A 230,686-nucleotide genomic window follows, 5' to 3' on the forward strand; every position below is an offset into this window, starting at 1 on the left:
CCTCCCGAGCCACAACAGAGGCAAACAGTCATCAGCTACACCCCACCGCCCTGGGCATCCAGGGCATCAACCCCAGACACTACAAACTTAGGGAACCGTCATGCCGCTGGATTCCACAGCCAAAGAACTGATCGCGGCCGTCCAGGCATCACCGCGTGCGGTCGCGGCACACGACAAGACGGCCTGGGTCGACCTGTTCGCCGCCGATGCCACCGTCAACGATCCGGTCGGTTCCCGCCCGCATATCGGCCGCGCGGCGATCGAACGGTTCTACGACACCTTCATCGGCCCCAACATCATCGCCTTCGAGATCGACCACGACTTCATCGGCTCGGCCACCGTGGTCCGTGACCTACTGATCCGCACAACCATGTCGACCGGCGCCACCGTCGCGGTACCCATGCACCTGCGCTACGACCTCGTCGAGGAAGACGGCGCCTGGAAGATCAGCCGGCTGGCCGCCCATTGGGAACTGGCCGCGATGATCGTGCAGTTACTGCGCACCGGACTGCCCGGACTCGGCGCCGCATTGAAATTGGGTCCGCAGCTGATCGCCAATCAGGGCTTCGACGGCATGTTCGGCATGATGCAGGCCATGCGCAGTATCGGCCGAGCGGGCAAACGCGCTGTGGTCCAGGTGTTCTCGGCTGCGGCGGCCACAGATATCTCGCGAGTTCGTCGCCTGCTCGACGAGCGCACGATGATCGAACTCCCGGCCGGAACCAGGATCTCGCTGGAGGAGTTCACCAATCGAGCGCGAAATATGCAGTGGGACAAGCTGATCGCCGCCGGTCGCATGGTGAGTGCCAGCGTCCGACTGGACTCGGCCCAGGGTGTCGCCTTCGTCGAGTTCGCCCCCGACAGTCGACAAATCACCGCTATCCGCGTATTCATTCACTCGATCTAGCTGGTCCGCGGTGGGCCGCGAGCAGACGTGGTCATCGTGACGAAGCGTGTCCTGGACCGAACGCAACCGCCGCAAATTCGCCGCCTACCGGGTACGCCTCGCCGACAAGGCAGCCATATAAATCAGCAGGCCGGTTCCGAAACCTATGGGGAGCAGAACCTAGTCCGCCCCGTGGGCACTCCACACCGCGTGGGAGCCCGAGTCTCCTACGCGGTAGACCTGGGTGGTCGCCGCGACGCCTGCGGCGATGGCCAGCACCACAGCCAGTACGGTGACCACGCGAGTTACTGGGCGTCCGCGCTCGTCGCGCAGGTGGATGATGATGAGCAGGGCGGTGACGAGCACTAGGGGCACCGCGAAGTAGATCATCGTGTTGCCGAGATTTGCGTGCTTATCGATGGCGGGGGATCCGCCGAGCTTGTGCCGGAGCCACTCTCCCGCCTCGGTCGTCACCGGGGTCAGGGCTACGGTGATCGCGGCCAGCGCCGTGACCAGCCAGATCAGTCGGCGACGGGCCGCGGACCAGACCGCTGACAAGATAAGTAGCGTCGCGGTCAGCGGTACGAAGACGACGATGATGTGCACCAGCAGTACGTGGGCGGGTAGTCCGTTGATTGTCGACATGAGGCACTCCTGAATTTCGTGACCGCGCCGCGGTCGCGGCCCAAGCATCTCCCTCACCTCACGATTCAGCGCGGCACGTGGTTCATCCCGGCGCGTGCCCGTCTTGTCGATCGTCTTCTTCACCCCGCTGATCGCTCTGAGCGTCCGCTTCGTCGAGCGCGCCCGCCGCGCCTGACTTCCACTACTTCCGCCGCCGTTCCCGGTATTCGGGGTCGGCGGCGAGGTCTTCCCAGAACTCGACATAGGCCTGTTCGTGCCGGATGCCGAGCCGCAGAATGCGCGCACGCGAGACCGCGCGCACCTCGTCGCCCGGGTCGATCTCGGCGTGCAGCGATCGATACAGCCCTAGCAGGCGGCGGTGTTCCGCGGCCTCGCTGTTCGCCAGGGCGACCACATCGCCCGGTGCACCCAGATCCGCGAAGAAGAGCTTGAGCTGTGCCGGATCCCGGGTCTCGGCGGGCGGGCTCTGCGGATCGGCGAGCCAGCGCTTCAGTTCGGCCCGGCCCTTGCCGGTCAGATGGAAGAGACGACGACGACGTCCACCCTGCTCGGCCTCCTCGTCGAGCAGGCCCTGTTCGGCCAGGCGCACGGGAATCCGGTAGAGCTGCGCGTGCGGTACCGGCCAGAAGTAGTCGACGCTTTCCTCGAGTAGAGCCTTCAACTCATAGGGTGTGAGCGGTCCGTGCCGGGCGATGAGCCCCAGCACGATGTGGTCCTGCGGCCCGAGATCCGCCATGCCTCCTCCATCTCATTGACACCGTCTCACTGAGACTATATGTTAGTGCCATCGAGACCATATCAATGGTACTATTGAGGAGTTATGGTGCGCGCCTTCGGCATCACCCTGTTCGACGAATGGACCGCGATGTGGAACGGCGACCTGCCGCTCGCGGAAAAGATCATGGCCCCCGAATTCACCCTCCGCTATGCCCAACCGGGCGCGAGCGAGTACGACACCATCCGCGACCCGCAGACCTTGGCCACCAAGGTCGCCGAATTCCGCGAGCAGCGTCCCGGAATCCGATTCACACCCCAGGGCGAGCCGGTCATCGAAATGGATGACACCCGAACGGGATTCGTGGCCAGGCCGTACGGTGCGGTACGCACCGAACCGGATGGCAAGCAGATCGATGTGAGCGGCACCGATATCTTGCGCGTCACCGCCGGGCAGATCACCGAGGTCTGGTCGGTCTCCGGCGGCCCCGCCGGGCGCAGCTTCTACTGACTCAGCGCCATCGGCGGGAGATACTCACCGACCAGAGTGCGGTGCCACAATATCCGCTCGTGCTGGAGTTCGGCGCGAGTTGCGAAGCGGTACAGGTATATTCGCGCTCGCACATATATCGGCGGTGAGTCGGGGAAGGGGCAGCGGCGCAGTAGCCGCAGGGTCGCGGGGTCGTTGCGCAGCAGCCGTTCGACGAAGCCGAGCAGCCAACCGCGGGCGTAGGACGGGGAGATCGCGGCGAACCACATCAGCCAGTCCAACCTGAGGTGGTACGGGGCCCATTGCCGTGGCCATCGCCGCGGATCTCCCGGCTTACCCTTGAACTCGTACTCCCGCCACAGCGTCTCGTCGGTGATATCCGGCTCGTCGGTGCCCTCGAACACCACCTCCTCGCGGGTACGACCGATACTGCCGAAGGCACCGTAGGTATTGACCAGGTGTAACGGGTTGAACGACGCATTCATTCGCTGCTGGCGCGAAAGCAGATTGCGGGCGGGCCAGTAGCTGAGGAATACCACCACGACGGTGCACGCGAGCACCAGACCGACGAACCACGGCGGTGCCGCGGACATCGACGGCGGATCTGGCACGGGCAGTATCGCTTTCGCCGAGGACGCATCGATCGCGGTGGTGGCCAAGAGGATCGTTACCCAGTTCAACCAGGCGAAGTTGCCCGAGAGCACCAGCCACAGCTGCGTGACAATGATGAACGTGGCGGCCACGCTCGCCACCGGCTGCGGCGCGAAAAGTCCCCAGGGCACCACGAGTTGGGCGAAATGGTTGGCCGCCACCTCCACTCGATGCAGCGGTTTGGGCAGGCGATGGAAGAACCAGCTCAGCGGGCCGGGCATCGGTTGGGTCTCGTGGTGGTAGTACAAGCAGGTCAGATCGCGCCAGCAGGAATCGCCACGTATCTTGATCAGGCCGGCGCCGAACTCCACCCGGAACAGCAGCCACCGCGCCAACCACAACACCAGCACCGGCGGCGCGACCCGATCATTGCCGAGGAAGATCGCCAGGAATCCTGCCTCCAGCAGCAGCGACTCCCACCCGAACGCGTACCACGCCTGTCCCACATTCACGATCGACAGGTACAGCGCCCACAGCACCGCCCACACCAGCATCGCCGCCCACAGCGGCACCAGATGCAACGCACCCGCCGCCACCGCGGCCGACAGCGCCGCACCGGACCAGGTGACGAGGGCGAAGAACCGGTCCGAGTAGTGGATATGAAAGATGCTGGGGGCCCGCCGAAACGCGACCCGACGGATGAATCGCGGCACCGGCAACATCCCCTGCGCGCCGATGAGCGCTCGGAATTGCCGCGCCGCCGCCACAAAGGCGATCAGATAGATGACGGCCAGACCGCGCTGGAAAACCAGCCTGCCCAACCAGTACTCGGATTCGGTGAACGATGGCATGCCCGCTCCTTCGTACCGCTACCGCCGCCGATATGGCGCCCGTCCCTCGGGTAGCAGCGGCTCGGGTCGGTTGGATTGCCGGGGGATCGACAGCGTCACCGCGACAGTGCCGAGCGTTGTACTGCGACCGTGGTGGCGCATGATGAACGAATCCCCGGACAGCAGTTGATAAGTCGCGGAATCGCCGGTGATCTCGACGGCACAGCGCGAATCGGACGGCCTGCTGGAGTTCCGGATCCCCGTCGATCTCGATATCGGCGGTGGACCAGAAGTGGTCCAGATACGCGCGCTGCCGGGCGAGCAAGGTATCCCAGCCGGTCTCGAGGCCCGCGGCCAATGCCGCATCCACCTGGGCCCGCAGCGCTGGAACCGAACGCCGGCTCGACCATCCGTAGCCGAGATACTTCGTCAATCGCACGCGCTGGCCCTTCGCGGCATCGACCGCGATCGTCAAGCGCGCCAGATCCTCCTCGGCGTGCACACTGCAGCGCGGGGTCGCGTCGACCTCGAGTTCGTGGTCCATGGCCGCGGCCATGCGCAACCCGGAGCGCCGGGTGTGGTGGACGAGCACCGCAGCGAAGTCACGGGCGGTGCAGAAGTCCGCGACCAAAGGATGGTCCAGCGCCGCGGCGAGCCGGGGATCGCCGTGCGCGATCGGAACCGGTTCATTGGCGAGCAGATCCGATTGGATGACCAGCTCGAGATCGTCATCGAGCGGTTCGACCTCATAGCGGATCGCGGCCAGCGCGCGTTCGGTGAACGACACCAGCCGCTCCGAGCGGATGCGCACGCAGCGACCCGTCGGTGAGGTCCATACCGTGGTGCGCCGCAACGTACCGGACCGAAAGTCCAGCACCCGTTCGTGTTCGACAGCCCTGCCGTAGCGCATATCCATCGGCTCGTCCTCGACGAGCAGCCGGATGATCTTCCCGTCGGTCACATTGACAACGGTCTGCCCCACCTCGGGATAGCCGTATCCCGCTTCGGCATAAGGTAATCGGCGCTTCTCGTAGAACCCGTTGAGGTAGGTCCCCGGCTTGCCGACCGGCTCCCCCTCCTCCAGCGTGCCGCGCAGCCCGAGATGTCCATTGGCGAGCGCGAAGATCGATTCGCTTCGGGGTAATGCGTCGAGCTCCAGTCCGCACCAACGTAATTGCCATGGCGCGATCTCGAAGCCACGGCAATCGGTAGTCATTGCTGTGACCCGAGCTCGGCCAGATCGGTGACAACCACATCCGCCCCGGCCCGACGCAATGCCTCGGCCTGCGTGCCATCGCGCACGCGATCGACGCCGACCACATATCCGAATTCCGCGGACCGCCCGGCCGTCACCCCGGCAATGGCATCCTCGAACGCCGCGGCCTGTTTCGGCTCGGCGTCCAGCGCCTGTGCGGCCGCGAGAAATGCGTCCGGCGCGGGTTTGCCGCGCAGGCCGCGGCGGGCGATCTCGAGTCCGTCGATACGCACATCGACGAACCGGGCCATATCCGCGACCGTCAGTACCTCATGGGCATTCGCCGATGCGGTCACCACACCGGTCCGCAACCCGGCGGTGCGCACCGCGGTCAGATAGGCCAGCGATCCCGGATAGACGTGTACGCCGTCGCGGGCGAGGAATGACAGGAACAGCCGATTCTTCCGATCGCCGAGCCCATGCACGGTCGGCTCGCCCGCCGCCGCATCGGTTTCCTCCTCCGGCAGCGCGATCCCCCGCGATTTCAGGAACTCCCGGATACCGTCGGCCCGCGACCGGCCATCCACATAGCCCAGATAGTCCGCATCGCTGAACGGCCGGAACGGGCCGGGGCTTCGGCCGGCCAGAAACTCGTCGAAGACCGCTTTCCACGCCCGCCGGTGCACCGCCGCGGTATCGGTCAACACACCATCGAGGTCGAACAGCGCCACCGAGATCGTTTCGGGCAATCCGAGCCCCTGGAGATCATGACTGGGCGTCATAACCCAGCGGTACCCGAGGATGGCGGCGGCAAACAGCGCGTGTTCGTGACTATTCGAGCAACTGGTCGTCGAGGATGTCGGTATCGGTGCCGACGGATTCCAGGCGCAGTGCGATGGCGGTGACCAGGGCGTGGACCAGTCCGGTGAAGGCGGTGAGGGAACGCAGGACGGTGAGCGAGCCGGTTCCGACATAGAAGGTCACATCGGCGATGCGAGCCAGCGGGGAGGACGCGTCATCGGTCAGGGCGATGGTGGTGGCACCACGGCGGCGCGCCGACTCGACCGCGCGCACGGTGTCACTGCTATAGCGGCGGATCGATACCGCGATGAGGGCGTCGCCGGGTTCGATATCGCGCAGTTCATCGGTCAGTAGGCGGGCGGTCGCCCCGAGCTGCCGGACCCGATGGCGCACCAGCTGCAGCTGGTAGGTGGCGGCATAGGCGATGGCGAGGCAGCGCCGCAGCCCGATGACGTGCACAGTCGCCGCATGGGCCAGCGTCTCGACCGCCCGGTCCCAGTCACCACGATCGATGCGCGCGAAGGTACGCGACATATTGTTCGTATCGTATTCGGTTATCGCGGTGAAGAATTCGTCGTTCGATGTCGGCGACGGCGCATCGGGTGGTCTTCGTACCAGATACGCCTCGGCGGCCAGTTGTCTTCGGCACAGCTCGACCACGGCCGGATAACCGGGCAGCCCGAGCATGGTCGCGAATCGCACCAGCGAGGAACGATGTACGCCCGCCAGTTCGGCGCTGCGGCCGATACTGCGGAAGGCGGTGCCCTCCGGATCATCCAGTATCAGCCTGGCTATTCGCTGTTGACCGTCGGCTAGTTCGGGCAAGCGCTGCTGCAAAAGGGCACGTAATTCCTGAAAGGTGGTTGGTGCCCTGTCGCGCACAGTGAGCCTCACGATCATTCGGGTACTCGAACGATAGGCCCACACCATAACTGACGGGCCGTAAGATTCTAGTGCCCCAGGGCAACCGCCTCCAACCCTCAGGGGCGCCGTCGCTGTCGCTGTCGCGGTGGCGGTGGCGGTGGCGGTGGCGGTGGCTGAATACTTCGCCAGCTTCTCTGCGCGAATGGATCATCCGGTTGGATGTTCAGGTTCCGCATCCGCAGGCCCGACCACGGATCGTTCACAAGGCCGTCGGTGAGGCCATCGAACATGCGCGCATGCTCCATCTTGGTCATGGCTTCGGCGAGATTTTCGTCGGTCATGTTGTACGCCCACTTGTCGACGGACTTGAAGTAGTCTTCCGCGAGATTCTGTCCGACTTTTTGCAACGTCGCCTTGTCCGCCCTGCTCCAAACATCCGGACCGATCGTATCGAGCGACTGACCACTCCGCACGACCCTGTCGACGTGCTTCACGAAGTCGTCGTCGACGAGTGCATTCGGTATGGGCCGTGGGACGTTGTTCTTGAAGTTGTCGGCCGCGACATGCGCCTGGCCAGCCAATTCTTTGGCCATGCCTGAGCCGGGACGGTTCGCCGCCGCGTGCAAGGCGGCCTCCGCCTTGGCCCGCGGCGCGAACTCGAACGCGTTCGGCGGCGTGGTCGCCTTCTGAATAGCTATTGCAGACTGGATCCTGCCGATCCGGTCCTTGTCGAGACCGAGACGGGTCAGCGAGCCGATGATGTTCGAGGAACCGGCACCCATATCGCCGAGACCATCGCGCGCGTGGGCCGCGCCCACGTGATCGAGGATGCCGCCGAAGGCGTCCGCGCGCGCCAGCGCCTTGGCATCGTACACAGCGCGCGCCGCCTGTCCCTCTTCCGCGGCCTCGCGTGACATGCCCGCGGCCGCGACGAACATATTGTTCAGGTCGGCCCTCTTCCGCAGTCTCGCATAGGGATCCAGCGGTCTGGGTGTCTTCATCGCCAGCCAGGCGACTACCGGGTCGGTATTGGCCGTATTGATATTGCCCAAGCCGGTCATGATCCTGCGTCCCAGACTCCCCCCGGCACGCGAGGTCCCCATCCCCAAAGCGGTGCCGCCACCGCCTCCGCCAGCCGGGCGCCCCTGTATCGCCAGCGCGAACCGGTTGGCGATCCAGTCGTTGCCTCGACTGAGGCCGCGGTTCAGACGTTTGAGCTGGGAAATGGCGATGATCTCGACGGTGCCCGCGATGACGATCACCGCCATGGTCTGCCCCTTCGCCTGCGCGAACAGGTTGCCCATGAACAGCACGTAGATGCCGAGGAAGATGGTGTAGGCGGTCATCCGGCCCGCCGCGACAAAGCCGTCGACGATATTGCGGACCAGAAAGGTCTGCGTCGGTCCGTAGACGAATCCGCCTGCGGCGAAACCGAATATCGACATGAACCCGTGGTAGATCGTGTCCAGGGCGGCCTTGATGACCCGGATGCCGAGCACCACCGCGAAGGCCAACAGGATGCCGCCGCAGATCAACAGCATCAGACCGGTACCGACCTGACCCATGGTCGGATTCTCAGCCTTGGCGTGGGCGGCGGAGTCGCCGCAGCTCAACATGCCCTTGCGGACCCGCTCGTCATCGCCCGCGGCCATACCGGCAGTCCAGGCCGACCGGCAAGCCGGTTGCTCGTCGACCACATGTCCGAAATTCCACACCTGCACCGGGCGGCGGGCGAAACTGTCCGCCAGATCCTGCTGCATGGTCGCCACCAGATTATTCGGATTCGGATTGTTGTTGCCGTTCAGCCCGGCCGCCACCGAAATTCCCAAATCCCGCCCCTTGGCGAGCAATCCGTCCGAGGACAGCACATCGCCGAGCGGTTCGGCCAGGAATAACGGACCGAGCACCGCGACACCGAGCATCGTGACGATCTGCAGCACCGCCTTGGCGTGATAACCACGCATCCAGAACCAGGCGACGCAAAATGCGCCGATCGTCGCGGCGGTGATCAGCAGCATCGGCGTCGCGATCGTACCGGTCAGCCGGTCCGCGACGCCGGTCAGTGCCGAGCCGAACATGTTGAGCCACTGGAAGCTCAGTGCATTGCCGATCAACCAGATCGCGGTCGTCACGATGGCGATATAGCCGATGAATTCGAAACCGAGGATCGCCCAGAGAATCGTCGAGCCCGGATCCAGCAACCCGCCGTGGTCGGTGGCGAAGGTGTAGTTGGCCAGCGGAACCCCGGACGAATCGCGAATGTGCATCCAACTGAGACCGTCGATTTCGGAGACAGCGCCGCCGGTCGCCGCGGCCTGGTACTGCGCACTGGCCACCGCGCCGACAAGTCCGGGAAAGACGAACAACACGAAAATGACGGCAAGCAGCCAACCGACGCGCCGCGGCCAACGGCTGGTACGGAATCGATGCAACAACGTAACGGGGTGCGGACAGCACCCCTTCGGATCCTCGGATCCCGACCTCGGCCGGATCGGCCGCCTCTTCGACCGTCTGGCCACACCCTCAGCATGACGCAACTATTGTTGCGGGGCAATACTTCTGAGAAACCAGTTGTTCACCTAGCGTCCACTTCCGGCGATTCCCAACGACACACCGGTGCGGCGCCGATGCAGTCTCGCCGAAATCTCCACAATCGAGCACTCATCCGCCGCTTGGCGGCCGTAATCGCGCTGAGCGCACCCCTTTTCGCCGCCGCGGCCTTCGCAGCCGATCAAACCCTCAGCGACGGCGACTGGGACACCGCCACCCTCGCCCGCTGAATGACCAGCAGGCGCGATACCGTCGCGGCCCCGCCCGCCTTCCACAAGATCCGTTCGGCGAGCGTGCCTTCGAACACTGCACTCAACATCGAACGATCGGGATCGAGTATCTCATCGCCATTGCCCGCCGCCGGATCGCCGATAAACGCATGCACGAGTATCGGATTGGTCCTCGTCGATACCAACGGCGCATCGGCATTGCCCCCGCTAGTGGGAAATGGCGGAAGCAGTGCCACTGGACACCGACCACTGGACACCGGCCGATCAGCCGGGCTGATCGACGGGCACCGGCGCTTGCCGGGGTGCACCGAACCAATCGGCGAGCGCAGCGCGCAACGCGGGCGCGGCGGTGTCGGTGAGTTCGTCGACGGTTGCCGCCCAGGCAATGTGAGCGTCGGGGCGAATCAGCAGGGCGTCGGCTGGTCGGTAATCGGTTTCGGCGGTATGGATTTCGATGCGATGCTGCCAGTCTCGGGCGATCTCGCGCAGCTCCGGTCGGTCGGCGAGAACGAGCAGTATGGGCCGCGCGGTGTGCGTGAGTTCCGCGACGCTGGTGGCGCCCTGGTCGGTATGCAGGCTGAGGTCGGGTGCGAAGGTGCCGGTCAAGGCGTGTTCGTTGGGGTTGGGCAGCGGGTAGCGAATGTCGGAGCCAGCGATGAGTGCTCCGACGCGGCGCAGCGGCTGCTCGTCGACGAGCAGTTCCTGGAAGACCTCCCGCAGTGCTTCGGCCGCCGGGTCCTGTCCGCGTCGCAACGCCACCTGGGCCCGTGTATGTAGCCGGACGCGGGCGCCCGCCAGGTGGCGTTCGTCGTGATAAGTGTCCAACAGGCCGTCCGGCGCCCAGCCGTCGATATCGGCGGCCAGCTTCCAGGCAAGGTTGACCGTGTCGAGCATGCCCGCATTGATCGCCACCCCCGTGGCGGGAAACAGGTGGGCCGCATCACCGGCCAGCAGGATCCGACCGGCGCGGTATCGTTCGGCCAGCCGATCCTGGAAGGTGAAGCGCGACAGCCGAATCGGTTCGCCCAGTGGCAGATCCACGCCGAGCACGCGATGGACACTGTCCTGGAACTCGGTCAGGGTCAGCGGTTCGTCATCGTCGTATTCGCCGGACTCGTCTTCGGTGGTGAAAAGGCCGAGAACTCCGGGCGTGGTCGACCCGTTCGCGAACAACCCGCGCTCTGTTCGCGTGAATCCCGCGCGGATCGTGTTGCCCCCTGGGACAACGAGGTCGCCGTTGTCGAGCACGGTCACCGAATCGGCCACGGTGACCTGGGCCAGCCGGTTGACCTCCGGATACGTGGTGCCGGGAAATGCGATACCCGCCATCTCGCGGATCCGGCTGCGTCCGCCGTCGCAGCCCACCAGGTATCGGGCGGTCACCTGGTACCGCCCGTCCGGCCCGCGTACGTCCGCGGTCACCAGCGCATCGTCCTGGCTCACCCCGACCACCTCGTGTCCACGGCGGATCTCGGTGCCCAGTTCACGGACCCGTTCGGCGAGCACACGCTCGAGTCGATGCTGTGCGAGCGGCAGCGCGTGCAGCGGTGGATCCGTCAGATGTGCGAGGTCCACGTGCACACCGCCGAACGGGAAGCGGGGCGCCGGAATGGGGTCGGTATTCGCTGCTTCGAATCGCTCGAGCAGGCCGCGGTAGCGCAGCAGTTGCAGAATCTGCCCGCCGATACCACCGGCCTTCGGGATGTCACGGGGCTGCGGGTGCCGCTCCAATATCAGCGGTCGCTCACCCGCAAGACGCAGCTCGGCGGCCAGCATCAGCCCGGTCGGACCCGCACCCACGATGATCACATCGGTGTCGGTCACATGCATTCGGTTACTTCCCATCTCCGCAGGTTCTGGCCTCGGCCAGCGATTCTGCGGTACGACCCGGGTCTTGCCGCAAGTCCCCGGGTGCGTTATATCTCGAGAAGGGAAATGAGTGGGTGCGCCCCGTTATCCCCAGCGGGAGCGGATTTGAACCGACCGGCGAATCAACACAGCGGTAGTTCGTACTGGTCAGCAGTCCCGGCGGAGCCACGACCACGGAGACGATCGCATATATGCGGGCAGACCCGGACGGTCATGCCGACAGACGCGAAGCTATCCGGGTTGGAGCGATCGCTCCAGGCTTCGGGAAGATCATGTGCTTGTTGTAGCTGCACGGATCGCCCTCGATCTGAGTTATGTAGCAGCCCTTGATATTCCAGCTAGGATCGTGTGGTGGTCAGCTGCCACTCCCGATGCGTCCAGCTCACCGGCACCAACTCGAGGAGCAACGCAGACCCGATAGCTACGTGGTCTGGGGCGAAAGTTCGGCGGGCTCAGCTCCAGGCGGTGGGGTGGAGCCGCACGCGGCGTCGAGAAGGGTTGTCGCGGCGGCGCGGGCGTTGGCGGCGGCGTCGGGCCGCCCCGCGATAGCGGCGGTGGTCTGGGCCCCTTCGACCAGGATCGCGATCTGCGCCGCGACGACCTCGGCGGCGCCGGCCTCGTGTACCAGTTCGGCGAGGTATCGCTGGAAGACGTCCTTTTGTTCACGCACGACGCGGCTGACGTTCACCGACCCGGCGCTCAGTTCACCGAAAACGTTGATGAACGCACAGCCGTGGAAGTCCGGCTGGCGGAACCAGTCGTCGAGGAAGTCGAAGACGGACAGGACCTTCTCCCGTGCGGTGACCGCGTGCTCGGCGCTCGCGGCGATACCGGCGTTCCATTGGGCCCTGCGGCGGTGCAGGACTGCGACGATCAGGTCGTCCTTGGACGGGAACAGAAAGTAGATCCGTTTCAGGGATATCCCGGCCTCGCTGCGCACCGCGTCCATGCCCACGGACTGGACTCCGTGCGCATAGAAGAGTCGATCGGCCGCTGCCAACACCCGCTCGCGAGCCGCTGTGTCGTCGATCATGGTCTTTTCCCCTTGCGCCGAGAACGTTCGTTCTCTAGCGTAGTGCACAGTCCAGAGAACGACCGTTCTCCAGCTGATCTGAGGAGTATGGAAATGGCCACCATCGCCGTCGGAACCGAGAACAGCACACCGATCGAGCTCTACTACGAAGACCACGGGACCGGTCAGCCGATCGTCCTCATCCACGGCTACCCACTCGACGGTCACAGTTGGGAGCGACAGAGCCGCGAGCTGATCGCCGCCGGCTACCGCGTCATCACCTACGACCGCCGCGGCTTCGGACAGTCGAGCAAGGTCGGCACCGGCTACGACTACGACACCTTCGCCGCCGACCTCAACACGCTGCTCGAGACCCTCGACCTGCGCGAGGTGATCCTTGTCGGCTTCTCCATGGGCACCGGCGAACTCGCCCGCTACGTCAATAGGTATGGCCACGAGCGGGTCGCCAAGCTCGCCTTCCTCGCGTCACTGGAACCGTTCCTGGTGCGTCGCGACGACAACCCGACCGGTGTGCCGCAGGAGGTCTTCGACGGCATCGCGGAGGCGGCCCGCGCCGACCGGTTCGCCTGGTTCACCAAGTTCTATGAGGACTTCTACAACCTCGGCGAGACGCTCGGCAGCAGGATCAGCCAGCAGGCCGTCACCGCCAGCTGGAACACCGCGACCGGCTCGGCACCGGTGGCCGCCTACGCGGTCGTCCCCACCTGGACCGAGGACTTCCGCGACGACGTCGCCGCGGTCCGCACATCCGGCAAGCCCGCGCTCATCCTGCACGGCACCAAAGACAACATCCTGCCGATCGACGCGACCGGACGCCCCTTCCACGCGGCCTTCCCCGAAGCCGACTACGTCGAGATCGACGGAGCCCCACACGGACTCCTGTGGACCCACGCCGCCGAGGTCAACGAGGCGTTGCTGAGCTTCGTCCGCTCCTGATCACCACAGCTGTCGGCGGGTCACGGTGAACCACACCGTGACCCGCTGGAGGACGCCCGGCGACGCGATCGACAATGCGCGTGCATCGCGCTGACGATATCGGCGGCGTGGGTGCGGTCGGACTCAGAGCTACCCACCACGCATCGTCGTGGAAATGAAAGCGCCCGTCCACTCCCGTCTCTAGCTGACGTTCCCGAATGCGGTTCACACGCACCAAACGAAAAACGGCCCGGAACATTGAGTTCCGGGCCGTTTCCCTAGTAGCGGGGACAGGATTTGAACCTGCGACCTCTGGGTTATGAGCCCAGCGAGCTACCGAGCTGCTCCACCCCGCGTCGGTGAACACAACATTACACACGTCTACACACGGAAGGCAAATCGCTCATCTTCCAGGGGGTTTTCCCTGGTCAGCGGGCCGATCGACAGGCGGCGACAGGCGGGTGCGGTTGCACACAGACGGCACCTAGGGGCTTCGGCGGGCATGCGCCGAATCCGTACTGCCCACAACCGAGCGAGCGTGGCGACGAAAGTCGATCAGAACGCAAGTGAGCAATCGCTCAATGGCTTCAAACGTGACTCGGGCCACTATTTTACAGTGATCCCGAGCACATAACGGTGCCATTACCGAACATTCGGAATCCATGCCGGCGACATTTGCGACCAGGGTAAACATCGATATACGTGTTATTCGCATCATGCAATTGAGAAGTTATCAAGATGTGATCTGCTGAGATTTCTTCGTTACCGTCGAGCCACGGCCCGGATCAAACGTGATGGGCTCGAACTCGAACCGCCGAACACCGGCGACCCTGTCCCGTGGTTCGAGGATCCCCGACACACCTGGGGGCAGGGACCCGGCATTTTCATTGCCGGGGGCGGTGGGCGCAGGGAGGGAATACATCATGTCGAAGCACCGAAAGCTCAGCACCCGCGCCCTCGGCTATGCCGCTGTCACCGGCGCAATCGTTGCCGTCCCGTTCGGTCTTTCCGCCGGCACCGCCGCGGCCGCCCCGACCCACAATTGGGATGGCGTCGCGCAGTGCGAAAGCGGTGGCAACTGGGGTATCAACACCGGGAATGGCTATTACGGCGGTCTGCAGTTCTCGCAGAGCACCTGGGCGGCCAACGGTGGCGCCGGTTCCGCCAATAATGCCAGCAAGGAAGAGCAGATCCGCGTGGCCGAGAATGTGCTCGCCACCCAGGGGCGGGGCGCCTGGCCGGTCTGCGGTCAGTATCTGCGTGCCGGTGAGTCGGAGCCGAGTCCGGCCGTCGCTGAGCCGGAGCCCGCCGCGCCTGCCCCTGCCCCGGTCCCCAACGCCGAGTCCGCCATCGAGCAGGCCAAGTCCGCTGTCTACGAGCTGGCCAAGCGGAGCGGCCTCGAGGGCCCGTACCAGCAGCTGCTGGACCAGAACGGCGCGCTGATCGACTCGTTCGGCCGCTGACGTACGAATCGGACGTCTCTCGGCAACGGCGCCGAGATCGACGTCGTTTCGACGTCAACAAGAACGGCCCCGTCACCCGAACTCGAGGAGAAGCCGGGTGGCGGGGCCGTTCTCGTTCGATCAGCGACCGGCGTCCTGATACGCCTTCACTGCGGCGTCCAGTTCCTCCAGCGCCTTGCCGAAGTCCTGGAAGTTCCCGGACTTCATGGCATTTCGCACATTCTCGATCTTCTTGTTCAGCTCCACGGCCGCGGCATCCTTACCGGTGGACCCGGTCGCCGGTGGCGGCGTGGCGCCCTGAGTCGGCGGTGTAGCGCCCTGTGTCGGCGGCGTAGTGCCGCGGTCCGACGGCGGGGTGGTACCCGGTTTCGGCCTGCTCGTCGGATCACCGCCGAACGGCGTGGCCAGCGACCCCGTCCCCGGCAGCACCTGATTCAGCGCATCGGCCAGGGTGGAGGCGAAGCCGACCTTCACACTGCCCGCCACATCGCGATAGCTCACCAGTACTCGCAGCAGCTGCGGGAAGGTGGCGGTGCCCGCCCCGGTATTTCGCTCGTTGTAGAACGGCTCCACATAAAGGATTCCGCCGTCGGCGATCGGCAATGTCAGCAGATTGCCATATCTGATCTTGTTCGAGTTCGACAGCAGTGTTTTCTGACTGGAGACTTCCGGCGCCGTCGTCATACTGTTCTGCGTTTGCTGCGGACCCTGCGTCTGGGTATCGGTCGGCAATTGCAAGATCGTGAATTTGCCGTAACCGTCCGGATCGGAGCGTACCGAGATGTAGGCGGACAGGAACTGCCGGTTGTAGCCGACCATCGCGCTGGTCAGATTGAATACCGGCTTATTGTTCGCCGACGCATCACCGAGCAGCACGTAGTACGGCGGCTGATTGAAGGTGCCGCCCTCGGTGGTCGGATCGCTCGGCACCGACCAGAAAGCGTTGTTGGTGAAGAACTCTCGCGGATTGTCCACGTGGTATTTGGTCAGCATTTCGCGCTGCACCTTGAACAGATCCTCGGGATAGCGGAAGTGCGCGCGCAGTTCCGGCGAGATCTCGCTCTCCGGCTTGACCGCACCCGGGAACACACCGCGCCAGGCCTTGAGTACCGGGTCGGTGGGGTCCACCTCGTAGAGGGTCACCGTGCCGTCGTAGGCGTCGACGGTGGCCTTCACCGAGTTGCGGATGTAGCTGACCTCCTTGCGCGGCAACAGCCTTCCGGTCTTCTTATCGATGCTGTCCTCGACCGCGCCCTCCAGCGAGGTGGTCTGCGCGTACGGGTAGTTGTCCAGCGTGGTGTACGCGTCGACGATCCACTGGATCCGGCCGTTGACGACCGCCGGATAGGCATTGCCATCGGTGGTCAGCCAGGGCGCCACCTTCTGCACCCGCTCGCGCGGACTGCGGTTGAAGATGATCTTGGAGTTTTCCCCGATGGCCGAGGAGAACAGCAGATTCCGCTCGGTGTACTTGGCCGCGAAGGCCAACCGATTGAACCAGTTCCCGATCGACACGCCACCCTTGCCGTCATAGGTGAACTGCGCTAAGTCGGTATCGTATTCGCGCGGGCGCTGACCGTTGGCCGCGCCAACGATCGCGTAGTCCGGGCTGGACTGCGAGATCAGCTCGCCGTAGTAGATGCGTGGCTGGTCGACCTTGATCTGCTGCTGGTCGGTCGAGTTGAACAGGTCGCTGACCAGGAAGATGGGATAGCCGCTGTCGCTGCTGCCGCCGGTATTGGCGTTGGGGTCCTCGTACTGCGGCCGGTTGACCCGGTTGGCGGGCGCCGCCACGAAGCCGTTGCCGTGCGTGTAGACGGTGTGCTTGTTGATCCAGTCGGTCTGATTACCGCTCAGCGCCGACGGGTGCAGTTCGCGGGCGGCCACGATGTAGTCCTGGGTATCGCCGTTGAGGGTGTAGCGGTCGATATCCAGCGACTCCGGGAAGCCGTAGAAATTCTTCAACTGCTTGAGCTGAGTGAAGGTCGGCGACAGGATATTCGGATCGAGCAGGCGGGCATTAGCGATCGTCGCCGCATCGACCGGAACCTCCAGCGGACTCTTCGAACTGTCGCCCTTGTAGTCCTTGTACTCGATCTTGTCCGAAGTGATGCCGAACGCCTGCCTGGTCGCAGCGATATTGCGTTCGATGTATTCGCTCTCCTTGTCGGCGGCGTTCGGCCGCACCGAGAACTGCTCGACCACCAGCGGCCATACCGCGCCGACCAGGACCGAGGAGAGCAGGAGCAGTGCGGCCGCCATCGCGGGCACCCGCAGATCGCGCAGCACGATACCGGCGAAGAAGGCGATCGCGCAGATCACCGCGATGGACAGCAGGATCAGCTTCGCGGGCAGTACGGCATTGATATCGGTGTAGGAACCACCCGTGAAGGTCGGCTCCTTACGACTGCTCGACAGCAGCTCGTAGCGGTCGAACCAGTAGGCAATCGCCTTGAGCAACACGAAGATGCCGGCGATCACCGCCAGCTGGATGCGGGCCGGCTTGGTCAGCGCGCCCTCGCGGCCGGTCAGGCGCAGGCCCCCGAAGACATAGTGCGTCACCAGGCTCGCGAAGAATGCGATGACCACCGCGACGAACAGCCAGTTCAGCACCATCCGATAGAACGGCAGATCGAAGGCGTAGAACCCGACGTCGAGACCGAACTGCGGATCTTTCTGGCCGAACGAACCGCCATTGAGGAACAGCTGCACGGTGACCCAATTCGACTGCGCTACCAGGCCGGACAGCACGCCGAGCAGCAGCGGGATACCGATGCCGAACAGCTTGAGCCGACTCATCACGGTGGTGCGATAGCGCGCGATCGGATCGTTCGGCCCCGCTACCGGCACGAATACCGGTCTGGTCCGGTAGGCCAGCAACAGCGCCAACCAGACGACCAGACCGACGAACAGCGTTACGACAATGAACAACAGGATCCGCGTGCGCAATACGGTGAGATAAACGCTGCGGAAACCGACCTCGCCGAACCACAACCAGTTCGTGTAGGTGTCGGTCAGCCGCGGTCCCAGCAGCAGCAAGGCCGCCAGGATGATGGCCGCCACCAGCAGCACTCGGCTGCGTCGGGACAACGAAGGTAAGCCGGTGGGGGGCCGCATGCCCACGATGCCACTCTCCAAGGTCTGGCGGCGCTCGCACCGATGTTCTCGGCAATCACACCGCAGTCCAATATTGCAGGTGGTCCTCGAGCGGACCGTCTCGCGCCCACTCTACGGAATCGGGCTTTGACAGTGGCAGCGCCTTCGGCAGCTGCAGTGTTCGCGGCCCATGATGTGCGGTGGCCGTGCCTTCGCGCAGACGCGCGACGGGCGGTGAACTCCTCGCTGGTAAAACTCGCTCCGTCATGGTTCCGAGATGACGCCGCCCTGGATACGTACACGGGGTTGCTGGTGGAAGGATGTCCAGTGTGACCGCAGACCTGCACGCCGAACTCGTCCTCGCCCGTTCCGTCCGTGACGTGGCGGAATTCGTCGATGCCGAGGGTTGGGGCAGACCTCCGCAGATGTTCGCGCTGGTGCCGACAGCGGATCTGGTCGCGGCCGAGCCCGGATTGCTCGATGAGCTCGATCAGGGTAGCGAGCTGACTGCCATTGCGCAGGAGTCGTTCCCGGACGACATCACCGGCGGATCGATGGCGCTGGACGAATTCCTCGCGACCACCAGCTGGCCCGACGCCGTGAGCGGCTGTCTGCTGGTCCAGGAGATCGTGGTGCTGCCGCCGGATGCCGAGAGCACCCTCGACGATGCGCTCACACCGCTGCTCGCCGATCACGAGGCCGCTGATGCGGCCGCGCGCGCCGCGGCCGAGACGCATCCGGGGCGGCGCACGGCCCGACTGTTCGCCGCGGTGCTGCGCACGGGCGCGGAATTGTGCCTACTACAGGTCAAGCCCGAGGACGATATCGACGACTTCGGCGATCTCGACCTGCGCACCTATCCGAATCTGGCGCCCAACCTCATCGAGGCACTGCACCACACGCTGGAGTAAGGCTCAGCCGCAGGAGACGGTTTCCCGACCCGCGTTCAGATCATTGAGGGATTGCACTGCGCCGCTGAGGTTTTCGACCTTCACCAGGCGCAGGCCGTCCGGTGTGCGCTGCTTGGCCTCATTGCAGTTGGCGGCCGGGACCAGAAAGGTCTCCGCACCGGCATCGTGTGCGGCAATCATCTTGTACTGGATGCCACCGATCGGGCCGACCTTGCCGTCCTGATCGATGGTTCCGGTGCCGGCGACGAATTTGCCGCCGTCGAGTTCACCGGGCGTGAGCTTATCGATCAGCGCGAGGCTGAACATGAGACCGGCCGACGGTCCACCGATGTCGGCGAGGTTGAACGTGACCTGCATCGGCGGGCGTGCCCCCTCGGTCGGGGTCAGGCCGAGGTAGCCCTTGCTCGCATCGTCGGGGCGGGCAGCCAAGGTGATCGTCGCGGTGTGTTCAGTGTTCTCCCGCCGGTACGTCACGGTGACCTGACTGCCGGGCGCCTGCGAGGACACCGCGGCGACGACATCCTTGGGTGCGGCGATCGGTGCACCGTTGACGCTGACCAGTTCGTCACCAGCCTTCAGCATCTCCTTCGCCGGGCCGTCGTCGGAGACCTTGCGCACCAGCACCACCGTCGGCAGGTTCAGGAAGTGCAGCGCCGCCACCTCGGCATTGCCCTCGGAATCCTTGAAGTCCTGCTGGTTGGACTTATCTATCTCCTCGCGCGGGACACCGGGCGGGTATACCTCGGCGCGGGGGACCAGTCCGTGCTGACCGCTGAGCCAGAACCCGAACGCCTCGAAGATATTCAGCCCGTCGCGCACCGAGACCGTTGTCATATTCAGATGACCGGTCACCGGGTCGACTTCGGCGCCGCGGACGTCGACGACCTGCTTACCATCGACCGAGCCGAGGGTGTCGAACGTGGGTCCCGGCCCGAGTGCAACGAACGGCACGGTGAGTAGGCTGCCCACCACACCGAGGACGAGCACCGGGATCAGGGCGGCCACCAGGGTCAGGATCCGACGATTCACCTGGACCACAGTAGTGATCGCCGCCGCGCCAGGTTGTGCGAGGCGCGTATTTACCGCCGTATGCGTGCCTGCGATTTCGCGCCGCGCGAACATCGAAGCCCCACACCACACGCGTAGTGTTTGGGGTATGAGCAACCTCCCCTTCGGATTCTCGAACCGCGACGACGACGACCGCAAGCGCGGCGACGAGCCGAGTGGTGCCGGGGCCAACGATCCGTTCGGCTTCGGCGGGGCAGGCGCGGGCGGTTTCGATCCCGCACAGCTCGGACAGATGCTCACCTCGATCGGCCAGATGCTCAGCGGCATGGGGCAGCCCGGTTCGGCGCAATCAGGCCCGGTCAACTACGACGTGGCCAAGCGATTGGCCCGCCAGCAGCTCGGCGCGAGCATGATGCCGGTCTCCGAAGGCACGGCCAAGGCCGTGGCAGATGCCGCGCACCTGGCCGAACTGTGGCTGGATGGCGCGACCACACTGCCCGCAGGCGCCAACAGGACCGCGGCCTGGACCGCCAACGACTGGATCGAGGAAACGCTGCCGACCTGGAAGCGGCTGTGTGATCCGGTGGCCGAACAGATCTCCGGCATGTGGACCGCGCAGTTACCGGAGGAGGCACGGGAATTCGCCGGTCCTATGGTGGGCATGCTCGGGCAGATGGGCGGACTCGCCTTCGGCTCGCAGCTCGGGCAGGCACTCGGCCAACTCGCCGGGGAGGTGCTGACCTCCACCGATATCGGGCTGCCGCTCGGTCCGACCGGCACCGCGGCGCTGCTGCCGGCGGCAATCTCGGAGTTCAGCGCCGGACTCGAGCAGCCGGAAAGCGAGATCCTGGTCTTCCTCGCGGCCCGCGAGGCCGCCCATCAGCGCCTGTTCGGACATGTGCCGTGGCTGCGTCAGCAGGTACTCGGCGCGGTCGAGGATTATGCGCGCGGCATCAAGATGGACTTCTCCGCGCTGGAGTCGGCAGCTCAGAATATCGACCCGATGTCGCTGACCGATCCGTCGAAACTCGAGGAGATCCTGTCCCAAGGCACGTTCGAACCGCAGACCACCCCGGAACAGAAGCACGCCCTGGAGCGGCTGGAGACGCTGCTCGCCCTGATCGAGGGTTGGGTGCAGGTCGTCGTCACCGAGGCGATCGGTGATCGCCTGCCGGGTGCCGGTGCGCTCGCCGAAACCCTGATCCGCCGCCGCGCCACCGGCGGTCCGGCCGAGCAGACCTTCGCGACGCTGGTCGGACTCGAGCTGCGGCCCCGGAAGTTGCGCGAGGCGGCGGCGCTGTGGCGACGGCTTACCGCCGATGCGGGCATCGACGGTAGGGACGCCATCTGGGCGCATCCGGATCTGCTGCCGGACTCGAATGATCTGGACTCCCCCGCAGGCTTCATCGATTCGGTGATCGGCGGCGGCGCGAATGCCTTCGACGATCCGCTGGCCCAATTGGCCGAAACCGAGGCACGGGAAAGAGCCGAACGCGAGGCCGCCAACGGGGACAGCGAATCCGGCCCGAACCTCGGCAAGGACACCGACGCGTCCTGAGACGTGTCCTGTTGATAGACGCGAATTCCTGTGGATTACCACAGGATTCGCGCTGTTCGCCGATGACCTGATCCGCATACTGCTGCCATGACGACGAGGCGGATGTGCGGGCCGATGCTGGCGCCGCGGGTGACGGTACTGGTGCGGCCGTCCGGGGTCGTGCAGTTGGGGTGGGACCCGGAGCGGGCGTTGCTACTGGATCGGACCGCATTGGATACCGATACCGTGCTGGCTTTTCTGCGCTTGCTGGATGGCATGCACAGTCGCCCACAGGTTATCTGGCGGGCTGGGGAGTGCGGCATCGAACCCGAGGACGCAACGGAGCTGCTGGATCGCATCGCTGACGCGGGGCTGTTGCTGCATCCGGATCCGCGGCTGGGACGAGTGCGTTCGGTGCGGGTGCACGGGCTCGGTCCGCTCTCGGACGCGGTCGCGACCGGTTTGCGGCGACTCGGGCAGCGGCCGATCCGTTCGCGTGGGTACTGCCCCGACGGTTCGGTGCTGGATTGGCACGGCGAACTCGTAGTGCTGGCCGATGCGCTCGTCATCGAACCGCGCCTGGCCAATGAGCTGGTGCTGCACGGGATTCCACATCTGCCGGTCCGTATTCGCGATGGCAAGGGCGTGGTCGGTCCGCTGGTCTTTCCCGGCCTGACGAGCTGCCTGCGCTGCCTCGATCTGACCCGCTGTGAATACGACCCGGAGTGGCCGCAACTGGCGAGCCAATTGCTCGGTCGGGTAGGACACGCCTCACCGGCCGGGATTCTGGCGACGGCGGCTTTGCTGCTCGGCGAACTCGAGGCGATCATGCACTGTTCTCCTGAGCGCCGGCTCGACACGATGAACACCACGATCGAACTCGAACTCGATACGCACCGGATCTCGCGCCGGGAATGGCCGCAGCACGACGGCTGTGGATGCCGCCGAATTTTCTCTGGTCCCGCCGGATGAGGGTGTCGATTCTTACAGTCCGCAAGGCAAAGACATCAAAGATTGGCGTGGCGATTGTCCGGGTTCTTCCGCCATGATGGGTTACGTGTCTGAGATCGTGCGCCGTCGCTCGTCCCGCAATGCGAAGTTGGCCAAGATTCCGCTGGGTATCGCCGGACGAGCCGCCGTCGGGTTAGGTAAGCGGCTTGCCGGTGGCGATAAAGGGGAGATCAACGCCGAGTTGAATCAGAAGGCCGCCGAGCAATTGTTCACCGTGCTCGGTGAGCTCAAGGGCGGTGCGATGAAGTTCGGCCAGGCGCTGAGCGTCATGGAGGCCGCGGTTCCCGAGGAATTCGGCGAGCACTATCGCGAGGCACTCACCAAACTACAGGCCGCCGCGCCGCCGATGCCCGCCGAGATCGTGCACCGGGTTCTGGACCAGCAGCTCGGCACCCAGTGGCGGCACCGCTTTCAGTCCTTCGACGACATTCCCGCCGCATCGGCGAGCATCGGCCAGGTGCACAAGGCAGTGTGGTCGGACGGCCGGGCCGTCGCGGTAAAGGTGCAGTATCCGGGCGCCGACGAGGCGCTGCGCGCCGACCTCAAGACACTGTCGCGGATGACCGGTCTGATCACCTCGGTGATTCCGGGCGCGGACGTGAAGCCGCTGCTGGCCGAGATCACCGAGCGCACCGAGGAGGAACTCGACTACCGCAATGAGGCCGCCAACCAGCGCGCCTTCGCCAAGGCTTTCGACGGACATCCAGAGATCGTGGTGCCGAAGGTGGTGGCCAGCGCGCCGAAGGTGATCGTGACCGAGTGGCTGGACGGCACCCCGGTCTCGCAGATCATCAAGCAGGGGGCCGAGGATCCGGAGGGCACGCGCACGCTGCGCAACCGGGCAGCGGCACTGATGGGCAAATTCCACTTCTCCTCACCGGAGACCGTCGGTCTGCTGCACGCAGATCCGCATCCCGGCAACTTCATGATGCTGCCCGACGGCAAACTGGCCGTCATCGATTTCGGCGCCTGCGCGCCCATGCCGGACGGTTTCCCTGACGTCCTCGGCCGGATGCTGGCGCTCGAAGTCGACGAACGCTTCGATGAACTGATCGAGCTCATGTACGACAACGGCTGGGTGATTCCGGGCCGGACCATTACCGATGAGGAAATCGCCGACTACCTGCGGCCGTTCACCGACCCGATCCAGACCGATTCGTTTCACTTCACCCGCAAGTGGATGCAGCGGGTAGCGGGTAAGGCCTCCGACATCAGCAGTCCGAATATGAAGACCGCGCGGGCACTGCAACTGCCCGCGCAGTACGTGATGATCTTCCGCGTGCTCGGCGGTTCGGTCGGCATCCTGGCCCAGCTCGATGCGGAACTGCCGTTCATGCAACTGGTGCGGACCTGGATGCCCGGCTTCTACGAGGAGCGCTCCGCGAGCTGAACGAAGCCGAAATAGATTGGCCGAGAACGCAAACGAGCCGCCCACCGGATCTCACGGTGAGCGGCTTGTTTGCTTTCTCGTTCCTGGGCCCTGTACCGATCGGATTCGGGCCGATCGGATTCGACCGAATCCGAACCGACCGGACAGGCGGCCTCAGCGACCGGAGGGAGGGCCCCGTCTACTGGGGGAAAGGCAGGCACGGATCTCATGCCGAGATCGCGACCTTGCGCGGGCGACCACGGGGGCGCTTGCGGGCGATCACGACACCCTGGTCGAAGATCTCACCGCCCCAGACACCCCACGGCTCGCGCCGATCCATGGCCGCGGTCAGGCAGCCCTTCTGGATGGGGCAAGACGCGCACAGCGCCTTGGCCTGTTCCAACTGGACCGGGCTCTCGGCGAACCACAGATCGGGGTCTCCGGCTCGACAAGGCAGGACCTTTGCGACCTCCCGGGGGCGGGTGGGCAGTGCCACGGTTCGGCATGTCACGTCAGTAGTGGCTTGTGGCCTCTCTGCGGTGAACACGTCGTTCTCCTTCAGCTCGTTTGCAGCGGTACGTTCGTTCGTTCCGCGAAACCGAGGCCGGTGCTGGCTGAAGGGCCGGTAAAAAATACTGGCCACGGTTTCGCGTCGGGCGATCCGTGGCCAGGAGGTCCGGGAGTGTTCCCTACCTAGTTCGACATCTGTGTCGAATCCTGATCACGGTCGCTGGGTGTGCGGTGCGGCGGAGGCGTGCTGCCCGCAGATCTGCCGGTGCATATCCGGCCTCCACTGCGAAGACGCCAGCTTCTGCCGTAATGGCAAAAGCTGGGTGCCAGCCCGCGCTGGGCTTGTCCTTGATGACGACGCAACTCGGGGAATGCATGCTCATGGCTTTGCCCTGATCCCCGCGTACGTCGACACCGGACAGACCGATCCCCTGCAAAGCAGCGAGGATCCCCCGGGAGACAGACATGACGGACGCAGCATTCACCGCAACGCCATTGGCGTTGAAATTCGTATTGCTATTCATAGGTCTGCCTCCCTCCTGTACTCGTGTCGGTAACTGTGCGCGCCGAGATGCCCTCCCGGTGCGTGTTCCCACCATATGTGTTGCCACGCATCGCGACAACCTATTTTCTACCTGCGGTTTTGTGGGCTTGACCGCAGCCGTGACGCCACTATCGCCAACACCTCGGCACCGTATTGCTCTAGCTTCTTCGCCCCGATTCCCGGAATCGCGGCGAGTGCGTTGTCAACGTCGGGCAGTTGCTCGGCGATCGCGGTGAGTGTGGTGTCGGTGAAGATCACGAACTCACGCACCCGCAGATCCTGCGCCTTCTCCGCGCGCCACGCCTGTAGCGCCGCGAGTAGCTCGGCGTCGAGTTCGGCCGGACAGCGGCGGCAGCGACCCAGCATGGTGGCGTAGGTGCCGATCAATGGTTTAGCACATACCCGGCAGGTTGGGCGCACACCGTTCGAGGCGGTATCGGAAATCGGTGCGGCGATTCGCGACGCCGGCGAGTCATCGGGCACCAGGCCGTTCAGGAATCGAGAGCGCCGCCGTGTGCGCCTACTACCCTCGCGGGAGAGCGCCCACGACAGTTGCAGATATTCGCGGGCCCTGGTCACACCGACGTAGAGCAGTCGCCGTTCCTCTTCGAGCGCGGCCTGATCGGCGACCGAACCGTCGTCGCCGAGCACATGCGCGATCGGCAGCGTTCCGTCGGCGACGCCGACGAGGAATACCGCATCCCACTCCAGCCCCTTCGCCGCGTGCAGCGATGCGAGGGTCACGCCCTGGATGGTCGGTGGGTGCCTGGCCTCGGCACGCGCGGCCAACTCGCGCAGCAGGCCGATCAGGTCGAGTGCGTCGTCATGGTCGACCAGCTCTTCGGTCAGCCGCACCAGCGCCAGCAACGATTCCCGGCGCTCACGGGCCTGGGCGCCCGCGGGCTCGGTTGCGGTGAGACCGACTGGCGCGAGCGCGGCGCGCACCAAGGTAACCAGGGCCTTACCACTGCGGGACTGGTCGGGCAGATCCTCGCGGGCGGCCACCTGACGCAATGCAAATATGGCTTGCCTAACCTCAGTTCGCGTAAAAAACCCCTCGCCACCGCGGACCTGATAGGGAAGGCCGAGTTCGGTTAGCGCCTGTTCATAGGCCTCGGACTGCGCATTGATCCGATAGAGCACCGCGATCTCGGCGGCCGGTGTGCCCGCGGCGATCAGCTTCTTGATCGACCGTGCGACCGCATCGGCCTCGGCCGGGCCGTCGTCGAATTCGGCGAAAATCGGTTCCGGGCCGTCGTCGCGCTGGCCGACCAGTTGCAGCCGGGTGCCCGCGATGCGCCCCCGCGCGGCGCCGATCACCCGGTTGGCCAACGAGACCACCTGTGGTGTCGAGCGATAGTCGCGTTCCAGCCGGACCACCGTCGCCTCCGGAAAGCGGCGGGAAAAGTCGAGCAGATAGCTCGGGGTGGCACCGGTGAACGAGTAGATCGTCTGGTTCGCATCGCCGACCACCGTCAGATCGTCACGGTCGCCGAGCCAGGCATCGAGCACCCGCTGCTGCAATGGCGTGACGTCCTGATATTCGTCGACCACGAAACTGCGGTAGCGCCCGCGGAATTCGTCGGCCACGGACGGATAGTCCTCCAACGCGGCGGCGGTGTGCAGCAGTAGATCGTCGAAGTCGAGCAGCAGACCGTCCGGTGTGGCCTTCAACTTTTCGTAGCCGCTGTAGGCCGCCGCGACCCGCATCGGGTCATAGGGCGGCTCGCGGCGGTGTTCGGCCATGGCCGCCGGATAGTCCTCCGGCGCGATGAGAGTGGCCTTCGCCCATTCGATTTCGGTAAGCAGATCGCGGACGGCCTCGGTGCGCGAAGGCAATCCGGCCTGATGAGCGGCCTGCGCCACGATCGGGTATTTGCGATCGAGCAACTGCCATGCCACATCGCCGACGATCTGCGGCCAGAAGTACTTGAGCTGGCGCAGCGCGGCCGCGTGGAAGGTGCGAGCCTGCACCTGGTTGGCCGCGCCGCCGAGTCCGAGTGCACGCAGGCGCCCGCGCATCTCCCCTGCCGCGCGTGCTGTGAACGTCACTGCGAGCACTTGGTCGGCCTTGACGTGTCCGGCGGAAACCAAGTGCGCGATGCGATGGGTGATGGTCCTGGTTTTACCGGTACCGGCACCCGCGAGCACACAGACCGGACCCCGGGGCGCGCGGACTGCCGCGGCTTGTTCGGGGTCCAGCCCCCCGGCTGAAGCGTCAGCCAACTCCGGGCGGGTGGGCTCGCTCGTACTGGTTGCCGACACGACACACATCATGGCAGTGTCCGCTGACAAGTCGGACCCCAAGGGATCCGGTTCGGATCGGATTTGTACCGTTCGCGGGCTCGGTCGCGCGACTAGCGATCGCGCAGCCGGCGCAGCGCGCCGGTGAATGCACGCGTATCGCCGTCGAGCGGGGCGAAGAATTCGTGATCGCAGTTCTCGACCGCAACTATCGCCCGATTCGCCAGTGCCACACCGTCTTCGGTGGGGACGAGGGCCTTGGCCCTGCGGTCGTGTGGATGGTCGCGGCGCTCGAGCAGCCCCTTCTGCTCGAGCGCGCGCAGCACCTGGGAGGTCATCATCGGGTCGGTGGCGGCGTGGGCGGCCAGATCGCGTTGCATGACCGGTTCGTCCCGGCCGGCAGCGAGGTAGGTCAGCGCGGCCAAGAGGACGAACTGCACGTGGGTGAGATCGAAGGCGGCAAGTGCCGCCCGCTGAGCGGCCTGCCAGCGATTGGTCACCTGCCAGAGCAACAGGCCCGGACTTTCGTCCGTCTCGGCGAATCGGCTGCGCAGGCCACTGTCCTCACTCATCTGCCCCCCTTACCACTGGTTCGTCGATCATTGCTTGTGCGATCACGGCGAAATCATGCGCGGTCAGTTCGACCAGCCCGCGGCGCAGCACCATGCCCCAATTCGACATGTTGGTGAGATCCAGTTGGTCGCGCAGGTCGTCGATGGGGATCTCGCGAGCATCGGTCCGATAGTGCACCGCGCGCCGCCACGGCTGGAAGCAGCCGCCGTCCTGTGGATCCGCCTGCCAGACCGGCCGGTCGTCGATGGTGCCGATGGCGGTGAAGGAGCGGATCGGCGCACCGCTGCGCATGCCCGCGCGCGGCGAGTAATAAAGGAACCCGTCGCCGGGACGCATGCGCTCGAGCGGGGTCCGCTTACCGTGGTTGACCTGGGCGATGCCGAGTTCGACACCGCGACGCACATGCTCCAGGGAAACCACACCCAGCCAGTACTTCATACGAGCACCGCCTCGGCCGCGGCAACGAGCGCACGCAGATCGGGCTCGACCGACTTGGCCAGGTCCGCGCCGAGCACCCTGGTCCAGAACCAGCGCAGCGGTCCCTCGATCGAGACGGTCACCGTCACCGTTGTGCCCTCCGTGTCGCTAGCGACCTGGTGGTCGAAGATCAGGCGGGCGCCGATGAGCTTGGAGACGTCGACGAATTCGCGATCGGAGAGCCGCTCCACAATGAACGGCACCTCGGGACCACCCTTCGGCTTCAAGGTGCCGGAGGCACCTTGCGTGAACGGGCCGTCCAGCCGGACCCATTCGGTGTCATTGTTCCATTCCGGCCAGGTGGCCATATCGGCCCACTTGGCGAAGAAGGCGGCGGGCGCCGCGGTCGAGATGGCTTGTGCGGTGGCGATCGTTGTCATGGATTTAGTATGCGCGCTTATTAAATTCCGCGCAAGTCCGATGGAACAGGATCAGGCCGTCAAATGTTGAACGGTCCGTGAGTGACGTGACCCCCGCCTTGACGATGTACTCGACCACTTGGTGCGGCTACTGCCGACGACTGAAGAAGCAGTTGGACGAGTCCGGTATCAGCTATGTCGAGATCGATATCGAAGAGGATCCCGCATCGGCCGAGTTCGTCGGCAGTGTGAACGGCGGCAACCATGTGGTGCCGACAGTGAAGTTCGCAGACGGGTCCACGGCGACGAATCCGTCGCTGGCCACGGTCAAGCAGACGTTGGCCGCGCTGGCCTGATCAGACTGGGAAAGTTCCGTGCGGACCGATCAATCCCGCACGGAACTCTCGCATCTCTTCGATCAGAGCGCGGCCCAGGACTCCACGATGGTGCGCGCGATGGAGATCGAACCCGGCAGCAATAGCCGCGCGCCCTGGTTCTGCGCGGACCAGTCACCGGCGGCCAGGGCTTCGCGCACCTCGGCCCGAGTGAACCAGTAGGCCTCGGCGATCTCGCCATCCGAAAAGAACAGCGGCTGATCGGGATCCGCGATGGCGGCGAAGCCGAGCATGAGCGAGCGTGGGAATGGCCATGGCTGGCTGCCCAGGTAGGCGATGTCGCGCACGTCGAGGCCGACCTCTTCGCGCATCTCGCGCTCGACGCACCGCTCCAGCGACTCCCCCGCCTCCACGAATCCGGCGAGCAGCGAGAACAGCGTCTTCGGCCAGGTGTGCTGGCGGGCCAGCAGCACCCGGTCGCCGCCATCGTGGATCAGGCAGATGACGGCCGGATCGAGCCGCGGGAACTCTTCGTGGCCGTTCTCGGTGACCCGTGACCAACCACCCTTGGTCGCCACGGACGCGGTGCCGTCGGCAGCATTGAATCCGGCCTTGTCGTGCCAGTTCAGCAGGGCCATGGCGGAGGTGAGCAGGTCGGCGGTGAGGTCATCGAGACCGCCCGCCATGGCGCGCAGATCGGTCAGCGTGCCCTGCAGTTCGACATCCCGCACCGCCCAGACATGTTTGCCGCCGTGGATGCCGAGAAATACCGCGGCCGGATTCGGCTCGGCGGACAGGTCGATCGCCGGTGCCAGCACCAGCGCACCGTCTTCGAAGCGGAACTGCCCGCGCTTATTGATGCGGAGCAACTCGGCCTCGGCCCAGCCCTCCTTCAGCGCCTGTTCGTCGGCCCGGATCTCCTCGGCCCGGTCGAGCACTGAACGTGAAAGCAGTGGAACACCATTGAGCTGAAATCCAGAGGCCACGTTTCGAGACTATCGCGCCATGATCACCGGCGTGCGTGCCGGATGTAGAGCAGCTTGTCGGTGGCTTCCAGCGCGTCCACCTCGGCCTGCCCCACCCGGATCAACTCACCGCCGCGCACCACGCCGAGCACGATATCGCCGAGATGGCGTGGGGAACCGCCCACCTCGGACGGTTCCACATCGCGTTCGGCGACCGCGAAGCCCTCTTCGGGAGTCAGCAGATCCTCGATCATCTCCACGACGGTCGGGGTAGTGGTTGCGATGCCGAGCAGCCGGCCCGCGGTCTCGGAGGAGACGACCACCGAATCGGCACCGGACTGGCGCAGCAGGTGGGTGTTCTCGGCCTCGCGAATGGCGACCACGATCTTGGCGCTCTTATTGAGTTCGCGCGCCGTGAGACTCACCAGGACGGCCGTGTCGTCGCGGTTGGTGGCGACCACGATCGAGGCGGCCCGCTGCACGCCGGCCAACCGGAGCACATCGGACTGGGTGGCCGAACCGTGCACCGTCACCAGGCCCACATTCGCCGCCGCCTCCAGCGTCACCGCATCGGTATCGACCACGACGATATCGGCGGGCTGTATGCCGTCGCCGAGCATCGCATCGATCGCGGTGCGGCCCTTCGTCCCGTACCCGACGACCACGGTGTGATTACGCACGCTGCGCCTCCAACGCTGAATCTTGAATGCCTGCCGGGAGCGCTCGGTGAGCACGCTGATGGTGGTGCCGACGAGCACGATGAGAAAAAGCACGCGCAACGGGGTGATGATGACGATATTGGCCAGCCTGGCCTCCGGGGTCACCGGCGTGATATCGCCGTAGCCGGTGGTCGACAGCGATACCGTCGCGTAGTAGAAGGCGTCGAGGAACGACAGCTCGTCACCGGAATTGTCGTGGTACCCATCGCGCCCGAAGTACACCACCAGCGTCGCGGTGAACAGCAGGCTGATCGCGAAGAGCACCCGGCGCACCAGCGAAGCCCATGGGCTGGTCTGGATTTCGGGGATGCGCAGCACCCCGACCAATGCGAAATCCGGCCGACTGGACAGTCCGACACTGCGCGCGCGATCACCGAACACCGGACGCACCCGCCGCCCGTGTGCTCGCCGATCCCACGGCGTCGGCGGTCTCCGGCGTTGCTTGTCCCTCGGGCACGCACGGCAGCCTACCGGGTTCCGCCTGCGGCGCTCGGCCCCGAGGCGAACGGTTGGTGAATCTCTGGATCATTCCAGGGGTGTCGGGGCCGCATTCCGGATGAGTTCGGCCAATTCGTCCGGGCCGGGTAATTCGGCAGGCGCGATGGTGCGTCCGGTGCGCACGTAATGGAATGCGGCGCCGATGCGTTCGAGCATTTCCGCCTCGGTGCCGTGGTCGCGCGCCGCCATCAATCTGGCCCAGGCCAGTCGGTAGACAGCCAGCTGCATGGCGACCGCGGGCTCGTCGGCGGGTGCGGGTTCGGCACCGGTTTTCCAGTCGACCACGATCCAACCGCCGCCGGGTTCGGCGAAGACCGCGTCCATCCGGCCGCGGATCACCGTGCCCGCGATGGAGGTTTCGAAGGGGATCTCCACCTCGAGCGGGCTGCGATGGGCCCACGGTGAGTTGAGAAAGGACTCCTGCATGGCGACCAGCTCGGTATCCAGGCCCGCGTCGGCGGCCGAGCTGTCGGCCGCGCCCGGAAGTTCGTCGAAGCCGAGCAGCCGATCGGCGGCGAACCAGCGCTGCACCCAGGCGTGGAAGGCGGTGCCGCGGCGGGCCAGTGGATTCGGCGGGAAGGGCAATGGGCGGCGCAGGCGGGCGGCGAGTTCGGCTGGGTCGGCGCGCATTTCGACGAGGGCGGTCGCGGCGATCTGGCCGGGGAGTTCGACTTCCTCGGCAATGGCTTGGTCGGCTTCGAATTCGGCGAGGAGGGCGTCGACATCGGCGGCCCAGCCGTCGGGGTCGTCAGGGTCGGGGGAATGATCGTGGGGCGGCGTGGGTTCGGAGATCGATGCGCCGTGCTCGTCCGGGGGTGGTTCGAAGTGGTCGAAGTGCGGCTCGAACTCGTCGAGATTCGAGTCGAAGCCGCGTCGAGGCCGCGAAAAGTTATCCGGGCCCTGCGGATCCGGCACATCCGGGAGGCGCGCGGGCGGTTCGTAGAAATCGTCAGACGGTCCGGGCACATCGGGAAGACCGGGTGGAGGGACATCCGCATACGGGTCGGCCGAGAGCGCGACCGCAGCGCGCTCAGCGGACCGAGCGGCTGTTGATTTCGGGTCGGCAAAGTTGTCGGTGGCAGGGTCTACAGTCGGTGTCATGTCGATGTCATGGGGCGCGCGATCCACGAAATCGACTGGGGCAGTTGCTTTGTCGTTGGGTTCCGCTCGGGCCATGCGGTCCATCGCAGTGCCGCCAGTGCCAAGTTGTGCGGCAAGTTCGACGAGGGCGGCGCGGACCAGGGACGCCCCCTGTTCAATCGGGTGGCGGCGGTTGCCGAGGGGGTCGCGGGGCCACTCGGCGGTTGCGGGGTTATCGGTGAAGGGGTTGACGGCATCGACATCGGGGGCGTCGTCCCAGCGGTCGAAGGTGACCGCGCCATTGGCCGAGCTGTCGGGGGCCTCGCTGGCGTGTTTGAGTTCCAGGAGGAAATCCGATGGTCCCTTCGGCGCGGTGCCGGTTTCGGCCCAGTGGTGGGCGGAAACGAACAGGACGCGTTCGGTTCTGGTGAGGGCGACATAGAACAGGCGGCGATCTTCGTCGATGCGGCGGCGGTCCAGGGATTCCTTATGGGACTTGATCGCCCGCTCCAGATCGGCGCGATCGTAGAGGTCGGCGAGGTCGAGTACGGGGACGCCCTCGGCGGCATCCTCCTGTCTACGGTCACCGCGCAGGGAGGTCGGGAGTTCGGCCAGCGCACCGAGCCAGGTGCCCGAGGCCGCGCCGGACGGGAAGACGCCGCGGGTCACGTGTGGTACCGCGACGATCTCCCACTCCAGACCCTTGGCCGCGTGTACGGTCAGCACCTGGACACGGTCCCGCGCGACTTCGACTTCGCCCGGTTCCAGGCCGTTTTCGACAGATTCGGCGGCGGCCAGGAAGGCGAGCAGACCGCCGAGCGAGGCGCCGGGATCGCTGGCGTAACCGGCGACCACCTCGGCGAAGGCATCCAGATGTTCGCGTCCGGCACCGGCGCCGAGCATGGCGCGGCGGGCCTGAGTTTCCACACCGACGCCGATGGTGCGTTCCACATCCGCGACCAGTTCGGCGAGCGGTTGACCACTGCGCTCACGCAATGCGGCCAGTTCCCGGCCCAAGGCGACGATGCGCTTGCATCCCGACTCCGAATACTGTTCCGGCGGACCAGGATCGGCGATCGCGTCGGCTAGCCCCGCCTGTTCGGCCGGTTCGGGCGCCACCTCGCGCAGCGCCTCGGCCAGTGCGGTCGAATCGGTGATTTCATCGACTTCATTGCCGTGCAGACGGCTGATCGACAAATCCCGGGCGCGGCGGGCGAGCGCGGCGAGGTCCGCGACACCGATGCGCCAGCGGGCACCGGTGAGAATCCGCATGGCCGCGCTGCCCGCACCGGGTTCGGCGATGAGCCGCAGCGTCGCGACGATATCGGCGACCTCCGGGGTGGCAAGCAGACCGCCGAGGCCGACGATTTCCACCGGAAGTCCTTGTTCGCGTAAGGCTTCCGCGAGCGGAGCGGCATCGGCATTGCGTCGCACCAATACGGCCGAGGTCGGTGGCGGCTCCGCTGCCTCGCGTTTGGTCGCCCATTCCGCCGCGATCCGGTCCGCCACCCAATCCCGTTCGTCGGCAACGGTTTCGGTGAGGGCCAGCGCGACGATGCCGGGTTCGGCATCGGGTTTTGCGCGTAGGGCGTCGACGGTTACGCCGCCGCTGTCGATAGCATTGCGACGCAATGGTTCGGCGACGAGATTCGCCAGGGCGAGCGCCTCCGGCGGGTTGCGCCAGCTGGTCAGCAGCGGCAGGATCGGCGCGGGAATGCCTGGAGCGCTGGGGAAATCGGTGGCGAATCTGGGCAGGTTGGCGGCGGATGCGCCGCGCCAGCCATAGATCGATTGCATCGGGTCACCGACCGCGGTGACCGCCAAACGCTGTCCGGCGTGGCTGGCTGTGCTGTGCTCGGCATCCGACTGAATCCCCTGAGCGTCGCGATCCAGCCCGCCCGATTCCCCAACATGTTCACTCGACTTCGGTGTCTCGGCGGGTTCTCGTGATCGCTTGACGTGCGGTTGCGGGGGCAATCCGCCGAATAGCGCGGCGAGCAGGATGCGTTGGGCGTGGCCAGTGTCCTGGTACTCGTCGAGCAGGACCAGGCGGAAGCGGGCACGTTCGGCGGCGGCGACCTCGGGATGTTCGGCGGCGAGGCGGGCGGCCAGCGACATCTGGGCGCCGAAATCCAGTGCGCCTCGGCGGCGTAACGCCTCGGCGAGCTGTTTGACCAGGGGCAGCAGCGCGACACGTTCGCGTTGCACCTGGACGATATTCTGCAGAGCCTGGCTCGGCCCGCCGCGTTGGCGTGGGCCCGCGGGCAGAGTGTGCACCAGTTTTTCGAGCTCGGTGTGGGCCTCGGCGAGTTGTTCGGGTTCCACCAGATGTTCGGCGAGTTGGCCGGACAGCGCGAGGACGGCCTCGGTGACCGAGACCGGAGTGCGGTCGGTGTCGAGGTCGCCGTCCCAGTTTCGGACCACCTGGTGGGCGAGCTGCCACAGCTGGGTTTCGGTCAGCAGTGTCGCGGCGGGTTCCACGGGCAGCAGCAGGCCGTGCTGGGTGAGCAGGCGGCCCGCGTACGAATGGTAGGTGCTGATCTCGGGTTCGGCGCCGGAGAGTTGGGCGCGCAACTCACCGCCGGTGTCGAGGTCGCGCAGCAGCGGCGAACCTGCCAGTCGGGCCAGCCGGGTGCGGATGCGGGAGGTCAACTGCTGGGCGGCTTTTCGAGTGAAGGTCAGGCCGAGTACCTCATCGGGCAGGATGAGACGATTCGCGACCATCCACACCACGCGGGCGGCCATGGTCTCCGTTTTGCCCGCGCCGGCACCGGCTACCACCAGGGTCGGTCCAGGTGGGGCCGCAATGACCGCGGCCTGCTCCGCGGTGGGGGGTGGGAGGCCCAGCGCCTCCGCGAGCCGGTTCGGCGATACGGTGCCGCTCATTCGTCGGTCACCTGCCTTCCGGTGTCCTGGACGGGGCAGCTGCCCGCAACCGAACAGTGCCTGCAGCCATCGTTGCGCATGGCGAGGTAGCTAGGGCCCTGGGTGGCGGCCGCGGCATCATGAATCGTGCCACGCCATTTATCGAGGGCCTCGGCGTCGAGCGCGGGCTGCATGCGCTGGGTGGCGCCTTCCTTGCTGCTCGGCTTGGCGACATAGACCAGTCGCGCGCCACCGGGTTCGGCGGATTCCCTGGCGGCGGGGTCGGATTCCGCGACGTCGTCCACGGTGCTGGCGAGCGCGCCCGCGGCGGCGGCCACCTGGTAGGTCGCGAGCTGAGCGTGGTCGGCGGCGGCCTGTTTGGTGACCGGCGACTTCCCGGTCTTCACATCGACAATGACGAACCGGCCGAAGACATCGCGCTCCAGTCGATCGACCCGGCCGCGAATCCGCACGGCGCGTTCGTCTTCCGTCCGCGGCGGCAGTACGCAGTCGACCGGGACCTCCACCCCGGCCTGGGTCAATTCACCGCGGGTATTGCGCACCCAGGCCATGAAGGTCTCCAGCATGGCCTCGGTGCGACGCAATTCTTGACGGGAATGCCAGCCGGTGCCGGGATCGATGGCCCGCCATGCCTTGTTCAATGCCGTGTGGACCTGCGATTCCGGCACCTTGCCCGCCAGGGCCTGGACGAGCGTGTGGACCAGATTGCCCTTGACGGCGTGCGGGTTGTCGCCGTCGGTGCCGCCATGTCGTTCCAGCGCCCAGCGCAGCGGGCAGGTGCGCAGCAACTCGACCGTGGATGGGGACAGGGCAACCGCGGTGTCGTCGTCATCCCAGAGTGAACGCGACGAGCTGAGATCGGCCGTGCCATACCACTCGTCGGGATGGGTACCGGGCACCCCGGCATGTGCCAAACGGGCGAGTTGGTGGGCGGCGCGACGTCGGCGCTCCGGTTCGGCCTCGGAATCGCAGACCACACCGCGCAATTCGGCCACCAGCGCATGCATGACCAGGGCGCGGCCCGGATCGGCGACCGGGAGCGCGCCGGGTTCGCTGTCGCCATCGTGGCCGAGGAGTTCGGCCAGGAACCGGGAGGGTACGAGATCGCGTTCGCCCGATACCGATTCCACGGCGGTGACCAGCAGCGAGCGCCGGGCCCGGCTGCACGCAACCAACAGCAGTCTGCGTTCCTCGGCCATGATCGGGGCCGCACGGCTCACCACCTCGCCCGCGTCGACGATGCCCGCGGTGAGATCGACCAGATCCTCGGTCTGCAGCAGGGTGCCGCGCGGGCGCGGATTCGGCCAAATGCCTTCCTGCACAGCGGCAACTGCGACCACATCCCACTCCCGGCCCGCGGACGCGTGCGCGCTGAGCAGCGCGACCGCCTCCCCGGCCGCGGTCAGCGATCTGGTGTCATGCGGAATCTCTTGCTGCACAAGGAATTCGACAAATCCTTCGATGCTCGCGCGTGGCAGCCGATCCACATAGGCGGCCGCGGCATCGAATAATCCGACGGCGGCATCGAGATCACGATCGGCCTGCATGCCTGCCGCCCCACCGCGTTCGGACTGCGCCACCCACCGCCGCTCCAGCCGCGACCCGGTCCACAGCGCCCACAGCACATCCTCGAGACCGGCACCGCGCCGCCGAGCCTTGCCGGCTCGACCGAGCGCGTCGAACACCCGCTTCAGCGGCGCCGCTTCGACATCGGTGAGCCGCTCCATGATTCCCCGATCGATAGCGCCGACCAGCAGATCACGCAGCACCTCCGCAGAGGATTTGTCGACATACGCGCGCCATTGGGCATCGCTGTCGTCTGGTTCGGGTGCCGATGAGTCCCCTTCCGGATCGTCGCTGCTCCGCTCGGAAATATCCGCGCCACCTTGATCGGTTCGCAGCGAGTTCCGCTCGGGGCCGCCCACACTCCGCCGGGCTTGGTCGGTGTCGCGTTTCGAGGCATGTGCGACCAGTTCGGCCTGGTCTGCGCCCCGTTCACCGTCACCACCGCCTCGGTCGGCGTCATCGTCCGCACCCCACTCAGCTGCGGCCAGTGCGGCATCCGCGGCGGCCGGCCCGGCATCGCCCCGCCCCCGCTCGGCGGCGTCTGCACGTCGACGTGCCGCACTCCCGTGTTCGGAGTCAGCGCTATCCGGCTCGGAATCGTCGACGGCCGATTCGGCAGGGTCGCGCTGCCATTCCAAATCTCGACTATTGAACTCCGGCTCGATGCCGTACCAATCGGCATCGTCGGTGATCCGTTCGACCTGGCTGATATTCCGCTCGGCCGTCGTCACATTCCGTTCGGAGCGGTCCGCGCCGAGCTCGAAGTCTTCCTCGTCCGGCGCGAACACCCCCTCATCCGTGGGGAAACCCTCAGCGGACCAATCCAATTCAGCACCAGACGCGGAACTCGCGCGGGCTCGTTCGGCCTTGATTTCGCGGCGTGCGGACTCCAGCACACTGCGCCGGATACCGCGACGCAACCGCCGCAGGGTGATCTGATCCGCGCCACCGAGCGGTCCGGCCAGCAGATCCAATGCGTCCTCGGCCGAGAACATCGCCTCGGCTGAACGCCGCCGCCCATGCCGCTGCGCGTCCTCCGCGAGCAGCGCCCGCAACGCGAGCAGCATCCAGGCCGCACCGCGCCGTCGAGCCAATGGCGCATCGAGCGCGGGCTGTTGCACAGGCACTCCGGCCGCCAAGAGGGCGCGGCGCAGTGGAGCCAGTGACAACGGCACCGAGCGGACGATCACCGCCATTCGCGACCACGGCACACCATCGGTGAGGTGAGCGCGGCGCAAATGGTCGGCGATCAGGGCCGCCTCCTTCGCCGGGGTGGCCAGCACCCGCACGCGCACCTCGGTGTCGTCGTCCTTCGGCGCCACGGTGTGATCGGGTGCCGAAAAGCGTTGTGGCGCACTGCCTGGCAACTTGGCCGCGATCCGTGCGATGGCCAGTTCCACCGCGCCACCCGATCGGTGGTTGTTCCGCAGGACGATTCGCTGTCCATCCGAGCCGGTCAGTTCCGCGACAAAGCGGGAATCCGCACCACGGAAGGCGAATACGCCCTGATCCGGATCGCCCGCGACGACCGCCGTATGTGCGGCCGTACCCAGCACTCGCACCAGCAGCGCGGCCTGCGGATCCAGGTGCTGGGCGTCGTCGACCAAGAGGTATCGGATCCGATTCCGTTCCGCGGCGAGCAGATCGGCATCACCGGCCAGCGCGTCCAGGGCGGCTCCGACGAGTTCGGCCGCATCCAGCGCGGGTGCGGTCGCCTCGGGCGCCTCCACCCCGACCGACCAGCGCAGCAGCATCGACTGCTCGTACCGGACCGCGAATTTGCCCGCCGCCACCCACTCCGGCCGACCGTGCTGGCGGCCGAGCCGCACCAGATCCTCGGGTCCGAGACCGCGTTCGGTGGCCCGCAGCATGAGATCGCGCAACTGCTCGGCGAATCCACCGAGGCCGAGCGCGGGTTGCAGCCGTTCCGGCCACAGGTCACTCGCCCCGGCCGCGATATCGATCAGGTCGCCACGCAGCATTTCGCGCAGCACGGCATCCTGCTCGGCACCGGTCAGCAATCGCGGCGGCGGATTGCCGTGCGCGCTCGCATGTCTGCGCAATACCGAGAACGCGTAGGAATGCAGGGTGCGCACCAGCGGTTCCCTGGTGGCACCGGGTACCCCGCCCTCGGCAGTGTCGGGAGCGGTCAGCCGGGCGGTAATGGCATCGCGGACCGTACTCGCCGCCTGCTTCGAATGGGTCAGTACCAGCACCGATTCCGGATCGGCACCCGCGGCGATGCGCTCGGCGGCCAGCTCGATGAGCAGTGCGGTCTTGCCGGTTCCCGGTCCGCCGAGCACCTGCCAGGGCCGCCAGTCCGGCCGGAGCGAGCCGACCGTCGCCACGGCATCGAACAGCATGCGGACATCGGCACCCCAGGTCCGAGCCGGGGGCGCCGCCACGTTCCGGCGAACAAGTCGCACCGCGCTATCCGATCGCACCACGCGGGCTATTGCAACAGACACGTCCGACACCGCACGCGGGCGATTCACCGATCGGTGAGGTCCGACACACGCCTCGATCTGCGACGGATTTCGATATACGTCAATATGAGACCTGTGTCGTCTCTGCATGTGTATCGGTTCGGACCTGCCGACGGGCCGAAAGTCCTGGCCCTGCACGGTGTCACCGGGCACGGCAAACGCTGGGAGGAACTGGCCACCCGATATCTGCCCGATGTCCGGATAATCGCCCCCGACCTGCGCGGACACGGTCGCTCGACCTCGTTGCCGCCATGGAACTTCGAGACCATTGTCGCGGATCTGGTCGAACTGCTCGCCGCGGAGACCGATGAACCGGTGGTCGTCGTCGCGCACTCCTTCGGCGGTGCCTGTGCGCTGCACCTGGTGCGTCAGCATCCAGACCTGGTGCGCAAGCTGATCCTGCTCGATTCGGCGATCGCGCTGGAGCCGGAGCGCCTAGTGGATATCGCACTGTCCAGCCTGGCCTCACCGGACTACGACACGGTCGAACACGCGCGCCAGGACAAGATCGCGACCGGCTGGGGCGAGGTGGAGCCGCGCCTGCTCGAGGCTGAGCTCACCGAACATCTGATGCCCACCGCCGACGGCCGGGTCGGCTGGCGGATCAGCCTGCCCGCCGTCAATTCCTATTGGGGTCAGCTGGCCCGGCACTATGTACTGCCGCCCGCGGACCTGCCGACGATCCTGGTGCAAGCGATGAAGGTCGTGCCGCCGTTCGTCACCCCGGAGTTCCGCGCCGCGCTCACCGCGCACCTCGGCGAGAATCTGACCATGCTCGAGTGGGACTGCGACCATATGGTCGCCCAGGCCCGGCCGGCCGAGACCGCGTCGCTGATCCGATCGGTGCTGTAGTCGGATGGCCACCACCGATGCCGAGGTCGAGCGGGTGCGCGCGCTGGTCGCGACCGTGCCGGCGGGCCGGGTCGTCACCTACGGCGATATCGCCGCGGCGGCCGGATTGTCCACCCCGCGCACGGTCGGCTGGATCATGCGCACCGACGCCGCCGATCTGCCGTGGCATCGGGTGATCGGTGCGGGCGGTAAGCCCGCCGCGCATCTGGCCGAGCGTCAGTTGCGCCTGCTGGCCGCCGAGGGCGTGCCGATCCGCGACGGCCGAGTCGACCTGCGCGCCGCGCGTTTTCCGCTCTCGTAAACGGCCCCGCCACCGTCGATCGACGGTTAACGTTGAATTATGTCCACCCGCCTGGCATGTGTCGTCTTCGATGCAGACCGGCCCCGGATCGTCGCGGATTTCTGGGCCGAGTTGCTGGGCTGGGCGGTGACGATCGACCGCACCGACGAGGTCGATGTGGCGGCGCCCGATCCGGACGGTCTCGAGCTGGCCCTGACCTTTCTGTCCGCGAAGCGCGCCAAGGACAGCAAAAACCGGATACATCTGGATCTGGCCAGTCGCTCGCTCGATCATCAGCGAGTGCTGGTCGACCGCGCACTGACGCTCGGCGCCCGGCACATCGATATCGGCCAGGGCACGGTGCCGTGGGTGGTGCTCGCCGATCCGGAGGGCAACGAGTTCTGCGTGCTGGAACCGCGCGAGGAGTACGTGGACACCGGCGCGGTCGCCGCCATCGTGATCGATACACACGATCCGGTACGCCTGGCCGAGTTCTGGTCCACCGCCTCCGGCTGGCCGATCGCCCATGGCAGCGCGCAGGTGGCCGGGCTCCGTTCGGCGACGGGGCTCGGTTCCTGGCTGGAGTTCGTCCGCACGCCGGATGTCAAGCGCGGCCGCAACCGGGTGCACCTGGACCTGGCGTCCTTCCCCGCCGATGATCCGGCCGCCGAGGTAGCCAGACTACGCGCGGCGGGCGCGACCCAGGTCGACACGAACGGTGTCGGCGGCACGCTCGGTCTGGTGTTCGCCGATCCGGAGACCAATGAGTTCTGTCTGCTCCGAACAGCCTCGGACTATTCGACGATCTAGTCCATTCGACCGCTGGAACCGACCGCCATCCCCGGATCTGTACAGCCGACGAATTAGCATGTCGGCCATGCCCTCTCTCGCACCAAGCGCTGCCCGGTGATCACCGCCGACGCGATCGTGCTCGCGGGCGGACGCGCCAGCCGCATGGGGGGCGTCGATAAGCCCGCCATCGTCATCGGCGGTCGATCCATGCTGGAGGCGGCCTTGGCCGCGGTGGCGTCGTGTGTGCGCACCGTGGTGGTTGGACCGCAGCGGCCCGAATTGGACGCGCGGATCGTGCAGGTGCGGGAGGTGCCGCCGGGTTCGGGTCCGGTCGCCGCGGTGGGGACCGGATTGCGCGCGCTCGGACCGACCGCCGCCCCGCTGGTGGTGGTGCTCGCGGCAGATCTGCCGTTCCTGTCGCAGACGACCGTGCGGGAGTTGATTCGGCACGCCACCGAATCCGGTGCGGACGCGGTGTTCGCGGCCGACGAATCCGGTCGGCCGCAGTATCTGATCGGCGTGTGGCGGCGCAAAGCACTGGCGGAGGCGTTGCAGCGGCTGGATTCGCTGATCAATCAGCCGATGAAGGCGCTGATCCCGGCCGATACGGTCACCGTCACCATGGCCGGTATCGCCGACTGCGATACCGAGGAGCAGGTGCGTCGGGCCAGGATGGCTTGGGATGCCGGCACCGTCGGAGCGGCTCGTCACGCACCGACGGTGCCGGCTACCGCAACGCCGCTGCTGCTCGACGAGGCACGGGATATCCTGCGTACCAACATCTCTCGACTCACCGAGTATCGGACCGAATTGAGTTCGGTGCGCGGTGCCGCGCTCGCCGCACCGCTGACGGCGGTCGGATCACTGCCGCGCTTCGATGTCTCCGCGATGGACGGATACGCGGTCGCCGGTGCCGGACCGTGGCGATTGCGGCGCGATATCGGCTTCGCGGGCGGTCGGCGGCCGGTCGGGCTGCTGCCAGGTGAAGCGGTGCGGATCGCCACCGGCGCACATGTGCCCGACGGCACCACGCGGGTGCTTCGTGACGAATTCGCGCGGATCGATGACGAAATGCTGTACCAGCACGAGGATTCCCCCGTGCGCGTGGATATTCGCCGTCGCGGGGAGGACCGGAATCCGGGCGATCTCGTTGCGCCCGAGGGCACCCCGGTCACGGCGGCGCTGATCTCCGCCGCGGCCAGTGTGGAGGTGACCGAGGCGGTGGTCCGCGGCCCAGTGCGGGCCCGCATCGTCATGACCGGCGACGAGATCCGCAGCACCGGCCCGCTACAGACCAGTCAGACCCGCGACTCGATCGGACCAATTCTGCCAGATGTACTGTCCTGGTACGGAATTCGCGCGATCGATCGGGTCCACCTGCGCGATACTCCGCGCGGCTTCGACGAGGTGCTCGGTGCGGCGCACGATTGCGATCTGCTGGTGATCGTCGGCGCTACCGGCGGCGGCGCCGCGGACCAGTTGCGTGCCGCGATCGCCCGTGCCGAGGCCCGAGTCCTGGTGCACCGCTTGAAATTGCGCCCGGGAGGCTCCACCATTGTTGCCGAATTATCCAGCGGTACCACCATTCTCGGCCTACCGGGAAACCCGTTCGCGGCCGTTGCGGTGCTGATGGCCCTGTCCCCGGCACTCATCGAGGGCCGAACCGGCAGCCATCCACTTCGACCGATGATCGGGCCATTGCGCAATGCGAGCACGATCTCCGGGCCCGTGCCCCGCATCGTCGCGGCCCGGCTCGCCCCCTACGGCGGTTGGCTGGGCGATCCACAGGTCCGCACCACCCATCTGGGCGGCCTGGTCGACCGTGATGGTCTGGTCGTCGTCCCCGCCGAGGCCACCGACGACGACCTCGTCGAATTCCTCCCGCTCCAGATGTAAATAATCGAAATTCTTCTTCCACTGATGATGCCCGCTCGCTATTGTGTGATGGTTAGGCGAATACAACAACACTTCGGAAAGGACCGAGTGGAGATGGCTGAAAAGTCGAAGAAAACGCCTAAGAAAATGCCCAAACCGATGGAACGGCAGCAGCAACAGCAGCGCCAGGACCAGGGCATGAACCGATCCGGCCCGACCAGCGACCGCGACCGCATGGACAGTGATCAGCGCGGCCAGGGCTCGGAGCGACGAGGCGCTGACCAGCGCCGAAGCGGACAGCACTGATCTGAAACGGGCCGCCGGTTCCCATGCGCGAACCGGCGGCCCGGTTGCGCACGGCCCGGTTCGTTTCGCTCCTGTCGCCCCGATTCGGAGCCGTTGGGAAACTATTCACGGCAATACATTCCGGCCGATCAATCCGCAAAATTCGACGCACTCTTTCGAACGCGTCGCACTGTTCGAATTTCACCGCTGATGGCCACGCCTCAGCGAGTTGCCTTTTGCCGCAGAAATTCTGCGTACCCATCGAAGCGAGTCGAACGGCGCGGCAATCATTCGATGGCGGTGGCAGATCAGGCGCCGCGGCGCAGTAGCGCTCGGCTGTCGGGAATGCGGCGAGTGGGATCGGGAGTGGAACTACTTCCAGGAGGTCGTGTGTGTAGTCGGCGCGCAGGGAGGCGAATACCTCGGCGACAGGTCCGGTTTCGACGACGGTGCCCTGGCACAGCACCACGACAGGGTCGGCCACCTGGTGGACCACCGCGAGGTCGTGGCTGATGAACAGGCAGGTGAAGCCGTATTCTGCGCGCAGGTCGGCGAACAGGTCCAGGGCCTGGACATCGAGGGCGCTGGTCGGTTCGTCGGCGACGAGCGGTCGGGGTGCCGGAGCAAGTGCACGGGCTTGGGCTACCCGCCGGCGTTGGCCACCGGAGAGTTCGCCGGGTCGCCACGCCGCGTAATCGCGTGGTAGACGGCAGAATTCGAGGAGATCGCCACCTTGGGGCGCAGGACGCGACTCGGTGCATCTGGTTCGCCGATGGTGTCTTCGATGCTGTGCCGCGGGCCGAGTGACGCGGTGAGATCCTGGTGCACCAACGCGACGTTCTCGCGTAGGGCACCCGGCTCCCGGTTCGGCAGGCGGGTCAGCGAAAATCCTTGCCGCTCTATCTGTCCCGCATATGCGGGCACCAGACCGACCACGGTCGGCCGAATGCGCCTTTACCGGAACCGGATTTCGCCGACCGGATCGATCACCTCGCGCGGTGTGACGCTGAGGGGAACACCGCGCAAGGCGTGGAAGTTCTTGCCGCCAGACGACGGTCAGACCACCGCCGTGCAGGCGGGGGACGCTGCCCTCGCGGGTGGTGGTGTATCCGCTGTTGGCGGGGTCGGGTGTGGGCGCGGCTGGGCGCGGTACTGGAGGCGATCGTGGTCGCCTGGGGGCACGGCATACCATTCGGTGGTGCTCTCAGGACCCGATTATCAAGCGGCCACAGTCGGGCGTATACGCCCGTACCGGCCTGCCGACGAGGATGTGGTGGTAGACCTGTGGGCGCGCGCATCGCGGATCGCGCACCCGTTCGTGCCCGGTGAGGGCGGTGGCGAGCGGGAGCGCAAGATGCGTGAGATATACCTCGTCCAGGCCGACAACTGGGTAGCCGAGGACGCCGACGGCCGGGTTGTCGCGCTGCTCGGCATGCTCGGTTCGGAAATCGGCGGACTGTTCGTACATCCGGACGCACAGGGCGCCGGCATCGGCCGAGTCCTCGTGGAGTTTGCCGCGGCACGTCACGACAGCATCACGCTCGACGTCTACGAGAACAACCACGAGGCCCGCGGTTTCTACACCGCCATGGGCTTCGCCGAGGAAGGTCGTCATCCGGACGAGGACAGCGGGCACATGCTGATCACCCTCCGCAGACCAGGACGCAGTGCGGCCGCCGCCGGGGCCCCGCATATCTCCGGTGACGTGGATCGACCGGCGGATCGACCGACAAACTCTTCGATTGGATGATCCGCTTCCTCGACCGAGGACTCACCGAGATCGGCGGCTGCTGACGACGATCGGCGCGACCGGTGCACCGAAGTCGTTGGCGGACAGCAACTCCCATCGGTAATCACAGTGATGCGTTGCGGCCAGGCACATCCGGCGGGTAGCGGCCGGGTCGGTCCAGTGGGCAGGATGATCACGGCGCGCACGATGCGCCGCTGCCCGGTCCGGTGCGGGTTTCCGGCGACACCGCCCGTCCGATACCGTTGACCAGGGACAACACCCCGACCGTGCCCGACCGAAGGATGTACCTGATGGACGACAGTTCCCTGATCTGGGACGACGGTGCGCTGGTCACCATCGACCAGCGCGAACTGCCGCACGAGGCGCTTGAACTGCGGCTCAGCACGGTCGAGCAGGTAATCGACGCCATCAAGACGCTGGCCATCCGTGGTGCACCCGCGATCGGCATCGCCGGTGCGTTCGGCGTGGTCATCGCCACCGCCGCGCACACCACCGACGGTGTCGTCGATGTGGCGCGGGCCGAGGCGGATGCCGCGCGGATCGCGGACGCCCGGCCCACCGCGGTCAATCTGGCCTGGGCGGTGCGGCGGGTGCTGACCAAGGTGCCGCTCGGTGCGGAGGCGGTACTCGCCGAAACCCTGACAATGCTGGCCGAGGACGGCCGGGTCAATCGGGCCGCAGCGACCCACGCCGCCGATCTCGTGCAGCGGCTGTGCCCGGACCGGCCGCTGCGGGTGCTCACGCACTGCAATACCGGGCGACTGGCGACAAGCGCCTTCGGCACCGCGATCGGGGCGATGCGGGTGCTGTCAGAGCGCGGCGCGATCGAGAACGTCCTGGTCGATGAGACCCGACCGCTGCTACAAGGCGCCCGGCTGACGGCCTGGGAACTGGCCGAGGCGGGCATACCGTATCGGCTCACCATCGATTCGGCGGCGGCCTGGGCGATGGCGACCGGCCAGGTCGACTGCGTACTGGTCGGAGCGGACCGGGTGACCGCCAATGGCGATGTCGCGAACAAGATCGGCACCTATGGGCTCGCGATCGCGGCCCACCACCATGGCATTCCGTTCATCGTGGTCGCGCCGGAATCGACGCGTGATCCGAAGATGGCAACCGGCGCCGATATCGTCGTCGAACAGCGGGCCGCGGCCGAAGTGACCGGATTCGGCGGTGCCACAACGGCTCCCGTCGACACCGAGGTGTTCAATCCGGCGTTCGACGTGACGCCCGCGGAGCTGGTGACGGCCGTCGTCACCGAGCTGGGTGTCGTCTACGGCACGAATGCCGAACGGGCCGAAGGTGATCCCGGGGCGGCCATCGCCGATATCGCCCGCGAGTTGTACGGGCGGGGCTGGATGCCGGGCACGGCGGGCAATATCTCGGTGCGCACCGGCGATACCGCGGTGATCACCGGGAGTGGTTTGTCCAAGGGCGAATTGACCGGCACGGATATGGTGACCGTCCGCATCGCCGACTCCGCGCCGATACCGAATCAGCAGCGGAAACCTTCGGCGGAGACCACAATTCACACGGCGGTGTACCGAACCACCGATGCCGCGGCCGTTGTCCATATCCATCCGCCCTACGCGACGACCACCGCGACGCGCGCCGGCTCGCCCGACGCACCGACCACCCTGCGGATCGCCGACTACGAACTCATCAAGGGTCTGGTGGCCAAGCAGCCGGACGGCACCTATCCGAGCGTCCTGGACCTGCCCGTCTTCCCGAATTGGCCCGACGTCGCGCGCATCGGCGCTGATATCGAGGCTTATCTGCTCGAGAATCCCACCGCGGCACCGATATTGGCGATCGCGGGACACGGGATCACGACATGGGGAGACAATCTTTCGCAGGCACGCGACCGCGCCGAATGCCTCGAGGCCCTATGCGAACTGGTGGTCCGCGCCGGCCGCCCAGAGGCCTTCACCGCTAGCGATTGCTTGCAGGTCGCTCGAAACGACCAGGGCGCAATCCGAACGAGATCCTCGAGATTGGACTGACATCATGACGCTGTTGCAGGTTATGGCCGCCGACGATGCCGCCGAGGTACTGCTGCGTACCACCGACGAGGCGGTGATCGGCGCCGAATTGGCCGCCCGCGGTATTACTTTCAACCGCTGGCCGGTGCTGGACAATGCGACCGCGACCGCATCGGGCGAACTGCTCGCCGAATACGACGACCGGGTGGCCGAACTCAATGGTTCCGGCCGCTACCAGCATATCGATATCGCCCGCATCCACCCCGACGACGCGAATCCGGAGTGGCCGAAGATCGCCGAGGGCGCGCGTGCGAAGTTCCTCGACGAGCATCGGCACGCCGAGGACGAGGTGCGGTTCTTCGCGGCCGGACGCGGCTGCTTCTATCTGCATCTCGGTGACGAGGTCGTGGCGGCGGTATGCGAAGGCGGGGACCTGCTTTCGGTCCCCGCTGGCACCCTGCACTGGTTCGATATGGGCACCCGCCCGGACTTCATCGCCATCCGCTTCTTCGAGGAGGCCGACGGCTGGGTCGGCGATTTCACCGGCGATCCCATCAGCTCGGGTTTCCCGACCCTCGATCAGCTGCTGACGGCCCCGTGATCGCCACCGTCGTCGTCGATATCGAGGGCACCACCAGCCCGACGAGTTCGGTGCGCGAGGACCTCTACGGCTACACCCGCGCCCGCCTGCCCGAATGGCTGGCCGAAAACCGCACGGATGCGGCCGCGCCCATTATCGCGGCCACCCGCGAACTCGCCGGCCGCCCCGATGCCGACACCGACGAGGTCGCCGCGATCCTGCGCGACTGGCTCGGCTCCGATGTGAAGGCCGAACCGCTCAAGGCCGCGCAGGGCATCATCTGCGCCGAGGGCTTCCGCAACGGCGCACTGCACGGGGAGTTCTTCCCGGACGTCCCGCCCGCCCTCGCCGCCTGGCACGCCGCTGGTCTGCGGCTCTACATCTACTCCTCGGGATCGGTACGCAACCAACAGGATTGGTTCACCTTCGCCCGCGACGGCGATCTGGCCGCACTCCTCAGCGGCTACTTCGATCTATCCAGCGCGGGGCCGAAACGCGAACCCGCGTCCTACGAGAAGATCGCGAGCAGCATCGGCACCCCCGCCGATCACATCCTGTTCCTGTCCGACCATCCCGACGAACTCGATGCCGCGGTCACCGCGGGCTGGTCGGTGACCGGTGTCCACCGTTCCGGTGAACCGAATCCCGCACGCCCCCCGCATCATTGGATCTCCTCGTTCGCGGAACTGACGCTGCCCTGAGTCCGCGCCGGGACGGTGCGGGCACATCACCCGCAGCCAGGCGACCTTTCGCCGTCCCGAGCCGCGAGCGGCCAGGCGACGTCGAGGCGGCCCAGCAATTCCTCGGCATCCTCGCGCGCCCCCACAAGGTCCCGTCTTCCGGTCCGCCCGAATTCTGCAGTCCATCGCAATCTCCCCTGAACTGGGGTGTTGCGACGACTCCTAGCCCGCAAGCTCGAGCGGACGGGAAAGTTATTTTCCAGCAAACACGCCCGGCAAATCCCGACGACGCGCGCGCGGCCATGATAGGAATTCGACCCATGTACCGGCTGGCGCGCTGCCTGGTTTTCCTCCTCGCGGTCTGCACCGCGACCGTCCCCGTAACCGCTGGAGCCGATCCCGGCTCCGAGATTCTCGACGTCCGGCCGCTGGGCGGGCGGCAATTCGAGGTCGTGGTCCATTCGGCGGCGATGAATCGGCCTATCACGTTGTGGATGTCGCATCCCGGTCCGGGTGCGCCCGCGCTGTATCTGCTCAATGCGGTCGACGGCGGCGAAAGCGGCGGGCCGTGGACGACCCGCACGGATGTCGCGGACTTCTTCGCGGATAAGAACGTCAATGTGATCATGCCGATGAGTGGGCGCGCGAGCTACTACACCGATTGGCTCAATGACGATCCGGCCCTTGGCCGCAATAAATGGACGACCTTCCTGACCCAGGAGCTGCCCCTGCTGCTGGGTTCGCGTTTCGCGATGTCCGGGCGCAATGCCGTTGCGGGCCTGTCGATGTCGGCGACCTCGGCACTGAATCTGGCCATCGGCGCACCCGGCCTGTATCAGGCGGTCGGTGCCTACAGCGGCTGCCCGCGCACCAGTGACCCCGCCGCCAATGCCTATGTGCACGCCGAGCTCGCGGTCTTCGGCGCGAATGCGGACAATATGTGGGGTGCCCCGGACAATCCGGCTTGGGCCGAACACGATCCGATGCTGCACGTGGACCAACTGCGCGGATTGGCGCTCTACATATCGTCCGGCGATGGCACCGCCGGACCGCACGAGTACCTCGGCGATGCCGGCATCGACGGCAATCCGGTCCGGCTGCTGGAGCGCATGGTGGTCGGCGGTGTCATGGAGACCGTCATCAATGGCTGCACCCGCCCCTTTGTAGACCGGCTGGCCACGGCGGGTGTACCCGCCACCGTGATTCTCCGTCCGGCAGGTGTGCATGCTTGGTCGTACTGGCAGGACGATCTCCACGAGTCCTGGCCGCTGTTCGCCGCCGCCTTGGGCGCATAACCGCTCCGCTACGAACTTGTCGGTGCCTGGTCGACAATGCGGTATGACCCAACGGCAATATGGCGGTCGCGGCGAGTCGGAATGGCGGTCTCCTCGTCCGCGTCGACCCGTAGGAGAGCACCACCCTGCTGGCTCGCGACTATGTCGGCGCGATGGTGATGGGCGGTCGCGAAATAACCGACAACTGGCTGCTGGTCGACGGCGCGGCCGTCGCCGGCGATGCAGCGCTCGATGAATGGATCGACCGCGGCGTGAGCTATGCGCGTTCGCTGCCGCCGAAGGAGAAGTAGCGGTTCAGCGGACCAGACGGCGGAAGGTGAGTTTGTCGAATTCCCGGCCGTATTCGTCCACCGCGACCACATCCATTTCACTGGCGAAGATGCCGGGGCGGACATCGACGCGCAGGAACGAATAGTTGCGGAACCGCACCCGCGACCAAGGGGCCGCCTCATCCTGTTTGTCGCCGGATGCGGTCCAGACATAGCTGTTCGGGACCGTGGTGTCCGGTAATTCGTGACCCCGGAACGTTTCCTGCGATCCGGGTCGGAAGTCGTAGCGCGGTCGGCCACCGCCGCCGACGGTGTAGTAGACCGTGCCGTCGGTATCCGGGTAGACGATGGAATTATCCGCGGCGATCCTGGTCGCGGCGCCGGCACGGATCGGATCCGTGCGCTCGTAGACGTGATTGTGGCCCTGCAGCACCAGATCCACCTGATACCGGTCGAACAGTCCGGCCCACGCATCGCGCACGCCGCCGTCGCTGGCATGGGCATCGGTGGTCGAGTACGCGCAGTGGTGGAAGAAGCAGACCAGGAAGTCGATATTCGGGTCCGCGCGATAGGCGGCGAGGGTGCGCTCCACCCAACTCGTCTGCGCCCCATCGGAATACCCGGAATTGGCCTTGATCTCATAGCTGACGTCATTGGCGTCGAGCGAGAGCACCGCGACATTGCCGTAGGTGAACGAATACGCCGACGGACAGCCCGCGGGGCCGTTGCCGGGAAAGTCCAGTCGTGCCAGATGTCCGCCGTACCCGTGCTGGCCGTAGGTCGCTTCCATATCGTGGTTGCCGGTGGCGAACATCCACGGTGTCTCGGCGGCACTGCGTTCGATCGCCCCGAAGTAGACATCCCAGACGTAGGGGTTGTACTTGTCGAAACCGGAACCGAGCTTCGCGCCGTTGGCGACGAATTCGTTCGGTTTGCCCCCGCCGGACGGGTCGGCATAGGCGATATCACCGGCGAGAATGTGGAAATCCGGTTTGGCGGCGGCGATTTGGCGCAGCACATTACTCGCGTGCGGTGCGGTTGGATCGTTATCGGGCTTGTAGTACTTGTCGTCGTAATCGCCGGGCACGGTGCCTGGTGGCAGCGCCGGAGTCTCGTCGGTGCCCTGATCGCCCATCATGGTGAACCGGAAGGGCAGAATCGCACTGCGCGCACTCGGCATCGCGGGTGCGGCGGCGCGGATATCACCGGTGAATCCGTCGGAGGTACGCCAGCGATAGAAGTGCGGCACGCGTCCGGGCAAGCCGTCGACCGGAGCGTGCACATAGAACTGTTCGGCCGCCAGGACACCGCCGTCGGCGGAGGGGACCTGGGTCAGCAGGTTGCGCACCTCGGCCTCGATGGTGCTGCCGAGCGCGGGCGTGGGGCCGTGGTCCAGGAAGACCTTGGTGCCCGCCGGTGGCCGGGAGAGCTGACCGGCGAACCGGAGCTGACTCGTCGAATCCGGCCCATACCCGACACGTCGACCGCCGACCGCGAGCTGCACGTCCTCGGCGTAGGCGCGCCTGCCGAACGGTGAGGTTCCGACGGCCGCGACCGCGGTGGCCGCAGCCGCACCGCGCAGCACATTGCGCCGGGAGACCACGTGCCGACGTAGGTAATTCCGATGCCACTCGTGCTGCTCGGCCATGGTCATATGGGCGGCCTCGGCGGCGGGAATTCCGGTATCCGGCAGATCGCCAGCGGGGTTCAACGGATTCGTCGGCACAGCATCCGATGCTCTACGGCCCCAGCGCATTACGCAACTCGACACCGCTTCCCAGGCACGAACAATTGGTGAACTCTGAGCCGAACCTCCGCCCTCGCAACGCGATTGTTTCGAAATTCGCCCAAAACGTACGAATGCCCCAGTGGCAGCGGCATTCTCCCCCTTTTCCAAAATCGGCCGCAATCTCGGCCCCGACCCGCTCGTCCTCGACGTGGTCTACGCACCGCCCACTGGTAAGCCGCTCTTCGAAGACGCCGACGCCCCGACTGCGCCTAGTCAGCTCGGCGCGCACCGCCGCACCAGCGGCAGGTACACCTCGTCGACGATCTCGATGAGCACATCATCGGGTGCGGCGGGGACCCCACGCAGCACGAATTCGTTGCGCAACAAGACGATTGCCACGGTCGGCGACCACGCTTCAGCGCCCCTGCGCCCTGCCTGGATTCCTGGGAGATATCAGACCGGCATCAGACTTCGTTGTCGAGGGTCAGCACGACCAGCGGCAGCGGCCGGTCGACCTTCGACTGGTAGTCGGCCAACAAGGGGTTGTTGGCAAGCGCCCATGCCGCGAATTCGTCGTAGTCTGCACCCTCCAGCGCACGACCGGTGGCACGGTAGGACTTGCCACCCAGTTCCACCGCCACCTGCGGAGTGGCTTTGACATTGTGGTACCAGGCCGGGTAGCGATCCTCGATGAACGAACTGATATACAAGGTATCGTCGCGGTAGAGCGCGCCAAGCGGAACCACATGCGGCTTACCGCTTCTGGCGCCGGTGGTAGTGAGCAGCAGCAGCGTCGCACCGTCGTAGGCGCCGCTCACCTTGCCGGCATTCGCACGGAATTCGCTGATGACGTCGTCGTTCCAATTCGCCATCTCCGCATCGGAGAACTTCTGGTTCCACGGGGCGTCTGGATCGTCGTAGGAGGCTATTTCACGCGTATTCGCTTCGGGCGCACCCGGTTCAGTGTTACTCACGCGAGCCAGTATGCACGCACCCACCGACACATTCCGTGCGGCGAATCCTGGCGAATCCGTGGATCGGATCGTTGATCGATCGAGAGGTTGTGGGGTCGCGGGCCGGTGGGCGGCGGCCGAATCGGCAGGTGCGGGTGATCTGGGGATGCCGAACTGACCATCGACGCGGATGGCGTGTGGACCCAGCACATCTGGGAGTGGTACGGCAGTGGGCCGGCGCTGGGTGAGGTGGAACGCGCGCGGGTGCTCATCACGCTTATCCCCGATCGCTTCCTCGCCATCGCGAGCGTCTGACCTGCCCGAAAATTTCCTGCGGAAATTCGCGGAGATATGTCGTAGGCATCGGGGTGGCTCCGACCGAAGGGTGACAGTTGGTCATCACCAAGCCAAGGAGCCCACTATGTCGGTCAACACATTCTTCTGGTTCGACAGCGACGCCGAGGAAGCCGCCACCCGCTACACCGCACTGATCCCCAACTCCCGCATCGTCGAGGTCACTCGCCACCCCGATGGCACGGCGTTCTTCGTCGCCATCGAACTCGACGGTCACCCGTACACCCTGATGAACGGCGGTCCAGGGCATCCATTCACCGACGCCGCGTCGATCCAGGTCAACGTCGATACCCAGGCCGAGGTCGATCGCCTGTGGGACGCCCTGGTCGACGGTGGTGCGCCCGGCCCGTGCGGCTGGCTCACCGATCGCTACGGCCTGTCCTGGCAGATCGTCCCGGCCGCCCTGCCCGCCCTGCTGAATGCTGCCGACCCGACCAAGGCCGGCGCGGTCGCGATCACGCTGCGGTCCATGACCAAGCTCGATATCAAGGTTCTGCAGGACGCGTACGAGAATGCCTGAGACCGGGCACCCTGTCTGATGGCCGGGCACCCGCCGACACACGGGGTGCCCGGTCAGCTCGGCGTCGCGCGCCGAACCCGCGACGCCGTACTCCCCCGCGCCACCTGTCATCCCCGCGAGCTCTCGTGTCACCGCCTCGGCGAGCGCGGCGATCATCCGCACACCCCTGGTACCCCTGGTGCCATGTGCGACCAAGACCAGGGCCGGAGCCGTCACCAGCTCCCCGCGGTCTGTACGTACCTCGGTGCGCGGGCCGGAGTGGCGATGCCCGCGACCGACGCACGGCCATCAGCGGCGGTGCGTGCAGAATCAGCGGCGCAATCAGCGGCGTCCAGCGCCAGTCGGTAGCCCCGTTTGACCACGGTCTGAATAGCTTTCGGGGTGCCGAGCCCGGCGCGCAGCCGCGCGATCGCGGTCTCCACGGCATGAGTGTCGTCACCGCCACCGGGCAGCGCCGCGAGCAGATCCTCCCGGGACACCACCCGGCCGGGCTGCCGCGCCAGCGATCGCATCAAGGTCATCGGCGCGGGCGCGAGCTGACGCACCGAACCGTCGACCACCACACACGTCCCGCGCACACTGATGGTGTGTCCAGCGGCCTGAATCCGATTGGCGCGCCGCGGCAATTCCTCGGCGACGTGTCGGGCTAGCGCACCGAGGCGCGCCCGTCCGGGCATCGAGGTGGCCACCCCCAGCTCCTCCAGCGGAGCCGCGGTGATCGGTCCGACGCAAGCGGGCAGCACCTGGCCGCGCAGCGCGTGCAGCACCCCCTCGAGCAGTCCGGTTTCCTTGGCGCGCATCAACATCGACGCCACGGCGGGCGCACTGGTGAAGGTCACGCAGTCCAGGCTGGCGGTGACGATGGCCTCGATCAGGTGATCCATCGGGCTCTGATCATCCGGTGGCACCCACCGATACACCGGCACTGGAACGACATCCGCACCGGCACAACGCAATACCTCACAGAAGTCGGGTACCGGCTCCCATTCGGTCGTCGCGCCGTGCAATTGGACGGCGATCCGCACACCCGCCACGCCCTCGGCGAGCAAGTGATCGAGCACCTCGGCCGAGGATTCGGACGCGGGCGACCATTCCTCACGCAGTTCGGCGGCGCGGATGGCGCCCTTGGCCTTCGGCCCACGCGCCAGCATCCTGGTGGACGACAGCGTTTGCCGCAGATCCTCGGCAATGCCCCACCCTTCGGCCGCTTCCATCCAGCCGCGGAATCCGATGCCGGTGGTGGCCACCACGATCCGCGGCGGATCGGCCATGAGCACTCGGGTCACCCGCTCCAGCTCGTTGTCGTCGGCCAGTGGGATGATCCGGATGGCGGGAGCGACGAGGATACCGGCGCCCCTTCGGGTGAGCAGCGTGGCGAACTCATCGGCCCGCCTGGCGGCCGTGACACCCACCGTGAAACCGGCCAGACAGGCACCCGTATCGATTGTCGTCATGCCGATCCACCATCCGTGGCGACGAGCGCGGCATCGACCGGCTCATTGGAAACCGAAACGATGCGATCGTCGACGCGCACCGCGTACACCGGCAGCGTCACCAAATCGTCGTCCAGGCAGTGCCCGTCCAGCAGCGAGAACGCCTGCTTCAGCAGCGGCGAGGCCACGACCGGAATACCGCCCCGGTCACCGACGATCCCGCGCGACAGCACTGCCGCCCGGCCGATCGGATCGATATTGCCGACGGCGGCGAGGGTGCCGTCGGTCATCAGGAACAGAGCGGCCTGACGGCCACCCTTCAGCAACACCGCGACGCCGCGGCCGGGAATCAGGTAGTCGAGTCGGCACGCCCGCGTCCAGCCCGTGGTGGTAGCTGTGGCAATGCCGGGAGTATCCATCACGGTCATCGGTGTCATCCTCCAAACGCCTTACCCATTGGTACCGGCGTTCTGTTTCTTCGGGGTTAAGCGGCTATTTCCCGCGTATGGCAACCGGGATTTCCGGCATGCCGAGCAACACCGGCACCTCGGCCAACGCGATGGCCGCCGCATCCCAGTGCTCGATGTTGTGGTTACACGTCAGCGTGCTCAACAGGGGCCTCCCAAAATCGGTTAGCCCCAAGGTAGGAAACGGGTATTGCCGAAATGCTGCCCCAAACGACCGTCAAATCAACGGTTGCTCACGATTACCGGGTAAGCCGGGTGAGTTTCAACGAAATATTTCGGGCATGTGACACACCGATTTCCGCGCATCACGAACAGCCGATCTTCGAAGTAATGGCCGGTGAGGTGTGCCGCGCAGAGCATGCTCGCCTCCGCACACCCTCGCAATTCGAACGGTGTGAACGCTCGCCGAGCGAACTGATCTCGCAGGCACATGGGTAACTCATCGGGTACGCCCCAAAACCAGCCGCGCAGGACCTGAGCGCAAGCCGTGCGGCTCTTGCCTGTCTAGCCTGAATACGGGGAGCGGCGGACGCGCCTGTATCAATTCCAGGTGTCTTCGAGCATGCGTGGTTTGCACGCCTGCCACGCGCCGGTGAGCAGCACCAGCACCGCGATGACCAGCATCGCGAACGGCGCGGCCCAGCCGTCGGTCGCACCGCGCAACATGCCGAACAGCACCGGACCGACGCACGCCACCGCATAGCCGACCCCCTGAGTGAAGCCCGACAGCGCCGCCGAACCCTGCGGGGTCCTGGTGCGCATATTGATCAGTGTCAATGCCATCGGGAAGGTGCTCGGGCCCAGGCCCAACAGCACGACCCACAGCAGCGGCACACTCATCGGCGCGATCAGCAGTCCGGCGAATGCGGTGAAAAAGAAGACGGCACAACCCACTACGAACGGGAACGGATTGCGGAACCGCGCGACCACCGTCGGTGCGGCGAACGCCGGCACCAGACCCATCAGCGCGAACAGACCGACCATGGTTCCGCCGAATCCGGCACTCGCACCCGCCTCGGACAAGATCTTGGGCAGCCAGGTGAATATGGCGTAGGTGGTCAGCGAGGTCATGCCGAACATGCCCGCCATGCCCCAGGCCACCGGCGAACGCCACACCTTGCCCTTGGGCTCCTGCGTCCGCGGCGGCAGCGCGGTGCTGTCGACCCGATCGTGGCCGCGGCGATCGCGCAGCACACCGAGCCACGGCAGTGCGGCCGCGAACCCGAGAATTGCCCACAGTCCCAAGGAGATCCGCCAGCCGTGCGTGTCGGCGACGGGCACCGCGAGCAGCGCGGGCACCACGGTGCCGATTTGGACCATGGTGATATACAGCGAGCTGACCATCGCGAGCCGGTCCGGGAAATACCGTTTGACCACCGGCGGAATCACCACATTGCCGATGCCCATACCGCCGAGCGCCAGTGCGGAGAAGATCAGCAGTTCGGCCGTGCCGCCGACCACCGCCCGGATCAGCATGCCGAGTCCGGCCATCAGCATCGCGACCAGCGCGGTGCGCTCCAGCCCGATTCGACGCGCGAAAAGCGGGGTGAGCAGACCCGAAACCGCGAACATCAGCGTCGGGATCATGCCGAAGACACCGACGACGGCCGTCGAGTAACCGATATCGGCGCCGATGCGCTCGGCCAGCGGCGTGAATGCGGTGACGGCGACCCGGAGGGTGAGCGCGGACATCACAATGGCGGCGAGGACAAGCAGCCGGCCTTCGGTCAGTGCACGTTTGCGCCGCTCGACCCGGACGCATTCCGGGCGAACCGTGGTTTCCGGGAGAGTTGCAGACACTTGCGAAATCATAGGATGACCCGATGACAGGGGGCAAGGATTTGTGATGAGCGGTACTCTGATGCCGTGCAACCCGTCCGGCGGACCAGCCTCATCGCCCAGGTAACCGAGCAGCTGCGTGCCGAAATTCGTTCCGGCCGTTGGCCTATCGGCTCCCGAATCCCCACCGAACCAGAGCTGACCGAGCTCAGCGGAACCGGGAGAAATACGGTACGCGAGGCGGTGCAAGCGCTCGTCCACGCCGGGATGCTGGAGCGACGCCAAGGCTCGGGCACCTATGTCATCGCGGCCTCGGAGGTCGGCGGCACACTCGCCAAGTACTTCGCCGACGCGGAGGAACGCGATGTGCTCGAACTGCGGATGGCCATGGATACCAATGCCGCGGCATTGGCGGCGCGCCGACGCGACGAGACCGATGTCGCGAATCTGCGGCGACTGCTGGAGGAACGCAGCCGGCAGCACTGGGACGAACAGAACGTCGCGGCGATCGAAGCCGATGTGGAACTGCATCGCGCGATCGTCGTAGCCAGCCATAACGCGGTATATCTGGAGTTCTACGATTCACTGCTGCCGATTATCGAACAGGTGATCCGGGCGCGATCCGCGAAATCCGACGATGCCTACGATGCGGAGCACAATGAATTGGTGCAGGCCGTCATCGATGGCGATCCGGAACGAGCGGCTCAGGCCGCACGCTGTTTCCTCGCCTCGCTGATCGCCGAATACCCGGATAGGTAGTTCTGGTCGAACGACCGAAACCCTTGCGCCCGACCAGGTAACCAACAGGTCACCAATCGGCTCACCACGGTGTGAAAGAAATACGCCGCCGAACACGGACTCGACCGCACCGACGCCTCGGCCTCGGCCAAGCGTCAGGCCGGTGCCGCGATCGGCGCGATCGGCGGCTACCTGCTCCAGCAGGCACTTCGCCTGTCCAACATCAACTTCCACAGCATGAACCCGGCCTTCTGGGCCTACTCGGGAACCTTCCTGGTCATGGCTGCGGTCACCTGGTTCTTCTACCTGCGCTCCTCGTTCGCCGTGACCCGCGTCCCCTCACTGGCCTACGCCAACGTCTAACCACCGCACCCGGTAGTCCCGAACGCCGCGCCGCAAGAGGTCCCCAGCGCGGCATTCGGCCGTCCACGAGTCGAATCACATTGCTATGGTGGATATCACGCCGAGTCAGTAGGCAGCACGAGGGGGCCCCGGCGAGATGGCACACGTCCGCAACACCAAGGCATCCGATCTCGACGAGCTGAATTCGCCTGATGCACAATGCTTCCCAGTCGACACCACCCTGCTCGACCACCTGATATCGCTGCTACGGCGTTCCGGCAATGGGAAACCGCCTATCGACCCAAGTTTTTTCCCGGGTCGATCAGTCATCTGTCCGAGCCCATCGGTGAGCGACGGCGGCCGAGGAAGCGATCCCGCGACTGAGCTTCGGCGGTCTCGGCCCCGCGAGCGCGTCGGGGCTTTACGCTGGACAGCAGACTCACACCGGGAGAGGTGAGCATTGGATAACTCCAAGGGGGCGGGGGAACCGGTATTCCGGACCGCACGATTGGCGGATCTCGACGATATCGCCGCGCTGGAGCGGGAGCACTTCGGCGATCTGTGCTACCCGTATGTAACGCTGCGACAACTGTTCGACCTGCACGGACCCGATTGGGTGGTGGCCGAAATCGGCGGCAGAGTGCGCGGCTACGCACTCGTCGGCGTCGGTACCCGCCGACGCGGCTGGGTGATGGGTCTCGCGGTCGCACTGAAGTACCGCAACCGCGGCCTCGGCCGGGCGCTGCTGGACCAGGCTGTGACGAGTTGCCGCACTGCACAGGCAGATTCGGTGTACCTCACGGTGCGACCAACCGATCAGCGCACGGTCAAGCTGTACAAGAACGCCGGATTCCATTGGGCCGGACACGAACAGCGCTACTTCGGCGCGAACGAACCGCGAGATGTTCTGGTGCACCGCATCGATCACTGGCCGACCACCTCGCAGCTCCCCGGACCGAATGACAAGCGGTGGCTCAAGGGCGGTCGAGCACCGGATTGATAGTCGAATCACGTTGGTATGGTGGATATCACATCGAACGTGACGGCTGCACGGGGAACACACGATGACCGAATACGCGGGCTTATCCCAACTACCACCTGCGGTGAATTCGATGACGATGCTGATCGATCGGCATGCCGACCGGTATGCCGGTGAGATCGCCGAATACTTCCAACAGGCCGGCGCCGGATCCGAACAGCGGCTACTCGACACCTTCAACACCCACGTCGAGACATTGGAGCTCGACTACGACCCGGTAAAGATTTCCCAGCCCGGCGACAGCCTGGTCTTCTCCCATATCTACGAGGTGGCGGAGGAACCCGCCGGGGACGGTGACGGACCCCTGCCCGCGTTGACAGCTCTGCTCGCCGCCGAGGTCGAATTCCGCGGCCCACGACGGCTGAGCCGCACTCAGAACAACCGGATCGCCCAAACCTATGAGCATCTCGGCCGCGCGCTGATCGCCGTCGACCTGCCCCAACATGCCGTACTGGCTTTCAAACGCGCGGTGGGACTGCACCGTGTCGAGGAGGATTTCGATGCGCAGGACCGCTGCGGACACGCCTTGGCACAGGCTCGCTGCCGCGCCGTCGATCCGGCCTGGAAGCGGATCCCGCATTGGACCCTGGAAGGGTTGTGCGGCTATGGTTTTCGGCCGTTCCGCCTGCTCTGCTGGATCGCCGCCGTCCTGCTCATCAGCACCGTCGTGCTGTGGGCCACCGACGGCCAGCCCATCCCGACCGCGCTACACATGTGCCTGATCAACTACCTGAATCCACTCGGCCTCGGCGATCTGGAGGACATCAGGGGCGCCGGACGGACACTTCTGACCATCGAGGCCTACGCCGGACTCGTGCTCAACTCGCTGTTCTTCGCACTGCTGGTCCGGCGATGGTTTCGAATCTGATGCCGCCGCGGCGGCTAATCCGCGCTGTAGTCCTCGGTGCCGATCCTGGTGTGCCGCACCGCATCCAGCGTCGCCACCAGCACCCGATTGCGTAGTTGATCGATCAAGGCCCGCCGTCCCGCGGTGAAATCCGGATCGGTGTTCAGCTGCGTCCAGAGTCCGCGCAGCGCCGGTGGCGTATGCGCGCCGGGCACCCACAGATGTGCCAGGTGGTGCAGCACCGGGGCCAGCACCGCCACCGATTCCGCACTGCCCGGTGCGAACAGATCGGACTGCTCCAGCGCCGCGGCGGTGATCGACAGCAGCCAATCGTGCACCGCGAGATCCTCACAGAACCGCTGCACGTCGGCCAGTTCCGCCTCGGTGCGCACGGTGATCAGCGCGGTGCGAACCGTATCGTTCTGCATCCGGAACCACACCACCGGCTGCGCCGGATCGCCGATCCGCGCCGCCCAGCGCAGCCTGGTCGTCCCCGATTGCACCGGCGTGTTCTGGTCCAGGCGATGATCCATCCGGATGCGGCCGAGCAGCCGATTGGCGATCGACGCGAGGTCGAGGGTGCCCACCGGCGGCGGGCCGGCGGCCAGGAAGCCCTCGACCAGCCGGGCGCCGGTTTCCGCGGTGACCTTGGTGATCACCTCGGATATGCCGACCTGGCTCAAATAGTGCGACCACGTACGGCGCTGATCGCCAACGGCTCGAACGACTCTGGTCTGCGCCGAACTCTGCAGCACCCGCCCACCGACCACGACCGCATGCATTGCCACCGTGCCGATCGCCCGCACATCGGTATGCGACGGAGCAGCCAACCGACAATCCACCCCCTCGGCGATGGTCGGCGACACCGCAAGCGACATCGGCCGCTCCCGCCATAACATCGGACGGCCCGGCACCAGCTCGAGCAGTTCCTCGAGATCACCGCGCGACAGCGGCGTCGCCGCGGGCAGCAGGCAGGTGTCCACCTCACCGAATACGATCAGCGGGCCGACAGGTGTCCTGGTCTGCGCCGCACCCGCGCGCTCCAGCAGGCGCACGGCTCGGCCGCGGCGCAGCTGCCGCAGGTGCGGCGTCGAGCGGGCCGTGCGCACCCGGCGCGCGGCCGCATCGTTCGGTTCGTTCACGTCAGGATCCGTCCAGCAGGAAATGGGTGAGGCGTTCGGTCACCTTGCGCGATACGGCGATCCCCTCCTCGTTACCTCGGGCGACGATCTGATCGACCACTTCATCGTCGAGTTGGATGTGATCGAGTATTACTCGCACCGCGTGCTCGATACCCAGATATCGCTGCGGCAGCAGCGAAAGTGACCGATATGCGGCAAATGGTTTGGCCCGTGGATTCAGCTGCACCACCGCGGGCATCTCCCACCAACTGCCGGGCCATGGTATACCCGGCTCCCACGGCTGCGGCTCGACCACCGGCATACCGTCGAAACGCAGCATGCCCAGTCGCAGCAACTGCCAGACGGAGGCCAGATACGGGCAGGACCATTTGGTGAATACTTCCTTGCGCCCGTTTACCTTTCGGGTCTGCTTAGTCCACATTTCGACATCGAGAAAAATCGAATGCTCACGCCGCCCGAACTCCTCGGCCGGTTCGTACGGCTCGTCGTGCATGGCCTGTTCCGAGGGATCATCGGAAGCACGTCGGCCATTGCACAGCCAGCCGGATTCGGCGGTCGGTGGCCTGCGGCCGTTCGCACCCTCGGGCGGTTCGGCCACGATGCGGGCGCGAACCAACTCGGCCAACTCGATACGCGGCGCACTCACCGCGCCGTATTCGGCTGCCGGAACCTCCCAACAGCCGGCCTCGCGCGCCAAATAGTCGATGGCCAAACCGCATTCGTCGGCATTGTGCAGCAATGCGTCGAGGATTTCGCCGGGATTGGTATCGGACCGAAAATAGTCGTCGACCAGAAAGCAGGTGCTCACCCTGGCACGGGGACCGAATTCGATTTTCGCGGCCTCGGTGAATGCCGCGACCAGTGGCACGATCCGACGAAACTGCGCGCGAATCTTCTCCTGACCATTGGCCAGATCGTGCATATAGAAATGTCCGACCTCGATCGACACATGGGACAGTGGCACCCTGGCGACGCGCGAGTGCTCGGTGGCTTCGCTGTACCCTGCTGCATGCTCCATGTGCTCGAAATCCCTTTCCAGGATGGTGTTCTCGAGTTCGATCGATTCAGATTCGGCGCCAGGTGGCTGGATCGAGCACGCGATCGGCGAGCGTGTCGAAGGCCTCGACGGTTGCCTTGTTGGCAATTTCCTTCTGCACATCGATATCCAGGATCAGCTGTTCGCGCCACTGCAAAACCGGCTCGACCGGGGTCTCGCCGAGCATCGCGCTCGCACCGACCTTGTTCGTCGATGCCAGCCGTTTCAACATGGAGTCCTGCTGGTGCAACCAAGCCGCCTGCGGCCCAGGGGATTCGGTCGCCTCGTTCAATTGCGGCACTGCGGTGCGCACGTATCGGATGTTGTCCAGCAGCACCTCGCGATCGTGGCCCGCGCCCTCGCCACAATCGAGCAGTCCATACCCGCCGCGCACCAGACCGTGTGCGGCGATGATGTGCTGACGGGTCCAGCGATGAAATACCAACCAGCGCACTGTTCGCCCGGCCAACTGCGGCAAAGCCGTTGCCTTGAGCGCGATTTCCATCGCCACCGAGCGCCCCGCGCTGAGATCGACAATGCAGACGTCGAAGTCCTGATCGAGCTCTAACAGCAACTTGGCGCAGTTGTCGAGGGCGCGGTCATCGATCTTGGCGAACTCCGCGCCACCGGCATCGCCCGGCAACAAGAACAGTTTGCCGGTTCGCGTGCGCATCTTACGCAATTCGCGTCGATCGGTGTTGTCCCGCACGTCGATTCGGGCCGGCACGCCCGCCTTACCGAGCAGATAGGAGTGCAGCCCGTCGCCACCGGAGATACCGCGCTCGGCACCGCTGATCTCGAAAAGCGCACCCGCGGTGGGGGAACCGAAATCGAAATCGAGATAGGCGACCCGCTTACCCCGCACACACATTCGATAGGCGAGATTGCAGCTGGTCACCGAGCGGCCGGTGCCGCCCTTGTCTGAGGTCGCGAACACGATCATGCGCTATGGGTTCCTTGTCGCGTCGCGGCGGCCGGTGGCCAGTCGGTCGAGCTCACGCAGCGCGGCGAAGGCGTGCACGAAGGTGGTTGCGGAATCGTTGCGCACCAACCGCCTGGCCTGGTCGATATGGTCCTCCACGCGATCGAGCGTGGTCCGATTGCCCGAGGTGTCATCGATGCTCACGCCGAGCATCTCCTGATCGAACCGATGCTCGGCGGTATTCAGCATGAGCCGCGCGATCTCCTGAAGATCCGGCCAGTTGGGCGGCGGTTCGCGGTAGGTCCGGTCGGCGACCACCAGACATTCGATGACGCGTTCGGTCATGTACCAGGACGGTTTTGTGACCTCGACTGCGCCGTTCTCCCCGAACGCACCCGCCGGGTCATCCCACAGCCCGGGTGCTCCGACGCGCAACATGCGCCGATCCAGATGCTCCATCACCGATTTTGCCAATTCCATCAGCTTGTCGCGGGCCGCGACATTGTTGGACAGCCTGGCCGTCTGCAGCATTCGCTTGAGCAGCACCGCCGAGAAGTCCGAAACCTCCCACTGCAGCGTCGGTCCGTCATCGACGACCTCACTGCCCCGCAGGGTCAGCCGCACGCCGGGAGTGTGCATCGCAACCGCAGGATCCTCGCGCATGGTCCGCCGAATGATCCGGCCTCGGCCGGCCAATTCGTCGAAAATGGCCACGGCCCTTGTCAAATCATCATCGGAAGCGGTGCGCGCGACCAGATCCTGGATCAGTACCGCGGATACGATGAGACTGAAGTAGTCCGACTGCTCGCCATCGGAGGTACGCCACGGAATATCCTCCAGCGGCCAACTGCCGGAGCCGAAGCGCGCGACCGTCGACCAATAGCGCTGGGTCAGCTCCCAGCGGGTACGCAGCGCCTGGGCCAGCCGGTGCTGCTTCTCGTCGAGCAGACCGAGCTCACCGGTGCGCGGGGAGACCAGGTCGTTGATGCCGTCCAGCGCGACGACCGTGAAATAGAGGTATGGGCGCGGATCGGCGATGCCCTTCTGACTCGCGATCTGCGCCTCGACGAAGTCGACCTCGGTGGCGTCGCGCACCACACCCCAACTCCACCCGCATTCGAACAGCAGATTCTCGTTCTCGAGTTCCTTGACCGTTTCCTCCTGGCCGAGGGTGACATCGCTACGCAACCGCGCCCGCACCCGTTCCAGACTGCGCCGCACACCATCGACCATGGCCTGCTCGGGCTCGCCGGTCTGGTTCAGCATTTCCAGAATCGCCTGTCCCTCACGGGATTTCGGCTTCACAGTATTGACGACGAAGCTGCGAACCAGTCCGGTCATTGCCGCGGTGAGCCGCGCGCTGAGCTGCTCGGTGAGACCATCGATCCGCTGCGTCAGCTCCCCCGGTCGCGCCCAGCCGCGGAACGCACGCAAGAAACGCAGGCCGGCCATACAGACGGTCAGCGACATCGAGTACGAGTCGACGACTTCGATGCCGCGCTGCGCCGCATTGGGTTCGCGCTCATCGGTAGAGCGCAGATAGCTGTCCGCGGAGAAATTCGGCTGCCCGTCGTTTCGCGTGTTCCGCTCGATATACCGTTCGAGCAGCCAGACCATGAAGCTGCCGATCTGCGTCGGACCGCCGAGCGGTTCGAGGACCGAACTGACGTCGTCCTCCATGCGATCCGGATTGTCCAGTGCGAAGGTATCGATCTCGGTGGCCGGATACAGCAGGCAAAGCAACTGCTCGGAGTCGCTGATGGAGTTGGCGTCCATCAGCCCGTCCCAGCGCCAGTCCGTACCATCCCAGCACGCGGCGAGCATCGCGCGCCACACATCCAGAATCTGTTGTCTCGGTTGGATTCTCACCTGCTGCCGTCCTCACCCCATGTCGCAGGCGCGCCGGTCCTCACCGCGTCCACGAACGTCAAATTAGCACGGGCACAACGCTTACGCTGGCTCCACGAGGGTCCGATCTGGTTCCATTCCGGCATCGGTGGAACCGGTCGCGGGCCGTCCGAACACGGGCAACCGCAGAGCATCCAGCAGCCCGCAAAGCAGGTAGAGCAATCGCCGCCTGACGGCGGTCGTCCGAGCATAGAACAATCGACGCAGCACACGGCGCCGGATCAGATAACCGGGCGATCACACGGTCGGGACGAAACTCAGAGCATCAGGCGAACCATATCCGCGGTCCGCGCCAATCCGGGAAACGCTTCGGGGGTCGAGCGGGGGTGCAGCGCATGCACAGCAAGCCGAAACATGACCGCGCGCAACAACATTTGCGGCCACTCGGCCAAATCGGACCAGCGGTCGAGCAGGCCGTCGTCGGCGCCGCCCCAGGCGAGTGCGTCGACGACGATGACACCGGCGGCCCATGGTGCGGGGCGCCAATACGGAGTGATGTCGGTCAGGCCCGGGGTGAAGACTCCGGCGAAAAGTACCGTTCCGAACAGGTCTCCGTGCACCAGTTGCGCGGGGGTCTGGACCGGTTTGCGCAAGGTGGCCAGTTGGCCGATCAGTTCCATACTGCGTTGGCCGTCGGGGGAGGTTGCCGGAGTGATGCCACCGGTGCGCAGACTTCGCAGCGGTACCGGCTCCCAGGCGGCGCGGTCAGCGGCGACGAAGACGTCGACATCGACCCAGGGGGCCACCGGCGGCTGGACCAGGAAACGCGGTCGTTCGAGCTGTGCCGTGGCCTGATGTAATCGCAGCGATACCGAAACGACCTCGTCGTAGCGCGGCTCGGGCACACCTTCCAGGTAGGTGTCGGCGCGCCAACCGGATACCACATAGCGGCCGTCGGTGGCCCGCACGGGGCGGGCCAGACGTAGGCCGTCCACCTGCAGGGTTTCGCGGACCTTCGCCGACCATGCCGCCCTGGCATGATCGGCCACCGGGCTCAGCACGACGTCACCGAGCCGCCAGCCGCCGTCCCAGTCTCCCAGCGAAACCGGCGTCACTTCGCGCAGACCGAACGTGGCGCGCACGTGCTCGGGGGGTTCCACAGAAGTCACGGCCGTACGGTACCTGTGTTGAATTTGGCACGCCTGCGGCGCGCCGTGTGCTCTGTCGTTGGCAGCGCCTTCGGCGCTGCGTGTTCGCGGCCCCCTGCAGTCTCGCGTCCGAGCCGTCGAGACATACGACTGCGTCGTATGCGCTTCGACGACTCGGCTGTGTTCGACGGCCGCGCCTTCGGCGCGGACGCGAGACGGGCCGCGAGCGGGTCGCTCGTAAGACTCGCTCCGTGGTGGTTACGCCGCGAAGCAACCTCTTGGCCGAGTACCCGGTCTAGTACACCGGCAGTGACTTGTCGACCTGATTCGCCCAGGCGACGATGCCGCCCTGCATGTGCGAGGCGTCGGAGAAACCGGCGTTCTTCAGGACCGCGAGCACCTCGGCCGAGCGGATACCAGTCTTGCAGTGCAATACGATCGGCCGGTTCTGCGGCAGATCCGACAGCGCCTCACCGGAGAGGAAGCGATCCTTCGGAATGAGTTTGGCGCCCTTGATGTGCACGATGTCCCATTCGACCGGCTCGCGCACGTCGATGAGCTCGATTTCCTTGCCCGCGTCGAGCAGCTCTTTGAGCTCGCGCGCGGTGATGGTCGAGCCCGCGGCGGCGGCTTGGCCCTCCTCGGACACCACACCGCAGAACGCCTCGTAATCGATCATTTCGGTGATCTGCTGACGCTCCGGATCGCGGCGTAGCTTGATGGTCCGATAGTTCATATCCAATGCGTCGTAGACCATGAGACGGCCGAGCAGCGGCTCACCGACGCCGGTGATCAGCTTGATCGCCTCGGTCACCATGATCGAACCGATGGACGCGCACAGCACACCGAGCACACCGCCCTCGGCGCACGAGGGCACCATGCCGGGCGGCGGGGCTTCCGGGTAGAGGTCGCGGTAGTTGATGCCGCGGCCGTCCGGTGCGTCCTCCCAGAAGATCGAGACCTGCCCTTCGAAGCGGTAGATCGAGCCCCAGACGTACGGCTTGCCCGCCAGCACCGCGGCATCGTTGACCAGGTAGCGCGTGGCGAAGTTATCGGTGCCGTCGACGATCAGGTCGTATTCACCGAACAGTTCAACGGCGTTGTCGGGCTCCAGGCGGATCTTGTGCAGCCGCACATCGATGCCGGAGTTGATCTCGAGAATGGAATCGCGCGCGCTATCGGCCTTCGGGCGGCCGATATCGGATTCCCCGTGGATGATCTGGCGCTGCAGATTGGAGGCGTCGACCTCGTCGAATTCGACAATGCCGAGCGTGCCGACACCGGCGGCGGCCAGATACAGCAGCGCGGGCGAGCCGAGCCCGCCTGCGCCGATCACCAGCACCTTGGCGTTCTTCAGCCGCTTCTGCCCATCCACCCCCAGGTCCGGGATGATCAGATGACGGCTGTAGCGGGCGATCTCGTCCTTGGTCAGCTCCGCGGCCGGTTCGACCAGCGGCGGCAGGGACTTCGGTGATGACACGTCCAGGGCTCCTCGAATCAATTGGCCGATCGCACTGTGGTGGCTCAGCGCCTAAATAATCAACACCGACAATCGGGCCGTTCTTCCCGACCATGGTCTCGCATCCACGACTGAGCCTCGTAACCGACCCGCATAACTCGACCCGTACAACTCGACCACCACGGAGCGAGCCTTACGAGCGAGGAGTTCGCGGCACCCGTCTCGCGTCCGAATCGTCAAAGCGCATACGCCACACGCATGGAACTCAACCATCCGACGTACACGCACGGGACTCGACCATCCGGCGCGCGTGCACTTGGTGCTGAACCATCCGCACATCGCCGACCCCCACGGAGCGAGTCTTACGAACGAGGAGTTCGCGGCCCGTCTCGCGTCCGAGTCGTCGAAGCGCATGCGACGAAGTCGCGAGTCTCGGCTAGCGACTGCTTGCAGGTCGCTCGAAAGGGTCGGACGCGAGACACCAGGGGGGCCGCGAACACGCCGCGCCCGCGCGGCCAAAAATACAGCTCAACCGCGTGGATACGGCCAAGGGTTGAAGCGACAGCGCTTACCGTCCATCGGGACCACACCATCGGGATCAAGGACCGCGATGTCGTTGTTCTTGGTGCCGAAGGTCTGCTGCATCATCACCGGCGCGAGCCCGCCATCGGTTTCGCACGGCTGATGCTGGTGATAGCCGATGGCATGGCCGACCTCGTGGTTGACCAGGTACTGCCGATAGGAACCGATATCACCCTCGAAGGCCAGCGCACCGCGGACCCAGCGCACCTCCGAAAGCACCACCCGGCGCAGATCGGCATTGAAGCAGGAGGAGTCGATCGGAATATCGAAACCGCATGCCTTGCGCGAGGATTCGCGGGAGGCCAGCGAAATGCGGAAGTCCGGTACCCCGTGATCGATGCGCCGGAAGGCGAATTTGGTGTCGTGCGTCCAACTCTTGGGATTGTTCAAGGTGCTGTCGATCATCTTGGCAACGGATTCGTCCCCGCCGAATCCGGAAGTGTCTACGCCGTCCTCGATTTCGATGGTGTACTTGAACTGGTACTCCGATCCGGTACCCACCTGCACGGTGGTCCCCGGCACCATATGCCATGCGCCCATACCGGTTTCGGTGAACGGTCCGCCGTCGGGCAGCGCGCCGGTCGGCAGATTCGTCGGGAAGTGGCCGTCGCCGGGTGGTGCGCCGATGATTCCCGCTGTTGCCGCGCGCGGGCTCAATCGTCCGAATCCCGGTGCCCCGCCTGCCATATCCGCCGGATCGCTGACCTCGCGCACCGCGTCCACGATCACCAGCACGGTCACCACGAAAAGTACGGGAAGTGCGTAAGCACGCCAGCCATAGGTGCGGATGAAACGACCGAGTGCGCTCTGCTTCTTGGTATCGCGCTCGGGTCTGGACCGCCTGGAGCGCTGTTCTTCGGTGGGATCCCAGCGGGCCCGCAGCGGTTGATAGGAACGATCGACGGGTGATTCGGACAAGCCGGGGGGGTCATAGATCTCGACACCGTTCGTAGCGCTCGCTGGCGAACCGGATCTCCATTCGATCTCACCCTTGGCGCCGTCCCGGGCAGCGACACCGTTTCGAGTGGCTGCGCCCGTACGCACCTCGGGGCCTGGCCTTTCCACAGGGCCCGAGACTACGGACCCGGACGCGGCGGAGCCAGTCCGGCGGTGCGTGCTGCGCCCGCCGCCGGAGGATCTTTCCGGTCGGTCGGTCACGTCAACCAGCGTCTCACAAGGCGCAATACCCCCGCCCAGCCTCGCCACCGTGCCCGATGCCGATCCTTTCGAGCGACCTGCAAGCAGTCGCTGATAATGCGACATATCTCACCGACTGGACTGCATCTGCGGCCCAGATCCGCAGACGTTGTACAACCGGGTATCGTTCATGGGATACCCGGTGTACACCCCAATTTGCCGGGGCATCGACTGGGAGAGCCGAAAATGACTGACCTCGTGGACCGGATGACGTCGCGCAGAACGTCGTCCGATGCCATGGCGCCGACCAAGCGCGGTACCCGGCTTCCGCGCGACGAGCGTCGTCAACAGCTACTCTTGGCCGCCAGTGAGGTATTCGTTCAACGCGGCTACCACGCTGCCGGTATGGACGAGATCTCACAGTGCGCCGGAGTCAGCAAGCCGGTGCTCTATCAGCACTTCGCCAGCAAGCTCGAACTCTATTTGGCGGTGCTGCAGAACTACGTCGACATGCTGGTGTCGAGTGTGCGTCAGGCGCTGCGCTCGACCACCGACAACCGCCAGCGCGTGCGGGCCGCGGTACAGGCCTATTTTGATTTCGTCGACAACGAAATGCAGGGCTTCCGACTGGTTTTCGAATCCGATCTGATCAGCGAGCCGCAGGTGCAGCGCCGGGTCGAGCAGGCCACCGAGGCGTGTGTGGACGCGGTCTTCGATCTGGTCGCCCACGATTCCGGTCTGGACCCCTACCGGGCCAGGATCCTCGCGGTCGGACTGGTCGGCACCAGCCAGTTCACCGCCCGGTATTGGCTGGAGGCGGATCGGCCGATTCCGAAGGAAGAGGCGGTCGACACCACTGTCGCCCTGGCGTGGGGCGGTCTGTCGCACGTGCCGCTGCATCCGATCCACTGACCGAGCAGACAACGGAGCCCCCGCATTCCAGCGAATGCGGGGGCTCTCGGCTGTTGCGTCGCGGTTCGGCTCAGACCGATGCGAAGCCGACGCGGCCGCTGGTGGCGGCGCCGATCTCGACGTAAGCGACCTTCGCGGCCTGGATCAGGAACTTGCGGCCCTTCTCGTCGGTGAGCGCGACGACGCCGCCCTCGCCGCTCAGCGCACCGGACACCAGCGCCTCGACCTCATCCGGGGTCTGCCCGCTATTGATCACGAGCTCGCGCGGGCTATCCGAAATACCGATCTTGACCTCCACGGCCAACCTCCGAACCTAGAGTCCTGTGTGCTGTCGAAATCAAGGCTAATGCTCCCCTGCCTCCCGGGGTATTCAGGCGCCCCACTAAGAGCCACGGAATCCACGTCGGCGACCGGCGGCCGGACAACCCCCCAATTCTGGGCGTACCCGGGGAGTTACCCATGTACCTGGGAAATCAGTGGTCACATCGGGGATCCGACAGCACCGTCGACCGACCAGGCGGCTGGCGTTCGCCTGTCGCGAACGCCAGCCCGCGCGCATGGATATGCCTACTTGGGCTCGATGAGCTGGATCTCCAGCTCGACCTTGACCGCGTCGCTCAGCATGCCGGGCAGCGGGCCGCCGACGCCGAATTCGGTGCGCTTGATGGTGCCGGTCGCGGAGAATCCGGCATGCCGGTCGCCGGTCCCGGCGAACTCCTGGACGCCGCCCCACTCGACATCGAGGGTGACCGGCTTGGTGATCTCGCCGAGCGTGGCCTCGCCCTCGACCTCGAACGATTCCGCGATCAGGACCGGCTCGACGGCGCGGAAGCTCAGGGTGGGGCGGTTGGCGACATCGAGGAAGTCGGCGGTGCGCACGTGGTTGTCGCGCGCGACATTGCCGGTATCGAAGGAGTCGAGGTAGATGGTGGCGCTGAGGGTGGCGAAGCCCTTGTCGTCGACCACGCATTCGGTCTCGAACTTGGTGAAGCGGCCGCGGACCTTGGAGATGCCGAGGTGGCGGATGGTGAATTCGACCTGGGAGTGCATCGTGTCAAGGGTCCAGGAGCCTGGGGTGAGCGCGGTGGCAGTGGCGGATTCAGCGGAAGATGTCATGCCATAGACCATGACCGGACCGCGGTCCGCTAGCCACACCGCCGTTATCCTGGACCCGTCAGGGCGCGGATAACCATCCCAGGACGGGACACGATGAAACGTATGGCACCCAATCCCTTCGCGGAATATCTCATCGCCCGCCGGGCCCAATTGCGGCCCGCGGATGTGGGACTTCCCGAAGGCGGTCGCCGCCGCACTCCGGGATTGCGCCGCGAAGAGGTCGCGGTGCGCGCCGGGGTGAGCGCCGACTATTTGGCCCGGCTCGAGCAGGGCCGCGATACCAATCCGTCGCCGGCGGTCATCGATGCGCTGGCACAGGCGCTGCTACTCGAAGGTAGGGACCGACACCACTTCGGTTGGCTCGCCATCACCTCGAATAACGAATCCCGTTGCCCCACCACCGAATCCGTCGCAGAACACCCGACGCCCGCGATCGAGACCATCCTGCGCGCGCTACATCCCACTCCGGCCTTCGTGATCGGGCGGCGGTTCAATGTGCTCGGCTGGAATCCGGCATGGGAGAACATCGCGAAACCCGTTGGGCTGCTCGATAATCCGGAGGTCGTGAATCTGGCCTGGTTCACCTTCGCGCATTCGCGCGCCAAGCAGGTGTTGCGGAACTGGGACGAGGTGGCCGATATTTTCTCGGCCGCACTGCGGCGCGCGACGATCCGCTGGCCGGGCGAGGACAGCCTGGTCGAGCTGATCGACGCGCTGCTGGCCTATCCGGAGTTCGAAAGCCGTTGGCAGCCACAACATATCGACGACCTGACCTCCGGCACGATGCGGTTCGACCACCCCGAATACGGCCATATCGATATCGCATTCGAGGCCCTGAACGCCGATAGGGATCAGTGCGTCGTCGTCTGGCTTACCGACCAGGCCCAGGCGCAATCGCCGGGCTTGCGACTGGTCGGCGCGGTCAACGAGTAATCAGATGCCCAGGACGGCCATGCGCTCGGCGTGACTGGCCTGCATGCGCTCGAACAGCGCGGCAATGCCGTTGAGGTCACCGGTCGCGGTGAGCACCAGCTCGGTGAGTTCGTCGCGCTGGGCCATGACGTACTGCGCCTGGGTGATCGCCTCACCGAGCAGGCGCCGACCCCACAGCGTCAGCCGGTCGCGCACGGAGCGGCTCGTCGCGACCGCGCGGCGCACCTCCTCCACCACGAATTCGGAGTGACTGGTCTCAGCGAGCACATCGCGGACCACGGCGGCGACCTCGGGAGACAGGGCGCCGGCGATCTCGGTGTAGAAGTCGGCGGCTATACCGTCACCGACATAGAACTTGACCATCGACTCGAGCCAGGTCGAGGGATCGGTGGAGTCGTGGTAGGCGTCCAGGGCACGCACGAACGGCGCCATCGCATCGAAGACGTCCACACCGCGTTCGGCCAGCGCGGACTCCAGGGTTCCGAAGTGCCGCATCTCGGCGGCGGCCATCTTCGCGACGGCCACCTTGCCGCGCAGTGTCGGCGACAGCTTGGCCTCCTCGGCCAGCCGGTAGAACGCGGAGATCTCACCGTAGGCGAGCACCGCGAACAGGTCGGTCACGCCCGTGTCGTCGGCGGAAATGAACGAGCCGGACAACGAAACCCCTACCGTTGCAGGTGACTGTGCTCCCATGTCGACACAGCGTAGTCCGGGTCCGTTACGTGTCACCGTCATCCCGGTACGTGTCGCTGTCATCGCGGCGAACATCGGGAGGTGATCGCTCAGGACAGCTCGGATAGGAACTTATCGAGATAGGTCCAGGTGGTGTCGCGCGCGGTTTCGGCGGTGAGGATGCCGAGGTGACTGCCGGGTGCGGTTTCATAGCGAACGGACCGAGCGCCGGTGAGGGTGCGTTGTCCGGCGGCCACCGCGGCGGCTGGGGTGATGACATCGGCGGGTCCACCGACCAGCAGCACGGGCGCGGTCACCTCGGCTAACTCGATGCGGCGCTTGCCGAGTTCGACGACACCGCGGCCGATGTCGTTGTGCAGGATCAGGCGGCCCCACAGCTGGCCGTAGAAGCGCCCTGGATAGCCCGGCATTTCGGACATGAAACGGTCGATGGACTCCATTTTGGCCAGGTTTTCGGTGCGGGCGATATTGCTCGCGACGAACCAGGGACGGGTGAGTTCGCGGTCCCATGCGGTGACCCGGTAGGCAATTCGGGTCAGCGTGGCCGGAATGCCGCCCACCATGCGTACCGCCGTCGAGGTGGCGATGCCGCCGGTCAGCTTGGCCACCGCGCGCACCTGGGGAATGCCGGTCATCTTGTCGTAGTCCAGCGGCGAACCGACCGCGGTGATGGAGCGGATCGGCAGTTCGGGGTGCGCGGCCGCGGTCAGCAGCGCGAGGGTGCCACCGATCGACCAGCCGACCAGATCGACCGGACGGCCGCCGCGGTCGGCGCAGATGCGCCGAATCGCCTCGGGCAGGATGTCATCGATCCAGGTCTCGAAGCCCATCCGTCGGTCGGCGAAGGTGATCGCGCCGTAGTCGATGACGTAGGGCGCCCGGCCCGTCTCCAGCAGGAACCGGGCCACGCTCTGATCCGGCCGCAGATCGAAGCAACTGGCGGGCGCGGCCAGCGGCGGCACCAGCAGCACCGCCGAATCCGTTGCGGCAGCGACGGATCCGGTAGCTTCGAAGCGGCGCAACTGCCGATGTGGTTCGTCCCACAGCACCGTCGACGGGGCGGGATCGGGCGCCGCGACACCTTGGCCGAAGGTCAGCGCCCAGGCATTGCGCGCGGCGATGGTGACGGTATCGGTGAGACTCACACCATGAATCTTTCATATCACGTTACCGACGGTAACAGGCAACTCCGATTTGTGAGCAATCGTGCACCGCTCAACTCCGAGGCATGCCGATCGGATTGAGCGGCGGCACCACGCTCTGCTGGACGCGCCGCGTCAACGGATCGAGCACATAGGTCAGCTCGGCGATGGCGTCCTGCGACAGCGCCGCCAAGGCGCCGTTCCAGGCCGCCTCGTCGGTGTCGGCCTCCACTCGTTCGAGCAATTCGGCACCCGCGCCGGTCAACTCGGGGCTGCTCGATTCGCCGGCGATCAATCCCCTTGCACGCAACTCGTCGGCGATGTCGGACCATTCCCGCTCCGACCAGCCGCGCGCGGGTCGCATCACCGATTCGGGTGCCTTACCGGCCGCGACCTGCAGCACCAGCGCCTGCGATCCGGTCAGACCGTGGGCGATCAGGGCCGCCACATGCCCGTCACCGCGATGTTCGCGCAGGGTGGTGGTGAGCTGCCACAGCGCGGCCACCGGATCGGCGGACAGCGGCAATTCCGCATTCGCCGCGTACAGCGGGCGGCCGGTCGCATCGGCCGTGCGCGCCACCGGTTCGAGCAGTTCGGCGGCACGGGCACAATCGGCATCACCGGCTCCGGCTCCACGCAACAATCCGACCGAAAAGTCTAGCCGGGCCGCGAGGCATGCCGCCGGCGTCGTTCTGGCCCAGGCGTCCGGCACCGCCTTGGCCACCACGTCCGGATGGAATCCGGCGAAGGTCGCCAGTACGGCTCCCGCGCCAACCGCCCCCAGCGGCGCGGCCCGGAACGCGAAGTAAGTCTGCCAGAATCCGCGTAGTCCGAGCGCGACTCCGGCCCGCTTGACGTCCGCGCCGAAATACACCACATCGTGGATGGGTTCGAGAGTATGCCAGATTCGACGCGCCAGATGAATTGCCATGTGGCGCAGCGTACGTCGACGGCCAACGGATGGAAACCGCGTATTTCGCCCGAAATTGCCGACCATTTCGAACGACCTGCAAGCAGTCGCTACGGTGACCGACCATTTCGAGCGACCTGCAAGCAGTCGCTACGGCGACCGTTTCGAGCGATCGGCAAGCAGTTGCTACCGCAAATTCGAGCCGTGCACAATATCACGCTACAATCTCTGCGGACAACGGAAATTTTCGTCCGTCGAGTCGCCGGATCGTACGGTCGCCAGAGTGTCGCCGACGAGATTTTCGAAGTCTGGGAATATGTGCGCGCACCAGATCCGCATCACCCTTGCGCCGCGCCGATGTCTGCCGAGGTCAGCCGCCGAAACGACGAGCTCCCGCAGGCATCACCGGCAGTGGCCGAGGTGAGTATCACAGGCGGATATGTGGTTGTCGCGGGCCGGCCGGTCCGCCCCACACCTCGTGCGCGCGTGACGCGATAACGAGGAAAGGCACGGACCTGAGCAAGATCACTGTCGAACAGGAACCTGGTCTGGCGGATACGCTACTGACCGCCGAACTGGACGAAACCCACACCGCTCCGACATTCGCCGAATTGGGGGTTCGCGATGAAATCGTGCGAGCCCTCGGTGAGATCGGAATCGAACGCACCTTCGCAATTCAGGAACTGACCCTTCCGCTGGCTCTCGCCGGTGAAGATCTGATCGGTCAGGCCCGCACAGGTATGGGTAAGACCTTCGGATTCGGTGTGCCGCTGCTGCACCGGATCGCGACCGCCGACACCGGGACGACCCCGCTGGACGGCACCCCGCGGGCACTGATCATCGTGCCGACGCGCGAACTCTGCATCCAGGTCACCGCGGATCTGGAGAACGCGAGCAAGTACCTGCGCAACCGCAAGGGCAAACTGCGCGTGCTCTCGATCTACGGCGGCCGCCCGTACGAATCGCAGATCGCCGCGCTGCGCTCCGGCGTGGACGTGGTCGTCGGCACCCCCGGCCGACTCATGGATCTGGCCGATCAGGGCCATCTGATTCTCGGCAAGGTCGGCGTACTCGTGCTGGACGAGGCCGACGAAATGCTGGATCTGGGCTTCCTACCCGATATCGAACGCATTCTCGGCATGGTCCCGACGCAGCGCCAGACCATGCTCTTCTCGGCCACCATGCCGGGCCCGATCATCACCCTGGCCCGCACCTTCCTGACCCAGCCGACGCATATCCGCGCCGAGGAGCCCCACGATTCCGCCGTACACGATCGCACCGCGCAGTTCGTCTACCGTGCGCACGCACTGGACAAGAGCGAGCTGATCGCCAAGGTGCTGCAGGCCGAGAACCGCGGCGCGACCATGATTTTCACCCGGACCAAGCGCACCGCGCAGAAGGTCGCCGACGAGCTGGCCGACCGCGGCTTCGCCGTCGGGGCCGTACACGGTGACCTCGGCCAGATCGCCCGGGAGAAGGCGCTCACCAAGTTCCGCAAGGGCACCATCAATGTGCTGGTCGCGACCGATGTCGCGGCGCGCGGCATCGATATCGACGATGTCACCCACGTCATCAACTACCAGTGCCCGGAGGACGAGAAGACCTACGTGCACCGGATCGGGCGCACCGGCCGGGCCGGACGCACCGGCGTCGCGGTGACGCTGATCGACTGGGATGAACTGAATCGCTGGGCCGCCATCGACAGCGCCCTCGGCCTCGGCATCCCGGACCCGGTCGAAACCTATTCGCGCTCCCCGCATCTGTTCTCCGACCTCGGCATTCCGGAGGGTGTCACCGGCACGGTCCGCAAGCCGCGGCCGGTACGCGACGAGGACGCCGAGGTGGTCGAGCGCCCCGCTCGCACGCCGCGCATGCGCACTCGGCGCCGCACCCGCGCGGGCCAGCCGATCGACGGCGCGACCAACGACACCGAGACCGGCGAAGCCGAAACCGATACCGCCGCAGCCCCACTCGACGACGCGAGCGACGACGAGACGGCGGATAAGCCCACCCGTCGTCGCCGCCGCCGCAGGTCCGCCGGTGATACCGCGAACGGCATCGAGTCGAATGGCAACGGCGACAACGGCACCGATGTGACCGCCGAGGCGGGCGCGGACAGCGATGCCGATGACGCCGAGACCACCGATCAGCCTGCGCGTCGTCGGCGCCGCCGTCGCAAGCCCGCGGGCGAAGCGACCGCTGACGAAGCTGCCGCGGACACCGCTCCCGCGACAGTTACCGCCTCGGCATAGTCGATACGCAGGCGCGTCTGTCATGCCACAGGCGCGCCTGTGCCGTCTGCGCAGCTGGGGCGGCGGCGGAGATCCACGGCGAGACCGATCGCATCGACCGGACGATACGTTGTAGTCTCGCAAGCGTGCTCGCACCCGAGCGGCGAACGCGCGCCGACATCATCTCCGCAGTCGCGATCGCCGTGGTCGTTGTGATCGCGGCGGTGGTGGTGTGGGCGCGCAGCGATGCCAGGGGCACCGAGTCGGTCACGGCGGAACATCCGATTTCCACCCCGGCCGCGGCCGATCAGGTGCCGACAAGTCTGCATGAGCTGTGGCATGCGCCCGACCCGGCCGCGAGCCGGGCGCTGGTGGCCGCTGGCACGGTCGTCACGGGCGCGGACGGTACCGTGACGGGCCACGATCCGCGCACTGGTGCGCCGCTGTGGCACTACCGGCGCGACCTCCCCCTCTGCGGCGTGGAGTCGCAGTTCGGCACGGTGGTCGCGGTGTACAAGGATCAGCGCGGCTGCAGCCAGGCCACGCTGCTGGCCGGTGAGGACGGCTCGCGCCGGACCGCGCGCAGCAGCTATATGGATCCGGCCGTGCAGCTATCGGTCGACGGCACCTATGTCCTGGCCCAGGGCCCGCGGCGGCTGGAGATGTGGCGCTCGGATCTGGTGCGTACCCTCGAATACGGCTACGTCGACGCACCGGTGAACGTGAAAACCCAACCGCGCAAGGGTTGCAAGCTGATCTCGTCGAGTTCGAGCTCCACCCGGCTCGCGGTGCTGGAACGCTGCCCCGAGGACCCGGCCAATCGGTTGACCGTGCTCAATCCGGCCCCGAAGGACAACACGGTGCCCGAGGAGTACGGCTCGCATGTGCTCAACGGATCCGGTGCGGATGCACCCGACGCCCGGGTAATCGCGGTGTCCGACAACCGAATCGTGCTGTACCTACCCGGTGTGCCCGCGACGGCGACCGCCGAAGCGATATCCCCGCGGCTCGCGGTATTCGACGGCACCGGGAATGCGCTTGTGGTGCACCAACTTTCCGCACCGCTGAGCGATAAGTCGACGACCACCCGGATCAGTTCGCTGTTCCTGGTATTCACCGGCAACAGCCTGATCGCGTTGAACGCGGGCACCTTCGATCCGATCTGGGCCGCACCAGGCGCACTCGGCAGTCCGGTCTTCATGGCGGGCCGACTACTCGTGCCGGTCGACGGCGCGATCGCGGTCCTCGATCCCACCTCGGGCGCCGAAGTGTCACGCATTCCGGTCGCCCGCCCCGGCTACGACGGCTCCCCGATCTCGCTCGCCGTCCTCGGCACAACGGTGCTGGAAAGGCGGGAAGCCGAGATGTTCGCACTGGGCTCGTGATGACTGATTTAGTAAGAACATGGGTAACTCATCGGGACCGCCCAAAGACCGGCCCGCACCTACCGCCGGCCCGGGAAATGAGCATCGAGGCACCCGCCGACCGGCAAAGATTCGCGCAGGCGGCCTAGTCATGTCCGCACGCGACGATGCCCGGCTGGTCCTGCTCCGGCACGGCGAAACCACCTGGTCGAGCCAGCGACGCCATACCGGCCGTACCGATCTGGCGCTCACCGAGCACGGCGAGGAACAAGCGCGCGCCGCGGGCGTGGTGCTGAGGGAGCTGGAGCTGAACGACCCGCTGGTGCTCACCAGTCCGCGGCAACGCGCCGTGCGCACGGCGGCGCTCGCCGGGCTCACCGATACCGTCGTCGATGACGATTTGGCCGAATGGGATTACGGCGATTACGAGGGGTGGACCTCCGTCGAGATCCGCGAGCATGATCCGGGCTGGACCATCTGGACCGGAGTCGTGCCGGGTGGCGAGACGGCCGCTCAGGTCAGCGCGCGCGCCGATCGGGTGCTGGCATCGGTCGAACCCGCACTGCCGGACCGGGATATCGTACTGGTCGGCCACGGTCATTTCTCTCGGACGCTGATCGCCCGCTGGGCCGAACTCGATATCAGGGAGGGGCGTCGCTTCGCGATGTCGACCGCCGCGATCACCGTGCTCGGTTACGAACACGACGACCGAACCATCCTGGCGCACAACCTAGTTCCCGCAAACCATGGAGCCGCACTATGACCCGCCCCGGCACGATCCGCCGCGCCACCCCCGCCGACGTACCCGCCATGGTTGGCCTCGTCGAAGACCTCGCCGAGTACGAAAAGTCCCGCGCGGAGTGCACGCTCACCGCCGAACAACTCGACGCCGCGCTGTTCGGGCCGTCGCCCGCGGTTTTCGCCCATGTCGTCGAGGACGAGACCGGTGTGGTCGGCTGTGCGATCTGGTTCCTGAACTACTCCACCTGGACCGGCGTACACGGCATCTATCTGGAGGACCTGTACGTCAAGCCGGAAACCCGCGGCAAAGGTTACGGCAAGGCGCTGCTCGCCACCCTCGCCGAGGAGGCCGCCACGAACGGCTACAGCCGGGTCGACTGGGCCGTGCTGACCTGGAATACGCCCGCCATCGAGTTCTACAAATCCATCGGCGCCAACCCGCAGGACGAGTGGGTCGGCTACCGACTCACCGGCGCGGCCATCGATAAGCTCGCCGCCGAAGCCTGGTGAGTGAGCGCCAGTGAGTGAACCACCAGCACAGCGCGCAGTCGTGAGTGAGCGTAGCGGGCGAACCATCAACACAGCCGAGCACTCGCTCGTTCCGGAACCGAGCGCCAGCGAGGCGGAGGCATGAGCAAGTGAGGGTTACCGCACCCACGGATTGGCCGACCACCGCGGACGAGGCGATGGCCATCCAGGATGCCCTGCGGCCATTGGTGATTGCGGCCGACCCGCGGCCACCGCAATTCCGCACCACCGCCGGACTCGACTCCGCCTACGACGACACAACCCGGATCGCTGCCACGGCCGCCGTCGTACTGGACAGTGCCACACTGGATCCCGTCGATACCGCGGTAGCGCACGGCACCGTCACCTTTCCCTATGTGCCTGGCCTACTGTCCTTCCGCGAACTACCCACCACCCTCGCCACGCTCGAAAAGCTCATTACCACACCGGATCTGCTGATCTGCGATGGTCAGGGAGTCGCCCATCCACGCCGCTTCGGCTTGGCCTGCCATGTCGGAATCCTCACGGGCACACCGACGATCGGCGTAGCCAAGACACCGTGGGGCGACTACCCGGAGCCCGGTCCGGAGCGCGGCGCGGTCAGCGATATCACCATGGACGGCGAAATCGTCGGGCGTGCGCTGCGCACCCGACGCGGTGTCAAACCGGTCTTCGTCTCGGTCGGCCATCTCATCGACCTGGATACCGCATGTACCCAGGTGCTCGCACTCACCCCCCGCTACCGTCAGCCGGAAACCACCCGGCAAGCCGATCGCCTGTGCCGTCAGGCCCTGCGGGCCGTCACCGCCTGAACCCGGCTACTTCGATTCGGGCGGATCCGGTTCGATCCCATACACCTCGGCCATCCACCGATTCGACGCGGGCGCGAACACCAGCACCAGTGCGGAGACCACGACAATGCCGAGCAGCGCGCCGAGCACGGGCTGATGCGAATCGGTCAGCAGCGACCAGGTCACCGGAAGCAGCAGCACCTGTGCGATCACGGCGATGGCCCGCCCCCAGCGGTGCCCGAGAAAGAGTCCGATCCCGGCCGCGAGCACCGCGCCGCCGAGAACACCGAACCACGCGGCCGTGCCGTACCCGCTCACGGCACTCTGATCGTGTCCGAGCAGCCCGCGCACGACCAGCACGATCGCCACGACCACGGCCACCGCACCCTCCAGCGCGACCAATCCGCCCGCACCGCGCACCGTCGCGGGCACACCCGCCGAAACCTCGTCCTTGCCGCTGTCCGCCACGTGGCCAAGCCTAGAACCCACTCGGCGGCTTTTCGGACCGGGCCGTCGGCCGATTAGGCTGCCGAGGGTGCGGACGCTGCTGATCGTGAATCCGAATGCCACCTCGACTACGCCGGCGACGCGGGACCTGCTGGCGCACGCGTTGGAGAGCCGCACGCAGCTGACCGTCGCGCATACCCAGCACCGCGGCCACGCGGCGGAATTGGCCCAGTGGGCAGCGACCAACGAGATGGATCTGATCGTGGTGCACGGCGGCGATGGGACGGTCAACGAGACCATCAACGGGTTTCTGCCGCTGCCCCAGGTCGACGACGGGCAGGCATGGCTGCCGCGCCTCGGCGTGATCCCGGGCGGTTCGGCGAATGTATTCGCGCGCGCCCTCGGCATATCCCCGGATCCGGTGACCGCGACCAACCAGCTCATCGACCTGCTGACCCTCAACCGGGACCGCAAAATCGGCCTCGGCCTCGCCGATGATCGCTGGTTCGGCTTCAGCGCGGGTGTCGGTCTGGACGCCGATGTCTGCGAGGCGATCGACAACAGCCGCGCCAATGGCCGTGCCGCCACCCCCGGTCGCTACGTTCGAACAACTGTGCGACAATTTTTCAAGGCCAAGCGCAGGGAGCCGAGCATCCGGATCGAGATTCCCGGATTCGACCCCATCGGTGAGGTCCATTACGCCTTCGTAACAAACGCGAGTCCGTGGACCTACCTGAACGCCACCCCGGTGCACACGAACCCGGGAACGACCTTCGAGACGGGTCTCGGCGTGTTTGCGGTGCGGTCGATGTCGGTGGTCTCCACCCTGCTGCTCGCCAGGCAGTTGCTCGCGGTCAATGGAAATCCCAAGTCCCGCAACCTATTTCGCGAAGACGATGTGCCGTCTGTGCACATCGAGACCACCGAACCCATCGGGCTGCAAATCGATGGCGATTTCATCGGAAAACGCAACATGGTGGATTTCACAGCCGTGCCGGATGTGCTCGAGGTCGTCGCTCCACGCCCCGAATGAGCGCGAAACGCGCGAAAAATCTCGATGTTGTGCTGCGAAAACCAGGTAGAGCGAGTACAAAGGACCGGGCAGGTTCCCCCTGGGGGTCCGTGAGAGCGTGAGCTTCCCCACGGTGCACCGGATACCTATTGACATCTACGGTGTTCGTGAAAGCATTCACAAGCAACCGTGCGGAAACATTCGAGTCGCACAAGTGAACGATCCACAAACCATCGGCGCCCTTTGTCGGCGCCCAGTAAAGGAGCAGAGGAATGGACTGGCGCCACAAGGCCATCTGTCGCGATGAGGACCCCGAGCTGTTCTTCCCGGTGGGTAACAGTGGTCCGGCGCTCGCGCAGATTGCCGATGCCAAGCTGGTCTGCGCTCGCTGCCCCGTTACCGCTGACTGCCTGTCCTGGGCCCTGAAGTCCGGGCAGGATGCCGGCGTGTGGGGTGGTATGAGCGAGGACGAGCGTCGGGCGCTCAAACGTCGCAACGCCCGCACGCGCACCCGCACCGTCGTCTAGTCGGACGACCAGCGTTACCGGGACCTATCAGCCCGGCCCGGTAACGCGATCAAGGCCCGGCACTCAGGTGCCGGGCTATTTTGTGCCTGTGTTTGATTTGCAGCGCCTGCGGCGCTGCGTGTTCGCGGCCCCGTTCTGTCTCGCCTCCGAGCAGTCGAGACTCGCTTCGTGGTGGTCATCTGTGCGTGGAAGCTGAGTCTTATTGCTTGCCAAGCAAATTCGGCTCAGCGTCCCGAGCGGCGCCCCAAGGGGACGCGTAATACCGCGTCGGTGCCGATGTCGGCGCCGGGGTGCAGGCCGATGGAACCGCCGAGTTCCGCGGTGACCAGGGTGCGCACGATCTGCAGGCCGAGGCGGTCGGAGGATTCCAGGCTGAAACCCGGTGGCAGGCCCCGGCCGTCATCGCTGATGATCACGTCCAGCCAACGCGCCGAACGCTCGGAACGGATTGTCACCGTGCCGTTTTCGCCGGAATCGAAGGCGTGCTCGATGGCGTTCTGCACTAGTTCGGTCAGCACCATCACCAGTGGGGTCGCGCGTTCGGCGGAGAACACACCGAGCGAACCAGCCCGGCGCACTTTGATTCTCGCGGTGTGCACGGTCGCGACATCGGCCATGATCGGCAGCAACCGGTCCACCACCTCGTCGAGATCGACCTCTTCGTTCACCGACATGGACAGCATTTCGTGCACCGAGGCGATCGAGGTGACCCGGCGCACCGATTCGGTCAGTGCGACCTGCGCCTCCTCGTTCTCGGTGCGCCGCGCCTGCAGCCGCAGCAGCGCGGCCACGGTCTGCAGATTGTTCTTCACCCGGTGATGGATCTCCCGGATGGTCGCATCCTTGCTGAGCAGTGCGCGGTCGCGTCGCTTGACCTCGGTGACGTCACGGACCAGCACCGCGGCCCCGGCCAGCTCCCCGTGCGGGCGCAGCACCAGAGTGCGCAGCAGCACGGTGGCGCCGCGCGCCTCGACCTCCATGCGACGCCCGGTCCGGCCGGCGAGAGCGGCCTGGATATCGCCAACGACCTCCTGGGCATCGAACGGATCGGTGATCAGCGACCTGGTGGTGACGGCCAGATCCTGACCGGCCAGATCCGACTGCAGCCCCATCCGGTGATACGCCGACAGCGCGTTCGGGCTGGCGTAGACGACGATGCCGTCGGTATCGAGCCGGATGAAGCCGTCGCCCGCGCGCGGGCTCGAGTGGGTCGCGGCGCGGTCCTCGGTGGTCGGGAAGGTGCCATCGGCGATCATCTGGCACAGATCGTCGGCGCAGGCGACATAGGCGATCTCCAGCGTGCTGCGCACCCGCGAACGCTGTAGATCGGTATCGCGGCTGAGTACCGCGATGACATCGTCGCCGCAACGCACCGGAATGGCCTCGCGGATGGCGTGCACCGGATGCGGATGGTAGACGCCCTCGGCCTCGATGTCGCTGTCCGCGCGCACGATCTTGCCGGTCATCAGCGCGTCGAAGACCTGCGGATGATCGGCCTGCGAGGCGATACCGCCGACCCGATCCTCCAGGTGGACCGTCGGCGCGGTGGTCGGGCGGCACTGTGCGACGCAGACGATATCTGCGCCGTCGGCGATCGGCCCCGCACCGACCCACAGCAGCAGATCCGCGAACGACAGATCGGCGAGTAACTGCCAATCGCCGACCACCCGCTGTAGATGGTCCACGGCGACGCCGGGTAGGTCGGTATGTTCGGCCAGCAGCTCACTCAGTGTCGCCATATTCGATCTACCCGCTTCAGAAGTTAAGAGATAACGGCGATCAGGTGCCCAGCCTTGATCGCATCGCCCTCTTTGACGCCGATCGAGGTCACCGTGCCACCGCTTTCGGCCAGCACCGGGATCTCCATTTTCATCGACTCGAGAATAACCAGGGTGTCGCCCTCGTATACCTCGTCGCCCTTGGCAACAACGACTTGCTGCACGACCGACACCAGTTCCGAGAGCACTTCCTCCGCCATGACACCCCATCCACTCGTTCGGCCCGTATCCGCTGAAGCTACAGCCAACCACACATGAAACAATGGCCTTCGATCAGAGTGCTCCCCGCAACCGCGGGGGTGATCCAGGAGGATACCGATGGGTAAGCGTGGCCGTAAGAAGCGCAGCCGCAAGGGAAGCGCGGCCAACCACGGCAAGCGTCCTAACGCCTGAGCCGTAGCAGCACGAAAACACCGAGGGCCAGGATCTTCCGTAAGGAAGACCTGGCCCTCGTGTTTTCGGTATCCGGAACTACTCGGTGGTCTCGACCCGCGTCACTGTGACAGATCGGCGGATCTCCAGGGTCAGTCGATCGCGCAGCGAATCCGGTGCCCGGTCGCCGCCGCACTTGCGGCTCAGCAGGCTCTTGATCTTCTCCTCGATGCCATAGGCCTCGATACACGGCGAGCAATGGTCCATGTGATGCTGCAGCCGAGCCCGGGTGGCATCGTCACATTCACCATCGAGCATGAGCCAAACATCGGCGAGCACAGCCGTGCAGTCCAACTCCATATCGGGGTCACGCTCCGTACTCACTGCTTGACCTCCTGGCGTTGCGCGCCGTTGCGGTTGAATCCACGTTCGCGCGCCACATCGGCGAGCAAACCCTTCAGCTGCTTGCGGCCGCGATGCAGCCGGGACATCACCGTACCGATGGGAGTACCCATGATGTCGGCGATTTCCTTATATGGAAAGCCCTCGACGTCGGCGTAGTACACCGCCATCCGGAACTCCTCCGGCAGCTCCTGTAGTGCGGTCTTGATGTCGTCGTCCGGCAGCGCGTCCAATGCCTCGACCTCGGCCGAACGCAATCCGGTCGAAGTGTGCTCGGCGGTGGCGGCGAGCTGCCAGTCGGTGATCTCGTCGGTCGGATACTGCGCGGGCTGGCGCTGCTTCTTGCGGTAGGAGTTGATGTAGGTGTTGGTCAGGATCCGGTAGAGCCAGGCACGCAGATTGGTGCCCTCCTTGAAGGATTTGAAGCCCTGGAACGCCTTGACGTAGGTCTCCTGCACCAAATCCTCGGCATCGGCCGGATTTCGGGTCATGCGCAGCGCGGCACCGTAGAGCTGGTCGAGCAACGGGAGCGCATCGCGCTCGAACCGCTGCACCAGCTCGGCATCATCGACCGCGGCGCCGACCGCACCGCCGGTCACCACGTCATCGTCGCTCGTCACACCAATCCCTTCGATCGCCGTACCTGCCAAATCTACAGGCGCGGTCGAAACGAGTGGGAACTGAGCATCCCCCGCGGCGCTCTCGATGCGCCCAGGGGCGGTATCGAAGTGGAACCACGGAGGGCGCCGATCGTGCCGCAAATCGGGCACAGTCGACGCCACCGGGCGTTCTTGGAGCAGAACAGGCACCGACCTCTCCTTTACGTCCTGTAGCCGTGCGGCTTTCTGTATTCGCATGCAACATGTCCGGGCTCGACTGTGTTCCCATAGCGAACTCCCCACCCCGAAAACACCGTGCCGAGCACCGCTATGGACCGGTGCAGGTCGCTCGAAAAGGTCAGCGGCATCGCCATTAGGGTGACCGGCATGGCAGGAGCCTCGACCCCGGCGATCCGCACCCTGGCCAAGGCCGGTGTGGCCCATCACGTCCACGCGTACAAGCACGATCCGCGCGCCGACTCCTATGGCACCGAGGCGGTCGACGCACTCGCCGCCGAGGTCGGGGTGACGGCGGCACAGATCTTCAAGACGCTGGTGATCGAATTGTCGACCGGCGCGCTCGCGGTCGCGGTGCTGCCGGTGCCGAATACCTTGTCGCTCAAGGCCGCCGCCGCGGCGCTCGGTGTGCCCAAGGCGTCCATGGCGGACAAGGCGAAGGCCGAGCGAATCACCGGTTACGTACTCGGCGGCATCTCCCCGCTGGGCCAGCGCAAACTGCTGCCCACCGTGGTCGATGCGTCGGCATTGGTCTGGGACCGCATGCTGTGCAGTGCGGGGCGGCGCGGTCTGGAGATCGAACTGGCACCAGCGGACCTGGTCCGGCTCACCAACGCGGTAACCGCACCAGTCACATCCGTATAATTCCGCACCAAACCAGCAACATTTGTGCGTTACTGAACGGGCCATGATCGTCCGACTCGAGGATGTGATGCGAAATGTCGGCTTGTCAGCGTTTGCGCACCATGATCATCGTTGCGTTCGGAGCTCTACTGCTGCTCGCACCGACGGCCACCGCCGCACCGAGCGGTCCCCCGGCGACCGAGGTCGGCGACTTCTCATTCAACGCGCAGGTCAGCGACGATGCACCGAAGCGGAACGGCACCCCGAAGAAGGATGAAAGGGCCGACAAGGCCGAGAAGTTGGGCGGCGGTGTCGTGGGCAAGGTCATCGACCTGGCCGGCAGCATTGCCAAATGCGTGCTGAATATCGTGACACCCAGCGTGAAGTGCCAACTCTGAGTTATCCGACGGCGGGCCGGGCGATTACAGCAAGCTGATCTGCCCGGCCTTTTCCGTATCGGCCGGAATATCCAACGGCGCCAACAACTCCGGACCGTTATTGCGCACGCTGTTGACCAGCGACGACACCGGACGCGCCACAATGCCTGCGACCGATTCGACGCTCGGTGTCTCCAGCAGGGTGGCCTGGGCCGAATGATCCGGATCCAGCCAGGCCGCCCAATGCTCCTGCGGCATGGGCAGTGGCATCCGGTCGTGGATGCGGGTGAGTTCGCCGACGGCGTCGGTCGTCAGGATGGTGCATGACAGCAGCGGTTCGCTCGCCTGTTGCGAACGGTCCCGCCACACCGACCACAATCCGGCCATATACAGCCGCGAGCCATCGGCTTTCGACATGAAATACGGATGTTTCGCAACCTTGCCCTTGGCCCCGGCATCCGGTTCGACCAACCACTCGTACCAGCCGTCCATCGGGACCAGACAGCGGCGATACTTCACCGCATCGCGAAACGATGGCGTGGTCGCCGCCTTATCGGCGCGGGCATTGAACAGCGGTTTGCCCTTGACTGGCACACCCGGTTCGGCGGCCTTGGTCCAGACCGGGATCAGGCCCCAACGCATCCGCCGAATGCGCAGCTTGGGGTCGTCATCCGGGTGATCGTGCGCGTGCCGCTCCACCACCGTCAGCACCTGGGTGGTCGGCGCGACGTTGTAGTTGGCGAAACCGCCGTTGTCATCGGTCGGCGTCTCGTCGATGGCGTCCAGTTCGGCGGCGAGCCGACCGGGATCGGTAGTTGTCGCATATCTGCCGCACATATCTCGATACTTCCACGCGGTGCCGACAGACTCGGGAAGAATCGACAGCAGGGGTGACCTGGTGAGAGTTGTGACATAGCACCATCTCAATGAATGGTCGTTAACTTATCTCGGCATGAGGAGAGACCAACCGTGACAACCATCGAGACCACCCCAGCGGCGCCGGAGACGGCGTTGAAATCGGTCGATCCGGCCACCGGAGAGGTCATCGCCACCCATGCGATCGCGGATGCCGACACTGTGCGCGCCACCGTCGCCAAGGCCCGCGCCGCGGCCCGCACTTGGGGTGGGCTCAGCTTCGACGAGCGGCGCAAACATCTGCTGCGCTGGTCGAGCCAGTTGGTCGCGGACTCCGAAGAGTTCACCGCGCTGATCCACAAGGAGAACGGCAAACCACTCGACGACGCATTCCTGGAATTGCTGCTCGCGCTCGAACACATTGCCTGGGCGGCCAAGAACGCCAAGAAGGTGCTGTCGCCGAAGCGGATCGGCCCCGGCGCCTTGATGGCGAACTTCTCCGCGCGATTGGAGCAACGTCCGCTCGGCGTCATCGGTGTGATCGGCCCGTGGAACTACCCCGTCTACACGCCGAACGGCTCCATCGCCTACGCGCTGGCCGCAGGCAATACCGTGGTCTTCAAGCCGAGCGAATTTTCCACCGGCATCGGCAATTTCCTCTCCGATGTGTTCAAGAAGGCCAATCCGGATCTGCCGGAAGGCGTCTTCGAAACCGTCAATGGTTACGGTGCGACCGGGGCCGCGCTGGTCCAGGCCGGTGTGGACAAGATCGCGTTCACCGGCTCCACCGCGACCGGCAAGAAGATCATGGCCGCGGCCGCCGAATCGCTGACGCCGGTACTGCTGGAATGCGGCGGTAAGGATGCGGTGATCGTCGCGGGCGATGCCGACGTCAAGGCCGCCGCCGATGCGGTTGCCTGGGGCGCCACCGCGAACAGCGGCCAGACCTGCGCCGGTGTGGAGCGGGTCTATGTGGATCGCTCGGTGCGCGACGATTTCGTTGCCGAGGTCAAGCGCATCTTGAAGGACGTCAAGCCGGGCTCGGGCGCCGATGCGGCCTACGGTCCGATGACCATGCCCAGCCAGATCGATATCGTGCGCCGCCATATCGATGACGCGCTGCAGAACGGCGGCACCGCGGTGCTCGGCGGGCCGGAGTCGGTCAAGGGACCGTTCATCGAGCCGGTCGTGCTGGTCGATGTGGACGAGAACTCCGAGGCCGTGGCCGAGGAGACCTTCGGCCCGACCGTCACTATTCGCACGGTGAACAGCGTCGACGAGGCGGTCGAACTGGCGAACAAGTCCAAGTACGGGCTGTCCTCTGCGGTCTACTCGAAGGAGAACGGCCTGGAGATCGCGCGCAGGCTGCGCGTCGGCGCCACCTCGGTGAATTCGGTGCTGGCCTTCGCTGCCATCGCCGGTCTGCCCTTCGGCGGTGTCGGCGATTCCGGAATCGGGCGCATCCACGGCGAGCCCGGTCTGCGTGAATTCACCCGGCCGCATTCGATCGCAGTGCAGCGCTTCACGATTCCCGGCATGGTACTGCTCAGCTACTCGCGGACCCAGTTCACCATGAAGCTGCTGCGTCGCCTGGTCCCCATCCTGCACGGACGCCACAAGTAAAGCCGCTGGTCGCCGCATCGGTCGCGCGCGACCGATGCGGCGGCTGTGACCTGTGAGGCGCGCGATTTCCGGCGGAGTTGGGCCACCCCTCGCGTGTCCGGGGGCGCGATGGGCGAAGATGGATGGGTGAGTTTCTGGCCAGCGCCCCATGTCGATGTCCCCGTGCACGCGACCGTGACCCTGCCCGGATCGAAATCGATCACGAATCGGGCCTTGATCCTGGCCGCGCTCGCCGAGGGCCCCTCGACTATTTCCGGCGCGCTGCGCAGCCGCGATACCGAACTCATGATCGGCGCCCTGCGCGCACTGGGTGCGCGAATCGAGGGCGACGCCGAAACGCTGACCGTGACACCGACCCCACTGCACGGCGGCACCGTCGACTGCGGCTTGGCCGGTACCGTCATGCGCTTCCTGCCGCCGGTCGCGGCCCTCGCCACCGGCGATGTGGCCTTCGATGGCGACGAGCAGGCCCGGGTTCGCCCACTCGGCACCATCCTGGAGGCACTGCGCCGGCTCGGCGCGGATATCGAGGGCAACGCACTGCCGTTCACGGTGCACGGCAAGGGTGCGCTGCGCGGCGGCGCGGTCACCATCGATGCCTCCGGCTCCTCCCAGTTCGTCTCCGGACTGCTGTTGTCGGCAGCCCGGTTCGACGAGGGCGTCGTGGTGCATCACGACGGCAAGGCACTGCCATCGATGCCGCATATCGAGATGACGGTGGAGATGCTGCGGCGTGCCGAGGTCGTCATCGATGCTCCCGCCGACAGCCGCAAGGCCCAGACCTGGACCGTCGCACCGGGTCCGATCCGCGCGGTGAACTGGGATGTGGAACCGGATCTTTCCAATGCCACACCGTTCCTGGCCGCGGCCGCCATTACCGGCGGCGAGGTCCGCATTCCGCACTGGCCACGCCTGACCACCCAGCCCGGTGATGTGATCCGGGAGATCCTGGTGCGCATGGGCGCCGAGGTCACCCGATTCGATGGTGTGCTGACCGTGCACGGCCCGGAGCGCCTGGCCGGTATCGATATCGATCTGCACGATGTCGGCGAGTTGACCCCGACCGTGGCCGCCCTTGCGGCACTTGCGGATTCGCCGTCCCGGCTGCGCGGTATCGGACATCTGCGCGGTCACGAGACCGATCGGCTCGCGGCCCTGTCCACTGAGATCAACCGGCTCGGCGGCAATGTCACCGAAACCGAGGACGGACTCGAGATCACCCCGGCCCCACTGCACGGCGGCAACTGGCATTCCTATGCCGACCACCGAATGGCAACGGCCGGTGCGATCCTCGGTCTCCGGGTGCCCGGCGTGGCCATCGAGGATATCGGCACCACGGCCAAGACGCTGCCCGGCTTCGTCGGCCTGTGGGAGCAGATGCTCGATCCCACGCTAACGGATCAGGGAGCGGCCCACTGAGACGCCCCAGAGGCAATGTTGCCAGCTACGACGAGTCCGATGTCCGGGTGCGCCCGGGCAAGTCGTCTCGTCCACGCACGAAAACCCGTCCGCAGCACAATGATGCGGAATCGGCCATGGTCGTCTCGGTGGACCGCGGACGCTGGGGTTGCGTGCTCGGCGGCGATCCGAACAAGCTGATCGTCGCCATGCGGGCCAGGGAACTGGGCCGCACCCCGATCGTCGTCGGCGATCAGGTCGACGTGGTCGGCGATCTGTCCGGCAAACCCGATACCCTCGCCCGCATCGTCCGCGTCACCGAACGGCGAACCGTCCTGCGACGCACCGCCGATGACACCGATCCCTTCGAACGGATCGTCGTCGGCAATGCCGAACAGTTGTTCATCGTGGTTGCCCTCGCCGATCCGCCGCCGCGTACCGGTTTCGTCGAACGCGCAATGGTCGCCGCGTATGCCGGTGGGCTGCAACCGATCCTGTGTTTGACCAAACACGATCTGGCCGCCGAATCCGAATTCGCCGCCGCCTTCGACGATCTCGACCTCACCATCATCTACGGCGGCATCGGCGACCCCCTCGAACCGGTCCTGGACCGGCTCGCCGACCGGCTCACCGCCTTCATCGGCCACTCCGGCGTAGGCAAATCCACGCTGGTGAATCGTCTTGTGCCCGAAGCGGATCGGGCCGTCGGCGAGGTCTCCGGTGTGGGCAAGGGCAAACACACCTCCACCCAATCCGTCGCCCTGCCGCTACCTAACGGCGGCTGGGTCATCGACACACCCGGTGTCCGTTCCTTCGGACTGGCCCACATCACGCCCGACGATGTCATCGCGGCCTTCACCGATCTGGCCGCCGCCATCGAAGATTGTCCGCGCGGCTGTACCCATCTCGGTCCGCCCGCGGATCCCGAATGCGCACTGGATGCCTTGCCCGGCAAGGAACGCCGCGTCGCCGCCATCCGCCTCCTGCTGACGGCGCTGAACTCCAACGAAGCCTGGTAGTTCCGCGTCGGAAAGCGCATCCGAACCGATGACGGCAAGCTGATCATCCTCGTCATAACCGCCACCGTCGCGACATCTACGAGCGCTAGGCATCGGGGCCGGACACAACGAAAGGTGCCCATGAAAGTTCATGGGCACCTTCGTAATTCGGTAATCAGTGGCGACGACGCGACTTCGGTGCGCGCTTCGGCTTGGCCTGCGTGCGGGCGGCCTCACGGCGCTCACGGCGAGTGCTGCCATCGCCGTACTCATCGGCGTCACTGTGCACCGCGGCGTGGCCGCCCTCGTCCGGACCCGAATAGTGGAAGCCGTTACTGGCCCGGGAATCGGCGATCCCCTTGGCACGCAACGCCGCCGGTGCGCCATTGGCGACCGGCGCCTCCTGGGTGGGCAGTGGACGCGGCGAGGTGGCGCCGACCGGCGAGCGCAGACCGGGATCGATCGCGACCCCCTCGGGCTGCGGCTGCTGCACCTCGACTTGCAGGTTGAACAGGAAGCCGACCGACTCCTCCTTCAGGCCATCGAGCATCGCGGCGAACATGTCGAAGCCCTCGCGCTGGTATTCGACCAGCGGGTCGCGCTGGGCCATGGCCCGCAGGCCGATGCCTTCCTTGAGGTAGTCCATCTCGTAGAGGTGCTCGCGCCACTTGCGGTCCAGCACCGAAAGCAACACCTGGCGTTCGAGATTGCGCATCGAACCATCGCCGGCCAGACCGTCGATCTGCTGTTCACGCTTCTCGTAGGCGTCGTGCGCGTCATCGAGCAGGGAGTCGACCAGTTCGTCCTTGGTCAGGTCGCCCGCCTCGCCGACACCGGTCTCACCGGTCAGCTCCTTGTAGTCCAGGCTCACCGGGTACAGCGTCTTCAGCGCGGTCCACAGCTTGTCCAGATCCCAGTCCTCGACGTAGCCCTCGGCGGTGGCGCCGTCCACATAGGCGATGACCACATCGGTGATCATCTCCTGGACCTGCCCCTCCATATCCTCACCGCGCAGGATCCGGTTGCGCTCGCCGTAGATGACGGTGCGCTGCTGGTTCATCACCTCGTCGTACTTGAGCACGTTCTTGCGGATCTCGAAGTTCTGCTGCTCGACCTGGGTCTGCGCGCTCTTGATGGCCTTGGAGACCATCTTCGCCTCGATCGGCACATCGTCGGGCAGGTTGAGCCTGGTCATGATGGCCTCGAGCGCGGCGCCGTTGAACCGCCGCATCAACTCGTCGCCCAGCGACAGGTAGAACCGGGACTCACCCGGGTCGCCCTGACGGCCGGAGCGACCGCGCAGCTGGTTATCGATTCGCCGCGATTCGTGGCGCTCGGTGCCGAGCACGTACAGACCACCGGCCTCGCGGACGGCGTCGGCGTCCTCGGCGGTCTGCGCCTTGACCCGCTCCAGCGTCGGCAACCACGCGGCCTGGTACTCCTCCGGCGTCTCCACCGGATCCAGCCCCTCCCTGCGCAGGATGATATCGGTGATGATGTCCGGGTTACCGCCGAGCACGACGTCGGTACCACGACCGGCCATATTCGTCGCGACCGTGACCGCGCCCGGCCGACCGGCCTCGGCGATGATCTCGGCTTCCTTCTCGTGGAACTTCGCGTTCAGCACGTTGTGCGCGATGCCGCGCTTGGTGAACTGCTTGGACAGGTATTCCGAGCGCTCGACGCTGGTGGTACCGATCAGCACCGGCTGGCCCTTCTCGTGCCGTTCGGTGACATCGTCGACCACGGCCGCGAATTTGGCCTCTTCGGTCTTGTAGATCAGATCGGACTGATCCGCGCGGACCATCGGCCTATTCGTCGGGATCGGGACCACGCCGAGGCTGTAGATCTGGTGCAGCTCGGCGGCCTCGGTCTCGGCGGTACCGGTCATCCCGGAAAGCTTGTCGTAAAGGCGGAAGTAGTTCTGCAACGTGATCGTGGCCAGGGTCTGGTTCTCCGGCTGGATCTCGACGTTTTCCTTGGCCTCGATCGCCTGGTGCATGCCCTCGTTGTAGCGGCGCCCGACCAGGATGCGGCCGGTGAATTCGTCGACGATGATGACCTCGCCGTCGCGGACGATGTAGTCCTTGTCCCGGTGGTAGAGCTCCTTGGCCTTGACGGCATTGTTCAGGTAGCTGACCAGCGGCGAATTGGCCGCCTCGTAGAGGTTGTCGATGCCGAGCTGATCCTCGACGAACTCCACACCCGCCTCGTGCACACCGATGGTGCGCTTCTTGATATCGACCTCATAGTGCAGGTCCTTCTTCAACAGCGGTGCGATGCGGGCGAATTCGGCGTACCACTTCGAGGAGGCGTCGGCCGGACCCGAGATGATCAGCGGGGTGCGGGCCTCGTCGATGAGGATGGAGTCGACCTCGTCGACCACGGCGAAGTTGTGCCCGCGCTGGACCAGATCGTCCAGCGAGTGGGTCATATTGTCACGCAGGTAGTCGAAGCCGAATTCGTTGTTGGTGCCGTAGGTGATGTCGGAGTTGTAGGACTCGCGACGCTCGGCCGGGGTCATACCGGACAGGATCACACCGACGCTCAGGCCGAGGAAGCGGTGCACGCGGCCCATCCACTCGGCGTCGCGCTTGGCCAGGTAGTCGTTGACCGTGACCACGTGCACGCCGTTACCGGAGATCGCGTTCAGGTAGGCGGGCAGCACACAGGTCAGGGTCTTGCCCTCACCGGTCTTCATCTCGGCGATATTGCCGAGGTGCAGCGCCGCGCCACCCATGATCTGCACCTTGTAGTGCTTCTGGTTCAGCACCCGCCAGGACCCCTCGCGGGCCACCGCGAATGCCTCCAGGAGCAGGTCGTCCAGCGTTTCGCCGTCCGCGTAGCGCTCCTTGAACTCGTCGGTCTTGGCACGCAGCTCGTGGTTGGTGAGCTTCTCGAACTCGGGCCCGAGCGCGAGGACCTCGTCCGCGAGGTGGGCGAGCCGCTTGACCGTGCGTCCCTCACCAATCCGTAGCAACCTCGTCAGTGTCAGCGCAGGCACGGGTCTCGTCAGTCCTCTGGTCGGTGTGTCAAATGTTCTGCCGTCCCCCGGGGCGGGCGGTGTGCTAATGGCCCCCGCCGAGCATGGCGGAATCCGCAGCACGCTTCATGGTAATGCGGCACCCATGTTAGCCGTAGCGACTGCTCGCAGGTCGCTCGAAGGGCCGGTGCCGATGACCAGAGAAATAGCGCCGCATCCGCCGCTACCGCCGAGGCGGCAGCCGTTTCTTCTCACCGTACCCGTGTGTCAGCCGTCGGAGCGGGTGCGAATCCGATGGACCGGAACCTGTTTTAGCGTGGGTGTCATACGATGTGAGTCGTTGTCGTTCCGTACGCCGAGAACCCTGTTCACCAGGGACGAACTGTTCTCCGACGGCATGTGACGACACCAAGGGGCAGCGCGGCTCAAAAGGCATCTGTTGCATTGCACCCCGATTAATGTGAGCGAATCGAGTTCCGCCGGTCTCGAATCAGGGCAGCCTTCCACGGAACCGGGCGTGGGTAAAGGGATGCGCGAATATCGCTGGATATGCCACAGGGGGAGGACGAACCGTTGTGGGCGACCACAATGGGCGGTGAGACGGTTCGGGTGGGAGCCACATCGGAAGGAGCACCGGGCAGCGTGATCACGAGATTGACGCCGCAGGACACGTCGTTCTATCGGCTCGAGTCGAGCAGCAATCCGATCCATATCGGCTCTCTCGCGATCGTCCGAGGTAGCGACTCCGCACCGGGGGAAACGGCGCTCGACTACGACGGACTGGTCGATCTGGTGGAGAGCAGGCTTTCGCTGGTCCCCCGCTACCGCAGGAAGGTCCGCGAAATCCCGTTCGCCCTCGGCCGCCCGGTCTGGGTCGAGGACAGCCATTTCGATATCACCTATCACATCCGCCGTTCGGCACTGCCCGCCCCGGGCGCCGATTCCCAGCTGCACGATCTGGTGGCCCGATTGGCGTCGCGACCGCTCGATCAGACTCGCCCGCTGTGGGAGATGTATTTGATCGAGGGCCTGACGGAGGGCCGGTCCGCGATTTTCACCAAATCCCATTCGGCGCTCGTCGATGGGGATACCGCACTCGAGATCGGGCATGTCATCCTCGATACCAGCCCGTCCCCGCGCGATATCGCCGATGACGCGTGGGTGGCGCCGCGCGAACCCAACGAGATGGAACTGCTGATCGGCGCGCTGACCCACCTGGCCGCGCAGCCCCGCGAGGCGCTCGAGGTGGCTCGCGACGCGAGCGCACACGCATTCTCGGTGGTCGAGGCCGCGGGCAAGGCGGTGGATTCGATGGTGTCGGCCGTGCGCGCGGCCGCTATCGGCGCACCGGACAGCCCGCTGAACGCCAAGACCTCGCGCAATCGGCGCTTCGATGTGGTGCGCACGGATCTGGAGGACTACCGCAAGATCCGCAATCGCTTCGAATGCTCGATCAACGACGCGATCCTGGCCGTCGTCACCGGGGCGCTGCGCAATTGGCTGCTCTCCCGCGGTGAGGCGCTCACCGAATCGACCGTGCTGCGCGCGGTAGTGCCCATGTCGGTCTATGTCGAAGGCATCGACGACCTGCTGAAACCGGCCAGCGAGGTCTCCTCGTTCCTCATCGATCTGCCGGTGGGCGAACCGAATCCGGTGATCCGTCTTTCGCACATCTCCCATGCCACCGCGGCCAACACCAAGCACCGGCGTGGCGTGCGGGCGCGCACCCTGGTGCACCTGGCCGGCTTCGCTCCGGCGAGCCTGCATGCGATGAGTGTGCGGGCGGCGAGTACGTTCGCAGAGCACACGTTCAATCTGGTGATCACCAACGCACCGGGTCCGCAGACCCCGATGTATATCGGCGGCGCGCGGATGCTGGAGATGTATCCGGTGTCGCCGCTGCTGCGCAACCAGGCCTCGAGCATCGGGATAACGTCCTATGACGGACGCGTCTTCTACGGGCTCAACGCCGACCGCGACGCGATGGCCGATATCGGCGTGCTGGCCGCGTCGGTGCACGAGTCCATGGAGGAGATGCTCGGTGCCTGCATCTGAGAACACCATGCGGGTCTATATCCCCGCCACCGTGCCGATGCTGCGTGAGCTCGTCGCGAACCGGGAGCTGCGCCCAGTCGGCGGCACGGCCTTCGCGGTCACGCCGACATTGCGCGAGGCCTACGCCTCCGGTGACGACGACGAATTGGCGGAGGTGGCGATGGCCGAGGCCGCGCGGGCCTCGCTGCGTCTGCTGGCCGCCGAGCGCGAGGAGGCCACCGAGGCGTCCGATGCCGAGGACACCGACGCCGACGACCCCGCCACGACCTATCACAGCCCGGTCTATCGACGCGCGGTCATCGCCGCCGATGTGGCCGGTGCGAAGTTGCGCCCCGACCTCGACGACGCGGTGGTGCGCTTGGCCGGACCGATCGGCTACGACCGGATCGCCTGCGTGCACGTCGACCTGGCCGAGGCCGAACCCGAGGTGGCCAAGGCGGTCGATGTTGTCGATGCCGCCGACCTCGGCGATGCCGATGCCGAATTCGTGCTCGGGGATGCCGAGGACCATCAGCTGGCCTGGTACGCGGCCCAGGAACTGCCGTTCCTGCTCGAATTATTGTGAGCGAGCGCCAGCGAGTGAACCGAGAACACGGCGCCTTCGGGGGCACGGTGGAACCGAGCGCTAGCGAGGTAAAGCCGTGACGCCGAACCTGCGCACCCCGGACTAACCTACGATGCCGTAACCTGGCAGCGAGGCGGCCCCACCGGTCGCTACGACGGGAGACGAACGGCGGCAATGGTCTTGAAAAAAGCGGCATTCTCGGTGCGTGCGGTCCGGCAGTGGCTGGAGGCTCCGGCGACCGAGGTCGCCGAACGCGGTGGACGGCTGAACGTAGTGCGCGGCGCCGTCGCCCGCGTCACCACGCCACTGCTGCCCGACGACTATCTGCACCTGGCGAATCCGCTGTGGTCGGCACGTGAGCTGCGCGGCCGCATCGTCGAGGTGCGCAAGGAAACCACCGATTCGGCCACCCTGGTCATCAAGCCGGGCTGGGGCTTCGACTGGAAATACGAGCCCGGTCAGTACATCGGCATCGGCATTCTGCTCGACGGCCGCTGGCACTGGCGCTCGTACTCGCTGACGTGCCCGCCCAATTGGACCGATCCGGAACGACGCGGGCGGGAGCAGGGTGGGAGACAGCACAGCAAGCGCCTGATCTCCATCGCGGTCAAGGCGATGCCCGAAGGTTTCCTGTCCAGCCACCTTGTCAGCGGTGTCGCCGCGGGCACCATCGTCCGGTTGGCCGCACCCCAGGGCGGGTTCGTGCTGCCGTCACCGCTGCCGGAACAGGTGCTGTTCCTCACCGCGGGCAGCGGTATCACCCCGGTCATGGCGATGCTGCGCGCGTTGGATCGCCGCGATGCGGTCACCGACGTTGTGCATCTGCACTCCGCGCGCACCCGCGACGATGTGATGTTCGGCGCCGAACTGCGCGATCTGCACGATCGGCACCCCGGCTTCTCCTCGCATCTGCATTTCACCGACGAGCAGGGCCGGTTCGTCCTCACCGCACTGGACGAACACTTCCCGGATTGGCGCGAGCGCCAGACCTGGGCCTGCGGTCCGGCCGCCATGCTCGACGAGATCGAGCAACACTGGCATGCGGCAGGCATCAGCGACCGGCTGCATGTGGAGCGCTTCGAGATCGAGCGCTCCGCCATCGGCGAGGGCGGCACCGTGACTTTCGGCAGGACCGGGCGCACCGTGGCGGTCGACGGTGCGACCAGTCTGCTGGAGGCGGGCGAGTCCGCCGGTGTGCAGATGCCGTTCGGCTGCCGGATGGGCATCTGCCAAACCTGTGTCGTGACACTGACTTCCGGACATACCCGCGATCTGCGCAATGGTGATGAGCGCCGCGAGGGCGACAAGGTGCAAACCTGCATCTCGGCCGCGGCGGGCGACTGCACACTCGACGTCTGAGACAGCGACACCCGCAGCGCACCATCGGGAGGATCCGACAGGTACCCTCGAGGTACATCCAGTCAGGGGAAAGGACCCCGGTGGCCATCACCGATATCAAGGCGTTCGCCCATCTCACGGCGACCGACATCGAAGCACTGGGGCAGGAACTCGATTCCATTCGGCGCTCTGTCGAATTGTCGCGCGGCGAGCGTGACGCGAAGTACATCCGACGCACCATCGCCGCGCAGCGCGGCCTCGAAGTGCTCGCGCGCGCGGTGCTCTTCGGCAGCCGCAACCGCTGGGCCTGGCTGAGCGGTACAGCACTGCTGTCGGTCGCCAAGATCATCGAGAATATGGAGCTCGGGCACAACATCAGCCACGGGCAATGGGATTGGATGAACGATCCCGAGATCCATTCCAGCACCTGGGAGTGGGATATGACCGGACCGTCCGCGCAATGGCGGCGGGCGCACAACTACTCCCACCACACCTATACCAACGTGCTCGGCAAGGATGAGGACCTCGGCTTCGGCATCCTGCGGATGACCCGGGACGAGCAGTGGCGGCCGATCCATCTGGTCCAGCCGCTGGCTAATATCCTGCTCGCGGCCACCTTTGAATGGGGTATCGCACTGCACGACTGGAGCATCGAGAAGCAACTCTCCGGCGCGCCGCGCGACCAGCTGATGTCGGAGCCGAATAAGGACTTCGGCCGCAAGATCGGCCGTCAAGTGGCCAAGGACTTTCTGATCTACCCGGCGCTCACCGGCCCGGCGTTCACATCGACGCTGAAGGCGAATGCGACCGCAAACCTGGTGCGCAACCTGTGGGCCTACGCGGTGATCTTCTGCGGCCACTTTCCCGACGGCGCCGAGAAATTCACCATCGAACAGCTAGAGGGCGAGACCAGCGGCGAATGGTATCTGCGCCAGATGCTCGGCAGCGCCAACTTCAAGGCCGGACCCGCGATGGCCTTCATGAGCGGCAACCTCTGCTACCAGATCGAACATCATCTGTTCCCCGACCTGCCCAGCAATCGGTATCCGGAAATCTCCGGGCGGGTCCGTGAACTGTGTGACAAGTACGACCTGCCCTACACCACCGGCTCCCTCGGCAAGCAATATCTGCTGGCCTTTCGGACCATCCACAAGCTCGCACTGCCGGACCGTTTCCTCAAGCGCACCGCCGATGACGCACCGGAGACCTCCTCGGAGCGCAAGTTCGCCGGCATCTCACTGCCCGCCCTGCCGAATGCCGAGCGCTGGGCCGACAAGTGGAACGAGACGCACTGGCTGCCCATCGACCCTGAGACCGGTAAGCGACGCGGCCTGCGATCGGCGCTGAACGAGGCCAAGGTGGTGCTGCAGGAGAAGGCTCGGCATGAGAAGGAAATGCTGCGCGAGACCAAGCTGGCGCTGCAGGAAAAGGCACGTCAAGAGAAGGCGACATTGCAGCGAAAGGCCATGCGCGAGCGGGCGATGCGCCGCAGCCGACGCCGGGGGGTGAGGTAGCATCCCCCCAGTCGCGTTCACAATGGGGGATATGCCACAGTTCGGAGGCACTGCCCGCAACCTACGGTCTCGTAACTTACGGTACTGTAATCGCCATGGCGATCTCGGATGTCAAGGAATATGCGCACCTCACCGAAGCCGATGTGGAGGCGCTCGGGGCGGAGTTCGACGCGATCCGGCGCGATATCGAGGCGACGCGCGGTCCTCAGGACGCGCGGTACATCCGCAATGTCATCCGCCTGCAGCGTGTGCTCGAAATCAGCGGCCGCGCCGTGCTGTTCGCCAGTTTCCTGCCGCCCGCCTGGTTCGCTGGTGTGGCCCTGCTCAGCACGGCCAAGATCATCGAGAATATGGAGATCGGGCACAACGTCATGCACGGGCAGTGGGACTGGATGAACGATCCGGAAATCCACTCCAGCACCTGGGAATGGGATAACACCGGCCCGTCCAAGCACTGGAAGCAGACGCACAACTACCTGCACCACAAGTACACCAATGTGCTCGGCATGGACGACGACATCGGCTACGGCGTGCTGCGCGTCACCCGGGATCAGCGCTGGAAGCCGTTCAATATCGGCAATCCGGTCTACAACCTGGTGTTGCAACTGTTATTCGAATACGGGATCGCGATCCAGCATCTCGAGCTGGGCAAGGTGCATCGGTACAAGGAGGGCTCGCCGGAGCGGGCCGAATTCGAGGTCAACCGCCGCGAAGTGCTGGTCAAGGTCGGCAAGCAGGTCGGCAAGGATTACCTGCTGTTCCCACTGCTGACCGGACCCGCCTTCGTCTCGACGCTCACCGCGAATCTGACCGCCAACATCATCCGCAATATCTGGACCAATGCGGTGATCTTCTGCGGCCACTTCCCGGACGGCGCGGAGAAATTCACCAAGGCCGATATCGACAGCGAATCCATGGCCCAGTGGTATCTGCGCCAGATGCTGGGCAGCGCCAATATCTCCGGCGGTCCGGTCATGCACTTCATGACCGGCAATCTGAGCCACCAGATCGAACACCACCTGTTCCCGGATCTGCCGAGCAACCGCTACGCCGAAATCGCGGTGCGGGTGCGCGCCCTGGCCGAGAAGTACGACCTGCCCTACACCACCGGCTCGCTTCCGGTGCAGTACTTCAAGTCCTGGCGCACCATTCTGAAGCTGGCACTGCCGAACAAGTACCTGCGCGCGACCGCCGACGATGCCCCCGAGACCGCCTCGGAGCGCAAATTCGGCGGCGACACCACGCCGAGCTTCGACCCGGCCACCGGTAAACGTCGCGGGCTGCGCACGGCGCTGAAGCAGGGCCGTCGCCGGATCGCACGGCGGGCCATGCCCGTCGGCTGACCCACAGTCGTCACGAAGGCGCCCACGGAAGTCCGTGGGCGCCTTCGCGTTTCGATGGGTATATCCGATCGCGATCATTGCGCTCGCGGTATCCCCCGGGCCTCGGCCAGGAGCGCGGGTTGCGGCTGGTTGACTGAGGGCGTGTGCGCGGACGATCTGAGCGTTTACGAGGCCATCCGGATGCGGCGGGATGTGCGGGGCGAATTCACCGGTGACCTCGTCGATGATGCGACGCTGTGGCGGATACTCGATGCCGCGCATTGCGCGCCCAGTGTCGGCAATTCGCAGCCGTGGGACTTCGTGGTGGTGCGCGCGGAAGCGACGCTGCGGAAGTTCGCGGAGCATGTCGCGCAGAAGCGGATCGAATTCCGGGACGCACTGCCGCCGGAGCGGGCAGCCACCTTCGAACCGATCAAGATCGAGGGCATTACCGAGAGTGGCACCGGCATCGTGGTCACCTATGACCACGACCGCGGCGGCCCACAGGTCCTCGGCCGCGCCACCGTCCCCGAAACCGGCATCTACTCGGCAGTCCTCGCCATCCAAAACCTCTGGCTGGCCGCGACCGCCGAACAGATCGGCGTCGGGTGGGTCTCGTTCTACAACCCAGAATTCCTCGCCAACCTGGTCGGCTTACCCGAAAACATCCGCCCCGTCGCCTGGCTGTGCATCGGCCCAGTCCACGAATTCCAGCGCATCCCCGACCTGGAACGCTTCGGCTGGCGCACCCGCCGCCCCCTGACCGAAGCCGTCCACCAAGAAACCTTTCACGCCTGATCCCTGCAAAAGAGCCACTGCCGCAAAGGTTTCGACTACCTCGCACACCGTATGGAGCCGGTTGCCGAATTGACGCGGTTATCGCCCGCAGGTCGCGTGCCTATGTGGACGACTGGGGGCGCAATCATGCTCGCTGTGAGAGGCTGGAGTGGTGAATGCGTCCGCAGCGCAGGCGCACGTGGTCGTCGACGAACTCGCGCGTGGGGGTGTCCGGGACGTTGTAGTGTGTCCCGGCTCACGGAACGCGCCGCTGGCCTTCGCTGTGCAGGAGGCCGATGCCGCGGGCCGACTGCGGCTGCACATGCGCATCGACGAACGGACCGCGGGCTTCCTTGCGGTTGGGCTGGCGGTAGCCAGTGGGCTACCGGTACCGGTCGTGATGACCTCGGGGACCGAGGTGGCCAACCTCGGTCCCGCGGTGCTGGAGGCCAACTACGCACGGGTGCCGCTGGTGGTGCTCACCGCCAATCGGCCCTACGAGATGCTCGGCTCCGGCGCGAATCAGACCGTGGAGCAACTCGGTCTGTTCGGCAGTCAGGTCCGCACCACCATCAGCCTCGGCCTCGCCGACGAAGAGTCCGCATCCGCCGACTGCGCGTCTTACCGGCACCAGAACAGCGTGTGGCGCTCGGCGGTCTGCCGGGTGCTCGCCGCGGCCTGCGGCACCCGCTCCGGCAACGCGGGCCCGGTGCACTTCGATACCCCGCTACGCGAGCCGCTGGTGCCCGACCTCGCCCCCCGCGAATGCGCGCCCGAGGGACGCGAGGGCGGACGGGCCTGGACGCTCACCTCGTACGCAGCGCTCGATGTACCGCTCGACATCGACCTGACCCCCGACACGGTCGTTATTTCCGGCCACGGTTCCGGGCTCCGGCCGGAACTGTCCGAGCTGCCAACCGTCGCTGAACCCACGGCCCCCATGCACGGCCCCGCGCTGCACCCATTGGCGCTGCCACTGCTGAAGCCGCGCCAGGCCATCATCACCGGCCGTCCGACCCTGCACCGTCCGGTAGCCAAGGTGCTGGCCGATCCGAATGTCACCGTCTACGCGGTCACCACCGGGCCACGCTGGCCCGATGTCTCCGGCAATGTGGTCGGCACCGGCACTCGGGCGATTGTCACCGGCACATCGCGCCCGGAATGGCTGACGCATTGCCGTGAACTCAGCGCGAGGGCGACCGAGGTGGTTCGGGCCGAACTCGCCGTGCACCCGAAGCCGACCGGCCTGCACGTGGCGGCGGTGGTGATGGACTCGCTGCGCGAGGGCGACCAGCTGCTGCTCGGCGCGTCCAATCCGGTGCGCGACGCGGCCCTGGTGTCGTTCCCGCGCCCGGGCATCGTGGTGCTGTCCAACCGCGGTGTGGCTGGCATCGACGGCACCGTGTCCACGGCTGTCGGTGCGGCGCTGTACCACGACGGCCGCACCGTCGCGCTGCTAGGTGATCTGACCTTCCTGCACGACGCGTCCGGCCTGCTGATCGAGCCCGGCGAACCCCACCCGGCCGATCTGACCATCGTGGTCGCCAATGACAACGGCGGCGGCATCTTCGAGCTGCTGGAACAGGGTGACCCGCAGTATGCCGAAGTATTCGAGCGGGTGTTCGGCACCCCGCACGGCGTGGATCTGGCCGCGCTGTGCGCCGCCTACCACATTCCGCACAGCCAGGTCGATCCGGAGCAGCTCGCCGTCGAGTTGGCCGGGCACGCTCACGGCACTCGGGTGCTCGAGGTGGTCACCGACCGGTCGCGCCTGCGCGAGCTGCACGCGACGGTGCACGCCAAGATCGCGTCCTGATTCGAGCTACTTCGCCCCTGTCCGGATGGGCGCGGTCACGCGTCGAAGTCGTCGTCCAAGGGGCCGGACTGCTCGATGACGTCGGCAGCATTGGCTGCCAAGGCGTCCCGATCGACCGCGCCGCCGATCTCCTGCTCGATATCGGTGTCGCGTTCGGATCATCCGGACACGCCGGGATGGATTGTTCGGCGAGATCGGCCTCCGAAACCTCGTCCACGACGCGGGGCGTGCTCCGATCGGCGCGACGCTCTTATCCAGCACTTTCGAGCCGGGCCACCGCGTTGTCGGTGAGCCAGCACACCTCATCCTCGCTCATTGCAATTGCCGGGTACCCGACACTGAGGTCGAGGTCACCAAGCCGCTCGTTGGCGATCACAAACAGTGACGGGCCGAACATGTCGAGCGAAACGGCCCTGGTGACATCCTCGAGCGTGTAGGCGCCGTAGCTGGTCTGAAGGCCAGAATCGCCTACCGTGGTAACAGCAAGTCCGTCGAGACGCCGGTTGTTCTGGATCGTTGGACCGACTTCGTGCCGATACACTTCCCATTCGGGAAACTTCATGATCGACGCGGACTCCTGGTACTTGGCCAGCGCGGCGATCAGCTTGAACGAGGCGTCACGGGCGGTTGCCCAGAAGTCGTCGGTTATCGAGTGCTTGGTACGCAGGATGTCGACGTAGCAACCGTAGGTCTCGGGCGGCAGCGCGAGTTTGCTGAAGCGGCGGAGGTCGACCGTGGACAACACGGTCATGGCGTCGAGCCTGTACCGCTCGCGGATGGCGAGCAGGAAGGCTGCCGTCACCGCACCGTGCAGCGTCGTTCTGTTGGCTTTGATGGCATCCTTGAGCGTTGCCGTTATGTCGGGCCTGAGGTGACGCGCCAGTACTCGCGTTTCGTTCTTCGAATCGGGGACCGTCTGCTTGGGTAGCCGAATGGCTGACGTATAGGTGGCCTTCTTGCCACTACCAGACTTGTTGGGCAGGCCGGCCTCGATCGGCGGGGGCAGGGTGGTGTGGAGCGGCGGTTTCAGTTGCGCCGATTCGGGATCGGCAAGGAATTCGAGAAGCGCGCCAGCCAGCATGTTGGCGGACTGGGCGTCGAGCGTCGCGTGATCGGCGCAGATGACGATGTGGTTGAGGTCGGCGTCGGGCGACTGCCGCACTAGCGTTATCCGCAGGCGCGGATGATTGCCGTTCGGGATCGGTGTGCGAATGTCAGAGGCAAAAACTTTGCGCCAAGCGTCTGGGTCGGTGTCGTCGAGCACCTTCAACGGGATCTCCGTTGTGCCCTCGGTGTCGAACCAGGACTGGCGATAGGTGAAGGGCGGCACACGTCGCCAGACAATCTTGCCGTAGCGGATATGAGCGCGCAGGATAGGGTGCTGGGTCTGTAGCCAGGCGAGCGCGCGCTGCACAAGCGCGGGATCGAGGCGGCCGCGCACGTGCAGCACCTGCATGGCGATCAGCCCGCCACGAGCATGCAAATGATTGAGCAGTTGTTCCTTTTCGCCCAGCGGGCGCGTTTCACCCAAACCGTCCTCCCATGTTTTCGAGTACGAATTCAGGTCGCGATGAAATTGGCTAGTATGCTGACTACAAAAAGGGGCTCGAGCGATGAACGATATCGAACAACCGATAATCGAGTATATCTCCGCCATGGTGGCTGAAACCGGCGGAGCGCCGGTCGATCGCGAGACCCTTTTACTAGAGATCGGCCTGCTGGACTCGATCAATCTGGTAAAACTTTTGCAGTTCCTCGAGGAGCGATTCAAGATCAGTATCCCTGACACGGAGATACGGGCGGACCTGTTCGAATCGCCTGCGAACATAGCAGCCTATGTTTCGCAGCGAGCGACTCAGCCCGCCTGACACAGCCGCGCGCGGAGCACCTTGCCGGCCGGGCCGCGCGGCAGTGCGTCGATGAACGCGATCTCGGCCGGGACTTTCTGAACCGACAGCCTTTCGCGGGCATAGCGGATCAGCTCATCGGCCGACACATCCGCCCGTTTGACGACAAACGCGATCAGCCGATTGCCGTTGCGCGTGTCTGGGAGACCCGCCACTGCGGCTTCGGCGACGGCGGGCGAAGTCATGAGCGTCTCCTCCACCTCGATGGGGTCGATCTTGTAGCCGGATACCTCGATCAGCAGCTTGCTGCGGCCACGGATAAAGATGCGACCTTCTTCATCGAGCGAGGCGAGATCGCCGGTCCTGAACCAGCCCTCATCGAACGCCTGGGCATTGGCCACGGCATCGCCGAGATAGCCCTGCATGAGCGAGGATGATCTCAGTTCCATTTCGCCGACGGATGGGCCGAATTCGGTGTCGAACGGAACGATGCGCACCTCGGCGTCGCCCGCCGGCTTGCCCGCCGAGGCCCAGCTCGCGTCGGGATCGGCGGAGTTATTGTGCGAGACCATGCTCGCCTCGGTCGAGCCGTAATCCTGACGAAGTGTGACACCAAGGCGCTCGCGCACCGCTTCGAAGACCGGCCGCTTCAGTGCGACGCCGCCCGAGAAGGCCGAGCGCAGCCTGAGATCGAAACTGCCGGTCTGACCGGCGATGATTTCGTACATTGCCGGAACGGCACCCATGAAGGTGACGCGCTCGCGGACCATGGTGTCGAGCAGCTTCTTGCGCGAAAGCACCAGCGGCAGTGGATCGCTCCAGTAGAGCGTCGTCGCACCGCGGGCGACGGCGTCCGTAGCGCCCAGTATGAAGCCCAACGAGAAGTTGCTCGGCAGCATGTCGAGGACGATATCGTCGGGCTGCAGGTCCCAGGCTGTGCTGGCTCGTTCACCATCAGCGATGAGCTCGGCATGGGTGTGCGGCACCACCTTGGGCGTCCCGGTCGAGCCGGACGAGAAGAGGTAGAGCGCCGTTGTGTCGCCTGGCAGTTTCGGCAGCTGGGTGGTTGCACGTCCTTCGGGCAGGGCACTCGTCAGGAACAAGGGAATGCCGGGGGCTGCATCTGTGATCAGCATCTCAGCAGCCGCGGCAAGGCCGGGAGTTGAGATGACGGCCTCGGGTCCGGCCTTGTGCGCGGCCACAGCAAGTTCGGATCGCGTGGCCGTCTCGCCCAGCGGCATCGCGATGGCGCCGATGGCGAAGAGCGCGTGGGCGGTTACGAAAAGATCGGGTGAGTTCGGAATCAGCAAGGCAACGGGATCGCCGCTCCCGATGCCACGTTCGATAAAGCCGGCGGCGAGTCGGTCGATCCGCTCGACCAAAGCCGCATAGGGCGTAAACGCTTCGCCCTGCCGCAATCCGCTGGTGATCGGTGCCCGCGCTGTCAGCGTGAGCAGATTGTCGTAGATCATCTCTACTCCGCAGGGTTCGCCCCCTCCGCCTGTAAGGATAGGAGTGGGATGCGGCATCTACAAGGCGTCAGTGATCACGCCGGTAGGTCAGGCGGAGAACGCCGGTATCGAACGTCGAGGCAGCTGTCGAATTACCCCTGATAGCACGAAATCGATTGTCGCCTATGGATCCGATGACAGACCCTCCGGAATACCCGGCTCAGCGATCCCCTCCATCGCCGCTGAGCCGGGCACTTCCCGCCGACCCGGTGCGCCCGCGCATCAACCGATATCGCAAGCACCGGGGCAACTCGCCGAGCCTGCCCGCAAGCGACCCGGCACTCAACCGCCGGCCCACGACGACGCTGTCGGGGCACCCGCGGCCGAGAACGGCCCGGGCAGGCGGATGAGCGGCGCCCGTCCCGGCGAACGCCCCTGCTCGTCCCGGAACCGGCAAGGTCGACGTCGACACCACTCGGCGCGAACAAACAGTAGCAATCTTGTCATTAGTTTTTCAATCGTTTTCTATGAAGTTGGCTTTTTCCGCGATGAGCTCTACCATGAGGCTCACTATGCAAAGCCCTTCGGAGCTGTCGCGACATAAGCGCTTCGGCCGAATCATCAAGGAACGCCGCGACGAACTCGGCCTCACCCAGATGCAGATCGGCGATCTGGGAGGGCCTTCGGCGCCGACGATCCGCAAGATCGAAGACGGCGATGCGACCATCAGCACGCACACCCTGAACAAACTCGACGCACCACTGCGCTGGCTGCCGGGCAGTGCGGCACGCACCTATGCGGGTGGTGATCCGACCGTGCACGAGGTCGCGAACCACACCCCGAGTACCGACGGGTCGATCGTCTCCGGACCCGATTCGATCCGCTTCGAACTCTCCGACCTGACCGGACTGCTCGCTGCCGCCGGTCGGCTCAACGACGCGGTCGAGCGGGGCCGGACCACCGAACCCCATGTGGTCGCGGCCATTTCGGATCTCAACGGGGTCGTTTCCCGGCTCTCGGCGCGGTACGCCACCATGATGCTGGAACGCAACGGCGGCCCCGGCAAAACCCTGCACCCGCTGGTCGCGATGGCGTTCTCCCATCTGCTCGATGTGCCCGCCGAATCCAGCGATCCCGCCGACCTGGAAGAACGCCGCTATCGCCGCTGGCTGGCCGGACGCACGGAGGATATGGACGCCGGCACCGAGGACCGCTTCCGAGCACGTTGGCTGGCGGCAACTCCCGGTGCGGCATCGATTCGAAACGGCAAGCAGTAGAGGGCAGTACAGATGACAAACGATGTGACGAGCCGAGTGCGACCGACGCTCAGCCACAAGGTGAATCGACTATTCGCGACCGTGCACCCGCGGTCGGAACCCGAGCGCACGACAGCCGCGGTGGCCGAACAGGTCGGCGCGCAGTTGGGCCGCATCGTCCCGGAAGATCAGCTCGACCGGTTGCGGCGCGGCGAATTCGACTCAGCGCCGGTCGGATCCGAATTGCTCACCGCCATCGCACAGTGCTTCGGCGTGAGCGCCGACTACCTGACCACTTCCGGCGCGGCGGCGGCCGCGATCGATCGTGAACTCGAATTGCTGGCCACCATGCGCGATGCCAATGTCGCCAGCATCGCGCTGCGCGGATCCGATGTCGACCTCGCCACGCTGACCGCACTCATCCAGCGCACGGATCAACCGCTCGAACAGCCGTAGAGCGGGCAGTTTCCGAACAGTCGGTAGCATCTCGGTTGCACGGGGCGGGACCGCAGCGCTGTAGGAGATTGCCGACGAATGCCCGGTATGGAGAACCGGTTCCGGGAAGTATCCCGGGACGTACCGATACCATCCCCGTGGAATCTGACCGAATACCTCGAAGCCGTCGCCGACCATCGCGGTCGCACAATCACCCTGCAACCGGTCGATACCGCATTACTCGCCGGCACCGGCTGCGGTACCGGCAGCGGTTTGTGGATTGCCAAGCGCGACAGCGACATCATCGTCTACGGCGCCGACACCACCGAATGGCATGCCGAGCACATCATCATCCACGAACTTGGTCATATGCTGCTCGGCCACGGACCGGAATCGACGACCGAAACGCCCGCGCCACAGCCGATGTCGGCCCTCGCGGAACTGCTCCCCTCGATCTCCCCGGAGTCCATCGCATATGTCCTCGGGCGCAGCGATTACGCAACCGCCCGCGAACGCGATGCCGAAACCTTCGCCGACCTGGTCATGCTGCAGGCCATCCGCCCACGGCGCCGAGATTCTTTGCTGCACAGAACCTTTTTCCGGGAACGCCGGCACTGAGGGCCTCGCTATGGGCTTGCCAACGCGACGACTGATCTCGCACGAACATGGGTAATTCGTCGGGTACGCCCAGAAATCGACCGACACCTGACCGCAAAGCCCGCGACGTCACGTCGCGGGCTTCCACGACCGGCACAAGGCGCGGGGAGGCGGATAAGGACTACGCGAGCCGGATCAGGCCGTAGTCGAATGCGTGGCGACGGTAGACGACCGACGGTCGGTCGGTCTCTTTATCCTGGAAGAGAAAGAAGTCGTGGCCCACGAGTTCCATTTGGTAGAGGGCGTCGTCGACGGACATCGGGGTCGCACTATGGACCTTGGTTCGGACGATATGGCCGGGTCCAGCTGCATGATCCGCGGATTCCGATTCGGCGGACCGACCGCGATCGGCCTCGAGATGCTCGTCTGCGGTCGTCCCGTTCGGCGGTGCGAATAGTGATTCATCGACCAGATCGGCGGTCGCCTCGGCCACCGAGACCGGGGTCTTGTCCCCATAGTGGACGCGGCGGCGATCCTTCGTTCGACGCAACCGGCTCTCCAGCTTCGCGGTCACCGATTCCAGCGCAGCGTAGAAGCTGTCCGCACGGGCCTCCGCCCGGACGATCGGGCCCTTACCGCGCGCGGTGATCTCGACGCGCTGGCAGCTCTTGCGTTGACGACGATTGCGTTCGTGGAACAACTCCACATCGAAGATGAATATCGACGGATCAAAGCGTTCGAGACGGGAAAGTTTCTCCGCGACGTAAATTCGGAAATGGTCAGGAACCTCCACGTTGCGACCCTTCACCACGACATCGCCGCGCGGTGCGCGAGGTCGTTCCGCTGTGGGTTGCTCAGTCGCATCCAAGGTGCTGTCATCCAGCACCGATGCCTGTGTTTCTTTCACAGCGAGGGGGTCTTGCACTGAAGGTCGTGAAGAAGTCGTCACGCGTACCTCCCGGATATGGCCGCACAAACCAATATGCGTGCGGCGGGATGAGCTGTGCCGATAGACAATCTCTCGGCACCTGATGTCCGAGGTGCCACCTCCAAACTCCCGGTTCGGGTGTGTGATCGCGACGCTAGTACGCCAACGGGCAGTCCGCCAGTGTTCACGCAAATTTCGCCGAGTCAAGCCGAGCACGTCACCATCACGGCACGTACCTGTACTCCGATCCGGTCGAGCGCGCGGACCGATTCGCGGGCGGTAGCACCGGTCGTGAGCACATCGTCGACCAGCACGAACTCGGCATTTGCCGAGACTTCCGACCGAGCTCCGGTAGCAGGTCGAGCCATGATCCGACCGCGCAGATTGTGTTGCCGCTCACCGACTGTCAAGCCCACCGAATCGCGCACACCCCACCACACCCGCAACATCGGTATCACCCGGCTATCCGGCAGCCACCGCACCGCCGCCCGCGTCGTGCGCACCACCGGATCCCCGCCGCGGCGGCGCGCGGCCACCCGCCGACTCGGTGCCGGAATCAATACCAGCGGCCGCTCGGCATCGCGCAACCGCACCAGACCAGCGGCGAGCGCCAGCCCCAACGGCTCGGCCAGATCGCGACACCCCTGCTCCTTGGCCGCGAGCACCGCCCGCCGCGCCGGACCCGCATACGACGCGAGCGCCCAGCACGGCACCCCCGGATCGGTGCGCGGCCGCACTCGCCTCGGCGGCCCACCCAGGGTCGCGGCACAGTCCGGACACCAACCCACCCCGACCACACCGCATCCGACACAGTCCGCGGCCAGGATCAGGTCCAACAGGGTTCGCATCGCCCGAGTGTGCGCCCACCCACCGACAGATTCGCGGATATCGGTGTCGCAGTATTCGTTTCGGTGCCGACGATCAGCCGGGGAGCACCGGGACCGAATTGTCGCCGTTCAGACCGGGCACCTCGCGCCAGAAGCGGTCGGTGGTCTGATCGCTGTACTGGAGCTGGAGTACCGCACGCGAATCTCCCACGTACTCGGCTTCCGGCGAGGCGCTGACCACCCGAACGGGCGCGGTCAGATTCTGGCTGATCTGCGGAGTCGGCTGCGATCCGTCGATCGAAACAATCGTCAGTGGATCGACATTGCCCTCCCTGGCGATGACGATGGTTTCCGCGGTGAGCCAGCTCAACGACACCGCACGTGTGCTGAGGGTGAGCGCTAGTTGCACCGGCGAGGTGAGCGCGTACTTGCCGTCCGGATGTCGTTCGACCACCGCCACATAGACCTTCCCGTCGGCGATGAGCGCCGCACGCACACCGGTGCTCGAGACCCGCAACTCGGTGATCGGCAGCCGCAGCGCCGCCCCTTGCGCCGAGGCCATCAGTGCCGAAATATCCACTTCCTGCTTCGACACGATTCCGGTGGCGCGATCGTTGACCGCTCGGATGACCCGTTCGCCATCGATCACGGCCCAGGCGGCGGTGCCGTCGGCACTCCAGGACGGTCGGCTGATGGTCGAACCCTCGTCGACGGGGATGGCGTTGCCGCCGTAGCTGCCGACCAGCAGCGTGCGCGGCAGTTCCGGTGGCGCCCGTCCGGCGTCGGCGACCGCGGCGACCAACTGACCGTCCTGGGACAGCGCGGCCGACTGCAGATTGTTCACCGTGCCGAAGTAGCCCGGCGGGGTGATCATCCCGCTGTCGGTGACCTGCACCAGCGAGCCGTTGCGCAGCGCGTGCAGCCCGATCCGGTTGCGCGCGTGGACAGCTGGGCTCAGCTGTTCGACATCGGCGACCGACCAGCCGTTGGCGGCGAAGCGATCGTCGAGCGGTTTACCGTCGGCGAGCAGCATGTAGGGGCCAAGGATTTCCGCCCCCGCAAGCGTCAGCACCACCTGTCCGGCGAGTAGTTCTTTATCGCGTGGGGACAGCCCGGAGGCACCCGCGAAATCGATGCGGACGCCGCCGAGCCCGACACCGACGTCGTTTTCGTCGTTGTTCGGCTTGGTGACCGGGCCGCGCAGGGTCACCGGTGGTGCGAGTTCATTGCGCACGACCGGGGCGAGCGCGGGCTGAGTGCCCTCGGCCAGCAAGCTGAGCAGGCGCTGAGTCAGCTGGTTCTTGGCCACCGAAATCCAGCGCAGATCCGGAACGACGGTGGTGCCGGTCGGGTCGATGAAGTACAGGACGTAGCGGCGATAGGACTTGGTGAAGGCGGTTTGCTCCATCACAACGCCGTCGGGCAGCTGATCGATGCGCCACTCGCCGTCGACCTTGGTCATTTCGATCTTGTTTTCCAAGGGCGCGTCGATGGCCCGATAGGCACCGTCGGCGGCCAGCTCGCCGACCTTGTGCGCGCGGATCACATAGGTCGCCTTATCGCCCGAGCGTGATTCGCGCAGGGTATCGGCCTTGTCCACGATCAGCGTGCCCGCCGCGTCGTCCCACTGCGTCGCCGCTGACTCTGTCATGTACTGGCGTGCAGCCCGGTGCCGGTTGGCCGGATCAGCGGTGGCCTGCAGGAAATCGCGCAGCAACAGGTCCGGGTCACGACCGGCGATGGGCGGCGGCGGCCCCTCCGAGGTGGGCTCGCGATTGATGGTGCCGAGTGCCTGCGGTGCGGAGGAATCGGGCAGGTTCGCGCATCCAGTGAGTACGACCAGCGCCACCACGGCGGCAGCACCCAGCGCGGACGGCCGCAGCGATTTGCGCCTCGGATACCAGCTACGCATCCTCATGACTGTACGTCCCCACCGTCACCCGGCACGGCGTGCCCGGCCTGCTTCGATTCGGTGGATTCGGTTTCATCGGCTTCTTGTCCCGTGCCATTGGTCGAACCGACGCCGTTCGAGTCGTCAGCATCCGCGTCGCTGTCCGCCGAATCGTGGGCGACCGCATCGGTTCCGCCCCGAGCAGCTTCACCACCGTTCGTCTCGACGCGGATCATCGGCAACTCCGTCACTGTCGCTTCGGTTTCCGTCTCGTCGGTGCCCGGATCCTCGGCCGGTTCCGGCTCGACCCGCGGCGCGGGCAAGGATTTGCGCAGCACCGGTTCCAGCGGCAGCGGGCTCGCGCCCATCTTCTTGCCGCGCACCAGCGGCAGTAGCAGCCGGAAGCTCGCGCCGACACCGATCTCGCCCCATGCCTCCAGCTTGCCCTCATGCAGATTGGCGTCCTCGACACTGATCGACAGACCGAGTCCGGTGCCGCCGGAGCGCCGCATCCGAGACGGGTCCGAACGCCAGAACCGATTGAAGACCAACTTCTCCTCACCGGGCCGGAGGCCGACACCCTGATCGCGCACGATGACCGCGACCGCATTGGCCTGCACATCGCCGCGCATCCGGATCAGCACCGGCTTGCCCTCGCTGTGGTCGATCGCGTTTGCCAGCAGATTGCGCAGCACCCGCTCCACTCGTCGCGGATCGACCTCGGCGACCACCGGGTCATCCGGCATATCGATGACCACCTCGACACCGGATTCCCTGGCCAGATGCCGCACGGTCGAGATCGCCGCCCGCGCGCACATCCGCACGTCGAGCGATTCGACCTGTAGTTCGGCCACACCGGCATCGTGGCGGCTGATCTCCAGCAGATCGTTGAGCAGCCCCTCGAAGCGGTCGAGTTCGGTGACCAGCAATTCGGAGCTGCGGGCCAGCGCCGGATCGAGATCGTCGCTGCTGCCATGGATCAAGTCGGCGGCCATGCGGACAGTGGTCAGCGGGGTGCGCAGTTCGTGGCTGACATCGGAGGTGAAACGGCGCTGCAGATTTCCGAACTCCGCCAACTCGTTGATCTGATTGGACAGACTTTCGGCCATCTCGTTGAAGGCCTGGGCCAGCCGCGCCATATCGTCCTCGCCGCGCACCAGCATGCGTTCCCTGAGCCTACCGTCGGCGAAGCGGGCCGCGATCCGTGCGGCCGAGCGGATCGGCAGCACCACCTGCCGGGTGACCAGTGCGCTGATCGCGGCCAACAACACCAGCAGCACGACGCCGCCGATCATCATGGTGCCACGCATCAGCGACAGGCTGCGCTCCTCATTGGCCAGCGGGAAGATCAAATAGATCTGCAGCGTCGGTATCTCCGCGCTCGGGCTGCCGATGATCAGCGCCCGGCCGTGATAACCGTCCGGATCCGCGACCGTGGCGAACTGGTAGCTGACCTGATTGCCCGCGACGAAGCGGCGCAGTTCCTCGGGCACCTCCTGGATCGGCCCGGTCGAGATCAGCTGCTGCGGCGTACCGCCGACAATGCTCAGCGCGGAATCGAAACTGCCTGCGACACCGGTGGATTGGCCGGTCCCGCCGCGATTGGACAGCGCATTGCGGGCATCGATCAGCCGTTGCTGCTGGGTGCCGATATCGTGCACACCGGCAAGCTGGCTCTCCACCATATTGCGGGCGCGATCCATCTCCTCGACCGCGCCGTTGATCTTCGCGTCAATCAATCGATCGGTGATCTGACTGGTCAGCACCACGCCGAGGATCGTGATGACGATCAGCGACAGGGTGAGCGTGGACACGATGACGCGCAATTGCAGCGAACGCCGCCAAACATGGCCGAGTGCGCTGCCGACCTCTTTGAGCCAAGCGACAACCGGCGCGAGGGATCGTTCGAGACGCTGCACCGCACCGGGCGAGGCGGCCGAACGATCCGCGTCGCCTCCGATCACGGGGGTCCGGCCTTGTAGCCCACGCCGCGGACGGTCAGCACGATCTCCGGATTCTCGGGATCCTTCTCGACCTTCGCGCGCAGCCGCTGCACATGCACATTCACCAGGCGGGTGTCGGCCGCGTGCCGGTAGCCCCAGACCTGTTCGAGCAGTACTTCACGGGTGAAGACCTGACGCGGTTTGCGGGCCAGCGCGACGAGCAGGTCGAACTCCAGCGGCGTCAGCGAGATCTGCGCACCGCCGCGGGTCACCTTGTGCGCGGGCACATCGATGACGATATCGGCGATGGAGAGCAGTTCGGCTGGCTCTTCCTCGGTGCGGCGCAGGCGAGCACGCACGCGGGCGACAAGTTCCTTCGGCTTGAAGGGTTTGACGATGTAATCGTCGGCGCCGGACTCCAGACCGAGCACGACGTCGACCGTATCGGTCTTCGCCGTGAGCATCACGATCGGAACCCCGGAGTCGGCCCGCAGCACCCGGCATACGTCGATACCGTTCATGCCCGGCAGCATCAGGTCGAGCAGCACCAGATCGGGACGGATCTCCCGAACCGCCGCTAGTGCCTGCGTGCCGTCGCCGACCACATGCGGGTCGAACCCTTCCCCGCGCAAGACGATCGTCAGCATCTCAGCGAGTGCCATATCGTCGTCGACGACCAGAATCTTCGGCTTCATAAGTACTATGTTGTCATCTCTCGCGCTCGGAACGGGCCGCCACGCCAACACTGGTGCAATCCCGCCGCACATCCAACCTTATCCGGCAGTAATTTCGACCAAACGAGTAGTGAGTGTCGCCGGATCGTCATCGGATCGGTATTTCGACCACGGCCCGTACCAGTCCTGTTCAGCCAGCTCACGGTACACCTCGCCGGTGCGCCGCTGTAGTCCGCCGTCGCGCTCGTAGGCATCGAGCGCGCGACTGTCGTCGAGTTCGCCACGCAGCCGGGCACGCTCGGCCGCGACATCGGTCGGCACGTCCAGCAACAGCTGCAGCGTCGGCAGCGGCAACTCGAATCGACCGAACTCCAATTCGCCCACCCAGCGCACGATTTCGCCGTCGGCGGACTGATAGAGGCGTGCCGCCGAATAAGCGGCATTGGAGGCCACGTAGCGGTCCAAGATCACGATGTCGTTGTCGGCCAACAACTTCGACAGGTCATCGCGCGCCCCGGCCCGATCGAGTGCGAACATCAGTGCCATACCGTGTACCGAGTCGGCGAGATCGCCATGGGCGCCGCGCAAGGCCTCGGCCGCGAGATCCGCGTGGATGGACCGGTCATAGCGCGGAAACGCAAGTGTTTCCGCGCGCAGACCCCGCGCGCGCAGGTTTGCGATGACGCCGTGGATCAGCGTCCGCTTCCCGGCACCGTCGAGGCCCTCGACCGCAATCAAGACACCCATGGTGAGCAGGCTACCGCCAGGCAACGACACCGAACGACAGCGCCCCGCCGACCAGGCTCGGTCGGCGGGGCACACGTCTTTTCGGTGCTACCGGTGGCGGCTCAGTAGCGGTAGTGCTCGGGCTTGTACGGGCCCTCGACGTCGACGCCGATGTACTCGGCCTGATCCTTGCTGAGCCTGGTCAGCGTGCCGCCGAGCGCCTCTACGTGGATGCGCGCGACCTTCTCGTCCAGATGCTTGGGCAGGCGGTAGACCTCGTTGTCGTACTCATCCGGCTTGGTCCACAGTTCGATCTGCGCGATCACCTGATTGGAGAAGCTATTCGACATCACGAACGACGGATGTCCGGTCGCATTGCCGAGATTCAGCAGCCGTCCCTCGGACAGCACGATGATGGACTTGCCGGACTCCTTGAACGTCCACAGGTCGACCTGCGGCTTGATATTCAATTTCGTTGCGCCGGAACGCTCCAGCGCCGCCATATCGATCTCGTTGTCGAAGTGACCGATATTGCCCAGGATGGCCTGGTCCTTCATCGCCTTCATCTGATCGAGGGTGATGATGTCCTTGTTGCCGGTCGCGGTGATGACGATATCGGCCTCGCCGATCGCCTGCTCGACGGTGACGACGTCGTAGCCGTCCATCAGCGCCTGCAGTGCGTTGATCGGATCGATCTCGGTGACCTGAACCCGGGCGCCCTGTCCCGCGAGCGATTCCGCGCAGCCCTTGCCGACATCGCCGTAGCCGCAGATCAGCACCTTCTTGCCACCGATCAAAACGTCGGTGCCCCGGTTGATTCCGTCGATGAGCGAGTGGCGGGTGCCGTACTTGTTGTCGAACTTGGACTTGGTGACCGAGTCGTTGACATTGATCGCCGGGAACACCAACTCACCCGCCGCGGCGAACTGGTAGAGCCGCAGCACGCCGGTCGTGGTCTCCTCGGTGACGCCCTGCACCGATGCGGCGATCTCGCCCCACTTGGTTTTATCGGTTTCGAAGCGCTTGCGCAGCAAGCTCAGGAAGACCTTGTACTCGGCCGAGTGGTCTTCGTCCTCCGGCGGTACCAGGCCCGCGTTCTCGAACTGCGCGCCGCGCAGCACGAGCATGGTGGCGTCACCGCCGTCGTCGAGGATCATATTCGCCGGTTCGCCCGGCCAGGTCAGCATCTGTTCGGCGGCCCACCAGTACTCCTCCAGGGTCTCGCCCTTCCAGGCGAAGACCGGGGTGCCCTTGGGCTCGTCCACGGTGCCATGCGGTCCGACGACGACCGCCGCGGCGGCGTGGTCCTGGGTGGAGAAGATGTTGCACGAGGCCCAGCGGACCTCGGCGCCCAACGCGGTCAGCGTCTCGATCAGCACGGCGGTCTGGATGGTCATATGCAGCGAACCGGAGATGCGCGCGCCCTTCAGCGGCAGCACCTCCGCGTACTCGCGGCGCAGCGCCATCAGACCGGGCATCTCGTGCTCCGCGAGGCGGATCTCCTTGCGACCGAATTCGGCCAGCGACAGGTCCGCTACCTTGTATTCGATGCCGTTGCGGACATCGGTGGTCATGGACGTGCTTGCGGGAAGTTCTGAGGTCGTCATCTGCCTCTTTCAGCCTCTCCTGGTTCGTCAGTACCGGGTTAAGGCTAATCGCTGAGCGCCCCGGCGGACTACGCGGTCACGCCGTAGGACATCAGGATCCGACGCCGCTTACGCGGCTGGATATTCGCGAGGGTGATATCGCCGCCGTAATGGGCCAGTACGCGGTGATCCATGACGTGTCGCCACAGCGGTGGAATGGCCGCGAACACGATCATGGACAGGTATCCGGCGGGCAGCTGCGGCGCCTGCATCGAACTCCGCAGGGTCTGGTACCGACGCCCCGGATTCGCGTGGTGATCGCTGTGCCGCTGCAGATGGAACAGGAAGATATTGGTGACCAGATGGTCACTGTTCCAGCTATCCCGCGGTGAGCAGCGCATGTACCGGCCGTTGGGTTGGCGTGTGCGTAGCAGTCCATAGTGCTCGATGTAGTTCACCGTCTCCAGCAGCATGACACCGATCACCGCCTGCAACACCAGATACGGCAGCGCGCGCCAGCCGAAGATCACGAGCAGCGCTGCGAACAGCGCCAGGCTCATCGCCCACGCCTGCAGGATGTGGTTATCCGCACTGAACCAGCGTTTACCCCTGCGGGTAAGGCGCTCGTGTTCGAGCCGGATGGCGGAGCGGTATCCGCCGGAAATGCTGCGCGGTAAGAACTCCCAGAGTGATTCGCCCACCCTGGCGCTGGCGGGATCTTCCGGCGTCGCCACCCGCGCGTGATGGCCGCGGTTGTGCTCGACGAAGAAGTGTCCGTACCCGGACTGCGCCAGCGAAATCTTGGCCAACCAGCGCTCCAGATGTTCGACCCGGTGCCCGAGTTCATGCGCCGCGTTGATGCCGATACCGCTGACGAACCCGAGAGTCATTGCCAGCCCGAGCTTGTCGACTACGGCCAGCTCGTCACCCGCCCACATGGCGCTGGCGACGACCAGGCCGGCCAATTGGAACGGCAGGAACAGATAGGTGCACCACCGGTAGTACCGATCGTTGGACAGCAACTCGTAATCCTCATCGCGCGGATTGGTGCCGTCCACACCGACCAGCCAATCCAGCACGGGGATGACGATCAACACGATGATCGGCCCGATCCACCAGAAGACCGGAGCGCCGGTATGTAGAACCAACTGCGATGGCAACAATGCGATCGCAGGAGCGATCAAGCCGAGGACCCACAGATGGCGTTTGGGGTCGGGTGACCCCTCCGGTTTGCCAAGCGCTTGCACGTTTGCCCCGCTCAGTAAGTACGCGACTCCGACGCATGAGAATACATGCACACCTTACGTCTGTTACACAACAACTCGGCGCCAAAAGATGCCGCCAGTTACATGCCTGGCGGTTGGTTTTCAAGCATCTTCATATGTAGCCACGATCAGGGGCAAACGCGTCGCAAACGGTCAACTTCCCAGTGGCGGAATCAGTGCCGCTCGCGCGAGGCCAGAATTGCCTCGACATACGGGCTGAAGACAGCACTCAATTCCGCGGGCGCATTGCGGCCGGGCGCGGGCGGCGTGGGGATGTAGCTGAGCGCGATACGCACCAAAGCCTGTGCCAGCACATCGGATTCGGCCGCCGTCGCCTGCACCCAGCTGTGCTGGAATGCGATGGACAGCCGCGCGGTCGCGTGTTCGAGCAACGGCTCGGCATCAAGGGTGATGAGCCGCAACAGATCCAGCTTCACCGCACCGGCGACCAGCGACTGGACCAGTGGGTCGGCGGCGGCCGCCTGGAAGAAGTCGCGCAGCCCCTCGTCGAATGCGGCCCGCGCGTCGCCGATATTGCCGTCGATCGCCGAGCCGACATGATCGACCAGATCGTTGGCCAGGCGAAGCGCATAGGACTGCGCGAGCCCGGCGCGCGAACCGAATTCGTTGTAGAGAGTCTGCCTGCTGACACCGGCGCGGGTGGCCACATCACCGAGGGTGATCTTGGACCAGTCCCGCTCGGTGAGCAGCTCGCGCATCGAATCCAGGACGGAGGTGCGCAGCAGTTCCCGCGCCGCCTCCTGATAGGAAAGCTTGGGTCTGATTTGCGGCACTCCCGGGTCCCTCCGTGGTAATGCTCCGCTCCCTCCTCCGGGACCGTCGCTCGCGCCGCGGATCCGTTGCGCGGCATACCCGCGAGGTTGTCACGGGTGGTTACCGCAGTCAAAATTCACGACCGTTCGATCTCGACCATGTAGAAGTCGGCTTTGGCGGCGCCGCAGTCCGGACAGCTCCAGTCGTCGGGGATGTCATCCCAGCGGGTGCCCGGCTCGATGCCGTCATCCGGCCAGCCCTTCGCCTCGTCGTATTCGAAGCCACACTGAATGCATTGGAACAACTTGTATTCGGGCCCACCCATCACCCGGTCACCACTGTTCATCGAATCGCTTCGTGATGCTTCACTCATGTGGGAACCTCCATCGGTTCGAAGTCGATCTTCTCGCGGACGCCACAGTCGGGACAACACCAGTCGTCGGGTATCTTTTCCCACCCGGTGCCCGCCGGAAACCCTTCGTGCGGTGCGCCTTTCAGCTCGTCGTAGACGTAATCGCACACGGGACAACGAAAGCTGCTCATGCTCACGCCTCCGACCCGGCTGAACCGTGACGCGCGATCACCTTGTCCCGCTTGGCCGGATGGATATTCGCGCGGGTGATATCGCCGCCGTAATGTGCGAGCACCCGCTGATCCATTACGCGCCGCCACAGTGGCGGGAAGTAGGCGAGCAGGATCATGCTGGCGTAGCCGCTCGGCAGATTCGGCGCACCGTCCCAACTGCGCAGCGTCTGATAGCGGCGGGTCGGGTACGCATGGTGATCACTGTGCCGCTGCAGGTGGTACAGGAAGATATTGGTGACGATGTGGTCACTGTTCCAGCTGTGCACCGGGGCCGGCCGCTCGTACCGACCGGATGCGGTGCGCTGGCGGACCAGGCCGTAGTGCTCGAGGTAGTTGACCGCCTCCAGCAGGCTGAAGCCTACGATCGCCTGCAGAATCAGGTAGGGCAGCAGGCCGATTCCGAACACCGCGAGCAGCACCGCGTACAGCGCCACCGACATCAGCCAGGCGCTGAGCACCTCGTTGCGCAGACTCCACGACTTCTTACCGAGCCGATCCAGCCGGACCTTCTCCAGCCGCCACGAAGAAAGGAAGCTGCCCCACACCGTGCGCGGCCAGAAGGCCCAGAACGATTCGCCGACCCGGGAACTCGCGGGATCCTCGGGCGTGGCGACGCGCACGTGATGGCCACGGTTGTGCTCGATATAGAAGTGTCCGTAGAACGACTGGGCCAGGGCGATACGGGAGAGCCAGCGCTCCAGATCGACCTTCTTGTGGCCGAGTTCGTGCGCGGTATTGATGCCGATGCCGCCGATCATGCCGATGGTGATGCCCAGTCCGATCTTGTCGACGATGTGCAGCCCGCCGTCGATGCCGAGCCAGCTCAGGTTGTCCGCCGTGATCAGGTAGCACCCCATGACCAGCGTCGCGTACTGGAACGGCAGGTACAGGTAGGTGAGATAGCGGTAGTACTTGTCGTTCTCCAGGTACTCCATCACCTCGTCGGGCGGATTGTCGCCGTCCGGGCCGAAGAAGATATCGGCCAGCGGAATCACCACGTAGACCAGCACCGGGCCCAGCCAGAACGGGACTTGGGCCAGCCTGTGCCAGCCGAATTCGTTGAATGCCCAGATCAGCGGCAGGCCGATGGTGAAGAGGCCGGTCGGTGCGAACAGCCCCCACAGCCATAGGTAGCGCTTGCGGTCGCGCCAATCGGTCGCGGCGGCAGACCGACCCGGCGCATGGGGTTCCGTGGACATCGTTGTCTCCTCATCCAAGCGGCACATCACATGTGATGTGCAGTACCACTTACTGTGGACATTAGAGATCAACTTGTCTTCTGTCTAGACAAATTTATCAATTTGTAAAGTCTGGCGAAAACTGTTAATCAGACACCGCCGCAGTGCGTTATGCCCGAGACGACGATCGCCGCACCATGTGGGATGACGCGGCGATCGAGCGCTCAGCGAGCGTCTGCGAACTTGGGCGGTGCGATCAGCGAAGCAGAACGTCGGCATTGCCGGGCAGCGCGTCGACCGGCCACCACCGCAGGTCGGTGGATTCGTGGCTGCGGATGGGGACCGCGCCGAGTGGGGCGACAATGCGGAACAGCAGATCGAGGTGACGGGTCGGGACACCGAGCGAACAGGTGATCGGATGGGCCTGCGCGCCATAGAGTTCCGGATCCATGCGCAGGCCCGTGATGCCGGACTCCTCGGTCGCCTCGCGCAGCGCGGCGTCGGCCACCGTCTCGTCACCCTCCTCGCAGTGCCCGCCGAGTTGGATCCAACGGCCGACCCGCGGATGCAGCGTCAGCAGCACCGCGCGCTCATCGTGTGAGAAGACGACGGCCGAGGCCGTGATGTGACCGGGTACATGCTCGCGCAGACAACCGCGCGGTGCGGATCCGAGAAAGGCCAGCATCGCCTCGCGCAGCGAGGCATCGACCCCCGTCGGCCGCCACGCCTCGAGCAACTGGGTGGCCGAGGCGTGCAGCGAACTCACACTCACGACTGCGCCTCGCTGGCGCTCGGCTCGGCCGTGTGCGATTGCACGCTGTGTTGATGGTTCACTCGCCGACGCTCGTTCACAGTTCGACCAGGCCGGGGCCAGGACCGAAGACCGGACGCGGGGTGAGTTCTTCGAGGGGATGGCCGATGGCGATGGCGCCCAGGGGATTCCAGTCATCGGCGAGGCCGAGGACGTCGCGGGTGATCTCCGGGGCGAAGATGGTCGAGCCGATCCAGCAACTGCCGATCCCCTCGGTGGCCAGTGCGACGAGCAGGCCCTGTACCGCCGCGCCGACCGCGACGGTGAACATGGTGCGCTCGTTTCCGCGCCGGCGCTCGTCCGGATAGTCGTGGGCGCCGTCGGGCACACAGAATGGAATGATCACCTCGGGTGCGTCGTGCAGGATGCGGCCGCGGGCGATTCGGCGTTCCACCCGCTCCGGATCGAGGCCGTCCGCGGTGAGATCGGCCCGCCACTTGGCGGCCATGGCCGCCAGGAGCCGGGCGCGCAGACCGGGCTTGCGGATCCAGATGAAACGCACCGGACGGGTGTGATGCGGCGCGGGCGCGGTGAGCGCCTGCGCCACCGCGGCGCGAATGCTTTCTGGATCGACCGGGGTTTCGGCGAATTGACGAATCGAACGACGCAGCAGCAGCGCCTCGGAGCGACCCTGCTCGATCGCCTCGGCCGTACCGAGCCAGAACAGATCATCGGTGCCGCCGCGCAGCAGGTCCGCGGCACAGGAACCGTCGTCGGTGACCGGCAGACCGCGCACCACCGCGACCGGGACGCCACCGAACTTGCCCTTCACCAGATCCGCCGCGGCGGCCAATTCGTCGGCTACCGCCACCTGGGTGACATGCAATTCATTGCCCTGCCCGTCGACCGTGCCCGCATAGTCGTGCAGGACCCGCAGTCCAGCGGCGCCGATAGCGGTATCGGTCTGCCCGTTGCGCCAGGCCCGGCCCATGGTGTCGGTGATGACCACCGCGATGTGCACCCCGAGCCGCTCGGATAACGCGGCGCGCAATACCTTCGCGCTGGCATCCGGATCCGAGGGCAGCAGCACGAGTTCACCCTGCTCGACATTGGATCCATCCACCCCGGAGGCGGCCTGCACAATGCCGAGCTTGTTCTCGGTGATCAGCGTGCGACCCTTGCGCGCGAGCACACGCACCGCCTCCTGCTCCACCAGCACGCGGCGCGCGGTATCGCGCTCCTCCGGATCCAGCGGCGCCTCGACAATGCGCCCCTCGGCCTTGGCGACGATCTTGCTCGTGACAACCAGGATGTCCCCGTCGGCCAACCAGGGCGCGGCGGCGGCGATGTGTTCGGCAATATCGTCGCCGGGCCGGAATTCCGGCAGACCGGTGATCGGCAGGATCCGCAACTCCCCCGCCGCGTGATCCGTCGGCCCCGTCAATGGCTCTTGCATCGTCATCGCTTCACTCCCGCCAGGTCGAGTGCCTCCCGCACCATTTCAGCGGTGGTCGGCGGATCGGTCATCAATAGCGGCACGCTGCGCACTTCGACACCGGGCACGTCCGCGGTATCAGTGCTGTGGATCAGCCACCCATCCAGGATGCCGGTGGCCGAGCGCGCACCGTAGTGGCGCCCGATCGCCTCGGCGCTGGTTTCCACGCCGATCACCGAAAGGCATTCGTCGGCCATACCGCGCAACGGTTTTCCGTCGATCACGCCGGAGATGCCGATCACCTTGGCCTCGGTTGTGCGCAGTGCGCCGCGAATGCCGGGCACCGCGAGGATGGCGCCGATGCTCACCACCGGGTTGGAGGGGGCCAGTAGCACAGCGTCGGCCTCAGCTATGATCTGTGTCACATTTGGCGCCGGTTTCGCGTCATCAGCCCCAATTGTGGCGAATCCGTGCGTCTCGATGTCCGCGCGGTAGCGAACCCACCACTCTTGGAAATGGATCGCGCGGCGTTCGCCAGGGTTGCCAGGGTCGCTGACAACGACATGCGTTTCGCAACGATCGTCGGTAGCCGGGATGAGTTTTACGCCCGGCTGCCACCGGTTGCACAACGCCTCGGTGACCGCGGAGAGCGGATACCCGGCACGCAACATTTCGGTCCGAACCAAGTGCGTCGCGATATCGCGATCCCCCAAACCGAACCAATCGGGTTGGGCATGATATTTGGCCAGTTCTTCCTTGGCGTGCCAGGTTTCGGCGACCCGACCCCAACCGCGTTCGGTATCGATTCCGCCACCGAGGGTGTACATGCAGGTATCGAGGTCGGGGCAGATCCGGAGGCCGTGCATCCAGACGTCGTCACCGACATTGACGATGGCGGAAACATCGGCATCGGGCAGTAGTTCCCGGACACCCTGAAGGAAGCGCGCGCCGCCGACCCCGCCCACCAGGACGGCGATCTTGGGCCCACCTGCGGGTGCGGTGTCCGCTTGTTGTGGAGTCACATCGACACAGCCTATGCGCTGCCGGAACGGCTGCCGTTCACACCGAATTTGCTGCTCATTTGCTATTCCATGTTCAAGATCAGCTCCGGAAAGCGGTAGCGGATAGTAACGGAATTGCGACGACGGCTTGACCATCGACACGTTCGGCGTGTCTAATCACAGTCATGTCATTTCGGGTTCGCGCGAGAGTTCAAGGCGCGGACGTATTTTCGAACATGCGTTCGCACCGGAGTGGCAAGCTCGGGGATGTCCGCGGGACAACATCGCGGGGTACGGCCGTCGGTGTGCGTGTTGGTCCGACGGAAAGAATCAATCTGCGCTAACACACAGTGAGGAGGCGGAGCGATGACCAATGAGCTGGCCCCTTCGGGCATGCCAGGCGGCGTATCGCAAACCGATTCCACAGCAGGCGCAGCACGTGGCGTCTGCGCAGAGATCGGTCGGATCGGGCCTGAGATGACCGACGGAGTGACAGCACCCCGGCTCAGCTTGGTCGCGACGGGCTTCGACGAGATGTTCGAATCGATCGAGGAGCAGTGGCAGGAACGCGCCCTGTGCGCACAGACCGATCCGGAGGCGTTCTTCCCCGAGAAGGGCGGCTCGACCCGTGAGGCCAAACGGATCTGCATGGGCTGCGAGGTACGCGACGAGTGCCTGGAATACGCACTCGCGCACGATGAACGCTTCGGTATCTGGGGCGGCCTCTCCGAACGAGAGCGGCGCCGCCTGAAGCGCGGCATCGGCTAGAGACTTGGGCCCTGCCCCGGAGTTACCTCCGAACGCGGCGAGTCACCGACGTGACGACTGATTTCGCCGGCACCTGGGTAACTCCGGGGGCACGCCCAGAAGTCGACCGCGCCCGACCATCGACCGCCGATGCGGCGGACACCGCACCCGGCGGGGTGCCAACGGTCGGGGAAGCGGATTAGCCTAGGTTTTAGTCATGGCCCGTTCACGTAATCGTCGTCCACCGACCGCACGATCGGTGATCCGTCGTGGGCGTGGGGTGCGCGGACCGATGCTCCCACCGACAGTGCCGGCATGGCGCACCAGGGGGCAGCAGTTCGACCGGCTGGTCCTCGAAGCTTTCGCGCCGTTGGACACCCGGTGGCACGACCGACTCACCAAGCTTGATATCGCGGTCGACGATGTGCCGAAAATCCGTCCGCTGCACCCGGATTCGGTCACCTGGCCGGACGAGGTGGTAGCCGACGGGCCGGTGCCGCTTTCGCGACTCATCCCGGCCGGTGTGGACCGGCACGGAGTGGCAACCCGCGCCCGAGTTGTGTTGTTCCGCAAGCCACTCGAACTGCGCGCGGGCGATCCCGATGATCTGGTCGATCTGCTGCGCGAGGTTCTGGTCCAGCAAATCGCCACTTATCTCGGCGTCGATCCGGACATCATCGATCCCGAAGGCGCGTAACGAACACACCGCCGAGCGCCGGTGAACTCGCCCAAATCGCCGAATCCTTAGCGTGTCTGAGCACATCGGAACGTCGAGCGAGTTACGCTCATCGGCGTGATCCCCATGCGTCGTTGCTGCCGACCAGGTTGCAAGAATCCCGCTGTTGCGACGCTCACCTACGTGTACTCCGATTCGACGGCGGTAGTCGGGCCACTGGCGACGGTGGCTGAACCGCATTCCTGGGATCTGTGTGAAACACATGCTTCCCGGATCACCGCACCAAAAGGTTGGGAAATGGTTCGCCACGAAGGCGGATTCTCTTCCAACACACCGGATGACGATGATCTGACGGCGTTGGCCGAAGCGGTCCGCGAGGCCGGCCTGCGCCGCCGTCCCCCGGAGCACGACCAGCGTCGCTATTCCGATTACGCCCCGCCGACACCGCGCGCGACGCGCACCGGTCGGCGCGGACACCTTCGAGTACTTCCGGACCCGCCCAGCTAGCAGTCGGGACAGGACCCTGTCAGAGGCGTCGGCGCGAGCCACTAGGGTGGTCACCATGACAGTGGCCCGCTCTGCCGAATTCGTGAACGCGGTGATCAAGGCTTATGACGTTCGCGGGGTCGTCGGTGAACAGATCGACGGAGAATTCGTCCAGGATGTGGGGGCCGCGTTCGCACGGTTGATGCGCGCCGAGGGCGCGACCCGTGTGGTCATCGGACACGATATGCGCGAGTCCTCCCCGGAACTGGCCGCCAGCTTCGCCGACGGCGTACTCGGCCAGGGTCTCGATGTGGTGCACATCGGACTCGCCTCGACCGATCAGCTGTACTTCGCCTCCGGTCATCTCGACTGCCCTGGCGCGATGTTCACCGCCAGCCACAATCCAGCCCGCTACAACGGCATCAAGCTGTGCCGTGCGAAGGCGCTTCCAGTGGGTCAGGACACCGGCCTGGCAACCATCAAGGACGAGGTGATCAACGGGGTACCCGGCTACGACGGAACGCCAGGCAGCGCCACGAGGACCGATCTGCTCGCCGAGTACGCGAAGTTCCTGCGCGGACTGGTCGATCTCGACCATGTCCGCCCGCTCACCATCGCGGTGGACGCGGGCAACGGCATGGGCGGGCACACTGTGCCCGAAGTGCTGGGCGCCGTGCCACAGCTGACGCTGGTGCCGCTCTACTTCGAGCTGGACGGCTCGTTTCCCAATCATGAGGCCAATCCGCTCGATCCGAAGAATCTGGTCGATCTGCAGGATCTGGTCCGCAAGTCCGGCGCCGATATCGGTCTGGCCTTCGACGGCGACGCCGACCGCTGCTTCGTGGTGGACGAGAACGGCGATCCGATTTCGCCATCGGCGATCACCGCCCTGGTCGCCGAGCGCGAGCTAGCCAAGGAGCCGGGTGCGGTCATCATCCACAATCTGATCACCTCGCACGCGGTGCCCGAACTCGTGCACGAACTCGGCGGCACCCCGGTGCGCACCCGGGTCGGACACTCGTTCATCAAGCAGGAAATGGCGGCCACCGGCGCGGTATTCGGCGGTGAGCATTCCGCGCACTACTACTTCCGCGATTTCTGGGGCGCCGATTCCGGTATGCTCGCGGCCTTGCACGTGCTCGCGGCACTCGGCGAGAAGGACCGGCCGATTTCGGAGCTCATGTCGTCCTACGAAACATATGCGGCGTCCGGGGAGATCAACTCGACAGTGGCGGACGCGCAGGAGCGGACGATGGCTGTGGTCGACGCATTCGAGGATCGGGCCAAATCGGTGGACCGGTTGGACGGAGTCACCGTCCAACTCGCCGACGACGCCTGGTTCAATCTGCGCGCATCGAATACCGAACCGTTGCTGCGGCTGAACGTCGAAGCCAGGTCGACGGAGGACGTAGACGCGCTCGTGACCGAGATTCTGAGCATCGTCCGCTCCTGACTGGGATAGTGGAACCAGGGCGGATGCAATCACACACCCAGGACTCGGCGACGGAGAAAGTAGACGGCTCAGCCCAATACCGAGATTCTGAGCATCGTCCGCTCCTGACTGGAATAGTGGAATTACAGACGTTGGATTCGCCCGACCTGGGTGCCCGAGTCGATCCCCCCGAATCGACAGCCCGGGTGGGAGCAGGGCGGGACCGCACACAGCGCGATGAGGGGAGGTGGGACGCCCGATGATCGCTGGAACACCGGTGCTCGACCTCGACGATGCCGTTTCGCTCGAGGCCGCCGATGTCGGCGGCGCCCTGCGCTCCGCGGCATCCGGCGGTGCGCAGGTACGCGCGACCGCGGCAGCGGTCGGTGAGGACGCGCTCGCGCGCCTCGCGGATCTGCGACCACGCAGTGTGGTGTTGGTCTCCGGCGCGGGCCGGGCCGCGCGCGCCGCGAGTCTGATCGTCGCCGCGATCGGCGACCGCGCCGGCCTTCCTGTGGTCCCGGTCGCTGCCCTTCCGCCCTGGGTCGGTCCGCTCGACGTGGTGCTCGTCGCAGGCGATGACGCGGGCGATCCCCGGCTGATCGATGCGATCGACCGGGCACAGCGCCGGGGCGCGGAAGTCGTAGTCGCGGCTCCGCACGAAGGCCCGCTGCGGGCCGCCGCGGCCGGACGTACCGCACTACTGGAGCCGCGGATTCCGGTCCTGGACCACAATCGGCTGCTGCGCTTCCTCGCGGCCTGCATCGCGGTGCTGCGCATTGTCGATCCGAACCGCTCAGGTGCGATCGTTCCCGACCTGACCGAGCTGGCCGATGTGCTCGATGCCGAGGCCTTGCGCGATGGCCCGCACAATGAGGTCTTCCACAATCCGGCCAAGACGCTGGCCGCACGCATGCAGCAGCGCGCCATCGTGCTGGCCGGGGACTCCCCCGCCGCCAGCGAGCTAGCCGAGCACGGCGCCGAGGTGCTGTTGCAGTCGGCGGGCAAGGTGGCCACCGCGGTGGATCTGGCCGAGGCTGTTGCCGCCAATCCCCGAATGGTCGAGGCCGCAGGCGAATCCGCGCCGAACTTCGATCCGCTGTTCCACGACGAGGAACTCGACGGCCCCGCGCCGGTGGAGCGCATCCGCGTGTTCGTGCTCAGCGCCGCCCTGGATCAGGCCGCGGCGCGTCGCCGACTCGCCGTCTTCGGCGGCGGATCGGGTCTGGTCGACGCCGATCTGGTGAGTGCGGATGTCGAACTGCTACACACCTCGCTCACCGATCCCGCCGCGCCCACGCCTGCCAGGGTGGATGATTCGGGCGCGCCGATGCTCGGCACCATCGCCCACGCCAGCGAACTCGAACAACTTGCGGTGCTCGCGCTGCGCTTGGAGATGGCCGCCGCCTATCTGCGATTGATCGGCTCGCGCGGCGGTGCGACACAGCCCGCGGAACAGCTCGACGGGGGACACTACTAGTGCACGAACTCGTTGGTGCGCTGCGTTCCTATGCCTGGGGTTCACGCACCGCACTCGCTCAATTATGCGGCCGACCGGTCCCTTCCGCGCATCCGGAGGCGGAACTGTGGTTCGGCGCGCATCCCGCTGATCCGGCGCACGTCCGCCTGGAGCACAGCACCCGCTCACTGCTGGAATTGGTCGCCGACGATCCGGAACGCGAACTCGGCGCCGCCGCACCGGAATTCGGCGGACGGCTGCCGTTCCTGTTGAAGATCCTCGCCGCCGAGGAACCGCTATCGCTGCAGGCGCATCCGAGTTCGGCGCAGGCACGGGCCGGATTCGAGCGGGAGAATCACGCACGGGTGCCGCTGGATTCGCCGATGCGCAACTATCGCGACGAGAACCACAAGCCGGAACTGGTTGTGGCGCTGGATCGATTCGAGGCGCTGGCCGGATTCCGGGATCCACGGCGCACGGTCGAGCTGCTGCGCGCGCTGGATGTGCCCGGACTGCGTTCCTACGCGGATCTGCTCGCCGCCCAACCCGATTCGGCCGGACTGCGGACACTGTTCACGACCTGGATCACGCTGCCGCAGAATGTCCTCGGCACACTGCTGCCCCAGGTGCTGGACGGATGCGTGCGCTATCTCTCGGAGAACGGCACCCGAGAGTTCACCGCGGAGGCACGCACCACACTCGAACTCGCCGAGGCCTATCCGGGCGATGCCGGTGTGCTGGCCGCGCTGCTGCTGAATCGGCTGACGCTGGAACCAGGACAGGGACTTTTCCTCGCGGCGGGCAATCTGCACGCGTATCTGAGCGGGCTCTGCGTGGAGATCATGGCCAACTCGGACAATGTGCTGCGCGGTGGTCTGACACCCAAGCATGTCGATGTGCCGGAGTTGCTTCGGGTGCTGGATTTCGAAGCGATAGATCTGCCGGTGGTGCTGCCGGAACCGGCGGGCGATGGGTCGATGCGGTATCGGACACCCGCGCCGGAGTTCGCGCTGCGGCGGTTCGACCTGACCGCCGGATCCGGGCAGGTGCCGCTGACATCTACCGGGCCGGGAATCGTGCTGTGCACGGCGGGGACGGTGCGGCTGTTCCAAGGGGTCAGTGAGCTGGTGCTGGAACGCGGTGCGGCGGCGTGGATATCCGCGGCCGACACCGAGATTCGCACCCAAGCCGTCGATGGTGACGCCCAGGTGTTCTGCGCGTGCGTCGGTGGTGGGAACTGACCTGTCGCCCGGTCTGCCCGTATGCTGCCCTAGGCTGTTCGTTCGACGGCCTCCTGACGGGGCCACCACGGAGCAAGCTTACGAGCGACGTTGGCGGACCGTCTCGCGTTCGCCGAGGGCGCGGCCATGAACTCAGCCGAGCGGCCGAAGTGCATGCGACATAGTCGCGAGTCTCGGCCGCTCGGACGCGAGACACCAGGGGCCACGAACACGCAGCGCCGCAGGCGTTGCACATTGGGCACAGGAGGACCTACTTATGTCGGCTGGTGGTGGCAAGAAGGCGATTCTCGCCGCATTGTCGGCGAATGCGGGGATCGCGGCGGCGAAGTTCGTCGGCGCGTTCATCACCGGTTCGGGATCGATGCTGGCCGAGGCGGTGCACTCGGTCGCGGACACCGCCAACCAGGGGCTGCTGCTGCTCGGTCAGCGCCGCGCCGCACGCGATGCCGATGAACTGCACCCGTTCGGATACGGGCGCAATCGGTACTTCTATTCGTTCATCGTGGCGCTGGTGCTGTTCACGCTCGGCTCGATCTATGCCATCTATGAGGGCATCCACAAGATCCAGCATCCGGAGGAACTGAACAATCCGATCGTCGCGATTGTCATCCTGTTCATCGCGATCTGTCTGGAGGGCTACAGCTTCACCACGGCGATACGGGAATCCGTCCCGCTCAAGGGAAATGCGAGCTGGTGGCGGTTCATCCGCAATTCGCGCAGTCCGGAACTGCCGGTGGTGCTACTGGAGGACACCGGCGCGCTGATCGGTCTGGTCTTCGCATTCGCTGCGGTCGGGCTGACCGTGCTCACCGATGATCCGGTCTGGGATGGCATCGGCACCCTGGCCATCGGCGGACTGCTCGGCGTTATCGCGTTGATCCTGGTCGTGGAGATGCAGAGCCTGCTCATCGGTGAGGGCGCGACACCGGAGGAGGATAAGGCTATCCGCGCCAACCTGGTCGACGGCAAGCGCATCGACCGGCTGATCCATCTCAAAACGCAGTATCTCGGGCCGGAGGAGATCCTGGTCGCGGCCAAGATCTCGATCGTGCCCGATCTGGCTATCGCCGATATCGCCGCGGCCATCGATGATGCGGAGTCCAGGGTGCGGGCGGCCGTGCCCGCCGCGCGGGTGATATATCTGGAACCCGACCTGTACCGGACGGCACGGGCTGATTCAGCGATTCCACGCAATTAGGCCTGAGCCGGCGCTTTTCGGCCGATTCCGGCGAATCGCGCCAGATCCGGCAGAATGCGCACGTTCAGGTCGGATTCGAGGTGCGCAGCAGATCTGTTGGGTCGATGCGGATTCCGAATTCGCTGCGTAGCACATGCCGTGCTGCGTGCATGCCCGACATGCCGTGGACACCCGGACCCGGCGGGGTCGAGGAGCAAAGGTAGACCCCGGGTAGTGGTGTGGCGTATGGATTCCAGCGCGGGACCGGTCGGAAGGCGAACTGGCGCAGAGTCATCGCGCCGGCAGAGATATCGCCGCCGATGTAGTTGGCATTGTGCTTCGGCATTTCGGCACCGGTGACGACATTCTTGGCCAGGATCAGGTCGGTGAAGCCGGGGGCGAAGCGTTCCACCTGAGCGATGACGGTGGCGCTGATATCGCGAGTGGAGCCGTTCGGGACGTGGGCGTAGGTGTAGAGGGTATGACCGCCCGCCGGTGCCCGCGTCGAGTCGACCACGCCCGGCTGGATGGCGAGGACATAGGGACGATCCGCGTGTTGTCCTGCGGCGACGGTCTTTTCGACGGCCATTGCCTCGGCGCGAGTGCCGACCAGATGTAGCGTCCCGGCAAGCTCACACCCCGGCGCCTGCCACGGCACCGGCCCGGACAACGCGAAATCGATCTTGCAGGCCGCACCGCCGTAACGGAAGCGGCGCAAGCCGTTTGCGTAATGAGCCGGCAACCGGTCTGCCGCGATGCGCAGCAGTTCGGCGGGCGCGGTATCCAGCACAACCGCACGCGCGCCACCGAATTCGTCGAGCGAATCGACGCGGTGTCCGGTGATGAGCTTGCCGCCGAACCGGTCGAGTTCGGCGATGAGCGCGTCCCCAATGGCCTGACTGCCGCCGCGTGGTAGCACCCAGCCGCCGGCATGTGCGAGTGTCGCGAGCAGCATGCCCGCCCCGGCCGCGGGGATGGCGCGCGGCGGTGTGATCGCATGCGTGGCAACGCCGGTCAGCAGTGCCGGTGCCGTCTGCTCGCGAAATCGCACGTTCCACAGGGGCGAACCCTGCTCGAGCACCCGCAGTCCGAAACGCAGTCCGGTCAGTAGGTCGGCGGGCGGACGGCGCAGGTCCGACATCGCGAAATCCACGACCTGCCGCCAATGCCGGACCATCGGCTCGAAGAGCGCACGCCAGGCGGCGCCGTCCCGGCCGAGACCCGCGGCGGTGCGGTCCAGATCGCGCCACGCCACACCGGCCGTGCCGCCGTCGAGCGGATGCGCGTAAGACACCTCGGGAGCGAGCAGTTCGACACCGTGCGCGGCCAGATCGAAGGCGCGAAAGAACGGCGACGCCAGCGCCATCGGATGCGCACCGGCGCAGACATCGTGCCGGTATCCGGGCAGCGTCAACTCGGCGGTGCGACTCCCGCCACCCGCGGTGGCCTGCGCCTCGTGCACCTCGACGGTGAGACCGGCACGGGCCAGGATCACCGCAGCGGCGAGACCGTTGGGACCGGAACCGACCACGACGACATCAGGCATACCTCAATTCTGCCGGGTCGACCCAGGCTGTGCCGTCACCCGTGCGGGGTATCTATCACCCGGTCACTCCCCTGATGTGTCCATTTGCCGAGCAGCACCCGGATGCGCTCTTGGTGCAGGTTGTCGACCAGGCGACCGCTGCGATCCAGCGTGGCGATCCCGTGCACCGCGCTACAGGCCACCTCGGTGCCGGCCTGTAGCTCGAATTCGCCCGCGAACGGCGCGTATGTGGTCTGGATCTCATCGAATGCACCGCCAACGCCTGATCACCGGATCGCACCGATGAGTTTCGGCGATCCGCCCCGTCGGTTTCGCTGAACGCATGAACAGAGGAGACGAACATGGCAACGACAAAGCCCAAAGGCCCCGCATCCTACTTCCCAGCGATCGAGGCCAAGTACGGTCGCACCATCGACGAGTGGAAATCCGCCATGCGCGCGTCGAATCTGGCTTCGCACAAGGAAATCGTCGAATGGCTGAAGTCCGAGCACGGCTTCGGCCACGGCCACGCCACCGCGATCACCCAGCACTACCTGAATCCGGAGAAGTGGGCCGACTGATCCCACCGACACCACGAAGGGGCCCGCAGATCCTGCGGGCCCCTTCGTCATACGGGGTACAGCTAGGCCGGAACCAGATCCTTGGTGTCGTCCTGCTGTGGCCGCGGGCCGTGGTCATCGTCGACCATGGTCCGTTCGTCGAAGGGCAATTTGCGATCGAGGACCGTACGGACCCGGTCCACATCGACGGTCTTGGTCCAGGTGCCGACCAGGACCGTAGCGATGGCATTGCCCGAGAAGTTGGTCAGCGCACGGGCTTCCGACATGAACCGGTCGATGCCGACGATCAGGCCGACGCCATCGAGCAGTTCGGGACGATGGCTCTGCAATCCACCCGCAAGCGTGGCCAGCCCCGCACCGGTGACACCGGCCGCGCCCTTGGAGGCGACGATCATGAACAGCAGCAGGCCGACCTGTTCCCCGATACTGAGCGGTTTACCCATCGCGTCGGCGATGAACAGCGACGCCATGGTCAGGTAGATGGCGGTGCCGTCCAGATTGAACGAATAGCCGGTCGGCACAACGACACCGACGGTGGTCCGTTCGACACCGAGGTGCTCCATCTTGGCGATCAGCCGCGGCAGTGCGGACTCCGAGGAGGAGGTGCCGACGATCAGCAGGTACTCCCGCGCCAGGTAGCGGACCAGCTTGAACACCGACACCCGGGATACCGCCCACAGCAGCACGCCGAGCACGCCGAAGATGAAAACCAGACAGGTCAGATAGAACGCGACCATCAGCAGCGCGAGTTGCTTGACCGCATCGAGTCCGGTCTTGCCGACCACATTCGCGATCGCGCCGAACGCACCGATGGGGGCCAGCCACAGGATCATCGACAGAACCCGGAACACCAGCTTCTGCAGCGACGCGACACCGCGCAGGATCGGCTCGCCCGTCCTACCCATGGCCTGCAGCGCGAATCCGACGAGCAGCGCGACGAACAGTGCTTGCAGCACACTGCCGGTGGTCAGCGAGGACACCAGCGTGGTCGGGATGATGCTCTGGATGAAGTCCCAGGTGCCGCCCGCGGCATGCGCTTGATCGGCCAGCTTCGCGCCCTGCTTGGCGGTCTTGGCGATATTCAAGCCCGAACCCGGCTCCAGCAGGTTGCCGACGACCAGACCGATGCCGAGCGCGACCGTCGACATGACCAGGAAATACCCGAGTGCGAGCCCGCCGACCTTGCCGACACTGGCGGCCGAGCGCACCGAGCCGATGCCGAGCACGATCGTGCAGAAGATGACTGGCGCGATCATCATCTTGATCAGATTGACGAACATGGTGCCAAGCGGGCCGACGTCCTGACCGAACTCGGGCGCCAGCCAACCGACCAGAATTCCCGCGATGACGGCGACGATGACGGCCAGATACAGCCAGTGGGTACGGTCGCGTGGCACTGGCCGCTGTGGTGCTTCGGCGGTGTCGATTGTTCGGTCGCTGCTATCGCTCATGGTGGGTGAAGTCTCTTTCAAGTGGTACCGGCATGAGGTGACTCATGCCCTCATGTGCACAATGTTGGCTGCCAGAGGTGATTGCGGTCACGCTTTGGTGCATTTCGTTCAAGTTGCACGAGGGATAGAAAGTGTTGCGCGGTGAGAAACACGGGGGACGCGGTCGGCTATCGCTGGCCGGTCAGGCCTTCGTGCTCCAGCTCGTGGTACTCGGGCTGGTCATCGGAATCGGGGCGGTTCTAGCCGTCCTGGACGCCAGGCATGACAGCGATGTCACCACCACACGCGAAGTCACCGATGTCGCGGTGGCCGTGGCCGTTGCGCCGTCCACCCTCTGGGCCCTGCGCACTACGGACCCCACCGCCCTGCTGCAACCGGTGGCCGAACGGACCCGCAAGGCGACCGGGATGGACTTCATCGTGGTGATGGCACCGGATCGGACCCGGTATACCCACACCACGCCCGCGCTCATCGGGCAACCGTTCGGCGGCAATATCGATCGGGCGCTGACCGGGGAGACGTTCACCGAGACATACACCGGAACGCTCGGTCCTTCCATTCGGGCGGTCACTCCGGTCTACGACGACGGGCGCATCATCGCATTGGTGTCGGCGGGGGTGACCCGGGCGCGGATCGGCGATCAGGTCGCCTCGCAATTGCCGTTGATTCTCGGCGTGGCCGCTGCGGGTCTGGTGGTCGCGGCGGCGGGTTCGTTCCTGCTGAGTCGCCGGATTCGTCGGCAGACGCACGGTCTCGCGCCGGACGAGCTACGTACACTGTACGAACAGCACGACGCGGTGCTGCATTCGATCCACGAGGGGCTGGTCGTATTCGGGCCGAACGGTACACGTGCGGAGGTCGTCAACGACGAGGCGCGCAGGTTGCTCGATCTGCCCGATGGGCCCGTCGCGCGGACGAATCTGCCGATCTCGATGCAGCGGATGAGTTGGGGGGTGGTTCGCGACGAGATGCACGTGACCAAGGACCGGATCCTGCTGGTCAATCAGGATATTGTTACCTGGGAGCGGCGACCGATCGGCACCGTGATCACCATTCGCGACCATACCGAATTGCGCACCGTGATGGGCGAACTCGATTCGGTGCGCGGTTTCGCGGAATCGTTGCGTGCGCAGGCGCACGAATCGGCCAATCGGTTGCACACCGTGATCACCATGGTGGAGTTGGGGCGTTATCGAGAGGCGGTGGAGTTCGCGACCGCGGAACTGCAACTGTCCCAAGCCCTTATCGATCGGCTGCTCAGTTCGGTCGGCGATCCGGCGCTGGCGGCACTGCTGCTCGGCAAGGTGAACCAGGCCGCCGAGCGCGGCATCGAGCTGACGATCACCGAGGATACGGCGCTCGATTCGACGGCACCGCTGTCCGCGCAAGAGACGGTGACGCTGGTTGGCAATCTGATCGACAATGCCATCGACGCGGCTGCCGATGGCGCCGTCGGCTGGGTGGAAGTTACTGTGCACCAACAGGATTCGTCGGCAGATCCGGTGCAGGCACCCGATCGGGCGCTGGCCGTCGAGTTGGCGGGGGTGTTCGATTCGGTGCGGTCGGCGAACGGTCCGGCGCTGTATGTCCGCGTCGCGGACAGCGGACCCGGTATGTCGGCAGAAACCTTCGCCCGCGCCGCCGAACGCGGCTACTCCACCAAGGCCGACCATCAGGGTCTCGGGCTGGCACTTGTCCATCGGCTTGTCGACCGGCACGGCGGCGTGATCGGCACCGAACGAGATCCGGAAAGTGTCGTGACCGTGACGATCCCACGAGAGGATGCGCGATGATCCGAGTGTTGATCGTCGAGGACGAGCCTTTGATCGCCGAGGCGCACCGCGCCTACGTCGAACGGATTCCGGGGTTCACCGCGGTCGCGGTCGCGCACACCGGCCGCGAGGCCATGCGCGCCGCCGCCAACGCGGCCGCCGAGAATGCGCCGATCGACCTGGTACTCATGGATATCGGACTGCCCGATGCCAGCGGCCTGGACGTGGCCGCCGCCCTGACCGGCCTCGCACCCTGCCCCGACGTCATCGCCATCACCTCGGCCCGCGACCTCGCCATGGTGCGCACCGCCGTCTCCTACGGTGTGGTCCTCTATCTCCTGAAACCGTTCACCTTCGCCGCCTTCCGCGACAAACTCGAACGCTACCGGGAATTCCGCACCGCCCTGCCCTCGGGCCAAACCGCCATTTCCCAACAGGACATCGACCGCGCCCTCAGCGCCCTACGCACCTCCGACCAACGCGCCACCGCCCCCAAAGGCGTCGCCCCCCAAACACTGGACGAAATCTCGCGCACAGTCCGCGATGCCCCAGGCGGACTAACCGCCGCCGACACAGCCAGCACCGTCGGCGTTTCCCGCATCACCGCATGGCGTTACCTGGAAAAACTCGCCGACGACGGCCTGGTCGACCGCAAATCCGACTACGGCCGCGCCGGCCGCCCCAAAACCCGCTACATCTGGAAAATCCGCCCCGAGTAGCTGCTCCTTGCGGCTGGCACGGCAGCTTGCGGGTGTTACGTCGGGCGGGATCGGGGGGTGGTGCGGAGGTGGGCGCGTTCGCCTTGTTTGCCGAAAAGGCTCAGGAACTCTACGGGTTCAGGGTCGGCGGTGCCGAACCAGTGGGGGACGCGGGTGTCGAATTCGGCGGCTTCGCCGGGGGTGAGGATGACGTCGTGGTCGCCGAGGATCAGGCGGAGGCGGCCGTTGAGGACGTAGAGCCATTCGTAGCCCTCATGGGTTCGTGGGTCGGGCTCGTCGCGGGTGTTCGGAGGGATGACCAGTTTGTAGGCCTGGATACCGCCGGCTCGGCGAGTCAGGGGCAAGTACGTCATGCCGTGGCGGTTGATGGGACGCAGATGGATGCGCGGGTCGCCGGTGGGTGGCGCGTCCACGAGTTCGTCCAGGGTGACGCCGTGCGCCTTGGCCAGCGGCAGGAGTAGTTCGAGGGTCGGGCGCCGGGCGCCGGATTCCAGGCGCGACAGGGTGCTCACGGAGATGCCGGTTTCCGTCGAGAGGTCGGCCAGTGTGGTTTCGCGCCGGCGGCGCAGCGCACGTAACCGAGGTCCGACCGCGTCGAGGGCTCGGCCGAGGTCGTTGTCCATACCGCCAGCTTGCCATATCGGCAATATTGTTTGCCATTCTTGCCGACCGGCTTGCATGGTCGTCGGGAGGAGGTGGTCATGACCGAGCGGAGCGAGGGAACCAGTGAACACAGCACCAACGGTCGCAGCGGAGCCGAGCGTCAGCGAGGCGCAGCTGTGACCGAGCGAAGCGAGGGAACCAGTGAACACAGCACCAACGGTCGCAGCGGAGCCGAGCGTCAGCGAGGCGCAGCTGTGACCGAGCGGCTGAAAGACGGCTATGACGTGGTGGTGGTCGGCGGTGGCGCGGCCGGATTGAGTGGCGCGCTGATGCTGGCCAGGATGCGACGGTCGGTGGTGGTGATCGATGCCGGCCAACCGCGCAATGCCCCGGCCGAGAGCGTGCACGGATTGCTCGCCAGGGACGGGACGCCGCCGGGCGAGTTGCTCGAACGCGGTCGAGCCGAGGTCCGCGGCTACGGGGGGCATGTGGTGAACGGGAAGGTCACCACCATAGTGCGGGATGCCGACGGGTTCGCGGTACAGGTCGGCGACCAGTCTGTGCGGGCTCATCGGCTGTTGGTGACCACCGGGCTGGTCGATGTGCTACCCGAGATCGCGGGACTGCGGGAGCGTTGGGGCCGCGATGTGATCCATTGCCCGTACTGCCACGGCTGGGAGGTTCGCGACCAGGCCATCGGGGTGCTCGGGACCGGCCCGATGGGGGTGCACCAGGCTCTGCTCTTCCGTGAGCTGAGTGCCGATGTCACGTACTTCTCGCACACCACGTCGCTGACCGCCGAACAGTCCGAGGAGTTGAACGCCCGCGGTATTCGCATGGTGGACGGTGCGGTGACCGCGCTGGAGATCGTCGACGACCGCATCGCGGGAGTGCGATTGAGCGACGGCACCGTGGTCCCCCGTGCGGTCGTGACGGTCGGCTCGCGGATGGTGGCCCGCGCGAACTTCCTCACAGCACTCGGGCTGCGACCGACCGAACATCCCGCCGGAGTCGGCGAATACATCCCCACCGACGCCGCCGGCCGCACCGACGTGCCCGGCGTCTGGGCCGCGGGAAATATCACCGACCTGACGGCCCAGGTCGGCGCGGCCGCAGCGGCAGGTGCCGCCGCAGCAGCCCAGATCAATGCCGATTTGGTCGCCAAGCAGACCCGCCGAGCCGTTGCCGCCTACCGCGAACCGTTCTCCGCCGAGTCCGAAGCGCAACTGCGCGAGGCCGTCCTGGGCGAAGGGCGGCACAACAGGTAGCCGGGCCGCACCTCAGACCGTCGTCGGCTCCGGAGCCGGGGTGCTGGCCCGGCGCCCGAGCCGAACCGGCATCCGCTCATATCCGTGCAGCGTGAACAGCTTTCGGCGCTGCGGTTTCCCATCCAGTTGCAGGTCCGGGAATCGCTCGAACAAGGATTGCAGCGCGTACGTCGCTTCCATCCGGGCCAGGCTCGCACCGAGGCAGACATGAATGCCGCTACTGAATGTCAAGTGCTCCTTGGCATTCGAACGACCGATATCGAAGACATCGGGATCGTCGAAGACCGCGGGATCGCGGTTCGCACCTGCCAGCGACAGCACCACGGTGCTGCCCTTGTGCAACCGCGCACCCTCGAGTTCCAAGTCGGTCGATGCGATTCGCGCCGTTGTCTGTACCGGCGCATCGAAGCGCAACACCTCTTCGACGGCATTCGGCCAGAGATCGGGTTCGGCGCGCAATCGATCCAATTGTTCGGGATGAGTGACCAATTGGGCGACACCGTTGCCGATGAGGTTGACCGTGGTCTCGAAACCCGCGCCCATCAACAGGCTGGCGGTCGCCTTCAACGCGAAATCGTCGAGTTCATCCGCGGTGACCAGACTGCTGAGAATGTCATCGCCCGGTTCGCGGCGCAGGCGCGCGATATGGTCGTCGAGGTAGTCGTTCATTACCTCCATCGACCCGAACGCACGCCGGAACGCCCGCCAGGAAATCCCGATATCGAGCAGCGGGGTCATCCGATCGCCCCAGTCCAGGAATGACTTTCGGTCCTCTTCCGGGAAGCCGAGCATTTCCGAGATGATGGCGATCGGCACCTGTGCGGCATACGACTCGATCAGATCGGCCGAACCGCGCGAGGGCAGCGCACCGAGCAGTTCCTCGGTGACCGTCTCGACCCGTTCCCGCAATCGGCCGATCGCGCGCGGGGTGAAGGCCGAGGCGACCGGCTTGCGCATCCGCGTATGCTCCGGCGGATCGATGACCAGCATGGATGGTGGCTCAACCGGATTGGGCGGCACGGGAAGTCGCTCGGCGAGCAACCGCAGCGGCTTCGGAATATTGAAAGCGTCAGTGGTGCGCACACCGAATCGGCTATCCCGCAGGACGGCGCGACACAGATCGTGATCGAAACTCGCCCACGCGATCGAGGTGCGCAGCAGCCGCCCCTGCCCGCGCAGCCGCTCGATCAGTGGATAGGGGTCGGCAAGACCGTCCGGTCCGCCCATCAGTTGGGCGAACGGATCGCCGCGCCGCGCCTGGGTGCGCAGGGCCAACCGCGGCGCACCCTGCACCGATAACCAGCGGAACCAATATTGCGGCTTCATCTGTTCACCAACCCCATCGTCGCGCGACAATTCCACCGTACTGACTCCCCGATGCGGGTGGCACGTCCCGTGGTCGGACGCCGTCCCATACCAGGGGTGGGAATCAGCCGCGCTGCGCCGTAACCCGCTCGGATGCGATGCGCTGCTCGCGCAGCACCGGATCCGGATTGACCACCTGCACCAGCGAGGCCCCGGCGACCAGCACCGCGACGAACCCGTCGATCAGTTCGGCGGGGGTATCCCAAGGCGTGCTCGACAGCACTCGGTCGCCCTCGGAAAACCCTTGTAGCACAGCGGACTTCCGAGCCACGGCAAGCACCTCGGAGACCGCCATCCCGTCCAGCGCCACCCCGGCGCCGCGTGGCATGAAGTGGTCTCCGTGCACCCGCACGGAGGTGGCGAAATCGGTGATGCCGATCGGCAGATCACGCACCGGCATGCCGAAGGCGTCCAATGAGAGCGCGGCGACCTCCGCAATACCGTCGGTCTCGTCCAATCGCTCTGCGGTCGCCAGCGCCAGATCGGCATCCGGATCGGGCCCGAGCACCACCTCGGTCCCGGCCCACCAGCAGCCGAGCAGCACTGCGGCGGTCTGCCAGTGTTCGGGCAGCAGCACCGCGACGCGCGCCCCAGGACTCAGTCCGAATTCGTCGCGGAGCAGGTTGGCGGTCTTGGCCGCCCAGTTCGCCAGGGTCAGCCCGGATAGTTCGATCCGAGCGCCGGTGGCGTCGTCGTAGTAGGTAATCCGCGGACCAGCCGGGTCGCGCTCGAGGATCGGATCCAGCACCGCCTCGGTGAGCGTCAGTACATGGTCGTGGTCACGCATCGGTCAATTCACGCATGGTCAATTCACGCATTTCGGTCCATTCTGGCCTGCGTCGATCGGTGGGGCCGGCGGCACGGGCGTAGCGGTTCTCGACGTTCCGGAGAAGTCGAACATACGGCCCGCGGTCGAGCCGGGACCAGAATAGTCGCTCGTCAGCACGACGCTGACCGAATCCGGGGACAACGTGGTGTCCGCGATGACCGTCAGCCCGCCGAGTGCCTTAGCGACCTCCCTGGCCTTCGGGTTCGAAGTATCCAACGCGAGTACTCGACTGCTGGTGACGCTGGGCCCGGTGTAGTTGCCGACCAATCCCTGCTGGAATCCCTTGGCTGTCAACACCTGTGCCACCTGACCGGCTAGCCCGCCGATCCCGCTCGCGTTGAACACGCTGACGCTCATCGATGCCGGATCGATCGTCGGCTCGGCGTGATCATCGGACTTGCCGTCGACCAGCGATGCCACAAACGACTTGACCGCCTTCGGATCCACCCGCACGACCGATTCACCCTCGCTGGTCGTGTCGTTGAGATCGGCGACCGGAATCGTCTCGAAACTGACCTGACCGCCCGAAAGATTCTTCAGCTGTTGCAGAAACGCGAGCACGTTCCAATCGTCGTCTAGTACGATGGTGCGCCCGACCGCATCGCTGAGATTTCGCATTTTGCCTGGATTGCTCAGTGTCTTGGCGCTGAGCACCTGGCCGACCAACTGCGCCATGAAGACCTGCTGGCGCACGATCCGGTCCAGATCGCCGCGCGGCAGCTCATGGCGCTGGCGCACGAAGCTCAAAGCCTGTGGCCCGTTGAGCTTCTGGCGACCCACCCGGAAGTCGGCGCCGGACATCCATTCGTCCACGGAATTGTTCAGGCATACCTCGACCCCGCCGACCGCATCGGTCAGCAGCACGAAACCGACCAAACTGACCTCGGCGTAGTGGTCGACGGTGATACCCGTGAGATTGGCCACGGTCTTGATCAGCGCCTGGCGGCCCGCCTGGGTCGACTGTTTTTCCGCCTCGGCCGCTGAAACGCCCTGCTTGATCAGCTCGAGCCGCTGGGTTTCCTTGGTCGAGCCGTAGGCCGAGTTGATCTTGCCTTTGCCGACGCCCGGAATGTCGACATAGGAGTCGCGTGGGATGGAGATGGCGCTGGCGGAGCGGCCGTCGTTCGGCACGCGAACCAGCACAATGGTGTCGGTATTGGTGCCGACCTCATCGCCCGCGTGCAACAGGGCGCGCTCGCCGCTGCTGAGTGGATTGCCGTGCGCGTCGGTGCGGCTGTCCACACCGACCAGCAGGATGTCCACGGCGCCGTCGCGGCCACCGCCGAGGCCGAGGCCGCCGATGCGTTCGATATTCGAGATCAGCGAGTCCACACTGTGCCAGGCGAATCCGGTGATGAGCAGGACCAGCACCGCACCGACAGCCACGAACGCGCGCAGCGGACCCAAGCCGGCCCCAGCCTCGGCCAGTCGCGACGACGCTGTCGCCCTCACCTTCTGCGGCACCACTGCATCCTCTCGCCGAACCGAGCATCCCGCCCAAGCGGGCTGTGCTTGCCCGAGCGCTCCCAGCTGATGTTGCGACCGCGCAGCGCCGGTTTCGTCGAAGCCGACGCGGCGCTGACTCGACGCCCCGCGTCCGGTAGCCCCCGTATCCGTTGCCTCAAGGCTAACCAACGGCTACCACGGCGGACCCCAACCGCAGGTGCTACGGCGTGCCAGACTCGTGCCCGTGACCGCGATATCGCCCTCCTCGACCGTAGCCGCGCGCCTCGTCGTGACCGGAGCAGGTGGGCAGTTGGGACGCGAACTGTTGCGCCGCGCACCCGATGCCCGCGCCTTCGGTCGCGACGAATTGGACATCACCGACGCGGCCGCGGTGCGCGCCGCACTCGAACCGGGTGATGTCGTGCTGAACTGCGCCGCCTACACCGCCGTCGACCAGGCCGAATCCGATCCCGAGGCCGCCTTCGCGGTCAACGCGACCGGACCGGCCGTCCTCGCCACCGCCTGTGCGCGGGTGGCTGCCCGATTGATCCATATCTCGACCGACTACGTATTCGCCGGAAACCACGACAAGCCCTACGACACCGACGACCCGACCGAGCCCGCCACCGTCTACGGCCGATCGAAATTGGCAGGCGAACAGGCCGTGCTGAAAACCGCGCCACATGCCCATGTGGTGCGAACGGCGTGGGTATACACCGGGCGCGGAAGCGATTTCGTCGCGACCATGCTGCGGCTGGAACGCGAACGCGACACCCTCGATGTGGTCGAGGACCAACTCGGCTCCCCGACCTACGCCGGCGATCTGGCCACCGGACTCCTCGAATTGGCGGGTCGGCCAGATGCGCCGCGAGTGCTGCACGCCACCAACTCCGGCCAGGTCAGCTGGTTCGAATTCGCGCGCGCGATATTCGCCGGAGTCGGCGCGGATCCGACTCGGGTGCACTCGTGTGACTCGACCACATTTGCGAGACCCGCACGGCGCCCGGCATATTCGGTGTTGTCCAACCGTTCCTGGGCCGATGCCGGACTGACGCCTTTGCGGCCGTGGAAGGTCGCACTCGGGGACGTGCTATCAGGGTTGTCACAGTAGGCTGCATGGCCGTGAGGGAGCGTCAGCGAGTGAACCATCAACACAACGTGCAATCGCGCACGATGGAACCGAGTGTCAGCGAGGCGCAGTCGTGAGTGATTCCGGATCCCCAACCCCCGGCGGTCTTGTCGTCGTCACGGTGACTTATTCACCCGGCGAGCATCTCGAGCACTTCATCACCACCCTGGCCGCGGCCACCAGCGAAAAACCGCAGGTGATCCTGGCCGACAACGGTTCGGTCGACGGTGCGCCGGAGCTGGCGGCGGAGGCGAACGCGCACGTGCGACTGCTGCGGACCGGCGGGAATATCGGCTACGGCGGCGCGATCAACCGGGCGGTCGCGGAGATCGATCCGAGTGTTGAATTCATCGTCATCGCCAATCCGGACATTCGCTGGGGCACCGATTCCATCGACGAAATGCTCGCCGCGGCGAAGCGCTGGCCGCGGGCGGGCGCGCTCGGGCCGATGGTGCGCGAGCCCGACGGCAGCGTCTACCCGTCCGCACGCTCGGTGCCCGGACTGCTCGACGGCGCCGGACACGCGATTCTCGGCACGGTGTGGCCGTCGAATCCGTGGACCCTGCGCTACCGCCAGGACAACGAACAGCTCTCCGAACGGGCCGTCGGCTGGCTGTCCGGTTCGTGTCTGCTGGTGCGGCGCGCAGCCTTCGATTCGATCGACGGCTTCGACTCGCGATACTTCATGTACATGGAAGATGTGGACTTCGGCGACCGGATGGGCAAGGCGGGTTGGCACAACGTCTTCGTGCCCGACGCCGAGGTCACCCACGCCAAGGGACATGCGGCCGGACGCCATCCCGAAGTGATGCTCCCTGCGCACCACGCGAGTGCGTACCGATTCCAGGCCGATCGCCATCCGCACTGGTGGCAGGCGCCGTTGCGGTTGGCGTTGCGGGCCGGACTTGCGGTCCGTTCCCGAATTGCGGTTCGATCGGCGCTGCGTCACATCGGATGAAGCGGAAACCGAAGTGCGCAGTCTCGTGACACGCACGGAGGACATCCGAGCAGGATAGGTGCCTGGAAGTGCCGAAACTGGTTTCCGGACACGCTGTAACGTCACAAGTTCGGCACGCAAGGGTGCCGAATCCGCATCGCTGGGTACCGAAACTGGTGACGGTACCCAGCGGGCGCACTACCGAGCACACGATCCACTGTGAACATGGGAGCATGATGGCAGGAAATGCAGGCACCGACGCCGTGATTCTGGTCGGCGGCCAGGGCACGCGGTTACGTCCGCTCACCCTGTCGGCGCCCAAGCCGATGCTGCCGACGGCTGGACTGCCGTTCCTGACCCATCTGCTCGCCCGCATCGCAGACGCCGGAATCACCCATGTCGTGCTCGGCACCTCGTTCAAGGCGGAGGTCTTCGAGGAACACTTCGGTGACGGCGCCGACCTTGGCCTGGAGCTCGAGTACGTCACCGAGACCGAACCGCTCGGCACCGGCGGTGGCATCCGCAATGTGCTGCCCAAGCTGCGCGCCGACAACATCATGGTGTTCAACGGCGACGTGCTCGGCGGCACCGATCTCGGTGCGATCCTGGATACCCACGAGTCCACACATGCGGATGTGACGCTGCATCTGGTTCGGGTGAGCGATCCACGCGCGTTCGGCTGTGTGCCGACCGACGAGCAGGGGCGGGTCACCGCGTTCCTGGAGAAGACGCAGGATCCGCCGACCGATCAGATCAATGCCGGTTGTTATGTCTTTCGGCGCGAATACATCGAGAAGATCCCGGTGGGGCGGCCGGTGTCGGTGGAGCGCGAGGTATTCCCGGCGCTGCTGGCCGAAGGTGCCCATGTGCAGGGTCACGTCGACTCCTCCTACTGGCGCGATATGGGTACCCCGGAGGATTTCGTCCGTGGTTCGGCCGATCTGGTCCGTGGCATCGCTCCCTCCCCGGCCCTACCCGGTCAGCGTGGTGAGTCGCTGGTCCACGAGGGTGCCGGTGTCGCCCCGGGTGCCTTGCTCATCGGCGGCACCGTGGTCGGTCGCGGCGCCGAAGTCGGCGCGGGTGCTCGCCTCGACGGCGCGGTGCTGTTCGACGGCGCCCGTATCGAGGCAGGTGCCACCGTGGAGCGTTCGATCATCGGCTTCGGCGCGCGCATCGGTCCCCGCGCGCTGGTCCGCGACGCCGTTATCGGTGACGGCGCGAATGTCGGCGCCCGCTGCGAACTACTGCGCGGTGCCCGCATCTGGCCCGGCGTCGACATTCCAGACGGTGGCATCCGCTTCTCCACGGACGTGTAATACGTAGGCGCACTTCGCATCGTGCGTGTGCGCGTGGACCTCAGCTGAAGCCGACGGCTTGTTCGCCCCATGCAGTGTGCAGATCGCGGTCCAGGTTGTCGACTACGCGGTCGAGATTGTCGATGAGGAGGGTGGTGCGCGTGCCGGGGCGGTAGGGCGGCCAATGTTTGGAGCCGTCTATCGCAGCCGGGACACCGTGGGCGGCGAAGGCGAGCCAGCGGCGTTGCATGCGGCCGGAGACTTCCATCGCTACCTTGCGGCCGCCGAGCCAGAAGGTGGGGTCATGGTTCAGGGTGCCGAAATTGCCGAAGACATAAGGCAATTCGGTGGCATGACCAGCGCCGACGCGGGCCGCCTTCAGCATGGGGGTGGCGTGGTCGAAGCGGTACGTCCAGGTCGGTGAGTGCTTGGCGTGGCCGTCGGCGACCCAGTGGGCTGGCATCCGGAAGGCTGCGTCAGTCGACATGGCAAGTGCGCCACGAATTTTCGCGAGATCCGGGTATGCCGAGGTGATTTCGGCGATGCGCTCGGGCGACATGTCCGGATGGTTGGCGGCCACATCGCGCAGCATGACGTTCACCGCGTCCGGGGTCACCGGCATGATCGGCGAGCGGAAGACGCGGAACAGCGAGGCCTCGTCCTTATTGGTGCCGATGATCAGGGGCACGCGATGCGAGCGGCCCTGTTGGAAGCGATCGATCGGATAGGTCGGGACCAGATCGCCGTCGACGACGGGCGCGGCGGCCAGTCGGCCCGGCTCCTGCAATGGAATCTCGTCCAGCAGCACGCCCGCGGCGGTTACGATCCGTTCGATCGGGCATTCCAGCAATTCGCTCGCACGGGAATACGGTAGTTCGATCAGTTCCAGAAAGCGTTGGGCCACAGCGGCTGCCCGCGCCTGGCCGAAAACCGTTGTCGCGGGCGGGCTTTGCGCGATCGCCTGGTGGAACAGCCCGACCGCGGGCGGTGCGGTCAGCAGTGCGGTCACACATCCGGCGCCGGAGGATTCACCGAACAGGGTCACATTGCCCGGATCGCCGCCGAATGCGGCGATATTGTCGCGGACCCAGTGCAGTGCGGCGATCTGGTCGTGCAGACCGAGATTCGGCGTGAAATCGTCGGAGAGTGAGGACAAATCGAGGAAACCGAGCGCGCCGAGGCGGTAATTGACCGTCACCACCACAACGTCGCCGGCTTCGGCCAGCTTGCGACCATCGTAGATCGCCTGGGCCGCAGTGCCGAGGCAGTAGGCGCCACCGTGCAACCACACCAGCACCGGCCGCGGCGCACCGGTATCGGCGGAACTGCGCGGTGACCACACATTCAGCCACAGACAGTCCTCCCCCATCCGCAGGCCGGAATCGACCGGGACCATAGTGCCCATTGTCTGCGGGGCGATCTCGCCGAAAGCCGTGCACTCGCGAATTCCGTCCCATGGCCGCGGCGGCAGTGGCGGCCGGAAACGGTTCGGACCGGACGGCGCCGCCGCGTACGGAATGCTGCGCCACACCGCGACCGGTCCGTCCCAGCGTCCGCTCACGCGGCCCCAGGTCGTTTGCGCGACCGGTTCGGTGTCGCCGACCTCGGAGCCGGGTTCTACCTCGAACTGAGTGGTTGCGCCTTTGATTCGCTCGCTCCGCTCGCTCATGTCCTTCCGCACCTCCTGCCTACGACCCGGGCAGTGCGCTGTGAGTTTGCTCCGGCCGGGTCCAAGCACCTAGCGATCTCTCATTCGAGAGTACGTCCAGTTGGATAGTGGGATAGATGATCAAGCACCTCTCACCCTTGGCGCTACGCTGGCCCGATGCCGAGTTATAACTTCCGGTGCCGCAGCTGTGGTGACACTTTCGAGGTCAACCGTCCGATGGCGGAGGCGTCTAATCCTGCGGCCTGCCCGAACGGCCACACTGACACGGTCAAGCTGCTGACCACATTTGCTACGGTCAGCAGGGGTGGGGGCGGTGCCACGGCGCCCACGCCCGCACCGCGACCCGCTGGTGGCGGGTGCTGCGGTGGCGGCTGCTGCTCCTGAATCCGGCGTGGTCGATATCACGCTCGGTCGGACGACGAGTCCCGCTCGTCGGCGTGGCCGAGATCACGGTCCGGTGCGACGCGATCGCGCACGCGCTGCTTGAGTACCGCGATATCCGGGAACCCGCCGTCCGCCTTGCGCTCCCAGATCTGGTCGCCGTCGATGGAGATGCGGAAGACGCCGCCTGTGCCGGGTATCAGCGCCACCTCACCGAGTTCGGTGGCGAAGGTGTTCAGCAATTCCTGCGCCATCCAGCTCGCGCGCAGCAGCCAGCGGCATTGCGTGCAGTATTCGATCGCGACACGTGGCATGGGTGGCACGCTACCCGTCACGGTTCGATGATGCCGTCGAGGTAGACCCAGGCGCCGTCCACGCGGTTGAATGTGCTGATCTCGTGCAGAGATCCGCGTCTACCGTCGGCCCGGTAGTGGGCGATGAATTCCACGGTGCCGGTGTCGTCGAACGGTCCGCCGCGCTCGGTGCGCACGATTTCCAGGAACAGCCAGCGCTGGTCCGGATCCAGTTCGAGCGTCCGCGGTCGGGTGCGCGGATGCCAGGACCGCAGCAGGTATTCGGTATCGCCGACCGCGAATGCGGTGTAGCGCGAACGCATCAGCGCCTCGGCCGTCGCCGCGGACCGCTCCCCCGCCAGCACCATTCCACAACAGACCCCGAACCCCTCCCCATGCTTACACGGGCACAGCTCCGACTCATCCATAACTGGAGAATCTTGCTCGTCGCACGCCCCTTGATCAAGATCAGGTGGAAATGGTGGCGGGGGCTTCTCGGGCGATGCCGCCGTGGATTCCACCTGATCTTGATCCGATGCTCGGGGGCTCAACGGCGCGAATGGATTTCGGAGTGGCGATGGTCCGGCGTGTCATGCGGAGTGTCGCGTCAAGGTGCTGACGGCGGCGATCCGGGGACTTCGGAGCGACGAATCACGGTGTGAACGTGGGGAAGTGTCGATGACGATCAAGGAGCCCGCCATGGGACTGCTGAATCTGTTGAATATCTTGGGTACCGGTTCCGCGATTGCCTCGACCAGCATTTCGCTACTGACCAGCATCATCGGGCTGTTCGGTTCGTCCTGATACCACGCGCCGCTAAGGCAATGCGGCGCAATAGCTTCGATGGATCGACTGCGCACTGGTCCGCAGTTGCGCGGGCGTGCCGATCGGCGGCTGCACTTTCCGCCACCGAACCCACGCGCGGCCGTGCCGATGCGCCGCAGCGTCGACCCACGCGGCACAGATGAAGTTGGGCCACGCCCAGCAGAGCTAGGCCGGACGCGGAGGCCGCCACAGCACCAAGCCTCGGGCAGATTGTCGATCACGTTCCAACGTGGCGACGCGGGCCGATGCGCCCACGGCTACTGCACCGGTGGGCGACGCTAGCAATGCGCCGCTACATCAATGCGCGGCAGTGGCAATGCGTTGGTCAGCGAGTGACGGCTGTGGCTAGTGAGGTGGCGATCGCGGCGGTCTGCTCGCGCCAGCGGCGTAGTTCGGTGACGCTCGGGGCGAGTTCGTAATCGTGGTGGTGGGCAGCGCGGGACAGGGCCGCCCATACCGTCGCGACCTGTGCGGCGGTGTCGTCGCCCGCGAAGACGCGCAGGCCGAGCAGTTGGGCGCGCATCGGACAGCGCGCCAATTCCGGTGCCACCTTCAGCCACAACTCGTCGACGGACTGCTCGAGCGCGAGCCGCAGAATCCACACCGTCGCCCGTGACCACAGCCCGTCGGCATCGGTCACCGACCCGTCGAGCAGCCGATCCACCGCATCGAATCGCTCGGCCACCGTCGGCCGCGGCGGATGCGGTTTCCCAGTCCCCGGAGTACGCGCACCGCCCCGCCGACCTCCGCCACCCGCCCTCCGCTGCCGAGCCCCCATGCCCCGCCGAGTTTTACGCCCTTGTCGACCCGCGCCGCCTGCCCAGCCCGAGTCACCCGACCCGCCTGCCCCGGCTTGGCTTCCCGCCCAGCCGATTCCGCCCTGCCCGATCGACTTCCCTCGTGAACCACTGTCTTTCCGATCCGCATCGTCACGTCGCCCCTCAGCACCGCCTATACCCCCACCGGCTTGACGACCCGCTACCTCCGGCAGCCCAGCACCGCCCTGCTGCCCATCGACTCCTCGCCGACTCCCCCCACCCTGCCATTCCTCAACACCTCGAGGGTCCGCATCGCCTAGCCGATCTCCCCCGGCCTGCCGTTCCGCCACGTCTGGCCGACCAACAGCACCCCGCAGATTCTCGCCGCTCGGCTGATCCGCAGCACCTCGAAGGCCGACACCATCCCCGGTGCGCCCGTGATCACCAGCACCCCGCACTTCCGCGTTGCCCTGTTGATCACCATCTCGCGCCCGGCCGTCGTCCGACGTGCCCGCGTTATCACGCGAACTCACCGCCGCCTCCGGACTGTCGATGCGCGGCAGTCGTTCATCGGCGTAGCCAGCCGACGAACTTCTCGGTGTCCGCGATCAGGTCGCGCATGCTGCGGCCGATCGGGACGTGGGCACCCGCGGTGGCGTCGCGGAGGGCGTCGACGACCCATTTGCCTTCGCGGGCGAGATGTTTGTTGAGGTCGTCCACTCGGCCCTCGATACCCATGACCGCCAATGCGACCATGGCGCGGGTTGTCTGGGCGCCTTCGATATGGCGTTCGACCTCGCGGTGGTCCATGCCTTCGGCGAGCAGATTGCGCCGGGCTCTGGCCAGGCTGGCCGCTTCCACGGCAGAGCGGCAACAGGTGGCCACCAGTTCATCGGCGATCGCCGGGGGGAGTTGGGGCGTGCGGACGAGGGAGCGGGCGTCATCGAGGTAGCGGCGGATGGGGTCGCTGGATACGCGTACTTCCACTACCGATCGCTCGCGGCGCTGCACCTCCAGCACGCTGGCGTCGAGTTGCATACGCCGCACCGCCTCGGCCAGCCGCTCGTCATGGGTGAAGACGATCACCTGCCGTGTCCACGCCATGACCTCGAGCACCCTGGCCAGTCCGTCCACCTTCGCCGGATCCATGGCCTGCACCGGGTCATCGATCATGACGAAGCGAAAAGGACTGTCCTCCACCGTCGCTCGCGGCAGAAACAGCGAAAGTCCCAGAGCGTGCAGCTCGCCCTGACTCATCACCCCGAGCGCGGCACCGTCCACCTCGTCGACGGTGACATCGAGCAGCACCCGCCGCGCGGTTCCGGCATTGCCCTGCAATCGAATCGCACCGAGTTCGACATTGCTCTGCTGACGCAGTGTGCGCCATACCCAGCGCGCCGTGGTTTCCAGCGGCGCCATCCGCTCCCCGCGCAATCCGGCCGTCGCGGATTTGAGCCAATCCTCGGCACGCTTGAGTGTGCGCAGTTCGCTGCCGTTCGCGACGACCGCGCGGGCCCCCTCCAGCCAGCCGGTGATGCGCGGCACCAGGGGCGACCACACCTCGTCGAGGCGGTTCAGTTCCTTACGGGTGCCCTGCTGCAGCAACTCGAGTTCGTCCACCAGGCGGGTATGCGCACCGCGCAGCCGATCCGGCAGATCGGGCGTGTAATCGGCACCGGTAAGCGCCGCCCAGTCCGTCCAGGCGCGACGCACCGCGGTGGTGTCGACGGTAGGCGGATTGCGCGGATCGAAATCCAGTTCCGGGGGGATGTGGTCCGGTAGCGCGCGGGCGTCGCGGACGGCCTGCCGCAGCGCGGCCCGAGCGCTCGCGAGCGCGTCGACTCGCGAGGTCAGCTCGGCAATGGCAGCTTCCGCACCACGCAACCACGTCGCGTCCAATTCCCCACGCCCGCAGACCGGGCACGCACATTCCCCGCTGGCTCCGAGATGAGCGCGCGCTTGCCGCAGCAATTCCAATACGCGCAGATCAGCCTCGGCGTCCGCGGTCGAATCGCGAGCAAGCACCACGCGGCACTCTTCGAGGCGCGCGGCGATGGCTTCCACCTCGGCGCCCGAGGGCAAGACCAGCCGCACGATGGCCCGCAACCCATCCGGCCCCACCGGATTCTCTGCCGTGCCGAGGATTTCGCGACCGACGGCCGTGAGATCGGGGCGGTCCGGGCGCAGCAACGCCGCCATCCGCACCGCACGGTCGTCGGCCACCGCACCGAGCGCGGTCACCAATTCGATGCGTTCCTGACGCGAATCCCGTGCGGCGCGTTCGAATTCCAGTCGGCGGGTGCGAATCCGCTCCTGCGCCACGGTCAATTCGTCGAGGCCGAGCAGCCGGTGCAGCGCGTCGAACAGATCGCTCGGTTTGCCGTCGACGAGCGCGCCGAGTTCGCTGTATGACAAGAAGGGGCGATACAGTTCCAGCAAACCCGCCCAACGATCGCCGTCGAAATCCGTTGGCGCGGCGCCTGGTCGCTGCTCGGTCCAGTGTGCCTGGCCGAGATCGGCCTGCGGCGACCACTCTTTGGTGATGGTCAGTTCGGGATCTGGCCCGGCAGTGAGCAATTCGAGATCGATGCGCGCCTCGGCGCCGTCGTGCAGATTCCGCCAGCCCTCGCGCCACGCCGCCGAGCGACCGTCCCAGCGGCGATTGCTGCCGGTGAGCACCAGTTCGGCGGCCTCGGCGAAGCTCGACTTACCACTGCCGTTGCGGCCCACCACCAAGGTGAGGCCGGGCCCCGGCGGCAGCTGAAGCGTCGCCTCGGGGCCGATGCCCCGGAAGCCGCGTACCCGGATTGCACGCAGGAAGATGCCGGAGCCGTCGAATTCGGTTGTCAGATCATCAGATTTGCCACCGCCGAGGGTGCTGAGCACGGCATGCGCCACATCGGGGGTGACCGCAGGGTCCGCCGCGAGCCGCCGGGATACCACTTCGGTCAGGCGGGGCACCGCCGCAGTATCGGTTCCGGGATCTGTACGCATGGGTAACTCCCTACACCACCGAACCGCGGCACATCCTCCAACCCCGCTTGGGGATCACTGTTGAAAGCTCAGCGAAACGCTACCCGATGGCGTCGAATTCGCCCACAGCTGCGCCGTTTCGCGTGGTCGGGAGGGGAAAAGCGAATCTGCCCGCGGGGATGGTATGGCCATCGAACAGGCTGGGCCCCGCTCGATGTCCACCCCTCGCCAACCCCGGCGGGCAGCTCGATGTGTGTCACCCGATTTGGGTGGCTCGGTCGGAGCCGAACAGGACAGAATGCCAGAATCAGACAACCAGCGCAAGACACTTTTCCTGCCGAATCTGTCATCCGCGCAGCGTATTCCAGAGAAATACGCGCTCACCACGTAACTTGTCGGTGGGCTGCGATAGAAATTCGGCAACCGAATAACGGGGGAAGACATGACATACAGCCGATCCGGGGCCGCCGGATGAACCAGGCGGGAGCCATCATATGACCGCGCCGTGGACCGAGGAGCAGGTCAGCGCGCTCGCACCGGATGCGAGCTCGCTATCCGCCGCGCGCAAGCTCGCCGGGCGCTGGCACGGCACCGGGCAGTTCGACACCGTGCTGTGGGGCCGGTGTCAGGGCAGCGGCGCCAAGCCGTATCAGACGATCGTGGATCTGGCGGGTCCGGCGTACAAGTGCTCATGTCCCAGCCGCAAGTTCCCGTGCAAGCACGCACTGTCGCTGTTGCTCGCCTGGTCGGGCGGTGCGGTCGCCGCGGCGAGCGCGATCGCGGACTTCGCGGCGGAATGGATCGACGCACGCGTGGTCCGCGCGGCCAAGCCCGCCACCGACCCGCAGGCCCGCACGGCCGATCCGGCGACCGCGGAACAGCGGCGAGTGCGGGTGACGGCAGGTCTGGCGGAACTCGATATCTGGCTCGGCGATCAGGTGCGCACCGGGCTGGCCCAGTCCGATCGCTCGTTTCGCGCTTTCGAGGCGATCGCGGCACGCATGATCGACGCGCAGGCTCCCGGTGTCGCCGCCGCACTGCGTCAGCTGCCGAACACGGTGGTGACCAGGGCGGACTGGCCCGATGTCGTACTCGCCGAGTACGCGCGGCTGCATCTGCTGATCGCTGCGCATCGCCGCCTCGACGAATTGTCGCCCGAGCTGCGGGCCAGTGTCCGCACCCATATCGGCTATCCGACGTCGAGCGAATCCGTGCGTGCCGAACCGGCGGTCCGGGACCAGTGGCAGGTACTCGGCATCCGGACCAGCGAGGAAGAGCGGCTTTATACGCGCCGAACGTGGTTGTACGGCAGGCGAACTCGACGCTGCGGCCTGCTGCTCGAGCACTCCTTCGGTGCACCGAGCTTCTCGGCCGAGGTGCCACTGCCCGGCATGATGGCCGAAGCGGATCTGCACTACTACCCTGGCGGCGCGCCGCTGCGAGCACTCTGGGGTGAACGGCACGGCCCGGCCGAACCGTTCACCACGCTGCCGGTCGCCGATAGGTCGATCGCCGCCGCATTGACCGAATATGCCGAGGCGCTCGCTGGCGATCCATGGCTGCGATTTCGACCGGTGCTGCTCACCGATGTCACGCCAGTATGGACCGAAAATGGCTGGTACATCACCGAATCCGGCGGCACGGCGCTACCGGTCGCGGCCACCGAGCAGCCGTGGCGACTGCTCGGGGTGTCCGGCGGACATCCGGTGACGCTGGCCGCCGAATGGAGTGTGGCCGGATTGGTGCCGATCTCGGTATTCACCGCGGGTGAGGTCATCGATGTCGGCAGCGCGGAGTTCGGCACACATGCGGCGTCGAATGCGCCCGCCGCACCGGCGTCGGCGGAGCTGACCTCGGTCGCGCTGCTCGGCACGGCCCGCAGGGCGGCCGATCCCGCGCGGCTCGAGGCTCCGGTGGCCGCCGCCGCGACCCGGTTGCGCACCGATCCGGCACTGCTGCTGCTCGAATCCGCCGCGCTGCGTGGCGCTTTCGCGTGCGGCGGCGTATCCGTCAGCACGGCAACCAAGCCCGAACCCGCTGCGGACGACGCCCGACGACTCCTGCCCCGGGCCGCGGCATCCCGCCTCGCCCGCATGTTGCGGGATCGGTCCGCCTTCCTGCCCGAATGGTTCGCGACTGCAGCACCAGGCGACTATCGCGCCCCGGACGCACTGTGCGCGCTACTGCTCGCGCAGGCGAAGGCCGATACCGAACTGCGCGAGCCGCTATTGCGCCTGGCCGGAACCCGCGGCCGCTGGCTGGCCGACCAGCATCCGGACTGGCGCGACCTGGTGCGGCAAACACCGTCCGATGCATCGACAGAGCAGAGCTGGCAGTTCGGCCAGCCGCCCGAACGGCGCGAATGGCTCACCGCTCTGCGCCATCGGGATGCCAAGGCCGCACGTGTGGCACTGACCGCGTCTTGGCCGAAGGAATCCGGTCCGCTGAAAGCGGAGCTATTGGCCCTCCTCGCCGAGGGGATTTCGGCCGACGACGAACCGCTGCTGGAGACGGCATTGGACGACCGGCGATCGGATGTGCGCAGAGTCGCGGCCGGATTGCTTCCACTGCTGGCGGATTCGGCATTCACGCAGCGCATGACTCGGCGCGCGAGCGCATGGGTCACGGTCGAACATTCGCTGCTGCATCCGAATCTGGTTGTCCGTGTGCCGGAGGAGCTCGACGATGCCGACCGCAGGGACGGCATTACCGACCGCACCGTGGAGTTCACCTATCGCTGGGACGGCGCACCGGATCTGCGGGCAGGTCGCCTGCGGCAACTCGTCGCGGCGACACCGTTGACACACTGGGCGTCCGAACTCGGCGCACCGGATAAGGCCACCCTGGCCAAGATCAGTGACCGGTTCCGGCAACCGCTATTCGACGGTTGGGTGGATGCCGCACTGGCACAACATGATCCGACCTGGGCACGGGCACTGTTCGATGCCGGGGTGCCGACCGATCTGGCGATGCTGCGGCGACGCGAATTATTCGCACTGCTACCGCTGCCCGATCGCACCCGGCATCTGCTGCAACTGGACGGCTCGTGGCTCTCCGAGCTCGAGGCATTGCTACCAGCGATGGGCCATCCGTGGCCGGAACCCCTTGCCCAACACCTGATTCTGTTGTTGTTCGAACGCGCACGTGCCGCGGCCAAACGCCCCGAAGCGCATGGCACTGGCCCGAGCGCACATCGGTCGCTGCTGTCCGCGGCGGCCGTGCACTTGCCCGTCTCCGCGGCGCGGACGGCCACCTCGGTGGCACGCCGCTGTGCCGATCCTGATTGGGAGCGAGCCTTCGATCAGCTCGCCCACGACCTCAACCACCGCTCGATGATGCTCGAGGAGTTGCAGTGACCACTACCGATTCGATGCCGGAGCTGTTGCGTCCGCATGCCGAACAGGCCTATGCCGAGGAACTGCGCGCACTGGCCGCGATCGACGATCGGCCGCGGCCGCCGTCGTGGCAACTGTCACCGTGGGCGGTGGTCACCTATCTACTCGGTGGCACGCTCGACGACGGGACGGTGATCACCCCCAAATACGTCGGACCGCGCCGCCTCATGGAGGTGGCGGTCGCGACGCTGGCGACGGATCGGGCGCTGCTGTTGCTCGGCGTGCCGGGCACCGCGAAAACCTGGGTATCGGAACACCTTTCGGCGGCGATCGGCGGTGCGTCGACGCTGCTCGTACAGGGCACATCGGGCACTGCAGAAGAGGCGATCCGCTACGGCTGGAACTATGCGCGGCTGCTCGCGGAGGGACCGAGCGAAGGTGCGCTGGTGCCATCGCCGGTCATGACCGCGATGCGCCGCGGTGCCATTGCCCGGATCGAAGAACTCACCCGTATTCCGTCCGATGTGCAGGATGCGCTGATCACCGTGCTGTCCGAAAAGACGCTGCCGGTACCGGAGCTCGGGATGGAGGTGCAGGCCGCCAAGGGCTTCAATGTCATTGCCACCGCCAATGACCGCGACCGTGGCGTCAACGACCTGTCCTCCGCATTGCGCCGCCGTTTCAATACCGTCGTGCTACCGCTGCCGGCCAATGAGGACGAGGAGGTCGCCATCGTGACCCGCCGCGTCGAACAGCTCGGCTCCGCACTCGAACTTCCGACGGTTCCGACCGCGGCCGAGGAGGTGCGCCGGGTTGTGCGGGTCTTCCGCGAATTGCGCTCCGGTATGACCGCCGACGGCCGCACCAAACTCAAGACCCCTTCCGGCACGCTCTCCACCGCCGAGGCGATTTCGGTGATCACCAATGGCATTGCCCTGTCGGCGCATTTCGGCGATGGCACCTTGCGGGCATCCGATATCGCGGGCGCGGTACTCGGCTCGGTCATCAAGGATCCGGTGGCCGACGCCGTCATCTGGACCGAATATCTGGAAGCCGTTGTGCGCGAACGCCCGGAGTGGTCCGACTTCTATCGCGCCTGCCGCGAGGTCACCGGATGAGGGCGCAATGCCGCCGACTGATCCGAACACACCGCATGCGCAACCGGGGGTGACATGGTGAGCACGACGAACACGGCCGACGACGACCAACGCAGCGCCGCCCCGACAGATCCGGTGACCCGTGTGTTCGGCATCCGCCATCACGGCCCGGGCTCGGCCAGATCCCTGCGCACCGCGCTGGAGCAGTTTCGCCCCGACGCCATTCTGATCGAGGGCCCGGCCGATGCCGACCCCTTGGTCGGCTACGTTGCGGCCGAGGGAATGTCGCCGCCCGTCGCACTACTGGCCTATGTGCCGGACCAGCCCGCCAAGGCCGCGTTTTGGCCGTATGCGGTGTTCTCGCCGGAATGGCAGGCGCTGCGCTATGCGGTGGAACACGCGGTTCCGGTACGGTTCTGCGATCTGCCCGCGACCAATGTCCTGGCCGCCGAGGACGAACCAGGCGACCGCATCGACCCGCTCGCCGAGTTGGCCGCCGCCGCTGGCTACGACGATGCCGAGCGTTGGTGGGACGCGGTGGTCGAATCCGCCGCCGACGCGGACGCTTTCGAGGCGATCACCGAGGCGATGGGTGCGCTGCGCGAGGCCACTGAACGAGGCATGTTCACACCCGGAACTGCCACGGCCACAACCGAAACCCCTTCGCCGGAGCAACCGCCGGACCAGGAGCGCGATAGCGCGCTGGGTGATCGCTCGGCCACCGGTGGCGCTGGCGGCGAGGCGGTCGAGCCCGACGACGAACCCCCGTCCACTGCACATGATGAGTCGACCAGCGACCGCCCGCGGACCGACGACGCAGCAATCGAGATTGACACCAACAGTGCACACGCGGCGGCTGAGAGTCGAGTCCCTACCACGCGCCCGGCATCCGATGACCTGTCAGGCCATGCCGCACAAAGATCGGCCAGCGACAACCCGGCGCGCGGCGACACAGTCGGCGAAGCGGTCGGGCTCGAAGATGCCGAGTGTGAGCCCTTCGGCATCGACGCGCACACCTTGCGGCGTGAGGCGTATATGCGACAGACGATGCGTAAGGCGTTGAAGGAGGGAGCGCAGCGGCTTGCGGTGGTGTGTGGGGCGTGGCATGCACCGGTGTTGGCCGGAAAGTTAGGGCCGGCGACGGCCGATACCAAGTTGCTCAAGGGTCTTGCGAAGGCGAAGGCGACGGTGACCTGGGTGCCGTGGACGCATTCCCGGCTGGCGACGACCTCGGGATACGGTGCCGGAATCCCCTCGCCAGGCTGGTATCACCACCTGTTCACCGAGACCGAGCAGCCGATCGCGCGTTGGCTGACGAAGGTGGCGGGGGTGTTGCGCGCGCACGATTTGCCGGTCTCGAGTGCGCACATCATCGAATCCGTCCGGCTCGCCGACACACTCGCGGCGCTGCGGGCTCGGCCGCTGGCCGGGTTGGCGGAGGTCACCGAGGCGGTGCGGTCGGTGATGTGCGCAGGCGATGAGACGATGCTGCGGCTCGTCGCGTCCGAATTGGTGGTCGGCGAGGTGCTCGGCGCTGTTCCCGATGGCACGCCGACCGTTCCGCTGGATGCCGATCTGCGTGCCCGGATCCGGACGCTGCGGCTGAAGCAGGAAGCCCTGTCCCGCAATCTCGATCTCGACCTGCGCAAGGAGCGCGAAGTCGAGCGCTCCCGGCTGCTACACCGGTTGCGCGTACTCGGAATCGACTGGGGCACACCGACAACCGGCGAAATACGCAGCACCGGCACCTTCCGCGAATCCTGGGTCCTGCGGTGGCGGCCCGAATTCGCCGTCTCGATCATCGAGGCCTCCCGTTGGGGCACCACCATCCGCACCGCGGCGGAAGCCAAAATCCTCGATACCGCCGCTCGCGAAGACCGGACCGTCGGCAAGCTCACCGCCGCACTGGAGGTCGCATTCCTCGCCGACCTCGGCGACGCCATCAACGGCCTGATCACCCGCCTGGAATCGACCGCAGCACTCGACCACGACATAACCCATCTGCTCGCCGCCCTCCCCAACCTGACCCGCACGCTGCGCTACGGCGACGTCCGGGGCACCGATATCAAGACACTCACCCACGTTGCCGACGGTCTGCTCGTGCGGATCTGTGCCGGCCTGCCCGGCGCGGTCACCGGCCTCGATACCGAAGCCGCCGAACAACTCCGCACCCAACTCGATGCCGCGCACACCGCCATCCACACCCGCGACGACGACTGGGCCAGCGGCGAATGGCTCGCCGCCCTGCATCGCCTCGCCGATCGCGATGACGTGCACGGCGCCCTCGTCGGCCGCGCCGTCCGATTGCTCGCCGATGCCGGTCGCATCGACGAATCCGATTCCACACGTAGGCTTTCCGCCGCACTCTCGATCGGCAATACCGCCGCCGCCAAGGCCGCCTGGATCGACGGGTTCCTCGGTGGTCGCGGTCTGCTGCTGGTCCACGACCGACAGTTGTTGCGGCTCATCGACGATTGGCTCCGCGGACTCGGTGACGATATGTTCGTCGAAATCCTGCCGCTGCTCCGCCGTACCTTCGGGGCCTTCGAATCCGGCGAGCGCCGCGCCATCGGCCAGGCGGTCCGCGACGGTGGCTCTGGCGCATCACGGGCCGACGAGAACACGACCTTCGATGTGGAACGAGGACTCGTCGCCATGCGCACGGTCGCGGATATCTTGGGGGTGCGGGTATGAGTCCGCGCGACCCACGCCAGTACAGCTCGCCGCAACGTACATGGGCGTCGGCATGGCCCTCGATGCCCATCGCCATGCGCACGGACGCCGGAACTCTCGGGAGCGTCGGGATGAAGCAACGCACCGGGACCCGGTTGCGGGCGCACTACAGGGACCCGAGACCGTCGGGAATTGCGCCTGCCGGTCCGGCAGCACCACGCGCACGAATTCGCCTCGCCGCAGCGTCCGATGCCGCGGTCAGGGGAGGCAGTCCGCGAGCAGCCGAAGGCGATCCGGCAATACCGCACTCGGCCCGTACCACGATGTGGCGGCATCCTGCCGCCACCTACCTCCCCGGAGTGACCGGATGAACGCGATCGATGAAACCCAGGCCAGGCGTTGGCGTCTGGTACTCGGCACCGCCGCCGAACAACCCCTCGGCGGTTTGGGTTCCGCAGACGACGAGGCGATGGACCGAGCCTTGGGCGCGGTCTACAACACCGACGACCAGACCTCCGGTAAGCGCTCCGCCGGACTCGGCGGCTCCGCGCCGAAGGTGGCCCGCTGGCTCGGCGATATCCGCACTTACTTCCCATCCACCGTCGTCGAGGTCATGCAGCGCGATGCCGTCGATCGCCTCAATCTGACCCAACTTCTGCTGGAACCGGAATTGCTGGAAGCGGTGGAACCCGATGTACACCTGGTCGGCACCCTGCTGAGCCTCAATCGGGTCATGCCCGAAACCACCAAGGCGACAGCGCGAATGGTGGTCGAGAAGGTGGTCCGCGACATCGAACAGCGCATTGCCGCGCATACCGTCGCCGCCGTCTCCGGCGCGCTGAATCGCGCCGCCCGCGTCACCCGACCTCGGCTGCGCGATATCGACTGGGATCGCACCATCCGCAAGAATCTCGCCAACTACCTCCCCGAGCATCGGACGGTGGTGCCCGAACGCCTGGTCGGCTACGGTCGCAAGTCGCAGGCGGTGCGCCGCGATGTCGTCCTCGCCATCGATCAATCCGGCTCGATGGCCTCCAGCGTGGTCTATGCCTCGGTCTTCGGCGCGGTCCTGGCCTCCATGCGCTCGCTGAAAACGTCCCTGGTCGTTTTCGATACCGAGGTCGTCGACCTGACCGAACAACTCGCCGATCCCGTCGAGGTCCTCTTCGGCACCCAACTCGGCGGCGGCACGGATATCAACCGCGCCATCGCCTACGCCCAATCCCTCATCACCCGCCCCGCCGACACCCTGTTCGTCCTCATCTCCGATCTCTACGAAGGTGGCATCCGCGAGGAGATGTTGCGCCGCGTGAATGCCATGCGGGAATCCGGCGTCCAGGTGGTCGTCCTGCTCGCCCTCTCCGACGACGGCGCTCCCGCCTTCGACCACGACAACGCCGCGGCTCTGGCCGCCCTCGGCATCCCGGCCTTCGCGTGCACCCCCGACAAGTTCCCGGACCTGCTCGCCCTGGCCCTGGACCGCGGCGATATCCAAGCCTGGGCCAACCGGAATGCCGGAACCAGCTGAGTCAGCGCGTCGGCACCGGCTGCGGACCCACCGGCCCCATCACACCCCACGCCGTGGCCGAGGCAGGCACCACCAGCGGATGCAGCAGCGCTGCCAACCCGAGCAGCACAACCGCGATTATCGCGTCGAGCCAGTAGTGATTGCCGGTCCCGACCACAACCACCGCGGTGAGCACCGGATGCGCGAGCGCCAACCATCGCCAGGAACTGCGGGTCGCCGCGACCAGGGCGAAGGCCAGTAGCAAGGCCCACCCGACATGCAGTGAGGGCATTGCCGCGAACTGGTTCGAGAGTCCGCCGGAATCCGGTGAGCCATAGACGGATTGGCCATGCAAGGCAGCAAGGTCGACGAATCCGTATTCGGGCAGCATGCGCGGCGGCGCGAGCGGTAACAGCACATGCACTACCAGCGCGGCTCCAGTCAATGCCACCATCAGATTGCGAGTCCAGCGATAGTGCTCCAGCCGGAAAACCCACAGCCACAACAGCACCCCGACCGCCACCGTGAAATGTGCAGTGGCGTAATAGAAATTGGCCGGTACCGCGAGAAAATCTCGATACAGAAATACCGCCTGCACCGTAGTCTCCTCCGGCAGCCCGAGCCTATCCTCGAACTCGAGCGTGGCCCTGGCATTGCCGAGTGCGTCCACGGTGTTGTCGGCGGTGCTCATCCGCCCGACCCGATAGGCCAGATAGAGCACGGTGATCACGGCGAGTTGTCGAACCGCCTCGCCGCCCCGACCGTGCACCGCCGCCCGCATCTTCTCGGCGATGCCGCGCAACGCGGGTGAAAAATCCACGTTCGGACCACCGAGACCCACTGCCACCATTGCCAGCGGCCTCCTTCCCCATCCAACCCTGGGCCGCCATCTACGTTAAGCGGAATAACAACCTCCGTTTAACGTAGCATCAGTCGTTAGCAAGACTCAGCACATTGTGACCTGGCAGACACAGCTGTGGATCGCCATGCGGTTCGTGGATGGTGTCGACTCCGCTACGGCCACCGCGGAATCCCGCCCGAGTAGCGCACCACGCTCGATGCCGGTCCGATCATCGAACGCTTGGCCGCGGACTTCGGCATCGAATGTGGGGATCGGCCTGACCCGGCAACGCACTGTCCCTCGATGACCTGCGTGACCTCGGTGTACGCCGAGCCACGGTCGGCGGCACCATCGGCACTGCGCCGAGCGACACCTCTGGAGCGTTGGCGGCGAAGTGGAACGCCGCCTATTTCCCGAGGTAGACCTACAGATCCGCGATGGCGGCCAACGGTGGCGTACGGGCGGCCCGGATGCCCGGCCACAGCGCGGCGAGCACACCGACCACGGCCGAGCTGATGAGCACCAGCACCAGTTGGTTCCACGGGATGGCGATCTCGTCGATACCCATGTCACGCAGAGTCCGCAGGAAGCCGACACCGAGACCGAGTCCAAGCAGCATCCCGACAATCGCACCGAATACCGCAATCAGCATGGATTCCAGATAGATGGTCCGGCGCACCTGCGCCCGTTGCATACCGACCGCACGCAACATGCCGATCTCCCGACGCCGCTCCACCACCGATAGCGCAAGGGTATTGACGATACCGAGAATGGCGATCACGACCGCGAGCGCGAGCAGTCCGTACAGGATGGCGAGCAGCGTATTGATCTGCTTGCCCTGCGCGCCCTTGAACTCCTCCCGGTCCTGGACCTGAACCACGACGAACTGCTCGGTCGCATTCTCCAGATCGGTCCGCATCTGAGTAAGATCGGCACCGGGCTCGGCCTTGACGAACATGAACAGGTTGGTCCGGAAGTTGGCCGGCATCACTTCTTCGTACATGGCCGGCGGCACCACCAGCTGGCCGAGCAGCGGCGTCTTCTTGTAGATGCCGACCACCTTGACCGGAATCTTCTTGAACCCCAGGCTCGTCACGCTGACCTGATCGCCGACCTTCCAGCCGCGCTTACCGGCCTCGTTCTCCGACACCATGACGTCGTGATCACCCAGCGTGCTGGTGCCCTCGATCATGTTGTAGTTGATGACACTGTCGGGCGAGCCGTCGAATTCGGTGCCGCCGACCTGCTCGTCGCCGATCTTGAACGCGACGCCGCGCAAGCCGACCACATCCGCCACCCCGGGCACCGATTTGCGCACGGCATCACCCGCGCCGAGCGGCACACCGATCATCGGCGGTCCGGCCAGCACATAGTCGGCCTTCACGCCCTTATCGACGAGCACGCCCACGCTGGCCTTCGCCGATGCGCCGAGCATGCCGATCGCGGTCACCAGCATCAGACCGAGGGTGAGCGCGAAAGCCGTTGCGGCAGTGCGCCGTGGGTTGCGCGCGGCATTATTGCGCGACATCCGGCCGATCGGTCCGAACAGCCGCAGTAACACCCCGAGACCGCCCACCACCGGCCGCGACAGCGCGGGCGCCGCGAGCAGTACCGCGAAGATCAGGCCGAGCGCGCCGACCCCGACCGTCAACGCGGCATGGCCGCCGGTCTTCTGCGCACCGAGTACCACGAGCACCACACCCGCGACGGCCAGCGCAATGCCGATCCCGGTCCGCAGCCGCAGCGATTCACCGGTCGAGGCGAACTCCTCACGCATGGCTTCCACGGGCGGGATCTTGGCGGCGCGGCGAGCGGGCGCATAGGCGCTGACCACCGTCACCAGCAGCCCGATGAACAGTCCGACGATCACCGTGCGCGGCAGCACGGTCAATGATCCGGTCGGCAGGCCGAGATCGAACGCATTGAGCAGTGCCGAAAGTCCGAAGGCCAGACCGATGCCACCCGCCAAACCGATCGCGCTGCCGATCAATCCGATGACCAGCGCCTCCACCACCACGGATCGGCCGACCTGTTGTCGACTCGCGCCGACGGCGCGCAACAGCGCTAGCTCACGCAACCGCTGGGCCACGATCATCGAGAAGGTGTTGTAGATGATGAAGGTGCCGACGATCAGTGCGATCGCACCGAAGGCGAGCAGGAAGTAATTGATGAAGTTGAGCGCGTCGGAGACTTCCTTTTTCAGATCGGCGCGCACCTGATCGCCGTTCTGCACCTTGTAATCCACCAGGACATTGGCGATCTTGTCGCGCAATTCGTCGCCCGATATACCGGCGGCCGCGATATCGACGTAGGCGACATGCGAGCCGTCCGTGAACAGCTGGCGCGCCTGCGCGTCGTCGAACAACACGCCGATGAATCCACCGGTATCAGAGGAGACTTCGTAGATTCCGCTGAGGGTGACGTCGATCGGGTTGCCGTGTGAGGGAATCAGCACCTTGGTCTTGTCACCGACATGCAGACCCGCGCGTTCGGCGCCACCGGTATTGAGCGCGATTTCGCCCTCGTGCGCGGGTGGGACGCCCTGCACGAACTTATCCGGTTCGGCGACCGCCTTATCCGGCGGAAGGTAGGACTGACCGAAAGTCGGTGCGCCACCGGTCTGTACGGCCTTCTTACCGTCCGGATACAGCAGCACCAGCGGTCCGTTGACGCTCGGCGCGACCGCCCGCACCCCATCCATCTTCGAGATCTGATCGACGACACTGAGCGGAATGCCCTGTGCCTGTTGCTTCTGCGGGCTCACCCGCACATCGACGCCCTTGGCCTGATTGGCGAAGATCCCGTCGAAGGTCCGCTGAAGCGTATCGGTGAACACGAATGAGCCTGCGATGAACGCGGTGCCGAGTACCACCGATAGCAGGGTCAACGCCAAGCGCACCTTGTGCGCCGCGAGATTGCGCAAGACCACCTTGCGCATCGGTTTACCGCTCATGACTGCGCCTCGCTGACGCTCGGCTCCGTCGTGCGCGAAGGCATGCTGTGTCTTTGGTTCACTCGCTGACGCTCGCTCACTATGCCTGCTCCAGCGACTTCATCTTGTCGAGCACCGATTCGGCGGTCGGATCACGCAACTCGTCGACAATGCGACCGTCCGCGAGGAACACCACCCGGTCGGCATATCCCGCCGCATGCGGCTCATGGGTGACGATGACGACCGTCTGGTCGAATTCGTCCACCGCCGCGCGCAGGATCGAGAGCACCTCCTCCGAGGCACGCGAGTCCAGATTGCCGGTCGGCTCGTCACCGAAGATGATCTCCGGCTTACCGGCCAGCGCCCGCGCGCACGCCACCCGCTGCTGCTGCCCGCCGGACAGTTCGCTCGGCCGGTGCGTGAGTCGATCGGTGAGCCCGAGCCGCTTGATGACCGTATCCAGCCAGTCCTGGTCGGGCTTGCGGCCCGCGATATCCAGCGGCAGGGTGATGTTCTCCTGCGCGGTCAGCGTCGGCACCAGGTTGAATGCCTGGAAGACGAAGCCGATGCGATCGCGCCGCAGCCGGGTCATCTGCTTATCGGAGAGTCCGGCGAGATCGGTATCGCCGATCCGCACGGTTCCGGTGCTGGCACTGTCCAGGCCAGCCAGGCAGTGCATCAGAGTCGATTTGCCCGATCCGGAGGGCCCCATGATCGCGGTGAACTCCCCCTTCACGAACTCGGCCGATACCCCGTCCAGTGCCCTGACCTGTGTATCACCGTGACCATAGATCTTCACCAGGTCGACGGCGCGAGCCGCCACAGTAGTGGCGGCAGCCGTTTGCTCGAGGTCGGCACCCAGGGCGTGCGAAGTCATGCAACCCAGTCTGTCGGGTCTCGCGCGCCCGCGCCATCCGGAACCTCCCCCAACCGTCGAGGTCACAATGAACCCTTAGAACTATTCCGACCCGCCCAGACCGAAGACCCCCGGATCCTGCGCGAGGTCGCGGAAGTAGCGCGCGCCCGTCCGGCACGCTCGGTGCGATCGAGCAGACCACCCACTCCGACGATCTCCGCGGCGACCGTGCCGTCCGCCTTGCGGATCTCCTGGATGGTCTCATGCCTTGATGCAATCAAGGATGTCGGCATCGAGCTGCACGGCGTGCGAGATCATGATGCCGTGGCCGGTGGCCGAGTATTCCTTGTCAGTATCACTTGGCCAGTTGTCCGACTCGCTGGCGCGCTACACCGAGCAAAGTTGCGACATCGACGTCGGGAACGTCTTCGCGTCGAAGCTCCTTCACGAGAGCACGCTGTTCATCATTGAGTTGGTTCGACAGGCGGTCGAGTTCCACGCGAAGCTCGGCAATGCGTTCCGTGCGCATTTGCAGGTCATGCGCGTCGCCGACGTCGTCGACAATCAAATGCGTCTCGACCCGAGAGAGCGGAACATCGAGCTTCGCGGCAATAATTGTGCGCGCCTCATAGCCGACGTCGGTCAGGTGTCGTGCTTGTCCACACGGATCTTGCCCATACACATCAGGGATAGTGATTTCCCACCATCGCCCAACGCGGCTCGCGTGAATGCCGTAGGTGACAGCCTTACTCACTGTTCCTCCTTCGGGCAATCGCAGGAGTCAACGGCCTTGTTGATGGTGCGGACCACACCCGGCGAAATGGTGCGGTGGCCATCCGGAACACTCACGTCGTGCTTGCTGGTCGGACACCCGTAGATGGTGTGCCTACCGGCACCATCGCGCAGCGGGGACCAACCGGCCTCCTCGAGCGCCTCGAGGACTTTCCTGGTCGGCTGCTCCGCGATCACAAATCGCGCTAGCGCGACAGCATGAAATTCGGCAAGCCCACTAGCATCAGTCTAGTGCGGCCGCGATCGCCGCACTTTGCGGAGGCCGAAATTCCAGCGGTGACCAGGAGCCGCTACTTCAGGATGAGCAGCGCCGATTTCTCGATGCGGTCAGCGATTTCGGAGTAGGAGGCATAGCCCATACCCGCGCGGACCAGCGCACCCGCGTAGACGAGTTCCAGGGATTCGACTACGTCCCGGTCGGCGTCGGGACCGAGGGCGCGCACCAGCCGTTTGCGGATTTCCATCCCGATCCGCGCACGCAGGTGGGCCACATCCGGATCGCAGCCGAGCAGGGCGCTGGTCACCGCACCCGAGAGTTCTTGTTCGTCGGCGACCAGCATGGCGATATTGCGGAGTTCGGCGATGACCCGGATGGTGGGATCCGGGTCATCGCTGACCGGAGCTGAGCTGGCGAGGAGGCGACGCCAGAAGACCTCGGCGACGAGGTGTTCCTTGGAGGAGAAGTAGGTATATGCCGTGGCGGTGCCGACGCCGGCCGCCGCGGCGACCATGCGGATGGTCATCCCAGCGAAGCCTTCGCGCGCAAGCACTTCCACTGCGGCCTTGGTCAGCTTGTCGACTGTGTCGGCCTGCTTCTCGGTGAGGCGTCGCCGGGTCGCCTCGAGGATGATGGACTCGCTTTCGGACATGTGTCCAGATCCTACTTTGCGGCGGCCCGACCGGCGCGCCGGCCATAGAAGCTGCCGTCACCGAGGGACGCACCGCTGACATAGCCACCAGCACAGAGCCCGGAGGTGCAGCGTCCCGCGGCGAACAAGCCGGGAATCGGTTCGCCGGAGACGTGCAGCACCCGCGAGTCCAGATCGGTGTGCAACCCGCCGAGGGTGAACCCCGCGGTGAATCCGCGCATATCGAAGGCCGCGAGCGGGGTGCCGATCGGCTTGACCCACTCCGGCTTCTTGCCGAGCAATGGATCCTTGCCATCGGCGGCGTGCAGGTTGTAGCAGTCGATGGTGCCCTGCAATGCGCGCTCCGGCAGCCCCATATCGGACTCCAGCTCCGCGACCGTCTCGGCCACCCACGTCGGCGGCTGCCGGAAGAACGGTGTGGATGTCACCGTGGCCAGCGCGGCCTCGAGCGACTCCTCATCGATGATCAGAAATGCCTGATTCTCCTGCTGGATCAGCGTCGCCTGCCCGATCCGCCCCGGATAGGTGTCCTCCGGGAGATAGCGCTGACCGCGTCCGTTGACCAGAATGCCGCGCGCCAACAGCTGCGGATCACCGAAGAACGCCACCTCGGTGGCGTCCATATGCGCCAACTCCGCACCGAGCGCCTGCGCGACCAGAATGCCGATGCCGTCGTGTTCCTCGATGGCGGCGGCGGGCCGCCCGATCAGCCGCGGCGCATAGCCCTCGATCATCTGCTGGTGGTAGGCGAAACTGCCGGTGGCGAGCACAACCCCGCGTTCGGCGCGAATCGCGACCCGCTTGCCGAAGCGGGTCGCAATGACGCCGACCACCCGATCGGTCTCGTCGATTACCAGCCGCCGGATCCGGATGTCGTATTCGACACGGACACCGAGACTTTCGGCGGTATCGGCGAGCGGCTTCATCAGCATGTAGCCGCCGCTCTTGGCACCGATCTGCTTATCCGTCATTTGCGGAACATGGCCGCGTGGAGCGGGTTTCGCGATCGCATTGAACGGCGCGGCATTCTCGCCGCCGGAGTACATCAGCCCTTCGTCGTGCGGCGGTTCCCAGCCGGGCTCACCCCAGAACTCCTCCTTGAACGGCACACCGCAGGAAACCAGCCAGTTGTAGTGCTCGACGCTGTTCTGGCAATAGTCCGCGATCTTGACCCTATCCTGTCCAGGCCCCAGCGCGGCCTGCAGGAAGGTCTCCATATTCTCCGGTGTGTCCTCGAAGCCGAGCGCCTGCTGCAAGGGGGTGCCACCACCCAGGTAGATAAATCCGCCCGCCATGGCCGCCGCACCGCCCCAGCCGCCGGTACGTTCCAGGATCAGCACGTCGGCGCCGGCGCGCGCGGCCTCGATGGCGGCACAGACTCCGGCGATGCCGTATCCGGCGACGACGACATCCGCCTCGAAATCCCATGCGGCGATCGCGTCGGCGCGCAGCGGCCGGATCTTTGTAGCATCAGACATGTTTCGGGTTCCTCACTTGCTCACATCCTCGGACAACACCGACGATTCGGACTCCCCCGCCGCCCGGCCACCACCGCTCACCGATTCGCTGCGCGATGCCGTATTCATGCATGCTCCGATACCGCCTGGACAGGTGTATGGAATATAGTCTCGGCGTCTACCTCGGCGCAAGAACTCGTTTCAGAATGACACTTCAGAACCGCCCAGACCTTTTCCAAGGAGCGCCACCGGCCGTAACACAGACCGAGCCCGAAGTTCAGCTCTGCGATAACGGATTTTTCAGGGAAAACTCTGTCGGTTCCAGTACGCCGATGGTACTGTCCAGACACATGTCCAGCTATGTGTCTCCCATCGCTGCCATGACACCGGTCATCGATGAGAACTGGTTCTCGAATATCGGGTTATCGCGATGACGGACACCGCACTCGAGCCCCCGACCTTCGAACCCTACGACTAAGCACCCGGATCAGCACCTGCCCCGCCTTCACCTTTACCGACCGCAAAATTCCGCTGCCGCTCATCGTCATTCGCCGAGAGTGAATTGCCATGTCCCACAACTTCGCCGACCTGTTCGAACATGCGGTCGACGCGATGCCGCAGCGTACCGCGCTGATCGAGGGCGATCTCGCACTCTCCTTCGCCGAACTCGACGGCCGGGCGAATCGCCTCGCCGACTATCTCGGCACGATCGGCGTCGGCCGCGGTACCCATGTGGGTTTCCAGATGCACAACGGCATCGAGACCATGACCACCCTCATCGCCTGTTTCAAGGCAGGCGCCGTCCCGATCAATATCAACTACCGTTACGGGGTCGAAGAGCTCGGCTACCTCTACGACAATGCCGACCTCGAAGCGCTTGTGTGCCATGAGAAATACGCGGACGTGGCCCGGGAAGCACTGGCCGACACGCCGTCGATCCACCTACTGATCGTCGACGACCGGCCCCCCACCCGCATTCCCACCGATACCACCACCCCGGCAGGGCTTTCCACAGCGTACGAGCGCGCCCTGCGCTCGGGCTCGCCCATCCGCCGCGCGATCGAACGCACGTCGGACGACCTGTTCATGATGTACACCGGCGGCACCACCGGCCGACCCAAGGGCGTGATGTGGCGGCAAGAGGATATGTGGCGGGTACTCGGCGGCGGCATCGACTTCTACACGAACGAACCGGTTTCCGACGAATATCAGCAGTCCCGGGTCGGTGCGGCGGGCGAGCCGAGCAACTGGTTCGTTTTGCCGCCGCTCATCCACGCCGCCGCGATGATGCCCTCCTTCATCGCCCTGTGGACCGGCAATGCCGTGATCCTCGAGCCCAAGTTCGATGCCGAGCGGGTGTGGCAGGTGGTTGCACGGCGACGCCCGCGCATCATGGTGATCACCGGCGATGCCATGGCGCGTCCGCTGATCGATGCCTATCGCGCCGCACCGATGGACGCATCCTCGCTCGTCGTCATCGGCTCCGGTGCCGCGCTGCTGTCGCAGTCGGTGAAAAACGCACTGCTGGACCTGTTTCCGTCGACAGTGATCTCCGATTCCATCGGCTCCTCCGAAACCGGTTTCGCCGGTATCGGTTTCGCGCAGCAGGACGACCATCCCAGCCGCGGTCCGCGCGTACAGAGCGGACGCGGCACGATCGTGGTCGACGATGCCGGACGGCAGGTCGAACCCGGTTCCGAGGGCTGGCTCGCCAAGACCGGTTCGGCGCCGATCGGCTATTACAAGGATCCGGAGAAAACCGAGCGGCTGTTCAAGACGGTCGACGGCACCCGGATTGTGGTGACCGACGATCGCGCCAGGGTCGAGCCGGACGGCGCGGTAACCCTGATCGGCCGCGGCAATACGGTCGTCGATACCGGCGGTGAGAAGGTCTTCGTCGAAGAGGTCGAGAGCGTGGTAAAGGCGTACGAGGCCATTTACGACGCCGTGGTGATCGGAGTCCCGCACGAGCGCTGGGGCCAACAGGTGGCGGCTGTGGTATCCATCGCGGGCACCGGACCGGTGAATTTCGCCGCGCTGGAGCGCCATGTGCGCAAACATCTCGCGGGGTACAAGGTGCCGAAGCAGATCTGGGTCGCCGACGTCGTCACGCGGACCCCGAGCGGCAAACCCGACTACCGTTGGGCACGGGAGTTCGCGACCGGCCGCGCGCCGGATCATCAGGCGGGTTGACCATGGCTCGGCCGGCATTCGACCAGGTCATCCCCATCAAGGCCCGGACAGCCACGACGAGAACGTGTTCTAATTCAAGAGCATCTGCCGTCAGCACGGAGAAGGTCCGATGAATACCGATCTATGAACCCACGATCCTCACCGATGTCACCCCGAGATGACGCACGCGACCGCGGAAACCTTCGGTCCAGTGGTGAGCGTCTACCGGTTCACCGACGAGCAGGAGGCCATCCGGCTCGCCAACGACACCAGCTACGGTTTGAATGCCAGCGTCTGGAGCCGAGATCTCGCCCGCGCCAATCGAATCGGCGCCCAACTCGAGGCCGGGAATATCAATATCAACGACGGTTTCGTGACCACCTATGCCGCCAAGGGCACCCCGTCCGGCGGTGTCAAACAATCCGGCGTCGGCACCAGGCACGGCGATCAGGGCCTGCTGAAATACACCGACAGCGTGAATATCGGTGTGCAGAAGCGCCAGGTGATGGCGTCCCGCGCGGGTCTGCCCTATGAGAAGCAGCTGAAGACGACGCTGACAACCCTGCGACGCATGCGCCGACTCAGGCTGCGCTGAACCACTGTTCAATCCTCTGGAGATCTATGTGATGTTCAGTGCGATCGTCGATGTAATGCCCAAGATCATCCAGGTCGCCGATCCGGTACGGTTGCGGTCGGGGTGGATCAACGGCATCAAGAACTGGCAGGTCCGATACGAATGAACATCCGCGACATTCCATTACGAACCCTCTCCGGCGACCCGGCAACACTGGGCGAACTGGTCAGAGATAAGGCAGTACTGCTGGTCAATGTGGCCTCCAAGTGCGGACTGACACCGCAGTACACCGGACTCGTCGAACTTCAGCAGACCTACGGCGACCGCGGCTTCAGCGTGGTCGGGGTGCCGTGTAACCAGTTCATGGGCCAAGAGCCGGGTACCGCCGAGGAAATCGCGGAATTCTGCTCGACCACCTATGGTGTCGAATTTCCGCTGCTGGAGAAGACCGATGTCAACGGCGAGGACCGCCATCCGCTCTACCAGGCACTGGTGCAGACCGCGGATGCCGAGGGCACGGCCGGTGATATCCAGTGGAACTTCGAGAAATTCCTGATCGATCGCGAAGGTGCGGTGGTCGGCCGGTTCCGGCCGCGCACCACACCTGACGACGCCGCGGTCGTCTCGGCGGTCGAATCCCTTCTGTAGCAATGGCGGCCGGAGCTCGTCGCCCGAGCTCCGGCTCCCATGCTCACGCCATGGCGAAATGCAGCAGGGCCTGCTTATCGCCCTGCTTGACCTTGCCCTTGCGATTGAGCACCTCGAGCTGCCAGCTACCACCGCTGCGGAACGCCTTGGCCACCGCATTGGCGTTATCCGTGCCGAGCAGCGACGGCCAGATATCGGCCACCTGCTGAGTGCTGCCGCCGGTCGCGTCGTAGATCTTGAACGAGATGTTGTTGGCCTTCTCGAACGATGAGCCCTTCTTGAATGCCGCGGCCACGAAAATGATCGCGTCGATGGCCTCGGGCACATTCGCGAAGGTGACGTGCACCGCCTCGTCGTCGCCGGAGGCGGCGCCGGTCTGTTCGTCGCCGGTGTGCTGGACCGAACCGTTGCCCAGCGGGTCGAGAGAGTCGAGACCGGCGAAACGCACCGGTTCGGCGCCCTGCATGAGGATGGCGATCAGATCCAGATCCACACCGCGCTTGCGGCGCAGCATCCCGAGCGCAGCGCCGCTGGTGCCCCCCGACGGGTCCCAGCTCACTCCGACCGTCAGCTTGGTGATGCCATTGAGATCGGCGGCACCATCTTCCTTCTTGAGCGTGATCATCTCTTCACAGTACAAGCGAATTCGCCAAGTCCATGGGGCACAGCAGCTTCCGCTCATTCTCGCGTAAGGCGCCCTACCACGCCTCCCTGCGAACGCAGCTATGTGGAGCTGTGAGCCGATTGTTGCCGTTGTACCTACCAGCGCGGGTCCATCGGCCCTGCACACATCGCGTGGCGCCGGCCGACACTGGCAGGAGCCGGCAGATCGGTCATTCGAAGTCGAGAGCACAAGGGAGGAAGCGCGATGAATGTCACGGATATTCTTGCTACCGCGAAGGACTCGATGACGGCGAAACGCGCATTCGCGGAGCCGGTCGAACGAGACGGCACAACGGTGATTCCGGCGGCCGCGATCTCCGGTGGCGGCGGTGGGGGCGGCAGCGACAAAGACGGGCAGGAAGGATCCGGTGGCGGTTTCGGGATGGGCGCCAAGCCGGTCGGGGCGTATGTCATCAAGGACGGGCAGGTGCGCTGGCAGCCCGCGGTCGATATCAACCGACTGATCATGGTGGTCGGCATTGTCGCGGTGACCGCACTGCTTGTCGGTGCCCGCATCGCGAAACTTCAGGCACAGTAGCCCTTTCGGACAGGGCCGATAGGATCAGGGGCGGAAGAGGTTGTTGAGATCGGTCTGGGTGAGTTGTTCGGCGGCATGGGTGAAGGTGCCGCAGTCGGCCAATTCGTGTGCGGTATCGAGCAATTTACGAACGGCTCGCCGCTTTTACGTGCCGAGCAGAACCGGGCGCGAGCCATTTTTCGCGCCGGTTCTGCGGATCAGTTCAGCGGGGCCGAACGCCACCAGCGCAGGACATCGTGCAGCTCGCCCGTCAAGCCGTCGGCGTACATGAGGAATTGGGCGCGCTTGCTGTCGCCGGTGAACGCGGTGACGATCTTCGGCCCGTCGTTGACGAATTTGTAGTTGGTGTAGGACTTTCCACCGTTGATGTCGGTCGACTTGGTGGCATCGGCGGGCAGGTTGCGCAACGCCTCCTGTACATCGGAGGCGTTGTTGTAGACGTAGATCGTGTAGAATGGATCGTCGTTGTCACCGCCGCCGTAGCAATCCCACTGCGCGGTCCATGCGCCGAAGTCGGGCGTGCCCGGGGTGGGCAGGGTCAGGTCACCGGTCTTGTGGGCATTGCATTTCGCGCCGTTGTAACCGACCGAAGCGGATTCGCTGGCGGGCACCATGGCCGGGAACTCTTTGCTGATCGCGGCCGCCGTCGCGTTCAACGTGCCGTTGCCGCTATCGGACGAAGTCGACGCGGTCGTCGTCGTGCTGCTGCTGCCGCCGCCGGAGTTCGATGAACCGCCGTCCGAGACTATGCCGATTATCGCGAGCACGATCACCAACAGGATGACCAGGCCGACGCACAGCGCGACGATCAGCCCGACATTCGATTTGCGCTGCGGCGGTCCGGGCGGTAGCGCTCCGCTCATCGGCGGCCGGGGCGCGGTCGCGAATCCGAGCGGCTGCTGGTTGTACGGATTGCTCGGATGCGGCTGCTGTTGGGTCGGCGCGGCGTGCACCTGCTGCGGACCTGGGGCGGCATGCGCAGCGAGATTGACCATCGTCGGCGCCAACGGCTGCATGGCGGGCGGCGCGCTGGTCTGCGGATACGGGCCGCTGGTCTGCGGATACGGTCCGGCGGTCTGCGGATACGGCCCGTTCGTCACCGAATGCGGCGTACCGGTCACCGGAATCGCCGGTCCGGTACCCGGGCGCGGACCGCCGACCACCGGCATCGCCGGTGCGCTCGGATTGGTGAATGCCTGCTTGGCCGCCAGCGCGAACTCCGAGCAGGAGGCGAACCGGTCATCGGGCCACTTGGCCATCGCCTTGGCCAGCACGGCGTCCAGCTGGTACGGCAGGCCGGGACGGACGCTGCTCAATGCTGGGGGTGTGCCCTGCAGATGTCCCTGGATCACCGCCGCCGGATTGGTCGCGGCAAACGGACCGGCCCCGGTGAACAACCAGAACAACGAGCACGCCAGCGAGTACTGATCCGATCGGTGATCGAGCGAGGCGCCGGTGAGCTGTTCGGGCGAGGCGTAGGCCAAGGTGGCGGTGAAGGTGCCGGTCTGGGTGAGATGGCCGGTGTCGTCGCGCAGCCGCGCGATACCGAAGTCGGTCAGGTAAACCCGCTCACCGCGCCCGCCGCCGGAGCGGGCCAGCAGGATATTCGCGGGCTTCACATCGCGGTGCAGCACGCCCATGCTGTGCGCGTAGTCGAGCGCGTCGGCGGTCTCCTTGACGATCTGGACCGCGCGCTCCGGCGGCAGCGACTTGGGGTCGACCGACGCGGCATCGATGCCGTCGATGTACTGCATCGAGATCCACAGCTGCTCATCCTCGAGGCCGCGGTCGTACACGGTGACGATATTCGGGTGATCGAGCTGGGCAACCAGATCCGCCTCCCGCTCGAATCGCGCCCGCACCTCCTTGTCGAAGAACATCTCCCGATTCAGCAGCTTCAGTGCCGTCATCCGCGGCAGTCGCGGATGTTTCGCCAGGTACACCGAACCCATGCCACCGCGACCCAGTTGCCGATCGATGACATAACCGACGAATACGTCACCGCTGGCCAGCATGTCTGCTCCACTTCCCGCCGCGCACCGGGACCCACCGATGCGCCGGCGTACAGCATAAGAATGCGCGATCAGGACCTCCCGACCACGGAAAACATCGAAACCTTAGCAGGATTCGCTTAAGCCCTGGTTATCGTCGACTTATCGGTATCGCGTGCGATTTTCGACTGTTTCCGGCTATGGCGGCGGGCGTGCCGCGGGGCTGGGCGGCGTTCTCCCGGGGCGACGTGGGATATCGGGCAGCGCGATGGTGCCGGGTCGCGGTGCCCGGCGCGGCGGGAGCGGCAGGCGCGGCTGGGATGTCCTCGGCGGCACGGGGGCCGGTTGGGCCGGACGTGCGGTTCCGCTGCCGCCTACCGGATCAGAAGTATTGGTGGGCACCGGGTTTCGAGGCAGAACCGCGGTGCTGAGCGATTCCAGCGGCGGGCGGTTCGGCCCCGGCGGACCATAGTGCGGCTGCGGCGCCGACGACAGCAGCGCCCGGCGGGCGGCCAGCGCGAATTCGGTACAGCTGCCGAATCGGTCCGCGGGCCGTTTGGCCATCGCGCGCGCCAGCACCGCATCCAAACCGGCTGGCACATCCGGCCGATACCGGCGCAGCGACGGTATCGCGCCGGACAGATGTCCATTGATGACCGCCATCGGATTGGCCCCGTGGAAGGGCGCGACACCGGTCAGCATCCAGAACAGCGAACAGGCCAGCGAGTATTGGTCGGCCAGGTAGTCGGGCGTCCCGGTCAGTTGTTCCGGTGCGGCGTAGGCCAGCGTGGCGGTAATGGTTCCTGCCGAACTCAGCGTGGATTCGCCATCGCGCATGCCGGCGATGCCGAAGTCGGTGAGCAGCACCCGTTCCGGCTGTCCGATCGGCGCCTTCGCCAGCAGGATATTCGCCGGTTTCACATCGCGATGCAGCACGCCGTTGCCGTGGGCGAAATCCAGGGCGGCCGCGGTATCGGCGACAATCTGCACCGCGCGGCCCGGCGCGAGCACGTTGACATCCGCGCAGGACGCATCCGCGCCCGGCACGAATTGCATCGAGATCCACAGCTGCTGATCCTCGGCGCCACGGTCGTAGACGGTGACGATATTCGGATGGTCGAGCTGGGCGACCAGATCGGCCTCCCGCTCGAAGCGGCGCCGGATCTCGGCATCGGTATACAGTTCGCGCTTCAACAATTTCAGCGCGGTCAGGCGCGGCAGGCGCGGATGCTGGGCCAGATACACGGTGCCCATACCACCCTGGCCGAGCACACGTTTGATCGCGTAACCAGCGAAAACATCGCCAGGTCGCAGCACAGTGGATTCACCCCCCGTATCGGGTCGAGCACCTGGATCCTACCGATGTATCTGTTCGCATGGCCCGGACGCAACATGTTCGTTGCGGTGCCGCAGACGATGTCGGTGGCACTCGTTAGGCTCGGCCCCATGCGCATTGGAGCACACGTCCGGCTCGACAGCGATCCGATCGGCTTCGGTGAGAAACTCGGCGCCGAGGTCATCCAACTGTTCGTCGTCGACCCGCAGAGTTGGGATAAACCGACCCCGCATCCGCGGACCGAGGAGATCCTCGCCAGTCCGATCGATGTGGTGGTGCACTCGTCCTATCAGATCAATGTGGCCAGTCTGAACAATCGCCTGCGCATGCCGTCGCGCGATGCGGTCGCACAGCAGGCGAAGGCCGCCGCCGATATCGGCGCGTTCGGTCTGGTGGTGCACGGCGGACATGTCCGCTCCGACGACGAGCTGGAGACCGGAATCGATAACTGGCGCAAGCTGTTCGAGCGTCAGCAGGACAAGGGCGGCTTCCCGGTGCCGATCCTGATCGAGAACACCGCGGGTGGTAACCACGCCATGGCCCGGCATTTCGATTCGATCGCCCGGCTCTGGGACGCGGTCGGCGATTTCGGCGCGGGCTTCTGCCTGGACACCTGTCACGCCTGGGCGGGCGGTGAGGATCTGGTCGGCGTCGTCGAGCGGATCAAGGCCATTACCGGCCGCATCGACCTGGTGCATCTGAACTCCTCTCGCGACGAGTTCAATTCGGGCGCGGACCGGCATGCCAACTTCGCCGACGGGACGATCGATCCGGAGCTGCTCGCGCAGGTGTGCCGGACGGCGGATGCTCCGGTGGTTCTGGAGACGCCCGCCGAGGGTGTCGCCGAGGATCTGGCGTACCTGCGCGAGCACGTCGGCTGAACCACCTGCCTATCCGGCGGGCAAGGTCAGAGCAGCGGAGCGGCCGGGCAGCTATGTCGCGGCGCGAACGGGCAGTACGGCGCAGGGCGGACGATGCGCGCGCGGCGGCGGAGCCCCGAGCTAGTCGAACGGTCGGTGGTCGGCGTCAGCGCCTATTCTCCTGCGTTATCCGCCTGAGAATGGGCGCTGAGGTCAACTCGTCCCTGAGACACGGCGTTGGGATCACGGCGACGAAAACCCTGGTCGGGACAGGTGTTTCGGTGATGTGCTCGAGGCGCATCAACCGATTTCAACCCAGCGAAGGTGATCCCATGACGATCGACTACGCCCAGACAACCGCAACCGTGACCAAAATCGGCGCTCGCATCGGCGCCCAGGTCGACAATGTCCGGCTCGGCGGCGATGTGGACGCGGCAACCGTCGCGGTGATCCGGCGCGCGCTGCTCGAGCACAAGGTCATCTTCTTCCGCGGGCAGGACCATTTGACCGAGGACGGACAGTACGAGTTCGCGCGACTGCTCGGCACCCCGACCACCCCGCATCCGACGGTCACCTCGCACGGTGTCAAGAGCTTGGCCATCGACTCCGAGTACGGCCGCGCCAATAGTTGGCACACCGACGTCACCTTCGTCGACCGGATCCCGAAGGCCTCCATCCTGCGCGCGGTCACCCTGCCGACCTACGGCGGCTCGACCATCTGGGCCTCCACCGTGGCCGCTTACGATTCGCTGCCGGAGCCGCTCAAGCGGTTGGCCGAGAACCTGCGGGCCGTGCACACCAATCTCTACGACTATGCCGCCACCGACGTCGGCCGGAGCAACCCGAATACCGACGCCTACCGTGCGGAGTTCCAGTCCGACTACTACGAGACCGAGCATCCGGTGGTGCGGATGCACCCGGAGACCGGTGAGCGCGCACTGCTGGTCGGGCACTTCGTCAAGCGCTTCGTCGGGGTCTCCACCAGCGAGTCCCAGGCCCTGTTCCGCCTCTTCCAAGATCGGGTGACCCGGCTGGAGAACACCACGCGATGGCACTGGCAGGCCGGTGACGTCGCCATCTGGGATAACCGCGCCACCCAGCACTATGCCGTCGACGACTACGACGACCAGCCGCGCAAGCTGACTCGAATCACCCTCGCCGGCGATATCCCGGTCGGTGTCGACGGTGTCACGAGCACGTCGCACCACGGCAATGCCGAGCACTACTCGATCATCGAGGAAGCTTTCCGACTCAAATCGTGACGGCGACCGCACGGCTGCCGCAGCATTTGGCGATTGTGTTGCGGCGGTTGAGGGGCCGTGCGGTTGCTCGACCGGAATTCGTGCCGGGACCAGGTCGGGCCGTTGCCGGGTGGCACGATAGTACAGACTGATGCCATGAGTATCAGCCCGCTGGACGGGGTTCGCGTCCTGGAACTCGGCAATTACATCGCCGCGCCGACCGCTGGTCGCATCCTCGGCGATTTCGGTGCCGAGGTGATCAAAGTGGAGCGGCCGAAGGCCGGAGACGAGCTACGCAACTGGCGGCTCTACGGCGGCGATACCTCGATGCTGTACCGGGCCATCAACCGCAACAAGAAGTCGATCACGTTGGATCTGCGCACCGAAGCGGGTCGGGGCATCGTCCTGGATCTGCTCCGGCACTGCGATGTGCTGCTGGAGAATTTCCGGCCGGGCATGCTGGAGAAGTGGGGCCTGGGTCCGGAGGTGCTGAACGAGGTCAATCCGGATCTGGTGATCACCCGGATCTCGGCGTACGGGCAGACCGGGCCGCTGGCGGCGCGGCCCGGTTTCGCCGCGGTCGCCGAGGCGGTCGGCGGACTGCGCGAACTGGTCGGGGATCCGGATCGGCCGCCGGTGCGGGTCGGTGTGTCCATCGGTGATTCGATCGCGGGGATCTACGCGGCCTTCGGCACGGTGATGGCGCTGTTCCAGCGGGCACGTACCAACGCATCGATTCCGCTGGGGGAACGCGTCATCGATGTGGCGCTGAACGAGGCGATCCTGTCGGTAATGGAATCGCTGGTGCCCGACTATCTCGCGTACGGCATCAATCGCGAGCGGGTCGGCGGGCGGATGGAGGGCATCGCGCCGAGTAATGCCTACCCGACCAGCGACGGTACGAGCATCATTATCGGCGGCAACGGTGATGCCATCTTCCAGCGCTACATGGAAGTGATCGGGCGTCCCGACCTGGCCGCCGACCCGGAACTGCAGGACAATGCCGGACGCTGGCGCCATCGCGAACGGCTCGACGCGTCCATTGCCGAGTGGACCGTGCGGCACACTCGCGACGAGGCGCTGAAGCTCTTGGAGGCGGCGGCCATTCCGTGCGGCCCCATCTACACCGCCGCCGATATCGTCGCCGACGAGCAGTACAAGGCGCGCAATATGATTCAGCCGTTCCCGGTGGATGTTGGTGCACCGCAACCGAAGACGGTCGGCTTTCCCGGCATCGTGCCGGTGATCGGCGAACATTCCCTGCCGATCCGCAATGTCGGACCAGACCTGGGTGAGCACACACGCGAGGTGCTGTCGGAACTGCTCGGCATGAGCGATGCCGATATCGCCGGATTGGAGGCGTGATGCGCGCCGGTATCGACGGAGTGGAGGCGGTATGACGCGACGGGTATACGGCAGGCGTCGACCGCCGGGGCGCGGTGCGCGCGAATTGCGCGCACCCGGTCACGCGCGTCCGACAGTGCATCCCACCCCGGCCACGAACGAAAAGCCTTGCGGTGGTGTGATGTGCGTGCCACCGCACGTGCGTCAGGCGCCGCCGGTCCAGGATGCGCGGGAGGAGGAGTGATGCTGCGCGATGTGACTCTGCGCGACGGGTTGCAGTTGACCGGAAAGGTGCTGCCGGTCGAGCGCAAGGTGGATATCGTGCGCCAGCTACTCGCCGTGGGCGTGCCCGAGCTGGAGATCGGTTCGATGGCGCGTCCCGATCTGGTGCCGCCGATGGCCAACACCATGGAGCTCATTGCCGCGCTGAGTCCCGAAGAGCTGCAACGCTGTTGGGTGTGGGTGGCCACACCGCGCCATGTGGAGAAGGCCGCCGCCGCGGGCGTGCGCAACTTCCAGTACTGCTTCTCCGCATCGGATGCACACAATAAGGCGAATATCGGCCGCAGCACCGAAGACAGCGTCGCCGCCATGCCGGATGCCGTTCGGTTGGCGCGAGCGGCGGGCGGCGAAATCCAGCTCTGCCTCGCCACCAGCTTCACCTGCCCCTTCGACGGTCCCGTCGATCCGGAGCGCGTGTTGGCCATTGCCAACGATCCGCGCACCGAGGGCGCTTGCGACATCGTCATCGCCGATACCCTCGGCCAGGCCCACCCGACCCAGGTATCAGAACTGATCTCGGCAGTCCGCGACCGAACCCCGCACCGCCGCATCGTCTTCCACGGTCACGACACCTGGGGTATGGGCGTCGCCAATACCCTCGCCGCGCTACAGGCCGGAGCCACCATGGTCGACGGCTCCCTCGGCGGCCTCGGCGGCTGCCCCTTCGCACCCGGCGCGAGCGGCAATACTTCCACCGAGGACATCCTCTTCGCCACCCGACCCACCTGGTTCACCCCACCGGTCCTGGAAACCCTGGTAACCCTCACCGAATCCCTACTCACCGAACTCGACGAACCCAATCGCTCCCGCACCGCCGAAGGCGCCCGCTCCAAAGCCGCCGCCTTCGAATGGGTCACCCCCGTCACCACATAAGCAGCGCGAACCGCGCACAGGGCAAAATATGTCGGCCACGACACCTCTGAGGTCAGTGCCTCGAGCCGACGTGCGAGAGCGCCGACTGTGCTGTCCATCTGCCCGCACCGCACGCGCCCGCCGATGGGCACACCGTCGCGTTCCCAGAGCCCCCAGCGGCCGGTCGCAATTCGCTTCCGGATGGCAATGGCGGTCAGACTCGGTAGCGGCATGCCGGATTCGCGGCGCATGGCCTCGGCCCAGTCGACGCACAGCCCGACATCGGATTCGGTTGCAGGCCGGGATGATCCAGCAGCATTCGGAAAGTTCAGCTGCGCGAGCCGGTAGAGGCGAGTCGAGTACGCCTCCCGATAGCCGATACCGTGGCGCTCGCCCCAGTGCTCGGCGAATTCGGTGGCATCATCGGTCGCACCCTCGACGTCGTCCGCGTCCGAAGCTACCTCGGCGACGGCATCGGCAACGGCCGCAACACTTCCCGCGGGCAGCTCACCGAGATACACCCCACGCCCGGCCGCGCGCATGGCGGCACCGATCACCGTCGCATCGTCATCGTGGTCGGATAGGAATCGCGAGCGGTCGGCATCGACCTGCATGTCGGTGAGATGGTTGGCGATGCCGGTGGTGATCACCGTATGCCGCAACGGATCACGCAGCAGGAACGGCTCGGTCAGCGACCGGAAGCGCGCGGCATCGACGGTGATCTCGATCCTCATACGAATCACGCTAGAGCCCGAAAGCCCTGCGCGCTCCCGATTTCCTTGCGCCACCGCAGCGCGGGCCGGTTCGATTCAGCTGGTTCGATCCGCCCCGTCGGCGCGCAGCTTCAGCAGCACCAGACCGGCGGTACACGCGAGAATCAGTCCGGCGACGGTGATTTCGACGTGCAGTCCGGCGATGCCGAGCACGGCTCCCACGATACCGCCGATGAAAATCAGCCAGGCCGTTATCCGCGACAGCGTCGTGGACATGGTGCGCACTGGCGGGTTCGACACGACTTGCTGCGAAGTTTCCGGGACCGCCGATTCGTCGGCCGTGGCGGAGGCTCGCAACGGAGTTGTCGAGTAAGCTCCCATCATCAACTCCTCGATGACGCCGATCAGAGTATTGCCGTCGCCCGATTTGCACCGCGCGTCTCTCATCTAGGTGTTGGCGTCTCACGCGTAACTTTGATCACACACGCTACGGCCATCGGACGCGGTTCGACCACGACACGTGCCCGCGACACGCCGAAGAGACCAATTCGATATCTGAATCGCCACTGTTTAATTCGTGCCGCATCGCGCGTGCCCTGCGTGTGCTCATCTGGCCGGGCCGACCGGCCTCGATTATTGTGGGCCCCACTCGAAACGACCAGGAGTGTTACCGATGCAGAGCAGCAGGACCAAGATCGCCGGTCCGGTGATCGCCGCGGGCGCGGTCTCGCTCGGACTCGTTCTCATCGGCGCCTGCGGACTCGGCAAACACGACACCTACGTCGCACCGCCACCGATCAAATCCGCCAATGACGACGCCGCCCCGGCCGTGCGCTATGGGACAAGCACCCCGACGGCACCGAAAGTGATCATCCCGCCGTCGCCGAGCTGGCAGGTGGCGCCCCCTGGACGCAAGCCGGCCGGATTCACCGTCCCGTCCAGCCCGACGGCCGTGCCGCCGCCCGCCTCCAGCACCGAGCTCGAGCCACCGACCACAACACACCACGCGCCAGGTCCGAGCGACGACGAATAGCAAAACGGCGGCGCATATCTCGCACGCGCCGCCGTTCGGAACTACCGGGTCCTACAGCTCCGGCAGGTCGTAGTCACCGACCTGCGCACTGAGCACCCGCAGATGATCCAGCCCACCACCGAACGTGCGCTCGATCGCGGTGAGCCGGGCGACGTAATGGCTCACCGGGTACTCCGCGGTGACACCGATACCGCCGTGCATCTGAATCGCCTCTTGGCCGATATGCCGAGCAGCGCGACCAACCTGCAGCCGCGCCCGCGAGGCGATGACCGGATCGTTGACACCATCGGCCAACGACGCATTCGCGTAGAGGCTCATGCTGCGCGCCAGTTCCAGCGAGACGTACATATTCGCTGCCCGCTGGGTCAGCGTCTGGAACTTCGACAGCGTGACGCCGAACTGCTTGCGCGTCTTCAGATAATCCGTCGTCAGCCGCAGCGCCTCCGCCATCGCACCGATGGACTCCGCGCACAGCGCGGCCTGGGCGTGGAAGATCGTGATCTGCACCGCCTCGGCGGCGTCGATATTGTCACCGAGCAATTCGCCTTGGACGTTGTCGAATTCGAGCTGCGCGCCACGCTGACCGTCGAATGTGCGGTACGACTTGCGCTGCACCGCGGCGGGATCCACCAGGAACAGTCCGATGCCGCCGGTCGGCAGCACTGCGCTGACCACCAGCTCATCGGCGCTGTCGCCGTGCGGAACCGGATTCTTCAGACCCGTCAGCGTCCACGAATCACCCTGCTGCACAGCGGTGGTCGCGAGTTCGGCGGACGGCCAGCGCACACCGGGTTCGGCATGCGCGAACGCGAGCAGTTTGGTGCCGCCGGCCACCTCGGGCAGGATCCGCTGGCGCTGTTCGGCACTGCCGACCCGCGCGACCAAACCGCCCGGCACCAGCACCGCATCCACGAGCGGTTCGGGTGCCAGCCGACGCCCGATCTCCTCGAGTACGACCATGGTCTCCACCGGACCGGCACCGGCACCGCCGTCCTTCTCGGTGAAGCTCAGGCCCAGCACGCCGAGTTCGGCCAGCTGGTTCCAGATATCGCGGCTCCAGCCGAGTTCGGTGTCGGTGACCTTCAGGCGGGTCTCGGGATCGTAGTTGCGGGCCAGCAGGTCGCGCACCATGTCGCGCAGCATGACCTGTTCATCGGTGAGTTCGAAATCCATGGCTGCGCCTCACAATCCGAGGATCGTGGAGGCGATGATGGTGCGCTGCACCTCGCTGGAGCCTCCGTAGATGGTGGTCTTGCGGTAGTTCAGATAGCCGGGGCCGCTGCGCTGCGCCCAACCGGGCGAGGCGATATCGGCGGCATCGACCGGGAGTGCGTCCTGGCCCGCGATGTCGAGCAGCAACTCGGTCGCGGCCTGCTGCAGTTCGGAACCGCGCAGCTTGAGCACCGACGAGGCCGGATTCGGCTTACCGTCCGAGGAATTGGAGACCACACGGAGCTGAGTGAGTTCCAGTGCGAGCAGTTCGTTCTCCAGTTCGGCGATGCGCGCGGCGAAGACCGGATCCTCGAGCAGGGTGCCCGAACCCGACTTGGTCTGGCGCGCGTAATCCTTCGCGACACCGAGCTTGACCTTGGTGCGCCCAACAGCGGTAATGCCGGTGCGCTCGTTGCCGAGCAGGAATTTGGCGTAGGTCCAGCCCTGGTTCTCCGCGCCGACCAGCTGATCGGCGGGCACCCGCACATTCTCGAAGAAGACCTCGTTGACCTCATAGCCGCCGTCGATGAGCTTGATCGGGCGGATGGTCACGCCGGGAGATTTCACATCGAACAGCAGGAAGGAGATGCCCGCCTGCTTCTTGGATGCGTTCGGATCGGTGCGGACCAGGCAGAAAATCCAGTCCGCGTACTGGCCGAGCGTGGTCCAGATCTTCTGGCCATTGACGATGTAGGAGTCACCGTCACGCACCGCGGTGGTGCGCAGCGAGGCCAGATCGGATCCGGCGTCGGGTTCGGAGAAGCCCTGGCACCACCAGATATCCAGCGCGGCCGTCGGCGGCAGGAAGCGCTCCTTGATCTCCTGCGAGCCGAATTGCGCGATCACCGGACCAACCATCTGGGCATTGAACGTCAGCGGCTCGGGCACCGAGGCCAGCTGCATTTCGTCCTGCCAGATGTGTCGCTGAATCGGCGTCCAGTCCTTGCCGCCCCACTCGACCGGCCAGTTCGGCACGGCCAGACCGTGGTCGTTGAGGATCTTGTGCGTAGTGACGATGTCCTCGCGGGACAGTTCGTGGCCGTACTTGAAGCGGTCACGGATGTCGGCGGGAATCTCGGTCCGGTAGAAGTTCCGCAGCTCGTCGCGGAAGCTCACCTCGTCGGGCGTCAGACTTAGTTTCATACACATCTCCCGGTGTGTCTCGTACGTCCGAGTCAAACCTACCTCTCGGTAATCTCTCGCTATCGAGTGGGTGACTGGGGGTGGGTCGGGCATCTGTCGCGCGTCGGGCCGCAGCGGTGGGTGCGGCCGGTTGTGCATCCCTGGGCGGTGTCAGCGACGAACTGGTACGTTGCTGCACGTGGGGCCGGGCTATCCCGGTGGTCGGTATCGAGGAGAACGAGTGAACGGCAGATCCATCGCACGCGCCGCCGCGGCAGTGACATCTCTCGGCATCGGCGCGGTCTTCGCCCTCACCGGCACGGCCGTCGCCGAACCATCCCCCGTCGATACCGAACTCGAACAGCTCACCACCGCGGCCGGAGCCGATCCGGCCGCGCAGGCGGGCGTCGGCGCGCTCAGCCAGTTCACCAAAATGGTGGACGTCGCCGAGCTGCGCAATGCCTCGGCCGCCTTCACACCGTTCGCCTATGCCGCGCCGACCTTCGGCTGCGGCAGCATGGGCCCGGTCACCACGATCATCGCGGCCGCCTCCACCGACGGCGCCAACCCCAATGGCGCGGCGGATCCGGTGCCCGGCAGTCTGCGGTTCAGCGCGACGCCCGCGCATTCGGGCGCACCGCTGTCCTCTGGACTCGTCGTGGCCTGGCTGAACGTGAACACCGGCGCGAGCGGCCTCACCACTCTCGACGACCGGACCGAGTACAACATGCCGACGCTGTCGAAGACCGTGACCAGTGGCCCTGGCACAGTCCTCGCCTCGATGTGGGGCATGATCGACTACCCGTTCGCGCACTGCGTGATGACGCCGACGGTCGGGATGTTCTCCGTGCCGGATCATCCGGTGCTGCCGCCCGCGCCGGCACCGGCGCCCGAGAGCGCCGCACCGGTCGGCGTGGGCGCACCGCAAGCACCGGCATAGCCCGCCTCGACTCGGGACCCGGCACGGCAGCCCATGGCCCCGGCCGCCCCGAACCGCGCGGATTCCGTATCACAGGACGAGATCGCGCACCAGAACAACTAACGCACCTTCCCGAAGAACGCCCGGACATCGGCGACGTGCATATCCGGCAGTTCCATCGGCACGAAGTGGTTTCCGGTATTGCCCTCGGGCCAGTGCGCAATGGTGTTGTCGCGCTCGGCCAGGCGCAGCATGAGTGCGGAGCCACCCGCGTAGACGCCCGTCGGCACTGCTTTTTGGCCGGTGGGCCAGACGAATCCGCCGTCGCCGAGTCCGTTGTACATCGGCCAGGACGAGGTGCCCGCCGTATTGGTGAACCAGTACAGGCTGATATTGGTCAGCAGATGATCGCGGTCCATGACCTCCTCGGCCAGGTCGGCCAGCGGGGTGAACTCATCGAATTTCTGCATCAGCCAGGCCAGCAGACCCACCGGGGAATCGGTCCAGGCGTGCGCGAAAGTCTGTGGCGCGGCGTGCAGTAACGCGTGATGGTTCACGCCGCCGGACATCCACCTCTGCATCTGATCCCACTCCGCGCGCTCGTCCGGCGTCATGGTCGGCACATCGGCCTCGGTCGGCATGCCGATACCGCCATCGATATGCACGCCGACCACGCGATCCGGTGCGATAGCGGCGATTTCAGGTGCGACGTAGGCCCCGAGATCGCCGCCCTGGGTGCCATAGCGGCGGTAGCCGAGCCGGTCCATCAGCTCGACCCACATCTCGGCCACCCGACGCATGGTCATACCGGTCTCCTTCGGCCCCTCGGAGAAGGTGAAACCGGGCACCGAAGGGACAACGACATGGAACGCCTGCGCCGGATCGAGTCTGTGGGCGCGCGGATCGGCCAGCAGGCCAATGGTTTTGGTGAATTCGACGAACGAATTGGGCCAGCCGTGGGTCAGGATCAGCGGCAGCGCATCCGGTTCGGGCGAACGCACGTGCACGAAATGCACGTCCAAGCCGTCGATTTCGGTAATGAACTGCGGGAACTCGTTCAGTGCCGCCTCCTGGGCCCGCCAATCGAATCCGGTGCGCCAGTATTCGGCCAGCTCCCGCAGATAGTCGACCGGAACACCACGCTCCCAACCCTTGCCCGGCAGCTGCGCCGACCAGCGGGTGCGGGCCAGCCGATCGATCAGATCGTCGATATCAGCCTGCGGAATGTCGATGCGGAAGGGGCGGATCTCGTTCAGCCCACCCGTCTCCCGACCGCCACGCCTCATCGAATCGCCACGCGATGCTGTATTCATCGGACTCCTTGTTCTCGGGTACGACGACAATGCTAGGAGCCAACTAGGACTATTCATGTCCTAGTTATCTGGAATTCTGAACGTCATGAACGACACCCCCGCCCGCCTGCTGCGACTGCTCTCCCTATTGCAAACACCACGGGAATGGCCGGGCAGCGAACTCGCCGATCGACTCGGCATCACCGACCGGACCGTGCGCCGCGATATCGACCGGCTGCGCGCACTCGGCTATCCGGTCGAGGCGACGATGGGTGCGGCGGGCGGCTACCGGCTGGTGGCCGGTACCGCGATGCCGCCGCTCTTGGTCGATGACGAAGAGGCGGTCGCCATCGCGGTCGGGCTGCGCGCCGCCGCCGGATCGGCCATCGTCGGTATCGAGGAGGCCTCGGTCCGCGCGCTCGCCAAGCTGGAACAGGTGCTGCCCGCGAAATTGCGCCGCCGGGTGCGGATGCTCGGCACCGCCCTGGTGCCGCACACCGACCACGCCCTGGCCGTCGATCCTGAGGTGCTGACCGCACTGGCCGCGGCCGTAACCACCAGGGAGCGGGTATGTTTCACGTATCGCAGCGAATCCGGTGCCGAAACCCGTCGGCATATCGAACCCGTCGGGCTGGTGCCGTCGCGGCGCCGCTGGTACCTCGTCGGCCACGACGTGGACCGCGACGACTGGCGTATCTTCCGCGTCGATCGCATCGACCGACCGCAGCCCACCGGCACCCGCTACCGCCCACGCGCACTGCCGGCCGCGGATCCGGCCGCCTATGTAGCGGGTCGCCGAACCAATTGGGACACACCGTCCTTCCGCGTGCGTGTGACGATCCAGGCCCCGATCGGCCGGGTCGCGGGCCGGCTCGGCGACACTCCCGGTGATATCGCACCCATCGACGACAACTCCTGCCGCCTTGACGTCACCCGCGACGACGACCCGACGTGGTTGGCCTACCGCCTGATCGACCTCGGCGCGGACTTCCGCGTCCACTCCCCGTCCGTCCTGGTGGACCGGTTGCGTACGATCGCCTCCCGCATCACCGACGCCGTCACTTGATCGCGCGTGACCGCGGTGTAGCACGATAGGAATTCGATTTCCGAACCGGAGGCCCGAACCGTGCTCGACGCCGATGACGTGCGCCGCATCGCGTTGTCCTTTCCCAAGACTGTGGAAAAGGAACGCTGGAACCATCCCACCTTCGATGTGGCGGGCAAAATGTTCGTCACCATCCCCAACGATCAGACCTCGTTCGCCGTCCGCTGCCCCAAATACGATCGCGACGAACTCATCGCCGCCGAACCGCACAAGTTCTGGGTCCCGCCGCATGAGGCATCCTCGTCCTGGGTGCGGGCCCGCCTCTGCGCCGTGGAAGATATCGACGAACTGCACGACATCCTGCTGGATTCCTGGCGCCAGGCCGCACCCACCGACCTCATCGAAGACTGACCGATTCGCTCAGTGCGGCAAGCGAATCCGCCGGAGCGTGCCGCTCTCGGTGCCGGCGATGAGTTCGTCGGAACGGCCGGGCACGGCGACCACCGACGTCATCGGTTCGCCGGTCAGCACGGCGCATGCGGTATTTGTGCCCGGATCGACTCGAACCAGCTGGCCGGTCAAGGTGGTCACGTAGAGCACGCCCGCGTCATCGATGACGAAATCGTCTGCGAAATCCGGAATTCCGGGTGCCACCGTCAAGTCCGCGAGAACGGCGACGCGGCCCGGGTCGTCGATCGGGAAGCGCACGATCCGCCCGAGCGGATTGCCGTTCATGCTGAGGTAGACCGAATCATCGCGCACCACAATGCCATTGGCGCCGGTGAACTTCGCCCGCGCGGTCCAGTCCGCATCCACACTGCCGTCCGGACGAATCCGGATCACACCGAGGGTGGAGGCGACGTAGAGATTGCCCTGCGCATCGAAGGCGGCACCGTTGGGCATGGTGAAGCCGGCAGCGAATACCGCTGGCCTTGGATCGTCGGGATCGAAGCGCACCACACCACCTGGGCGCACCACACTCGTCGGTGAATCGCCGAAGACGACGTAGAGCAGACCGTCGGGCCCGAGCCGAATCGCGCCCGGGAATTCGACCGGCACCGTCGCGGTCACCCGGCCCGCGCTGTCGTAGCGCTGCACCTCATTGCGGTACAGCCGCGATACCCACAGATTGCCCTGCGCGTCGTAGCCCAGGTTCTCCGACCAGTCGAGCACCGGCACAGCGGCGGTCGCGACGGTCGCGGCCTGGGCCGATGCGCATGCGGCGACCCCGCCCAGCTCGGGCTCGGCGATAGCGGCAGCCGCACCGACACCGGTACAGCTCAGGGCGAGTGCGGCGGCCGCCCACACTCGCACGCGCGGAAGATAGAGCTTTCTCAAAGCGGAACCTCGACTCTCCAGCCCGACCCTTGTCCGGAAGTTTAGCCATCTTGTCAATACGCAGCGAAAACTAGTCGTGTCATGAATTCGACTGAACCTCAGTGAGTTTGTCAGTATTCACCAATGCCCTTCTTCGACGGCGCGCGCGGCCGGATGCACTATCGGCGGTGGCCGGTCGACAACCCGATGGCAGTTGCGGTGCTCTTCCCCGGAATGGGGCAGCACAGCGGCCACTACCACCGCTTCGCCCGCACACCGAAGTCCGCCGGCATCGAGGTGTGGGCACTGGATACCTCAGGGCACGGGTTGAGTGAGGGTGATCCGAACAATCCCGGCACACTGGTGGAACTGGTGGCCGATGCGATGCGGACGATCGAACTGGTACGCGCGGAGTTGCCGGATACGCCGCTGATCCTGATGGGCCATTCTCTCGGGGCGGCGACCGTCCTGGGCATCCTGGGCGCGGCGGTGCCCGATCCAACCAGCGCGACCGACGACCTGCACGGACTGGAGGCAAAGTTACCGCTGCGGCCGAGCCTGCCGCCGAGCGAGCTGGTCGGGCTGGTGCTGTCCGGAGTGCCGAAGCGAGCACTCGGTGGCGGCGCACCCGGTGCACCCGGCACGCCATTGCCGAACACCCTGCCCATCCTCGCCGTGCACGGTATCGAGGACCGACGGGCGCCGATAGATGCGATGAGGGTCTGGACTCGTCGCCACGATTGGGTAAGTTTGCGTGAGTACGCCGACGCCGGGCACGACCTGTTGCACGAGCCGGTGCAGGCGCAGGTCGCCGCCGACATCGCGGACTGGATGCAAGATGCCGTCGTGGGGTTGGCGCACCGGTGAGTTGATCACGGCTGCGCGGGCAGCACGACGAGGAAGGGGGCGCGAGATGTCGGACGTGACGGTGCTGAATCAAGCGATCGACGATGGCCAGCTCTGGATCGATGGGGTGCTGGTCGCCGAGGGTGCGCACGAGCAGTGCGCCAAACGCTATGAACAACTCGCCGATGAGGTCGAGGCCAAGATCGCCGTATTGAGCGGGGCCACATCACTTCCCGGCTTCGGCGGCTTCGATTCCGGTGCGGCGCTGCGGCGCGGCTTCGAGGACAAGGCCGACGGCGCGATCATCCGATTGCGTGCATATGCCGACGCCGCACGGGCGCTCGCGCAGACCTTCCGCGCGGCCGGCGCGGCATACACCCGGGCCGATACGGATCTGGCGGCCGCGGTCGGTCGGGTCGAGGCGGTGGGAGCCGCACATGCGTAAGATGCCGCACAGTGGGGAGAAGACCCCCATTCGGTATGCCGACCCCGACTACACCGATCCCAACTACGCGCAGACCGTCGAAATCTTCGACAACCTGTCGCATCAGGAAATTCACGACGGCGTGCAGCTGATGAATCCGGTTGTCCTGGCGGCCGGTCAGCAGGCGTGGCAGGGCAGCTCGACCGGGCTCGCCAACGCCGTCGAGCAGTCGCACAGCGAGATTCGGGCCGCGATGGCCGACGGTTGGCGCGGTGCCGCGGCGGATTCCGCCGCCGCAGCGGTGCGCGAATTCGAGCGGCACGGACAGCAACTCGCGGATGTCATGGCCGCGGTCGGTCAGCGGCTCGGCCAGGCCGGCGATGCCGCCGAGGCACTGCGCGCTGCCGTAGTCGAACCATCCGGTGAGACAACGGATCTGGCCGGCGCATTGCTGGATCCAACCAAGGCGACCGAGAACATCGCCACCCAGAAATCCGCCGACGGCACCCGCCTGGATGTGGTGCAGGCGATGGACAGCATCTATACGAATGCGTTCATCGCGACCGGATCCGGCGTGCCCACCTTCCCGGATGCGGTGACCGCCGAGGTGGCGCAGCCGTCCGAGGGCGCATCTGTCGCCCAGGTAGCCACGACGCCCTTCCTCGATACCGATACGCAAACCCGCACCACCCCAACGGTTTCGGCGACCGCGCCGGTGCCGACCACACCGCACACCATCGTCGAACCCGCCGCCGTGACGACTCAACCGGCGGCCGCGCCGACCACCGTCACTCCGGTGAGCACCGTCGACACCACGCCTGCTGCCGCCAAACCCGTTGTCCCTACTGCGGATTCCCCCGCAGTGACAACCCCTGCCGCAGCCACCACATCGACGACCACACCGAATCACTCGGTGCGACCGGGCAGCGGCGCACCGGTGACCACCCCCGCGTCCACTTCGGTGGTCGCCCCGACGGTTCCCGGCACCTCCACCACCGACGACGAACGCAAACGCGATGAGCGCAAACGCGACGCGAGCGGCGATGCGATCAACGGCGTCGGCGCGGGCGCGGTCGGCGGACTCATGGGCGGTGCCATGGTCGCGGGCGACAGCCCGCGCTCCGGCATGAGCACCAGTGCGGCCGCCGCCCGCGCCCAGGCCCGCGACGAGGATGAGTACGACGACGATTACCACTTCTTCGACGACGATCTGACCTTCCTGGAACCGGCCGATGACGGCGGTGAGCTGATCGGCGATATGGATCCGACGACACCACCGGTCGTCGGCGAATGGACCGAACTGGAGTGAACTGGACGCTGACCCCGGACCAGTTCGCTATGGCCTGGGCCCGCACCGATGGCGACCGCATCCCCTACCCACTCGCCGTGCGCCTCTCGGCTCGTGATACCGCCGAGCGCACCGCCCAACTCCCCGACCTGAACCGTTGGTGCGAGGAGACTCTCGACGCCGATCTGGAGGGGGCATTGCGGGTGCTGGCCCGACCCACGGTGCGCATCGAGGTCTTCGGCGAGCGCGGTACGGCAGCGCCGTCGGTGGGAGTCGATGGTGGGCCGGACGGCACGGTCGAGGCGACGGGTCTGGTCGAGCAGATCGGTCCCTTAGCCGCCCAGCCGGGCATCACGGCGCAATCGCGTCCGGTGCGCGTACTCAGTGCGATCGCCGGGGATATAGCGGTGGTCGCGGCGCAACGAGCAGGCGCGAAGGCCGATCGCGGCGGCGATATCCGACTGTTCGTCGACCGCGTGAAAAACCTTTCCGCACGAGTGATTTCGGTGCTACCGGAGAATACGCCCGGCACCACACCGCAACTGACCGCGCCACTGGCACGGGTCAATGAGGACAGCCGGGACCTGGTGACCGTGCCGGTGGCCGGCCCGACCACGCCGACCCGAATTCGCAAGCTGCTCAGGCAAGCCCGCGACGGCATCGGCCAGATCGTGGTGTCGGTGCGCCGAGCCGACGGTGAGCTGCATCCGTTCGGGGTACTGTGCTGGATCGATGTGATCGGCGACGGCCGATACTCGGTGCGCACCGGGGTCGATGTCGATATCGTGCCCGTCACCGCGCAGCGGTTCACCGCACAGCTGCGGCCGATGGTCACCGCGGCCGAACGCACCCTCGCCATGGCCGAACGTTGGTGAGATTTGCCTACGTGACAACTGATTTCGCAAGCACATGGGGTAACTCGTCGTCGGGTACACCCAAAACTCTGCGACAACTAAACCGCCGGCCCCGCGCCGAAACCGTCTGGGTACCGACGACCGGCAAGGGGCCCGGGGAGGCGGGGAAGGCCACCGTCGATCCGGCGGCATTCATCGCGCTGACCGCGACCCTGATCGGCGGGGCGCGACGGGGACGTCCATCTGGTACGGCGCGGCGCTTCGCGCGGAATGGCGCCGATCACCATTTGCCGAACGCGCACCCATGTCCAGAACAATGCGATCCCGCACGTGCCACCGGACGTGCCGATGGAATCGGCCCCAGCGCCGCCATCGCGCACAGCGTGGTCTTTCACGGTGTGTCGGTCGGCGCGGAGGCCATTGTCGGCAATGGCAGCACCGTCGCCGGATCTGGCCGAACTCGGCGCGGGCAGAATGATCGCCGCACATTCCCCGGTCCCGCCATACGCCAAGATCCCGACGGGCGTCCTCGCCGCGGGTGCCCCGAGGTCAAGAAGTCATCGAAGGCACCCAGGCCGAGGGCTGGATCGAACTCGATCCGGGCTGCTATACCGAACTCGGCCGGCGCCACCGCAAGGGCATCACCGAAGTCCAGCCCTGATATCGGTTCAGGAGCGTGGCTTACGCCGTTCCGGTCGCTTGCCGGCATCGCGATCACGACGCGCTCCGGCGCGGAGCGGACGACCGTTCGGCGGGCCGGAATCGAGCTGCAGCTGGATGAGCTGGCCGCTGATCCTGGTGCGCCGCAACGCTTCCAGCGTCTCCGAGGAAAGGTCGGCGGGCAGTTCGACCAGGCTGTGGTCCGGACGGATGCTGATATGGCCGAAATCGCTACGGCGCAGTCCGCCCTCATTGGCGATGGCACCGACGATCGCGCCGGGCACCACCCGGTGTCGCTTGCCGACGCTGATCCGGTAGGTCACCAATTCGGTTCCGGTGACGCGGTGATGCGATGGACCACGATCCTCGCCCTCGAACCGGCGGGCGGGCCGCTCCCCGCGCGGCATGCGTTCGCGCTGCGGGCGTTCGACCGGCTCCGGTTCGGGCTCCATGAAGAAGTTGTCGCCGTCGTAACTGCTGACCGCCAGCGCCGCCGCGATATCCACCAGCGGAATATTGTGCTCGCTCTCGTAGTCCTCGATGAGCTTGCGGAACAACGCCAGATTCGTCGAGCTGAGGTTCTCGGTGATCGAATCGCCGAACTTGGCGACGCGTTGGGTGTTCACATCATCGACGCTCGGCAGCTGCATCTCGGTCAGCGGATGCCGGGTGGCGCGCTCGATCGACTTGAGCAGATGGCGTTCCCGCGGCGCGACGAACAGCAGCGCCTGACCGCTGCGCCCGGCCCGGCCGGTGCGGCCGATGCGGTGCACATAGGACTCGGTGTCGTGCGGGATGTCGTAGTTGACCACATGCGAGATGCGGTCCACATCGAGTCCGCGGGCGGCGACATCGGTGGCGACCAGAATGTCGAGCGCACCGGACTTCAGCTGGCCGATGGTGCGCTCACGCTGATTCTGCGCGATATCGCCATTGATCGCCGCGGCGGAGAAACCGCGCGAGCGCAGCTTTTCGGCCAGCTCCTCGGTGGCCTGCTTGGTGCGCACGAAGATGATCATCGCCTCGAACGACTCGACCTCGAGGATGCGGGTGAGTGCGTCGAGCTTGCGCTGATGGGAGACCTGCACCCAGCGCTGGGTGATGTTGGTATTGGTCGAGGTCTTCGACTTGACCGTGATCTCGACCGGTTCGCGCAGATATTTCTTGGAGATGCTGCGGATCGCCGAGGGCATGGTCGCGGAGAACAGCGCGACCTGCTTATCGCGCGGGGTGTCGGCGAGGATGCGCTCGACGTCCTCTTGGAAACCCATTTTCAGCATCTCGTCGGCCTCGTCGAGCACCAGATACTGCAGCTGCGACAGGTCGAGCGTGCCCTTCTCCAGATGGTCGATCACCCGGCCCGGCGTACCGACCACGACGTGCGCGCCGCGGCGCAGGCCGGAGAGCTGGACGCCGTAGGCCTGGCCGCCGTAGATCGGCAGCACATGCAGTCCGGGGATGTGGGTGGCGTAGCGGCCGAATGCCTCGGCGACCTGGATGGCGAGCTCGCGTGTCGGGGCCAGCACGAGGGCGCGCGGAAGTTTGCCGGTCGCCTCGATGCCCATGAGGATCGGGATGGCGAATGCCGCGGTTTTGCCGGTGCCGGTCTGGGCCAGCCCGACCACATCGGCACCGTCGAGCAGCGGCGGAATGGTCGCCGCCTGGATGGGCGACGGCGACTCATAGCCCACATCGGCGATTGCTGCGAGGACGCGATCATCGATGCCGAGATCGGCGAAGGTCGGGCCGTCGGTGTCCCTGTCGTTGTCGCCAGGAACACTGTCGACCTGATTGGTACTCATTGACCAGCAGTTTACTGCCTCGCGGTGGCCGCCCCGGCCACCGGGCCAATACGGTGAGACGTATGCAACCCGAAAGCGTGTCCGCACATCACCACCCGGCAGTGTCAAAAGCGGCATACGCGGGGCCTTCGATGGTTACGCAAGCTGCCTCCGCCAGGCCCGTCGCTCCCGCCGGAGCAGCGGTGGCGGTGGCGGCAGTCCAGTTCGCGCCGGGAACCGACCCGGCCGCCAATCTCGAAGCTCTGCGCGAGCACGTTCGCGCCGCATCCGAACGGGGTGCGAAGGTGGTTGTCGCGCCCGAATACTCGATGTTTGCCGTAACCCGGCTCGACGAGCGGATCGTGGCCGTCGCCGAACCGCTGACCGGGCCGTTCGTCACCGGCCTCGGCGAAATCGCGCGCGAATTCGGGGTGTATCTGATCGCTGGAATGGTCGAGCAGGTGGCGCCGGAGGCGGGCCGGATCCGCAATACCCTCGTCGTGCTCGGACCCGACGCGAACCTGGTGACGAAGTATCGCAAGGTGCATCTCTACGACGCGTTCGGACATCGCGAATCCGATGTCGTCGAGGCCGGTGCGATCGAGGCCCCGGCCACCTTCACGGTCGGCGCTGTGACATTCGGCATGCAGACCTGTTTCGATCTGCGCTTTCCGGAAGGCTGCCGCCGCGTCGCGGCGGCCGGAGCGCAGGTGCTGGTGCTGCCCGCGCAGTGGATTCCCGGTCCGGCAAAGGTGGATCAGTGGACGACGCTGTTGCGCGCGCGTGCCATCGAGAACACCGTGTACGTGGCCGCCGCCGATCAATGCGCGCCACGCGGTGCGGGCGCCTCGATGATCATCGATCCGACCGGTGCCGTGCTTGCCGAACTCGGCGACGAACCCGGCGTGCTCACCGCCGATATCGACCTCGAACAGCTCGCCGCGGTCCGCCGTACCAACCCGAGCCTGGCATTGCGGCGATTCGCGATCACCGCTGACGCACCGGAGTAGCGTTAATTCGGATGATCTACTCCGATCGGACAGCGGCCGGTCGCGCGCTGGGTTCGGAACTCGGCCACCTGCGTGCGATGCAACCGCTGGTGCTCGGACTGCCGCGCGGCGGGGTTCCGGTGGCGGCCGCGGTATGCGGGGTCATCGGGGGCGATCTCGACATCTTGTTGGTCCGCAAGCTCGGTGTGCCGTGGCAGCCGGAGTTGGCGATGGGTGCCATCGGCGAGGAAGGTATCCGGGTTTTCAATCAGGATGTGTTGTCGCACACCGGGATAACGCCGCGGCAGCTCGCCGAGATCGAGGAGGTGGAACGCGCCGAACTCGAGCGCCGACGCGAGATGTGGCGTGGTGATGCCAAGCCGATCCCGATCTCCGGCCGCACGACGGTGATCGTGGACGACGGCATGGCGACCGGGGCGACGGTGGCCGTCGCCTGTCGGGTTGCCCAGCTGCACCAACCGACGCGGATCGTGGTCGCGGTGCCGGTGTCGTCCGCGGAGGCGTTGCGCAGGGTAGAAGCCGAGGCGGATGAGGTGGTGTGTCCGTGGGTTCCGCGCTCGCTCGGCGGCGTCGGAATGGCCTATCGCGACTTCCATCAGCTGGAGGATGACGAAGTCACCGCCCTGCTCGCTTGAGATCCAGCGCACCGCGCCGATTGTGGCTGCAGTGCAGCGATCGACAGCACTGTACTGCTCGGCGGTCGGTGGCACACTCTGCAACTGATGACGCGGCACACCACGTTCCGGTTCAGTCTCGATCCCACCATGGTCGAGCAGCAGTTGCTGTTCGCCAGACCTGCCGATGCCGCGCGGTTCGCAGACAACCGGTCGCTTCGCGCGGTGCAAGCGGCGCTTACCGCAGGCAAAGTCCACATCACGTGGGAAAGTGCCGCGGACTGGGTTCGATCTGATCAATGCATTCAACCGCTACTCGGTTAAGAGGCGCTGGACATGCTTTAGCTAAGGTGTTGCCGTCCGTGTCCGGCGAAGACACAGGAGGCCGCGTTTGATCGTGTTCGGTGATCGTGTCGTCTGTTCCGCCGCCGACCTCGTGCGCGCGGCGCATTGTGAATTCGAGTTGCTGCGTGCCCTCGATACCGAACTGGGCACCATCGCGGGCACGGCCGATGGGGTGCCGAATCAGGTGTCGCGCGGCTCATCCGACGATGCGCGCGCACGCAGGCTCGCGGACTTCCGTGATCGGTTCGGCGGTCGCATGGTGGAGATCCATTACGCCGAACACGATCCGGCGGTCGATCCCCAGGGCTACCTCGCCGCGCTGCAAGCCGCCAATGCTGAGACCGTCGCGGCGCTGCGTGCCGGTGCGCATGTAATCCACGGCGGCACCTTCTTCGACGGAAAATTCGTTTGTGCCAGCGATTTCCTGGTGCGAGCCGGGCATCGGGTCCGCTACACCGTGCACGGCACCACGGCGGGTCCACCGGATCGGATCGACGCGGCACTCGAACTCGCCGCCTGCGCCGACGCGTTGGACAGCAGCGGCGCGCTCACCGCTCCCCTGGTCCGGCTGTACCTGAACGAGGGCAGCGAGAGCTTCGCGCTCACCGATCTGCTGCCGGTGTATCTGGCCCGGCGCGGCCGGGTGGAGCGGATTCTGGAAGACAAACTGAGCGAGCTGCTGCCCGTGCAATGGGGCGATCCGCGCTATCTCGCCTGCGGCCACTGCCCGACCTGCACCAGTGCGATCTCGGCGGCGCGTGATCTGCTGCTGGTGGCCGGTATGTCGCGCACGGCGCGGGCCAGGTTGCGCGAGGCCGGGGTGAGCACCATCGACCGGCTGGCGAGCAGCACCGCCACCGTGCCCGGACTGCCGCCGCGCACCTTCGGCGCATTGCGGCGCCAAGCCGAAATCCAGCTGCGCCGCGAGGATTCCGGACAGCCGACCCACACACTCGTCGACGCGATCGCATTGGGTGCGCTGCCGCCACCGTCGCCGGGCGATCTCGCACTCACCATCGAGGAGGGGCCCTCGGGTCGACTGCTCGGTATCGAGGTGGGCGGCAACGGCACGGTCCAGCTGGCCTTTCGTGCCCCCTTCGGCGCGGCTGCGACACCGCACCAGGCGATGGCCGATATCGCCGACGAGGCGGCCGGACAGCGTCGCGCAGTGGACGAGGTACTCGACTTCGTGGCACAACGGCTCCGGATGTATCCGGATATGCGCATGTACCACTACACCTCCGGCGTGCGTTCGGCGCTGCTGCGGTGGACCGGCCGGTACGGGGTCGGTGCGGAGATCGTCGAGGATCTACTGCATGCCGGCGTGCTCGTCGATCTGTATCCGATCGTGCGCAATGCCGTGCTGGTCGGGGAACGCTCCTATCGGCTGAGCCTGCTGCGGCGGCTGCTACCGAATGCGTCGGGCCAGGAACGCGATTGCGTCACCGTGCTGCGGTTGCGCGACTGGCTGTTGGATCGGGTGGCCGAACAACGCGTGGACTCGGATGCGGTACTCCTGGATCAGGCCAGCTCGTGGTGTCTGGTGCCCGGCCCGGAGGAGCCGGATCCGCGACCACCGTCGCGGCCGTCGTCGATCGAGGCAGCACTCGCGGAATATGCGGCGACACAGGGCGAGCCACGGCATCCCGCGGCATTGATGGCGGCGGCACTCGGTTATCACCGGCGCGAACGCCAGCCGCTGTGGTGGGCACATGCCGATCGGCTCAGTCATCCGCTCGACGAATGGGCCGACGCGCCAGGCGTATTGGTCGCCGATTGGGGCACGGTGGATACCAAATGGCATCGCAGCCCACACCAGCCGACCATGCGCAGATACCTCACGCTGACCGGACGGATCGGCATCGGCTGGGGCGGTGCCGATATCGCGGACGGCGTCGCGACCGGCACGGCGCTGACGCCGGGCACCACCGTGTACACCTACTACGATCAGCCGGTTGCCGCCGGGATGATCACCGCCGTCGGTCGGCGCGCGACCGCGACCGCGACCGTGCTCGGCTGCTCGGTGGACGCGAACTTCGACGACACCGTGCGGCTGGAGGAATTGCTGCCGGACGGCTGCGAACCCTACGACGAGCTGCCGACCGCGATCGCACCCGGCCTGCCCGCCTGGGACGAGAATATCGAGACCGCGGTCGAATTCGCCGCCCAGCAGCTGCTGATGGCATTGCCGGAGATCCCGGCGGGCGCGATCTTCGACATCCTCGCCCGCCGACCCCCGCGCCTACGGCGTGCCGAACGGCTACCGGATGTGCACGGTGACCATGCGGCGGCCATCACGGCAGCACTGCGCGATCTCGACGATTCCTATCTCGCGGTGCAGGGGCCGTCGGGCACCGGCAAGACCTCCACCGTCGCCAGGACGATCGAGCGTCTGGTTACCCGGCACAAGTGGCGCGTCGGGATTGTCGCGCAGACGCATTCCGCCGTGGAGAGCCTGCTCGACATGATCGTCGCGATGGGGGTGCTACCGGAACTGGTGGCCAAGAAGGATGTCGAGGCGGTGGCGCCGGAGTGGTCGGTGATCGACGGCACGCGCTATCCGCGGTTCCTGGACAATGCGGTCAACGGCTGCGTAATCGGTGGTGTACCGGCCGATTTCGCCGATGACGCAGTGGTGCCCGGCGACAGTCTCGACCTGCTGGTGATCGCCGATGCGGGCCGCTTCCCGCTGGCCGATACCGCCGCCGTCGCGGTGAGTGCGCGCAACCTGCTGCTGCTCGGCGATCCGGCGCCGTCCGCAGCGCGCAGCGCGCATCCGGAACCGGTCGACGAATCGGTGCTCGGCTGGCTCACCGAGGACCGCCTCACCCTGCCCGCCGACCGCGGCTATTTCCTGGACCGGACCTGGCGGATGCACCCGCGCGTGTGCGATCCGATCTCCCGGCTGTACTACGACAACCGCCTGCGCTCCAACGAAACCGTCACGCTCGCTCGGCAATTGGAGGGCGTCGAACCCGGTGTGGAGACAGTGCTGGTGGCACACAGCGGCGATGCCACCGAATCGGTGGCCGAGGCCCGCGAGGTGGTCCGCCGGGTGCGCGCGCTGCTCGGGGTCTCGTGGACGACCGGTGCGATGACGCGACGGCTGCATCCGCACGACATTCTCGTTGTCGCGCCCTACAGCGCCCAGGTCGGCCTGATCCGAACACTGCTGGCCCGGGCCAAGATCGAGGATGTGCTGGTCGGCACCGCCGAGCGCTTCCGTGGCCGCGAGGCTGCGGTAGTGCTCATGTCGATGACCACCTCCAGCCCCGCCGACGCACCCTACGGTATGCGATTCCTGCTGTCGCGCAGCCTGGTTCAGGCGACGCTGTGCCGGGCCATGTGGAAGGCCGTCATCATTCGATCACCACTGCTCACCGAATATCTGCCGAGTACGCCGGACGATCTGTCGGATCTGGCGACATTCCTCCGACTCGGCTGAATATTTCTTCAGCATTTGGTCGGTTCGTGACCAACATATTCAGTCCGAACCGGTTGGTTCTTTTATCGAAATTCGATCTTGAAAATCGCCATTGCGCTCCCGCGCAATTCGCATTTGGCAGTGGCTCAGCCGAAGCAGTTGCCCTCACCGCGATAAGTGGGCACCGTCGTCCGCGTGCCGTCGCCATCGACCAGGTGGACGTGGCTGAACCGCTCACACAGCTCCCCCGCCTTGGCATGCCGGAACCACACCCGATCACCGATCCGCAGTTCGGCGGCCCCGGATAGGGGCGTCTGCACCTCGCCCGCACCCTCGGTGCCGAGCAGTTTCAAGCCGGTGGGCCACACCGGCTTCGGCACCCGCGACGCCCCGGTGGGACCGGAGGCGATGTAGCCGCTCGCGAAAACCGTTGCGATGGACGAGGTCGGCTTGCGCAGCACCGATGTGGCGAAGAACAGTGCGGGACGTGGGGTGAAGGCACGGTAGTGATCGAAGAGCGTCGGCACATACAGCCCGGAGCCAGCGGTCACCTCGGTGACATCTGGATCGGTGATGCTGACCTCGATCGACCCCGAACCACCGCTGTTGACGATCTCCAACTTGCCGACCACCGAGCGCACCGCGTCCAGAACCAGCCTGCGCCGCTTGCGGATTTCGGCCGCCGAAGCCCGCTTCACCAGACGCACAGCGATACTGGCGTCGGACAGCCCGGCTATCTGCGCCTCGTAGGTCATCACGCCGACCACGTCGAACCCACGCTGCACCGCCTCGCGCGCGAGCGCGGCGGCCTGTTCGGGGGTGCGCACCGGCGAGCGCCGAACACCCAGGTGCAGCGGCCCGATTCGCAGCGAGGCATCCACATCGAGACAGATCCGCGGCCGCACCAGATCGGTGCCGACCGCAGCGCGGATCAGGTCCAGCTGCGCGACATCGTCGACCATCAGCGCAATGGATCGACACAGGGTGTCATCGGTGGCGAGTTCAGCGAGCGCCGCGCGGTCGACGGTCGGATAGCCGAGCAGCACATCCCGCGCGCCGAGGCGGACCAGCCAGATCGCCTCGGCCAACGAGTAGGACATGATGCCCGCGAAGCCGCCGGATGCCGTGAGCCCGGTACCGAGCACCTCTTCGAGCACCGCGCGGCACCGCACCGACTTGCTTGCCACCCGGATGGGCACCCCACCCGAGCGTCGGACCAGGTCAGCCGCGTTGGCACGCAGCGCGGTCAGGTCGAGGGAAGCCAGCGGCGGGTCCAACTCGGCCGTGGCCGCATGCAGTGCGACAATCGGCGACATGTGAGTCACCAGACCCACTCAACCACCAAACTGGTCAAACGTCCAGTATTGCGCGTATCAGACTCGGTATTGCGCCTATCAGGCTTCGACGGCCCGGGTGGTCAGGCTGCTGACCAGGTCGTCGAGCACCACCAGCATCGTTTCGTCATTGCAGTCCGCGAGCCAGCGCAGCACCGCACCCTGCAGCACCGAGACCACATAGGCCGCGATGGCATCCACCGGCTCCAACCACTGCGTGCCCGACCGGTCAGCGCAGAGGTCCAGGAAGCTCGCGACCTCGGAGTCCATCTCTCGGAACAGGGCCGTGGCCGTCGGGTCGGCGACACATTCGGTCTGCGTCTCCCAACGTTCGGCCAACAGCTGCGCGGTCGCCTCGTATCGGCGGGCCTGCCTGGCCGGAGCGGCCTTGACCAGCGGCCAGTACGCGCTCACACCCGCATGCAACAGCACCCGAAGTGCTCGCACTCCGGTGAAATCGAGCGAGGCGGCAGCCTTCTCAACGGCCTCGCAGATGGTCGGCCGCAGCCGAACCACCGCTATTTCTCCACGTACGCTCAACGACGACTCCCTCGAGGAAAGAACTCGCGCACCTTCGGCGGCGCGGCGCGCTGAACACGAAAGGCGGCTCTCACGAATCCCCGCTAGGGAATTTCCTGGATGCCCCGTCCAACATTCATCAATGGTAGAGGGTTTCCGGGGTTTAAGAACGGGTTCAACGGGCATTTCCAGACTAGAAGAATGTTTTGTTACCCAAACGGAATGCCGCTGCGATCGACGGCGTCCGCCGGAATCGCCTCCCTGGGCGTCAGTCTCGCGTCTGCCCCAGCAAGAAGACCATCGACCAGACTACGGCCAAGGCGCCCCAACCTGCTGTGGCGGATCACACACTGACCCCGCAAACCGGACAGCAGACGGTTCCGTGCTCGATCCGCGATCGACATCGTGCCGACACCGAGACGTAGCTAGCCTGGATCGGTGACTCTCTCGCCCTCCGCCGACCAGTTCTATCTGACCGGCACGTTCAACTTCCGCGATCTCGGTGGGCTGCGCACCGTCGACGGCACGCGGATCCGCCCCGGCGTGCTATTGCGTTCGGCCCAACTGAGCGGTCTCGATCTGCCCGGACACGCGATCCTGCGCGAACTCGGCGTCACCGATGTTTTCGACCTGCGCGGACCGCGCGAGATCGAGCACATCGGCCACGATAATCTACCCGCGGGCGTGCGACTGAATGTCACGCCGTTCGACACCCGGATGGCCGAGGCGCCGCCACACGAAGCGCAAACCGACTCCGCGTTCCGGCACATGCTCGAGGTCTACCGCTACTTCCCGGCTCTGCCCGAGGCCAATACGGCGATCATCGCCATCGCCGAGACGATCGCCGACGGCGACGGCGCGGTACTGGTGCACTGCGCGGCGGGTAAGGACCGCACCGGCTGGGCGATCGCGACCCTGCTGCGCGCGGTCGCGGTCGGCGAGGCCGACGTGCTCGCCGACTTCCTGGCCAGCAACGCTGCCGTCCCCGCCCTGCGCGCCATGATGGCGTCGAAACTCACTGCGGGCGAGGGACTTTCCGTCGATATCCTCGGCGTGCACGAGGACTATCTGCGCATCGCGATGGATGCGGTGCACGAAGGTCACGGTGATTTCGAGACCTACCTGACCGCCATCGGATTCACCGCGGACCTGCGCGCGCGGCTGCGCGATCGCCTGCTCGAGTGAGTCACCCCGCCTGCGCCCGTTCGCGTCGGACCAGACCATCGGCATCGATGCTGACCTGATCGCCGGTGTGGAACCAACTTCCGGTGAAGCGGTCGGCGGTGGTTTCGGGATCGTTCCAGTAGCGGTGGGTGACATTCGGTCCGCGACACAGCAACTCGCCGTGTCCGGTCTGCGCCCGGGGCCCCCACAGCGCCAATTCGGTACCGCCGAAGGGGAATCCGAGCACTGGGTCCGCGCCGGGCACGGTATCGGTGTCGTCGTCGACGACCAGGCCGATGCCGCTGGTTTCGGTCGCACCCCAGACCGACCACTGCCGCGCCGCCGGGAACATATCCCGCAGGGTAGCGGCCAGATCCGTGGGTTCGGTGCGGTCGGCGGCACGTTCGCCGCGATGGCCTGCATTGCTGACCCGGAAGATACCCTCGGTACGCAGCCCCTCGGTGCGCAGCGCCGCGAGTTCGGGCAGCAGTCGGGCGAAGATGCGTGGTGTCGCGGAAACCATATCGATCCGTTCGGAGACAATGGTTTCCGCGAGACTGCGACTATCCGGCGCGAGCACAACCGTGCCGCCGACCGCGAAGGTTGGCAGCAGCTGGTCCACACAACCGCTGGCATGCGCCAGCGGTAACAGCACCAGATTGCGCAGCCCATCGGTCGGCAGATCCAGCGCCGCGACGACGGAACGGATCGCCGAGAGCAGATTTTCGTTGGTCAGCTCGACCCCCTTGGGCGCAACGGCGGCACCGGCCGGACAGGACCCGGTGCCGCTGGTGTAGCAGAGCAGCGCCAGATCACCAAGGGCCGCACCGTCATCGATGAAGGCGGCGCCGTCGGGCATTTCGTCGCTACCACCGCCGAGCACGAAATCGGTACTGCTGTCGGCGATCACCCGCTCAGCCACCGCAACGGGCAAACCGTCGTGCACCAGCACTGGGACCGCGCCGCTGAGCAGCGCCCCGAGGAATGCCTGTACCCACCGCGCGCCCGTCGGCATGTGGATGGCGACCCGGTCGCCATAGCCGATGCCACGTTCCTGCAGGCCACCCGCGATGCGGGAGGCGCAGTGCCACAGCTCCCGATAACTCAACCGTGGGCCACCGATCTCCACCACCGCTTCCCTGGTCGAGAAGGCATGCACCTGCAAATCCAATAGTTCGGTCAGCGCCGGAGTGAGGTTGCCGTAGCGCAGCACCCCGTCGGCGCCGCGGGCCAGCGGAGCGCCGCAAGCATGCCGACGGTTGATTGGATATTCGACCAGAAACTGCGACATGGGTCCTCCGCACGCGCCTCGAGCCTGCAGGCTCTTGCGACTATATGACGCGAGTCACATTTTCGCTGGCATAGGCGGTGAACTCGTTAACGCTCGTTCCAGTGCGGGGCTGTGTCCCGGCTGTCACCGGCCGGTGTAGGTCGCCTTCCCCGGTCCGACCTCCAGGAAGCTGCGCACTGCACCACGCAGATCCGCGGTGTCGAACAGCGCGCCGGATACCTCCGGCGTCACCGAATCCGCGTGCGCCACACCGCCGGAGCGCCACGCCTGGATGATCTGCTTGGTCGCGGCATGCGCCCGGGTCGGCCCCTGGGCCAGACGCTTCGTCAATTCCCTTGCGGCGGCGTCGACATCGTCGTGGATGGCGTTGACCACGCCCCATTCGGCCATGGTCGCGGCGTCGTAGAGGTCGGCGGTCATCACGAATTCGCGGGCGCGGCCGGAACCGGCACGCTCGGCCAGTCGCTGCGGACCGCCCATCGACGGCGTCAGACCGACGACCGTCTCCACCAGGCCGAATTTCGCCTTCGGCGCGGCCAGGATGATGTCGCAGGCCAGGGCTATTTCGAAGGCGGCGGTCAGGGTGAGGCCGTGCGCGGCGAAGACCACCGGACACGGCAGCGCCTCCAGCGGGTGGATGATCTGCGCGAACAGGGTGCGCCACAGCTCGGCGCCCCGCTCGACGGCTGCGGGAACGGCAGCCGACGGAGTCGGCGGGGTGGGTGCGACCAGCCCGTCGAAGACGTGCACGTCGACGCCACCGGAGACCAGCTTGCCCTCGGCCCGCAGCAGCAGAGCGCGCGGCGGGTTGGCCGATAGCTCGGCCAGATCCTCGATGAGCGCGTCGAACATCGACTGATCGAAGAGATTCAGCGGCGGTTTGGCCAAGGTGAGGGTCGCGACCTCGGCGCCGCCATCGGTGGTTTCCCGAGTCAGCCTGGTGGCCTTCGTATCACTCATTGGGCAAGACTAGGCTTATCGACCCCGCCGGCTTCGCCGCTGCCAGCCCCCGAGGCGTCGATCTGCCAGACTGAGTGAGTGACCAGGTCGGTATCGGAAAACGGTCCCAACATCGAACTCGGTGGGTTCAAGCGGGATACGAACTACATCACTAACCGCATCACTGCCGACGGCCGCGACGGATATCCGGTCGAGTCGGGCCGCTATCGGCTGGTCGCAGCGCGGGCCTGTCCATGGGCCAACCGCACCCTGATCGTGCGCAGGCTGCTGGGACTGGAAGACGTCATCTCGCTCGGGTTGTGCGGGCCGACGCACAACAGTCTCAGCTGGACCTTCGATCTGGATCCGGGTGGGGTGGATCCGGTGCTCGGCATCCCCCGGTTGCGGGACGCGTACCTTGCGCGCTTCCCGGACTATTCGCGCGGCATCACCGTCCCCGCGGTCGTGGACGTCCCCACCAGGCAGGTGGTGACCAACGACTACGCGCAGATCACGCTCGACTTCGCCACCGAATGGACCGCATTCCATCGCCCCGGCGCGCCGCAGCTGTATCCGCGCGAGCTGCGGGCCGAGATCGACGAGGTGAACCTGGCCGTTTTCCGGGATGTCAACAACGGCGTCTACCAGTGTGGATTCGCCGGAACGCAGGACGCGTACGAGGCGGCCTACGATCGGCTCTTCGCCCGGTTGGACCGGCTGTCCAAACGCCTCACCACCCAGCGCTACCTGGTGGGCGACACTATTACCGAGGCCGATGTGCGGCTGTTCACCACGCTGGTCCGCTTCGATCCGGTCTATCACGGCCATTTCAAGACCAACCGCTGCAAACTGACCGAAATGCCGGTGCTCTGGGCCTATGCGCGCGACCTCTACCAGACACCCGGATTCGGCGACACCATCGATTTCGACCAGATCAAAGCGCACTACTACCTGGTGCACACCGATATCAACCCGACGCAGATCGTGCCCAAGGGTCCGGAGCTGACCGACTGGCTGACCCCGCACGGCCGAGAAGCGCTGGGTGGCAGACCATTCGGCGACGGCACTGCGCCGCCACCGCCGCCGCTCACAGAACGGGTTCCCGCGCTGCGCGAACCAGCGTGATCCAACCGACACGCCGGGAACCCGGCCGACCGGGTACATCGTTGTCATGACGAGTTGATGGCGGTCGGTGCAATAAGGTCGTTGCGTACGGGCGGAAGAGGAGGATATCGCCGTGTTCAAAGGCACGTTCGAGAAGACGGTGGTCCAGCTACTCGATTCCGGGTCCCGCCTGCAGGCGCCCGCGGTCGCCAAGTATGTGGACCGGTTGCGGCGTTCGCATCCGTCGGAGAGTCCCGCGCAAATCATCGAGCGGCTGGAGAACCAGTACCTGCTCGCGGTCACCGGCAGCGGCGGTGCGATCGGCGCGGCGGCCGCGGTTCCCGGAGTCGGCACCATCGCGGCACTTGCGGCGGTCAGTGCCGAGACCACCTTCTTCATGGAGGCGTCCGCGGTATTCACGCTGGCCGTCGCGGCCGTGCACGGTATCTCCCCCGAGGACAAGGAGATGCGGCGGGCGCTGGTGCTCGCGGTCGTACTCGGGGAGAGCGGGATGGAGATCGTCGAGAAGACGGTCGGTCATTCGGCGAAGAACTGGGGCACGCTGTTCGCCAATAAGATTCCGGGCCTGGCGAGCATGAACGATTCGCTGGTCAAGCGATTCATCGTCCGCTTCATCACCAAGCGGGCCGCATTGATGGCCGGCAAGGTGGTGCCCGCCGGTATCGGCGCGGTGATCGGCGGCGTCGGCAACCGGGCGCTGGGTAAGACCACGATCAGCAACGCGCGCGGGGCATTCGGCCCCGCGCCGGTGACCTGGCCCGCCGATCGGCAGCTCATCATCGACGCCGATCCACTGCCCGCCTTGGATCCGGTCAAGCCGCAACTCCCGACCACGCCGCGATGAGCTCGAGCCGACCGCTCGCCTTCTCCGTTCGCGGCCTGACCAAGCGTTACAACCTGGTCACCGCGGTCGAAAACGTGAGCTTCACCGTGCCGTCCGGGACCACCGCCGCCCTGGTGGGTCCGGCGGGCGCGGGTAAGACGACGATTCTGCGCATCCTGCTCGGTCTGCTCCAACCGACCTCCGGAACCGCCGCGCTCGGCGGGCCGGACTCGCGGCGCAGCGGCGGATCCGCGGTTGTCGTCGGCGGCATGTTGCAGCCGCGTGGACTGCATCCGGCGCGTAGCGCACGTGATCATCTGCTGGTCTATGCGGCGGCCGTGGGTGTCGAGGACGCACGGGTCGACGACGTGATCCAGGTGGTCGGCCTCGGTGCATCGGCGAAGACGCGGGCGAGCGAGCTCTCGGCGGGAGCGCAGACCCGGCTGGCCCTGGCGACCGCGCTGCTCGGCGACCCGCAGCTGCTGATTCTCGACGAGCCCCTGGCCGGTCTCGACGCGGCCGAACGCGCCTGGCTGGTGGACTTCCTGCGCCGGCACGCACGCCGCGGTGGCTCGGCCCTGTTGTCCAGCGAAAGCCTGGCGAATGTGATTCCGATGGCCGACAACATCATTGTCGTCAGCGCGGGTTCGGTGGTGTATCAGGGCACGCCCGCCCGACTTCGGCGCGGCCACCCCGATCGTCTGGTCGTCGCCGCATCGACGCCGATCGCACTCGCGACCATGTTGGCCGCACAGGGCTTCACCGATGCGGTAATCCGTCCCGACGGTCGCCTGGCCATTGCCGAGGCAACCGAAACGCAGATCCACGCGGCGGCGACGGCGGCCGGTGTGCGTGTGGACGATATCGCCGTCGACCAGATCCACCCCGACCGCGTGCTCGCGTCATTGGTCAAACCGGCCCGCCCGCCCCGGCCCGCCCCCTACACCGGGATCGCACCGCAGCAACCGACTCCCCACGGGATTTCACGATGATCGCCGTTCTACCGCCGGACCTCGTTCCGGCCGTCAACTCCGAGGTCCGCAAGGTCAGCACGCTGCGCGCCAGCCGAATCCTCGCCGTCCTGCTCCCCGCGATCGCCCTCGTCGCGAGCGCGGTGACCGCACTGCTCGCCGGACCCGCCGATCCGAAGTCCGATCCGGCCACGGGCACGGCAACCATCGGGCTGTATATCGGTCTCGCCGCCGCGATCATGGTCGCCGGTGCCTTCGGCGCATTCGGTGCGGGTGCCGAATACCGTTACGCCACAATGTCATCCACCGCACTGTTCACCCGAGATCGGGACCGGCTCGCCGCCGCGAAATTCCTGGTCACCGCGGGTTTCGCGCTGGCAGCAACCGCCATTGTCGAACTCATCGCCTTCGCCTGCCTGCTCGGTTTCGGCCGCGGCAAATTCGACTTCGGACTGCACTTACTGGCCGTTCTCGGCGGCGGCCTCCTCGCCGCGGTGTGCTGGTCCCTGATCGGCGCCGGTCTGGGATTGCTGCTGCGCACGTCCACCACGGCGGTCGTTGCGATGTTCGGCTGGCTGGTGATCATCGAACCCTTGATCTGGGTTGTGGCCAAGGCGATCGGTCTGGCCGGGGTGGTCACCGTGCTCCCCGGATCCGCCACCGTCAGCACCGTCGCCGTCGGTTCCTTCAAGGACAGCGACTTCCTGGCCCCCACGCCCGCCGCCCTGGTTGTCCTCATCCTCTGGACCATCGCCGCCGCGGGTGGGGCCTGGTGGATGCTGCGCACCCGCGACATCTGATCCGACCCCGGCCGCGGGGAGCCAAGAGGCCACCGCCACCTCGATCCGGAGACCGAGGCATCGGTGCTGGTAGCAAGCCGATCTCTGGCGCGCGGCCGGACCACCGTCATGGGGGGCGCACCGACTTGGCACCGCCGCGCGAGCCGATCGAATTGCCGTCGTGGCACGCGAACGCATCGCCGAAATCGGCCCGCGCGACACCCTGCAGGCAGCCGATGGTCACTATGCCCAGCTCTGGGCGGCGGCCAGCGAACCGGGGGGAATATTCTCGGGTGAGGACGGGTCGTCATCTTTGGGATCGTGGTTGTCCGGTGGTCAGTCGGTCCGCTGATTTGCTGCTGGGCCTATCCTCAGAGGGGGCGCATCGGCGCGCATCCGCTGATCCCCGTGCCGGGCACGTCACAAACGTCGCAGCGCGAAGAACGAAATGAGGCGAACACCTGCTGTGAGCAGCTCAACTTCCCAGTTCGGACAGAACCAGTGGCTAGTCGATGAGATGTATCAAAAGTACAAACAGGATCCATCTTCCGTCGATGAAAGTTGGCACGAGTTCCTCGCCGATTACACGCCCGAAGTCACAGGTGATTCCGGTAACAGCGCCGCGCCCGCGGCCGCTCCCGCGCAGGTGGCCAACCCGGCTCCGGCCCCCGCGCCGGTGAACGCGGCCCCGGCCGCTGCGGCCCCCGCCCCGGTGAACGCGGCCCCCGCAGCGGCGGCGCCCGCGCCCGCCGCGCCCAAGCCTCCCGCGCCCGTCAAGCCCGCCACCCGCGCCCCGCAGACGACTCCTGCGCCGGCCTCGAATGCCGCGCCCACCTCCGGCGCGCCGAAGCCCGCAGATACCGCGACCGACGAGGCGAAGGTCCTGCGCGGCCCGGCCGCGGCCGTGGCCAAGAACATGTCCGCGTCGCTGGCCGTCCCGACCGCGACCAGCGTGCGCGCCATTCCGGCGAAGCTGATGATCGATAACCGCCTGGTCATCAACAACCATCTCGCCCGCACCCGCGGCGGCAAGATCTCCTTCACCCACCTGCTCGGCTACGCGATCGTGCAGGCGGTCAAGGCGTTCCCGAATCTGAACCGACACTTCGCCGAGATCGACGGCAAGCCCAACGCGATCACCCCCGCGCACACCAACCTCGGTCTGGCCATCGACCTGCAGGGTAAGGACGGCAACCGCTCGCTGGCCGTCGCGGCCATCAAGGGCTGCGAGACCATGACCTTCGGGCAGTTCCACACCGCCTACGAGGACGTCGTGCGCCGCGCCCGCGACGGCAAGCTCGGCATCGACGACATGACCGGCGTCACCATCTCGCTCACCAACCCGGGCACCATCGGCACCGTGCACTCGGTGCCGCGGCTGATGCCGGGCCAGGGTGCGATCATCGGCGCCGGCGCGATGGAGTATCCCGCCGAATTCCAGGGCATGAGCGACGAGCGCATCAACGAACTCGGCGTCGGCAAGCTGATGACCCTGACCTCGACCTACGACCACCGCATCATCCAGGGCGCGGAGTCCGGCGACTTCCTGCGGACCATCCACAACCTGCTGATCAGCGACGAGTTCTACGACGAGATCTTCCATGGCCTCGGCGTGCCCTACGAGCCGGTGCGCTGGCGCAAGGACGTCAAGGAACGCGGCGTCGACAAGAGCACTCGGGTGCTCGAGATGATCGCCGCCTACCGCAACCGCGGCCACCTGATGGCGGACACCGATCCGCTGCGGCTGGTCAAGGACAAGTTCCGCAGCCACCCGGACCTCGATGTCACCCAGCACGGCCTCACCCTCTGGGACCTGGACCGCACCTTCGATGTCGCGGGCTTCCACGGCCAGGAGCGGATGAAGCTGCGCGATGTGCTCTCGGTGCTGCGCGACGCCTACTGCCGCCACGTCGGTGTGGAGTACACCCACATCCTGGAAACCGAGCAGCTGCAGTGGATTCAGGATCGGGTCGAGCAGAAGCACGTCAAGCCGACTGTCGCACAGCAGAAGTACATTCTGAACCGGTTGAATGCGGCCGAGGCATTCGAAACCTTCCTGCAGACCAAATACGTCGGGCAGAAGCGCTTCTCGCTCGAGGGCGCCGAGGCCGTCATACCGATGATGGATGCCGTGATCGACCAGTCCGCCGAGCATTCGCTCGACGAGGTCGTCATCGGTATGCCGCACCGCGGTCGCCTCAATGTGCTCGCCAATATCGTCGGCAAGCCGTACTCGAAGATCTTCACCGAGTTCGAGGGCAATATGAACCCGGCGGCCACCCACGGCTCCGGCGACGTGAAGTACCACCTCGGCGCGCGCGGTACCTACCTGCAGATGTTCGGCGACAACGAGATCGAGGTCTCGCTCACCGCCAACCCCTCGCACCTGGAGGCGGTCGACCCGGTGCTCGAGGGTCTGGTACGCGCAAAGCAAGACCTTTTGGACAAGGGTGACGGGCCGGAGGGCTTCTCCGTCATGCCGCTGATGCTGCACGGTGACGCCGCGTTCGCGGGTCAGGGTGTGGTCGCGGAAACACTGAACCTGTCGGGGCTGCGCGGTTACCGCGTCGGCGGCACCATCCACATCGTGGTGAACAACCAGATCGGCTTCACCACCGCACCGGAGAACAGCCGCTCCACCGAATACTCCACCGACATCGCGAAATTCATCGGCGCGCCGATCTTCCACGTGAACGGTGACGACCCGGAGGCCTGCGACTGGGTGGCGCGTCTGGCGGTGGACTTCCGCCAGAAGTTCCGCAAGGACGTCGTGATCGACATGATCTGCTACCGGCGTCGCGGCCACAACGAGGGCGACGACCCGTCGATGACCCAGCCGTACATGTACGACGTCATCGACACCAAGCGCTCGGTGCGCAAGGCCTACACCGAGAGCCTGATCGGTCGTGGCGATATCTCGCTCAAAGAGGCCGAGGACGCGCTGCGTGACTACCAGGGCCAGCTGGAGCGGGTCTTCAATGAGGTTCGCGAGCTGGAGAAGTACGTCCCGGAGCCGAGCGAATCGGTCGAGGACGACCAGCAGGTGCCGACCACCATTCTGACCGCCGTCGACAAGACGGTGCTGCAGCGCATCGGTGACGCCTTCCTCAATGTGCCGGACGGCTTCAATGTGCACCCGCGCGTCAAGCCGGTGCTGGAGAAGCGGCGCGAAATGGCCTACGAGGGCAAGGTCGACTGGGCCTTCGCCGAACTGCTCGCCTTCGGCACGCTGATCGACGAGGGTCGCGCGGTGCGTCTGACCGGTCAGGACTCGCGTCGCGGCACCTTCACCCAGCGCCATTCGGTAATCATCGACCGCAAGACGGCCGAGGAGTACACCCCGCTGCACAACATCGGCAGTGCCAACCCGGGGTGGTTCGCGGTGCATGATTCGGCGCTGAGCGAATACGCCGCGGTCGGCTTCGAATACGGCTACTCGCTGGGCAACCCGGACGCACTTGTCCTGTGGGAGGCGCAGTTCGGTGACTTCGTGAACGGCGCGCAGTCCATCATCGACGAGTTCATCTCCTCCGGTGAGGCCAAGTGGGGTCAGCTGTCGGAGGTCGTGCTGCTGCTGCCGCACGGTCACGAGGGTCAGGGCCCGGACCACACCTCCGGTCGCATCGAGCGCTTCCTGCAGCTGTGTGCCGAGGGCTCGATGACGGTCGCCGTGCCGTCCACCCCGGCGAACTACTTCCACCTGCTGCGCCGTCACGCTCTCGACGGCATCCGCCGGCCGCTGATCGTCTTCACCCCGAAGTCGATGCTGCGCAATAAGGCCGTGGTCTCGGACCTGAAGGACTTCACCGAATCGAAGTTCCGCTCGGTCTTCGACGAGCCCACCTACGAACAGGGCGTCGGCGACCGCAACAAGGTCAAGCGCGTCCTGCTCACCAGCGGCAAGCTCTACTACGAGCTGGTCGCCGAAAAGTCCAAGCAGAAGCGCGAAGACGTCGCCATCGTTCGCATCGAGCAGCTCTATCCGCTGCCCAAGTTCCGTCTCAACGAGGCACTGGCGGGTTACCCGAATGCGACCGATATCGCCTGGGTCCAGGAAGAACCGGCCAACCAGGGCGCCTGGCCGTTCTTCGGCCTGAACCTCCCGGAACTCCTCCCGGAGCGCTTCACAAAGCTGCGCCGCATCTCCCGCCGCGCCATGTCCGCTCCGTCTTCGGGCTCGTCCAAGGTCCACGCCGTGGAGCAGGCCGAAATCGTCGCCGAGGCCTTCGAGCCGACCGCGTAGCTTTCGCATCGACCAGCGCCGGGCCGAATCCACTCTCTCCCAGAGTGATTCGGTCCGGCGTTGTTCTTACCCGGCTTCGGTCAGCCGCCTCCGCCCATGGCGAGTAGCGTCCGATACGCCGCCGCCGTACACAACGACACCGACTTCCGCACCATCCATAGAGCAGTACTCGAACTCCAGCAGATCCGAATCAAACCGGAGTAGCAACCACGCGGCGGCTAACCGCGAAGCGCGACGGCCAGTGCGGGATTCAGTGCAAGAGCCAGGGCGAGTAGAGATTCGACCAAAAGGTCGACCAACTGTTCGCGGGTGATGACTTCGTGGTGGAGCCAGGTGAGGGTGGTTTCCTCGACGAAGGCGATCCAGCCGCGCATGGCGAGGAGGAGGCGGGGGCGGTCGGTGACCGGAATATCGACGGGCACTTCGGTCAGGATGATGTCGATGATGGCGTTGCGGGTCTGGTCGACCAGCGGGAGTACCGCGGCACTCACACTGGCCGGGCCACGCAGCAGCGATACGTACGAATTGCGGTTCTCGGCGACGTACTCGATATACCGCTCGATCGAATCGCGCAGCATCTCGAAGACACCGAGCGAGCGGTCGGGCGCGATTCGGTCGAGTAGTTCGGCATTGGCGTGGCGGACGATCGCCAGTTGGAAGTCCTGTTTGGTCGGGAAGTAGTGGAAGAGCAGGCCGCGGGAGATCCCCGCCTCCTCCGCGATTTCGGTGATCGAGATGTCTTCGACGGCGCGGTCACCGAGCATCTTGGCGCCCAGGGTGATCAGTTGTCGACGGCGTTCTTCCGGGCTGAGCCGGGTGCGCTTGACCGTTTCTGCGGTGCCTCGACTACTCACGCGACCATCCTACTGAACGCTGGTCAATACTGTTGACTCATGCTCAGTAGCGCCGTAGTCTGCGTTATATGAGTCGCAAGGTTACAGACAAAGCTGTCGGCAACCGGCCAGCCCGCCACGTCAAGACCATCATCATCGGCAGCGGTTTCGCTGGTCTGGGCCTGGCGATCCGGTTGAGCAAGCAGGGCCGCAACGATTACCTCGTATTGGAACGCGGCAGCGATGTCGGTGGGACCTGGCGCGACAACACCTACCCGGGCGCGGCCTGCGATGTGCCGTCGCATCTGTACTCGTACTCGTTCGCGCTGAACCCGAACTGGTCGCGCTCGTTCTCGAAGCAGGGCGAGATCCAGCGGTACATCCAGGGCGTCGCGCGTGCGTACAACGTGCTCGACAAGCACCTGTTCAACTGCGATGTGACCGCGGCTCGCTGGAACAGCGCCACCAACCTGTGGCATATCGAATCGACCCAGGGCAGCTTCACCGCCAACACCGTGGTCTCCGCGGTCGGCGCGCTCTGCGAACCCGCACTCCCGGATATCAAGGGCATCAACGGTTTCGAAGGCCAGATCTTCCACTCCGCCCGCTGGAACCACGACGCCGATCTAGCCGGCAAGCGCGTCGCCATCATCGGCACCGGCGCCTCGGCCATCCAGATCGTGCCGTCCATCGCCCCGCAGGTCGCCCACCTGGACGTCTACCAGCGCACCGCGCCCTGGCTCCTGCCCCGCATGGACCGCCCGTACACCCTGCCGGAGCGCCTCGCCTTCCGGCACATCCCGGGCTTGCAGCGGCTATCCCGCGCGGCCATCTATGCCGCCCGCGAAACCCAGGTCGTCGGCCTCGCCAAGGTGCCGGCACTGATGCAAGCCTTCGAACTGATCGCCAAGGCCAAGCTGCAGTTGGAGATCCGCGATCCGGAGCTGCGCGCGAAGGTCACCCCGAACTTCCGGATCGGCTGCAAGCGCATGCTGATCTCCAACGACTATTATCCAGCGCTGAGCCGCCCCAATGTGGACGTGGTCAGCGACGGGATTGCCGAGGTGCGCGCGAATTCCATCGTCACCAAGGACGGCACCGAGCGCGAAATCGACGCACTCATCGTCGCGACCGGCTTCCATGTCACGGATTCACCGACCTACAACGCCATCTCGGGCAAGGACGGTCGCACGCTGGCAGAGGTATTCGACGAGATCGGCCAGCAGGGCTACAAGGGTTCGGCTGTCGCCAGCTTCCCCAATATGTTCTTCCTGCTCGGCCCGAATGTCGGCCTCGGCCACACCTCGATGGTGTACATGATCGAATCGCAGATCAACTACATTGCCGACGCCCTGGCCACCATCGATCGCCTCGGCCTGCGCACGATCGAGGTGAGGCGCGCCATCCAGGACGCCTACAACAAGGACCTGCAGGCCAAACTGGTGAAGAGCGTGTGGAATACCGGCGGCTGCGCCAGCTGGTACCTGGACAAGCATGGCAACAACACCACGCTGTGGCCGGACTTCACTTTCGAATTCCGCAGGCTGACCAAGAATTTCGATGTCTCCGCCTATGCGACGACGGCCGTCGACACCTCCCGAAACGATCTGAAAGTGGTGGCACAGTGAATGCAGCATCGCGAAGCGATTCCGTGCGGGGTGGCGGTCGGGCGACGGGTGGGCGCAATGACGCTTACTTCAAAGGCAAAGTCTGTGTGATCACCGGGGCGGGTTCCGGCATCGGCCGCGCCCTTGCGGAAAATCTGGCCGGACGCGGCGCCGAACTCGCGCTCTCCGACATCGATACCGACGGGCTGGCCGAGACGGTCCGACGCTGCGAGGCGTACGGGGCCAAGATCAAATCCGACCGGTTGAATGTGGCCGAGCGCGAAGCGGTGCTGCTGTACGCCGACGCAGTGAAAGCGCACTTCGGCAGGGTGCACCAGATCTACAACAACGCGGGCATCGCCTACCACGGCGACGTGATCCGCTCGGAGTTCAAGGACATCGAGCGCATCATGGACGTAGACTTCTGGGGTGTCGTCAATGGCACCAAGGCCTTCCTGCCGCTGCTGATCGAATCCGGCGAGGGCCACGTCGTCAATGTCTCCAGCCTGTTCGGCCTCATCGCGGTGCCCGGCCAGAGCGCTTATAACGCAGCCAAATTCGCGGTGCGCGGATTCACCGAAGCGCTGCGCCAGGAGATGCTGGTCGGCAAGCATCCGGTCAAGGTCACGTGCGTGCATCCCGGCGGTATCAAGACCGCGGTCGCCCGCAATGCCACCTACGCCGATGGCATCGACAGCCACAGTGCCGCATCGCTGTTCGACAAGAAGCTGGCCATTCACACGCCGGAAATGGCCGCGCAGACCATTACCGAGGGTGTCCGCAAGGGACACGGCCGCGTGCTGATCGGCTGGGAGGCCAAACTGCTCGACCTGTTCGTCCGGGTCACCGCCTCCGGCTACCAGCGCATCGCCGCCGCGGTGAACGGTGGCATCCTGCCCTGAACCGCGCTGCCCAAGCGCGGGAATCGAGGAAAACCCATGCGTGACATCAATATTCCGCTACCCATTGCGCGGACGCTGCTGAGCCCGATCTTCCGGGTCACGCTGAACGCGCGGTTGCCCTGGCAGGTGCAGCGGGTGCTGCTCGATATCGGTTCGCGCGCACAGTTCCTGCCATCGGGCACGATCGTGCACCCGCTCCGGCTCGGCGGCCGACCCGCCGAACGGATCACCGCGCGCTCGGCCGGGCCGAACCTGAACGCCGGCGCCGTGCTTTACCTACACGGCGGCGGCTATGCGGTCGGATCACTTGCGACACACCGCTCGCTGGCCGCCCGGCTGGCTCACGAAACCGGCTGCGCCGTCTATGTTCTCGACTACCGACTGGCACCGGAGCACCCGTACCCGGCCGGACTGGAGGACGCCGAATCGGCCTTCCTGGAGTTGACCGGAAGTATCGGCTACCGCCCCGAACAGATTGCGCTGTCTGGTGATTCGGCGGGCGGCGGACTATCGCTCGCCACCGCACAGCGGCTCATCGCCGAACACGGGTACACCCCGGCCGCGCTCGGCCTGATCGCGCCGTGGGTGGATCCGAATCAGGTCCCGGACAAGTTCCGAGATCTGGTGATCAACCGACCGTGGTCGCGCGCATGCGCCGCGGCCTATCTCGGTACCGGGGACGGCACGGATACCGGCTACGCACCGCTGCACGGCGAACTGCGGGGTTTGCCGCCGACATATGTACAGGTCGATGTCAGCGAGTTGCTGCATACGCAATGTGCCGATCTCGTTACGGCACTGCGGGCAGCGGGCGTTCATACCTGGCTCGCTGAGAGCAAGGGGCTATGGCATGTCGCGCAACTGCAGGCCGCACTCGTCGGTCCCGCAGCGGCGGCGCTGACCGAACTGGCCGTTTTCCTGCGAGAAGCGGTCCAACCGGTCGCAATGCGCGACCTAGGATAGGGCTGCGAGCAGGCCGAGCTGACGTCCCGGTCACAGGTGTCGTAGATTACTGGCGAGTAAACCCACGTGGAAGGGCACTGATGCGAGAGTTCGAAGTCCCAGCTTCCTACACCATCCCGGAAGACGCGAACAATTCCGATAACGTCTTCCGGCACGCCGAGCAGTCACCCGGCGCAGTGCTGTTCAACGTCACCAATGGTGCCGGTTGGCGGGAAATCAAGGCCGCGGAATTCGCGAGAGCGGTCACCGATGTGGCCAAGGGCCTCATCGCCTCCGGTCTCGAACTCGGCGATCGCGTCGCCATCATGGCCCCGACCCGCTACGAGTGGGTGCTACTCGACTTCGCCGTCTGGGCCGCCGGTGGCTGCACTGTCGCCATCTACGACAGCTCGGCCGCCGAGCAGGCCAAGTGGATTCTGCAGGACTCCGCCACCAAGCTGCTGGTGGTCGACAGCGATAGGCACCGCAAGGTCATCGATGAGATCGAGGCGGGTACGCTGCCGGATCTCGAGGAGACCCTGCAGATCGACAAGGGCGCCGTCGACGACCTGATCGCGCGCGGCGCCGACCTCGACGATGAGATCGTGCACGCGCGCCGTGCCGAGGTCAATGCCAAGTCCCCGGCCACCCTGATCTATACCTCGGGCACCACTGGCCGCCCCAAGGGCGTCATGCTCTCGCATTCGAATCTGTACGCGGAGTCGAAGTCCGACCGGATCGCGCTGAACAGGTACGTTGCCGAGGGCAAGAAGACGCTGATGTTCCTGCCGCTGGCGCACGTCTTCGCGCGTGCCGTCACGCTGGCCGCATTCGACGCCAAGGTGATCGTCGCGTTCACTGCCGACTGGTCCACCCTGGTCGAACAGTTCGGCAGCTACCGCCCGCACTTCATCCTCGCGGTGCCTCGCGTCTTCGAGAAGGTGTTCAACAGCGCCAAGCAGAAGGCACACGACGGTGGCAAGGGCAAGATCTTCGACGCGGCCGCCGGGACCGCCATCGCCTACAGCCAGGCCCTCGACAACGGTGGGCCCGGCCTGGTGCTCACGCTCAAGCACACGCTGTTCGACAAGCTCGTCTACAGCAAGCTGCGGGTCGCGCTCGGCGGTCAGTGTGAGGCCGCGGTCTCCGGCGGCGGACCGCTCGGCGCGCGCCTCGGCCACTTCTTTCGCGGCGTCGGCGTCACCATCTACGAGGGCTACGGCCTCACCGAGACCACCGCGGCCATCACCGTGAACACCCCCGGCAATATTCGGGTCGGCACCGTCGGCAAGCCGATCGAGGGCCATGCGGTGAAGATCGCCGAAGACGGCGAACTGCTGCTGCGCGGATCGGTTGTCTTCAATGGTTACTGGGGTAATGCCGAGGCCACCGAGGATGCGTTCACGGACGGCTGGTTCAAGTCCGGCGACCTGGGCGCCATCGACGGCGACGGGTACGTCACCATCACCGGGCGCAAGAAGGAAATCATCGTCACCGCGGGCGGTAAAAACGTCTCCCCGGGACTGATGGAGGATTCGCTGCGGGCCCATCCGCTGATCAGCCAGGTCATGGTGGTCGGCGACGGTCAGCCCTTCGTCGGTGCGCTGATCACCCTCGATCCGGAAGCGCTGCCGGGCTGGAAGGAACGCAATAATCTGCCCGTCGAGACCCCGATCGAGCAGGTGATCGAGAATCCGGCGCTGGTCGCGGAGATCAACGCCGCGGTCGCCGAGACCAATAAGAAGGTCTCGCATGCCGAGGCGATCAAGAAGATCCGCATCCTGCCCGTCGACTGGACGCAGGAGACCGGTGAGCTGACGCCGAAGATGTCGCTGAAGCGGGCCGTGGTGATGAAGCAGTACGCGTCCGAGGTCGAGAAGATCTACAGCTGACGCTGGTTGTGCGAGGCGCCGTCCGCGGATTGCGGGCGGCGCCTTTGTGTTTCACAGATAGCGCTCACTGCCGCACGCTGCGAGCGTCCCGGAAATCGGCGATCAGCGGTGCGATCTCGGTCAGATGCGTCTCCCGAGCGAAGTGGCCTGGATCGAAGACGTGCAGCTCGGCGTCGGGCAGATCGGCGAGGTAGGGCATGCGCAGCCAATGCTGCCATTGCGCGGCCGATGACTGTCCTGCTGTTCCTGCGCCTGCATCCGCGCCGTCGCTGGTGCGCATCGGAACGATGCGGTAACCGGGTTCGCGTCGCGCGGTACTACCAGCGGCACAAGTCCGCGGACTGATGCTTACGTCACCGATTGGTCATACTTCCCGACCGCGCCCGGCAGTAGGCTCGGACCATGGCTGAACTGCGCTTTCGGGTGGCGGCGGGGATTGTCTCGGCTGGTCTGGCACTCGGGGTGGCCGAACTCGTCGCCGCCGTCACCGGCCCCGACAGCGCACCCACGAACGCCCTCGGCTCGACCGTCATCGACCACACCCCGGACGGCCTGCGCGAATGGGTCATCCAAACCTTCGGCACCAATGACAAGACCTTGTTATTCGCCTGCATGGCACTCATGGCCGTACTGGTCGCCGGATTCATCGGAGCCATCGAACGAAAAGAGCAGCCCCGAGGATCCTGGCTCTTTGCCGCCCTCGGCCTGCTCACTGTTGCCATCACCATCGGCCGTACCGGATTCTCCGCCGCCTGGCCCACCATAATCGGCGTCGCCGCAGGCATTTACGCCCTCCGCACCCTGACCAACCGCATCGACGAAGCGGCGGCCGTCGCGCATGCCCCTACCCGAGTGGGCGCTAGACCGGAAGCCGCACCCAGCAGCGACACAATGAGCCGGCCGCAAACCCCGGCCCCGAGTTCGGCCCAGCCCGCAACGCCGAAAACCGCTGCTACTGAAGCTGACTCAGCCAGTTCGAGGGCTCCGACCACACCCGGGACGACCAGACCTGCGACCCAGGAACCTATGGTTGATGCGGCCGGATCTGTTGCCGGGCCGCAGCGGCGACAGGTGTTGTGGGGCATCGTGATAACGGGTGGGTTGGGGTTGCTCAGCGGGGTGGGTGGGCGGCTCATCGGGGCACAGCGGCGGGATGTTTCCGGTGAGCGGGCCGCGATTCAGTTGCCGGAGCCGAGTGGGCCAGCGGTTTCGCTCGCACCGGATGCGGATTTGAAGCTGCCGGGGCTGACGCCGTATCTGACGTCCAACAGCGACTTCTATCGGATCGATACCGCACTGATCGTGCCGCAGGTATCCGTTGACGATTGGTCCTTACGGATCCACGGGATGGTGGATCGCGAAATCCAGCTCAGCTGGGGCGATCTCGCCAAGCGCACACCGGTCGAAACCTTGGTGACGCTGGCGTGTGTATCGAATCCGGTCGGCGGCGATCTGATCGGCAACGCGAGCTGGCGCGGCTACCGCCTGGATGAACTACTCGCCGAGGCCGGACCGCATCCGGACGCCGATATGGTCCTGTCGCACAGCATCGACGGTTTCACCGCGGGCAGCCCGCTGGCCGTACTCACCGATGGCCGCGATGCGCTGCTCGCCGTCGGCATGAACGGCGAGCCCCTCCCGGTCGTACACGGCTATCCGGCCCGACTGGTCGTCCCCGGCCTCTACGGATACGTCTCCGCCACCAAATGGGTGACCGAACTGGAGATCACCCGCTTCGATCGCGCTACCGCCTACTGGACCCGCCGCGGCTGGTCCGCCTACGGCCCTATCAAAACCGGCGCTCGCATCGACACCCCGCGCGCCCGCGCCAAACTGCAACCAGGCAGCACCGCGATCGCCGGCGTCGCCTGGGCCCAACATCGCGGCATCCGAGCCGTAGAAGTCCAGATCGACGACGGCCCATGGCAACCCGCCCGGCTGTCCACCGAACAATCCATCGACACCTGGCGCCAATGGGTCTACAACTGGAACGCCACCCCCGGCCCGCACACCATCCGGGCCCGCGCCACCGACGGCACCGGCGAAACCCAAACCGAAGCCCGCGCCCCCGTAGTCCCCGACGGCGCCACCGGATACCCCACCACTACAGTCACCGTCGGCTGAGCGAACGACAGGATCGGACCAGGTAATCGGCGTTGTTCCCGCGACCTGCAGCCGAATCCCAAGGAGTGCACATGTCCGGCATCTTCGACTGGGCGAGATCCGAGAACTTGCAGCCCGAGCCGATCACTCTGGAGATCTGGCGGAAGCTGCCGGAGGATTTCTGCCGCCAGGCCAGCCGAGCGACGCCGAAACAACAATCGACATGCCGATTCACATCACCGTCGACTGGAAAGCACTCTCGGATCTCATCCTCTAATACGACTGTGCCCCACGGATCTAAATCTTTGGGGCACAGTCTCGTTCGACTCAGACGCCTACAGTGTCGGCCTTGACCAGGTCGGTTTTCGGGCTGGATGCGGCGGATTGGCCGTGGCGGATGAACAGGGCCGAGGCGAGTACGCCGATCAGGAGGATGCCTGCGGGGAGCAGAACGGCCTGGCTGAGGGCGGTGCTGAAGGCATTCTTGACGAATTCCGGGATGGGGCCTTGGCCCGCACCACCTTCGGCGATCTTCCCGCCGCCGAGGCCATTGGCGGTCATGCGGCCCGCGACCAAGGCGCTGATCGCGGCGCTACCGAGTACGGAGCCCACCTGACGGGTGGTGTTGTAAACACCCGCGCCCGCACCGGCCTGCTCGATCGGCAGGTTGTGCGTGGCGCTGGACGCCAGCGGTGCCCAGATGCAGGCATTGGCGAAACCAGCCAGCGCGGCCGAGAGCAGGAACCACACCAGCGAGGAATGCGGTGTCATCACAGACGCGAACCAGAAGATCGAGGCCGAGAATCCGATGAATCCGATGGTCGGCACGATACGCGGGTGCAGCCGGTCGGAAATCTTGCCGATGATCGGCGCGAAGATTCCGGTGACGATCGCCATCGGTGCGAATACCAAGGCGGACTTGGTCGGTGACATCTCCCGCACCGCCTGCAAGTAGAAGTACGACGGCACCATCATCGAGGTGACCGCGGCACCCATGGCCGCAATGGCCACATTCGACAGCGTGAAGTTGCGATCACGGAACAGCCCCAACGGCAGCAGCGGTTCACCGGTATTGCGCGACTGGTTCACCAGGAACACCGCGAGCACGGCCACACCTGCGCCGATCATCAGCCAGATGCGCGGCGACCAGTCGTAGGTATTGCCCTCCTGGATACCGAACACCAGCAGGAACAGGCCGACACCGCTGAGCACCACACCTGGGATGTCGAACTTGTGCTCATGCGTCGGCAGCGCCGGAACCAGCCAGACCGCGAGTGCGAAGGCTACGATGCCGACCGGAACGTTGACGATGAAGATCCACTCCCAGCCGAGCCCGTCGACCAGCACACCGCCGAGGATCGGACCGACCAGCGTGGCGAGACCGGCGACACCACCCCACAGCCCCATGGCCGCACCACGCTTGTCCGGCGGGAAGGTCCTGGTGATCATCGCCATGGTCTGGGGCGTCATCAGCGCGGCGCCGAGCCCTTGGACCGCCCGCGCGGCGATCAGCATCGTGATCGATCCGGACAGACCGCACCACAGCGAGGTGGCGGTGAAGACGGCCAGTCCGATCAGATACAGGTTCTTGGGCCCGTAACGATCGCCGAGCCGACCGGTGACCAGCAGCGGCACCGCATAGGTCAGCAAGTAGGCGCTGGTCACCCAGATGACCTGGGAGATATCGGCCTGCAGATCCTTCATGATCGCCGGATTGGCGACCGCGACAATGGTCATGTCCAGCAGGATCATGAAGAAGCCGACGACCAGCGCGAACAGCGCTAGCCACGGATTACGTCGGGTGGTCATGAATTCGGTTCCTATCTCGGCTGTCTGTCCCGGCTGACGCAGGATGGCGAAGAAGCGAATCGAGGGCCGCGCACACCGGTACACATCACGACGGTGCAGCGCTGGTCTGGCCCCAGCGGCGCGGCACCGGAGGTAGTTCGGAATCTTCTCGGTCGGACGTAGGGTGCTGACGTTCGGTGACGCGGACGCCGGTGGCGGGGTCGTATTCGTCCCACTCCATCTCGCCGCTGTCCAGTTCGGTGACCAGGTTGTCGACCCACGCGATCTCGGCCGCGATGGTGGCACGCAGATACGGGAGCACGATCCAGTAGCGCCGTGGCACAGCGTGCATACCCGCCCATTGGCTCATGATGTCGACATCGGCGAGGTCCTGTGCCAACCGCTCGACGCGCTCCCGCAATAACGCGAGCACTTCCGGCGCGGGCAGGTTGTGCGCCTCGGCGAGCGCGACCGGGAACATCGGGTACTCCCGCGCGGGATTCCGGAGGATTTCGGCGATTCGGGAACGCAATGTCTCCCGACCGATTTCGGTGATCCGGTAGGTGGTGCGCTCCGGCCGGTTCCCGTCCCGGTCGACCCCCTCGGCCAGCACCAATCCCTGCTCGGCCAATCGCGTCACCGTGTGATAGAGCGAGCCCGGCCGCACCTTCACCAGCATGTCCTCCCGGCGAGCGATCAGCAGCTGATACGCCTCATAGGGATGCATGGGCCGCTCTTCGAGCAGCGCGAGCACGGCGATCGCCAATGGCGTCACCGACGGGCGCGCCTGCTGCCCCATTTTCGGTCACCTCCTGCACAACGCTCGCGGATGCGAGAGCGAATCTCCGAAGCACGCACGATAGTCCGGACCATCGACATACTCCGCATCAAATATTCCACGTGGAATATACGGCGCAGAGCAGTTGGCCCGCAAGACCGCGATATCGAGCGGAATTGTGATCGGCGACATAGCAAACGGCCCGAGCGCGAACCACTCGGGCCGTGGTGAACAGGGATTTTCAGAGCGCGTGATCGTCCAACCAGGTACGTGCCACCTCGGCGGCACCGGCACCTTCGCGAACCTTGCGCATCAGCTGCGCCAACTCATCGGTCGTGAGCTCACCCGCGACGTAGTTCAGCTTCCGAATCTGCCGATCGTCGAGCAGCCCCTTGCGGTAGACCGCGAGCACATTCTCGGCCCGCACCGCATAGTCGCTATCGGCGAGGACCGTCAGCCCGTCGGTCGCACCGGGAACCAGCGCGGGCGGCCCGGTCAGGATTCCGGCCTGGATTTCACCGTCCAGCAATGCCTTTCGCAGCCCCGTCGCATCGGGATAGGGCCTGGTACCGGCGAAATCACAACCGGCAATCCGCACGGGCGCCGCGGTGTGCAGCACACCGGAAACCGGTGCGACCCCGGCTTGGATTTCGCCACAGCGCGGAGCGAGCGCACCGATCGAGCGCACGTCCTTACCCGCGGCTTCGGTCAGCAGCACCCGGGCGCGCATGTCCGTGCCATCGGCCGGATCGGAGACCGCCAGCCCCTCGGGCAGCGACCGGCTCAGTTCCTCGGGCACCGACAACCGAACGGGCGCGGACGGGTCCGCGATATCGGTCGTCACCTCGGGCTTGCGGGCCTGTGCCCCAGCGTTCAGAAAGGTGAGCAGTTCGCCGCCGTGTTCACCGACCACCGTCACGGTGCCCGCGTCCAACGCGGTCAGATAGTCAGCGCGATTGCCGAGATCGGCGGTGACCGAGGTGCGCGCACCGGTCCGCGCCAACGCACCCGCATAGATTTGCGCAAGCAGATTTGATTCCATCGAATCGCCCGCGCCGACCGCTATCGTCGGGCCCGGATCGTCGCTTCCACAGGAAACCGCCAGCCCGAGGGCCATGACGACCACGATCCGTGCCAGCATCCGCCTCGACGCGGCCAACCCCATCCGGCGACACCAACCTTCGGTAGTGAACAGGAACTCCATGCAGCGGGCAGTATGAACAACCAGAATGTACCGGGTGGCCGTGCGTCCACGGCCGCTCGCATCGCTCGTCATGCCGGAAGGACTCCAGTGAAAACCACGATCAACCCCGATGCCGCGCGGCACGGGCGGTTCGCGCTGCGGCTGACGCTGCGCGCCGCCCGCATTCTCGTCGCCGCCGCGGCGCTGGCCGCCGCGATGATCCTGTCCGCCTGTGGTAATTCCGACCCGCTCGCGGCCAAGGGCAATTGCGAGGGTGACGGGCTGACCGTCGGCTCGGCGAACTTCCCGGAGTCCGAGACGGTCGCGAATATCTACGCGGAAGTGTTGCGCGTCAACGGATTCACTGTCGACACCAAACTCAATATCGGTAGCCGCGAAGCCTACATCCCGGCACTGCGCCAGTGCGCGATCTCGGTGATCCCGGAGTACAACGGCAACCTGCTGCAGTACCTGGACAAGAGCGCCACCGCAACCAGTTCCACCGATATCGACACCGCGCTCACCACGGCACTGAGTTCTACCGGTTCGGGCTCCGATCTCGCCATCGGCACCCCGGCCCCCGGCCAGGACTCGGACGCGGTCGTGGTCACCAAGGCCACCGCCGAGCGCTGGAACCTGCACAGCATCGCCGACCTTGCCGCGCATTCGGCCGAGGTGAAATTCGGTGCGCCCGCTGAATTCCAGGAGCGCGCGGGCGGTCTGCCCGGTCTGAAGAAGAACTACAACCTGGACATCGCCGCGAACAATTTCGTGCCGATCGCCGACGGCGGCGGGCCCGCGACGGTGCGCGCGCTGGTCGAGGGCACGGTCACCGCGGCCAACATCTTCACCACCTCCCCGGCAATCGCACAGAACAATCTGGTGGTGCTGGATGATCCGAAGCACAACTTCCCCGCCCAGAATGTGGTGCCGCTGTTCAACACCGCCAAGAAGACCGATAAGGCACTCGCCGCGCTCAATGCCGTCTCCGCGAAACTGACCACCGACCAACTGGTGCAGCTCAACGAGGCGGTCTCCGGTAGCAGCAAGACCGAACCCAAGGCCGCGGCACAGCAATGGATCGCCGCCCAACGGCTGAACACGCCGACCGGGTAGGAGCCAGCGTGTCCGATATCGAATTCAGCCGTATCAGCAAGACCTATCCGGACGGCACCCACGCCGTCTCCGAACTCGATCTGCGCATCGAATCCGGCTCGTTCACCGTCTTCGTCGGACCGTCGGGCTGCGGCAAGACCACGTCGATGCGCATGATCAATCGAATGATTACGCCCAGTTCGGGCACCATCACTGTTGGCGGCGCGGATATTTCGACGATGAATCCGGTCAAGCTGCGGCTCGGTATCGGATACGTGATCCAGAGCGCCGGACTTCTGCCGCATCGGACGGTCGTCGACAATGTCGCGACCGTACCTGTGCTGCAAGGGGTTCGGCGCCGCGCGGCCCGCGCGGCCGCACTCGAGGTGCTGGACCGGGTCGGGCTGGACCGATCGCTGGCCACCCGTTATCCGGCCCAGCTTTCGGGCGGACAGCAGCAGCGGGTCGGGGTGGCCAGGGCACTGGCCGCCGATCCGCCGGTGCTCTTGATGGACGAACCATTCAGTGCGGTCGATCCGGTGGTGCGCGAGGAATTGCAGGCCGAAATGCTGCGGCTGCAGGCCGAATTGCACAAGACCATTGTGTTCGTCACCCATGACATCGATGAGGCGGTGAAGCTCGGCGATCGGCTCGCGGTATTCGGACCGGGTGGCATCCTCCAGCAATACGACGAACCCCAGCACGTACTAGCCGCGCCCGCAACCGATTTCGTGGCCGATTTCGTCGGACGCGATCGCGGCTATCGCGCACTGTCGTTCCGTAAGGCGGATAGCCTGACACTGCACGAGATTCACACCGCCACCGAACCCGAACTCGCCGAATTGCGCCTGGACCGGGGCGAATGGGTATTGGTGGTCACCGATTCCGGTATTCCGCGCGGCTGGATCGATGTCACCGGCGTAGAGGGCATTCGAGCCGGGCGGGCCTTGCACGACAGCATCGCCGCCGGTGGATCACTCTTTCCGCCGGACGGCGATCTCCGGCAGGCGCTGGACGCGGCGATCTCCTCACCGTCGGGAATCGGTGTCGCCGTTGACGATTCCGGTGCCACGCGCGGCGGCATCCGGGCTCCCGAGGTACTCGA

General features: G+C 65.8%; 207 protein-coding genes, 1 tRNA gene and 5 pseudogenes (1 of these 213 cut by a window edge). 110 read left to right on the plus strand and 103 right to left on the minus strand.

Annotated features, from left to right (window positions below; translation table 11 throughout):
* Positions 1-100: 100 nt before the first annotated feature.
* A complete protein-coding gene (locus tag AB0L63_RS00005) occupies positions 101-907 on the plus strand; it encodes an SgcJ/EcaC family oxidoreductase (protein WP_364492573.1) in 807 nt (268 codons plus the stop codon).
* Positions 908-1,066: 159 nt separating this feature from the next.
* Here AB0L63_RS00005 and AB0L63_RS00010 read toward each other — a convergent pair whose 3' ends face one another.
* Together AB0L63_RS00010 and AB0L63_RS00015 are read right to left on the minus strand one after the other, a co-directional pair.
* Positions 1,067-1,531: a DUF2231 domain-containing protein gene (locus AB0L63_RS00010; RefSeq protein ID WP_364492575.1), complete on the minus strand. Its 465-nt coding sequence runs from the start codon at positions 1,529-1,531 to the stop codon at positions 1,067-1,069.
* Between the two features lie 181 nt (positions 1,532-1,712).
* Entirely contained in the window at positions 1,713-2,267 is a 555-nt protein-coding gene (locus AB0L63_RS00015; protein ID WP_364492577.1) for a PadR family transcriptional regulator, read from the minus strand.
* An 87-nt stretch (positions 2,268-2,354) separates the two neighbouring features.
* Between AB0L63_RS00015 and AB0L63_RS00020 the strand changes: the two genes are divergently transcribed.
* The gene (locus tag AB0L63_RS00020; RefSeq protein WP_364492579.1) at positions 2,355-2,756 is read left to right on the plus strand and encodes a nuclear transport factor 2 family protein; all 402 of its coding nucleotides are present in this window, start codon (positions 2,355-2,357) and stop codon (positions 2,754-2,756) included.
* Here AB0L63_RS00020 and AB0L63_RS00025 read toward each other — a convergent pair.
* The 5 genes and pseudogenes from AB0L63_RS00025 to AB0L63_RS00045 all read right to left on the minus strand — a co-directional run bounded on the left by AB0L63_RS00025 (position 2,750) and on the right by AB0L63_RS00045 (position 9,385).
* Positions 2,750-4,177, minus strand: coding sequence for a lipase maturation factor family protein (locus AB0L63_RS00025; RefSeq protein WP_364492580.1), 1,428 nt, complete (start codon positions 4,175-4,177; stop codon positions 2,750-2,752). The two genes, AB0L63_RS00020 and AB0L63_RS00025, sit on opposite strands and share 7 nt — an antisense overlap.
* 202 nt (positions 4,178-4,379) lie before the next feature.
* Positions 4,380-5,372: pseudogene (locus AB0L63_RS00030) on the minus strand (family 65 glycosyl hydrolase); the annotation flags it as partial.
* Positions 5,369-6,133, minus strand: a complete 765-nt coding sequence (locus AB0L63_RS00035; RefSeq protein ID WP_364492582.1) for a beta-phosphoglucomutase family hydrolase — start codon at positions 6,131-6,133, stop codon at positions 5,369-5,371. The pseudogene AB0L63_RS00030 and the gene AB0L63_RS00035, both read right to left, overlap by 4 nt.
* Positions 6,134-6,182: 49 nt before the next feature.
* A complete protein-coding gene (locus AB0L63_RS00040) occupies positions 6,183-7,052 on the minus strand; it encodes a MurR/RpiR family transcriptional regulator (RefSeq protein WP_364492584.1) in 870 nt (289 codons plus the stop codon).
* A gap of 80 nt (positions 7,053-7,132) precedes the next feature.
* The gene (locus tag AB0L63_RS00045) at positions 7,133-9,385 is read right to left on the minus strand and encodes a hypothetical protein (RefSeq protein ID WP_364492586.1); all 2,253 of its coding nucleotides are present in this window, start codon (positions 9,383-9,385) and stop codon (positions 7,133-7,135) included.
* A 258-nt stretch (positions 9,386-9,643) separates the two neighbouring features.
* Between AB0L63_RS00045 and AB0L63_RS00050 the strand changes: the two genes are divergently transcribed.
* Positions 9,644-9,796 (plus strand): hypothetical protein, encoded by a 153-nt coding sequence (locus AB0L63_RS00050; protein WP_364492589.1) that lies wholly within the window; start codon positions 9,644-9,646, stop codon positions 9,794-9,796.
* 264 nt (positions 9,797-10,060) lie between these two features.
* Here the strand turns inward: AB0L63_RS00050 and AB0L63_RS00055 are convergent, their stop codons facing one another.
* From AB0L63_RS00055 to AB0L63_RS00065, 3 genes and pseudogenes are all read right to left on the minus strand, one after another.
* Positions 10,061-11,641, minus strand: a complete 1,581-nt coding sequence (locus AB0L63_RS00055; RefSeq protein ID WP_364492591.1) for an FAD-dependent monooxygenase — start codon at positions 11,639-11,641, stop codon at positions 10,061-10,063.
* Positions 11,642-11,787: 146 nt separating this feature from the next.
* Positions 11,788-12,069, minus strand: a pseudogene (locus AB0L63_RS00060) (dihydrodipicolinate reductase); the annotation flags it as partial.
* 17 nt (positions 12,070-12,086) lie between these two features.
* Positions 12,087-12,698, minus strand: coding sequence for a TetR/AcrR family transcriptional regulator (locus AB0L63_RS00065; RefSeq protein ID WP_364492593.1), 612 nt, complete (start codon positions 12,696-12,698; stop codon positions 12,087-12,089).
* A 93-nt stretch (positions 12,699-12,791) separates the two neighbouring features.
* On the opposite strand from AB0L63_RS00065, the gene AB0L63_RS00070 reads away from it, so the two are divergent.
* Positions 12,792-13,634 (plus strand): alpha/beta hydrolase, encoded by an 843-nt coding sequence (locus AB0L63_RS00070; protein ID WP_364492595.1) that lies wholly within the window; start codon positions 12,792-12,794, stop codon positions 13,632-13,634.
* A gap of 261 nt (positions 13,635-13,895) precedes the next feature.
* On the opposite strand, the gene AB0L63_RS00075 is transcribed toward AB0L63_RS00070, so the two are convergent.
* Positions 13,896-13,969: transfer RNA gene (locus AB0L63_RS00075), tRNA-Met, on the minus strand.
* 567 nt (positions 13,970-14,536) lie between these two features.
* Between AB0L63_RS00075 and AB0L63_RS00080 the strand changes: the two genes are divergently transcribed.
* Positions 14,537-15,076 (plus strand): transglycosylase family protein, encoded by a 540-nt coding sequence (locus tag AB0L63_RS00080; RefSeq protein ID WP_364492597.1) that lies wholly within the window; start codon positions 14,537-14,539, stop codon positions 15,074-15,076.
* Positions 15,077-15,196: 120 nt separating this feature from the next.
* On the opposite strand, the gene AB0L63_RS00085 is transcribed toward AB0L63_RS00080, so the two are convergent.
* Entirely contained in the window at positions 15,197-18,199 is a 3,003-nt protein-coding gene (locus AB0L63_RS00085) for a UPF0182 family protein (RefSeq protein ID WP_364492599.1), read from the minus strand.
* Between the two features lie 293 nt (positions 18,200-18,492).
* Here AB0L63_RS00085 and AB0L63_RS00090 point away from each other — a divergent pair, with 293 nt between their 5' ends.
* Positions 18,493-19,083 carry a PPA1309 family protein gene (locus AB0L63_RS00090; RefSeq protein ID WP_364492601.1) on the plus strand — a complete coding sequence of 197 codons (591 nt, stop codon included), beginning with the start codon at positions 18,493-18,495 and terminating at the stop codon, positions 19,081-19,083.
* A gap of 3 nt (positions 19,084-19,086) precedes the next feature.
* On the opposite strand, the gene AB0L63_RS00095 is transcribed toward AB0L63_RS00090, so the two are convergent.
* Entirely contained in the window at positions 19,087-20,112 is a 1,026-nt protein-coding gene (locus AB0L63_RS00095; protein ID WP_364493870.1) for a PDZ domain-containing protein, read from the minus strand.
* Positions 20,113-20,239: 127 nt separating this feature from the next.
* On the opposite strand from AB0L63_RS00095, the gene AB0L63_RS00100 reads away from it, so the two are divergent.
* From AB0L63_RS00100 to AB0L63_RS00110, 3 genes are all read left to right on the plus strand, one after another.
* The gene (locus tag AB0L63_RS00100; RefSeq protein WP_364492603.1) at positions 20,240-21,649 is read left to right on the plus strand and encodes a zinc-dependent metalloprotease; all 1,410 of its coding nucleotides are present in this window, start codon (positions 20,240-20,242) and stop codon (positions 21,647-21,649) included.
* 87 nt (positions 21,650-21,736) lie between these two features.
* The gene (locus tag AB0L63_RS00105) at positions 21,737-22,600 is read left to right on the plus strand and encodes a hypothetical protein (RefSeq protein WP_364492605.1); all 864 of its coding nucleotides are present in this window, start codon (positions 21,737-21,739) and stop codon (positions 22,598-22,600) included.
* A gap of 73 nt (positions 22,601-22,673) precedes the next feature.
* Positions 22,674-24,029 (plus strand): AarF/UbiB family protein, encoded by a 1,356-nt coding sequence (locus AB0L63_RS00110; protein ID WP_364492607.1) that lies wholly within the window; start codon positions 22,674-22,676, stop codon positions 24,027-24,029.
* A gap of 205 nt (positions 24,030-24,234) precedes the next feature.
* Here AB0L63_RS00110 and AB0L63_RS00115 read toward each other — a convergent pair whose 3' ends face one another.
* The 5 genes from AB0L63_RS00115 to AB0L63_RS00135 all read right to left on the minus strand — a co-directional run bounded on the left by AB0L63_RS00115 (position 24,235) and on the right by AB0L63_RS00135 (position 28,736).
* Positions 24,235-24,504, minus strand: coding sequence for a WhiB family transcriptional regulator (locus tag AB0L63_RS00115; RefSeq protein ID WP_364493873.1), 270 nt, complete (start codon positions 24,502-24,504; stop codon positions 24,235-24,237).
* Between the two features lie 645 nt (positions 24,505-25,149).
* Positions 25,150-27,336 (minus strand): ATP-dependent DNA helicase UvrD2, encoded by a 2,187-nt coding sequence (locus AB0L63_RS00120; RefSeq protein ID WP_364493876.1) that lies wholly within the window; start codon positions 27,334-27,336, stop codon positions 25,150-25,152.
* Positions 27,337-27,419: 83 nt separating this feature from the next.
* Positions 27,420-27,878, minus strand: a complete 459-nt coding sequence (locus tag AB0L63_RS00125; RefSeq protein WP_364492609.1) for a MarR family transcriptional regulator — start codon at positions 27,876-27,878, stop codon at positions 27,420-27,422.
* On the minus strand, positions 27,871-28,317 hold the full coding sequence (locus AB0L63_RS00130; protein ID WP_364492611.1) for an EVE domain-containing protein: 447 nt from the start codon (positions 28,315-28,317) through the stop codon (positions 27,871-27,873). Before AB0L63_RS00130 ends, AB0L63_RS00125 begins: the two co-directional genes overlap by 8 nt.
* Positions 28,314-28,736 carry an SRPBCC family protein gene (locus tag AB0L63_RS00135; RefSeq protein ID WP_364492614.1) on the minus strand — a complete coding sequence of 141 codons (423 nt, stop codon included), beginning with the start codon at positions 28,734-28,736 and terminating at the stop codon, positions 28,314-28,316. Before AB0L63_RS00135 ends, AB0L63_RS00130 begins: the two co-directional genes overlap by 4 nt.
* Positions 28,737-28,840: 104 nt before the next feature.
* On the opposite strand from AB0L63_RS00135, the gene AB0L63_RS00140 reads away from it, so the two are divergent.
* The gene (locus tag AB0L63_RS00140; RefSeq protein WP_364493879.1) at positions 28,841-29,071 is read left to right on the plus strand and encodes a mycoredoxin; all 231 of its coding nucleotides are present in this window, start codon (positions 28,841-28,843) and stop codon (positions 29,069-29,071) included.
* Positions 29,072-29,133: 62 nt separating this feature from the next.
* Here the strand turns inward: AB0L63_RS00140 and nudC are convergent, their stop codons facing one another.
* The 4 genes from nudC to AB0L63_RS00160 all read right to left on the minus strand — a co-directional run bounded on the left by nudC (position 29,134) and on the right by AB0L63_RS00160 (position 39,127).
* Positions 29,134-30,036 (minus strand): NAD(+) diphosphatase, encoded by a 903-nt coding sequence (nudC, locus tag AB0L63_RS00145; RefSeq protein WP_364492616.1) that lies wholly within the window; start codon positions 30,034-30,036, stop codon positions 29,134-29,136.
* Between the two features lie 23 nt (positions 30,037-30,059).
* A complete protein-coding gene (locus AB0L63_RS00150) occupies positions 30,060-31,124 on the minus strand; it encodes an NAD-binding protein (RefSeq protein WP_364492618.1) in 1,065 nt (354 codons plus the stop codon).
* A gap of 135 nt (positions 31,125-31,259) precedes the next feature.
* Positions 31,260-35,198: an ATP-dependent DNA helicase gene (locus tag AB0L63_RS00155; protein WP_364492620.1), complete on the minus strand. Its 3,939-nt coding sequence runs from the start codon at positions 35,196-35,198 to the stop codon at positions 31,260-31,262.
* Positions 35,195-39,127, minus strand: a complete 3,933-nt coding sequence (locus AB0L63_RS00160) for a PD-(D/E)XK nuclease family protein (protein WP_364493882.1) — start codon at positions 39,125-39,127, stop codon at positions 35,195-35,197. Before AB0L63_RS00160 ends, AB0L63_RS00155 begins: the two co-directional genes overlap by 4 nt.
* Positions 39,128-39,316: 189 nt before the next feature.
* On the opposite strand from AB0L63_RS00160, the gene AB0L63_RS00165 reads away from it, so the two are divergent.
* The 5 genes from AB0L63_RS00165 to AB0L63_RS00185 all read left to right on the plus strand — a co-directional run bounded on the left by AB0L63_RS00165 (position 39,317) and on the right by AB0L63_RS00185 (position 43,355).
* On the plus strand, positions 39,317-40,102 hold the full coding sequence (locus AB0L63_RS00165; RefSeq protein ID WP_364492622.1) for an alpha/beta fold hydrolase: 786 nt from the start codon (positions 39,317-39,319) through the stop codon (positions 40,100-40,102).
* A 4-nt stretch (positions 40,103-40,106) separates the two neighbouring features.
* Positions 40,107-40,403 (plus strand): MGMT family protein, encoded by a 297-nt coding sequence (locus AB0L63_RS00170; protein ID WP_364492624.1) that lies wholly within the window; start codon positions 40,107-40,109, stop codon positions 40,401-40,403.
* Between the two features lie 39 nt (positions 40,404-40,442).
* A complete protein-coding gene (locus AB0L63_RS00175; RefSeq protein ID WP_364492626.1) occupies positions 40,443-41,192 on the plus strand; it encodes a VOC family protein in 750 nt (249 codons plus the stop codon).
* A gap of 96 nt (positions 41,193-41,288) precedes the next feature.
* On the plus strand, positions 41,289-43,070 hold the full coding sequence (locus tag AB0L63_RS00180) for an NTP transferase domain-containing protein (protein WP_364492628.1): 1,782 nt from the start codon (positions 41,289-41,291) through the stop codon (positions 43,068-43,070).
* 93 nt (positions 43,071-43,163) lie between these two features.
* The gene (locus AB0L63_RS00185) at positions 43,164-43,355 is read left to right on the plus strand and encodes a hypothetical protein (RefSeq protein ID WP_364494042.1); all 192 of its coding nucleotides are present in this window, start codon (positions 43,164-43,166) and stop codon (positions 43,353-43,355) included.
* 621 nt (positions 43,356-43,976) lie between these two features.
* Here AB0L63_RS00185 and AB0L63_RS00190 read toward each other — a convergent pair.
* Positions 43,977-44,258 (minus strand): hypothetical protein, encoded by a 282-nt coding sequence (locus AB0L63_RS00190; protein ID WP_364494044.1) that lies wholly within the window; start codon positions 44,256-44,258, stop codon positions 43,977-43,979.
* A gap of 274 nt (positions 44,259-44,532) precedes the next feature.
* On the opposite strand from AB0L63_RS00190, the gene AB0L63_RS00195 reads away from it, so the two are divergent.
* The 6 genes from AB0L63_RS00195 (at position 44,533) to AB0L63_RS00220 (ending at position 49,911) form a co-directional block, all read left to right on the plus strand.
* A complete protein-coding gene (locus AB0L63_RS00195; RefSeq protein WP_364492630.1) occupies positions 44,533-45,084 on the plus strand; it encodes a GNAT family N-acetyltransferase in 552 nt (183 codons plus the stop codon).
* Between the two features lie 290 nt (positions 45,085-45,374).
* Positions 45,375-47,087, plus strand: coding sequence for an S-methyl-5-thioribose-1-phosphate isomerase (gene mtnA, locus AB0L63_RS00200; RefSeq protein WP_364492632.1), 1,713 nt, complete (start codon positions 45,375-45,377; stop codon positions 47,085-47,087).
* A gap of 4 nt (positions 47,088-47,091) precedes the next feature.
* Entirely contained in the window at positions 47,092-47,667 is a 576-nt protein-coding gene (locus AB0L63_RS00205; protein WP_364492634.1) for a cupin, read from the plus strand.
* Positions 47,664-48,347: an acireductone synthase gene (gene mtnC / locus AB0L63_RS00210; protein ID WP_364492636.1), complete on the plus strand. Its 684-nt coding sequence runs from the start codon at positions 47,664-47,666 to the stop codon at positions 48,345-48,347. Before AB0L63_RS00205 ends, mtnC begins: the two co-directional genes overlap by 4 nt.
* A 299-nt stretch (positions 48,348-48,646) precedes the next feature.
* Complete coding sequence (locus AB0L63_RS00215; protein WP_364492638.1) at positions 48,647-49,621, plus strand: alpha/beta hydrolase family protein; 975 nt, start codon at positions 48,647-48,649, stop codon at positions 49,619-49,621.
* Between the two features lie 152 nt (positions 49,622-49,773).
* Positions 49,774-49,911 carry a hypothetical protein gene (locus AB0L63_RS00220; protein ID WP_364492640.1) on the plus strand — a complete coding sequence of 46 codons (138 nt, stop codon included), beginning with the start codon at positions 49,774-49,776 and terminating at the stop codon, positions 49,909-49,911.
* A gap of 4 nt (positions 49,912-49,915) precedes the next feature.
* Here the strand turns inward: AB0L63_RS00220 and AB0L63_RS00225 are convergent, their stop codons facing one another.
* The gene (locus AB0L63_RS00225; RefSeq protein ID WP_364492642.1) at positions 49,916-51,616 is read right to left on the minus strand and encodes a metallophosphoesterase; all 1,701 of its coding nucleotides are present in this window, start codon (positions 51,614-51,616) and stop codon (positions 49,916-49,918) included.
* A 172-nt stretch (positions 51,617-51,788) separates the two neighbouring features.
* On the opposite strand from AB0L63_RS00225, the pseudogene AB0L63_RS00230 reads away from it, so the two are divergent.
* Positions 51,789-51,881 (plus strand): annotated as a pseudogene (locus AB0L63_RS00230) (cupin); the annotation flags it as partial.
* Between the two features lie 11 nt (positions 51,882-51,892).
* Here the strand turns inward: AB0L63_RS00230 and AB0L63_RS00235 are convergent.
* Positions 51,893-52,018 carry a hypothetical protein gene (locus AB0L63_RS00235; protein ID WP_364494046.1) on the minus strand — a complete coding sequence of 42 codons (126 nt, stop codon included), beginning with the start codon at positions 52,016-52,018 and terminating at the stop codon, positions 51,893-51,895.
* A gap of 65 nt (positions 52,019-52,083) precedes the next feature.
* Entirely contained in the window at positions 52,084-52,593 is a 510-nt protein-coding gene (locus AB0L63_RS00240; protein WP_364492644.1) for a nitroreductase/quinone reductase family protein, read from the minus strand.
* A 400-nt stretch (positions 52,594-52,993) separates the two neighbouring features.
* Between AB0L63_RS00240 and AB0L63_RS00245 the strand changes: the two genes are divergently transcribed.
* Positions 52,994-53,446 carry a VOC family protein gene (locus AB0L63_RS00245; protein ID WP_364492646.1) on the plus strand — a complete coding sequence of 151 codons (453 nt, stop codon included), beginning with the start codon at positions 52,994-52,996 and terminating at the stop codon, positions 53,444-53,446.
* A gap of 117 nt (positions 53,447-53,563) precedes the next feature.
* On the opposite strand, the pseudogene AB0L63_RS00250 reads toward AB0L63_RS00245, so the two are convergent.
* The 4 genes and pseudogenes from AB0L63_RS00250 to AB0L63_RS00265 all read right to left on the minus strand — a co-directional run.
* Positions 53,564-53,662 (minus strand): annotated as a pseudogene (locus AB0L63_RS00250) (sirohydrochlorin chelatase); the annotation flags it as partial.
* Positions 53,659-54,900 carry a uroporphyrinogen-III synthase gene (locus tag AB0L63_RS00255; RefSeq protein ID WP_364492648.1) on the minus strand — a complete coding sequence of 414 codons (1,242 nt, stop codon included), beginning with the start codon at positions 54,898-54,900 and terminating at the stop codon, positions 53,659-53,661. The pseudogene AB0L63_RS00250 and the gene AB0L63_RS00255, both read right to left, overlap by 4 nt.
* Positions 54,897-55,307, minus strand: a complete 411-nt coding sequence (nirD, locus tag AB0L63_RS00260) for a nitrite reductase small subunit NirD (protein WP_364492650.1) — start codon at positions 55,305-55,307, stop codon at positions 54,897-54,899. Before nirD ends, AB0L63_RS00255 begins: the two co-directional genes overlap by 4 nt.
* 579 nt (positions 55,308-55,886) lie before the next feature.
* The gene (locus AB0L63_RS00265; RefSeq protein ID WP_364492652.1) at positions 55,887-57,146 is read right to left on the minus strand and encodes an MFS transporter; all 1,260 of its coding nucleotides are present in this window, start codon (positions 57,144-57,146) and stop codon (positions 55,887-55,889) included.
* A 66-nt stretch (positions 57,147-57,212) separates the two neighbouring features.
* On the opposite strand from AB0L63_RS00265, the gene AB0L63_RS00270 reads away from it, so the two are divergent.
* From AB0L63_RS00270 to AB0L63_RS00285, 4 genes are all read left to right on the plus strand, one after another.
* Positions 57,213-57,884 (plus strand): FCD domain-containing protein, encoded by a 672-nt coding sequence (locus AB0L63_RS00270; RefSeq protein ID WP_364492654.1) that lies wholly within the window; start codon positions 57,213-57,215, stop codon positions 57,882-57,884.
* Between the two features lie 216 nt (positions 57,885-58,100).
* Positions 58,101-58,226 (plus strand): hypothetical protein, encoded by a 126-nt coding sequence (locus AB0L63_RS00275; protein ID WP_364492656.1) that lies wholly within the window; start codon positions 58,101-58,103, stop codon positions 58,224-58,226.
* A gap of 439 nt (positions 58,227-58,665) precedes the next feature.
* Positions 58,666-59,205, plus strand: a complete 540-nt coding sequence (locus tag AB0L63_RS00280; protein WP_364492658.1) for a GNAT family N-acetyltransferase — start codon at positions 58,666-58,668, stop codon at positions 59,203-59,205.
* Positions 59,206-59,269: 64 nt separating this feature from the next.
* Positions 59,270-60,112 (plus strand): hypothetical protein, encoded by an 843-nt coding sequence (locus tag AB0L63_RS00285; RefSeq protein ID WP_364492660.1) that lies wholly within the window; start codon positions 59,270-59,272, stop codon positions 60,110-60,112.
* Positions 60,113-60,126: 14 nt separating this feature from the next.
* On the opposite strand, the gene AB0L63_RS00290 is transcribed toward AB0L63_RS00285, so the two are convergent.
* The 7 genes from AB0L63_RS00290 to AB0L63_RS00320 form a co-directional block, all read right to left on the minus strand.
* Complete coding sequence (locus tag AB0L63_RS00290) at positions 60,127-61,233, minus strand: SCO2521 family protein (RefSeq protein ID WP_364492663.1); 1,107 nt, start codon at positions 61,231-61,233, stop codon at positions 60,127-60,129.
* Position 61,234: 1 nt separating this feature from the next.
* Positions 61,235-62,251 (minus strand): SCO2522 family protein, encoded by a 1,017-nt coding sequence (locus tag AB0L63_RS00295; RefSeq protein ID WP_364492665.1) that lies wholly within the window; start codon positions 62,249-62,251, stop codon positions 61,235-61,237.
* Positions 62,252-62,297: 46 nt separating this feature from the next.
* On the minus strand, positions 62,298-63,212 hold the full coding sequence (locus AB0L63_RS00300; protein ID WP_364492667.1) for an SCO2523 family variant P-loop protein: 915 nt from the start codon (positions 63,210-63,212) through the stop codon (positions 62,298-62,300).
* Between the two features lie 3 nt (positions 63,213-63,215).
* The gene (locus AB0L63_RS00305) at positions 63,216-65,060 is read right to left on the minus strand and encodes an SCO2524 family protein (protein ID WP_364492669.1); all 1,845 of its coding nucleotides are present in this window, start codon (positions 65,058-65,060) and stop codon (positions 63,216-63,218) included.
* 296 nt (positions 65,061-65,356) lie between these two features.
* The gene (locus AB0L63_RS00310; protein WP_364492671.1) at positions 65,357-66,208 is read right to left on the minus strand and encodes a TIGR02569 family protein; all 852 of its coding nucleotides are present in this window, start codon (positions 66,206-66,208) and stop codon (positions 65,357-65,359) included.
* A 274-nt stretch (positions 66,209-66,482) separates the two neighbouring features.
* A complete protein-coding gene (gene moeZ, locus AB0L63_RS00315; RefSeq protein ID WP_364492673.1) occupies positions 66,483-67,667 on the minus strand; it encodes an adenylyltransferase/sulfurtransferase MoeZ in 1,185 nt (394 codons plus the stop codon).
* A 507-nt stretch (positions 67,668-68,174) separates the two neighbouring features.
* Positions 68,175-69,146, minus strand: coding sequence for a DUF3152 domain-containing protein (locus AB0L63_RS00320; RefSeq protein WP_364492675.1), 972 nt, complete (start codon positions 69,144-69,146; stop codon positions 68,175-68,177).
* A gap of 465 nt (positions 69,147-69,611) precedes the next feature.
* Here AB0L63_RS00320 and AB0L63_RS00325 point away from each other — a divergent pair, with 465 nt between their 5' ends.
* A complete protein-coding gene (locus tag AB0L63_RS00325; protein ID WP_364492677.1) occupies positions 69,612-70,277 on the plus strand; it encodes a TetR/AcrR family transcriptional regulator in 666 nt (221 codons plus the stop codon).
* Positions 70,278-70,347: 70 nt separating this feature from the next.
* Here AB0L63_RS00325 and AB0L63_RS00330 read toward each other — a convergent pair whose 3' ends face one another.
* Complete coding sequence (locus AB0L63_RS00330) at positions 70,348-70,575, minus strand: DUF3107 domain-containing protein (protein ID WP_364493884.1); 228 nt, start codon at positions 70,573-70,575, stop codon at positions 70,348-70,350.
* 269 nt (positions 70,576-70,844) lie between these two features.
* The gene (locus AB0L63_RS00335) at positions 70,845-71,393 is read right to left on the minus strand and encodes a YceI family protein (protein WP_364492679.1); all 549 of its coding nucleotides are present in this window, start codon (positions 71,391-71,393) and stop codon (positions 70,845-70,847) included.
* A gap of 102 nt (positions 71,394-71,495) precedes the next feature.
* Here AB0L63_RS00335 and AB0L63_RS00340 point away from each other — a divergent pair, with 102 nt between their 5' ends.
* Positions 71,496-72,326: a helix-turn-helix transcriptional regulator gene (locus AB0L63_RS00340; protein WP_364492681.1), complete on the plus strand. Its 831-nt coding sequence runs from the start codon at positions 71,496-71,498 to the stop codon at positions 72,324-72,326.
* On the opposite strand, the gene AB0L63_RS00345 is transcribed toward AB0L63_RS00340, so the two are convergent.
* The 3 genes from AB0L63_RS00345 to AB0L63_RS00355 all read right to left on the minus strand — a co-directional run bounded on the left by AB0L63_RS00345 (position 72,327) and on the right by AB0L63_RS00355 (position 75,092).
* Positions 72,327-73,019, minus strand: a complete 693-nt coding sequence (locus tag AB0L63_RS00345; RefSeq protein WP_364492683.1) for a ferritin-like fold-containing protein — start codon at positions 73,017-73,019, stop codon at positions 72,327-72,329.
* Between the two features lie 89 nt (positions 73,020-73,108).
* On the minus strand, positions 73,109-74,164 hold the full coding sequence (locus AB0L63_RS00350) for an alpha/beta fold hydrolase (protein ID WP_364492685.1): 1,056 nt from the start codon (positions 74,162-74,164) through the stop codon (positions 73,109-73,111).
* 70 nt (positions 74,165-74,234) lie between these two features.
* Positions 74,235-75,092, minus strand: coding sequence for a hypothetical protein (locus tag AB0L63_RS00355; protein ID WP_364492688.1), 858 nt, complete (start codon positions 75,090-75,092; stop codon positions 74,235-74,237).
* 527 nt (positions 75,093-75,619) lie between these two features.
* Between AB0L63_RS00355 and AB0L63_RS00360 the strand changes: the two genes are divergently transcribed.
* From AB0L63_RS00360 to AB0L63_RS00380, 5 genes are all read left to right on the plus strand, one after another.
* The gene (locus tag AB0L63_RS00360) at positions 75,620-77,323 is read left to right on the plus strand and encodes a DEAD/DEAH box helicase (RefSeq protein ID WP_364493887.1); all 1,704 of its coding nucleotides are present in this window, start codon (positions 75,620-75,622) and stop codon (positions 77,321-77,323) included.
* A 125-nt stretch (positions 77,324-77,448) separates the two neighbouring features.
* The gene (locus AB0L63_RS00365) at positions 77,449-78,687 is read left to right on the plus strand and encodes a hypothetical protein (RefSeq protein WP_364492690.1); all 1,239 of its coding nucleotides are present in this window, start codon (positions 77,449-77,451) and stop codon (positions 78,685-78,687) included.
* 130 nt (positions 78,688-78,817) lie between these two features.
* Positions 78,818-79,429, plus strand: coding sequence for an acid phosphatase (locus tag AB0L63_RS00370; RefSeq protein WP_364492692.1), 612 nt, complete (start codon positions 78,818-78,820; stop codon positions 79,427-79,429).
* Positions 79,426-79,917 carry a GNAT family N-acetyltransferase gene (locus AB0L63_RS00375; protein WP_364492694.1) on the plus strand — a complete coding sequence of 164 codons (492 nt, stop codon included), beginning with the start codon at positions 79,426-79,428 and terminating at the stop codon, positions 79,915-79,917. Before AB0L63_RS00370 ends, AB0L63_RS00375 begins: the two co-directional genes overlap by 4 nt.
* A gap of 128 nt (positions 79,918-80,045) precedes the next feature.
* Positions 80,046-80,726: an endonuclease V gene (locus AB0L63_RS00380; RefSeq protein WP_364492696.1), complete on the plus strand. Its 681-nt coding sequence runs from the start codon at positions 80,046-80,048 to the stop codon at positions 80,724-80,726.
* A gap of 6 nt (positions 80,727-80,732) precedes the next feature.
* On the opposite strand, the gene AB0L63_RS00385 is transcribed toward AB0L63_RS00380, so the two are convergent.
* Entirely contained in the window at positions 80,733-81,173 is a 441-nt protein-coding gene (locus tag AB0L63_RS00385) for a hypothetical protein (protein WP_364492698.1), read from the minus strand.
* A 67-nt stretch (positions 81,174-81,240) separates the two neighbouring features.
* Between AB0L63_RS00385 and AB0L63_RS00390 the strand changes: the two genes are divergently transcribed.
* Positions 81,241-82,185 (plus strand): diacylglycerol kinase family protein, encoded by a 945-nt coding sequence (locus AB0L63_RS00390; protein ID WP_364492700.1) that lies wholly within the window; start codon positions 81,241-81,243, stop codon positions 82,183-82,185.
* 251 nt (positions 82,186-82,436) lie between these two features.
* Positions 82,437-82,691 carry a WhiB family transcriptional regulator gene (locus AB0L63_RS00395; protein WP_011211115.1) on the plus strand — a complete coding sequence of 85 codons (255 nt, stop codon included), beginning with the start codon at positions 82,437-82,439 and terminating at the stop codon, positions 82,689-82,691.
* 224 nt (positions 82,692-82,915) lie between these two features.
* Here AB0L63_RS00395 and AB0L63_RS00400 read toward each other — a convergent pair whose 3' ends face one another.
* From AB0L63_RS00400 to AB0L63_RS00415, 4 genes are all read right to left on the minus strand, one after another.
* A complete protein-coding gene (locus tag AB0L63_RS00400; RefSeq protein WP_364492702.1) occupies positions 82,916-84,430 on the minus strand; it encodes a histidine kinase N-terminal domain-containing protein in 1,515 nt (504 codons plus the stop codon).
* A gap of 23 nt (positions 84,431-84,453) precedes the next feature.
* Positions 84,454-84,669 (minus strand): biotin/lipoyl-binding carrier protein, encoded by a 216-nt coding sequence (locus AB0L63_RS00405; RefSeq protein ID WP_364492704.1) that lies wholly within the window; start codon positions 84,667-84,669, stop codon positions 84,454-84,456.
* Positions 84,670-84,940: 271 nt separating this feature from the next.
* Positions 84,941-85,201 (minus strand): mycothiol system anti-sigma-R factor, encoded by a 261-nt coding sequence (gene rsrA, locus AB0L63_RS00410; protein WP_364493890.1) that lies wholly within the window; start codon positions 85,199-85,201, stop codon positions 84,941-84,943.
* Between the two features lie 20 nt (positions 85,202-85,221).
* On the minus strand, positions 85,222-85,863 hold the full coding sequence (locus AB0L63_RS00415; RefSeq protein WP_364492706.1) for a sigma-70 family RNA polymerase sigma factor: 642 nt from the start codon (positions 85,861-85,863) through the stop codon (positions 85,222-85,224).
* A gap of 366 nt (positions 85,864-86,229) precedes the next feature.
* On the opposite strand from AB0L63_RS00415, the gene ybaK reads away from it, so the two are divergent.
* Together ybaK and AB0L63_RS00425 are read left to right on the plus strand one after the other, a co-directional pair.
* The gene (ybaK, locus tag AB0L63_RS00420; RefSeq protein WP_364492708.1) at positions 86,230-86,724 is read left to right on the plus strand and encodes a Cys-tRNA(Pro) deacylase; all 495 of its coding nucleotides are present in this window, start codon (positions 86,230-86,232) and stop codon (positions 86,722-86,724) included.
* 101 nt (positions 86,725-86,825) lie between these two features.
* Positions 86,826-87,101 (plus strand): hypothetical protein, encoded by a 276-nt coding sequence (locus AB0L63_RS00425; RefSeq protein ID WP_364492710.1) that lies wholly within the window; start codon positions 86,826-86,828, stop codon positions 87,099-87,101.
* A 24-nt stretch (positions 87,102-87,125) separates the two neighbouring features.
* Here AB0L63_RS00425 and AB0L63_RS00430 read toward each other — a convergent pair whose 3' ends face one another.
* Positions 87,126-87,917 carry an SOS response-associated peptidase gene (locus tag AB0L63_RS00430; RefSeq protein WP_364492712.1) on the minus strand — a complete coding sequence of 264 codons (792 nt, stop codon included), beginning with the start codon at positions 87,915-87,917 and terminating at the stop codon, positions 87,126-87,128.
* Positions 87,918-88,049: 132 nt separating this feature from the next.
* Here AB0L63_RS00430 and AB0L63_RS00435 point away from each other — a divergent pair, with 132 nt between their 5' ends.
* The 3 genes from AB0L63_RS00435 (at position 88,050) to rsgA (ending at position 91,975) form a co-directional block, all read left to right on the plus strand.
* The gene (locus AB0L63_RS00435) at positions 88,050-89,558 is read left to right on the plus strand and encodes an aldehyde dehydrogenase family protein (protein ID WP_364492714.1); all 1,509 of its coding nucleotides are present in this window, start codon (positions 88,050-88,052) and stop codon (positions 89,556-89,558) included.
* Between the two features lie 108 nt (positions 89,559-89,666).
* A complete protein-coding gene (gene aroA, locus AB0L63_RS00440; protein WP_364492716.1) occupies positions 89,667-90,977 on the plus strand; it encodes a 3-phosphoshikimate 1-carboxyvinyltransferase in 1,311 nt (436 codons plus the stop codon).
* Complete coding sequence (gene rsgA / locus AB0L63_RS00445) at positions 90,974-91,975, plus strand: ribosome small subunit-dependent GTPase A (RefSeq protein WP_364493893.1); 1,002 nt, start codon at positions 90,974-90,976, stop codon at positions 91,973-91,975. Before aroA ends, rsgA begins: the two co-directional genes overlap by 4 nt.
* 154 nt (positions 91,976-92,129) lie before the next feature.
* On the opposite strand, the gene secA is transcribed toward rsgA, so the two are convergent.
* Complete coding sequence (secA, locus tag AB0L63_RS00450; protein ID WP_364492718.1) at positions 92,130-94,958, minus strand: preprotein translocase subunit SecA; 2,829 nt, start codon at positions 94,956-94,958, stop codon at positions 92,130-92,132.
* 621 nt (positions 94,959-95,579) lie between these two features.
* On the opposite strand from secA, the gene AB0L63_RS00455 reads away from it, so the two are divergent.
* The 7 genes from AB0L63_RS00455 to menD all read left to right on the plus strand — a co-directional run bounded on the left by AB0L63_RS00455 (position 95,580) and on the right by menD (position 104,324).
* Positions 95,580-96,992, plus strand: a complete 1,413-nt coding sequence (locus tag AB0L63_RS00455; RefSeq protein ID WP_364492720.1) for a wax ester/triacylglycerol synthase family O-acyltransferase — start codon at positions 95,580-95,582, stop codon at positions 96,990-96,992.
* Between the two features lie 7 nt (positions 96,993-96,999).
* The gene (locus AB0L63_RS00460) at positions 97,000-97,557 is read left to right on the plus strand and encodes a hypothetical protein (RefSeq protein WP_364493896.1); all 558 of its coding nucleotides are present in this window, start codon (positions 97,000-97,002) and stop codon (positions 97,555-97,557) included.
* Between the two features lie 174 nt (positions 97,558-97,731).
* Complete coding sequence (locus tag AB0L63_RS00465) at positions 97,732-98,916, plus strand: ferredoxin reductase (protein ID WP_364492722.1); 1,185 nt, start codon at positions 97,732-97,734, stop codon at positions 98,914-98,916.
* Positions 98,917-98,996: 80 nt separating this feature from the next.
* Entirely contained in the window at positions 98,997-100,409 is a 1,413-nt protein-coding gene (locus AB0L63_RS00470; protein WP_364492724.1) for a fatty acid desaturase, read from the plus strand.
* A gap of 95 nt (positions 100,410-100,504) precedes the next feature.
* Positions 100,505-101,752 (plus strand): fatty acid desaturase, encoded by a 1,248-nt coding sequence (locus AB0L63_RS00475; RefSeq protein ID WP_364492726.1) that lies wholly within the window; start codon positions 100,505-100,507, stop codon positions 101,750-101,752.
* 141 nt (positions 101,753-101,893) lie between these two features.
* Positions 101,894-102,529: a 5,6-dimethylbenzimidazole synthase gene (gene bluB / locus AB0L63_RS00480; RefSeq protein ID WP_364493899.1), complete on the plus strand. Its 636-nt coding sequence runs from the start codon at positions 101,894-101,896 to the stop codon at positions 102,527-102,529.
* A gap of 151 nt (positions 102,530-102,680) precedes the next feature.
* On the plus strand, positions 102,681-104,324 hold the full coding sequence (gene menD, locus AB0L63_RS00485; RefSeq protein WP_364492728.1) for a 2-succinyl-5-enolpyruvyl-6-hydroxy-3-cyclohexene-1-carboxylic-acid synthase: 1,644 nt from the start codon (positions 102,681-102,683) through the stop codon (positions 104,322-104,324).
* Between the two features lie 250 nt (positions 104,325-104,574).
* Here the strand turns inward: menD and AB0L63_RS00490 are convergent, their stop codons facing one another.
* Positions 104,575-105,855, minus strand: coding sequence for a hypothetical protein (locus tag AB0L63_RS00490; protein ID WP_364492730.1), 1,281 nt, complete (start codon positions 105,853-105,855; stop codon positions 104,575-104,577).
* Between the two features lie 82 nt (positions 105,856-105,937).
* Between AB0L63_RS00490 and AB0L63_RS00495 the strand changes: the two genes are divergently transcribed.
* Positions 105,938-106,192: an acyl carrier protein gene (locus AB0L63_RS00495; protein WP_364492732.1), complete on the plus strand. Its 255-nt coding sequence runs from the start codon at positions 105,938-105,940 to the stop codon at positions 106,190-106,192.
* Here AB0L63_RS00495 and AB0L63_RS00500 read toward each other — a convergent pair.
* Positions 106,180-107,643 (minus strand): class I adenylate-forming enzyme family protein, encoded by a 1,464-nt coding sequence (locus tag AB0L63_RS00500; protein WP_364492734.1) that lies wholly within the window; start codon positions 107,641-107,643, stop codon positions 106,180-106,182. The two genes, AB0L63_RS00495 and AB0L63_RS00500, sit on opposite strands and share 13 nt — an antisense overlap.
* 551 nt (positions 107,644-108,194) lie before the next feature.
* On the opposite strand from AB0L63_RS00500, the gene AB0L63_RS00505 reads away from it, so the two are divergent.
* The 3 genes from AB0L63_RS00505 (at position 108,195) to AB0L63_RS00515 (ending at position 109,931) form a co-directional block, all read left to right on the plus strand.
* Positions 108,195-108,899 (plus strand): helix-turn-helix transcriptional regulator, encoded by a 705-nt coding sequence (locus tag AB0L63_RS00505; protein WP_364492736.1) that lies wholly within the window; start codon positions 108,195-108,197, stop codon positions 108,897-108,899.
* A gap of 12 nt (positions 108,900-108,911) precedes the next feature.
* Positions 108,912-109,334 carry a hypothetical protein gene (locus tag AB0L63_RS00510; protein ID WP_364492738.1) on the plus strand — a complete coding sequence of 141 codons (423 nt, stop codon included), beginning with the start codon at positions 108,912-108,914 and terminating at the stop codon, positions 109,332-109,334.
* Positions 109,335-109,412: 78 nt separating this feature from the next.
* The gene (locus AB0L63_RS00515; protein ID WP_364492740.1) at positions 109,413-109,931 is read left to right on the plus strand and encodes a hypothetical protein; all 519 of its coding nucleotides are present in this window, start codon (positions 109,413-109,415) and stop codon (positions 109,929-109,931) included.
* A gap of 160 nt (positions 109,932-110,091) precedes the next feature.
* Here AB0L63_RS00515 and raiA read toward each other — a convergent pair whose 3' ends face one another.
* The 15 genes from raiA to cofD form a co-directional block, all read right to left on the minus strand.
* Positions 110,092-110,778, minus strand: coding sequence for a ribosome-associated translation inhibitor RaiA (raiA, locus tag AB0L63_RS00520; RefSeq protein WP_364493902.1), 687 nt, complete (start codon positions 110,776-110,778; stop codon positions 110,092-110,094).
* A 263-nt stretch (positions 110,779-111,041) separates the two neighbouring features.
* Positions 111,042-111,686, minus strand: coding sequence for a ComF family protein (locus AB0L63_RS00525; protein WP_364492742.1), 645 nt, complete (start codon positions 111,684-111,686; stop codon positions 111,042-111,044).
* A gap of 73 nt (positions 111,687-111,759) precedes the next feature.
* The gene (lpqB, locus tag AB0L63_RS00530) at positions 111,760-113,583 is read right to left on the minus strand and encodes an MtrAB system accessory lipoprotein LpqB (RefSeq protein ID WP_364492744.1); all 1,824 of its coding nucleotides are present in this window, start codon (positions 113,581-113,583) and stop codon (positions 111,760-111,762) included.
* Complete coding sequence (mtrB, locus tag AB0L63_RS00535) at positions 113,580-115,475, minus strand: MtrAB system histidine kinase MtrB (RefSeq protein WP_364493905.1); 1,896 nt, start codon at positions 115,473-115,475, stop codon at positions 113,580-113,582. The genes lpqB and mtrB overlap by 4 nt, the downstream gene beginning before the upstream one ends.
* Positions 115,476-115,516: 41 nt before the next feature.
* Positions 115,517-116,203, minus strand: a complete 687-nt coding sequence (mtrA, locus tag AB0L63_RS00540) for an MtrAB system response regulator MtrA (protein ID WP_174555219.1) — start codon at positions 116,201-116,203, stop codon at positions 115,517-115,519.
* A 69-nt stretch (positions 116,204-116,272) separates the two neighbouring features.
* On the minus strand, positions 116,273-116,920 hold the full coding sequence (locus AB0L63_RS00545; RefSeq protein WP_364492746.1) for a dTMP kinase: 648 nt from the start codon (positions 116,918-116,920) through the stop codon (positions 116,273-116,275).
* Positions 116,921-117,021: 101 nt separating this feature from the next.
* Positions 117,022-118,506, minus strand: coding sequence for an adenosylhomocysteinase (gene ahcY, locus AB0L63_RS00550; protein ID WP_364492748.1), 1,485 nt, complete (start codon positions 118,504-118,506; stop codon positions 117,022-117,024).
* A 68-nt stretch (positions 118,507-118,574) separates the two neighbouring features.
* Entirely contained in the window at positions 118,575-119,669 is a 1,095-nt protein-coding gene (locus tag AB0L63_RS00555) for an alkane 1-monooxygenase (RefSeq protein ID WP_364492750.1), read from the minus strand.
* Between the two features lie 254 nt (positions 119,670-119,923).
* Complete coding sequence (locus tag AB0L63_RS00560) at positions 119,924-120,544, minus strand: TetR family transcriptional regulator (protein WP_364492752.1); 621 nt, start codon at positions 120,542-120,544, stop codon at positions 119,924-119,926.
* A gap of 116 nt (positions 120,545-120,660) precedes the next feature.
* Positions 120,661-120,849 (minus strand): rubredoxin, encoded by a 189-nt coding sequence (locus AB0L63_RS00565; RefSeq protein WP_364493908.1) that lies wholly within the window; start codon positions 120,847-120,849, stop codon positions 120,661-120,663.
* Between the two features lie 44 nt (positions 120,850-120,893).
* Positions 120,894-121,067 carry a rubredoxin gene (locus tag AB0L63_RS00570; protein ID WP_364492754.1) on the minus strand — a complete coding sequence of 58 codons (174 nt, stop codon included), beginning with the start codon at positions 121,065-121,067 and terminating at the stop codon, positions 120,894-120,896.
* A gap of 2 nt (positions 121,068-121,069) precedes the next feature.
* Positions 121,070-122,308 carry an alkane 1-monooxygenase gene (locus tag AB0L63_RS00575; protein ID WP_364492756.1) on the minus strand — a complete coding sequence of 413 codons (1,239 nt, stop codon included), beginning with the start codon at positions 122,306-122,308 and terminating at the stop codon, positions 121,070-121,072.
* 235 nt (positions 122,309-122,543) lie between these two features.
* Positions 122,544-123,059: an NUDIX domain-containing protein gene (locus tag AB0L63_RS00580; RefSeq protein WP_364492758.1), complete on the minus strand. Its 516-nt coding sequence runs from the start codon at positions 123,057-123,059 to the stop codon at positions 122,544-122,546.
* 76 nt (positions 123,060-123,135) lie between these two features.
* Positions 123,136-124,494 carry a coenzyme F420-0:L-glutamate ligase gene (locus tag AB0L63_RS00585; protein WP_364493911.1) on the minus strand — a complete coding sequence of 453 codons (1,359 nt, stop codon included), beginning with the start codon at positions 124,492-124,494 and terminating at the stop codon, positions 123,136-123,138.
* A 2-nt stretch (positions 124,495-124,496) separates the two neighbouring features.
* The gene (cofD, locus tag AB0L63_RS00590) at positions 124,497-125,495 is read right to left on the minus strand and encodes a 2-phospho-L-lactate transferase (RefSeq protein ID WP_364492760.1); all 999 of its coding nucleotides are present in this window, start codon (positions 125,493-125,495) and stop codon (positions 124,497-124,499) included.
* Positions 125,496-126,008: 513 nt separating this feature from the next.
* Here cofD and AB0L63_RS00595 point away from each other — a divergent pair.
* From AB0L63_RS00595 to AB0L63_RS00625, 7 genes are all read left to right on the plus strand, one after another.
* Entirely contained in the window at positions 126,009-126,242 is a 234-nt protein-coding gene (locus tag AB0L63_RS00595; protein WP_029901515.1) for a WhiB family transcriptional regulator, read from the plus strand.
* A 196-nt stretch (positions 126,243-126,438) separates the two neighbouring features.
* A complete protein-coding gene (locus AB0L63_RS00600; RefSeq protein ID WP_169338101.1) occupies positions 126,439-126,918 on the plus strand; it encodes a metallopeptidase family protein in 480 nt (159 codons plus the stop codon).
* A gap of 96 nt (positions 126,919-127,014) precedes the next feature.
* Positions 127,015-127,404 (plus strand): DUF3499 domain-containing protein, encoded by a 390-nt coding sequence (locus tag AB0L63_RS00605; RefSeq protein ID WP_364492763.1) that lies wholly within the window; start codon positions 127,015-127,017, stop codon positions 127,402-127,404.
* Positions 127,405-127,465: 61 nt separating this feature from the next.
* Positions 127,466-128,836 carry a phosphomannomutase/phosphoglucomutase gene (locus AB0L63_RS00610; protein WP_364493913.1) on the plus strand — a complete coding sequence of 457 codons (1,371 nt, stop codon included), beginning with the start codon at positions 127,466-127,468 and terminating at the stop codon, positions 128,834-128,836.
* A gap of 238 nt (positions 128,837-129,074) precedes the next feature.
* The gene (locus tag AB0L63_RS00615; protein WP_364492765.1) at positions 129,075-130,295 is read left to right on the plus strand and encodes a tobH protein; all 1,221 of its coding nucleotides are present in this window, start codon (positions 129,075-129,077) and stop codon (positions 130,293-130,295) included.
* Entirely contained in the window at positions 130,295-131,515 is a 1,221-nt protein-coding gene (gene manA, locus AB0L63_RS00620; RefSeq protein ID WP_364492767.1) for a mannose-6-phosphate isomerase, class I, read from the plus strand. Before AB0L63_RS00615 ends, manA begins: the two co-directional genes overlap by 1 nt.
* A gap of 256 nt (positions 131,516-131,771) precedes the next feature.
* Positions 131,772-132,713, plus strand: coding sequence for a cation diffusion facilitator family transporter (locus AB0L63_RS00625; protein WP_364492769.1), 942 nt, complete (start codon positions 131,772-131,774; stop codon positions 132,711-132,713).
* Positions 132,714-132,777: 64 nt separating this feature from the next.
* Here the strand turns inward: AB0L63_RS00625 and AB0L63_RS00630 are convergent, their stop codons facing one another.
* A complete protein-coding gene (locus AB0L63_RS00630) occupies positions 132,778-134,238 on the minus strand; it encodes an NAD(P)/FAD-dependent oxidoreductase (protein ID WP_364492771.1) in 1,461 nt (486 codons plus the stop codon).
* Between the two features lie 341 nt (positions 134,239-134,579).
* On the opposite strand from AB0L63_RS00630, the gene AB0L63_RS00635 reads away from it, so the two are divergent.
* On the plus strand, positions 134,580-134,798 hold the full coding sequence (locus AB0L63_RS00635) for a DUF4287 domain-containing protein (RefSeq protein WP_364492773.1): 219 nt from the start codon (positions 134,580-134,582) through the stop codon (positions 134,796-134,798).
* Positions 134,799-134,860: 62 nt separating this feature from the next.
* Here AB0L63_RS00635 and AB0L63_RS00640 read toward each other — a convergent pair whose 3' ends face one another.
* Positions 134,861-136,249 carry a cation:dicarboxylase symporter family transporter gene (locus tag AB0L63_RS00640; protein ID WP_364492775.1) on the minus strand — a complete coding sequence of 463 codons (1,389 nt, stop codon included), beginning with the start codon at positions 136,247-136,249 and terminating at the stop codon, positions 134,861-134,863.
* A 131-nt stretch (positions 136,250-136,380) separates the two neighbouring features.
* On the opposite strand from AB0L63_RS00640, the gene AB0L63_RS00645 reads away from it, so the two are divergent.
* Together AB0L63_RS00645 and AB0L63_RS00650 are read left to right on the plus strand one after the other, a co-directional pair.
* The gene (locus AB0L63_RS00645) at positions 136,381-138,042 is read left to right on the plus strand and encodes an ATP-binding protein (RefSeq protein ID WP_364492777.1); all 1,662 of its coding nucleotides are present in this window, start codon (positions 136,381-136,383) and stop codon (positions 138,040-138,042) included.
* Positions 138,039-138,740, plus strand: coding sequence for a response regulator (locus AB0L63_RS00650; protein WP_364492779.1), 702 nt, complete (start codon positions 138,039-138,041; stop codon positions 138,738-138,740). Before AB0L63_RS00645 ends, AB0L63_RS00650 begins: the two co-directional genes overlap by 4 nt.
* A 35-nt stretch (positions 138,741-138,775) precedes the next feature.
* On the opposite strand, the gene AB0L63_RS00655 is transcribed toward AB0L63_RS00650, so the two are convergent.
* The gene (locus AB0L63_RS00655) at positions 138,776-139,363 is read right to left on the minus strand and encodes an XRE family transcriptional regulator (RefSeq protein WP_364492781.1); all 588 of its coding nucleotides are present in this window, start codon (positions 139,361-139,363) and stop codon (positions 138,776-138,778) included.
* Positions 139,364-139,597: 234 nt separating this feature from the next.
* Here AB0L63_RS00655 and AB0L63_RS00660 point away from each other — a divergent pair, with 234 nt between their 5' ends.
* Entirely contained in the window at positions 139,598-140,611 is a 1,014-nt protein-coding gene (locus AB0L63_RS00660) for an NAD(P)/FAD-dependent oxidoreductase (protein ID WP_364492783.1), read from the plus strand.
* A gap of 12 nt (positions 140,612-140,623) precedes the next feature.
* On the opposite strand, the gene AB0L63_RS00665 is transcribed toward AB0L63_RS00660, so the two are convergent.
* From AB0L63_RS00665 to AB0L63_RS00675, 3 genes are all read right to left on the minus strand, one after another.
* A complete protein-coding gene (locus AB0L63_RS00665; RefSeq protein ID WP_364492785.1) occupies positions 140,624-141,937 on the minus strand; it encodes a cytochrome P450 in 1,314 nt (437 codons plus the stop codon).
* 103 nt (positions 141,938-142,040) lie between these two features.
* A complete protein-coding gene (locus AB0L63_RS00670; RefSeq protein WP_364492787.1) occupies positions 142,041-142,763 on the minus strand; it encodes a TIGR03089 family protein in 723 nt (240 codons plus the stop codon).
* Positions 142,764-142,781: 18 nt separating this feature from the next.
* The gene (locus AB0L63_RS00675) at positions 142,782-144,191 is read right to left on the minus strand and encodes an LCP family protein (protein ID WP_364493916.1); all 1,410 of its coding nucleotides are present in this window, start codon (positions 144,189-144,191) and stop codon (positions 142,782-142,784) included.
* A 304-nt stretch (positions 144,192-144,495) separates the two neighbouring features.
* On the opposite strand from AB0L63_RS00675, the gene rfbD reads away from it, so the two are divergent.
* The 3 genes from rfbD to AB0L63_RS00690 all read left to right on the plus strand — a co-directional run bounded on the left by rfbD (position 144,496) and on the right by AB0L63_RS00690 (position 147,633).
* Complete coding sequence (rfbD, locus tag AB0L63_RS00680; RefSeq protein ID WP_364492789.1) at positions 144,496-145,362, plus strand: dTDP-4-dehydrorhamnose reductase; 867 nt, start codon at positions 144,496-144,498, stop codon at positions 145,360-145,362.
* A gap of 91 nt (positions 145,363-145,453) precedes the next feature.
* Positions 145,454-146,338, plus strand: coding sequence for a glycosyltransferase family 2 protein (locus tag AB0L63_RS00685; RefSeq protein WP_364492791.1), 885 nt, complete (start codon positions 145,454-145,456; stop codon positions 146,336-146,338).
* A 215-nt stretch (positions 146,339-146,553) separates the two neighbouring features.
* Positions 146,554-147,633, plus strand: a complete 1,080-nt coding sequence (locus AB0L63_RS00690; protein WP_364492793.1) for an NDP-sugar synthase — start codon at positions 146,554-146,556, stop codon at positions 147,631-147,633.
* A 40-nt stretch (positions 147,634-147,673) separates the two neighbouring features.
* Here the strand turns inward: AB0L63_RS00690 and AB0L63_RS00695 are convergent, their stop codons facing one another.
* A complete protein-coding gene (locus AB0L63_RS00695; protein ID WP_364492795.1) occupies positions 147,674-149,281 on the minus strand; it encodes a carboxylesterase/lipase family protein in 1,608 nt (535 codons plus the stop codon).
* 156 nt (positions 149,282-149,437) lie between these two features.
* Here AB0L63_RS00695 and AB0L63_RS00700 point away from each other — a divergent pair, with 156 nt between their 5' ends.
* Positions 149,438-149,665 carry a zinc ribbon domain-containing protein gene (locus AB0L63_RS00700; protein ID WP_364492797.1) on the plus strand — a complete coding sequence of 76 codons (228 nt, stop codon included), beginning with the start codon at positions 149,438-149,440 and terminating at the stop codon, positions 149,663-149,665.
* Positions 149,666-149,682: 17 nt separating this feature from the next.
* On the opposite strand, the gene AB0L63_RS00705 is transcribed toward AB0L63_RS00700, so the two are convergent.
* Together AB0L63_RS00705 and AB0L63_RS00710 are read right to left on the minus strand one after the other, a co-directional pair.
* Positions 149,683-149,976, minus strand: a complete 294-nt coding sequence (locus AB0L63_RS00705) for a SelT/SelW/SelH family protein (RefSeq protein ID WP_364492799.1) — start codon at positions 149,974-149,976, stop codon at positions 149,683-149,685.
* A gap of 17 nt (positions 149,977-149,993) precedes the next feature.
* Entirely contained in the window at positions 149,994-150,383 is a 390-nt protein-coding gene (locus AB0L63_RS00710; RefSeq protein ID WP_364492801.1) for a YchJ family metal-binding protein, read from the minus strand.
* 250 nt (positions 150,384-150,633) lie between these two features.
* Here AB0L63_RS00710 and AB0L63_RS00715 point away from each other — a divergent pair, with 250 nt between their 5' ends.
* Positions 150,634-150,759, plus strand: a complete 126-nt coding sequence (locus tag AB0L63_RS00715; protein ID WP_364492803.1) for a hypothetical protein — start codon at positions 150,634-150,636, stop codon at positions 150,757-150,759.
* 346 nt (positions 150,760-151,105) lie between these two features.
* Here AB0L63_RS00715 and AB0L63_RS00720 read toward each other — a convergent pair whose 3' ends face one another.
* From AB0L63_RS00720 to AB0L63_RS00730, 3 genes are all read right to left on the minus strand, one after another.
* On the minus strand, positions 151,106-151,465 hold the full coding sequence (locus AB0L63_RS00720; RefSeq protein ID WP_364492805.1) for a hypothetical protein: 360 nt from the start codon (positions 151,463-151,465) through the stop codon (positions 151,106-151,108).
* 389 nt (positions 151,466-151,854) lie between these two features.
* The gene (locus AB0L63_RS00725; RefSeq protein WP_364492807.1) at positions 151,855-151,989 is read right to left on the minus strand and encodes a hypothetical protein; all 135 of its coding nucleotides are present in this window, start codon (positions 151,987-151,989) and stop codon (positions 151,855-151,857) included.
* Positions 151,990-152,105: 116 nt separating this feature from the next.
* Positions 152,106-154,532, minus strand: a complete 2,427-nt coding sequence (locus AB0L63_RS00730; RefSeq protein ID WP_364492809.1) for an AAA family ATPase — start codon at positions 154,530-154,532, stop codon at positions 152,106-152,108.
* A 473-nt stretch (positions 154,533-155,005) separates the two neighbouring features.
* Between AB0L63_RS00730 and AB0L63_RS00735 the strand changes: the two genes are divergently transcribed.
* The 4 genes from AB0L63_RS00735 to AB0L63_RS00750 all read left to right on the plus strand — a co-directional run bounded on the left by AB0L63_RS00735 (position 155,006) and on the right by AB0L63_RS00750 (position 163,144).
* Complete coding sequence (locus AB0L63_RS00735) at positions 155,006-157,867, plus strand: SWIM zinc finger family protein (RefSeq protein WP_364492811.1); 2,862 nt, start codon at positions 155,006-155,008, stop codon at positions 157,865-157,867.
* A gap of 14 nt (positions 157,868-157,881) precedes the next feature.
* Positions 157,882-158,964: an AAA family ATPase gene (locus AB0L63_RS00740; protein WP_364493919.1), complete on the plus strand. Its 1,083-nt coding sequence runs from the start codon at positions 157,882-157,884 to the stop codon at positions 158,962-158,964.
* A gap of 114 nt (positions 158,965-159,078) precedes the next feature.
* Entirely contained in the window at positions 159,079-161,637 is a 2,559-nt protein-coding gene (locus AB0L63_RS00745; RefSeq protein WP_364493922.1) for a DUF5682 family protein, read from the plus strand.
* Between the two features lie 346 nt (positions 161,638-161,983).
* Entirely contained in the window at positions 161,984-163,144 is a 1,161-nt protein-coding gene (locus AB0L63_RS00750; RefSeq protein ID WP_364492813.1) for a VWA domain-containing protein, read from the plus strand.
* A gap of 1 nt (position 163,145) precedes the next feature.
* Here the strand turns inward: AB0L63_RS00750 and AB0L63_RS00755 are convergent, their stop codons facing one another.
* The 7 genes from AB0L63_RS00755 to AB0L63_RS00785 form a co-directional block, all read right to left on the minus strand.
* Entirely contained in the window at positions 163,146-163,943 is a 798-nt protein-coding gene (locus tag AB0L63_RS00755) for a phosphatase PAP2 family protein (protein ID WP_364492815.1), read from the minus strand.
* Between the two features lie 445 nt (positions 163,944-164,388).
* Positions 164,389-166,917, minus strand: a complete 2,529-nt coding sequence (locus AB0L63_RS00760) for an FtsX-like permease family protein (protein WP_364492817.1) — start codon at positions 166,915-166,917, stop codon at positions 164,389-164,391.
* A 79-nt stretch (positions 166,918-166,996) separates the two neighbouring features.
* Positions 166,997-167,773 carry an ABC transporter ATP-binding protein gene (locus AB0L63_RS00765; protein ID WP_364492819.1) on the minus strand — a complete coding sequence of 259 codons (777 nt, stop codon included), beginning with the start codon at positions 167,771-167,773 and terminating at the stop codon, positions 166,997-166,999.
* A 334-nt stretch (positions 167,774-168,107) separates the two neighbouring features.
* The gene (locus AB0L63_RS00770) at positions 168,108-168,506 is read right to left on the minus strand and encodes a hypothetical protein (protein WP_364492821.1); all 399 of its coding nucleotides are present in this window, start codon (positions 168,504-168,506) and stop codon (positions 168,108-168,110) included.
* The gene (locus AB0L63_RS00775) at positions 168,503-168,721 is read right to left on the minus strand and encodes a type II toxin-antitoxin system HicA family toxin (protein ID WP_364492823.1); all 219 of its coding nucleotides are present in this window, start codon (positions 168,719-168,721) and stop codon (positions 168,503-168,505) included. Before AB0L63_RS00775 ends, AB0L63_RS00770 begins: the two co-directional genes overlap by 4 nt.
* A 113-nt stretch (positions 168,722-168,834) precedes the next feature.
* Complete coding sequence (locus AB0L63_RS00780; RefSeq protein WP_364492825.1) at positions 168,835-169,413, minus strand: TetR family transcriptional regulator; 579 nt, start codon at positions 169,411-169,413, stop codon at positions 168,835-168,837.
* A gap of 11 nt (positions 169,414-169,424) precedes the next feature.
* A complete protein-coding gene (locus AB0L63_RS00785) occupies positions 169,425-170,891 on the minus strand; it encodes an FAD-dependent oxidoreductase (protein WP_364492827.1) in 1,467 nt (488 codons plus the stop codon).
* A 546-nt stretch (positions 170,892-171,437) separates the two neighbouring features.
* Between AB0L63_RS00785 and AB0L63_RS00790 the strand changes: the two genes are divergently transcribed.
* From AB0L63_RS00790 to AB0L63_RS00805, 4 genes and pseudogenes are all read left to right on the plus strand, one after another.
* Positions 171,438-173,063: an acyl-CoA synthetase gene (locus AB0L63_RS00790; RefSeq protein ID WP_364492829.1), complete on the plus strand. Its 1,626-nt coding sequence runs from the start codon at positions 171,438-171,440 to the stop codon at positions 173,061-173,063.
* 157 nt (positions 173,064-173,220) lie between these two features.
* Complete coding sequence (locus AB0L63_RS00795) at positions 173,221-173,637, plus strand: aldehyde dehydrogenase family protein (protein WP_364492831.1); 417 nt, start codon at positions 173,221-173,223, stop codon at positions 173,635-173,637.
* A 16-nt stretch (positions 173,638-173,653) separates the two neighbouring features.
* Positions 173,654-173,782: pseudogene (locus AB0L63_RS00800) on the plus strand (steroid C27-monooxygenase); the annotation flags it as partial.
* Complete coding sequence (locus AB0L63_RS00805) at positions 173,779-174,264, plus strand: glutathione peroxidase (protein ID WP_364492833.1); 486 nt, start codon at positions 173,779-173,781, stop codon at positions 174,262-174,264. The pseudogene AB0L63_RS00800 and the gene AB0L63_RS00805, both read left to right, overlap by 4 nt.
* A 43-nt stretch (positions 174,265-174,307) precedes the next feature.
* Here AB0L63_RS00805 and AB0L63_RS00810 read toward each other — a convergent pair whose 3' ends face one another.
* Positions 174,308-174,889 carry a TerD family protein gene (locus tag AB0L63_RS00810; protein ID WP_364492835.1) on the minus strand — a complete coding sequence of 194 codons (582 nt, stop codon included), beginning with the start codon at positions 174,887-174,889 and terminating at the stop codon, positions 174,308-174,310.
* Between the two features lie 243 nt (positions 174,890-175,132).
* Here AB0L63_RS00810 and AB0L63_RS00815 point away from each other — a divergent pair, with 243 nt between their 5' ends.
* Positions 175,133-175,465 carry a spore germination protein GerW family protein gene (locus tag AB0L63_RS00815; RefSeq protein WP_364492837.1) on the plus strand — a complete coding sequence of 111 codons (333 nt, stop codon included), beginning with the start codon at positions 175,133-175,135 and terminating at the stop codon, positions 175,463-175,465.
* Between the two features lie 197 nt (positions 175,466-175,662).
* On the opposite strand, the gene AB0L63_RS00820 is transcribed toward AB0L63_RS00815, so the two are convergent.
* Entirely contained in the window at positions 175,663-177,480 is a 1,818-nt protein-coding gene (locus tag AB0L63_RS00820) for a protein kinase (RefSeq protein WP_364492839.1), read from the minus strand.
* 174 nt (positions 177,481-177,654) lie between these two features.
* Positions 177,655-178,773: a serine/threonine-protein kinase gene (locus AB0L63_RS00825; protein WP_364492841.1), complete on the minus strand. Its 1,119-nt coding sequence runs from the start codon at positions 178,771-178,773 to the stop codon at positions 177,655-177,657.
* Between the two features lie 129 nt (positions 178,774-178,902).
* Here AB0L63_RS00825 and AB0L63_RS00830 point away from each other — a divergent pair, with 129 nt between their 5' ends.
* From AB0L63_RS00830 to AB0L63_RS00850, 5 genes are all read left to right on the plus strand, one after another.
* Positions 178,903-179,673 (plus strand): deoxyribonuclease IV, encoded by a 771-nt coding sequence (locus AB0L63_RS00830; protein WP_364492843.1) that lies wholly within the window; start codon positions 178,903-178,905, stop codon positions 179,671-179,673.
* 311 nt (positions 179,674-179,984) lie between these two features.
* Positions 179,985-180,914 (plus strand): TauD/TfdA family dioxygenase, encoded by a 930-nt coding sequence (locus tag AB0L63_RS00835; RefSeq protein ID WP_364492845.1) that lies wholly within the window; start codon positions 179,985-179,987, stop codon positions 180,912-180,914.
* A gap of 135 nt (positions 180,915-181,049) precedes the next feature.
* Positions 181,050-182,258 carry a CaiB/BaiF CoA-transferase family protein gene (locus tag AB0L63_RS00840; RefSeq protein WP_364492847.1) on the plus strand — a complete coding sequence of 403 codons (1,209 nt, stop codon included), beginning with the start codon at positions 181,050-181,052 and terminating at the stop codon, positions 182,256-182,258.
* A gap of 222 nt (positions 182,259-182,480) precedes the next feature.
* A complete protein-coding gene (locus AB0L63_RS00845; protein ID WP_364492849.1) occupies positions 182,481-183,392 on the plus strand; it encodes a hydroxymethylglutaryl-CoA lyase in 912 nt (303 codons plus the stop codon).
* Between the two features lie 362 nt (positions 183,393-183,754).
* Entirely contained in the window at positions 183,755-183,955 is a 201-nt protein-coding gene (locus AB0L63_RS00850; RefSeq protein ID WP_364492851.1) for a hypothetical protein, read from the plus strand.
* Positions 183,956-184,180: 225 nt separating this feature from the next.
* On the opposite strand, the gene AB0L63_RS00855 is transcribed toward AB0L63_RS00850, so the two are convergent.
* Entirely contained in the window at positions 184,181-184,384 is a 204-nt protein-coding gene (locus AB0L63_RS00855; protein WP_364492853.1) for a hypothetical protein, read from the minus strand.
* Between the two features lie 373 nt (positions 184,385-184,757).
* On the opposite strand from AB0L63_RS00855, the gene AB0L63_RS00860 reads away from it, so the two are divergent.
* The gene (locus tag AB0L63_RS00860) at positions 184,758-185,117 is read left to right on the plus strand and encodes a hypothetical protein (protein ID WP_364492855.1); all 360 of its coding nucleotides are present in this window, start codon (positions 184,758-184,760) and stop codon (positions 185,115-185,117) included.
* Positions 185,118-185,168: 51 nt separating this feature from the next.
* Here the strand turns inward: AB0L63_RS00860 and AB0L63_RS00865 are convergent, their stop codons facing one another.
* Entirely contained in the window at positions 185,169-186,290 is a 1,122-nt protein-coding gene (locus tag AB0L63_RS00865) for an acyl-CoA dehydrogenase family protein (protein ID WP_364492857.1), read from the minus strand.
* A 9-nt stretch (positions 186,291-186,299) separates the two neighbouring features.
* Positions 186,300-187,472: an acyl-CoA dehydrogenase family protein gene (locus tag AB0L63_RS00870; RefSeq protein ID WP_364492859.1), complete on the minus strand. Its 1,173-nt coding sequence runs from the start codon at positions 187,470-187,472 to the stop codon at positions 186,300-186,302.
* A gap of 220 nt (positions 187,473-187,692) precedes the next feature.
* Here AB0L63_RS00870 and AB0L63_RS00875 point away from each other — a divergent pair, with 220 nt between their 5' ends.
* Positions 187,693-188,391 (plus strand): hypothetical protein, encoded by a 699-nt coding sequence (locus AB0L63_RS00875; RefSeq protein ID WP_364492861.1) that lies wholly within the window; start codon positions 187,693-187,695, stop codon positions 188,389-188,391.
* A gap of 98 nt (positions 188,392-188,489) precedes the next feature.
* Here the strand turns inward: AB0L63_RS00875 and AB0L63_RS00880 are convergent, their stop codons facing one another.
* Entirely contained in the window at positions 188,490-189,683 is a 1,194-nt protein-coding gene (locus tag AB0L63_RS00880) for an epoxide hydrolase (protein ID WP_364492863.1), read from the minus strand.
* An 85-nt stretch (positions 189,684-189,768) separates the two neighbouring features.
* Between AB0L63_RS00880 and AB0L63_RS00885 the strand changes: the two genes are divergently transcribed.
* A complete protein-coding gene (locus AB0L63_RS00885; protein ID WP_364492865.1) occupies positions 189,769-190,728 on the plus strand; it encodes a YafY family protein in 960 nt (319 codons plus the stop codon).
* Between the two features lie 60 nt (positions 190,729-190,788).
* On the plus strand, positions 190,789-191,118 hold the full coding sequence (locus tag AB0L63_RS00890; RefSeq protein ID WP_364492867.1) for an MmcQ/YjbR family DNA-binding protein: 330 nt from the start codon (positions 190,789-190,791) through the stop codon (positions 191,116-191,118).
* A 9-nt stretch (positions 191,119-191,127) separates the two neighbouring features.
* Here AB0L63_RS00890 and AB0L63_RS00895 read toward each other — a convergent pair whose 3' ends face one another.
* A complete protein-coding gene (locus AB0L63_RS00895) occupies positions 191,128-192,045 on the minus strand; it encodes a hypothetical protein (RefSeq protein WP_364492869.1) in 918 nt (305 codons plus the stop codon).
* Between the two features lie 123 nt (positions 192,046-192,168).
* Between AB0L63_RS00895 and AB0L63_RS00900 the strand changes: the two genes are divergently transcribed.
* From AB0L63_RS00900 to AB0L63_RS00920, 5 genes are all read left to right on the plus strand, one after another.
* The gene (locus AB0L63_RS00900; RefSeq protein ID WP_364492871.1) at positions 192,169-192,891 is read left to right on the plus strand and encodes an alpha/beta fold hydrolase; all 723 of its coding nucleotides are present in this window, start codon (positions 192,169-192,171) and stop codon (positions 192,889-192,891) included.
* Positions 192,892-192,937: 46 nt separating this feature from the next.
* The gene (locus AB0L63_RS00905; protein WP_364492873.1) at positions 192,938-193,315 is read left to right on the plus strand and encodes a hypothetical protein; all 378 of its coding nucleotides are present in this window, start codon (positions 192,938-192,940) and stop codon (positions 193,313-193,315) included.
* Positions 193,308-194,603, plus strand: coding sequence for a hypothetical protein (locus AB0L63_RS00910; RefSeq protein ID WP_364492875.1), 1,296 nt, complete (start codon positions 193,308-193,310; stop codon positions 194,601-194,603). The genes AB0L63_RS00905 and AB0L63_RS00910 overlap by 8 nt, the downstream gene beginning before the upstream one ends.
* Positions 194,600-195,457: an ESX secretion-associated protein EspG gene (locus tag AB0L63_RS00915; protein WP_364492877.1), complete on the plus strand. Its 858-nt coding sequence runs from the start codon at positions 194,600-194,602 to the stop codon at positions 195,455-195,457. The genes AB0L63_RS00910 and AB0L63_RS00915 overlap by 4 nt, the downstream gene beginning before the upstream one ends.
* A gap of 517 nt (positions 195,458-195,974) precedes the next feature.
* On the plus strand, positions 195,975-196,097 hold the full coding sequence (locus AB0L63_RS00920) for a hypothetical protein (protein WP_364492879.1): 123 nt from the start codon (positions 195,975-195,977) through the stop codon (positions 196,095-196,097).
* A 7-nt stretch (positions 196,098-196,104) separates the two neighbouring features.
* Here AB0L63_RS00920 and AB0L63_RS00925 read toward each other — a convergent pair whose 3' ends face one another.
* On the minus strand, positions 196,105-197,898 hold the full coding sequence (locus AB0L63_RS00925; protein ID WP_364492881.1) for a DEAD/DEAH box helicase: 1,794 nt from the start codon (positions 197,896-197,898) through the stop codon (positions 196,105-196,107).
* Between the two features lie 131 nt (positions 197,899-198,029).
* Here AB0L63_RS00925 and AB0L63_RS00930 point away from each other — a divergent pair, with 131 nt between their 5' ends.
* The 4 genes from AB0L63_RS00930 to AB0L63_RS00945 all read left to right on the plus strand — a co-directional run bounded on the left by AB0L63_RS00930 (position 198,030) and on the right by AB0L63_RS00945 (position 203,291).
* Positions 198,030-198,887 (plus strand): carbon-nitrogen hydrolase family protein, encoded by an 858-nt coding sequence (locus tag AB0L63_RS00930; protein ID WP_364492883.1) that lies wholly within the window; start codon positions 198,030-198,032, stop codon positions 198,885-198,887.
* Positions 198,888-198,898: 11 nt separating this feature from the next.
* On the plus strand, positions 198,899-199,522 hold the full coding sequence (locus tag AB0L63_RS00935; RefSeq protein ID WP_364492885.1) for a phosphoribosyltransferase family protein: 624 nt from the start codon (positions 198,899-198,901) through the stop codon (positions 199,520-199,522).
* Positions 199,523-199,609: 87 nt separating this feature from the next.
* Entirely contained in the window at positions 199,610-199,825 is a 216-nt protein-coding gene (locus AB0L63_RS00940; protein ID WP_364492887.1) for a helix-turn-helix domain-containing protein, read from the plus strand.
* Positions 199,826-199,898: 73 nt separating this feature from the next.
* Positions 199,899-203,291 carry an AAA domain-containing protein gene (locus AB0L63_RS00945; RefSeq protein ID WP_364493926.1) on the plus strand — a complete coding sequence of 1,131 codons (3,393 nt, stop codon included), beginning with the start codon at positions 199,899-199,901 and terminating at the stop codon, positions 203,289-203,291.
* A 125-nt stretch (positions 203,292-203,416) separates the two neighbouring features.
* Here AB0L63_RS00945 and AB0L63_RS00950 read toward each other — a convergent pair whose 3' ends face one another.
* Positions 203,417-204,586: an amino acid deaminase/aldolase gene (locus AB0L63_RS00950; protein WP_364493928.1), complete on the minus strand. Its 1,170-nt coding sequence runs from the start codon at positions 204,584-204,586 to the stop codon at positions 203,417-203,419.
* A gap of 78 nt (positions 204,587-204,664) precedes the next feature.
* Positions 204,665-205,144, minus strand: coding sequence for a TetR family transcriptional regulator (locus tag AB0L63_RS00955; protein ID WP_364492889.1), 480 nt, complete (start codon positions 205,142-205,144; stop codon positions 204,665-204,667).
* 417 nt (positions 205,145-205,561) lie between these two features.
* Between AB0L63_RS00955 and AB0L63_RS00960 the strand changes: the two genes are divergently transcribed.
* The gene (locus AB0L63_RS00960; protein ID WP_364492891.1) at positions 205,562-206,308 is read left to right on the plus strand and encodes a tyrosine-protein phosphatase; all 747 of its coding nucleotides are present in this window, start codon (positions 205,562-205,564) and stop codon (positions 206,306-206,308) included.
* 1 nt (position 206,309) lies between these two features.
* On the opposite strand, the gene AB0L63_RS00965 is transcribed toward AB0L63_RS00960, so the two are convergent.
* Positions 206,310-207,578, minus strand: a complete 1,269-nt coding sequence (locus AB0L63_RS00965; RefSeq protein ID WP_364492893.1) for an AMP-binding protein — start codon at positions 207,576-207,578, stop codon at positions 206,310-206,312.
* A gap of 123 nt (positions 207,579-207,701) precedes the next feature.
* Complete coding sequence (locus AB0L63_RS00970) at positions 207,702-208,538, minus strand: enoyl-CoA hydratase/isomerase family protein (protein WP_364492895.1); 837 nt, start codon at positions 208,536-208,538, stop codon at positions 207,702-207,704.
* Positions 208,539-208,616: 78 nt separating this feature from the next.
* Here AB0L63_RS00970 and AB0L63_RS00975 point away from each other — a divergent pair, with 78 nt between their 5' ends.
* The 6 genes from AB0L63_RS00975 to AB0L63_RS01000 all read left to right on the plus strand — a co-directional run bounded on the left by AB0L63_RS00975 (position 208,617) and on the right by AB0L63_RS01000 (position 216,458).
* Positions 208,617-209,642: a glutathione S-transferase C-terminal domain-containing protein gene (locus AB0L63_RS00975; RefSeq protein ID WP_364492896.1), complete on the plus strand. Its 1,026-nt coding sequence runs from the start codon at positions 208,617-208,619 to the stop codon at positions 209,640-209,642.
* 112 nt (positions 209,643-209,754) lie between these two features.
* Positions 209,755-210,486 carry a hypothetical protein gene (locus AB0L63_RS00980; protein WP_364492898.1) on the plus strand — a complete coding sequence of 244 codons (732 nt, stop codon included), beginning with the start codon at positions 209,755-209,757 and terminating at the stop codon, positions 210,484-210,486.
* Positions 210,483-211,457: an ATP-binding cassette domain-containing protein gene (locus AB0L63_RS00985; protein WP_364492900.1), complete on the plus strand. Its 975-nt coding sequence runs from the start codon at positions 210,483-210,485 to the stop codon at positions 211,455-211,457. Before AB0L63_RS00980 ends, AB0L63_RS00985 begins: the two co-directional genes overlap by 4 nt.
* On the plus strand, positions 211,454-212,236 hold the full coding sequence (locus AB0L63_RS00990) for an ABC transporter permease (protein WP_364492902.1): 783 nt from the start codon (positions 211,454-211,456) through the stop codon (positions 212,234-212,236). The genes AB0L63_RS00985 and AB0L63_RS00990 overlap by 4 nt, the downstream gene beginning before the upstream one ends.
* Positions 212,237-212,396: 160 nt before the next feature.
* Entirely contained in the window at positions 212,397-212,567 is a 171-nt protein-coding gene (locus AB0L63_RS00995; RefSeq protein WP_364492904.1) for a hypothetical protein, read from the plus strand.
* A gap of 96 nt (positions 212,568-212,663) precedes the next feature.
* A complete protein-coding gene (locus tag AB0L63_RS01000; protein ID WP_364492906.1) occupies positions 212,664-216,458 on the plus strand; it encodes a multifunctional oxoglutarate decarboxylase/oxoglutarate dehydrogenase thiamine pyrophosphate-binding subunit/dihydrolipoyllysine-residue succinyltransferase subunit in 3,795 nt (1,264 codons plus the stop codon).
* A 218-nt stretch (positions 216,459-216,676) separates the two neighbouring features.
* Here AB0L63_RS01000 and AB0L63_RS01005 read toward each other — a convergent pair whose 3' ends face one another.
* On the minus strand, positions 216,677-217,312 hold the full coding sequence (locus AB0L63_RS01005) for a TetR/AcrR family transcriptional regulator (protein ID WP_364492908.1): 636 nt from the start codon (positions 217,310-217,312) through the stop codon (positions 216,677-216,679).
* Between the two features lie 68 nt (positions 217,313-217,380).
* Between AB0L63_RS01005 and AB0L63_RS01010 the strand changes: the two genes are divergently transcribed.
* The 4 genes from AB0L63_RS01010 (at position 217,381) to AB0L63_RS01025 (ending at position 222,634) form a co-directional block, all read left to right on the plus strand.
* Positions 217,381-218,919, plus strand: coding sequence for an NAD(P)/FAD-dependent oxidoreductase (locus AB0L63_RS01010; protein ID WP_364492910.1), 1,539 nt, complete (start codon positions 217,381-217,383; stop codon positions 218,917-218,919).
* Positions 218,920-218,942: 23 nt separating this feature from the next.
* A complete protein-coding gene (locus tag AB0L63_RS01015) occupies positions 218,943-219,800 on the plus strand; it encodes an SDR family NAD(P)-dependent oxidoreductase (RefSeq protein ID WP_364493930.1) in 858 nt (285 codons plus the stop codon).
* A gap of 36 nt (positions 219,801-219,836) precedes the next feature.
* Entirely contained in the window at positions 219,837-220,763 is a 927-nt protein-coding gene (locus AB0L63_RS01020) for an alpha/beta hydrolase (RefSeq protein ID WP_364492912.1), read from the plus strand.
* An 80-nt stretch (positions 220,764-220,843) separates the two neighbouring features.
* On the plus strand, positions 220,844-222,634 hold the full coding sequence (locus AB0L63_RS01025; protein ID WP_364492914.1) for a long-chain fatty acid--CoA ligase: 1,791 nt from the start codon (positions 220,844-220,846) through the stop codon (positions 222,632-222,634).
* A 64-nt stretch (positions 222,635-222,698) separates the two neighbouring features.
* Here AB0L63_RS01025 and AB0L63_RS01030 read toward each other — a convergent pair whose 3' ends face one another.
* Positions 222,699-222,914 (minus strand): hypothetical protein, encoded by a 216-nt coding sequence (locus tag AB0L63_RS01030; RefSeq protein WP_364494049.1) that lies wholly within the window; start codon positions 222,912-222,914, stop codon positions 222,699-222,701.
* Here AB0L63_RS01030 and AB0L63_RS01035 point away from each other — a divergent pair.
* Positions 222,863-222,979 carry a CGNR zinc finger domain-containing protein gene (locus tag AB0L63_RS01035; protein WP_364492916.1) on the plus strand — a complete coding sequence of 39 codons (117 nt, stop codon included), beginning with the start codon at positions 222,863-222,865 and terminating at the stop codon, positions 222,977-222,979. The genes AB0L63_RS01030 and AB0L63_RS01035 overlap by 52 nt on opposite strands.
* 57 nt (positions 222,980-223,036) lie before the next feature.
* On the plus strand, positions 223,037-224,758 hold the full coding sequence (locus tag AB0L63_RS01040; RefSeq protein ID WP_364492918.1) for a molybdopterin-dependent oxidoreductase: 1,722 nt from the start codon (positions 223,037-223,039) through the stop codon (positions 224,756-224,758).
* A 306-nt stretch (positions 224,759-225,064) separates the two neighbouring features.
* Here the strand turns inward: AB0L63_RS01040 and AB0L63_RS01045 are convergent, their stop codons facing one another.
* The 3 genes from AB0L63_RS01045 to AB0L63_RS01055 all read right to left on the minus strand — a co-directional run bounded on the left by AB0L63_RS01045 (position 225,065) and on the right by AB0L63_RS01055 (position 228,468).
* Complete coding sequence (locus AB0L63_RS01045; RefSeq protein WP_364492920.1) at positions 225,065-226,546, minus strand: DHA2 family efflux MFS transporter permease subunit; 1,482 nt, start codon at positions 226,544-226,546, stop codon at positions 225,065-225,067.
* A gap of 85 nt (positions 226,547-226,631) precedes the next feature.
* Positions 226,632-227,324 (minus strand): PadR family transcriptional regulator, encoded by a 693-nt coding sequence (locus tag AB0L63_RS01050; protein ID WP_364492922.1) that lies wholly within the window; start codon positions 227,322-227,324, stop codon positions 226,632-226,634.
* A 220-nt stretch (positions 227,325-227,544) separates the two neighbouring features.
* Positions 227,545-228,468 carry a glycine betaine ABC transporter substrate-binding protein gene (locus tag AB0L63_RS01055; protein ID WP_364492925.1) on the minus strand — a complete coding sequence of 308 codons (924 nt, stop codon included), beginning with the start codon at positions 228,466-228,468 and terminating at the stop codon, positions 227,545-227,547.
* A gap of 234 nt (positions 228,469-228,702) precedes the next feature.
* Between AB0L63_RS01055 and AB0L63_RS01060 the strand changes: the two genes are divergently transcribed.
* Both AB0L63_RS01060 and AB0L63_RS01065 read left to right on the plus strand, forming a co-directional pair.
* Positions 228,703-229,602, plus strand: coding sequence for an ABC transporter substrate-binding protein (locus tag AB0L63_RS01060; protein WP_364493933.1), 900 nt, complete (start codon positions 228,703-228,705; stop codon positions 229,600-229,602).
* Positions 229,563-230,686, plus strand: partial view of an ATP-binding cassette domain-containing protein gene (locus AB0L63_RS01065; protein ID WP_364492927.1) — the 5' portion only. The gene runs 73 nt beyond the window's last position; the window shows 1,124 of its 1,197 coding nt (coding positions 1-1,124); it begins with the start codon at positions 229,563-229,565; the stop codon falls past the right edge of the window. Before AB0L63_RS01060 ends, AB0L63_RS01065 begins: the two co-directional genes overlap by 40 nt.

Source organism: Nocardia sp. NPDC051990 (genome assembly GCF_040680755.1).
Classification (GTDB): Bacteria; Actinomycetota; Actinomycetes; order Mycobacteriales; family Mycobacteriaceae; genus Nocardia.

Bases quoted from the DNA above. Each gene is read 5' to 3' on its own strand.
- AB0L63_RS00990 (WP_364492902.1), top strand. From the start codon at position 211,454: ATGATCGCCGTTCTACCGCCGGACCTCGTTCCGGCCGTCAACTCCGAG.
- AB0L63_RS01000 (WP_364492906.1), top strand. From the start codon at position 212,664: ATGAGGCGAACACCTGCTGTGAGCAGCTCAACTTCCCAGTTCGGACAG.
- AB0L63_RS00185 (WP_364494042.1), top strand. From the start codon at position 43,164: ATGGCTGAAAAGTCGAAGAAAACGCCTAAGAAAATGCCCAAACCGATG.
- AB0L63_RS00795 (WP_364492831.1), top strand. From the start codon at position 173,221: ATGACGCACGCGACCGCGGAAACCTTCGGTCCAGTGGTGAGCGTCTAC.
- AB0L63_RS00040 (WP_364492584.1), bottom strand. From the start codon at position 7,052: ATGATCGTGAGGCTCACTGTGCGCGACAGGGCACCAACCACCTTTCAG.
- AB0L63_RS00545 (WP_364492746.1), bottom strand. From the start codon at position 116,920: ATGGGTGTCTTGATTGCGGTCGAGGGCCTCGACGGTGCCGGGAAGCGG.
- AB0L63_RS00160 (WP_364493882.1), bottom strand. From the start codon at position 39,127: ATGCTGTTCGATGCCGTGGCGACGGTCGGCTCGCTCCGGCCGGACTGG.
- AB0L63_RS00805 (WP_364492833.1), top strand. From the start codon at position 173,779: ATGAACATCCGCGACATTCCATTACGAACCCTCTCCGGCGACCCGGCA.
- AB0L63_RS00835 (WP_364492845.1), top strand. From the start codon at position 179,985: ATGACGATCGACTACGCCCAGACAACCGCAACCGTGACCAAAATCGGC.
- AB0L63_RS00935 (WP_364492885.1), top strand. From the start codon at position 198,899: ATGATCTACTCCGATCGGACAGCGGCCGGTCGCGCGCTGGGTTCGGAA.
- AB0L63_RS01035 (WP_364492916.1), top strand. From the start codon at position 222,863: ATGACTGTCCTGCTGTTCCTGCGCCTGCATCCGCGCCGTCGCTGGTGC.
- AB0L63_RS00495 (WP_364492732.1), top strand. From the start codon at position 105,938: ATGAACGATATCGAACAACCGATAATCGAGTATATCTCCGCCATGGTG.
- AB0L63_RS00175 (WP_364492626.1), top strand. From the start codon at position 40,443: ATGTCCACCCGCCTGGCATGTGTCGTCTTCGATGCAGACCGGCCCCGG.
- AB0L63_RS00600 (WP_169338101.1), top strand. From the start codon at position 126,439: ATGGCCCGTTCACGTAATCGTCGTCCACCGACCGCACGATCGGTGATC.
- AB0L63_RS00505 (WP_364492736.1), top strand. From the start codon at position 108,195: ATGCAAAGCCCTTCGGAGCTGTCGCGACATAAGCGCTTCGGCCGAATC.
- AB0L63_RS00375 (WP_364492694.1), top strand. From the start codon at position 79,426: ATGACCCGCCCCGGCACGATCCGCCGCGCCACCCCCGCCGACGTACCC.
- AB0L63_RS00430 (WP_364492712.1), bottom strand. From the start codon at position 87,917: ATGTGCGGCAGATATGCGACAACTACCGATCCCGGTCGGCTCGCCGCC.
- AB0L63_RS01020 (WP_364492912.1), top strand. From the start codon at position 219,837: ATGCGTGACATCAATATTCCGCTACCCATTGCGCGGACGCTGCTGAGC.
- nirD (WP_364492650.1), bottom strand. From the start codon at position 55,307: ATGACCGTGATGGATACTCCCGGCATTGCCACAGCTACCACCACGGGC.
- AB0L63_RS00735 (WP_364492811.1), top strand. From the start codon at position 155,006: ATGACCGCGCCGTGGACCGAGGAGCAGGTCAGCGCGCTCGCACCGGAT.
- AB0L63_RS00465 (WP_364492722.1), top strand. From the start codon at position 97,732: ATGGTCTTGAAAAAAGCGGCATTCTCGGTGCGTGCGGTCCGGCAGTGG.
- AB0L63_RS00640 (WP_364492775.1), bottom strand. From the start codon at position 136,249: ATGAGCGATAGCAGCGACCGAACAATCGACACCGCCGAAGCACCACAG.
- AB0L63_RS01050 (WP_364492922.1), bottom strand. From the start codon at position 227,324: ATGGGGCAGCAGGCGCGCCCGTCGGTGACGCCATTGGCGATCGCCGTG.
- rsrA (WP_364493890.1), bottom strand. From the start codon at position 85,201: ATGGAGTTGGACTGCACGGCTGTGCTCGCCGATGTTTGGCTCATGCTC.
- AB0L63_RS01045 (WP_364492920.1), bottom strand. From the start codon at position 226,546: ATGACCACCCGACGTAATCCGTGGCTAGCGCTGTTCGCGCTGGTCGTC.
- AB0L63_RS01040 (WP_364492918.1), top strand. From the start codon at position 223,037: ATGGCTGAACTGCGCTTTCGGGTGGCGGCGGGGATTGTCTCGGCTGGT.
- AB0L63_RS01060 (WP_364493933.1), top strand. From the start codon at position 228,703: ATGATCCTGTCCGCCTGTGGTAATTCCGACCCGCTCGCGGCCAAGGGC.
- AB0L63_RS00950 (WP_364493928.1), bottom strand. From the start codon at position 204,586: ATGTCGCCGATTGTCGCACTGCATGCGGCCACGGCCGAGTTGGACCCG.
- AB0L63_RS00010 (WP_364492575.1), bottom strand. From the start codon at position 1,531: ATGTCGACAATCAACGGACTACCCGCCCACGTACTGCTGGTGCACATC.
- AB0L63_RS00510 (WP_364492738.1), top strand. From the start codon at position 108,912: ATGACAAACGATGTGACGAGCCGAGTGCGACCGACGCTCAGCCACAAG.
- AB0L63_RS00595 (WP_029901515.1), top strand. From the start codon at position 126,009: ATGTTCGAATCGATCGAGGAGCAGTGGCAGGAACGCGCCCTGTGCGCA.
- AB0L63_RS00460 (WP_364493896.1), top strand. From the start codon at position 97,000: ATGCGGGTCTATATCCCCGCCACCGTGCCGATGCTGCGTGAGCTCGTC.
- aroA (WP_364492716.1), top strand. From the start codon at position 89,667: ATGGGCGAAGATGGATGGGTGAGTTTCTGGCCAGCGCCCCATGTCGAT.
- AB0L63_RS00340 (WP_364492681.1), top strand. From the start codon at position 71,496: ATGGCACCCAATCCCTTCGCGGAATATCTCATCGCCCGCCGGGCCCAA.
- AB0L63_RS00630 (WP_364492771.1), bottom strand. From the start codon at position 134,238: ATGCCTGATGTCGTCGTGGTCGGTTCCGGTCCCAACGGTCTCGCCGCT.
- AB0L63_RS00670 (WP_364492787.1), bottom strand. From the start codon at position 142,763: ATGCGTGACCACGACCATGTACTGACGCTCACCGAGGCGGTGCTGGAT.
- AB0L63_RS00930 (WP_364492883.1), top strand. From the start codon at position 198,030: ATGGTTACGCAAGCTGCCTCCGCCAGGCCCGTCGCTCCCGCCGGAGCA.
- mtnA (WP_364492632.1), top strand. From the start codon at position 45,375: ATGGACGACAGTTCCCTGATCTGGGACGACGGTGCGCTGGTCACCATC.
- AB0L63_RS00905 (WP_364492873.1), top strand. From the start codon at position 192,938: ATGTCGGACGTGACGGTGCTGAATCAAGCGATCGACGATGGCCAGCTC.
- AB0L63_RS00760 (WP_364492817.1), bottom strand. From the start codon at position 166,917: ATGAGCGGTAAACCGATGCGCAAGGTGGTCTTGCGCAATCTCGCGGCG.
- AB0L63_RS00050 (WP_364492589.1), top strand. From the start codon at position 9,644: ATGCAGTCTCGCCGAAATCTCCACAATCGAGCACTCATCCGCCGCTTG.
- AB0L63_RS00475 (WP_364492726.1), top strand. From the start codon at position 100,505: ATGGCGATCTCGGATGTCAAGGAATATGCGCACCTCACCGAAGCCGAT.
- AB0L63_RS00570 (WP_364492754.1), bottom strand. From the start codon at position 121,067: ATGAGCAGCTTTCGTTGTCCCGTGTGCGATTACGTCTACGACGAGCTG.
- AB0L63_RS00900 (WP_364492871.1), top strand. From the start codon at position 192,169: ATGCCCTTCTTCGACGGCGCGCGCGGCCGGATGCACTATCGGCGGTGG.
- AB0L63_RS00300 (WP_364492667.1), bottom strand. From the start codon at position 63,212: ATGATCGTGTTCGCGACCTCAGACAAGGGCGGCACCGGCCGCTCGGTG.
- AB0L63_RS00790 (WP_364492829.1), top strand. From the start codon at position 171,438: ATGTCCCACAACTTCGCCGACCTGTTCGAACATGCGGTCGACGCGATG.
- AB0L63_RS00275 (WP_364492656.1), top strand. From the start codon at position 58,101: ATGAACCCGGCCTTCTGGGCCTACTCGGGAACCTTCCTGGTCATGGCT.
- AB0L63_RS00405 (WP_364492704.1), bottom strand. From the start codon at position 84,669: ATGGCGGAGGAAGTGCTCTCGGAACTGGTGTCGGTCGTGCAGCAAGTC.
- AB0L63_RS00575 (WP_364492756.1), bottom strand. From the start codon at position 122,308: ATGTCCACGGAACCCCATGCGCCGGGTCGGTCTGCCGCCGCGACCGAT.
- AB0L63_RS00830 (WP_364492843.1), top strand. From the start codon at position 178,903: ATGCGCATTGGAGCACACGTCCGGCTCGACAGCGATCCGATCGGCTTC.
- AB0L63_RS00500 (WP_364492734.1), bottom strand. From the start codon at position 107,643: ATGATCTACGACAATCTGCTCACGCTGACAGCGCGGGCACCGATCACC.
- AB0L63_RS00695 (WP_364492795.1), bottom strand. From the start codon at position 149,281: ATGAGCGAGCGGAGCGAGCGAATCAAAGGCGCAACCACTCAGTTCGAG.
- AB0L63_RS00635 (WP_364492773.1), top strand. From the start codon at position 134,580: ATGGCAACGACAAAGCCCAAAGGCCCCGCATCCTACTTCCCAGCGATC.
- AB0L63_RS00035 (WP_364492582.1), bottom strand. From the start codon at position 6,133: ATGACGCCCAGTCATGATCTCCAGGGGCTCGGATTGCCCGAAACGATC.
- AB0L63_RS00295 (WP_364492665.1), bottom strand. From the start codon at position 62,251: ATGGAGCATGCAGCAGGGTACAGCGAAGCCACCGAGCACTCGCGCGTC.
- AB0L63_RS00700 (WP_364492797.1), top strand. From the start codon at position 149,438: ATGCCGAGTTATAACTTCCGGTGCCGCAGCTGTGGTGACACTTTCGAG.
- AB0L63_RS00965 (WP_364492893.1), bottom strand. From the start codon at position 207,578: ATGTCGCAGTTTCTGGTCGAATATCCAATCAACCGTCGGCATGCTTGC.
- AB0L63_RS00285 (WP_364492660.1), top strand. From the start codon at position 59,270: ATGACCGAATACGCGGGCTTATCCCAACTACCACCTGCGGTGAATTCG.
- AB0L63_RS00785 (WP_364492827.1), bottom strand. From the start codon at position 170,891: ATGTCTGATGCTACAAAGATCCGGCCGCTGCGCGCCGACGCGATCGCC.
- AB0L63_RS00885 (WP_364492865.1), top strand. From the start codon at position 189,769: ATGAACGACACCCCCGCCCGCCTGCTGCGACTGCTCTCCCTATTGCAA.
- AB0L63_RS00065 (WP_364492593.1), bottom strand. From the start codon at position 12,698: ATGATCGACGACACAGCGGCTCGCGAGCGGGTGTTGGCAGCGGCCGAT.
- AB0L63_RS00815 (WP_364492837.1), top strand. From the start codon at position 175,133: ATGAATGTCACGGATATTCTTGCTACCGCGAAGGACTCGATGACGGCG.
- AB0L63_RS00335 (WP_364492679.1), bottom strand. From the start codon at position 71,393: ATGACATCTTCCGCTGAATCCGCCACTGCCACCGCGCTCACCCCAGGC.
- AB0L63_RS00525 (WP_364492742.1), bottom strand. From the start codon at position 111,686: ATGCGAACCCTGTTGGACCTGATCCTGGCCGCGGACTGTGTCGGATGC.
- AB0L63_RS00395 (WP_011211115.1), top strand. From the start codon at position 82,437: ATGGACTGGCGCCACAAGGCCATCTGTCGCGATGAGGACCCCGAGCTG.
- AB0L63_RS00565 (WP_364493908.1), bottom strand. From the start codon at position 120,849: ATGGGTGGGCCCGAATACAAGTTGTTCCAATGCATTCAGTGTGGCTTC.
- AB0L63_RS00135 (WP_364492614.1), bottom strand. From the start codon at position 28,736: ATGACAACGATCGCCACCGCACAAGCCATCTCGACCGCGGCGCCCGCC.
- AB0L63_RS00125 (WP_364492609.1), bottom strand. From the start codon at position 27,878: ATGAGTGAGGACAGTGGCCTGCGCAGCCGATTCGCCGAGACGGACGAA.
- AB0L63_RS00400 (WP_364492702.1), bottom strand. From the start codon at position 84,430: ATGGCGACACTGAGTGAGCTGCTGGCCGAACATACCGACCTACCCGGC.
- AB0L63_RS00155 (WP_364492620.1), bottom strand. From the start codon at position 35,198: ATGAGCGGCACCGTATCGCCGAACCGGCTCGCGGAGGCGCTGGGCCTC.
- AB0L63_RS00025 (WP_364492580.1), bottom strand. From the start codon at position 4,177: ATGCCATCGTTCACCGAATCCGAGTACTGGTTGGGCAGGCTGGTTTTC.
- AB0L63_RS00715 (WP_364492803.1), top strand. From the start codon at position 150,634: ATGACGATCAAGGAGCCCGCCATGGGACTGCTGAATCTGTTGAATATC.
- AB0L63_RS00625 (WP_364492769.1), top strand. From the start codon at position 131,772: ATGTCGGCTGGTGGTGGCAAGAAGGCGATTCTCGCCGCATTGTCGGCG.
- AB0L63_RS00865 (WP_364492857.1), bottom strand. From the start codon at position 186,290: ATGGATTTCGAACTCACCGATGAACAGGTCATGCTGCGCGACATGGTG.
- AB0L63_RS00355 (WP_364492688.1), bottom strand. From the start codon at position 75,092: ATGGCAATTCATCTGGCGCGTCGAATCTGGCATACTCTCGAACCCATC.
- AB0L63_RS00015 (WP_364492577.1), bottom strand. From the start codon at position 2,267: ATGGCGGATCTCGGGCCGCAGGACCACATCGTGCTGGGGCTCATCGCC.
- AB0L63_RS00840 (WP_364492847.1), top strand. From the start codon at position 181,050: ATGAGTATCAGCCCGCTGGACGGGGTTCGCGTCCTGGAACTCGGCAAT.
- AB0L63_RS00740 (WP_364493919.1), top strand. From the start codon at position 157,882: ATGCCGGAGCTGTTGCGTCCGCATGCCGAACAGGCCTATGCCGAGGAA.
- lpqB (WP_364492744.1), bottom strand. From the start codon at position 113,583: ATGAGGATGCGTAGCTGGTATCCGAGGCGCAAATCGCTGCGGCCGTCC.
- AB0L63_RS00100 (WP_364492603.1), top strand. From the start codon at position 20,240: ATGAGCAACCTCCCCTTCGGATTCTCGAACCGCGACGACGACGACCGC.
- AB0L63_RS00345 (WP_364492683.1), bottom strand. From the start codon at position 73,019: ATGGGAGCACAGTCACCTGCAACGGTAGGGGTTTCGTTGTCCGGCTCG.
- AB0L63_RS01055 (WP_364492925.1), bottom strand. From the start codon at position 228,468: ATGGGGTTGGCCGCGTCGAGGCGGATGCTGGCACGGATCGTGGTCGTC.
- AB0L63_RS00170 (WP_364492624.1), top strand. From the start codon at position 40,107: ATGGCCACCACCGATGCCGAGGTCGAGCGGGTGCGCGCGCTGGTCGCG.
- AB0L63_RS00710 (WP_364492801.1), bottom strand. From the start codon at position 150,383: ATGGATGAGTCGGAGCTGTGCCCGTGTAAGCATGGGGAGGGGTTCGGG.
- AB0L63_RS01025 (WP_364492914.1), top strand. From the start codon at position 220,844: ATGCGAGAGTTCGAAGTCCCAGCTTCCTACACCATCCCGGAAGACGCG.
- AB0L63_RS00730 (WP_364492809.1), bottom strand. From the start codon at position 154,532: ATGCGTACAGATCCCGGAACCGATACTGCGGCGGTGCCCCGCCTGACC.
- AB0L63_RS00585 (WP_364493911.1), bottom strand. From the start codon at position 124,494: ATGCAAGAGCCATTGACGGGGCCGACGGATCACGCGGCGGGGGAGTTG.
- AB0L63_RS00705 (WP_364492799.1), bottom strand. From the start codon at position 149,976: ATGCCACGTGTCGCGATCGAATACTGCACGCAATGCCGCTGGCTGCTG.
- AB0L63_RS00370 (WP_364492692.1), top strand. From the start codon at position 78,818: ATGTCCGCACGCGACGATGCCCGGCTGGTCCTGCTCCGGCACGGCGAA.
- AB0L63_RS00425 (WP_364492710.1), top strand. From the start codon at position 86,826: ATGATCATCGTTGCGTTCGGAGCTCTACTGCTGCTCGCACCGACGGCC.
- AB0L63_RS00220 (WP_364492640.1), top strand. From the start codon at position 49,774: ATGGTGATGGGCGGTCGCGAAATAACCGACAACTGGCTGCTGGTCGAC.
- AB0L63_RS00615 (WP_364492765.1), top strand. From the start codon at position 129,075: ATGATCGCTGGAACACCGGTGCTCGACCTCGACGATGCCGTTTCGCTC.
- AB0L63_RS00925 (WP_364492881.1), bottom strand. From the start codon at position 197,898: ATGAGTACCAATCAGGTCGACAGTGTTCCTGGCGACAACGACAGGGAC.
- AB0L63_RS00205 (WP_364492634.1), top strand. From the start codon at position 47,092: ATGACGCTGTTGCAGGTTATGGCCGCCGACGATGCCGCCGAGGTACTG.
- AB0L63_RS00130 (WP_364492611.1), bottom strand. From the start codon at position 28,317: ATGAAGTACTGGCTGGGTGTGGTTTCCCTGGAGCATGTGCGTCGCGGT.
- AB0L63_RS00870 (WP_364492859.1), bottom strand. From the start codon at position 187,472: ATGAAACTAAGTCTGACGCCCGACGAGGTGAGCTTCCGCGACGAGCTG.
- AB0L63_RS00005 (WP_364492573.1), top strand. From the start codon at position 101: ATGCCGCTGGATTCCACAGCCAAAGAACTGATCGCGGCCGTCCAGGCA.
- AB0L63_RS00120 (WP_364493876.1), bottom strand. From the start codon at position 27,336: ATGTGTGTCGTGTCGGCAACCAGTACGAGCGAGCCCACCCGCCCGGAG.
- AB0L63_RS00140 (WP_364493879.1), top strand. From the start codon at position 28,841: ATGTACTCGACCACTTGGTGCGGCTACTGCCGACGACTGAAGAAGCAG.
- AB0L63_RS00515 (WP_364492740.1), top strand. From the start codon at position 109,413: ATGCCCGGTATGGAGAACCGGTTCCGGGAAGTATCCCGGGACGTACCG.
- AB0L63_RS00655 (WP_364492781.1), bottom strand. From the start codon at position 139,363: ATGGACAACGACCTCGGCCGAGCCCTCGACGCGGTCGGACCTCGGTTA.
- AB0L63_RS00215 (WP_364492638.1), top strand. From the start codon at position 48,647: ATGTACCGGCTGGCGCGCTGCCTGGTTTTCCTCCTCGCGGTCTGCACC.
- AB0L63_RS00070 (WP_364492595.1), top strand. From the start codon at position 12,792: ATGGCCACCATCGCCGTCGGAACCGAGAACAGCACACCGATCGAGCTC.
- AB0L63_RS00765 (WP_364492819.1), bottom strand. From the start codon at position 167,773: ATGACTTCGCACGCCCTGGGTGCCGACCTCGAGCAAACGGCTGCCGCC.
- AB0L63_RS01030 (WP_364494049.1), bottom strand. From the start codon at position 222,914: ATGCGCACCAGCGACGGCGCGGATGCAGGCGCAGGAACAGCAGGACAG.
- AB0L63_RS00880 (WP_364492863.1), bottom strand. From the start codon at position 189,683: ATGAATACAGCATCGCGTGGCGATTCGATGAGGCGTGGCGGTCGGGAG.
- AB0L63_RS00105 (WP_364492605.1), top strand. From the start codon at position 21,737: ATGACGACGAGGCGGATGTGCGGGCCGATGCTGGCGCCGCGGGTGACG.
- AB0L63_RS00860 (WP_364492855.1), top strand. From the start codon at position 184,758: ATGCAGAGCAGCAGGACCAAGATCGCCGGTCCGGTGATCGCCGCGGGC.
- AB0L63_RS00690 (WP_364492793.1), top strand. From the start codon at position 146,554: ATGGCAGGAAATGCAGGCACCGACGCCGTGATTCTGGTCGGCGGCCAG.
- AB0L63_RS00090 (WP_364492601.1), top strand. From the start codon at position 18,493: ATGTCCAGTGTGACCGCAGACCTGCACGCCGAACTCGTCCTCGCCCGT.
- AB0L63_RS00255 (WP_364492648.1), bottom strand. From the start codon at position 54,900: ATGACGACAATCGATACGGGTGCCTGTCTGGCCGGTTTCACGGTGGGT.
- AB0L63_RS00245 (WP_364492646.1), top strand. From the start codon at position 52,994: ATGTCGGTCAACACATTCTTCTGGTTCGACAGCGACGCCGAGGAAGCC.
- AB0L63_RS00970 (WP_364492895.1), bottom strand. From the start codon at position 208,538: ATGAGTGATACGAAGGCCACCAGGCTGACTCGGGAAACCACCGATGGC.
- AB0L63_RS01010 (WP_364492910.1), top strand. From the start codon at position 217,381: ATGAGTCGCAAGGTTACAGACAAAGCTGTCGGCAACCGGCCAGCCCGC.
- AB0L63_RS00080 (WP_364492597.1), top strand. From the start codon at position 14,537: ATGTCGAAGCACCGAAAGCTCAGCACCCGCGCCCTCGGCTATGCCGCT.
- AB0L63_RS00985 (WP_364492900.1), top strand. From the start codon at position 210,483: ATGAGCTCGAGCCGACCGCTCGCCTTCTCCGTTCGCGGCCTGACCAAG.
- AB0L63_RS00780 (WP_364492825.1), bottom strand. From the start codon at position 169,413: ATGTCCGAAAGCGAGTCCATCATCCTCGAGGCGACCCGGCGACGCCTC.
- AB0L63_RS00910 (WP_364492875.1), top strand. From the start codon at position 193,308: ATGCGTAAGATGCCGCACAGTGGGGAGAAGACCCCCATTCGGTATGCC.
- AB0L63_RS00325 (WP_364492677.1), top strand. From the start codon at position 69,612: ATGACTGACCTCGTGGACCGGATGACGTCGCGCAGAACGTCGTCCGAT.
- AB0L63_RS00665 (WP_364492785.1), bottom strand. From the start codon at position 141,937: ATGAAGCCGCAATATTGGTTCCGCTGGTTATCGGTGCAGGGTGCGCCG.
- ahcY (WP_364492748.1), bottom strand. From the start codon at position 118,506: ATGACGACCTCAGAACTTCCCGCAAGCACGTCCATGACCACCGATGTC.
- AB0L63_RS00165 (WP_364492622.1), top strand. From the start codon at position 39,317: ATGAGACCTGTGTCGTCTCTGCATGTGTATCGGTTCGGACCTGCCGAC.
- AB0L63_RS00845 (WP_364492849.1), top strand. From the start codon at position 182,481: ATGCTGCGCGATGTGACTCTGCGCGACGGGTTGCAGTTGACCGGAAAG.
- AB0L63_RS00750 (WP_364492813.1), top strand. From the start codon at position 161,984: ATGAACGCGATCGATGAAACCCAGGCCAGGCGTTGGCGTCTGGTACTC.
- AB0L63_RS00650 (WP_364492779.1), top strand. From the start codon at position 138,039: ATGATCCGAGTGTTGATCGTCGAGGACGAGCCTTTGATCGCCGAGGCG.
- AB0L63_RS00055 (WP_364492591.1), bottom strand. From the start codon at position 11,641: ATGGGAAGTAACCGAATGCATGTGACCGACACCGATGTGATCATCGTG.
- AB0L63_RS00940 (WP_364492887.1), top strand. From the start codon at position 199,610: ATGACGCGGCACACCACGTTCCGGTTCAGTCTCGATCCCACCATGGTC.
- AB0L63_RS00820 (WP_364492839.1), bottom strand. From the start codon at position 177,480: ATGCTGGCCAGCGGTGACGTATTCGTCGGTTATGTCATCGATCGGCAA.
- AB0L63_RS00110 (WP_364492607.1), top strand. From the start codon at position 22,674: ATGATGGGTTACGTGTCTGAGATCGTGCGCCGTCGCTCGTCCCGCAAT.
- AB0L63_RS00810 (WP_364492835.1), bottom strand. From the start codon at position 174,889: ATGATCACGCTCAAGAAGGAAGATGGTGCCGCCGATCTCAATGGCATC.
- ybaK (WP_364492708.1), top strand. From the start codon at position 86,230: ATGGCAGGAGCCTCGACCCCGGCGATCCGCACCCTGGCCAAGGCCGGT.